This is a genomic window from Streptomyces sp. NPDC005494 (genome assembly GCF_042872025.1).
In the GTDB taxonomy this organism is placed as follows: domain Bacteria; phylum Actinomycetota; class Actinomycetes; order Streptomycetales; family Streptomycetaceae; genus Streptomyces.
This window is the reverse complement of sequence record NZ_JBIAJR010000008.1, coordinates 207,941-431,555: the sequence shown is the minus strand read 5'-3', so window position 1 is coordinate 431,555 and position 223,615 is coordinate 207,941. Positions and strand designations below refer to the sequence as shown.

The 223,615-nt window shown below is 71.7% G+C and carries 184 protein-coding genes, 1 tRNA gene and 4 pseudogenes (1 of these 189 only partly in view); 114 read left to right on the top strand and 75 right to left on the bottom strand.

The window, feature by feature from the left end; translation table 11 throughout:
• Together ACFYQ6_RS24400 and ACFYQ6_RS24395 are read right to left on the bottom strand one after the other, a co-directional pair.
• The coding region (locus ACFYQ6_RS24400; protein ID WP_388764880.1) for a phosphoadenosine phosphosulfate reductase family protein at nucleotides 1-377 on the bottom strand (377 nt) is incomplete at its 3' end.
• Nucleotides 359-1,045: a phosphoadenylyl-sulfate reductase gene (locus tag ACFYQ6_RS24395; protein WP_361577303.1), complete on the bottom strand. Its 687-nt coding sequence runs from the start codon at nucleotides 1,043-1,045 to the stop codon at nucleotides 359-361. The genes ACFYQ6_RS24400 and ACFYQ6_RS24395, both read right to left, overlap by 19 nt.
• Before the next feature lie 548 nt (nucleotides 1,046-1,593).
• Between ACFYQ6_RS24395 and ACFYQ6_RS24390 the strand changes: the two genes are divergently transcribed.
• From ACFYQ6_RS24390 to ACFYQ6_RS24380, 3 genes are read left to right on the top strand one after another with little or no spacing between them, the layout of a single operon-like run.
• A complete protein-coding gene (locus ACFYQ6_RS24390; protein WP_388764876.1) occupies nucleotides 1,594-3,306 on the top strand; it encodes a hypothetical protein in 1,713 nt (570 codons plus the stop codon).
• Nucleotides 3,303-4,544: a hypothetical protein gene (locus ACFYQ6_RS24385; RefSeq protein WP_388764874.1), complete on the top strand. Its 1,242-nt coding sequence runs from the start codon at nucleotides 3,303-3,305 to the stop codon at nucleotides 4,542-4,544. Before ACFYQ6_RS24390 ends, ACFYQ6_RS24385 begins: the two co-directional genes overlap by 4 nt.
• Nucleotides 4,545-4,589: 45 nt before the next feature.
• The gene (locus ACFYQ6_RS24380; protein WP_361577312.1) at nucleotides 4,590-6,272 is read left to right on the top strand and encodes a nitrite/sulfite reductase; all 1,683 of its coding nucleotides are present in this window, start codon (nucleotides 4,590-4,592) and stop codon (nucleotides 6,270-6,272) included.
• Nucleotides 6,273-6,399: 127 nt separating this feature from the next.
• Here ACFYQ6_RS24380 and ACFYQ6_RS24375 read toward each other — a convergent pair whose 3' ends face one another.
• Nucleotides 6,400-7,146 (bottom strand): hypothetical protein, encoded by a 747-nt coding sequence (locus ACFYQ6_RS24375; RefSeq protein WP_361577315.1) that lies wholly within the window; start codon nucleotides 7,144-7,146, stop codon nucleotides 6,400-6,402.
• A gap of 105 nt (nucleotides 7,147-7,251) precedes the next feature.
• Between ACFYQ6_RS24375 and ggt the strand changes: the two genes are divergently transcribed.
• Together ggt and ACFYQ6_RS24365 are read left to right on the top strand one after the other, a co-directional pair.
• Nucleotides 7,252-9,057 (top strand): gamma-glutamyltransferase, encoded by a 1,806-nt coding sequence (gene ggt, locus ACFYQ6_RS24370; RefSeq protein ID WP_361577318.1) that lies wholly within the window; start codon nucleotides 7,252-7,254, stop codon nucleotides 9,055-9,057.
• Between the two features lie 163 nt (nucleotides 9,058-9,220).
• Nucleotides 9,221-9,901: a glycoside hydrolase family 75 protein gene (locus ACFYQ6_RS24365; RefSeq protein WP_361577941.1), complete on the top strand. Its 681-nt coding sequence runs from the start codon at nucleotides 9,221-9,223 to the stop codon at nucleotides 9,899-9,901.
• A 35-nt stretch (nucleotides 9,902-9,936) separates the two neighbouring features.
• On the opposite strand, the gene map is transcribed toward ACFYQ6_RS24365, so the two are convergent.
• Nucleotides 9,937-10,704, bottom strand: coding sequence for a type I methionyl aminopeptidase (gene map, locus ACFYQ6_RS24360; RefSeq protein ID WP_361577321.1), 768 nt, complete (start codon nucleotides 10,702-10,704; stop codon nucleotides 9,937-9,939).
• Nucleotides 10,705-10,745: 41 nt separating this feature from the next.
• Between map and ACFYQ6_RS24355 the strand changes: the two genes are divergently transcribed.
• The 12 genes from ACFYQ6_RS24355 (at nucleotide 10,746) to ACFYQ6_RS24300 (ending at nucleotide 23,197) form a co-directional block, all read left to right on the top strand.
• Nucleotides 10,746-11,021, top strand: a complete 276-nt coding sequence (locus ACFYQ6_RS24355) for a helix-turn-helix domain-containing protein (RefSeq protein ID WP_388764871.1) — start codon at nucleotides 10,746-10,748, stop codon at nucleotides 11,019-11,021.
• Nucleotides 11,022-11,136: 115 nt separating this feature from the next.
• Nucleotides 11,137-11,517 carry a PPOX class F420-dependent oxidoreductase gene (locus tag ACFYQ6_RS24350; protein ID WP_361577326.1) on the top strand — a complete coding sequence of 127 codons (381 nt, stop codon included), beginning with the start codon at nucleotides 11,137-11,139 and terminating at the stop codon, nucleotides 11,515-11,517.
• A 135-nt stretch (nucleotides 11,518-11,652) separates the two neighbouring features.
• The gene (locus ACFYQ6_RS24345; protein WP_361577329.1) at nucleotides 11,653-13,008 is read left to right on the top strand and encodes a hypothetical protein; all 1,356 of its coding nucleotides are present in this window, start codon (nucleotides 11,653-11,655) and stop codon (nucleotides 13,006-13,008) included.
• 298 nt (nucleotides 13,009-13,306) lie between these two features.
• Nucleotides 13,307-13,489 carry a hypothetical protein gene (locus tag ACFYQ6_RS24340; RefSeq protein WP_361577332.1) on the top strand — a complete coding sequence of 61 codons (183 nt, stop codon included), beginning with the start codon at nucleotides 13,307-13,309 and terminating at the stop codon, nucleotides 13,487-13,489.
• The gene (locus ACFYQ6_RS24335) at nucleotides 13,486-14,217 is read left to right on the top strand and encodes a hypothetical protein (protein ID WP_388764868.1); all 732 of its coding nucleotides are present in this window, start codon (nucleotides 13,486-13,488) and stop codon (nucleotides 14,215-14,217) included. Before ACFYQ6_RS24340 ends, ACFYQ6_RS24335 begins: the two co-directional genes overlap by 4 nt.
• Entirely contained in the window at nucleotides 14,214-15,131 is a 918-nt protein-coding gene (locus ACFYQ6_RS24330; RefSeq protein WP_361577338.1) for a DUF6895 family protein, read from the top strand. Before ACFYQ6_RS24335 ends, ACFYQ6_RS24330 begins: the two co-directional genes overlap by 4 nt.
• A 4-nt stretch (nucleotides 15,132-15,135) precedes the next feature.
• Nucleotides 15,136-16,155 (top strand): serine hydrolase domain-containing protein, encoded by a 1,020-nt coding sequence (locus ACFYQ6_RS24325; RefSeq protein ID WP_361577341.1) that lies wholly within the window; start codon nucleotides 15,136-15,138, stop codon nucleotides 16,153-16,155.
• A 137-nt stretch (nucleotides 16,156-16,292) separates the two neighbouring features.
• Nucleotides 16,293-17,135, top strand: a complete 843-nt coding sequence (locus ACFYQ6_RS24320; protein WP_361577344.1) for a nitrilase-related carbon-nitrogen hydrolase — start codon at nucleotides 16,293-16,295, stop codon at nucleotides 17,133-17,135.
• On the top strand, nucleotides 17,132-18,415 hold the full coding sequence (locus ACFYQ6_RS24315) for an aspartate aminotransferase family protein (protein ID WP_388764865.1): 1,284 nt from the start codon (nucleotides 17,132-17,134) through the stop codon (nucleotides 18,413-18,415). Before ACFYQ6_RS24320 ends, ACFYQ6_RS24315 begins: the two co-directional genes overlap by 4 nt.
• Nucleotides 18,416-18,751: 336 nt before the next feature.
• A complete protein-coding gene (hydA, locus tag ACFYQ6_RS24310) occupies nucleotides 18,752-20,152 on the top strand; it encodes a dihydropyrimidinase (RefSeq protein ID WP_361577350.1) in 1,401 nt (466 codons plus the stop codon).
• A gap of 211 nt (nucleotides 20,153-20,363) precedes the next feature.
• Nucleotides 20,364-21,365, top strand: coding sequence for a TIGR03842 family LLM class F420-dependent oxidoreductase (locus ACFYQ6_RS24305; protein ID WP_361577353.1), 1,002 nt, complete (start codon nucleotides 20,364-20,366; stop codon nucleotides 21,363-21,365).
• Between the two features lie 278 nt (nucleotides 21,366-21,643).
• Nucleotides 21,644-23,197, top strand: a complete 1,554-nt coding sequence (locus ACFYQ6_RS24300; protein ID WP_361577356.1) for an NCS1 family nucleobase:cation symporter-1 — start codon at nucleotides 21,644-21,646, stop codon at nucleotides 23,195-23,197.
• On the opposite strand, the gene ACFYQ6_RS24295 is transcribed toward ACFYQ6_RS24300, so the two are convergent.
• Together ACFYQ6_RS24295 and ACFYQ6_RS24290 are read right to left on the bottom strand one after the other, a co-directional pair.
• Nucleotides 23,160-23,921, bottom strand: coding sequence for a hypothetical protein (locus tag ACFYQ6_RS24295; protein ID WP_361577359.1), 762 nt, complete (start codon nucleotides 23,919-23,921; stop codon nucleotides 23,160-23,162). The two genes, ACFYQ6_RS24300 and ACFYQ6_RS24295, sit on opposite strands and share 38 nt — an antisense overlap.
• Nucleotides 23,922-24,180: 259 nt before the next feature.
• The gene (locus ACFYQ6_RS24290; RefSeq protein ID WP_361577362.1) at nucleotides 24,181-25,197 is read right to left on the bottom strand and encodes a helix-turn-helix domain-containing protein; all 1,017 of its coding nucleotides are present in this window, start codon (nucleotides 25,195-25,197) and stop codon (nucleotides 24,181-24,183) included.
• 102 nt (nucleotides 25,198-25,299) lie between these two features.
• Here ACFYQ6_RS24290 and ACFYQ6_RS24285 point away from each other — a divergent pair, with 102 nt between their 5' ends.
• From ACFYQ6_RS24285 to ACFYQ6_RS24260, 6 genes are all read left to right on the top strand, one after another.
• Nucleotides 25,300-26,331: a saccharopine dehydrogenase family protein gene (locus tag ACFYQ6_RS24285; RefSeq protein ID WP_388764862.1), complete on the top strand. Its 1,032-nt coding sequence runs from the start codon at nucleotides 25,300-25,302 to the stop codon at nucleotides 26,329-26,331.
• Nucleotides 26,332-26,595: 264 nt separating this feature from the next.
• Nucleotides 26,596-26,952 carry a hypothetical protein gene (locus tag ACFYQ6_RS24280; RefSeq protein ID WP_361577368.1) on the top strand — a complete coding sequence of 119 codons (357 nt, stop codon included), beginning with the start codon at nucleotides 26,596-26,598 and terminating at the stop codon, nucleotides 26,950-26,952.
• A 171-nt stretch (nucleotides 26,953-27,123) separates the two neighbouring features.
• Entirely contained in the window at nucleotides 27,124-28,779 is a 1,656-nt protein-coding gene (locus ACFYQ6_RS24275; protein WP_361577371.1) for an amidase, read from the top strand.
• A 193-nt stretch (nucleotides 28,780-28,972) separates the two neighbouring features.
• The gene (locus tag ACFYQ6_RS24270; RefSeq protein ID WP_361577374.1) at nucleotides 28,973-31,192 is read left to right on the top strand and encodes an NADP-dependent isocitrate dehydrogenase; all 2,220 of its coding nucleotides are present in this window, start codon (nucleotides 28,973-28,975) and stop codon (nucleotides 31,190-31,192) included.
• A 434-nt stretch (nucleotides 31,193-31,626) separates the two neighbouring features.
• Nucleotides 31,627-32,919, top strand: a complete 1,293-nt coding sequence (locus tag ACFYQ6_RS24265; protein WP_388764858.1) for a YncE family protein — start codon at nucleotides 31,627-31,629, stop codon at nucleotides 32,917-32,919.
• Between the two features lie 165 nt (nucleotides 32,920-33,084).
• Entirely contained in the window at nucleotides 33,085-33,591 is a 507-nt protein-coding gene (locus tag ACFYQ6_RS24260) for a nucleoside deaminase (protein WP_361577380.1), read from the top strand.
• A 118-nt stretch (nucleotides 33,592-33,709) separates the two neighbouring features.
• Here the strand turns inward: ACFYQ6_RS24260 and ACFYQ6_RS24255 are convergent, their stop codons facing one another.
• Complete coding sequence (locus ACFYQ6_RS24255; RefSeq protein ID WP_388764856.1) at nucleotides 33,710-34,894, bottom strand: spore photoproduct lyase family protein; 1,185 nt, start codon at nucleotides 34,892-34,894, stop codon at nucleotides 33,710-33,712.
• Between the two features lie 298 nt (nucleotides 34,895-35,192).
• On the opposite strand from ACFYQ6_RS24255, the gene ACFYQ6_RS24250 reads away from it, so the two are divergent.
• Both ACFYQ6_RS24250 and ACFYQ6_RS24245 read left to right on the top strand, forming a co-directional pair.
• Nucleotides 35,193-36,833: a PucR family transcriptional regulator gene (locus tag ACFYQ6_RS24250; protein ID WP_388764854.1), complete on the top strand. Its 1,641-nt coding sequence runs from the start codon at nucleotides 35,193-35,195 to the stop codon at nucleotides 36,831-36,833.
• A 155-nt stretch (nucleotides 36,834-36,988) separates the two neighbouring features.
• A complete protein-coding gene (locus ACFYQ6_RS24245) occupies nucleotides 36,989-38,368 on the top strand; it encodes a diaminopimelate decarboxylase (protein WP_388764852.1) in 1,380 nt (459 codons plus the stop codon).
• Between the two features lie 175 nt (nucleotides 38,369-38,543).
• Here the strand turns inward: ACFYQ6_RS24245 and ACFYQ6_RS24240 are convergent, their stop codons facing one another.
• On the bottom strand, nucleotides 38,544-39,608 hold the full coding sequence (locus ACFYQ6_RS24240) for a biotin/lipoate A/B protein ligase family protein (protein WP_361577389.1): 1,065 nt from the start codon (nucleotides 39,606-39,608) through the stop codon (nucleotides 38,544-38,546).
• Between the two features lie 428 nt (nucleotides 39,609-40,036).
• Between ACFYQ6_RS24240 and ACFYQ6_RS24235 the strand changes: the two genes are divergently transcribed.
• From ACFYQ6_RS24235 to ACFYQ6_RS24205, 7 genes and pseudogenes are all read left to right on the top strand, one after another.
• On the top strand, nucleotides 40,037-41,620 hold the full coding sequence (locus ACFYQ6_RS24235) for an ABC transporter substrate-binding protein (protein ID WP_361577392.1): 1,584 nt from the start codon (nucleotides 40,037-40,039) through the stop codon (nucleotides 41,618-41,620).
• A complete protein-coding gene (locus ACFYQ6_RS24230; protein WP_361577395.1) occupies nucleotides 41,617-42,570 on the top strand; it encodes an ABC transporter permease in 954 nt (317 codons plus the stop codon). Before ACFYQ6_RS24235 ends, ACFYQ6_RS24230 begins: the two co-directional genes overlap by 4 nt.
• Nucleotides 42,567-43,457, top strand: a complete 891-nt coding sequence (locus ACFYQ6_RS24225) for an ABC transporter permease (RefSeq protein ID WP_388764849.1) — start codon at nucleotides 42,567-42,569, stop codon at nucleotides 43,455-43,457. The genes ACFYQ6_RS24230 and ACFYQ6_RS24225 overlap by 4 nt, the downstream gene beginning before the upstream one ends.
• Nucleotides 43,454-44,570 (top strand): annotated as a pseudogene (locus ACFYQ6_RS24220) (ABC transporter ATP-binding protein). Before ACFYQ6_RS24225 ends, ACFYQ6_RS24220 begins: the two are co-directional and overlap by 4 nt.
• Nucleotides 44,567-45,598: an ABC transporter ATP-binding protein gene (locus tag ACFYQ6_RS24215; protein ID WP_388764847.1), complete on the top strand. Its 1,032-nt coding sequence runs from the start codon at nucleotides 44,567-44,569 to the stop codon at nucleotides 45,596-45,598. The pseudogene ACFYQ6_RS24220 and the gene ACFYQ6_RS24215 overlap by 4 nt, the downstream one beginning before the upstream one ends.
• A gap of 77 nt (nucleotides 45,599-45,675) precedes the next feature.
• The gene (locus tag ACFYQ6_RS24210; RefSeq protein WP_388764845.1) at nucleotides 45,676-47,481 is read left to right on the top strand and encodes a gamma-glutamyltransferase family protein; all 1,806 of its coding nucleotides are present in this window, start codon (nucleotides 45,676-45,678) and stop codon (nucleotides 47,479-47,481) included.
• A 44-nt stretch (nucleotides 47,482-47,525) separates the two neighbouring features.
• Nucleotides 47,526-48,374, top strand: a complete 849-nt coding sequence (locus ACFYQ6_RS24205) for an inositol monophosphatase family protein (protein WP_361577404.1) — start codon at nucleotides 47,526-47,528, stop codon at nucleotides 48,372-48,374.
• A gap of 170 nt (nucleotides 48,375-48,544) precedes the next feature.
• Here ACFYQ6_RS24205 and ACFYQ6_RS24200 read toward each other — a convergent pair whose 3' ends face one another.
• Complete coding sequence (locus ACFYQ6_RS24200) at nucleotides 48,545-49,381, bottom strand: nucleotidyltransferase domain-containing protein (RefSeq protein WP_361577407.1); 837 nt, start codon at nucleotides 49,379-49,381, stop codon at nucleotides 48,545-48,547.
• 85 nt (nucleotides 49,382-49,466) lie between these two features.
• On the opposite strand from ACFYQ6_RS24200, the gene ACFYQ6_RS24195 reads away from it, so the two are divergent.
• On the top strand, nucleotides 49,467-50,882 hold the full coding sequence (locus ACFYQ6_RS24195) for a phytoene desaturase family protein (RefSeq protein WP_388764841.1): 1,416 nt from the start codon (nucleotides 49,467-49,469) through the stop codon (nucleotides 50,880-50,882).
• A 345-nt stretch (nucleotides 50,883-51,227) separates the two neighbouring features.
• Nucleotides 51,228-51,596 (top strand): nuclear transport factor 2 family protein, encoded by a 369-nt coding sequence (locus tag ACFYQ6_RS24190; protein ID WP_388764838.1) that lies wholly within the window; start codon nucleotides 51,228-51,230, stop codon nucleotides 51,594-51,596.
• Nucleotides 51,597-51,605: 9 nt separating this feature from the next.
• Here the strand turns inward: ACFYQ6_RS24190 and ACFYQ6_RS24185 are convergent, their stop codons facing one another.
• On the bottom strand, nucleotides 51,606-52,424 hold the full coding sequence (locus tag ACFYQ6_RS24185; RefSeq protein ID WP_361577953.1) for a helix-turn-helix transcriptional regulator: 819 nt from the start codon (nucleotides 52,422-52,424) through the stop codon (nucleotides 51,606-51,608).
• A gap of 1,173 nt (nucleotides 52,425-53,597) precedes the next feature.
• Between ACFYQ6_RS24185 and ACFYQ6_RS24180 the strand changes: the two genes are divergently transcribed.
• Together ACFYQ6_RS24180 and ACFYQ6_RS24175 are read left to right on the top strand one after the other, a co-directional pair.
• Nucleotides 53,598-55,157, top strand: a complete 1,560-nt coding sequence (locus ACFYQ6_RS24180) for an ISL3 family transposase (protein WP_388764837.1) — start codon at nucleotides 53,598-53,600, stop codon at nucleotides 55,155-55,157.
• A 123-nt stretch (nucleotides 55,158-55,280) separates the two neighbouring features.
• The gene (locus ACFYQ6_RS24175) at nucleotides 55,281-55,799 is read left to right on the top strand and encodes a hypothetical protein (protein WP_388764835.1); all 519 of its coding nucleotides are present in this window, start codon (nucleotides 55,281-55,283) and stop codon (nucleotides 55,797-55,799) included.
• Nucleotides 55,800-55,946: 147 nt separating this feature from the next.
• Here the strand turns inward: ACFYQ6_RS24175 and ACFYQ6_RS24170 are convergent, their stop codons facing one another.
• Nucleotides 55,947-56,378 (bottom strand): winged helix-turn-helix transcriptional regulator, encoded by a 432-nt coding sequence (locus ACFYQ6_RS24170; RefSeq protein WP_388764834.1) that lies wholly within the window; start codon nucleotides 56,376-56,378, stop codon nucleotides 55,947-55,949.
• Nucleotides 56,379-56,473: 95 nt separating this feature from the next.
• Between ACFYQ6_RS24170 and ACFYQ6_RS24165 the strand changes: the two genes are divergently transcribed.
• Together ACFYQ6_RS24165 and ACFYQ6_RS24160 are read left to right on the top strand one after the other, a co-directional pair.
• Complete coding sequence (locus ACFYQ6_RS24165) at nucleotides 56,474-56,824, top strand: DoxX family protein (protein WP_388764832.1); 351 nt, start codon at nucleotides 56,474-56,476, stop codon at nucleotides 56,822-56,824.
• 169 nt (nucleotides 56,825-56,993) lie between these two features.
• Nucleotides 56,994-57,845, top strand: a pseudogene (locus ACFYQ6_RS24160) (IS701 family transposase); the annotation flags it as partial.
• Nucleotides 57,846-57,998: 153 nt separating this feature from the next.
• Here the strand turns inward: ACFYQ6_RS24160 and ACFYQ6_RS24155 are convergent.
• From ACFYQ6_RS24155 to ACFYQ6_RS24145, 3 genes are all read right to left on the bottom strand, one after another.
• The gene (locus tag ACFYQ6_RS24155) at nucleotides 57,999-58,337 is read right to left on the bottom strand and encodes a P-II family nitrogen regulator (protein WP_361577416.1); all 339 of its coding nucleotides are present in this window, start codon (nucleotides 58,335-58,337) and stop codon (nucleotides 57,999-58,001) included.
• Nucleotides 58,334-59,656, bottom strand: a complete 1,323-nt coding sequence (locus tag ACFYQ6_RS24150) for an ammonium transporter (protein ID WP_361577419.1) — start codon at nucleotides 59,654-59,656, stop codon at nucleotides 58,334-58,336. Before ACFYQ6_RS24150 ends, ACFYQ6_RS24155 begins: the two co-directional genes overlap by 4 nt.
• A 198-nt stretch (nucleotides 59,657-59,854) precedes the next feature.
• Entirely contained in the window at nucleotides 59,855-61,081 is a 1,227-nt protein-coding gene (locus ACFYQ6_RS24145; protein WP_361577422.1) for a right-handed parallel beta-helix repeat-containing protein, read from the bottom strand.
• A gap of 434 nt (nucleotides 61,082-61,515) precedes the next feature.
• On the opposite strand from ACFYQ6_RS24145, the gene ACFYQ6_RS24140 reads away from it, so the two are divergent.
• Nucleotides 61,516-62,988 carry an AlkA N-terminal domain-containing protein gene (locus ACFYQ6_RS24140; RefSeq protein WP_361577425.1) on the top strand — a complete coding sequence of 491 codons (1,473 nt, stop codon included), beginning with the start codon at nucleotides 61,516-61,518 and terminating at the stop codon, nucleotides 62,986-62,988.
• An 18-nt stretch (nucleotides 62,989-63,006) separates the two neighbouring features.
• Nucleotides 63,007-63,525: a methylated-DNA--[protein]-cysteine S-methyltransferase gene (locus ACFYQ6_RS24135; RefSeq protein ID WP_361577428.1), complete on the top strand. Its 519-nt coding sequence runs from the start codon at nucleotides 63,007-63,009 to the stop codon at nucleotides 63,523-63,525.
• A 232-nt stretch (nucleotides 63,526-63,757) separates the two neighbouring features.
• Here ACFYQ6_RS24135 and ACFYQ6_RS24130 read toward each other — a convergent pair whose 3' ends face one another.
• Nucleotides 63,758-64,342 (bottom strand): TMEM165/GDT1 family protein, encoded by a 585-nt coding sequence (locus ACFYQ6_RS24130; protein WP_361577431.1) that lies wholly within the window; start codon nucleotides 64,340-64,342, stop codon nucleotides 63,758-63,760.
• A gap of 316 nt (nucleotides 64,343-64,658) precedes the next feature.
• On the opposite strand from ACFYQ6_RS24130, the gene ACFYQ6_RS24125 reads away from it, so the two are divergent.
• Both ACFYQ6_RS24125 and ACFYQ6_RS24120 read left to right on the top strand, forming a co-directional pair.
• Nucleotides 64,659-65,069, top strand: a complete 411-nt coding sequence (locus ACFYQ6_RS24125; RefSeq protein WP_388764827.1) for a (2Fe-2S) ferredoxin domain-containing protein — start codon at nucleotides 64,659-64,661, stop codon at nucleotides 65,067-65,069.
• Between the two features lie 8 nt (nucleotides 65,070-65,077).
• Nucleotides 65,078-65,956, top strand: a complete 879-nt coding sequence (locus ACFYQ6_RS24120) for a glycoside hydrolase family 16 protein (protein WP_361577437.1) — start codon at nucleotides 65,078-65,080, stop codon at nucleotides 65,954-65,956.
• Between the two features lie 179 nt (nucleotides 65,957-66,135).
• Here ACFYQ6_RS24120 and ACFYQ6_RS24115 read toward each other — a convergent pair whose 3' ends face one another.
• Nucleotides 66,136-66,864 (bottom strand): Sir2 family NAD-dependent protein deacetylase, encoded by a 729-nt coding sequence (locus ACFYQ6_RS24115; protein WP_361577440.1) that lies wholly within the window; start codon nucleotides 66,862-66,864, stop codon nucleotides 66,136-66,138.
• A 70-nt stretch (nucleotides 66,865-66,934) separates the two neighbouring features.
• Here ACFYQ6_RS24115 and ACFYQ6_RS24110 point away from each other — a divergent pair, with 70 nt between their 5' ends.
• Nucleotides 66,935-67,135 (top strand): DUF2191 domain-containing protein, encoded by a 201-nt coding sequence (locus ACFYQ6_RS24110; protein ID WP_356740992.1) that lies wholly within the window; start codon nucleotides 66,935-66,937, stop codon nucleotides 67,133-67,135.
• 4 nt (nucleotides 67,136-67,139) lie between these two features.
• Here the strand turns inward: ACFYQ6_RS24110 and ACFYQ6_RS24105 are convergent, their stop codons facing one another.
• Complete coding sequence (locus tag ACFYQ6_RS24105; protein ID WP_361577443.1) at nucleotides 67,140-67,634, bottom strand: NUDIX hydrolase; 495 nt, start codon at nucleotides 67,632-67,634, stop codon at nucleotides 67,140-67,142.
• Nucleotides 67,635-67,776: 142 nt separating this feature from the next.
• On the opposite strand from ACFYQ6_RS24105, the gene ACFYQ6_RS24100 reads away from it, so the two are divergent.
• Nucleotides 67,777-68,892 carry a glycerate kinase gene (locus tag ACFYQ6_RS24100; RefSeq protein ID WP_361577959.1) on the top strand — a complete coding sequence of 372 codons (1,116 nt, stop codon included), beginning with the start codon at nucleotides 67,777-67,779 and terminating at the stop codon, nucleotides 68,890-68,892.
• A gap of 39 nt (nucleotides 68,893-68,931) precedes the next feature.
• Here ACFYQ6_RS24100 and ACFYQ6_RS24095 read toward each other — a convergent pair whose 3' ends face one another.
• Entirely contained in the window at nucleotides 68,932-69,654 is a 723-nt protein-coding gene (locus ACFYQ6_RS24095) for a helix-turn-helix domain-containing protein (RefSeq protein ID WP_388764823.1), read from the bottom strand.
• 216 nt (nucleotides 69,655-69,870) lie between these two features.
• Here ACFYQ6_RS24095 and ACFYQ6_RS24090 point away from each other — a divergent pair, with 216 nt between their 5' ends.
• Genes ACFYQ6_RS24090 through ACFYQ6_RS24070 form a run of 5 tightly spaced genes read left to right on the top strand, consistent with a single transcriptional unit; the run spans nucleotide 69,871 to nucleotide 74,701 of the window.
• Nucleotides 69,871-70,668: an ABC transporter ATP-binding protein gene (locus tag ACFYQ6_RS24090; RefSeq protein WP_361577449.1), complete on the top strand. Its 798-nt coding sequence runs from the start codon at nucleotides 69,871-69,873 to the stop codon at nucleotides 70,666-70,668.
• A complete protein-coding gene (locus ACFYQ6_RS24085) occupies nucleotides 70,656-71,441 on the top strand; it encodes an ABC transporter ATP-binding protein (protein WP_361577452.1) in 786 nt (261 codons plus the stop codon). The genes ACFYQ6_RS24090 and ACFYQ6_RS24085 overlap by 13 nt, the downstream gene beginning before the upstream one ends.
• Nucleotides 71,438-72,328 (top strand): branched-chain amino acid ABC transporter permease, encoded by an 891-nt coding sequence (locus ACFYQ6_RS24080; RefSeq protein ID WP_103514469.1) that lies wholly within the window; start codon nucleotides 71,438-71,440, stop codon nucleotides 72,326-72,328. Before ACFYQ6_RS24085 ends, ACFYQ6_RS24080 begins: the two co-directional genes overlap by 4 nt.
• Entirely contained in the window at nucleotides 72,321-73,451 is a 1,131-nt protein-coding gene (locus tag ACFYQ6_RS24075; protein ID WP_361577456.1) for a branched-chain amino acid ABC transporter permease, read from the top strand. Before ACFYQ6_RS24080 ends, ACFYQ6_RS24075 begins: the two co-directional genes overlap by 8 nt.
• Nucleotides 73,448-74,701 carry an ABC transporter substrate-binding protein gene (locus ACFYQ6_RS24070; RefSeq protein ID WP_361577459.1) on the top strand — a complete coding sequence of 418 codons (1,254 nt, stop codon included), beginning with the start codon at nucleotides 73,448-73,450 and terminating at the stop codon, nucleotides 74,699-74,701. The genes ACFYQ6_RS24075 and ACFYQ6_RS24070 overlap by 4 nt, the downstream gene beginning before the upstream one ends.
• A gap of 57 nt (nucleotides 74,702-74,758) precedes the next feature.
• On the opposite strand, the gene ACFYQ6_RS24065 is transcribed toward ACFYQ6_RS24070, so the two are convergent.
• Nucleotides 74,759-77,116 carry a discoidin domain-containing protein gene (locus tag ACFYQ6_RS24065; RefSeq protein ID WP_361577462.1) on the bottom strand — a complete coding sequence of 786 codons (2,358 nt, stop codon included), beginning with the start codon at nucleotides 77,114-77,116 and terminating at the stop codon, nucleotides 74,759-74,761.
• Nucleotides 77,117-77,409: 293 nt separating this feature from the next.
• Here ACFYQ6_RS24065 and ACFYQ6_RS24060 point away from each other — a divergent pair, with 293 nt between their 5' ends.
• On the top strand, nucleotides 77,410-78,777 hold the full coding sequence (locus ACFYQ6_RS24060) for a glycoside hydrolase family 5 protein (protein ID WP_361577465.1): 1,368 nt from the start codon (nucleotides 77,410-77,412) through the stop codon (nucleotides 78,775-78,777).
• A gap of 118 nt (nucleotides 78,778-78,895) precedes the next feature.
• Here the strand turns inward: ACFYQ6_RS24060 and ACFYQ6_RS24055 are convergent, their stop codons facing one another.
• The 8 genes from ACFYQ6_RS24055 to ccrA all read right to left on the bottom strand — a co-directional run bounded on the left by ACFYQ6_RS24055 (nucleotide 78,896) and on the right by ccrA (nucleotide 89,241).
• A complete protein-coding gene (locus ACFYQ6_RS24055; protein WP_388764818.1) occupies nucleotides 78,896-81,031 on the bottom strand; it encodes a PP2C family protein-serine/threonine phosphatase in 2,136 nt (711 codons plus the stop codon).
• Nucleotides 81,032-81,444: 413 nt separating this feature from the next.
• Nucleotides 81,445-82,272, bottom strand: coding sequence for a CDP-diacylglycerol--serine O-phosphatidyltransferase (gene pssA, locus ACFYQ6_RS24050; RefSeq protein WP_356741093.1), 828 nt, complete (start codon nucleotides 82,270-82,272; stop codon nucleotides 81,445-81,447).
• Nucleotides 82,273-82,294: 22 nt separating this feature from the next.
• Entirely contained in the window at nucleotides 82,295-82,942 is a 648-nt protein-coding gene (locus ACFYQ6_RS24045) for a phosphatidylserine decarboxylase (RefSeq protein WP_361577471.1), read from the bottom strand.
• Between the two features lie 181 nt (nucleotides 82,943-83,123).
• Nucleotides 83,124-84,329, bottom strand: a complete 1,206-nt coding sequence (locus ACFYQ6_RS24040; RefSeq protein WP_388764815.1) for an acyl-CoA dehydrogenase family protein — start codon at nucleotides 84,327-84,329, stop codon at nucleotides 83,124-83,126.
• A gap of 2 nt (nucleotides 84,330-84,331) precedes the next feature.
• Nucleotides 84,332-84,859: a MaoC family dehydratase gene (locus tag ACFYQ6_RS24035; protein WP_267078201.1), complete on the bottom strand. Its 528-nt coding sequence runs from the start codon at nucleotides 84,857-84,859 to the stop codon at nucleotides 84,332-84,334.
• Between the two features lies 1 nt (nucleotide 84,860).
• Nucleotides 84,861-85,886, bottom strand: coding sequence for an HpcH/HpaI aldolase/citrate lyase family protein (locus ACFYQ6_RS24030; protein ID WP_388764813.1), 1,026 nt, complete (start codon nucleotides 85,884-85,886; stop codon nucleotides 84,861-84,863).
• Nucleotides 85,883-87,895: a protein meaA gene (locus ACFYQ6_RS24025; RefSeq protein ID WP_361577478.1), complete on the bottom strand. Its 2,013-nt coding sequence runs from the start codon at nucleotides 87,893-87,895 to the stop codon at nucleotides 85,883-85,885. The genes ACFYQ6_RS24030 and ACFYQ6_RS24025 overlap by 4 nt, the downstream gene beginning before the upstream one ends.
• A gap of 8 nt (nucleotides 87,896-87,903) precedes the next feature.
• A complete protein-coding gene (ccrA, locus tag ACFYQ6_RS24020) occupies nucleotides 87,904-89,241 on the bottom strand; it encodes a crotonyl-CoA carboxylase/reductase (RefSeq protein WP_388764810.1) in 1,338 nt (445 codons plus the stop codon).
• 534 nt (nucleotides 89,242-89,775) lie between these two features.
• On the opposite strand from ccrA, the gene ACFYQ6_RS24015 reads away from it, so the two are divergent.
• The gene (locus tag ACFYQ6_RS24015) at nucleotides 89,776-90,561 is read left to right on the top strand and encodes a restriction endonuclease (protein WP_361577481.1); all 786 of its coding nucleotides are present in this window, start codon (nucleotides 89,776-89,778) and stop codon (nucleotides 90,559-90,561) included.
• A gap of 63 nt (nucleotides 90,562-90,624) precedes the next feature.
• Here ACFYQ6_RS24015 and ACFYQ6_RS24010 read toward each other — a convergent pair whose 3' ends face one another.
• Both ACFYQ6_RS24010 and ACFYQ6_RS24005 read right to left on the bottom strand, forming a co-directional pair.
• Nucleotides 90,625-91,440: a TetR family transcriptional regulator gene (locus tag ACFYQ6_RS24010; protein WP_388764808.1), complete on the bottom strand. Its 816-nt coding sequence runs from the start codon at nucleotides 91,438-91,440 to the stop codon at nucleotides 90,625-90,627.
• 91 nt (nucleotides 91,441-91,531) lie between these two features.
• A complete protein-coding gene (locus ACFYQ6_RS24005; protein ID WP_361577487.1) occupies nucleotides 91,532-93,313 on the bottom strand; it encodes a 3-hydroxybutyryl-CoA dehydrogenase in 1,782 nt (593 codons plus the stop codon).
• Between the two features lie 343 nt (nucleotides 93,314-93,656).
• Here ACFYQ6_RS24005 and ACFYQ6_RS24000 point away from each other — a divergent pair, with 343 nt between their 5' ends.
• Nucleotides 93,657-94,229 carry an adenylosuccinate lyase gene (locus ACFYQ6_RS24000; protein WP_361577490.1) on the top strand — a complete coding sequence of 191 codons (573 nt, stop codon included), beginning with the start codon at nucleotides 93,657-93,659 and terminating at the stop codon, nucleotides 94,227-94,229.
• Here ACFYQ6_RS24000 and ACFYQ6_RS23995 read toward each other — a convergent pair.
• The 3 genes from ACFYQ6_RS23995 to ACFYQ6_RS23985 all read right to left on the bottom strand — a co-directional run bounded on the left by ACFYQ6_RS23995 (nucleotide 94,207) and on the right by ACFYQ6_RS23985 (nucleotide 97,571).
• Nucleotides 94,207-94,770 (bottom strand): GNAT family N-acetyltransferase, encoded by a 564-nt coding sequence (locus ACFYQ6_RS23995; RefSeq protein ID WP_361577493.1) that lies wholly within the window; start codon nucleotides 94,768-94,770, stop codon nucleotides 94,207-94,209. The genes ACFYQ6_RS24000 and ACFYQ6_RS23995 overlap by 23 nt on opposite strands.
• A 56-nt stretch (nucleotides 94,771-94,826) precedes the next feature.
• A complete protein-coding gene (locus ACFYQ6_RS23990; protein WP_388764804.1) occupies nucleotides 94,827-96,413 on the bottom strand; it encodes an alpha/beta hydrolase in 1,587 nt (528 codons plus the stop codon).
• A 126-nt stretch (nucleotides 96,414-96,539) separates the two neighbouring features.
• On the bottom strand, nucleotides 96,540-97,571 hold the full coding sequence (locus tag ACFYQ6_RS23985; RefSeq protein WP_388764802.1) for an Rv2578c family radical SAM protein: 1,032 nt from the start codon (nucleotides 97,569-97,571) through the stop codon (nucleotides 96,540-96,542).
• A gap of 148 nt (nucleotides 97,572-97,719) precedes the next feature.
• Between ACFYQ6_RS23985 and ACFYQ6_RS23980 the strand changes: the two genes are divergently transcribed.
• Nucleotides 97,720-98,163, top strand: coding sequence for an SRPBCC family protein (locus ACFYQ6_RS23980; protein ID WP_356740954.1), 444 nt, complete (start codon nucleotides 97,720-97,722; stop codon nucleotides 98,161-98,163).
• Nucleotides 98,164-98,363: 200 nt separating this feature from the next.
• A complete protein-coding gene (locus ACFYQ6_RS23975) occupies nucleotides 98,364-100,808 on the top strand; it encodes an MFS transporter (protein ID WP_388764800.1) in 2,445 nt (814 codons plus the stop codon).
• A 212-nt stretch (nucleotides 100,809-101,020) separates the two neighbouring features.
• On the opposite strand, the gene ACFYQ6_RS23970 is transcribed toward ACFYQ6_RS23975, so the two are convergent.
• Genes ACFYQ6_RS23970 through ACFYQ6_RS23960 form a run of 3 tightly spaced genes read right to left on the bottom strand, consistent with a single transcriptional unit; the run spans nucleotide 101,021 to nucleotide 104,768 of the window.
• Complete coding sequence (locus ACFYQ6_RS23970) at nucleotides 101,021-102,094, bottom strand: acyltransferase (RefSeq protein WP_388764798.1); 1,074 nt, start codon at nucleotides 102,092-102,094, stop codon at nucleotides 101,021-101,023.
• Nucleotides 102,094-104,346: a bifunctional polysaccharide deacetylase/glycosyltransferase family 2 protein gene (locus ACFYQ6_RS23965; protein WP_388764796.1), complete on the bottom strand. Its 2,253-nt coding sequence runs from the start codon at nucleotides 104,344-104,346 to the stop codon at nucleotides 102,094-102,096. The genes ACFYQ6_RS23970 and ACFYQ6_RS23965 overlap by 1 nt, the downstream gene beginning before the upstream one ends.
• Complete coding sequence (locus ACFYQ6_RS23960) at nucleotides 104,346-104,768, bottom strand: hypothetical protein (protein ID WP_361577513.1); 423 nt, start codon at nucleotides 104,766-104,768, stop codon at nucleotides 104,346-104,348. Before ACFYQ6_RS23960 ends, ACFYQ6_RS23965 begins: the two co-directional genes overlap by 1 nt.
• A gap of 295 nt (nucleotides 104,769-105,063) precedes the next feature.
• Between ACFYQ6_RS23960 and ACFYQ6_RS23955 the strand changes: the two genes are divergently transcribed.
• Nucleotides 105,064-106,074 carry a chitinase gene (locus ACFYQ6_RS23955; protein ID WP_388764793.1) on the top strand — a complete coding sequence of 337 codons (1,011 nt, stop codon included), beginning with the start codon at nucleotides 105,064-105,066 and terminating at the stop codon, nucleotides 106,072-106,074.
• Between the two features lie 43 nt (nucleotides 106,075-106,117).
• Here ACFYQ6_RS23955 and ACFYQ6_RS23950 read toward each other — a convergent pair whose 3' ends face one another.
• The gene (locus ACFYQ6_RS23950) at nucleotides 106,118-107,011 is read right to left on the bottom strand and encodes a LysR family transcriptional regulator (RefSeq protein WP_361577519.1); all 894 of its coding nucleotides are present in this window, start codon (nucleotides 107,009-107,011) and stop codon (nucleotides 106,118-106,120) included.
• Nucleotides 107,012-107,135: 124 nt separating this feature from the next.
• Between ACFYQ6_RS23950 and ACFYQ6_RS23945 the strand changes: the two genes are divergently transcribed.
• The 8 genes from ACFYQ6_RS23945 (at nucleotide 107,136) to ACFYQ6_RS23910 (ending at nucleotide 117,054) form a co-directional block, all read left to right on the top strand.
• A complete protein-coding gene (locus ACFYQ6_RS23945) occupies nucleotides 107,136-108,137 on the top strand; it encodes an aldo/keto reductase (RefSeq protein ID WP_388764791.1) in 1,002 nt (333 codons plus the stop codon).
• Between the two features lie 202 nt (nucleotides 108,138-108,339).
• Nucleotides 108,340-109,173, top strand: coding sequence for a M55 family metallopeptidase (locus tag ACFYQ6_RS23940; RefSeq protein WP_361577525.1), 834 nt, complete (start codon nucleotides 108,340-108,342; stop codon nucleotides 109,171-109,173).
• Entirely contained in the window at nucleotides 109,166-110,509 is a 1,344-nt protein-coding gene (locus ACFYQ6_RS23935; RefSeq protein WP_361577528.1) for a M20/M25/M40 family metallo-hydrolase, read from the top strand. Before ACFYQ6_RS23940 ends, ACFYQ6_RS23935 begins: the two co-directional genes overlap by 8 nt.
• A 61-nt stretch (nucleotides 110,510-110,570) precedes the next feature.
• Nucleotides 110,571-112,571 (top strand): prolyl oligopeptidase family serine peptidase, encoded by a 2,001-nt coding sequence (locus ACFYQ6_RS23930; protein ID WP_361577531.1) that lies wholly within the window; start codon nucleotides 110,571-110,573, stop codon nucleotides 112,569-112,571.
• Nucleotides 112,568-113,512 (top strand): LD-carboxypeptidase, encoded by a 945-nt coding sequence (locus ACFYQ6_RS23925; RefSeq protein WP_361577534.1) that lies wholly within the window; start codon nucleotides 112,568-112,570, stop codon nucleotides 113,510-113,512. The genes ACFYQ6_RS23930 and ACFYQ6_RS23925 overlap by 4 nt, the downstream gene beginning before the upstream one ends.
• A 128-nt stretch (nucleotides 113,513-113,640) precedes the next feature.
• Entirely contained in the window at nucleotides 113,641-115,428 is a 1,788-nt protein-coding gene (locus ACFYQ6_RS23920; RefSeq protein ID WP_361577537.1) for a CocE/NonD family hydrolase, read from the top strand.
• 115 nt (nucleotides 115,429-115,543) lie between these two features.
• Nucleotides 115,544-115,780 carry a LapA family protein gene (locus ACFYQ6_RS23915; RefSeq protein ID WP_361577540.1) on the top strand — a complete coding sequence of 79 codons (237 nt, stop codon included), beginning with the start codon at nucleotides 115,544-115,546 and terminating at the stop codon, nucleotides 115,778-115,780.
• A 185-nt stretch (nucleotides 115,781-115,965) separates the two neighbouring features.
• Complete coding sequence (locus tag ACFYQ6_RS23910; protein WP_388764788.1) at nucleotides 115,966-117,054, top strand: glutamate--cysteine ligase; 1,089 nt, start codon at nucleotides 115,966-115,968, stop codon at nucleotides 117,052-117,054.
• A gap of 32 nt (nucleotides 117,055-117,086) precedes the next feature.
• On the opposite strand, the gene ACFYQ6_RS23905 is transcribed toward ACFYQ6_RS23910, so the two are convergent.
• The gene (locus ACFYQ6_RS23905; protein WP_361577546.1) at nucleotides 117,087-117,545 is read right to left on the bottom strand and encodes an SRPBCC family protein; all 459 of its coding nucleotides are present in this window, start codon (nucleotides 117,543-117,545) and stop codon (nucleotides 117,087-117,089) included.
• Nucleotides 117,546-117,867: 322 nt separating this feature from the next.
• On the opposite strand from ACFYQ6_RS23905, the gene ACFYQ6_RS23900 reads away from it, so the two are divergent.
• From ACFYQ6_RS23900 to ACFYQ6_RS23890, 3 genes are all read left to right on the top strand, one after another.
• Nucleotides 117,868-119,052 (top strand): alcohol dehydrogenase catalytic domain-containing protein, encoded by a 1,185-nt coding sequence (locus ACFYQ6_RS23900; RefSeq protein ID WP_361577549.1) that lies wholly within the window; start codon nucleotides 117,868-117,870, stop codon nucleotides 119,050-119,052.
• A gap of 22 nt (nucleotides 119,053-119,074) precedes the next feature.
• Nucleotides 119,075-120,115: an NAD-dependent epimerase/dehydratase family protein gene (locus tag ACFYQ6_RS23895; protein ID WP_361577552.1), complete on the top strand. Its 1,041-nt coding sequence runs from the start codon at nucleotides 119,075-119,077 to the stop codon at nucleotides 120,113-120,115.
• Nucleotides 120,116-120,235: 120 nt separating this feature from the next.
• Entirely contained in the window at nucleotides 120,236-121,147 is a 912-nt protein-coding gene (locus ACFYQ6_RS23890) for an arginase family protein (RefSeq protein ID WP_361577555.1), read from the top strand.
• Nucleotides 121,148-121,153: 6 nt separating this feature from the next.
• Here the strand turns inward: ACFYQ6_RS23890 and ACFYQ6_RS23885 are convergent, their stop codons facing one another.
• From ACFYQ6_RS23885 to ACFYQ6_RS23875, 3 genes are all read right to left on the bottom strand, one after another.
• Nucleotides 121,154-121,507: a VOC family protein gene (locus tag ACFYQ6_RS23885; RefSeq protein ID WP_267078236.1), complete on the bottom strand. Its 354-nt coding sequence runs from the start codon at nucleotides 121,505-121,507 to the stop codon at nucleotides 121,154-121,156.
• 276 nt (nucleotides 121,508-121,783) lie between these two features.
• Complete coding sequence (locus ACFYQ6_RS23880; protein WP_361577561.1) at nucleotides 121,784-122,593, bottom strand: methyltransferase domain-containing protein; 810 nt, start codon at nucleotides 122,591-122,593, stop codon at nucleotides 121,784-121,786.
• Nucleotides 122,594-122,727: 134 nt separating this feature from the next.
• Complete coding sequence (locus tag ACFYQ6_RS23875) at nucleotides 122,728-124,224, bottom strand: phosphatase PAP2 family protein (RefSeq protein WP_361577564.1); 1,497 nt, start codon at nucleotides 124,222-124,224, stop codon at nucleotides 122,728-122,730.
• Between the two features lie 214 nt (nucleotides 124,225-124,438).
• Between ACFYQ6_RS23875 and ACFYQ6_RS23870 the strand changes: the two genes are divergently transcribed.
• The 4 genes from ACFYQ6_RS23870 to ACFYQ6_RS23855 all read left to right on the top strand — a co-directional run bounded on the left by ACFYQ6_RS23870 (nucleotide 124,439) and on the right by ACFYQ6_RS23855 (nucleotide 128,450).
• The gene (locus ACFYQ6_RS23870; protein WP_388764784.1) at nucleotides 124,439-125,212 is read left to right on the top strand and encodes an IclR family transcriptional regulator; all 774 of its coding nucleotides are present in this window, start codon (nucleotides 124,439-124,441) and stop codon (nucleotides 125,210-125,212) included.
• Nucleotides 125,209-126,057, top strand: a complete 849-nt coding sequence (locus tag ACFYQ6_RS23865) for an SMP-30/gluconolactonase/LRE family protein (protein WP_361577570.1) — start codon at nucleotides 125,209-125,211, stop codon at nucleotides 126,055-126,057. Before ACFYQ6_RS23870 ends, ACFYQ6_RS23865 begins: the two co-directional genes overlap by 4 nt.
• Nucleotides 126,058-126,172: 115 nt before the next feature.
• Nucleotides 126,173-127,411 (top strand): aminotransferase class I/II-fold pyridoxal phosphate-dependent enzyme, encoded by a 1,239-nt coding sequence (locus ACFYQ6_RS23860; RefSeq protein WP_361577573.1) that lies wholly within the window; start codon nucleotides 126,173-126,175, stop codon nucleotides 127,409-127,411.
• Between the two features lie 13 nt (nucleotides 127,412-127,424).
• A complete protein-coding gene (locus ACFYQ6_RS23855; protein ID WP_361577576.1) occupies nucleotides 127,425-128,450 on the top strand; it encodes an MBL fold metallo-hydrolase in 1,026 nt (341 codons plus the stop codon).
• Between the two features lie 147 nt (nucleotides 128,451-128,597).
• On the opposite strand, the gene ACFYQ6_RS23850 is transcribed toward ACFYQ6_RS23855, so the two are convergent.
• Nucleotides 128,598-129,215, bottom strand: a complete 618-nt coding sequence (locus ACFYQ6_RS23850) for a DedA family protein (RefSeq protein WP_388764903.1) — start codon at nucleotides 129,213-129,215, stop codon at nucleotides 128,598-128,600.
• Complete coding sequence (locus tag ACFYQ6_RS23845; protein ID WP_361577582.1) at nucleotides 129,215-129,991, bottom strand: MBL fold metallo-hydrolase; 777 nt, start codon at nucleotides 129,989-129,991, stop codon at nucleotides 129,215-129,217. Before ACFYQ6_RS23845 ends, ACFYQ6_RS23850 begins: the two co-directional genes overlap by 1 nt.
• Nucleotides 129,992-130,176: 185 nt before the next feature.
• Between ACFYQ6_RS23845 and ACFYQ6_RS23840 the strand changes: the two genes are divergently transcribed.
• Both ACFYQ6_RS23840 and ACFYQ6_RS23835 read left to right on the top strand, forming a co-directional pair.
• On the top strand, nucleotides 130,177-130,581 hold the full coding sequence (locus tag ACFYQ6_RS23840) for a hypothetical protein (protein WP_361577585.1): 405 nt from the start codon (nucleotides 130,177-130,179) through the stop codon (nucleotides 130,579-130,581).
• Between the two features lie 102 nt (nucleotides 130,582-130,683).
• On the top strand, nucleotides 130,684-132,942 hold the full coding sequence (locus ACFYQ6_RS23835; RefSeq protein ID WP_388764778.1) for an alkaline phosphatase family protein: 2,259 nt from the start codon (nucleotides 130,684-130,686) through the stop codon (nucleotides 132,940-132,942).
• Nucleotides 132,943-132,946: 4 nt separating this feature from the next.
• Here ACFYQ6_RS23835 and ACFYQ6_RS23830 read toward each other — a convergent pair whose 3' ends face one another.
• The 3 genes from ACFYQ6_RS23830 to ACFYQ6_RS23820 form a co-directional block, all read right to left on the bottom strand.
• Nucleotides 132,947-133,999, bottom strand: coding sequence for a LacI family DNA-binding transcriptional regulator (locus ACFYQ6_RS23830; RefSeq protein ID WP_361577591.1), 1,053 nt, complete (start codon nucleotides 133,997-133,999; stop codon nucleotides 132,947-132,949).
• Between the two features lie 70 nt (nucleotides 134,000-134,069).
• A complete protein-coding gene (locus ACFYQ6_RS23825; RefSeq protein ID WP_361577594.1) occupies nucleotides 134,070-134,690 on the bottom strand; it encodes a DUF305 domain-containing protein in 621 nt (206 codons plus the stop codon).
• Between the two features lie 84 nt (nucleotides 134,691-134,774).
• Nucleotides 134,775-135,707, bottom strand: a complete 933-nt coding sequence (locus ACFYQ6_RS23820) for a DUF1996 domain-containing protein (protein WP_361577597.1) — start codon at nucleotides 135,705-135,707, stop codon at nucleotides 134,775-134,777.
• Nucleotides 135,708-135,945: 238 nt separating this feature from the next.
• Here ACFYQ6_RS23820 and ligA point away from each other — a divergent pair, with 238 nt between their 5' ends.
• The 4 genes from ligA (at nucleotide 135,946) to ACFYQ6_RS23800 (ending at nucleotide 142,668) form a co-directional block, all read left to right on the top strand.
• Nucleotides 135,946-138,036, top strand: coding sequence for an NAD-dependent DNA ligase LigA (ligA, locus tag ACFYQ6_RS23815; RefSeq protein WP_361577600.1), 2,091 nt, complete (start codon nucleotides 135,946-135,948; stop codon nucleotides 138,034-138,036).
• 1,001 nt (nucleotides 138,037-139,037) lie between these two features.
• Nucleotides 139,038-141,335 (top strand): protein translocase subunit SecD, encoded by a 2,298-nt coding sequence (gene secD / locus ACFYQ6_RS23810; protein ID WP_388764774.1) that lies wholly within the window; start codon nucleotides 139,038-139,040, stop codon nucleotides 141,333-141,335.
• Between the two features lie 114 nt (nucleotides 141,336-141,449).
• Nucleotides 141,450-142,190 carry a YoaK family protein gene (locus ACFYQ6_RS23805; RefSeq protein WP_388764772.1) on the top strand — a complete coding sequence of 247 codons (741 nt, stop codon included), beginning with the start codon at nucleotides 141,450-141,452 and terminating at the stop codon, nucleotides 142,188-142,190.
• Nucleotides 142,191-142,362: 172 nt separating this feature from the next.
• Nucleotides 142,363-142,668, top strand: a complete 306-nt coding sequence (locus ACFYQ6_RS23800) for a 4a-hydroxytetrahydrobiopterin dehydratase (protein ID WP_388764770.1) — start codon at nucleotides 142,363-142,365, stop codon at nucleotides 142,666-142,668.
• A gap of 264 nt (nucleotides 142,669-142,932) precedes the next feature.
• Here ACFYQ6_RS23800 and ACFYQ6_RS23795 read toward each other — a convergent pair whose 3' ends face one another.
• The gene (locus ACFYQ6_RS23795; RefSeq protein WP_388764768.1) at nucleotides 142,933-143,874 is read right to left on the bottom strand and encodes an NmrA family transcriptional regulator; all 942 of its coding nucleotides are present in this window, start codon (nucleotides 143,872-143,874) and stop codon (nucleotides 142,933-142,935) included.
• Nucleotides 143,875-144,003: 129 nt separating this feature from the next.
• Between ACFYQ6_RS23795 and ACFYQ6_RS23790 the strand changes: the two are divergent.
• Nucleotides 144,004-144,225 (top strand): annotated as a pseudogene (locus ACFYQ6_RS23790) (short chain dehydrogenase); the annotation flags it as partial.
• A gap of 19 nt (nucleotides 144,226-144,244) precedes the next feature.
• Nucleotides 144,245-145,207 (top strand): AraC family transcriptional regulator, encoded by a 963-nt coding sequence (locus ACFYQ6_RS23785; RefSeq protein WP_361577618.1) that lies wholly within the window; start codon nucleotides 144,245-144,247, stop codon nucleotides 145,205-145,207.
• Between the two features lie 71 nt (nucleotides 145,208-145,278).
• Here the strand turns inward: ACFYQ6_RS23785 and ACFYQ6_RS23780 are convergent, their stop codons facing one another.
• From ACFYQ6_RS23780 to ACFYQ6_RS23770, 3 genes are all read right to left on the bottom strand, one after another.
• On the bottom strand, nucleotides 145,279-146,115 hold the full coding sequence (locus tag ACFYQ6_RS23780; protein WP_388764765.1) for an aldo/keto reductase: 837 nt from the start codon (nucleotides 146,113-146,115) through the stop codon (nucleotides 145,279-145,281).
• Nucleotides 146,116-146,278: 163 nt separating this feature from the next.
• Nucleotides 146,279-148,078: a long-chain fatty acid--CoA ligase gene (locus ACFYQ6_RS23775; protein ID WP_361577624.1), complete on the bottom strand. Its 1,800-nt coding sequence runs from the start codon at nucleotides 148,076-148,078 to the stop codon at nucleotides 146,279-146,281.
• 350 nt (nucleotides 148,079-148,428) lie between these two features.
• Entirely contained in the window at nucleotides 148,429-149,322 is an 894-nt protein-coding gene (locus ACFYQ6_RS23770) for a LysR substrate-binding domain-containing protein (protein ID WP_361577627.1), read from the bottom strand.
• Nucleotides 149,323-149,437: 115 nt separating this feature from the next.
• On the opposite strand from ACFYQ6_RS23770, the gene ACFYQ6_RS23765 reads away from it, so the two are divergent.
• On the top strand, nucleotides 149,438-150,469 hold the full coding sequence (locus ACFYQ6_RS23765) for a bile acid:sodium symporter family protein (protein ID WP_361577631.1): 1,032 nt from the start codon (nucleotides 149,438-149,440) through the stop codon (nucleotides 150,467-150,469).
• Nucleotides 150,470-151,151: 682 nt separating this feature from the next.
• Here ACFYQ6_RS23765 and ACFYQ6_RS23760 read toward each other — a convergent pair.
• Both ACFYQ6_RS23760 and ACFYQ6_RS23755 read right to left on the bottom strand, forming a co-directional pair.
• A complete protein-coding gene (locus tag ACFYQ6_RS23760; RefSeq protein WP_361577964.1) occupies nucleotides 151,152-151,355 on the bottom strand; it encodes a hypothetical protein in 204 nt (67 codons plus the stop codon).
• 68 nt (nucleotides 151,356-151,423) lie between these two features.
• On the bottom strand, nucleotides 151,424-151,723 hold the full coding sequence (locus ACFYQ6_RS23755; RefSeq protein ID WP_388764763.1) for a hypothetical protein: 300 nt from the start codon (nucleotides 151,721-151,723) through the stop codon (nucleotides 151,424-151,426).
• 163 nt (nucleotides 151,724-151,886) lie between these two features.
• On the opposite strand from ACFYQ6_RS23755, the gene ACFYQ6_RS23750 reads away from it, so the two are divergent.
• Together ACFYQ6_RS23750 and ACFYQ6_RS23745 are read left to right on the top strand one after the other, a co-directional pair.
• Nucleotides 151,887-152,729, top strand: a complete 843-nt coding sequence (locus ACFYQ6_RS23750) for a helix-turn-helix transcriptional regulator (RefSeq protein WP_361577634.1) — start codon at nucleotides 151,887-151,889, stop codon at nucleotides 152,727-152,729.
• On the top strand, nucleotides 152,711-152,920 hold the full coding sequence (locus tag ACFYQ6_RS23745; RefSeq protein WP_361577637.1) for a DUF397 domain-containing protein: 210 nt from the start codon (nucleotides 152,711-152,713) through the stop codon (nucleotides 152,918-152,920). The genes ACFYQ6_RS23750 and ACFYQ6_RS23745 overlap by 19 nt, the downstream gene beginning before the upstream one ends.
• 87 nt (nucleotides 152,921-153,007) lie before the next feature.
• On the opposite strand, the gene fdhD is transcribed toward ACFYQ6_RS23745, so the two are convergent.
• The 5 genes from fdhD to ACFYQ6_RS23720 are packed head-to-tail and all read right to left on the bottom strand — an operon-like array spanning nucleotide 153,008 to nucleotide 159,522.
• Complete coding sequence (gene fdhD / locus ACFYQ6_RS23740; RefSeq protein WP_361577640.1) at nucleotides 153,008-153,856, bottom strand: formate dehydrogenase accessory sulfurtransferase FdhD; 849 nt, start codon at nucleotides 153,854-153,856, stop codon at nucleotides 153,008-153,010.
• A gap of 5 nt (nucleotides 153,857-153,861) precedes the next feature.
• Entirely contained in the window at nucleotides 153,862-154,722 is an 861-nt protein-coding gene (locus ACFYQ6_RS23735; RefSeq protein ID WP_361577643.1) for a 2Fe-2S iron-sulfur cluster-binding protein, read from the bottom strand.
• Nucleotides 154,719-156,587 (bottom strand): NAD(P)H-dependent oxidoreductase subunit E, encoded by a 1,869-nt coding sequence (locus ACFYQ6_RS23730; protein WP_361577646.1) that lies wholly within the window; start codon nucleotides 156,585-156,587, stop codon nucleotides 154,719-154,721. The genes ACFYQ6_RS23735 and ACFYQ6_RS23730 overlap by 4 nt, the downstream gene beginning before the upstream one ends.
• Nucleotides 156,578-158,536, bottom strand: coding sequence for a molybdopterin-dependent oxidoreductase (locus ACFYQ6_RS23725; RefSeq protein WP_361577649.1), 1,959 nt, complete (start codon nucleotides 158,534-158,536; stop codon nucleotides 156,578-156,580). The genes ACFYQ6_RS23730 and ACFYQ6_RS23725 overlap by 10 nt, the downstream gene beginning before the upstream one ends.
• Entirely contained in the window at nucleotides 158,533-159,522 is a 990-nt protein-coding gene (locus tag ACFYQ6_RS23720; RefSeq protein WP_388764760.1) for a 2-dehydropantoate 2-reductase, read from the bottom strand. The genes ACFYQ6_RS23725 and ACFYQ6_RS23720 overlap by 4 nt, the downstream gene beginning before the upstream one ends.
• 279 nt (nucleotides 159,523-159,801) lie before the next feature.
• Between ACFYQ6_RS23720 and ACFYQ6_RS23715 the strand changes: the two genes are divergently transcribed.
• The 17 genes from ACFYQ6_RS23715 (at nucleotide 159,802) to ACFYQ6_RS23635 (ending at nucleotide 182,122) form a co-directional block, all read left to right on the top strand.
• Nucleotides 159,802-160,752 carry a beta-ketoacyl-ACP synthase III gene (locus ACFYQ6_RS23715; protein WP_361577652.1) on the top strand — a complete coding sequence of 317 codons (951 nt, stop codon included), beginning with the start codon at nucleotides 159,802-159,804 and terminating at the stop codon, nucleotides 160,750-160,752.
• Nucleotides 160,753-160,922: 170 nt separating this feature from the next.
• The gene (locus ACFYQ6_RS23710) at nucleotides 160,923-161,600 is read left to right on the top strand and encodes a GntR family transcriptional regulator (RefSeq protein ID WP_361577655.1); all 678 of its coding nucleotides are present in this window, start codon (nucleotides 160,923-160,925) and stop codon (nucleotides 161,598-161,600) included.
• A 266-nt stretch (nucleotides 161,601-161,866) separates the two neighbouring features.
• Entirely contained in the window at nucleotides 161,867-163,048 is a 1,182-nt protein-coding gene (locus ACFYQ6_RS23705; protein WP_356740859.1) for an ROK family transcriptional regulator, read from the top strand.
• A gap of 333 nt (nucleotides 163,049-163,381) precedes the next feature.
• Nucleotides 163,382-164,905: a sugar ABC transporter ATP-binding protein gene (locus tag ACFYQ6_RS23700; protein WP_388764758.1), complete on the top strand. Its 1,524-nt coding sequence runs from the start codon at nucleotides 163,382-163,384 to the stop codon at nucleotides 164,903-164,905.
• On the top strand, nucleotides 164,902-165,954 hold the full coding sequence (locus ACFYQ6_RS23695) for an ABC transporter permease (RefSeq protein WP_356740857.1): 1,053 nt from the start codon (nucleotides 164,902-164,904) through the stop codon (nucleotides 165,952-165,954). The genes ACFYQ6_RS23700 and ACFYQ6_RS23695 overlap by 4 nt, the downstream gene beginning before the upstream one ends.
• A 78-nt stretch (nucleotides 165,955-166,032) precedes the next feature.
• A complete protein-coding gene (locus ACFYQ6_RS23690; RefSeq protein ID WP_361577663.1) occupies nucleotides 166,033-167,070 on the top strand; it encodes a substrate-binding domain-containing protein in 1,038 nt (345 codons plus the stop codon).
• A gap of 47 nt (nucleotides 167,071-167,117) precedes the next feature.
• The gene (locus tag ACFYQ6_RS23685) at nucleotides 167,118-168,332 is read left to right on the top strand and encodes a Gfo/Idh/MocA family oxidoreductase (protein WP_361577665.1); all 1,215 of its coding nucleotides are present in this window, start codon (nucleotides 167,118-167,120) and stop codon (nucleotides 168,330-168,332) included.
• Nucleotides 168,333-168,344: 12 nt separating this feature from the next.
• The gene (locus ACFYQ6_RS23680; RefSeq protein ID WP_356740852.1) at nucleotides 168,345-169,349 is read left to right on the top strand and encodes a sugar phosphate isomerase/epimerase family protein; all 1,005 of its coding nucleotides are present in this window, start codon (nucleotides 168,345-168,347) and stop codon (nucleotides 169,347-169,349) included.
• Nucleotides 169,350-169,847: 498 nt separating this feature from the next.
• Nucleotides 169,848-173,555, top strand: a complete 3,708-nt coding sequence (locus tag ACFYQ6_RS23675; RefSeq protein WP_361577669.1) for a ThuA domain-containing protein — start codon at nucleotides 169,848-169,850, stop codon at nucleotides 173,553-173,555.
• Nucleotides 173,556-173,651: 96 nt separating this feature from the next.
• On the top strand, nucleotides 173,652-174,770 hold the full coding sequence (locus ACFYQ6_RS23670; RefSeq protein WP_361577672.1) for an inositol-3-phosphate synthase: 1,119 nt from the start codon (nucleotides 173,652-173,654) through the stop codon (nucleotides 174,768-174,770).
• On the top strand, nucleotides 174,767-176,122 hold the full coding sequence (locus tag ACFYQ6_RS23665; RefSeq protein WP_388764755.1) for a UbiA family prenyltransferase: 1,356 nt from the start codon (nucleotides 174,767-174,769) through the stop codon (nucleotides 176,120-176,122). Before ACFYQ6_RS23670 ends, ACFYQ6_RS23665 begins: the two co-directional genes overlap by 4 nt.
• Complete coding sequence (locus ACFYQ6_RS23660; protein WP_361577675.1) at nucleotides 176,119-176,982, top strand: sugar phosphate isomerase/epimerase family protein; 864 nt, start codon at nucleotides 176,119-176,121, stop codon at nucleotides 176,980-176,982. Before ACFYQ6_RS23665 ends, ACFYQ6_RS23660 begins: the two co-directional genes overlap by 4 nt.
• Nucleotides 176,976-177,605, top strand: a complete 630-nt coding sequence (locus ACFYQ6_RS23655; protein WP_388764753.1) for an EboA domain-containing protein — start codon at nucleotides 176,976-176,978, stop codon at nucleotides 177,603-177,605. Before ACFYQ6_RS23660 ends, ACFYQ6_RS23655 begins: the two co-directional genes overlap by 7 nt.
• Nucleotides 177,605-178,453, top strand: a complete 849-nt coding sequence (locus tag ACFYQ6_RS23650; RefSeq protein ID WP_361577681.1) for a TatD family hydrolase — start codon at nucleotides 177,605-177,607, stop codon at nucleotides 178,451-178,453. The genes ACFYQ6_RS23655 and ACFYQ6_RS23650 overlap by 1 nt, the downstream gene beginning before the upstream one ends.
• A gap of 3 nt (nucleotides 178,454-178,456) precedes the next feature.
• Entirely contained in the window at nucleotides 178,457-179,632 is a 1,176-nt protein-coding gene (gene eboE, locus ACFYQ6_RS23645) for a metabolite traffic protein EboE (RefSeq protein ID WP_388764750.1), read from the top strand.
• Complete coding sequence (locus tag ACFYQ6_RS23640) at nucleotides 179,629-181,020, top strand: nucleotide pyrophosphatase/phosphodiesterase family protein (RefSeq protein WP_361577687.1); 1,392 nt, start codon at nucleotides 179,629-179,631, stop codon at nucleotides 181,018-181,020. The genes eboE and ACFYQ6_RS23640 overlap by 4 nt, the downstream gene beginning before the upstream one ends.
• 40 nt (nucleotides 181,021-181,060) lie before the next feature.
• Nucleotides 181,061-182,122, top strand: a complete 1,062-nt coding sequence (locus ACFYQ6_RS23635; protein ID WP_361577690.1) for a sugar phosphate isomerase/epimerase — start codon at nucleotides 181,061-181,063, stop codon at nucleotides 182,120-182,122.
• 74 nt (nucleotides 182,123-182,196) lie between these two features.
• Here ACFYQ6_RS23635 and ACFYQ6_RS23630 read toward each other — a convergent pair whose 3' ends face one another.
• The 4 genes from ACFYQ6_RS23630 to ACFYQ6_RS23615 all read right to left on the bottom strand — a co-directional run bounded on the left by ACFYQ6_RS23630 (nucleotide 182,197) and on the right by ACFYQ6_RS23615 (nucleotide 188,814).
• The gene (locus tag ACFYQ6_RS23630) at nucleotides 182,197-183,585 is read right to left on the bottom strand and encodes an OFA family MFS transporter (protein WP_361577693.1); all 1,389 of its coding nucleotides are present in this window, start codon (nucleotides 183,583-183,585) and stop codon (nucleotides 182,197-182,199) included.
• Nucleotides 183,586-183,711: 126 nt separating this feature from the next.
• Nucleotides 183,712-185,868 carry an acetate--CoA ligase family protein gene (locus ACFYQ6_RS23625; RefSeq protein ID WP_388764748.1) on the bottom strand — a complete coding sequence of 719 codons (2,157 nt, stop codon included), beginning with the start codon at nucleotides 185,866-185,868 and terminating at the stop codon, nucleotides 183,712-183,714.
• Nucleotides 185,869-185,870: 2 nt separating this feature from the next.
• Nucleotides 185,871-187,109, bottom strand: a complete 1,239-nt coding sequence (frc, locus tag ACFYQ6_RS23620) for a formyl-CoA transferase (RefSeq protein ID WP_361577698.1) — start codon at nucleotides 187,107-187,109, stop codon at nucleotides 185,871-185,873.
• 13 nt (nucleotides 187,110-187,122) lie between these two features.
• Nucleotides 187,123-188,814, bottom strand: coding sequence for a thiamine pyrophosphate-binding protein (locus ACFYQ6_RS23615; protein WP_361577701.1), 1,692 nt, complete (start codon nucleotides 188,812-188,814; stop codon nucleotides 187,123-187,125).
• A gap of 166 nt (nucleotides 188,815-188,980) precedes the next feature.
• Between ACFYQ6_RS23615 and sucC the strand changes: the two genes are divergently transcribed.
• The 3 genes from sucC (at nucleotide 188,981) to ACFYQ6_RS23600 (ending at nucleotide 192,914) form a co-directional block, all read left to right on the top strand.
• Nucleotides 188,981-190,117 (top strand): ADP-forming succinate--CoA ligase subunit beta, encoded by a 1,137-nt coding sequence (sucC, locus tag ACFYQ6_RS23610; RefSeq protein WP_361577704.1) that lies wholly within the window; start codon nucleotides 188,981-188,983, stop codon nucleotides 190,115-190,117.
• A 2-nt stretch (nucleotides 190,118-190,119) separates the two neighbouring features.
• On the top strand, nucleotides 190,120-191,001 hold the full coding sequence (gene sucD, locus ACFYQ6_RS23605; protein WP_388764746.1) for a succinate--CoA ligase subunit alpha: 882 nt from the start codon (nucleotides 190,120-190,122) through the stop codon (nucleotides 190,999-191,001).
• Nucleotides 191,002-191,324: 323 nt separating this feature from the next.
• Nucleotides 191,325-192,914 (top strand): aldehyde dehydrogenase family protein, encoded by a 1,590-nt coding sequence (locus tag ACFYQ6_RS23600; RefSeq protein WP_388764744.1) that lies wholly within the window; start codon nucleotides 191,325-191,327, stop codon nucleotides 192,912-192,914.
• A gap of 9 nt (nucleotides 192,915-192,923) precedes the next feature.
• Here the strand turns inward: ACFYQ6_RS23600 and ACFYQ6_RS23595 are convergent, their stop codons facing one another.
• Nucleotides 192,924-194,288 (bottom strand): DUF2254 domain-containing protein, encoded by a 1,365-nt coding sequence (locus ACFYQ6_RS23595; RefSeq protein WP_361577712.1) that lies wholly within the window; start codon nucleotides 194,286-194,288, stop codon nucleotides 192,924-192,926.
• 189 nt (nucleotides 194,289-194,477) lie between these two features.
• On the opposite strand from ACFYQ6_RS23595, the gene ACFYQ6_RS23590 reads away from it, so the two are divergent.
• The 6 genes from ACFYQ6_RS23590 (at nucleotide 194,478) to rbsD (ending at nucleotide 200,630) form a co-directional block, all read left to right on the top strand.
• Nucleotides 194,478-194,565, top strand: a tRNA-Leu gene (locus ACFYQ6_RS23590).
• A gap of 215 nt (nucleotides 194,566-194,780) precedes the next feature.
• Nucleotides 194,781-195,800, top strand: coding sequence for a LacI family DNA-binding transcriptional regulator (locus tag ACFYQ6_RS23585; RefSeq protein ID WP_361577715.1), 1,020 nt, complete (start codon nucleotides 194,781-194,783; stop codon nucleotides 195,798-195,800).
• Nucleotides 195,793-197,331, top strand: coding sequence for a sugar ABC transporter ATP-binding protein (locus ACFYQ6_RS23580; protein WP_361577718.1), 1,539 nt, complete (start codon nucleotides 195,793-195,795; stop codon nucleotides 197,329-197,331). Before ACFYQ6_RS23585 ends, ACFYQ6_RS23580 begins: the two co-directional genes overlap by 8 nt.
• Complete coding sequence (locus ACFYQ6_RS23575) at nucleotides 197,321-199,285, top strand: substrate-binding domain-containing protein (protein WP_361577721.1); 1,965 nt, start codon at nucleotides 197,321-197,323, stop codon at nucleotides 199,283-199,285. The genes ACFYQ6_RS23580 and ACFYQ6_RS23575 overlap by 11 nt, the downstream gene beginning before the upstream one ends.
• 20 nt (nucleotides 199,286-199,305) lie before the next feature.
• A complete protein-coding gene (locus ACFYQ6_RS23570; RefSeq protein ID WP_361577724.1) occupies nucleotides 199,306-200,244 on the top strand; it encodes a ribokinase in 939 nt (312 codons plus the stop codon).
• Nucleotides 200,241-200,630 (top strand): D-ribose pyranase, encoded by a 390-nt coding sequence (gene rbsD / locus ACFYQ6_RS23565; RefSeq protein WP_361577727.1) that lies wholly within the window; start codon nucleotides 200,241-200,243, stop codon nucleotides 200,628-200,630. Before ACFYQ6_RS23570 ends, rbsD begins: the two co-directional genes overlap by 4 nt.
• A gap of 16 nt (nucleotides 200,631-200,646) precedes the next feature.
• Here rbsD and ACFYQ6_RS23560 read toward each other — a convergent pair.
• Nucleotides 200,647-200,871, bottom strand: a pseudogene (locus ACFYQ6_RS23560) (winged helix-turn-helix transcriptional regulator); the annotation flags it as partial.
• Here ACFYQ6_RS23560 and ACFYQ6_RS23555 point away from each other — a divergent pair.
• Nucleotides 200,812-200,964: a hypothetical protein gene (locus ACFYQ6_RS23555; RefSeq protein WP_388764740.1), complete on the top strand. Its 153-nt coding sequence runs from the start codon at nucleotides 200,812-200,814 to the stop codon at nucleotides 200,962-200,964. The pseudogene ACFYQ6_RS23560 and the gene ACFYQ6_RS23555 overlap by 60 nt on opposite strands.
• A gap of 19 nt (nucleotides 200,965-200,983) precedes the next feature.
• Here ACFYQ6_RS23555 and ACFYQ6_RS23550 read toward each other — a convergent pair whose 3' ends face one another.
• Both ACFYQ6_RS23550 and ACFYQ6_RS23545 read right to left on the bottom strand, forming a co-directional pair.
• On the bottom strand, nucleotides 200,984-202,528 hold the full coding sequence (locus tag ACFYQ6_RS23550) for an ABC transporter substrate-binding protein (RefSeq protein WP_361577733.1): 1,545 nt from the start codon (nucleotides 202,526-202,528) through the stop codon (nucleotides 200,984-200,986).
• Nucleotides 202,519-204,543, bottom strand: coding sequence for an ATP-binding protein (locus ACFYQ6_RS23545; RefSeq protein ID WP_388764738.1), 2,025 nt, complete (start codon nucleotides 204,541-204,543; stop codon nucleotides 202,519-202,521). Before ACFYQ6_RS23545 ends, ACFYQ6_RS23550 begins: the two co-directional genes overlap by 10 nt.
• A 341-nt stretch (nucleotides 204,544-204,884) precedes the next feature.
• On the opposite strand from ACFYQ6_RS23545, the gene ACFYQ6_RS23540 reads away from it, so the two are divergent.
• The gene (locus tag ACFYQ6_RS23540) at nucleotides 204,885-205,319 is read left to right on the top strand and encodes a VOC family protein (RefSeq protein WP_361577739.1); all 435 of its coding nucleotides are present in this window, start codon (nucleotides 204,885-204,887) and stop codon (nucleotides 205,317-205,319) included.
• A gap of 10 nt (nucleotides 205,320-205,329) precedes the next feature.
• Here ACFYQ6_RS23540 and ACFYQ6_RS23535 read toward each other — a convergent pair whose 3' ends face one another.
• The 4 genes from ACFYQ6_RS23535 to ACFYQ6_RS23520 form a co-directional block, all read right to left on the bottom strand.
• Entirely contained in the window at nucleotides 205,330-206,172 is an 843-nt protein-coding gene (locus ACFYQ6_RS23535) for an N-formylglutamate amidohydrolase (protein ID WP_388764735.1), read from the bottom strand.
• A 58-nt stretch (nucleotides 206,173-206,230) separates the two neighbouring features.
• Nucleotides 206,231-208,231 (bottom strand): N-6 DNA methylase, encoded by a 2,001-nt coding sequence (locus tag ACFYQ6_RS23530; protein WP_388764901.1) that lies wholly within the window; start codon nucleotides 208,229-208,231, stop codon nucleotides 206,231-206,233.
• A gap of 188 nt (nucleotides 208,232-208,419) precedes the next feature.
• Nucleotides 208,420-208,626 carry a DUF397 domain-containing protein gene (locus tag ACFYQ6_RS23525; protein ID WP_388764734.1) on the bottom strand — a complete coding sequence of 69 codons (207 nt, stop codon included), beginning with the start codon at nucleotides 208,624-208,626 and terminating at the stop codon, nucleotides 208,420-208,422.
• Nucleotides 208,623-209,474, bottom strand: coding sequence for a helix-turn-helix domain-containing protein (locus ACFYQ6_RS23520; RefSeq protein ID WP_388764898.1), 852 nt, complete (start codon nucleotides 209,472-209,474; stop codon nucleotides 208,623-208,625). Before ACFYQ6_RS23520 ends, ACFYQ6_RS23525 begins: the two co-directional genes overlap by 4 nt.
• Nucleotides 209,475-209,707: 233 nt before the next feature.
• On the opposite strand from ACFYQ6_RS23520, the gene ACFYQ6_RS23515 reads away from it, so the two are divergent.
• The gene (locus ACFYQ6_RS23515) at nucleotides 209,708-210,163 is read left to right on the top strand and encodes an ATP-binding protein (protein ID WP_388764732.1); all 456 of its coding nucleotides are present in this window, start codon (nucleotides 209,708-209,710) and stop codon (nucleotides 210,161-210,163) included.
• A 114-nt stretch (nucleotides 210,164-210,277) separates the two neighbouring features.
• On the opposite strand, the gene ACFYQ6_RS23510 is transcribed toward ACFYQ6_RS23515, so the two are convergent.
• Nucleotides 210,278-211,156 carry a septum formation family protein gene (locus ACFYQ6_RS23510; protein WP_388764730.1) on the bottom strand — a complete coding sequence of 293 codons (879 nt, stop codon included), beginning with the start codon at nucleotides 211,154-211,156 and terminating at the stop codon, nucleotides 210,278-210,280.
• A gap of 435 nt (nucleotides 211,157-211,591) precedes the next feature.
• Between ACFYQ6_RS23510 and ACFYQ6_RS23505 the strand changes: the two genes are divergently transcribed.
• Together ACFYQ6_RS23505 and ACFYQ6_RS23500 are read left to right on the top strand one after the other, a co-directional pair.
• On the top strand, nucleotides 211,592-215,140 hold the full coding sequence (locus ACFYQ6_RS23505) for an AAA family ATPase (protein ID WP_361577757.1): 3,549 nt from the start codon (nucleotides 211,592-211,594) through the stop codon (nucleotides 215,138-215,140).
• A gap of 10 nt (nucleotides 215,141-215,150) precedes the next feature.
• The gene (locus ACFYQ6_RS23500; protein WP_361577760.1) at nucleotides 215,151-215,645 is read left to right on the top strand and encodes a DUF1772 domain-containing protein; all 495 of its coding nucleotides are present in this window, start codon (nucleotides 215,151-215,153) and stop codon (nucleotides 215,643-215,645) included.
• 40 nt (nucleotides 215,646-215,685) lie between these two features.
• Here ACFYQ6_RS23500 and ACFYQ6_RS23495 read toward each other — a convergent pair whose 3' ends face one another.
• Nucleotides 215,686-216,165, bottom strand: a complete 480-nt coding sequence (locus ACFYQ6_RS23495; protein WP_388764728.1) for a hypothetical protein — start codon at nucleotides 216,163-216,165, stop codon at nucleotides 215,686-215,688.
• Between the two features lie 242 nt (nucleotides 216,166-216,407).
• On the opposite strand from ACFYQ6_RS23495, the gene ACFYQ6_RS23490 reads away from it, so the two are divergent.
• Nucleotides 216,408-217,991, top strand: a complete 1,584-nt coding sequence (locus ACFYQ6_RS23490; protein ID WP_388764727.1) for a hypothetical protein — start codon at nucleotides 216,408-216,410, stop codon at nucleotides 217,989-217,991.
• Between the two features lie 148 nt (nucleotides 217,992-218,139).
• On the opposite strand, the gene ACFYQ6_RS23485 is transcribed toward ACFYQ6_RS23490, so the two are convergent.
• The 3 genes from ACFYQ6_RS23485 to ACFYQ6_RS23475 all read right to left on the bottom strand — a co-directional run bounded on the left by ACFYQ6_RS23485 (nucleotide 218,140) and on the right by ACFYQ6_RS23475 (nucleotide 219,815).
• Nucleotides 218,140-218,616, bottom strand: a complete 477-nt coding sequence (locus tag ACFYQ6_RS23485) for a hemerythrin domain-containing protein (RefSeq protein WP_388764726.1) — start codon at nucleotides 218,614-218,616, stop codon at nucleotides 218,140-218,142.
• Between the two features lie 76 nt (nucleotides 218,617-218,692).
• Nucleotides 218,693-219,199, bottom strand: coding sequence for a hypothetical protein (locus tag ACFYQ6_RS23480; protein ID WP_388764724.1), 507 nt, complete (start codon nucleotides 219,197-219,199; stop codon nucleotides 218,693-218,695).
• A gap of 40 nt (nucleotides 219,200-219,239) precedes the next feature.
• Nucleotides 219,240-219,815 (bottom strand): YbaK/EbsC family protein, encoded by a 576-nt coding sequence (locus ACFYQ6_RS23475; protein WP_388764722.1) that lies wholly within the window; start codon nucleotides 219,813-219,815, stop codon nucleotides 219,240-219,242.
• Nucleotides 219,816-220,255: 440 nt separating this feature from the next.
• Here ACFYQ6_RS23475 and ACFYQ6_RS23470 point away from each other — a divergent pair, with 440 nt between their 5' ends.
• Nucleotides 220,256-221,275, top strand: coding sequence for an alpha/beta hydrolase (locus ACFYQ6_RS23470; RefSeq protein ID WP_361577777.1), 1,020 nt, complete (start codon nucleotides 220,256-220,258; stop codon nucleotides 221,273-221,275).
• Between the two features lie 32 nt (nucleotides 221,276-221,307).
• Here the strand turns inward: ACFYQ6_RS23470 and ACFYQ6_RS23465 are convergent, their stop codons facing one another.
• Nucleotides 221,308-222,108 carry an SAM-dependent methyltransferase gene (locus ACFYQ6_RS23465; RefSeq protein WP_388764720.1) on the bottom strand — a complete coding sequence of 267 codons (801 nt, stop codon included), beginning with the start codon at nucleotides 222,106-222,108 and terminating at the stop codon, nucleotides 221,308-221,310.
• Nucleotides 222,109-222,348: 240 nt separating this feature from the next.
• Nucleotides 222,349-223,615 carry the 3' portion of an MFS transporter gene (locus ACFYQ6_RS23460; protein ID WP_388764719.1) on the bottom strand. It continues 74 nt past the right edge of the window, so 1,267 of the gene's 1,341 nt are visible here — the last part of the coding sequence; its start codon lies beyond the right edge, outside the window; it ends in the stop codon at nucleotides 222,349-222,351.

The window sequence follows — 223,615 nt, the reverse complement described above, 5'->3', positions numbered from 1 at the left end:
TCGGTGAGCGGGACGGTCTGGAGGGGGTTGCGGGTGCCGTCGGGGCGTTCGCGGAGTTTGCCGGCGTCGATGTAGTCCTGGACGGAGGCGACGTGGAGGCGCAGGCCGTGCTTGTCGACGGTGCGGTCGCGGTAGTCGAGGACCTCGGGGAAGTTGTGGCCGGTGTCGACGTGCAGGAGCGTGAAGGGTATGGGTGCGGGAGCGAAGGCCTTCAGCGCGAGGTGCAGCATCAGGATCGAGTCCTTGCCGCCGGAGAACAGGATCACCGGCCGCTCGAACTCACCCGCGACCTCACGGAAGATGTGCACCGCCTCCGACTCCAACGAGTCCAGATGGCTCCGTACCAGGGCTGTCGGCGTCATCCGTGTAACCCGCATTCGGTCTTGCCGCGTCCGGCCCAGCGGCCGGCCCTGGCGTCCTCGCCCTCCTGCACCCGCCGGGTGCAGGGGGCACAGCCGACGGAGGCGTAACCGTCCGCCAGCAGCGGGTTGGTGAGGACGCCGTGCTCGGCGACGTACGCGTCCACGTCGGCCCGCGTCCACCGCGCGACGGGCGAGATCTTCACCTTCTTGCGGCCCCGGTCCCAGCCCACGACCGGCGTCGCCGCCCGGCCCGGGGAGTCCTCACGGCGCAGCCCCGTCACCCACGCGTCGTACGGAGCCAGCGCCTCCTGGAGCGGCTCGACCTTGCGCATCGCGCAGCACAGGTCGGGGTCACGGTCGTGCAGCTTCGGGCCGAACTCGGCGTCCTGTTCGGCCACCGTCCGGCGCGGGGTCAGCGTGACGACGTTGACGTCCATCACCGCCTCCACCGCGTCCCGCGTGCCGATGGTCTCCTCGAAGTGATAGCCGGTGTCCAGGAACACCACGTCCACCCCGGGCATGACCCGGGAGGCCAGATGCGCGACCACCGCGTCCTCCATCGAGGAGGTCACGCAGAAGCGCTTCCCGAAAGTGCCGGCGGCCCACCGCAGCACCTCGATCGCCGAGGAGTTCTCCAGTCTGCGGCCCGCTTCGACGGCCCACTGCTCAGATATGCGCATCATTGGCTTCCTTGGTGAATCCCCGGGTGAGGAGTCCGAGGAAAGAGAGCTTGAATGCGCGTATGCACGCCATGCATTCCCAAGCTCCGCGGCCGGTATCCGAAGGCCTCAGATCCTCGTCTCCGCAATATGGGCAGTGGAACGGTGCTACGCGCTCACTCACGGACCCTCCAAGTGGCTGCCGACCGCAGGGCCCGCCAGGCGATCCGGAAAAGTCCAGCGGCTGGTGCCGGAGTCTCGTCCCCGTCCCACCCTGTGCAGCGCCAGCAGATTAACGAGGCCGGTATACGCGGCGCTGACCTCGGGCTGATCGGGTGCCGGAGGCGCCGTTCCCGTGCCGCCACTCCGGTCCGGCGCTGCGTCAGTGCGCAGCAAGCCGCACATCAGACGTCGGTCAGCGGGCCCTGCGACAGTTCACAGGAAACATTTCGCAAAAGTTTTGACGGCGAATTCGGCGCCTGTTCCGGGACCGGGTCGCAGAAAAGGCGAAAGGGGTGCACGCAGAGATGCCGACGGGCAGACTCCGAAACAACACATTGGCACGGCGTACCGTGGTGGGACTCATGGCGCTGGGCATGGCCACCGGACTTCTGTCCGGCTCCGGACAGGCGGCGGACACCCCCGTCACCTCCACGTCCCGATTCGAGGCACGTGACGGCATCACCTACACCGCCACGAACCACCTGGTCCGCGCGGCGTCGGGCCCCGGCCGTGAATGGCTGCTCGCCTGGGCCGGCTCCGAGGACCCCGCGGCCCCCGACTTCCTCACCGTCATCGACGCGACCCCCGGATCCCGTTCGTACGGCAAGGTGGCCAACACGGTGACCACCGGACCGGGCACGGGCAACGAGCCGCACCACATGCAGTACGTCTGGCACAAGGGCGACCGGCTCTACGCCGGCGGCATCTACTCCGACACGACGTTCGTCTTCGACACCAAGGCTCTGCCGGAGCTGAAGCTGGTCGGGGTCAACACGCCGACGGACACTCCCTGCGGGACGCTGCCGGACGCCTACCAGGTACTGAAGGACGGCACCGCGTACGGCACCTACATGGGCGGCCCGAACGTCACCGGACCCTGTACCTACACCAACGGTGAGGTCAGGGAGGGCAACGGCGCCGGCGGATCGCCTGGCGAGATCGTGCACATAGGTGAGGACGGCCGCACGCTGGCCGAGATCCCCGCCGCCACCGAGGAGGGGGAGGACCCCAACCGGTGCGCCAACGTGCCCTCCCTGGAGAAGGCCACCTGCGCCAACCCGCACGGCATAGCCGTACGCGAGGACCTCGACCTCATGGTGGCGAGCGACTTCGCGGAGGCGAGGAGTGTCGCGGCCCCCGGTGCCACGGCCAAGTCGGCCACGGCGTCGGGCCCGACCGTGGCCCGGCAGACCGTGCGCGTCTTCGACATCAGCGACCGCTCCCGGCCGGAACTGCTCTCGGTCACCAAGGTGCCCGACGGCCCCCGCGCTCCGCTGGAGGCCTCGGCGACCTTCGCCGAGTCCCGTGTGGTCATGGAGACCGCACTGCCGAACAAGCCGGGTCACCGTGGGGCGTTCGTCTCCTCGATGGCCGGTGGCGCCGTCTTCTACACCCCGGACATCGCAGCCGCGAAGCCCGAGTGGAAGGAGGTGTTCGACGACACCACCGCCTACCGGTCCTTCCAGGAGGACGAGACGGTCACCGGCGGCGGCGACAACTCCAGCTGGCTCGCGGTGAGCCCGGACGACCGCTACCTCTTCCACACCGTGATGGGGCAGTCGACCCCGTACGGGAAGCCGCTCGACAAGACGACCGGCATGCTCTACGTCCTGGACATCCAGAAGCTGCTGCGGTCCGGCAACTCGGCCAGGTGCTCGGTGGACCAGCTCCACGAGGTCTCCCAGGGAGGCGACGAACGCGACTGCCCCGAGCTGGTCGACGTCATGCCGATCCGCGATGTCACCGACGGCGGTCCGCACTGGGGTGCCATGGACAACTTCGCCCGCGACGGGAAGGGGAAGTACCGCGAGACCGACCGGATCAGGCGGATCGCGACGTCCAACTACTTCATCGCCGGCACCTTCGGCGGCGGCGGTGACCACCGGGTCTGCCTGTTCGACCTGGACCGGAAGGGCAAGATCTCGCCCGACCGGTCGTTCCGCGACGAGGTGACCGGGAAGCCCTGTGTGAGCTTCGACAGGGAGTCGTGGCCGCACGGAGCCACCGGCAACAGCAGACCGCACGGGGTGCTGTTCGTGGTCAGCGATCGTGCCCTGCGGTGAGAGACACCTCCACCATGCCCGAGGTGACCGCGGCCGGAGCACCCCTCGGTCACCTCGGGCAGTCCCTCGTACCGGGCGGTGACCTGCTCCCCACCGCCCTCGTCCTGGCCCTCGGCCTCGGCGGCGGCCTGCTGATGATCCGCAGCGGGAGGATGCGGCGCCGCTCGGTCAGCGCCGGCTACTTCTGCCTGGTCCTCGCGGTGGCGGTGCTGGTGAGCCTCGCCCCCGCCCGGGGCCCGGAACCGGTGGCCGCACCCACCACGGGCACCCCGGTGCAGGCGGTCTTCCAGGCCGGCGGAGAGGCGGTGACGGTCACGGTCGTGCCGAATCGCCCCGGCACCAACCTGGTCTCCGTGGCGACGCCGAAGGCCTCCGCCGGGACCGATCGCGACCACCTCGTCGCCGGTGAGCGGCGGCCCGGAAGCACACGCACCTGGGTGACCGTGGAACTGGCCCCCGGCAGGAGCAGCCTCTGGGTCGAGGCCGGCGGAGTGGTGGGCGAGGTGAAACTGGACACCGGCCGGGGCGAGGCGGAGTCCCGCACCGGCCTGGCCGGGCCGGACGGCCCCGAGTGCGCCAGCGCCGTCGTGGGCGCCGCGGCGGCGTCGGCCGGGCAGCTTCCCGCCACCTGCCCGGCGGACCGCCTCTCCGGGCAGGACGCCTCGGCCCTCGGCTCCACGGTCCGCCATCTCAGGGAGCGCGGCGAGAAGACCCTGGCGCTCGCCGAGGACACCTCCCCGCGGGGCGCCCAGGCCGGCACGGTGGTGCGCTCCGAGGCCGCGAAGGCGGGTCTGCGGGTGGTCGGCCCCGAGGAGGGCCGGCACCCTCTGGTCATCGTCTCCGGCTGGTCCGGGGCGGACACGACGATCCGCCGGGTCACCGAAGGGACGATCGCGGCGCGCGGCACGTACCTGGCGCCCTGGCTGCTGACCGCCCCGGCCCTGAAACCGGCGGCCGGCCAGCTCATCGCCCTGCGGTACTCCCCGCGTGACCCGATGCCCATGAGGTACGTGACGGCGCTGGCCGGACGCTACCCCGGAGAGCAGCCCACCGCGGCCGGATACGAGGAGTGGCAGCGGGCGCTGGGCGGTGTCCGGCAGGCCCCCGCGCAGCTCTACGCGGCGGCCGTGGCCTATCTCCCGGGCTCGGGAGCCGGGGGGACGGGACACCACGGAGCCGCCGGGACGAACTGGCTGCCCGACGGGATGATCACACCGGTCACCGGCCCCCTGGCCTAGCAGTGACGGCAGCGCACCACCCGCACCCCTCAGGGAGGGAACCGCATGACGACGCCACCCGCAGGCCGGCCGCAGCAGGCCGGGGCGCGCCACCACGGGCAATGGGCCCTCGGACACCGGGATCCGCTCAACCCCAACGAGCAGTTCAAGCAGGCCGAGGACCCGTTGCTCGTCCGCCGGCGCGTGGAGGAGGTCTACGCCCGGCAGGGGTTCGCCTCGATACCGCCCGACGATCTCAGAGGACGGCTGCGGTGGTGGGGGCTCTACACCCAGCGACGGCAGGGGATCGACGGGGGGCGCACGGCGGTGCTGGCCCCCGAGGAGCTCGACGACGAGTTCTTCATGCTCCGCGTCCGGGTCGACGGGGGCAGGCTCGACCTCGCGCAGTTGCGTACGATCGCGGACCTCTCGACACGGTACGGCCGTGACACGGCCGACATCACCGACCGGCAGAACATCCAGCTGCACTGGGTGCGGATCGAGGACGTACCCGAGATCTGGCGCCGGCTGGAAGCGGTCGGGCTGTCCACCACCGAGGCCTGTGGGGACTGTCCGCGTGTGATCGTGGGCAGTCCCGTCGCGGGGGTGTCCCAGGACGAGATCGTGGACGCCACCCCCGCGGTCCGGGAGATCGTCGACCGCTTCGTGGGCGACCCCGAACTCTCCAACCTGCCGAGGAAGTTCAAGACGACCGTGGGCTGGCTGCCGGACGGGCCCTACGAGACCAACGACCTCGCCTTCCTCGGAGCCGTGCACCCCGTGCACGGCCCGGGTTTCGACGTCCGGGTCGGAGGCGGTCTGTCCACCGCGCCACGGCTGGCCGAGCGGCTGGGCGTCTGGGTGCCGCTGGAGGAGGTGCCGGAGGTCTGGCTCGCCGTCGTCCGGCTGTTCCGCGACCACGGGTACCGGCGGCTGCGGAACCGGGCCCGGCTGAAGTTCCTCGTGAGCGACTGGGGTGTGGAGCGGTTCCGGCGGGTCCTGGAGGAGGAGTTCCTGGGACGGCCCCTGCTCGACGGCCCGGCGCCCGTCCTGCCGCCCGGACCCATCGACCACATCGGTGTGCACCCGCAGAAGGACGGGCGCCACTACGTAGGAGTGGCTCCTCTGGCGGGCAGGGTGTCCGGCACCTGCCTGGCGGCACTGGCCGACATCGCGGAGCTGCACGGATCCGGCCGGATACGCCTCACGCCGTACCAGAAGCTCCTGGTGCTCGACGTGGCCGACCCGGAGCCGCTCGTGCGCGACCTGCGTGCCGTGGGCCTCGAGGCCGAGCCCTCGTCATGGCGCCGCTCGACCATGGCCTGTACGGGCATCGAGTACTGCAAGCTCGCCATCGTCGAGACGAAGGGCCGCGCCGCGCAGCTGGTGCGGGAGCTGGAGGAGCGCCTTCCCGAGACCAAGACGGAGATCAGCGTCAACCTGAACGGCTGCCCGAACGCCTGCGCCCGTACGCAGGTCGCGGACATCGGGCTCAAGGGGCAGCTGGTCGCGGGTCCCGACGGCCACCAGGTGGAGGGGTTCCAGGTGCACCTCGGCGGAGGGCTCGCACTCGCCGAGAACGGCAGCCCCGGCTTCGGGAGGAAACTGCGTGGGCTGAAGACGACGGCGGCCGAACTCCCCGTCTACGTCGAGACGTTGACCCGGCGCTACCTCGCGGGGCGTGCGGACGTCACCGAGACCTTCGCACAGTGGGCGGCCCGTGCCGACGAGGACGAGCTGAGGCCCTGAGCGCGTCCGGGGCAGGGGTGACCAGAGGCGCGGCGCCGGGGTGTACGGACCGGACCGGGGCGCCGCCCGGCCCCTGCACGCACGGCGCGGCCGGACCGGGGGTGCGCCCGGTCCGGCCGCGCACCGCTCAGCCGGCGGCCCGGTGCGAGGTCCGGGGCGCGGTGGGCAGCGGGGCCTGCGCCGCTCGCGTCACATCCCCGACCAGTTCCACCACGTCGGGGCCGTACGCCTGGGAGTTGACGACCTTCAGCAGCAGGACGAACGAACCACCCCGGTGCTTGCGCTGCAGCTTCTCGTGGTTGCGCACGAGGTAGCGCGAGGCCGCCTGATTGGTGATGGCCCGCTGCCCGCACAACAGGAAGACCGGACGCGCCTCCTGACTGCCCGTCAGGCGCGCCAGCAGTACGTACTCGCTGACGCCCGCCTCCAGCCGGTAGCGCTCCGAACCCACCTGGAACGCGGCGCGGTCGGGGCCGGGTTCCGGGGTGACGTTGATCTTCACGCCGGGCAGCAGGGACTGGAGGTGCGCGGCCATCCGCCGGTTGGAGCCGGGTCCTCCCACACAGAACTCCGTACGCTCCCCGAAGCCCTGCTGCGCGGTGTCGTGGGAGACGATCTGGGCGTGCGCCGAGCAGTCCTTGATGAGGGCCGAGAGTTCCAGCAGGGCGAAGACGTCGTGGCGGTGAACGGCGCCGTCGCCCCCCGCCTCGCGATTGACGACGAGCAGGCACTCGGAGTTCCCCGGCAGGCCGAAGAAGGCCTGCTTGCGCCGGAGTTTGCGCCGCCACAGATACGTGCGGGCGAGCCAGCCGAGGGCGGCGCTGATCCCGGCGGCTATGAGGCCGAGCACGATGTTGCGCACGTCGTCATTCATGAGCGGGCATATTAGCGGTCCGCCGGGACACACGGCCGAGGCGGTCCTGACGATCCGTGTGGTGCGGCGTTACCCTGCGCGGACGATCCTTGCTTGGAGGTACGGATGCGTCGTTCCGTAGGCCGGAATGTGTCGATCCTCAGCGTCGTCGCCGTCATCGGCTCGCTCGCCGCAGCAGCCCCCGCCTCACCGGCGCCACCCCCGAAGGTCCCCAAATCGCCCGTGGCGGTGGGTTATGGGGGAGCCGTGTCGAGTGTCGACGCCGACGCGTCGGCGGCCGGCATCGAGGTGCTCCGCCAGGGAGGCAACGCCGTCGACGCCGCCGTGGCGACCGCAGCGGCGCTGGGTGTCACCGAGCCCTACTCGGCGGGCATCGGCGGTGGCGGGTACTTCGTCCACTACGACGCCCGAACGCGGACCGTGCGCACCATCGACGGCCGTGAGACCGCCCCGCGCAGCGCCGACTCTTCACTCTTCCTGGAGAACGGGCAGCCCGTGCCCTTCAGCGACGCCATGACCAGCGGTCTCGGTGTCGGGACCCCCGGCACGCCCGCCACCTGGGAGAAGGCGCTCGACGCCTGGGGCAGCAAGCCCCTTCGCCGCCTGCTCGAACCCGCCGAGCGTCTGGCCCGCGACGGCTTCGTCGTGGACGACACCTTCCGCTCCCAGACCGCCTCCAACCAGGCGCGCTTCGCCGACTTCCCCGCGAGCGCGGAACTCTTCCTGCCGGGCGGGCAACTGCCGGTGACTGGCTCCGTCTTCAAGAACCCCGATCTCGCCCGTACGTACAGGACGCTGGGCCGTGAGGGCGTGGACGCGCTGTACCAGGGTGAACTGGCCAGGGACATCGTCTCCACGGTCCGCAATCCCCCCGTGGACCCGGCGGCCACCCGGGTGGTGCGCCCCGGTGATCTGACGGTCGCGGACCTGAAGGCGTACCGCGCGCTCGGCCAGGCGCCGACCAAGGTCTCCTACCGGGGCCTCGACGTGTACGGCATCGCGCCGTCCTCGTCCGGGGGCACGAGCGTGGGGGAAGCCCTCAACATCCTCGAATCCACGGACCTTTCGAAGGCGAGCGAGACGCGCTACCTGCACCGGCTGATCGAGGCGAGCCGGATCGCCTTCGCGGACCGCGGCCGCTGGGTGGGCGACCCGGCGTTCGAGGACGTGCCGACGCGGGAACTGCTCAGCCAGCGCTTCGCCGACTCGCGCGAGTGCCTCATCAAGGACGACGCCGTCCTCACGAGCCCGCTCGCTCCGGGGGACCCGCGTGATCCCGCGCGTTGCGCGTCCGGCGGCAAGGCCGCGCCGACGACGTACGAGGGCGAGAACACCACGCATCTGACGACCGCCGACAAGTGGGGCAACGTCGTCGCCTACACGCTGACGATCGAGTCGACCGGCGGCAGCGGCATCACCGTGCCGGGCCGTGGCTTCCTGCTCAACAACGAGCTGACCGACTTCTCCTTCGCGCCCGCCTCTCCGGCGGTCCACGACCCGAACCTGCCCGGGCCCGGCAAGCGCCCGCGCTCCTCCATCTCGCCGACCGTCGTGCTGGAGCACGGAAAGCCCGTGCTGGCCCTCGGCTCACCCGGCGGTGCCACGATCATCACCACCGTCCTGCAGTCCCTGACCGGACACCTGGACCGGGGACTGCCCCTCGTCGACGCGATCGCCGCGCCGCGGGCCAGCCAGCGCAACTCCGCCACGACCGAGATCGAGCCCGGGCTCTGGAACAGTCCGGTCCGCGCGGAGCTGGAGGCGCTCGGACACGTGTTCAAGGCGAACCCGGAGATCGGCGCGGCCACGGGCGTCCAGCGGCTGCCCGACGGGCGCTGGCTCGCCGCCGCCGAAAAGGTGCGGCGCGGCGGGGGCTCGGCGATGGTGGTCCGACCGAGCGGCCGTCCGTGACGGCTCGCCGCATGCCAGGGCCTCGGGGCCGGCAGGACGCGCTCGCGTCCCGCCGGCCCCGAGGCCGTGCGGCGGCCGGGGCCCCTGGCCCTGTCGGCAAGGGAGGGCCCGCCAGGGTCCTCCGCGTCCAGCGAAAGGGCATCCCCCCACGGTGCGTACGCGAATGCTCGCCCTCGCCACAGCCTCAGGAGCCGCAGTGCTCGCCGCCGCGGCCCTTCCCGCCACGGCGAACCCCTCGTCGGGCAGAGCCCCAGGGGAAGGCGCCGTGGGCGCCGCCGAACTGCTGGCGAAGGTGAGGACCTGCGACCGGATCTCCCACGGCCTGTACCGGACGGACCAGGGCCGGCCGGCGAAGATCCCGGTGTGCGGGACGAAGGAGGCCGTCTTCTGGGAGGCGGACATGGACATCGACTGCGACGGGAGGACCACCGCGGTCTGCAACACCAGGACGGACCCCTCCTTCCTGCCCGGCACGGCGTTCCTGACGTCGGCCGGCGAACCGCTGGACTCCGGCGCACTGCCGTACGTCGTGGTGCCGGGCCCAGGGCCGCTCTGGAAGTACGCCGAGTCCGGGATCAAGGGGGGAGGCGTCGCCGCCGTGGTCTACGACGGCAAGGTCCAGTACGCCGTGGTGGGGGACACCGGCCCCGCCGGGATCATCGGGGAGGCGTCGTACGCCACGGCCCGGGCGCTCGGGATCGATCCCGACCCCAGGAGCGGCGGCACGGCGTCCGGAGTCACGTACATCCTGTTCCGTGGATCAGAGGTCTCGCCCATCGAGGACCACCGGGTGGCCGTCGAGAAGGGTGAGGCCCTGGCCCGGAAGTTCGTCGCGGGGGAGTGACGGTCCACCCCGGGCGCGACCCGCGGGAGAGCCGCTCAGGGCGCGGTCAGGATCCGGGGCCCGGCGTCCGTGATGGCGACCGTGTGCTCCGCGTGGGCCGCGCGGCTGCCGTCACTCGCGCGCAGCGTCCAGCCGTCGGGGTCCGCGTGGAACTCGTCGGTGCCGCCCCCGATCAGCATCGGCTCGATGGCCAGCACCATCCCGTGCCGCAACGGCATGCCGCGGCCGGGGCGTCCCTCGTTCGGTACGGACGGGTCCTCGTGCATCTTCCTGCCGATGCCGTGCCCGCCGAACCCGTCCGGGATGCCGTAGCCGGCGCCCCGGCACACCGTGCCGATGGCGTGCGCGATGTCGCCGATGCGGTTGCCGACGACCGCGGCCGCGATGCCCGCCTCCAGTGCGGCGAACGCCGTGTCGACCAGCCGGACGTCCTCCGGCCGCGGCCGGCCGACCACGAAGCTGATGGCCGAGTCACCCGCCCAGCCGTTCAGGGTCGCTCCGGCGTCGACACTCACCAGGTCCCCGTCGCGGAGCCGGTAGCCGGTGGGGATGCCGTGCACGATGGCGTCGTTGACGGACGTGCAGATCACCGCCGGGAAGGGGGTGGGGGCGAAGTGCGGCCGGTAGTGGAGGAAGGGCGAGCCGGCGCCCGCCGCGCGCAGGACCTCGCGAGCGGCCTCGTCGAGTTCGTGCAGGGACGCGCCGACCACGGCGGCCTTCCGGGCGGCGGCGAGCACGTGTGCGACGACCCGGCCGGTCTCACGCATCGCCTCGATCGATGAATCTGTCTTGAGCTGAACCATGCCAATTACTATACCGGTCCGACCGGTATTAGAATGACGGCATGGTTCGAAACCCTTTGACTCCGGAAGAGCGCCGCCGCGGCGAGCGGCTCGGCGAACTGCTGCGTGAGGCGCGAGGCGGACGCAGCATGGTCTCGGTCGCCGCGAGCGCGGGGATCTCGGCAGAGACGCTCCGCAAGATCGAGACGGGGCGGGCACCCACCCCCGCGTTCTTCACGGTGGCGGCCCTCGCGGGAGCCCTCGGGATGTCGATGGACGAACTGCTCACCCGCTGCGTGGCGCTGCCGGCGCCGGACGAGCTGCCGCTCCTGGCGTAGCGGCAACGCGTCCGGGGCGGGACTGCCGTATCCGGGAGGCTGCCGTCTCGGAGAGGTCTGCCGCGCCTGGCGCCGGACTGTCGTTCCCGGAACCTGCCGGAGTAGGGTCGCGCCCGTGACCCTCCAGGACTTCGCCCGCAGTGAGTACGTCAGCCTGACCACGTACCGGAAGGACGGCACGCCCGTCGCCACGCCCGTCTGGGCCGCGGCCGACGGCGGCGTGCTGTACATCTGGACGCGGTCCGACTCCTGGAAGGTCAAGCGGCTGCGTAACGACAGCAGGGTCCGCGTGACCGTCTGCGACGTCCGCGGCCGGATCGCCGAGGGTGCGCCGAGCGCCGAGGGCACGGCCCGGCTGCTCGACGGCGCGGGGACCGCCGCGGTGCGCAAGGTGCTCGCCCGCAAGTACACGTGGAAGTTCTGGCTCGTGGACTGGCCCGCCACGGTCGCCCGCCTCGGCAAGCGCCCGCACACCGGCATCGCCGTCACCTTCTAGAGGGGGCGCGCCGCTCCCCTCGCGCGCTCCGGACACACCGCGCCGGAAAAGAGCGCGTAGCCCGTCCGTAACACGCCTGCGGTCGAATGCCTGCGGACCGGAAGGAGTCCGGTCGGGCGGCCGGTGAGGGCGACGGTGACAGTGCAGCAGCATGCGGTGGAAGTAAGGGCGTTCGCACAGTACCTACAAGACCTGGCCGCGCTGCTCGACCCCGGGCAGGGCTGGTACGGAGTCTTCCGCGCGCGCGACCCCGAGGGCATGCGCGCCTGCTTCGACGGCACCGAGGTCCCGCCCTGGGACGTGGTGGAGTCGCTGCTCCAGGACCTCGCCACGGTGCGCGGCGGAGCGTACGCCGCGAGGGAATCCGTGCGGGCCGCCGGGCTGTGCGCCGCGTCGGTCGCCGCGTACGACGGTCGTCCGGGCGGGCGGCAGGCGCTCGTCGACCGGCTCGGTGTGATGCTCCGGGAGCAGGCGTACGCCGCGCAGCGGGTGCGGGCCGCCGGCGGAGCGGAGGCGGCCGGACCGGGCGGCGAGACGGACGCCCTGGCATGGGCGCGGGACGACCACGCCCGTGCCACTGCTCGCTGCGCGGAGCTCCGCAACCGGCTGGCCGCGGTGGAGCGCTCCGCGTCGGCGGACCGGTCCCGGGCGGAACCTGCGGACGGCGCGAGCCGCCCGGCGGCGGGTGAGGGCCCCGCCCCCGTTCCCCGGGGCCCGGTGGAGGGCGAGGCGGTTCCCGTGCCCGCCGCTGCTCCCGCGCCCAGGCGCAGGAAGGCGCGCGGGGCCCGCTTCGCCGGCCTGGACATCGAGGAGGAGGCCGAGTCGGCCGCGCTGCCGTCGGCCGCGCCTGTCCTGCCGTACCCCGCGCTCTCGGCCTCCGCCCCGCGCGGGGCCCGCTTCGGTGGGGCACCGGCCGAGGAGGGCCCTGCGCGGGCGTCCCGGACCGCGGGACCCGATCCGGCCGCACGCCAGGCCGCCGACGGTGCCGTGCAACTGCTCCTGCGGTTGCGTGCGGAGGGCCGCACCGGCGAGGCGCACGTCGTCCTCTGCGAGGCGGCGGCCTGGCCGCCCGACCGCCTACCGGTACTCGCCGGAGCTCTGCACGCGGCGGGCCTGGACGCCGACTGGGCCACCCTGCTCTGGGAGGTGTCCTCGCTGCCGCCCGCCGAACTCGCCGCGGCGGCCGCCTCGCTGACCGCCGCCGGCCGCCCCGACGACTGCGGCCAACTGCTGCGCCAGGGCGTGGCCCGACCCGCCGGCGAGATCGCCGACGCCGTGGTCGCCCTAGACCGGGCGGGTCTGGAATCCGAGGCGCGGGCGCTGCTGGGCGCCTTCGTCCGCGTACGGACCCCGCAGGACGCGGCCCGCATCGCCGAGGGCGGGCCCCGCCACCTCGTGCCACGGCTGCTCGCCGCCGCACGCGAGGTGTCGGCGGCGCGGGAATGGGACCTGGTGCACGCGCTGCGGGCGGCGGGCGTCGCGGCACCTTAGACCGGCCTGCCCCCGCCCGGCGCGGTGGACCGACCTGGCGCGGTGGGCTGCCCGGCGGTGTGACCGACCTGGCGCGGTGGACCGACCCGCCGGTGCCGTGTACCGCCCGTCCGGCGTGCGCGGCCGAGGCCGAACGCGTCCGGAAGCCGGAGCGCGGTCTGCCGCCTTGCGCGGGTCGTGGAGGCTACGCGTCGCCCATGCGCACGGGGTTGGGGAGATAAATCACAACAAACCCCCTATCGTCGTTCGAGGCATACCACACAAGTGGTACATGTCCCCCCAGTGATGTGGAGGCACCATGCTTACCAAGGAGTTCGCACTCACCGCGACACCCGCACAGACCACCACGCTGAGCGCACTGATGGCGGAGCCCGAGGCGGCCGTCAGCGACGCCCCGCTCTACACCCCCGAGGCCGCGGGCTTCCTGCTCGCCCTCCTCCTCCTGTCTCCCAAGGAGCCGAAGGAGCCCCGGGGCAAGTGAGTTCCCACTCCGCATTCGCCGAGGCGGCCGACGCCCTGGCAATCGGTGTCCTCGGTGCCCTCAGCGGCACCGGGGGCGCCGTGCAGCTGGCGCGGTACGTCGACGACGCCCCCGACACCCTCGCGGCCCTGGCGGCCGTCCGGGTGCTCGGCGCCGACGTCTTCAGCCCTCATCTCCTCAAGGGCGACCCCCTCCAGGCGCAGGACGCGGCCGTCGTGGCCAAGGCGTTCGACGCGTTCCCCGCGTCCGACGCCCCCGAGGAGCCGGCGGTCGCCCACCGCGACCACGCCACCGCGGCCCTGCTCGCCCGGCTCACCGGGGACGACACCCTGCGGACGCTCGCGCCGGCACCGCCGGAGGATGCCGCCCTCGACCCCTCCAACGGCTGGAGCGGCTGGTGCGTCCGGATGGCTCAGCTCGCCCCGCTCGCGACACTCGGTCTCGACGGGCCGGTCCACGCGGCAGCCCGTGACGGGGTGCTGTCCCTGAGCCGCGGGGTCAGCCGCTCGATCCTGCGCCGTGACTTCCCCACCGCCCTGCGCCTCGTGCGGTGGCTCGCCTGGCTGCGGCACGAGGGCGCCGAACTGCCCCTGGACCCGGACGTCGCGGCCGAACACGCCTGGCTGGTGGGCGGGGCCGGCCCGCGTACCGCCCTGGACCTGGCGATCGCCCGGCACTTCCTCGAACAGCGGCCCGGCACGCCCCCCAAGGAGACGGCACGCCCATGACGACGATCCCCGAGCCGGTCACCCGGGCGGCCCGCAGCATGGCGGACCGTGCGCTGTCGTGGCTGCACGCCAACCGGAACCTCGGTGGCCTGCCACCGGGCACGACCGAGACCATGGCCGACCCCGACAGCGTCTACAAGCCCCTCGGGGAGACCACCCTCGCGGCCTCCCTGATCCTGCGCGACGGGGTCGCGGGCCCCGGCCGTCTGGCCGCCGCCCAGAGCCTGATGGATTTCACCTGGGAACAGTTCAGGCGCGGCGACATGATCTACGAACGCCAGCTCCGCCACACCCTGATGACGGATCCACTGGAGATGTACGCCCCCTTCGTCCGCTGCGGATACCGGCACGAAGGGCTCGACCACCTCCTCGCCCACCGTTCCCGGATGCGGTCGGCCGGCAGCGTGGAGGTCCTGCCCAACCGGCGCCTCGCCGTCGCCAACGCCGCCCGGATCGTGGGACTGCGGACCACGGACGACATGGGCGCACTCGCCGCGGCCACCTGGCTCGGCGCCCGTCCCGAGCCGTGGGCCATCAACTGGATCACGGCCTACGCGGTCACCCACACCGTCTTCCACCTCACCGACTGGGGCGGGAACCCGGGCGGGCTGCCGCCCGAACTCGCGGACTACGTACGTACCTGGCTCCCCGTATGGATCGACGTCTGGCGTGAGGTGGGCCAGTGGGACCTGGTCACGGAGCTGCTCGTCGTCGGGGCCTGCATCGAGGACCCGTACTTCCGGCCGGAGGACTGGGAGGCGGTCGCCGCGCTCCAGCACGAGGACGGGCTGGTGCCCCGCGACAGCGACCCCGTCGACGACGACCCGCAGCAGCGGTTCACCGACCACCAGCACACGGTCGTCGTCGCCGCCGTCGCCGGATCCGTCGCGCTCGCCAGGGCTGCGCAGCGGTGAAGCGGTGTCCCTGACCGCGGCCCTCCAGCCTCTGCTGGAGGCCGCCCGCGGCCCGGCCGCCGCGGTCGCGGCGGTGCGGGGCACCGAGCGCGCGGTGCTCTGCCGCGGGCCGGCCGGGGAGGGGGACCGGTTCGAGACGGGCTCGTTGACGAAGACCTTCACCGCCCTCCTGCTCGCGGAACTCGCCGCCCGGGGTGAGGTCCGCTACGGCGACCGGGCCGACCGCTACCTCCCGTTCCGGCTGCCAGGGCCGCCCCTCACCCTCCTTCACCTGGCCACCCACACCTCCGGCCTGCCCCGCCTGCCCCCGGGGCTCCTCGGCCGGGCGGTCCGCAGCGGATGGCTCACCAACCCCTACGCCGGTTTCTCCGAGGACGACCTGCTCGCCTCGCTGCGCCGCACCCCGCTGCGGCACAGACCGGGAAGCAGGGTGCACTACTCCAACTTCGGCGGAGGGCTCCTGGGCCATGTACTCGCCAGGGCGGCGGGCGGCACCGGCGGGGACTACGCGGCCCTGCTGGCCGAGCGCGTCACCGTGCCGCTCGGCCTGCACGACACGGACTGCGACCCCAACCGCCCCCAGCTGACCGGACATTGGCACGGCCGCTCCCGCCCCGCCCTGCTGATGCCCGGTCTGACCGCAGCGGGGGCGGTGCGGTCCAGCGCCCGGGACCTGCTGCGCGTCCTGACGTTGCTGCTGCACCCGGACACGGCTCCGGACCCCGTGCTGCGCACCGCGCTGACCGAGGTGCAGCGGCCACGGCTGAGCGTGCCGAGGACGGGTTCACGGCTGTGCCTCGTCTGGAACCTGCGTCCGCGTCCGGACGGCGCACTGCTCCACCACTCCGGCGGGACACGCGGCTTCACCGCCTTCGCGGGCTTCCTGCCCGCGTCGGGCACGGGGCTGGTGGCCCTCACGAACACGGCTCCCACGCCGCTCGCACCGTTCGTCCAGTCCGCTTACGGAGCTCTGTGCGGACTGGGTTCCACACCCTCCGGAAGGATGTGGACCGCTCGGGTATGAAACATGATCGACTCAGCCGGTTCACGGCGATGGTCTTGCCCCGTTGTGTGACGGGGCTTACGTTCTCCTCCTATGCACCGTGTCTACGGGCGTAGAGCACGCAGAGGCTCTCTGACGCCGCGTCGAAGGAGCAGCTCATGTCCCACGTCGTACGCGCCGCACTCGTCCAGGCGACCTGGACCGGCGACACCGAATCCATGATCGCGAAACACGAGGAACACGCTCGCGAGGCAGCCCGGCAGGGAGCCGCGATCATCGGCTTCCAGGAGGTGTTCAACGCCCCCTACTTCTGTCAGGTCCAGGAACCCGAGCACTACCGCTGGGCCGAACCCGTGCCGGACGGACCGACGGTCCGGCGCATGCAGGACCTGGCCCGGGAGACGGGCATGGTGATCGTCGTACCGGTCTTCGAGCTCGAACAGTCCGGTTTCTACTACAACACCGCGGCGGTGATCGACGCCGACGGCACGTACCTGGGAAAGTACCGCAAGCACCACATCCCGCAGGTCAAGGGCTTCTGGGAGAAGTACTACTTCAAGCCCGGCAACGTCGGATGGCCGGTCTTCGACACCGCGGTCGGCAAGGTCGGCGTCTACATCTGCTACGACCGGCACTTCCCGGAGGGCTGGCGGCAACTCGGGCTCAACGGAGCACAGTTGGTCTACAACCCCTCGGCCACCTCGCGAGGGCTCTCCGGCTATCTGTGGCAGCTCGAGCAACCCGCCTCCGCCGTCGCCAACGAGTACTTCATCGCCGCGATCAACCGGGTCGGCCAGGAGGAGTACGGCGACAACGACTTCTACGGCACGAGCTACTTCGTCGATCCGCGCGGCCAGTTCGTCGGTGAGGTGGCGAGTGACAAGGAGGAGGAACTCCTCGTACGGGACCTCGACTTCGGGCTGATCGAGCAGGTCCGCCAGCAGTGGGCCTTCTACCGGGACCGGCGTCCGGACGCGTACGACGGGCTGGTGGAGCCGTGACCGGACTGCACGAGCGGCACCTGGCCGTCAGCCCCGACTGGCTGGCCCTCTACTACCGGCAGCCCCTGGAGCTGACCCACGGCGAGGGCCGCCACGTCTGGGACGCGGACGGCAACCGCTACCTCGACTTCTTCGGCGGCATCCTCACCACGATGACCGCGCACGCCCTTCCCGAGGTGACCAAGGCCGTCGCCGAACAGGCCGGCCGCCTCATCCACTCCTCGACCCTCTACCTCAACCGGCCGATGGTCGAGCTCGCCGAGCGGATCGCCGCGCTCTCCGGGATCCCGGACGCCCGGGTCTTCTTCACCACCTCGGGCACGGAGGCCAACGACGCCGCCCTGCTCCTCGCCACCACCCACCGCCGCTCGAACCAGATCCTGGCGATGCGCAACAGCTACCACGGCAGGTCGTTCTCGGCGGTGTCCATCACGGGCAACAAGGCGTGGTCGACGACCAGTCTGTCGCCGCTGCAGACGCTGTACGTCCATGGCGGGGTCCGAAGCCGGGGGCCGTACGCGGAGCTCGACGACGCGCAGTTCGTGACGGCGTGCGTGGCCGACCTGGAGGACCTGCTGGGGCACACCAGGGGGGCCGCGGCGCTGATCGCCGAACCCGTACAGGGTGTCGGCGGGTTCACCGCACCGCCCGACGGGCTGTACGCGGCCTTCCGCGAGGTGCTGGACAGACACGGCATCCTGTGGATCTCGGACGAGGTGCAGACCGGCTGGGGGCGCACGGGCGACCACTTCTGGGGCTGGCAGGCACACGCTGCGAGCGGCCCGCCGGACATCCTCACCTTCGCCAAGGGGATCGGCAACGGCATGTCCATCGGCGGAGTCGTCGCCCGGGCCGACGTCATGAACTGCCTGGACGCCAACTCCATCTCGACGTTCGGCGGGTCCCCGGTCACCATGGCCGCCGGCCTCGCCAACCTCTCGTACCTGCTGGAGCACGACCTCCAGGGCAACGCCCGGCGGGTCGGCGGCCTGCTCATCGAGCGGCTCCGCGCCGTCGGCGCGGCGTCGGAGTCCGTGCGTGAGGTGCGCGGCCGAGGACTCATGATCGGTATCGAGCTGGTGCGGCCCGGCACCGACGAGGCCGATCCGGAGGCCGCGGCGGCCGTCCTGGAGGCCGCCCGCGCGGGCGGGCTGCTCATCGGCAAGGGAGGCGGCCACAACACCAGCGTCCTGAGGATCGCGCCGCCCCTCTCGCTGACCGTCGAGGAGGCCGAGGAAGGCGCCGCGATCCTGGGCGAGGCGCTGCGGGCGGCCGGATGACGGATCCGCGCCTCCTGTACAGCTTCGCCTCTCTCCCTCGGGAGGGGGAGCGCAATCCCTCGGCCGAGGGAGGACGGCGGGAGGTTCCGTGACGGACGCTGGGGCTCCAGGAAGGAAGGGGAAGCCCCGGTGGAGAGGAAGGCCCCGGCGCGGCGGCGTCGAGCGGTGCGCCCACGAACATCCGGCGCATCGGTGCCGCCCCGCGTGTACGAGCGCGGACCCCGACGGCCTCGCGCCGAAGGAGCCGGCCGGACGGACCGCGCGAGCGGGCCGCGGAGGAAGAGCAGCGTCTTCATCGGTGAGCAGCACCGGTATCGCCACAGCGAGGAGGGGTACATGAGCCGCACCGTCATCCACGGCGGCCTCGTCATCACCGCGTCGGACGAGATCCACGCCGACGTGCTCATCGAGGGCGGACGCGTCGCCGCCCTCGCCGCCCACGGCACCGACGCCGCCGCGGGGTGGACCGCCGAGCGGAGGATCGACGCCACCGGGAAGTACGTCATCCCGGGCGGTGTCGACGCCCACACCCACATGGAGATGCCGTTCGGCGGCACCCTCGCCTCGGACACCTTCGAGACGGGGAGCCGGGCCGCCGCCTGGGGCGGCACGACGACCTTCGTCGACTTCGCCATCCAGCCGAGGGGCGGCTCGCTCCGGGAGGGGCTCGACACCTGGCACGCGAAGGCGGACGGGCAGTGCGCCGTCGACTACGCCTTCCACATGATCATGTCGGACGTCAACGAGTCCTCGCTCAGGGAGATGGACAAGCTCGTCTCTCTCGGCATCAGCTCGTTCAAACTCTTCACCGCCTACCCAGGGGTCTTCCTCTCCGACGACGGCCAGATCCTCAGGGCCATGCAGCGCGCCGCATCGAACGGCGGGCTGGTCATGACCCACGCGGAGAACGGGCTCGCGATCGACGTCCTGGTGGAGCAGGCGCTCGCCCGGGGCGAGAGGGATCCGCGCTATCACGGCGAGGTGCGAAAGGCCCTCCTCGAGGCGGAGGCGACGCACCGTGTGATCCGGCTCAGCCAGGTGGCGGGAGCCCCCGTCTACGTGGTGCACGTCTCGGCGCGGGAAGCCGTCGCCGAGCTGGCGCGAGCCCGTGACGAGGGGCTGCCCGTCTTCGGTGAGACGTGCCCGCAGTATCTCTTCCTGTCCACGGACAATCTGGCGGAGCCGGATTTCGAAGGCGCGAAGTACGTGTGTTCCACACCTCTGCGCCCGAAGGACCATCAGGAAGCGCTCTGGCGAGGCCTGCGGACGAACGATCTGCAGGTGGTCTCGACCGATCACTGCCCGTTCTGTTTCAAGGGACAGAAGGAGCTGGGGCGCGACGACTTCTCCAAGATCCCCAACGGCATGCCGGGGGTCGAGAACCGCATGGACCTGCTCCACCAGGCGGTGGTCGACGGCCACATCAGCCGGCGCCGCTGGATCGAGATCGCCTGCGCGACACCGGCCAGGATGTTCGGGCTCTATCCGAAGAAGGGGACCATCACCCCCGGTGCTGACGCCGACATCGTGGTCTACGACCCGCACGCCGAGCAGGTCATCTCCGCCGAGACGCACCACATGAACGTCGACTACTCCGCGTACGAGGGAAAGCGTGTGACGGGCCGGGTGGAGACGGTGCTCTCGCGGGGCGTCCCGGTGATCGAGGAGCGCGCCTACGTGGGGCACGCCGGACACGGCGCCTACGTGCCGAGAGGGATCTGCCAGTACACGAACTGAGCTCGTGGCCACCGGCTCGGCGCGGTCGGCGGCCGTCCGCCCGGTGGCCGTAAGCCCGGCGGCCGTCCGCCCGGTGGCCGCCGGCCCGGCCCGGCCCGGCCGGGAGCGTCGCCCGCGACTCGTGCTTCCCGGCAGTCGCGGGCGAGCCGGCGGGCCGGGCGTCATCACTACGCGCGCGTCATGCGCAGTCATTCGAGTAGGAGCATCTGTCATGGATTTCGGACTCGTCCTCCAGACCGACCCGCCCGCCTCGGCCGTGGTGGGGCTCATGCGCCGGGCGGAACGCAACGGCTTCCGCTACGGCTGGACCTTCGACTCGGCCGTGCTGTGGCAGGAGCCCTTCGTCATCTACAGCCGGATCCTGGAGCACACGGACCGGCTCATCGTCGGCCCGATGGTCACCAACCCTGGCACCCGCACCTGGGAGGTCACCGCTTCCACCTTCGCCACGCTCAACGAGATGTACGGCAACCGCACCGTCTGCGGCATCGGACGCGGCGACTCGGCGATGCGGGTGGCCGGGCGCAGACCCAACACCCTGGCCAGACTCGGTGAGGCCATCGAGGTGATCCGCGACCTCGCCGAGGGTCGCGAAGCCACCGTGGACGGCCAGCCGGTCCAGATCCCCTGGGTCAAGAACGGCAGCCTGCCCGTCTGGATGGGAGCGTACGGCCCCAAGGCCCTGGCGCTGGCCGGGCAGAAGGCCGACGGTTTCATCCTCCAGCTGGCCGACCCCTACCTCACCGAGTGGATGGTCAAGGCGGTGCGTGACGCCGCAGCCGAGGCCGGCCGTGACCCGGACGCGGTCACCATCTGCGTGGCCGCGCCCGCGTACGTCGGCGACGACCTGGACCACGCACGCGAGCAGTGCCGCTGGTTCGGCGGCATGGTCGGTAACCACGTGGCCGACCTCGTCTCCCGGTACGGGGAGCACTCCGGCGTCGTACCCGACGCTCTCACCGAGTACATCGCGGGGCGCTCGGGTTACGACTACAGCCATCACGGCCGCGCCGGGAACCCGGACACGGCCTTCGTCCCCGACGAGATCGTCGACCGGTTCTGCCTGCTGGGTCCGCCAGAGGCCCATATCGAGAAGCTCCGGGTCCTGCGCGACCTGGGCGTCGACCAGTTCGCCGTCTACAACATGCACGACGCACGGGAGACGACCATCGACGCCTACGGTTCGACGATCATCCCCGCGCTCTCCGACTGACCGCCCTCAGACGCCGTCCGGCCGATCGTCCGGGAACGCCTGACGGCCCGCGCAGCCGCCGCACGCGCAGCACAGCCGCGTCCCGTACGCACGGCGCGTCCCGTACGCACGGCGCGTCCCGTACGTACAGCGCGTCCCGTACGCACAGTGCGTCCCGCGCGTCGCGGCACGTCTCGCCCCACGCCCCGCACGGCACCTCATGCGCAACCCGCACGCGGCGCTCGCCCCACGCCCCACGCCCCGCACGGCACATCCCCCGAGCGAAGGGTCAAGCCAGGATGACCGCAACAGTCCCGCCCGTTCCACCGTCCGTCCCCGGGGAGCCGATAGCCGACCCGGAGGGCCGCATCGAGCTCGCCCCGGGAACCGTTCCCGCAGACTCGCCCTTCGTCAACGACGACCTGCTGCCTGTTCCGCTGGAGCGGCGCCGATGGACGACGTACAACTTCGCGGCCCTGTGGATCGGGATGGCGCACAACATCCCGTCCTGGCTGCTGGCCTCCGGTCTCGTCGCACTCGGCATGGACTGGAAGCAGGCCGTCTTCACGATCGCGCTGGCCAACCTGATCGTGCTCGCCCCGATGCTGCTGACCGGGCACGCCGGCCCCAAGTACGGCATTCCGTTCCCCGTGCTCGCCCGGGCCTCCTTCGGGCTGCGGGGCGCCAACCTGCCGGCGCTGATCCGGGCCGCGGTCGCCTGTGCGTGGTTCGGGATCCAGACATGGATCGGCGGCGTCGGGATCTTCACGCTGCTGGGCAAGATCTTCGGCGGCTGGGCCCAGGCCGGTGAGATCGGCGGGCAGCCCTGGACCCTCTGGCTCTGCTTCGTCCTCTTCTGGGCACTGGAACTTGCCATCATCTACCGGGGCATGGACACCCTGCGCCGCTTCGAGAACTGGGCGGCACCCTTCGTCCTCGTCGGCGCGGTCGTCCTGCTGGTGTGGATCGCGGTCAAGGCGGGCGGCTTCGGCCCGCTCCTGGACCAGCCGTCCGCGCTCGGCTGGGGTGCCGACTTCTGGCCGGTCTTCTTCCCGTCACTGATGGGCATGATCGCCTTCTGGTCCACACTCTCCCTGAACATCCCCGACTTCACCCGCTTCGGCGCCGGTCAGCGCGCGCAGATCCGGGGCCAGTCGCTCGGCCTGCCGACGACGATGACCTTCTTCGCACTGCTCTCCGTCTTCGTCACCTCAGGCTCACAGGCCGTGTACGGGGAGGCGATCTGGGATCCGGTCCAGCTCGTCGCCAAGACGGACAACGTCTTCGGACTGCTCTTCGGTCTGATCACCGTGCTGATCGCGACCATCTCCGTGAACATCGCGGCGAACGTCGTGTCACCGGCGTACGACCTGGCCAACCTCGCGCCCCGGATCGTCAACTTCCGTACGGGCGCTCTGATCACCGGCGTGGTCGGTGTCCTGATCATGCCGTGGAAGCTGACCGAGACGCCCGAGCTGTACATCTTCACCTGGCTGGGGCTGGTCGGCGGCCTGCTCGGCACGGTCGCCGGCATCCTGATAGCCGACTACTGGATCATCCGCCGCACCGTGCTCCACCTGCCTGACCTCTATCTGGCAGGAGGCCGCTACTGGTACACCGGCGGATGGAACTGGCGCGCCGTCGTCGCCTTCGTGGTCGGGGGCGTCCTCGCGGTGGGCGGTTCCCACTCGGCCCCGGGCAAGGGCCCGTTTCCCGCCGACGGCCTGATACCGCTGCTCGAACCGCTCGCCGATTACGGCTGGGCGGTCGGGCTGGCCTCCTCGCTGGTGTTGTACGCACTGCTGAGCCGCGGAGTCAGGACTGCGACGGAGCCCGGCCGAGCAGGGCGCTGACGTCCACCGTCTCGTCGGCGGGCGGAGTGGCCGTGGGCACCGGCTTGTCGAAGCCGGAGAAGTCCACGGCCGCGTCCGCGCCGTCTCCCGTCACGGTGATCCGCACAGGGAGGTGCTTGCCGCCGGTGTCGACGTAAGCCGTCAGCCGGTGGTCGTGCACGGTCCGGGTGACCGGGATCGTGCGTACGCCGTCGACCGTGGTGACCTCGCCCTTGGTGAACGTACCCACGGCCGTGTCCGTGTTGTCCGAGACCAGTTCCCGGAAGGTGTCCAGGTCGCAGGCGTCCACCACCGGCCGCAGCCGGGAGTCCGAGGCGTCGCCCTTCATGTACCGGCCGTTGAGGACGGCGTCGAAGGCCGAGCCGCCGACAGGGACCTGGTTCTTCCAGAAGTCCGCGTCGGGCTTCAGCCAGACCGCGTCGCCCCGCTTGATGATCTCGACCTTGCCCTGGTCCTTGCCCAGGTCCACATCGCCCGCGCAGTTGCCGGCGCGGTCCAGTGTGAGGTCGGCCGTCATCGCCGACCGGTCCTTCCCGAGGTCGCCCTGGGCGTGCAGATGTACGGACCTCACGTCGAGCAACGCGTCGCGCGAGCGGTCGACGATCTGCTCTGCGGGCAGCGACTCGATGTCGTCGTCCGCCCGGGCCGCCGTGCCGCTGGTGACCGCGAGCACGACCACCGCGGCGCAAGCGGCTGCGCGGGCGGCGAAGCGCTGGGTTGCCACGGCGCCTCCCTCGGAGAACATCTCTGTCCTGGGCCTGCCCGCGTGACGTCGTCGAGCCGGTGGCCCTCCTGACGAGCCTACGCCCGCCGCCTGTCGCATGCGCGGTGCGCGGTGCGTACGCAGGGTGAAGTCCGGTGAGCCTTCGGCGGCGGGCGGCGGGCGGCGGGCGGCGGGCTGCGGGCGGCGGGCACGGTGACGAGCCTCTGCGCTGCGTTCCGCCACGAGGCGCGTCACCGGCCAGGCGGTGGAACGGGCGGAGTCACGGGCGGTGCCCCTGCCGCTCCGGCAGCTTCGGGCGCGGGGACGCGGGGCCCGAAGCGACCGGCGGCGCCTCGTCGGCCCGTGAGCGGAACGTCCGGCGATAGGCGTCCGGCGGCACCCCGAGGGCGCGGTTGAAGTGGCGGCGCAGCGTCGTCGCCGTCCCCATTCCCGTCGAGCGCGCGATCGTGTCGATGTCGTCGTCCGTCCTCTCCAGGAGTTCCTGCGCGTGGCGGATGCGCTGGGCCAGCAGCCACTGGAGCGGGGTGGTGCCGGTGGCCGCGCGGAAATGGCGGCCGAGGTGGCGGGAGCTCATGCGCGCCTGGCGGGCGAGGTCCTCCACCGACAGGGGCTGGTCGAGGCGCTCGATGATCCAGGGGAACAGGGCGGTGAGCGGATGATCGTTCTGGTCGGGGACAGGAGCGGTGACGAACTGGGCCTGGCCACCGGCCCGGTGCGGTGGGACGACCAGCCGACGGGCGACCGTGTTGGCGATCGCCGAGCCGTGGTCGAGACGGACGAGGTGGAGACACAGGTCGAGGGCGGCGGACTTGCCCGCGGAGGTGAACACGGTGCCGTGGCGCAGGTACAGGACGTCCGGGTCGACGTCGATCGCGGGATGGCGTGCGGCGAGGACGTCCGTGTGGGCCCAATGGGTGGTGGCGCGCCTGCCGTCCAGGAGACCGGCGGCGGCGAGGACGAAGGCGCCCGTACACAGGGAGACGATGCGGGCGCCCGCGTCATGAGCGGCCCGCAGTGCGGTGAGGAAACTCCGCGGCGGGGTTACGTCGACATCGGCCCAGCCCGGAACGATCACCGTGTCGGCATGCCGCAGGTGGTCCAGGCCGTGGTCCGGGGTGAGGCGGAAGTGACCCAGCCGGACGGAGTGCGGCGCACAGACCGCCAGTTCGTACCACGGGACGGTGACGGTGCCGGGGACGGATCCGAACACCTCGTAGGCAACGGAGAGTTCGTAGTGCAGCATCCCGTCCGTGACGGCCAGCGCGACAGAAGTCATGTCCGGAATTGTATGGGGCGTGTCGTTCCGGACACTCACGATCTGGTTATCGACACGGCAAGAATGGCTGCTGGTTGACCGGTTCGAGGGGCGGAGAGCGTGATGACTGCACGACAGATGGTCGCGGTGTACGGCGCGTACGGGCACACCGGGCGGTTCGTGGTGGCCCAGCTCGTGGCACGCGGCTTCGAGCCGGTGCTGGTGGGGCGCGACGCCCGCAAGCTGGCGGAACTGGCCCAGGATCACCCAGGTCTCGACACGAGACCGGCCGGGGTGGAGGACCCCGGCGCGCTCGACCGCGCGCTGACGGGGGTCGCGGCCGTCGTCAACTGTGCGGGGCCCTTCGCCCTCACCGCCGCCCCGGTGATCGAGGCCGCTCTGCGGGCAGGCGTCCCGTACCTCGACGTCGCCGCGGAGATCGAGGCCAACACCGACACGTTCGCGCACTTCGCGGAGCCCGCACGTGAGGCCGGTGCGGTGGTCGTGCCCGCGATGGCCTTCTACGGCGGGCTCGGCGACCTCCTGGTCACCGCCGCGATGGGCGACTGGACGGAGGCCGACGAGGTTCACATCGCCTACGGACTGAACAGCTGGCACCCCACGCCGGGTACGCGCCTCGCGGGCAAGGTGTCGGCCGAGCGGCGGGGTGGGCGCCGGGTGCGGTTCACCCGGGGCCGGCTGGAGTACCACGGCGACGACCTGCCCACCCTCGAGTGGCCGTTCCCCGAGCCGATGGGGCTGCGGTCCGTCGTCGGAGAGTTCACGATGGCCGACGTCGTCACCGTCCCCCGTCATCTGGCCGTCCCCGAGGTGCGCACCTACATGACGACGGAGGCGGCCGGCGGCGTGGGCTCCCCGGACACGCCCACGCCGACCGCCGTCGACGAGCACGGGCGGTCGGGACAGACGTTCGTCGTCGACGTCGTGGTGCGTCGCGGCGGAGTGGAGCGCGGCATGGTCGCCTCCGGACAGGACATCTACGCCGTGACGGCGCCCCTCGTCGTCGAGGCGGTGGTCCGCGTCCTCGACGGGCGCGTCCGGTGCGGGGGAGTCGCCTCGGCCGGCGAGATCTTCGACGCGCCCGGCTTCCTGAGGTCCCTGGCGCCGCACATCACCGTGGCGTCGCGCCGGTAGAGGTGCACCGCCACGAGCTGTTGCGCGGGGCCCCGCAGGTGCCCCGGCGCGCCGTCCCGTCACGGCGGCGCCGCGGGGAACCACCCTGGTCACGGCGTGGTGGGGAGGGATTCACCCCACCTGGCGAGCGCACGCCCGCGTACGCTTGCGGGCGCGGGCGGCCCGGTGTACGGAGGGTGAGGTTCGGTGCTGTTTTCGGCTACGGACCGTGGGGGAGAGCAGCCCTGAAGATCACCGGAACTCGACCGGAATCAAAGGGGAGACATGAAGCAGCTGTTCCAGGGGACCGCCGTCCGCTCACTGGCGCGTGGTGCCGCCGTCGCCGGTCTGGCCCTCGCACTCGGAGCCATGACCACCGGTGCCGTCGCCGCGGCTCCCACCGCCATCCCGCCGGGGCTGTCCTGCCACACCGGCAAGCACGCCATCGACGACTACACCGGCTACGCGCTCTGCAAGAACAACGGCTCGTCCACACAGACCTTCTGGGTCCACCTGGTCTGCGGCTGGTCGCCCGACGTCGACGGGGAGCACGTCACGCTCGCTCCGGGCCAGTCCGGGCAGTCGACCGCTCATTGCGCCGGTCTCGGTACGGGCATCGGCGAGATCCACGTACGCCCGTAGGGCTCGACGGTCGTGGACCCGTCTTCCGCGCCGCGGGGAGACGGGTCCCGTCCCGCGTGCGGCGTGCTTGAGTGGGCCCCCCGGTCTCGTTACTCTCCAGTAGACCCGCTCGGGCGACCCTGGGGCGGACCTGGGGGCAGCGCGCTCCGGCGGCGGCGAGAGGCGGTGGCGATGTCCTCAGCGGAGCACGCGGAGCGGACCGGGCCGGGCAGGCCCGAGGACCCGCGCGCACAGCCCGACCCGCGGGCCCCGGCCTACCGGGACGTACAGCTCGACGGGCACGACCGGTCCGGCCGGGACGTACAGCCTGACGGGCACGACCGGTCCGGCCGGGACGTGTGGCCGGGGCGGTCCGTGCAGCCCGCCGCGCCCGTCCCGCCCCTCGCTCCCGGACTCGCGGAGTGCGCGCAGGGACTGGCCGAGGGCGCAACGACGTCGTCGGCACTGGTCGCCGACGCGTTCGCACGCATCGAGGCGAGCCACGGCCCCCTCAACGCCTTCCGTCAACTGCGCGCGGAGGCCGCGCTCGCCGAGGCCGCCGACGCCGACCGGCGGCTCGCCGCAGGGGAGAGGCTGCCCCTGCTCGGCGTGCCGGTCGCCGTCAAGGACGACACGGACGTGGCCGGCATGCCCACCTACTTCGGCTGCGACGGAGCGCTGCCGCCCGCCGACGCCGACAGCGAGGCCGTGCGCAGGCTGCGCGCGGCCGGGGCCGTGATCGTCGGTAAGACCAACTCCTGCGAGCTGGGTCAGTGGGCCTTCACGGAAGGGCCCGCGTTCGGTGTCACCCGCAACCCGTGGAGCACCGCCCACACCCCCGGCGGTTCCTCGGGAGGTTCGGCGGCGGCGGTCGCCGCCGGGCTCGTCCCCGCCGCGCTGGGCTCGGACGGGGCCGGATCCATTCGTATCCCCGCAGCCTGGACCCACCTCGTCGGCATCAAACCGCAGCGCGGCCGGATCTCCGTGCACCCGCAGAGCGACGCCTTCCAGGGGCTCACCGTCAACGGCCCCCTCGCCCGTACCGTCGCCGACGCGGCTCTCCTCCTGGACGCCGCGGCGGGAGCGCACCCCGGGGACCCCCACCGGCCGCCCGCTCTCGACGCGTCCGCGGCGGCCCGACGCGAGCCCGGCAGGCTGCGCATCGCGCTCTGCCTGACGCCCCCGCTCACCCTCACCCGCAACGCGCCGCACCCCGAGGTCGTGCGTGCGGTGACCGCGCTCGCCGACGTACTCGCCCGGCTCGGCCACCACGTCGAGGAGGCCCGCCCCCGCTTCGGGCTCATCGGTCTCTCCTTCGTCCCCCGGGCCACGGCCGGCATCGCCGAACTTGCCGCGCGGCACCCCGACCCCGGGCTCCTGGACCCGCGCACCCGCAGCGCCCTGCGCACGGGGACGCGTCTCGGCGGCCGGATCGTACGGGCGGCACGTGCGCGGGAGGTGCGCCAGCACGCCAGGATCGGCGCCTTCTTCGACACCTCGCGCGGCGGACGGGTCAACGGGTACGACGTGCTGCTCACCCCGACCACGGCGGCCCCGCCGCCGCGCGTCGGGGCGTTCGACCACCTCAGCGCCTTTCGGACCGACCTCGCCATGACCTCGGCGTGCCCCTACGCCTGGCCCTGGAACGTCCTCGGATGGCCCGGGGTCAATGTCCCGGCGGGCTTCACGGACGACGGTCTGCCGCTCGGCGCCCAGCTGCTCGGCCCCTCCCGCAGCGAGGCCCGGCTCATCTCGCTCGCCGCTCAGCTGGAGGCCGACCGCCGATGGTACGAGCACCGGCCGCCGGCCCACGGGGTACCACAGGCCGGCCCGGCAGACGGGCGGTGACCACCCCAGCCCGCCCCCAGCGCATCCCGCCCCCGGGGAACAGGTGTCATGGGCCCCGCGGGACGGGAACCACGGGCCCGCCGGACAGGAGTGAGGCGTTCCGCCGGAATGGGCGCGGGCCACTGTGGAGAGGGGGCCGGTCACGAGATATCTTGATGTCAAGCAATGTTGCAGACGTGGAGCGGAGCACCCGGTGACTGACTCGACCATCATCTATACGCACACCGACGAGGCCCCTGCCCTGGCGACGTACTCGTTCCTGCCTGTCATCGAGGCGTACGCCTCGACCGCGGGTGTCACGGTGGAGCGCCGCGACATCTCCCTGGCGGGACGGATCATCGCCGGCTTCCCGGAGCGTCTCAAGGCCGACCAGCGTATCGATGACGCGCTCGCCGAGCTCGGTGAGCTGGCCAAGACTCCCGGCGCGAACATCATCAAGCTGCCCAACATCTCGGCCTCGATCCCGCAGCTGAAGGCCGCGATCGCAGAGCTGCAGGAGCAGGGCTACGCGCTTCCGGACTACCCGGACGACCCGCAGACCGACGAGGACAAGGACGTCCGCGCGCGGTACGACAAGGTCAAGGGCAGCGCGGTGAACCCCGTCCTGCGTGAGGGCAACTCCGACCGCCGCGCTCCCGCGTCGGTCAAGAACTACGCCAAGGCCCACCCGCACCGCATGGGCGCCTGGTCCGCCGACTCCAAGACGAACGTCGCCACGATGGGCGTCGACGACTTCCGCTCGACCGAGAAGTCCGTCGTCGTCTCCGAGGCCGGTTCGCTGCGCATCGAGCTCGCGGGCGACGACGGCACCACCACCGTGCTGCGCGAGTCCGTCCCGGTCCTCGCGGGCGAGGTCGTGGACGCGGCCGTCATGCGCGTCGCCGCGCTGCGTGAGTTCTTCACCGCCCAGGTCGCGCGCGCCAAGGCCGAGAACGTCCTGTTCTCCGTGCACCTGAAGGCCACGATGATGAAGGTCTCCGACCCGATCATCTTCGGCCACGTGGTCCGCGCCTTCTTCCCGAACACCTTCGCGAAGTACGGTGACGTGCTCGCCGCGGCCGGCCTGACCCCGAACGACGGTCTCGGCGGCATCCTCAAGGGGCTCGACTCCGTGGACGCCGGCGCCGAGATCAAGGCGTCCTTCGAGGCCGAGCTCGCCGAGGGCCCCGCCCTGGCCATGGTCGACTCCGACAAGGGCATCACCAACCTGCACGTGCCGAGCGATGTCATCGTCGACGCGTCCATGCCGGCCATGATCCGTACGTCCGGCCACATGTGGGGCCCGGACGGCAACGAGGCCGACACCATCGCCGTCCTCCCGGACAGCAGCTACGCCGGCGTCTACCAGGTCGTCATCGACGACTGCCGCGCCAACGGTGCCTTCGACCCGTCGACCATGGGTTCCGTACCCAACGTCGGTCTGATGGCGCAGAAGGCCGAGGAGTACGGCAGCCACGACAAGACCTTCGAGATCCCCACCACCGGCACGGTGCGGGTCGTCGACGGCAAGGGCGACGTCGTGCTGGAGCAGGCCGTCGGCGCGGGTGACATCTTCCGGATGTGCCAGACCAAGGACCTGCCGATCCAGGACTGGGTCAAGCTCGCCGTCACCCGTGCCCGCGCGACCGGCAACCCGGCCGTGTTCTGGCTCGACGAGGGCCGCGCGCACGACGCCAACCTCATCGCCAAGGTCAAGACCTACCTGGCCGACCACGACACCGAGGGCCTGGACATCTCCATCCGGACCCCGGAGGAGGCGACCGCGTTCTCCCTGGAGCGCATCCGCCGTGGTGAGGACACCATCTCGGTCACCGGCAACGTCCTGCGTGACTACCTCACCGACCTCTTCCCCATCCTCGAGCTGGGCACCAGCGCGAAGATGCTCTCCGTCGTCCCGCTCATGAACGGCGGCGGTCTGTTCGAGACGGGCGCCGGCGGCTCCGCGCCCAAGCACGTCCAGCAGCTGGTCAAGGAGGACTACCTCCGCTGGGACAGCCTCGGTGAGTTCCTGGCCCTCGCGGTCAGCTTCGAGCACCTGGCCACCACCACGGACAACCCGCGCGCCAAGGTGCTCGCCGACACCCTGGACAAGGCCACGGGCACGTTCCTCAACGAGGACAAGTCCCCGAGCCGCAAGCTCGGCGGCATCGACAACCGCGGCAGCCACTTCTACCTGGCGCTCTACTGGGCCCAGGAGCTGGCGAAGCAGACCGACGACGCCGCGCTCGCCGAGGCGTTCGGACCGCTCGCGAAGACGCTGTCCGAGCAGGAGCAGACCATCGTCGACGAGCTGATCGCCGTCCAGGGCAAGCCGGTCGACATCGGCGGTTACTACCAGCCCGACCCGGCGAAGGCGGAGGCCGTCATGCGTCCGTCGGCCACCTTCAACAAGGCCATCGCCACCCTCGGCTGATTCCGGCCGCGTCCACGGACACGGCACCACGCCTGACGGCCGTCCTGCCGGGCCATTGCGCCCGTCAGGACGGCCGTCCGCGTTCCCGGACCCCTGCCGGACGGAGGGCCGCTGTCCGCGTTCCCGTGCTGTCGACGGACGGCCGGGGCCGGGCCGGGGCGGGAGCCGGCGGGACGGCCGGGGCCGAACCGGGGCGGGAGCCGGGTGGGCCCGCGACGCACCGGTCGAGGCACCCGTCGATCAGCCGAACGGATGACCCCCGGGTCAGCCGTTGTGCACCCCGCGGGCCGACCGGACGGCCGACGACGGCGGCGCGGTGGGTGGCGGAGGCTGGGTGCACCGCGCGGGAACGCGCCCCGGCGCCGGTTCTCCGGCGGGGCGGGGCCAGTCCCGCCGAAGAACCGGAACCACGACGTGACACGGAGGTGCCCGCGATGACGCCCAGGGCCGAAGAGGCGTATCCCTCCGGCGGTGCCGCTGCTCCACGGCTCCCGTCCACCGGGCCTCGCCGGACCGGACGGTCCCGGCCCCGGGTGCGCGGACGCTCGGCGGTCCTGACGGCAGCCCTCCTCCTCGTCGTGACGCTCGCCGGGTGCGCGGCGGACGGCGAGGTCCGGGCAAGCCCTTCCGAGGTGTCCCCTCCGTCCGACGCACCGAGCGCCCCGTCCGACGCATCGAGCGCCGCGTCCGACGCATCGAGCGCCGCGTCCGACGCACCGAGCGCCCCGCCCGCGGGCCGAGGGCCCGCCGGTACGCTCGTGGTCGCCGATTTCGGCGCGGACACGGTGACGTTCCTCGACCCCTCCGAGCCGGACGGCGGGTCGGCCCTGGGATCGGTGGAGGTCGGCACAGCCCCCTACGGGATCGCGCTCGGCGACGACGGGACCGCGTGGGTGGCGACCGCCGAGGGCGTGGCCGTCGTGGACACCACCACCCGTGAGCGCACCGCGCTGATCCCGTACGAGACCGACACCGGCCCGGTGACGACCGGTGAATACCGGGGCGGCGGCATGGGCATCACGCTCTCGCCCGACGGCCGCCGCGCCTACGTCGGCGTGAACGTGCCGGGAGGCGACGGCGTTCTGGAGGTCGTCGACACCCGGCTCCGCGAGGTGATCGCCACCGTTCCCGTCGGACGCAGGCCTTTCGACGTCGACATTTCGCGCGACGGCCGGCACGTCTACGCGACCGGCCACGACTCCTTCGACGTCACGGTGGTCGACGCGAGCACCTGGAAGAGCCGTCGCATCGAGGTGGCGCCGTACGGTACGGAGGGCGGGCTCGGGTCCTGGCTCAAGCCGCACTACGCGGCCGTACGCCCCTCCGACGGCGCCCTTCTCCTCCCCTTCGAGGGAGAACGCCTCGCGGTGGTCGAACCGGACACCGGGCGGACCCGCATCGCGCGCATGACCGCCGACACGCACCAGCACGGAGTCGCCGTCACGGCGGACGGCACCCTCTACGTGGTCGGGACCGGCCCGATCGATCCGGCCGAGGACGAGGGTCCGTCCCTGACCGTCAGGGCACCCGGCGGTGACGAACGGGTGATCCCGCTCGACGGACCCCACGAGGACGTGGCCGTGTCGGCCGACGGCCGGACCGCGTACGTCTCGGGCGGCTTCACCCGGGACGGCTACTGGAACGGCCTCAGCGTCGTCGACGTGACGTCGGGAGAGGTGACCCGTCTGCTGGTCGGCGAGCGCCCGCTGGGCATCGCGGTGCTGTGAGCCGGCCGGCTTCGTCCGGCCCTCTGCGGACCAGGGGCCGGGCCGGGACCGGCCGGGGGAGTCCCATGGACAGAGCGACAGCCGGCTGACACGCTTTTCGACGTACGAGCACGCGAACCCAGGGCGACACCTGCCACGGACCTGGTGCGAGGAATGAGAACGCGCATGACGACCCTCCCCCTGACCGACGCCGAACTCCGGCATGTGGAGCGAGCCGTGGAACTCGCCGAAGAGGCACTCCGCGCCGGGGACGAGCCCTTCGGCTCGGTCCTGGTGGACGGCGAAGGACAGGTCGTACGGGAAGCACGCAACCTGGTCCGCACGGCCGGGGACCGCACCCAGCACCCCGAGTTCGAGCTCGCCCGCTGGGCCGCCGGCCGGCTGGAACCGGAGGAGAGGGCCCGCTGCGTGGTGTTCACGTCCGGCGAGCACTGCGCGATGTGTGCGGCGGCGCACGGCTGGGCGGGCCTCGGGAGGATCGTCTACGCCCATTCGTCCGCCGAGCTCACGCAATGGCTGGGCGAGCTCGGCGTCGCACCGTCACCGGTGCGCCCGCTGAGCATTCAGGAGGTCGTACCGGCCCTGGACGTCCAGGGGCCCGTACCGGCTTTCACCGACCGGTTGCGGACGATGCACCGGGACCTGCACACCCGGGACCGAAGCCGGCCCTGACAGGGCGGACCGAACGCGGCCCGTCCTGATACCTGGTACCGCAGCCGGCCCGACAGCCCGCTGGGGTCGAAGCCCTGTCGCCTGGCGCCGTCGGAGCGTGAGGCGACTGCCGCCGCCGTCAGAACGCGTAGCGGATCGGCAGCCACGGCGCGTGCGTGTGCACCAGACGGCGTACGGTCTCGACCGCCTCCGCCTTGACGGCGTTGCGGTAGCGCACGTTCAGGCTGCCGTTCTCCGAGCGCTTGGCCTGCTGGAGCTCGGGGCGCCAGATGGCGTCCTCGGCGCTCGGGTGCCAGGCCATGTTGACGTCGTGCAGGTCCCGGTTGTGCGTCAGCATGATCACTTCGGCGGCCGCCTGGTCCTTGACCGAGCGGGGCAGCACGTCGTCCATGGTGCGGAGCAGCTGGGCCCAGGCGTCCTCCCAGCCGGGCCTGATGACCACGGGGGAGAAGTTGAAGTGCACCTCGTAGCCGGCCTCGACGAAGTCCGCCGCCGCCTCGATGCGCTGCTGGACCGGGCTGGTGCGGATGTCCAGCAGGCGGGAGTCGTCCGCCGGCATGAGTGAGAACCGCACACGGGTACGGCCCCGGGGGTCGAGCCGCAGGAGGTCGGGGTTGACGAACTTGGTCGCGAACGACGCCTTGGCGGTCGGCCAACGGGTGAAGGCGCGCACCAGATCAGCGGTGTTCTCGCTGATCAGGGCATCGACCGCACAGTCGTTGTTCTCTCCGATGTCGTAGACCCAGGCGCTCGGATCGCACTGGTTCGGCTCCTTCTTCGGTCCCTGGGCGATCACATGACGCCGCACCTTGTGGATGAGGGCGTCGATGTTCGTGAAGACGGTGATCGGATTGGCGTAGCCCTTGCGCCGTGGCACGTAGCAGTACGCGCACGCCATGGCGCACCCGTTCGCGGCGCCGGGAGCGATCCAGTCCGCCGACCGGCCGTTGGGCCGTACGGTCAGGGTCTTCTTCTCCCCGAGCACCAGCACCGTGCTCTTGATCCGTACCCAGCGCTCGGCGTTTCCCTTGTTGCCGTGCAGCTCAGGGATGCGCCAGTGGGAGTCCGTGGGGACGACCTCGGCGTCCGGGTACTGCGCGAGGACCTGCCGGCCCCTCGGTGAGGCCGCCGCGGCGGGCTCGGCGTGGATCTCCCGCACGGCCAGCATCCTGCGGGCTTCCTCGGAGTCGCGGAAGAGCGGTCCCGCCGGACCGCCGGTGTCGGGTCCGCCGAGGACGTCATCGAGGCCGAACAGACCGTCCTGGGCTGGTTCCGGCTCGTCGGAGGAGCGGGGGACGTTCATGGGTGCTCCAGGATCTGTCACTCGGGGACCGGTGGCGGGCATGCTCCCCGGCTGCCGGGCCGGGCCCCGGGCGCCCACGACCGCACGGCTCGGCCCGGAGGCGAACCCGCGGGCAACGGGCCCTGTGGTCCAGGCTAATCGCTCCCCACGGCGCCCCGGGCGCACGATAACCCGGGCACGTCACGTCCCGTCCCCTCGCTCCCCACGGCGCCCGGCGCACGATGACCAGGGCACGTCACGTCCCGTCCCCTCGACGACGCACGGGGGAGGGCCCGCCACGGCTCGTATCCTCGGGCGCATGACGTCAGGCACCACCGGGCACGAACCGGACCACGTCACGCTCCGCCAGATCCTCGCCTACGACGAGGACGGCGTCCTGCGCCTCCTGCTCGCCCCCGCCGGGCAGGACGCGGCGGTCCTCGGCGTGATCATCGGCGACGAGGGGGCGACCAGGCCGCACGACGGACGGATCGTCCTGGCGGCGGGCCTCCCGCCCGGCCCGGAGGCCGCGCCCGCCACCGTGCGGGAAGCCGCCCGGCGGGGTGCCGCGGCGGTGGTGCTCCGGGAGTCCGAGGACGCGCCCGTACCGGAGGGCGCCCTCGCCGCGGCCGAGGAGTGCGGCATCGCGCTGCTCGCCCGGGCCGCATGGGCGGACTGGGGCGACACCATCGCGCTTCTGCGGTCCGCGACCGCCTTCGCCGAGGCCGGCCGCGGCGACCGCACAGCCGACGCCGCCGGGGGCGGCGGCCTCCCGGCCCTCGCCTCGGCCACCGCCCTGTCCTGCCGGGGTTCGATCACCGTCGAGGACACGCAGTTCCGGGTCCTGGCCCACTCCGCGACGGGCCCGGAGGCGGACGGGGTCCGCCGGTCCACGATTCTGGGCGGCCGGGTGCCGGACCGCCGCGTGGCCGAGCTGCGCCGCAGCGGACTGCTGCGCGCCCTCTGGACCTCCCAGGACGTCATCCACCGGGCCGCCGACGGCGACAGCCCCGAACGTCTCGTCGTCGCCGTCCGCAGCGGCGGCGAGATGCTGGGCTCGCTGTGGGCGGCGGCCGACGGACAGCGGCTCTCCCCCGACGCCGCCCAGGTGCTGCGCCGCGCCGCCACGCTCGCCGTTCCCCACCTGCTGCGGCACCGGCTGCGTGAGAGCGGCACCGTGCGGCGCGAGGCGTACGCCCTGCGCGGGCTGCTGCACGGAAACGGCGACAGGCGTGCGCACCTCTGGTCGCTCGGCCTGCCGCCCGAGGCCCCCTGCGCCGTCGTCGTCGCGGTCCGGGGCCACACCGAGGGCCCACGGGCCGACCGCACCCTGGAGGCGCTCGCGATCCAGGCCACCGCCTCCCGGTCCACGGGCCGTGTCCTGCGCGAGGAGGACCAGGTCGCCGTGCTGCTCCCCGTGGGAGACGACGACGGCGGACGGCGTGATGTGCTCGCCCTGGCCCGGGAACTCGACGCGCTGGCGGCCGGCATCCCGGACGCCGCGCCCGTGTGGATCGGGGTGGGAGAGACCGCGCGTTCGGGGCTGGAGGCGTCGCGGTCGTACGAGACGGCCCTGCTGGTCGTCCGCGCGCTGCGTGAGCGGGAGGCCCGGGGGCGCGACCCCCGTCCCGTACGGCGTGCCGGGCCCGGGGACGTGGGCCCGACGATCGACGCCCTGCACATGCTCGACGCGGTGCGCCCGGTCTGGGAGTCCGGCGACGGCCCCGTGCACGAACTGATTCGCGCGGACCTCGCCACCGGCGGTGACCTGGTGCGTTCCCTCGCGGCCTACCTGGAGACCGCCGGGGACATCCCGAAGGCGGCACGGCGTCTGGTCCTGCACCCGAACACCCTCCGGTACCGGCTGCGAAGGGTCCGTGAGCGGTTCGACATCGATCTCGACGACCCCGACACCCGGCTGGTCCTGGCCCTGGCCGTACGGCTGACCGGGGTGGTTTGAGCCGCTTTCGTGCGGTGTTCGTCCGCCCGGCCAAAATTGCGCCGTGCCTTTGTCCCGGGCGACGAAGACGGGCGAGGGGTGCGGGGAGCAGCCTTTTCCTCATCCCGCCACGCGCCGAGCGCACCCGTGGCACAGCCCCACCAGAAAGCCCCCTCGTGACATCTGCCAGCAACATCCCCCAGGAACCGGCCGCCCTCCCGGCGGCTGCCGCGGCGCGGCGGGTCTCCTCCGTCCTGCGCCGTGCCGTTGCCACCGGAATCGTCTCGGAGGACCGGCCGGTCGCCGGTTTCCTCGACACCGAAGGCATCCGGGCCTCGGTCGCGAGCCTCGACGCCGCCTTCGCCGAAGCACCCGACGTGCTCCACACCTTCGCCGTCAAGGCATGCTCCCTGGTTCCCGTGCTGCGGCTGCTCGCCGGGCTCGGCATGGGCTGCGAGGTGGCGAGCCCCGGAGAACTGCGCATCGCGCTCGACGCCGGCGTCGAGCCCGCGCGGATCGTGCTCGACTCGCCCGCCAAGACACGCCAGGAGATCAGCGAGGCCCTCGCGCTCGGTGTGGCCGTCAACGCCGACAACCTCGACGAACTGCTCCGCATCGACGAACTCCGTCCGGCGCACAGCACGTCGATCGTCGGACTACGCGTCAACCCGCAGGTCGGCGGAGGTTCCATCGGAGCGATGAGTACCGCGACCTCCACCTCGAAGTTCGGGGTGGCGCTGCGCGATCCGGGGGCGCGCGAGCGCGTCGTGCGCGCCTTCGCCGCACGCCCGTGGCTGACCCGGCTCCACGCCCACGTCGGCTCCCAGGGATGTCCGCTGGAACTCATCGCGGAGGGCGTCGCCGAGACGTACCGGCTGGCGGAGGAGATCAACCGGGCGCAGGGCACACGGCAGGTCACGAGCCTCGACATCGGCGGCGGACTGCCCGTCAACTTCGACGACGACGAGACCCGCCCGACCTTCGCCGCCTACACGCGGGCGCTGCGCGCGGCCGTCCCGGACCTCTTCGACGGCCGCTACGCGCTCGTCACCGAGTTCGGACGTTCGCTGCTCGCCAAGAACGGGTTCATCGGGGCCCGCGTGGAGTACACCAAGGAAGCGGGAGGCCGGCGCATCGCCGTCACCCACGCGGGAGCGCAGACCGCCACGCGCACCGTCCTGATGCCGGAGGCGTGGCCGCTGAGGGTCGGTGTCTTCGACGCCGAAGGCAACCCCCGGACCGGCGCGCCGCTGAGCCAGGACATCGTCGGACCGTGCTGCTTCGCCGGTGACGTCGTCGCCCACGCACAGGACCTGCCGGAGGTGACGGAGGGCGACCTGGTGGTCCTCCACGACACCGGCGCCTACTACTTCTCGACGCACTGGGCGTACAACAGCCTGCCCCGGCCCGCCGTCCACGGCTTCACGGTGGAGGGGAGCGGTCACGTGCGGCTGACCACCGTCCGGGCGCACCAGACCCTCGACGAGATCTCGGCGGAGAGCGGCCTCGCCCACGCCGACGCTCTGGTCGCCCCGGCCCCTTCCGCCGAGGCCTGAGAAACCCGCCCCACCGGCGTTCCCGCACGTGATCGGCGCCACCGGCGCGCACCCCACCGCCTCGGCGCCACCGGCGCGCACCCGGTTCGTATCCCGGAGGGGGCCCGCCACCGGCGCGCACCCGTTCGCATCCGGGACGACAACCGGGACGACGAGGGGAAGGGCCCGGGCGCCGCTACGGCACCCGTGCCGTCCACTCCGTGCTGCTGAACTTCGTGGCGGCCAGTTCCTCCGCGCGGGCCAGCTCCTCACCGGTGACGCCGCCGGCGGTGAGCCCGTAGCGGTCGCGGAACGAGTCGACCATGCGCTCGATCACCGTCTCCCGGGCCAGGCCGGTCTGACGGCGCAGCGGATCGACGCGCTTCTTGGCGGACTTCGTGCCCTTGTCCGACATCTTCTCCTTGCCGATGCGGAGCACCTCCAGCATCTTCCCGGCGTCGATGTCGTAGGACATGGTGACGTGATGGAGGATCGCCCCCGGCCCGCCCTCCGGGCCGACCATGCGCTTCTGCGCCGCTCCCGCGATCTTCCCGACATCCGTCGCGATGTCGTTCAGCGGCTGGTACCACGCCTTGATCCCCATGTCCCCGAGCGCGTCGAGAACCCATTCGTCGAGATAGGCGTAGGAGTCGGCGAAGGAGAGCCCTGAGACCAGCGAGGCGGGCACCGACAGGGAGTACGTGATCGTGTTCCCGCTCTCCACGAACATGGCTCCGCCGCCCGAGATGCGGCGTACGACGGTCACGCCGTGGCGTGCGGCGCCCTCCGCGTCGACCTCGTTGCGCAGGGACTGGAAGCTGCCGATGATGACGGCGGGCGCGCCCCACTCCCACACGCGCAGGGTCGGTGGCCTGCGCCCGGCGGCGACCTCCGCCGTGAGCACCTCGTCGAGGGCCATGTGCAGTGCGGGGGACTGGGGGCCCTCGTGGATGAACTGCCAGTCGTAGTCGGTCCAGTCGGTGGCCCGCGCGAGGGCGCGCCGGACCGCCACCGCGACGCCCTCGGCGGTGATCCCGTACATCACGGTGCCCTCGGGCAGCGCCGCCTCGATGCGGGAGGCGAGCCCGGCGGCGTCGGTGTCGGCGGGGGCACCTTCCAACGCCTGGTCGATCGCGGTGATCGCCTCGTCGGGCTCCAGGAAGAAGTCCCCGGCGACGCGCACCTCGCGCAGGACGCCGTCCTGGTTCTCCAGGTCCACCACTACGAGTTTGCCGCCGGGAACCTTGTATTCGCCGTGCATTGCCGGGCCTCCGATGAATGGGATCGCTCTGGTGACAGCGCCCGCGAAGCTCGTTGTCTTCCCGCTGGACGGCCGGGAGAAAGCGGGTCCGGACGACGTCCGCCACGCGTGGCCGCCATCCGGCCGGTCAGCTGCTCCAGCCCGGGGAGGAGCCGGAACGTCGAGTTCCGCTCATTGTGTACGACCGGGGGGCCGTGGAGGGCGCGGCGCGGCTGCCGCACTGCCGGGGGCGGGCCCTCGCAGGTGGGGGCAGGGCGGGGTGCGTGGCGCGCCCGTCCGCCCTCCGTTGTCCGATCGTCATGTAAAACCTGTCCGCTCTGTGAGCGGAGGTCTTGCCTTGTGGACTGTATGCGAAATACGGTCGGCGATATTCCTTGATCACCCTTGGCGGGAGGTAGGCCCTCGTGCGCCGTAAAACGGTTGCCCTGGTGGCGGTTGCGTTGGTGTCCTTCACCTCGGGCTGCACGTCGCTGCAGTCCTCGGCGACCGAGGTCGGAGGCGTACGCAAGACCGACGACCGGTCCGTACGCGACGGCGGGACACTCACCGTCGCTCTCAACTCCGACCCGGACAAACTCGATCCCACGCTCGCGCAGACCCTGGTGGGCCGCACGGTCTTCGCGGGCATGTGCGAGAAGCTCTACGACATCGACGAGGACGGCACCGTCGTGCCGCAGCTCGCCGCGTCGCTCCCGGCCGTCTCGGACGACGGCCGCACGGTCACCCTCACGGTGCGTCCCGGGCTGAAGTTCAGCGACGGGACCCCTCTGGACGCACAGGCGGTCGTCACCTCACTGCTGCGTCACCGGGACCTTCCCGGATCCGCACGCGGCACCGAACTGGCCCCGGTCCGCAAGGCCGAGGCCGTCGGCCCCCTCACGGTCCGTATGACCCTCGATCACGCCTACGTCCCGCTCACCGGCGTACTCGCCGACCGGGCGGGGATGGTGATGTCACCGGCGGCGCTCGAGAAGTACGGCAAGAACTTCACCAACCACCCCTCCTGCGTGGGGCCCTTCCGTTTCGTCGAACGCGTGGGCGGCGACCGGATCGTCCTCGAGAAGGACCCGAACTACTACGACGCCGACCGGGTCCACCTCGACGGTGTGGTCTACAAGCCCATACCCGACGGAAACGTCAGGCTCGCCAACCTGCGCTCCGGTGACCTCCAGGTCGGCGACCAGATGGGGCCCGTCGACGTACGGAGCGCCCTGACGGAACCGGAACTCCAGCTGTTCAACTCGCCCTCGCTCGGTTACCAGGGCATCGGTCTCAACGTCGGCAACGTCAAGGGCCTCGGACAGAAGCCGGGGAAGATCGACACCCCGATCGCCCGCGACGTCCGCGTCCGTGAGGCCTTCGAGCTCGCCATCGACCGCGATCTGATCAACGAGGTCGTCTTCCAGGGCATGTACGAGCCGGCCTGCGGGCCCATCTCCCCGCAGTCGGCCATCGCACCTGGTGTCGAGCCGGAGGACTGCCCCGGGCGTGATGTCGACCGGGCGAAGAAGCTGCTGAAGGAGGCCGGGGTGAAGACCCCGGTGAAGATCGAGCTGAAGACGTCCACGACCCCTGAGCAGGGACGGGTCGGCCAGGTGCTCCAGGCCATGGTCAAGGAGGCGGGCTTCGACCTGTCGTTGCGTCCCACCGAGTACGCCACGATGCTCGCGGAGACCGACGCCGGTGACTACGACGTCTTCACCAGCGGCTGGTCCGGCCGGCTCGACCCGGACGGCAACGTCTCGAACTTCCTCAAGACCGCCGGCGCCATGAACGCCTACGGTCTCGGCGATCCGGAGATCGACAAGCTGATCGCGGAGGGCCGCAGCGTCGCGGACCCCGCGCGGCGCACCGAGATCTACGACGCGCTCACCCGCCGCGTCCAGGCCGCCCACGCGCTGATCTACCTCTACCGGCAGAAGAACTACGTCGTCGCGAGCAAGGACGTCGCCGGCATCCAGGTCTACGGCGACGGACTGGTCCGGCTCAAGAATGCGGGGTACACCCGATGACGAAGTACCTGCTGACGCGCCTGCGTCAGTCCCTCATCACGCTCTTCCTCGTCAGCATCGTCGTCTTCGCAGGCATCCGGGCCCTGCCCGGAGACCCGGCGCTCGCGCTGGCCGGTGAGGAGCGCAGCCCGGAGGCCCTCGCTGCCATCCGCGCGAGTTACGGACTCGACGACAACGTCGTGGTGCAGTACGGGCGTTTCATCGGCCACGCCCTCACCGGCGACCTCGGGAACTCCTCCCGCACCGGCCTCCCCGTCGCCGACGCGATCGGGCAGGCGCTGCCCGTCACCCTCGAACTGGCGGCGCTCTCCCTGCTCCTGGCGATCGTGGTCGGCATCGGCGCCGGAGTGGTCGCCGCCGTACGGCGCGGAAAGCCCGAGGAGTGGCTGGCCAACGCCGTCGCACTCGTCGGCCTCTCCATCCCCACCTTCTGGCTCGGCATCGTGCTCGTACTCGGCTTCGCCATCGCGCTGCCGGTGTTCGCGGCCTCCGGCTACGTCCCCTTCGGCACGGACCCCGTCGACAACCTGCGCCGTATGGTGCTGCCCGCGATCGTGCTCGGCTCCGGCCTCGCCGCCGTCGTGATGCGCCAGACGCGGGCGGCGATGCTCGACTCGCTCTCCGCCGACTACGTGCGTACCGCGCGGGCCAAGGGGCTGTCCCAAGGCTCCGTCGTCGGAGGACACGCGCTGCGCAACTCGCTGGTCACCGTGGTCACCGTGCTCGGTCTCCAGCTCGGACACCTGATATCCGGAGCAGTCGTCACCGAGCAGATCTTCGTCCTGCCCGGCTTCGGCAAGCTCACCATCGACGCCGTCTTCACCCGCGACTACGCGACGCTCCAGGCCGTGGTGCTCTGCACCTCCGCCGCCTACATCCTCATCAACCTGCTGGTCGACGTGGTCTATTCGGTCATCGACCCGCGCATCCGGCTCGGAGGTGCCCGGTGACCACGGCGACCACAGCGATCCCCACCGCTCCCGAAACGAGCAGCCGCAAGGCCGGGGGCGGCAGACTCAGGGCCCTGCGCAGGAACAGGCTCGCTCTCACGGGCGCGATCATCGCCGCCGTCTTCCTCCTGGCCGCCCTGTTCGCCCCGCTCATCGCCCCGTACGACCCCGCGCAGCCGGACTTCCAGAACGTCCTCGCCGAGCCCGGTGCCGCGCACTGGCTGGGTACCGACGACCTGGGCCGCGACCAGCTCTCGCGTATCGTCCACGGCGCCCGCGCGTCCATGCAGGTCGGCCTCCTCGCCGTGGCACTGGCCTTCCTCGTCGGTGTGCCCCTGGGGCTGCTCGCCGGGTACTACGGACGGTTCGCGGACTCGGCCGTGTCCCGCCTCACCGACACCATGCTGGCCTTCCCCTTCCTGGTGCTGGCCGTCGGGCTCGCGGCGATCCTCGGCCCCTCGCTCACCAACGCGACCATCGCCATCGGGATCTCGCAGATCCCCGCCGTCATCCGGATCACCCGGGCGGAGACGCTGCGGCTCAAGCACGTCGACTACGTCGCCGCGGCCGTGGCCAACGGAGGCGGCGACGGCACCGTCCTCTTCCGGCACATCCTGCCCAACGCCACCTCCGCCCTGATCGTCCAGGCGACCGTGGGCATCCCCGCCGCGATCATCGGCGAGGCCCTGCTCAGCTTCCTCGGCCTCGGCGTCCAGCCGCCGGACCCCTCGCTCGGCGTGATGCTCTCGGGAGCCCAGTCCTTCCTGGCGCCCGCACCCTGGCTGGCCGTCTTCCCGGGCCTCGCGATCGTCGCGGCGACGCTGGCCTTCAATCTGCTCGGCGACGGGCTGCGTGACGTCCTGGACCCCCGAGGAGGGACCCGATGACCGAGACCGTTCTCGAACCCGCCCGGAAGGCGGCGGCCGAACCCGTGCTCAGCGTGCGGGACCTGTCGGTGTCCTTCCGCTCCGACACCCGCACCGTGCACGCCGTCGACGGCGTCTCCTACGACCTGGCGCCCGGTGAGGTCCTCGCCGTGGTCGGGGAGTCCGGCTGCGGGAAGTCCGTCACCTCGATGGCCGCCATGGGCCTTCTCCCGCCGACCGCCCGGATCGGCGGCTCGATCAGGCTCTCCGGGCGCGAGCTGGTGGGCGCGACGGAGAAGGAGCTCCGGCACGTCCGCGGCAAGGACATCGCGATGATCTTCCAGGAGCCGATGACCTCGCTGAACCCGGTCCTCACCATCGGCCGACAGATCGGCGAAGTGCTGCGCAGGCACCAGGGGCTGAGCCGGAAGGAGGCCAGGGCGCGCGCCGTCGAACTCCTCGAACTCGTGGGGATCCCCGCACCCGCCCGCCGCATCGACGAGTACCCGCACCAGCTCTCCGGCGGGATGCGGCAGCGCGTGATGATCGCCATCGCCGTCGCCTGCGACCCCGCCGTCCTCATCGCCGACGAACCGACGACCGCCCTGGACGTCACCGTGCAAGGCCGGCATCCTCGAAGTGCTCCAGTCCCTGCGTGAGCGCCTGGGCACCGCCATCGTCCTGGTCACCCACGACCTCGGGGTCGTCGCCGACGCGGCCGACCGGGTGCTCGTGATGTACGCCGGCCGTGCCGTCGAACAGGCCCCGGTGCACGAACTGTTCGCCTTCGGCCGCCACCCGTACACCCGTGGTCTGCTCGGTGCCGTGCTACGGCCCGGCGGCGAGGGGAAGCGGCGGCTGCCCGAGATCCCGGGACTTGTCCCCAGCCTGGACAGCCAACCCGACGCGTGCACCTTCGCGCCCCGCTGCTCGCGCGCGGACGACACCTGTACGACCAGCCGCCCCGGCTTCCGGGCCGCCGGCCCACGGGCCGGGGCCGACGCCCCGCACCGGACCGCCTGCTGGCACCCGTACGAGGAGACCGCCCCCGGGTCCGCCGGCGCACCCGCAGGCCCCGTCGGCACGCCCGCAGGAGATCTCGAAGCGCGACCCGACCAGGAGGCCGGAAAGTGACCACAGCACAGGCCGTTCCCGCCCCGCGTGACGCCGACGGCACGCACCCCCCGGTGCTGCGGATCAGCGCCCTGGAACGGCACTTCGGCGCGTCCGGTGGCGGCACCGTCCGGGCCGTCGACGGCGTCTCGATCACGATCGCACGCGGCGAGGTCGTCGGTCTCGTCGGTGAGTCCGGCAGCGGCAAGTCGACCGTCGGCCGCTGTGCCGTGCGCCTGGACGAGCCCACCGCCGGCACCGTCCACATCAACGGCACCGACGTCAGCCACCTCTCCCGGCGCGCGCTGCGCCCGCTGCGCAAGGACTTCCACCTGGTCTTCCAGGACCCCTCGTCCTCGCTCGACCCCCGGATGACCGTCGGCCAGATCATCGCCGAACCCATCCGGCTGCACCGCCACGCCCGCGGAGAAGCCGTACGGCACCGGGTCGAGCAGCTGCTCGGGCAGGTCGGGCTGCGTCCCGAGCACGCCGACCGGCACCCGCACGAGCTGTCCGGCGGGCAGCGCCAGCGCATCTCGATCGCCCGCGCCCTGTCCTGCGACCCCGACCTGGTCGTCGCCGACGAGCCGACGTCGGCGCTCGACGTCTCGGTCCAGGCCTCCGTCCTCAACCTCCTGGCCGACCTCCAGCGCGACCGCGGCTTCGGCTGCCTCTTCATCACCCACGACCTCGCCGCCGTCGAATTCCTCGCCGACCGGATCGCCGTGATGTATCTCGGCCAGATCGTCGAACAGGCCCCGACCGCCGACCTGTTCGCCGATCCCAAGCACCCCTACACCCAGGCGCTGCTCTCCGCCGCGCCGGTCCCCGACCCCGTCGTCCAGCGCTCCCGTGAGCGCATCGTGCTGCACGGCGAACTGCCCAGCCCTCTCGACCCCCCGTCCGGCTGCCGCTTCCACACCCGGTGTCCGCTCGCCGTCGAACGGTGCCGGACCGAGGTTCCCGCACTGCGCGACGTCCCCGGCGCACGCCAGGTCTCCTGCCATCTGGTGACCGACGACGGCACCGCCCCGGACGCCGCCGCCTGACCGCCCCGCCGGAGCCCCGCCTCCCGTACGTACGATCCGCAACAGAACCCAGCACGCCGCAGCAAGGAGCCGTTCCCGTGTTCACCACCCGCCCCACCCTCCAGGGCACCTTCGGCATGGTGTCCTCCACCCACTGGCTCGCCTCGCAGTCCGCGATGGCCGTCCTGGAGGACGGCGGCAACGCCTACGACGCGGCCGTCGCCGCCGGATTCGTCCTGCACGTCGTCGAGCCCCACCTCAACGGCCCGGCCGGCGAGGTCCCGATGATCCTCGCGCCCGCGGACGGCGAGGTGCGGGTCCTGTGCGGCCAGGGCCCCGCCCCCGCGGGTGCGTGCGCCGCGCACTACCGCTCGCTCGGCCTGGACCTGGTACCCGGCACGGGGCCGCTCGCCGCCGCGGTCCCGGGCGCCTTCGACGCCTGGATGCTGCTGCTGCGCGACCACGGGACGAAGACCCTCGCCCAGGTGCTCCGGTACGCGATCGGATACGCCGAGGACGGCCACGCCCCTGTCGAGCGCGTCGGTGAGACCGTCGAGACCGTCCGCGAACTCTTCGAGACCGAGTGGCCGACCTCCGCCGAGGTCTACCTCCCGGGCGGAAAGGCCCCCGAGCCCGGCACGCTGTTCCGCAACCCCGCCCTCGCCGCGACCTGGCGCCGCCTGACGGCCGAGGCCGAGGCCGCGGGCGGCGACGACCGCGTCGCGCAGATCGACGCGGCCCGCGCCGTCTGGCGCGGCGGTTTCATAGCCGAGGCGCTGGTCCGCCAGGCCGCCGTCCCCACCATGGACACCAGCGGAACCCGGCACACCGGTACCCTCACCGCCGCCGACCTCGCGGACTGGTCCGCGACGTACGAGGCACCCGCCACCTACGAGTGGAACGGCTGGACGCTCGCCAAGGCGGCCGGCTGGAGCCAGGGCCCCGCCTTCCTCCAGCAGCTCGCCCTGCTCCCCGCCGAGCTCCCCGCGTACGGCTCGGCCGACTACGTCCACCTGCTCATCGAGGGCTGCAAACTGGCGATGGCCGACCGTGAGGCCTGGTACGGCGACGCCCACGACGTCCCCCTGGACACGCTGCTCTCCGGGCCGTACAACGACGAGCGCCGCGCCCTGATCGAGGACACGGCCTCCCTGGAACTGCGCCCGGGCAGCCCCGACGGCCGGACTCCGCTCCTCAGCGCGCACGCCCACGCGGTCGCGGCCGGTGAGGCGGGCTTCGACGCCATGGGCATACCGGCGGCGGGAGCGGGCGAGCCGACCGTGGCCAAGGACGGCGCGACGCGAGGTGACACCTGCCACCTCGACATCGTCGACCGCTGGGGCAACATGGTCGCCGCCACGCCCAGCGGCGGCTGGCTCCAGTCCAACCCGGTCGTGCCCGAACTGGGCTTCCCGCTCGGCACCCGGCTGCAGATGGCCTGGCTCGACGAGGGCCTGCCGAACACGCTGACCCCGGGGCGCCGTCCGCGCACCACGCTCACCCCGTCGCTCGCCCTGCGTGACGGCGTTCCCGTCATGGCCTTCGGCACGCCGGGCGGAGACCAGCAGGACCAGTGGCAGCTGCACTTCTTCCTCGCCGTGGCGCTGCGTGGCCGGGTGCGTGGCGGCCTGGACCTCCAGGGCGCGATCGACGCCCCGAACTGGCACAACGACAGCTTTCCCGGCTCCTTCTTCCCGCGCGGGATGCGCCCCGGCAGCGTCACGGTGGAGGAACGCATGGACCCCGAGGTCGTCGGGGAACTGCGCCGCCGCGGCCACGACGTCACGGTCGGCGACCCGTGGTCCGAGGGCCGGATGTGCGCGGTCGCCAGGGACCCGGAGACCGGCCTGCTGTCCGCCGCCGCCAATCCGCGCGGCATGCAGGGATACGCGGTCGGCCGCTGACGCCTGCCCGCAGCGTCCCCGGCGGACCGTGCTTAGCTGGAGTCATGATCGATGACTTTCTGTACGGGACCGCCGGGGACACCGGGCCGGCCGAAGTGGAAGCGGCGGTCCGTGCGGCCGCCGCCGCCGAGATCCTGCCGCGCTACCGGCAGCTGGCCGCGCACGAGATCGTCGAGAAGAGCGGCCCGCACGACCTCGTGACCGCGGCCGACCGGCTTGCCGAGGAGCACCTCGCCGAGTCCCTGACACGGATCCTGCCCGGTTCCGTCGTCGTCGGCGAGGAGGCCGTCCACGCGGACCCCACGGTCCTCGACGCGCTCGGCGGCGACGCCCCCGTGTGGATCGTCGACCCGGTCGACGGCACCCGCCAGTTCGTCCACGGCGAACCCGGCTTCTGCACCCTGGTGGCTCTCGCGCTCCAGGGCGAGGTGTACGCGTCGTGGACGTACGCACCCGTGCTCGACGAACTGGCCGTCGCCGTCAAGGGCAGGGGGGCGACGCTCAACGGCACCCCCGTGCACAGCGGTTCGCCCGCCCCCGGCGCCGTGCTCAAGGTGGCCATGTCCCACCCCGACTACACGTCCGACGCCCAGAAGCGCGCTCTGCTCGGCCTGAACACCGAGGGCATCGACGCCCGCTCCTGCGGGTCGGCCGGGCTGGAGTACCTCGCCGTCGCGTGCGGTGCGCAGGACGCCGTCGCCTTCAACTGGGAGTTCGCCTGGGACCACGCGGCGGGGCTGCTCCTGGTCACCGAGGCCGGCGGCACCCAGTCGACGCTCTCCGGCGCCCCGTTCCGCATCACCGGCGGCAACGATCTGCCGTTCACCGCGGCCAGGGACGAGGCGACGGCGGCGCGCATCCTCTACGCGCTGCGGACCGGTCGGCAGGCCTAGGCGGTTGCGTCCGGGGCACCGGGCGGACCGGGCGAGCCCGCTTCCGGTGGCGCGGACCCGGCCCGGAGTCAGGGAATCCGCCCGGCGGACTCTCCGTGCGCCGCAGGGGGCGCGGGCCCGCATGCGCCGCGGGGCTTCGTAGGCCCCCTCCGCCGGGTGGCAGCCCTTCCTCAGCCGGCCTGGGCCCGGGGCCCCTCGTCCAGTACCTCCCGTACGTCGCGGACCAGACCGGCCGCCGTCTCCACCGCCGCCGCGTCCAGGCCGCGCAGCGCCTTCGACACCCGGTCCGCGAAGTCCGCCGGAGTGTCAGGCAGCGCCGCGGCGGCTGCGAGGGCGCCCTTCTCGTTGAGGCACCAGACACGGTGGTGGGCGTGCAGGGACTGGGCGAGCACGCCGAAGGCCTTCGACAGGCACAGCGCGACGTGGAGGGTGTCCCCGGCCGGGGCCGACTTCCGGGCGGCGGCCACGGAGAAGTCCGCCTCCCACGCCGCCTCTGTCAGCGCCCGGCGCAGCGGTTCGGGATAGACACGCGCGGCCTTCTGAAGGACCGTCAGCCTGCCGTCCGGGTCGGCGAGCACCTTGCCGAGGGCGACCTCGCCCACGTAACAGGGAGACCAGAAACCCAGCGGGTGTCCGGCCTGCGTCCCCACCTCGTAGCGGCCGTCCCGGCAGTCCGACCAGACGGACTCCACCCGGTCCAGATCGCGCAGGATCCAGTCGACGGCCACGCCGTCCACCGTCAGCCAGGCACCCCCGTTCACCCAGGGACCCCAGCCCCCGGGTGCCGCCACCTCCACCGGCGTGCCCTGGAACTCCGAGGCCAGAGAGGCCAGGGCGGCGGCATCGGGCGTGCCCCGGTAGTAGACGCCCAGATCCCAGTCGGAATCGGGTCTGTGGGTGCCACGGGCCCGGCTGCCGCCCAGGGCCACGGCCTCGATCCCCGGCACTCGTACGAGGCGGGCGGCCATGCCGGCGACAGAGGGGGAGGTTGCGCAGGTGTCGTCCATCGGACGGGACGCTACCCGAGGACCCGTTGTCGGTGCCCCGGAATATCCTGGAGCCCTGGCCGTCGGCTGACAAAGGAGTCCGCAGGTGCCATCGATGCTGGATGCCGTCGTCGTGGGGGCGGGCCCGAACGGGCTGACGGCCGCGGTCGAGCTGGCCCGTCGCGGCTTCGCCGTAGAGGTGTTCGAGGCGGCGGAGACCGTGGGCGGTGGCGCCCGTACGGAGGAGCTGACGCTGCCCGGGTTCCGCCACGACCCGTGCTCCGCCGTGCATCCCCTGGGCATAGGCTCGCCGGCCTTCAACGCGATGCCGCTGGCCCGGCACGGTCTCGAATGGCTCCAGGCGCCGCTCTCGCTCGCCCACCCCTTCCCCGACGGCTCGGCCGCGGTGCTCACCCGTTCCGTGGGGGAGAGCGCCATGTCGCTGGGCCCCGAGGACGCCGGCGCCTACCGCAGACTCGTCGCGCCCTACCTCGCTCACTGGGACACCCTCGCAGAGGACTTCCTGCGCACCCCGTGGGACGGCCTGCCCCGCGACCCGTACCGCTGGGCGCGCTTCGGGCTGGACGCGGTCCAGCCCGCAGCGCTGCTCTCCCGGCGATTCCGGGGGGAGAGGGCGCGCGGTCTGATCGCGGGCCTGGCCGGGCACGCCATCGCGCCCAGCGGCGGCCTCGCGACCGCCGGGATCGCCCTGCTCTTCGCCCTCGCGGCGCACGAGAACGGCTGGCCCGTCCCGCGCGGAGGATCGCAGGCGATCTCCGACGCGCTCGCGGCCTTCCTCCGTGAACAGGGCGGCATCGTCCGCACGGGCGTCGAGGTCAAGCGCCTGGACGAACTCCCGCCCGCCCGCGCCTATGTCTTCGACACCTCACCGACCGCGCTCGCCCGGATCGCCGGACTGGGCGGGGCCTACGACCACTACCGCTACGGCCCCTCCTGCTTCAAGATCGACTACGCCTTGTCGGGCCCCGTGCCCTGGACGGCCGAGGAGGCCCGGCGGGCCGGCACGGTCCATGTCGGCCCCACGGCCCGCGAGATCGACGCCGCCCTGCGTGCCGCGGTCGAGGGCCGCGACCCGGCTGTCCCCTTCCTGATCACCGCTCAGCCCAGCCTCGTCGACCCGACCCGCGCCCCGGAGGGGCGTCACGTCTTCTGGGTGTACGGGCACGTCCCGGCCGGCTGGAAGGGCGATGCCACCGACGTGATCGAGCGTCAACTGGAGCGGTTCGCACCAGGGTTCCGTGACCTGGTGCTGGCCCGCGCGGTAGCCGGGCCGCCCCGGCTCGCTGTGCGCAACGCCAACTACGTCGACGGCGACATCGCCACCGGGGCGTTCGCGGGCCTCCAGACGGTGATCCGGCCCAAGCTCGCGCGCGTTCCGTACGCCACCGCGCACCCCGCGGTCTTCCTCTGCTCGTCGGCCACCCCGCCCGGACCCGGCGTCCACGGCATGTCGGGGCACCACGCGGCGAAGGCGGTGTGGCGTCGGCTGAGGGCCGCGTGAGGAACGGGCACGGCCTGTCCCCCTCGGCAACCGGACATCGTCCCGCGACGGCCCGCACGCGTGGCGAGCGGCTCGGCCCGTTGCCGCCATACCGCCGTACGCCCGCCCAGGACCCGGGCGGCTGTACGCCCCGGAACCGGACGGCTGCGCCTGACAGGCGCATCGTCCCAGGGTGGCCCGCGCGGACGGTACGACAGCGGGGCCCCGGAGATTACCTCAGCGGTAATCGACCCCCGGCGGCGCCTGCGGCAGGCTGCGGTACGCAGGGCGGGGCGGGGCGGCACGCGGCCGATGGGCCGCCGCCCGGCCGCGCCACCAGCGCCGTACCGACGAGAGGACACCGCCGTGACCATCCACCAGGACGCCGTCGAGCGCTACTTCACCGCCTGGAACGCCGCCACCCCTGAGGACCTGGCCAAGGCTGTCGCCTCGGCGTTCACGGAGGACGGCACCTACACCGACCCGCTGGGTGAGGCGAAGGGCCACGACGGGATCGCGGCGGCCATCGCCGGCGCCCACCAGCAGTTCCCCGGGTTCGAGTTCCGGCTCACCGGTACTCCGGACGCGCACCACGACCTCGTCCGCTTCACCTGGGACCTGGTCTCCACCGCCGACGGGTCCGCTCCGGCCGCCGGTTTCGACGTGATCACGCTCGCCGACGACGGCCGCATCACCCGCGTCGCCGGCTTCCTGGACCGGTTCCCGGAGGCGTGACCGCTCCGCTCAGCCCGCGGTCCGCAGCACGGCGGCCGTCTCCGGGTCCGCCGGAAGGAACGTCTCGACCGCGAGCTCGGAGACGGTCACGTCCATCGGGGTGTTGAACGTGGTCGCGGTCGAGATGAACGACAGCACACACCCGCCCGCCTCGATGCGGAGCGGCAGCGCGTAAGGGGGAGGGGTCGGGCCGTGCCCGACCGCGCGCTCGTCCGGAGCGGCGTGCGTGGTGCCGGCCGGCGCCGGATAAGCGGCGACCTCCTCGTACAGGCCGCGCAGCGCGTCCGAGGAACGCAGCGCTGCCTGCCGCTCCATCCGCTCCAGCAGGTGCCCGCGCCACTCCGCGAGGTTCTGGATCCGAGGGGCCAGGCCCTGCGGATGCAGCGTCAGTCGCATGGCGTTCATCGGGGGTTCCAGCAGATGACCGGCGACCCCGTCGAGAAGCAGCCGCACGCCCTTGTTCGCGGTCACCACGTCGTACATGCCGTTCATCACCAGGGCCGGGAACGGTTCGTAGGCGGCCAGCAACTGCTCCAGGCCGGTCCGCAACGTGGTCATCGCCGGCGCGGTCAGCGAGGTCTCGGGATAGGAGGGAGCGTAACCCGCAGCCATGAGAAGCGAGTTGCGGTCCCTCACGGGGACGTCGAGGTGCTCGGCGAGATGCAGCACCATCGACCGGCTCGGGGTCGAACGGCCCGTTTCGATGAAGCTGATGTGGCGCGCGGAACTGTCGGCCTTCAGCGCCAGTTCGAGCTGGGTGACCCCGCGCAGCTTGCGCCAGCCGCGCAGCAGGCTCCCCACGTTCACGTCATCGACCGTCCTGGCCATGGCAGTCGTCATGGCCAGGACGGTATCCGATCCGGACGCGGCCGCCTCACGGAGGCCGGAGGGCGGTGGGCGTTCGCGCATGTCGACGGGCCTGCCCGCCCACACTCCTTTCCGCCGCCGGAATGGTGCGGCTGGTGCTGCTCCGCGCACGTTCCGGTGGGCTTGCGGAAGGCGAGTACGGAGGCGACGGGTCGGCCCGTCAGGTGAACGAGAAGCGCGCCGCGGCTTCGGCAGGCGTGGCTCCTTGCCGGCGCCCGGGGACGTCGTGAACGGCGTGTGCGCCCTCGGAGCGCAGTTGGCCGGCCCCAGCATGCCGGGCCATGTCCGCGGCGAAGGCGTGGAGGTCGGCGGTGGTGAGCGGAGGAAGCCGGGGGTCGGCGGCCACTCCGGCCGCGCGTCGAACAACATCACCACCGAGTCGCCGATTCGTACCTCCGCATGCTCGACGCTTCCATTCTCACCGGTGAGACGAGCGAGCTCCTCCGCGTCGAAGGCCCTCTTCATGTAGGCGATGAGCTGCGCCGTGTCGCGAGAGATGATCTACGGCGTCACGGTGGTGTAGCCCTGGGGAACCGGCTTGACGGACATCTGACTGCCTCCTGGAGCGCGAACCACAACGTGGTGAAGACGCTAAGTCCGATACAGGTCAGTTCCAGTCCTATGTGGGCGCGAATGGCATCGTGACCAAGGCGCGCTGAGGCGGAACCCTGCGAGACGGGTCAGTCAGACATAGGACGTGATCACTAGTACTCCGGCTGTAGTTCCTGATCACTGTTGCGGAGCGACCTGTCGTTGCCGCCGCCCGTCGTCGATCGTGGGTGGTCTCATCTGTGCCGCTGCGCCGGGCGGACTGGAAGGCTGAGCTCATGGCTTCGAGCATGGTCGTCCAGTACACCGAGTATCTGCGGACTGGTACGGGCGCCCCGACAGAGCGATCTCGATGTGGGTGCCGTCGCAGCTGCCGAAAAGCAAGTTCGGCTGCTGCGCCGTTCGAATCCTTGGGCGCGCGCTTGCCGCCTTCCGGAGTGGTGATCAAGTGCTGTCCATTCTCAGGTTCTGGCTCAGGTTGTGTGATCCGTTCACTGTGGGTGACCTCTGAACTCTCGGCTCTGCCAAGGGAAGTTGCCCAAAAACGATCACTGGCAAGAGTGACTGGGCCAACAGTTCGGGGCTGTGAACGAGATCTTGCTCCGGCTAGAGGAGCTGCTGTTCCCGTCGATCGCGGACATCGCGGTGCTGTCTGTAGACGTGAACATCGCGAAAGTGCGTGTCGATGTGCGGTGCACTGTCGCGGGCGCCTCGTGTCCGGAATGCGGAGCGTGGTCCGCTCAGGTTCACGGCTCCTACCTGCGGTTTCCCGCTGATGTTCCGAGTGCAGGACGAAGCGTCGTACTTCAGCTGCGGGTCCGCCGGTTCACCTGCCGGAACGCCGAGTGCAGACGCCGCACGTTCGTCGAGCAGATACCCGGCCTGACTCGAAGGTACAGCCAGCGGACCGAGCGCCTGCGCTCGACCCTGGCCGCGATCGGTCTGGCTCTCGCGGGCCGGGCCGGCGCCCGACTGGCCGACATCGTGGGTGCACCGGTCAGCCGCAGCACCGTTCTGCGGCTGGTCGACGCGCTTCCCGAGCCGGAGGTGCCCGTTCCGCGGGTGATTGGCGTCGACGAGTACGCCACCCGCAAGGGCCGCCACTACGGCACGGTCCTCGTCGACGTGGAAACCCGCCGACCGATCGACCTGCTGCCCGACCGGGAGTCGTCGAGCCTGGCTGCGTGGCTGGCTCAGCGGCCCGGAATCGAGGTCGTGTGCCGGGACCGTGCGCCGTTCTTCGCCGAGGGCGCCACCGCTGGGGCACCGCAAGCCGTGCAGGTAGCGGACCGGTGGCATCTCTGGCACAACCTCAGCGAGGCCGCCGAGCGGAGCATCGCCCAGCACCGTCAATGCCTGCAAGTCCTGGTCCCCGAGGCACCTGAAACGACCGAGACGGAGCCCGACCCGGCGGAGGAGTCGTCCGGCTCACCGTGGCCGACCGGCCACCGGTTCACCGATCGGACCCGGACCACGCACGCCACGATCCACGCCTTGGTCGAGGCAGGACACAGTCGGCGCGCGATCCAGCGGCAGCTCGGCATGACCAGCCGAACCGTCAAACGGTACGCGGACGCCGCCAAGCCGGAAGACCTCTTCGCCGGTCAGTGGCAGACCCGGACCTCGGTCCTCGACGAGTACAAGACCTACCTCGACGACCGCTGGAACGAAGGCTGCACCAACGCCTGGAAGCTATGGGAGGAGATCGTGCCGCTCGGCTACCAGGGCAGCTACCAGCGCGTTCGCGCCTACCTCCACCAGAAACGCACCTCCCCGCGGCCGGTGACAGCCCGCCCGCCCTCGCCCCGGGCAGTCGCCGGGTGGGTCCTGCGCCGTCCGGAAAACCTCTCCGAGACCGAAAACCTCCATCTGAAGAGCGTCCGGGCCAAATGCCCCGAAATTGACGCACTCACCAGGCACGTCCGGTCCTTCGCGACCATGCTCACCGAGCGCCAGGGCGAGCGCCTGCCGGACTGGCTCGCCGCAGTCAGGCAGGACGACCTCCCAAGCCTCCACACCCTTGCCGCGGGCATCGACCGCGACCGCGATGCCGTCATCGCCGGTCTCACCCTGCCATGGAGCTCAGGCGTCGTAGAAGGACACGTCAATCGGATCAAGATGCTCAAACGGCAGATGTTCGGCTGAGCCGGATTCCAGCTCCTCCGCAAACGCGTCCTCATGTCCTGATCGCCGGCCACCACCGCGCGAGCCGGGAACTCGATGGCGACGGCTCTGGTGGCTGTGGAAAGGTGCTCTCCACAGCTACCGATGAAGAAGACCGAGATGAACCACGACGACGCTCTCCACCAGATCAGCCACATAGCAGGTGAGAGGGCGTTCGGCCGACATGTTGGGTCCGACCGTCTCATCCAGGTTGGGTTGGACGCGCTGATGGCCGGGGTTGAGAGCCCTTCGCTCGCCATGCTGGCCGGCCTCTTGCGGAGCGAAGAACCGGAAGCCCCGGACCTCTTCAACCAGGTGCTAGAGGAACTCGGACTCCAACCGCCCGCCGACCCCCGGGCCGCGAAGTGGGCCACGGCCTACTGGATCGCCCGCCAGATCGTGAACGGATCGCTCGATCCCGCTGCCGGCTCTCATCTGATCTGGGTCGATGTCGCCTATGACCTCGGCTATCCCGACGACCTGCAGCCACTCGTCGCCTGCGCAAGCAATCTGGAGGACTGGGACGAGAGCTGGGGCATTTCCTTCGAGACGCTGAAGGAAGAAGCATTTGAGGCAGCTGAACAACTCCTGAGCAAGCAGGCGCCAGGAGAGCGCAAGGAGTGACTGCCGGGGTTAATTGGCCGTTGACTAACCCTTCTACTCGCCAGCAGTCGTCACACTCCGTGCGTGCTCCACAGAAGTTGAGCCAGAGCCCATTCTCATGAACAGAGCCAGACGGCAGGGTCTTACAGGTTCACCTTCTTCTATTGATCAGAAACGGCTCGGGTTCTCAGCAACAGCAGGGGCCCTCACCGGGGTCGCCTGATCCGCCTCGATGGTCCTGGCCGCCTCGGCTGCTTCCCGGAAGGTGACGACCGCCTCGCCGTTCTCCCGCGCCCATGCGGTGAGCATCCTGATGGGCTCCTCCAGGGTTCGCCCGAGATCGGTCAGGCTGTACTCCACGCGCGGCGGCGCCTCGGCGTACGGGTGCCGCTCGACGAGCCCGTTGGCTTGGAGCCGGCGCAACGTCTGGGTCAGTACCTTGCGCGAAATGCCACCGCTCAGCTCGACCAGCTCGCCGTGGCGCAACGGGCCGTCGGTCAGCGCGAAGAGCGTGACCATGGACCACTTGCTGGCGATGATCTCCATGGCCAGGAGAGCGGGACAGTCGGCGAGGAAGGCGATTCCGGGTCGCAGACTCATGCCCCGAAGGTTACCTGGAGGTACCTGGTGGCCGCCTATCGTCGTCGAGGTGCGCACGCCCCTTATTCGCATCTCGCATGATTGAGGTTTCAGCCATGTCCGTCTCTCTTGCCGTCGTCACCGTGTTCATGTCGGCGCTTCTCCTGGTATCGGCTGGGGCCAAGTCGTTGCGGACGCGGCACATCACCGAGCAGATGTCCACCCTCGGAGTGCCGCCGGGCATGATGGCTTTCCTGATCGGCGCTCAGATCGCGGGCGCGGCCGGTGCGATCGCCGGACTCTGGTGGGGACCCATCGGAATCGCCGCCGCGATCGGCCTGACGCTCTATTTCGCAGGGGCGGTCGCCTTTCACCTGCGCGTAGGCGACCGCAAGGGCGCGTCTCCGGCGGTGGTTCTCACCATGGCCTCCGTCGCCCTGATCGTGCTGCGTGCTGCCACCCTCTGACAGCGGACAGCCGGTCTGACGCCGGCCTTGATCGGGCACAGTGAGGTCGGTCTCCTCCGAGGGCAGCCACCGTTGATCATCGTGAGTTGTGTCGACCAACGAAGATCAGCTGGTGGCCATGGGCCACAGTCCAAGCCTTGCCCGGTGGCAATCCGTATTCGATGGCCTGATGGGCAAGGTGGCGGGCCGGTTCGCCCGGGTGGAACCGCGCCGCCGGGCGAGGGCGTTCGTGCTGGGGCTGCTCGCGGACCTGCCGAGGAAGAACTGCTGGACGATCGCCGAGCACGCCGGTGACGCCAGTCCGGGGCATGCGGCACTTTCTCAGCCGGGCCCGCCGGGATGCCGATGAAGTCCGCTACGACATACGGGACTTCGTAGTTGAGCACCTCGGTGACGAGGACGCCGTACTGGCTGTTGCCGAGGCCGGGGACCTGAAGAAGGGCACCGCGAGCGTCGGGGGCAGCGCCAGTACACCGGAACCGCGGGCCGGATCGAGAACTCCCAGGTCGCCGTATACCTCGTCCACGGCTCCCGCGCGGGCGTCTTCCGGGCCGGTCAACTCGCCTACGGCCTGCCCAAGAAGGCCTGGCAGCGGCTCTCGGCGGGCACCGGCGCCAAGGGTCACCGCTTCTATGACTGGGCCCAGGTCGACATGGCCGGCCCGCCGGTAGCCCCGGTCACCGCCGGCCGCTGGTGCGGCGCAATCGGCGCACCAGCGGTGCGGGGCAAAACCTGCGCAACGGTGAACTCGCGTTCTACCGCTGCCACTCGGCCCACCCGGTTCCACCGGGCGCCCTGGTCAAGGCGGCCGGACGCCGCTGGACGGTGGAGAGGACCGCCCGAGCCGCCGAGGGCCTGGCCGGACTGGACAAGCACCAGGTCCGCGGCTGGGTCTTCTGGCACCGCTGGACCACCCTGGCCATGCCCGCACGCCTTCCTCACCGTCACCGCCGCCATCGAACGGGCCACGACCCCCGCGAACCCCGATCTCGGCTCGCTGACCTGCAATGAGATCCGACGACTGGTCGCATCCCTGCTTGCGCCGGCCCGCGACCTTGCTCACCGCCTGCGCTGGTCTGCAGGGCGCCGCCTGCACCGGGCACGCTCGCGCACCAGCCCCTACCAGCGACAAGCCGCCCAACAGCCATGAAGATCACGATCTGCGGCCGGACTGCTAGAGCGCCTCCGGCCCCCGCTCGCCCGTGCGGACCCGCACGGCCGTCTCCACGGGGACCGCCCACACCTTGCCGTCGCCGATCTTGCCGGTCCGGGCCGCGCGGACCAGCGCGTCGAGCACCGGCTCCGCGTCGGCGTCCTCGACGAGGATCTCTATCCGGATCTTGGGCACCAGGTCCACCCGGTACTCGGCGCCCCGGTAGACCTCGGTGTGGCCGTGCTGGCGGCCGTACCCACTGGCCTCCGTGACCGTCATCCCGTTCACACCGAGCTCCCGCAGCGCGGTCTTCACCTCGTCCAGGCGGTGCGGCTTCACGACGGCGGTGACGAGCTTCATGGGGCGGTACTCCTGTCCTGGGAACGGGCTGTGACGTGGCCGGGGTTCTGCGCGGCGGCGTGACCCAGGCCGCCGTGATCGTAGGCGCTCTCCGCGTGCACCGTCTGGTCCAGTCCGGTGAGCTCCTCCTCCTCGGACGCCCGGACACCCATCAGCCGGTCGATCGCCTTGCCGATCCCGTAGGTCATCAGGAACGTGTACGCGGCCACGGCGAGCACGGCGACGGCCTGACGCAGCAACTGGCCCGTGCCACCCCCGTACAGGAGGCCCTCCGCGCCGCCGGTCATCGTGGCCGTCGCGAACAGCCCGATGAGCAGCGTGCCGACGACGCCGCCCACGAAGTGGACGCCGACCACGTCCAGCGAGTCGTCGTAGTCGAACCGGAACTTCCACGCGACGGCGTACGAGCAGACGACACCCGCCGCGAGTCCGACCACCGCGGCGCCCGTGACGTCGACCGTCCCGCAGGCCGGTGTGATCGCCACCAGGCCCGCGACCACGCCGGACGCCGCGCCGAAAGTGGTGGGATGGCCGTCGCGCCTCTGCTCGACGAAGAGCCAGCCCAGCAGGCCGGTGCATCCCGCGACGAGGGTGTTGAGGACGGAGGCGGCGGCCAGACCGTTGGCGCCGAGCGCGGAGCCGCCGTTGAACCCGAGCCATCCGAACCAGAGCAAGCCGGCGCCGAGCATCACCATCGGAAGGTTGTGCGGTCGCATCGCGTCCTTCTTGAACCCGATGCGCGGTCCGATCACCAGGGCGAGGGCCAGCCCCGACGCCCCGCAGGTGATCTCCACGACGAGGCCGCCGGCGAAGTCCAGGGCGCCGAGCGAGTCCACGATCCACCCGCCGGGTCCCCACACCCAGTGGGCCACGGGAACGTATACGAGCAGGGTCCACACCGGTACGAAGACCAGCCACGCCGCGAACTTCATGCGGTCCGCGACGGCTCCGCTGATCAGTGCCGCGGTGAGGATCGCGAAGGTGAGCTGGAACGTGGTGAACAGCAGGGTGGGCACGCTGCCGGTGAGGTGGTCGGGTCCGATGCCCACCAGGCCGACGTGGTCGAGGCCGCCGACGAGCCCGGCGAACGTGTCGTCGCCGAACGCCAGCGAATAGCCGGCGACCAGCCAGACGACCGTGACGAGCGCGATCGAGACGAAGCTCATCATCAGCATGTTGAGGACGCTCTTCGTGCGGACCATGCCGCCGTAGAACAGGGCCAGTCCCGGAGTCATGAGCAGGACGAGAGCGGTCGCGGCGAGCAGCCAGGCGGTGTCGCCTGTGTCTGGGCCTGCCGAGGCCAGGATCACGGGGGTCAAGAGGGGGTCCTCCTCGGGGCGGCGTGGGGTCCGGGCCCGAAGAGGGTGACCGGCCCTGGTTTCGTGGAGGACGCTGCCGCGTTTCCGGCATGTTTCATTGCGTGAAGGTGACCGAAACCTCACCGGGAACGGAGCAGCGGCCTCCGCCGCTCCGTCCGCGACAGGGGACGGAGCCGCGAAGGCCGCCGGGGCAGGTGGTTACGGGGTGACCTTGTTGCCGCCGAAGGTCACGACGAGGGACCCGTCGCCGGCGAAGGACCAGTCCATCGCGCCGGAGTACGCGGAGCAGGCCGGACCGTTCGAACCGGTCCAGAACTGGTTGGAGCCGTCGGCGTCGCCCACGGTCTTGTCGTTGGACCCGTCGTCACTGCGGCAGGAGACGTTGCCGCGGTACACCGAAGTCCCCTTGTCGAAGGAGAAGTTGCGCTCGGCGTTGTCGATGCTGACGTTGTCCGACACCGTCATGGAGCCGGGGTTGCTGTTGTAGGTGAAGCCGTGTTTGCCGTTGTCGTAGGCGATGTTGCGCCGCACGACGTGGTCGACCTCGATGCCGTCCCCGCCCAGCTTGTAGCCGTTGCGGTCGCCGTCGGAGTTCACGGTCCCGTCGGAGAGCGTGCCGTTGTCGTACGCGAGCGAGTCCTCGATGGTCACCGGGCCGATGGGGCCGGTCTCCGACTTGGTGTAGAGGTCCCAGCCGTCGTCGATGTTGTTGTGGGAGACGGTGTAGCGGAAGACGTTCCCGGGGCCCGAGGTGAGCTTCGACGCGAAGCCGTCGGCGTCCTCGCCGTCGGAGTCCGCGTTGTCGTGCGACTCCGAACTCAGGACGAGGTTGTGCGACGGCCATTCGTCATCGGGAGTGTCGGAGGCGATCCGGGAGATCTGCAGGCCCGAGTCGTGGTTGAAGCGCGTCACGACGTGTTCGATGACGTTGTTGCTGCCGCCGACGAAGATCCCGTTGTCACCGGCGTGTTCGACGACGATGCCGTCCACGTGCCAGTAGTCGGCGTTGAGAGCGAGGCCGCGGTTCGCCGGGTCCTCGCTCATGGCCGAGAAGTTCAGCACCGGGGTCTCGCCCGGGTAGGCGGCGAGCGTCGTGCGGGCACTCGCCGAGCCGTCGTGGCCCGGCGGGACGGTGACCGTCTCGGAGTGCGCGTACGACCCGCCGCGCAGGTAGATCGTCCCGCCGGAGGCGACGCGGCTGATCGCCGAGGCGAGTGTGGTCGGGGCCGACTCCGTGCCGGCCGCGTCCTCGGTGCCGTTCGGTGCGACGTACAGGGCGTCGGCGGCCACCGCGACCGGGGCGCCGAGGGCGCCGGCGCGGGCGGGGGTGCTGTCGGGGGTGGCCTGCGCCACGGTTCCGGACAGGGCGACCAGTGAGCCTGCCAGCAGGCTGACGCACGCGATGACGGGCTTCTTCTTCTGCATCGTTCGTCTCCAGGTTGGGGGTTCGTCCGACCGGCGGGGGGTGAACTCCGGCCCGTGGGGGGCCGGGCTCCGACCGGATGGGGGTCGAGCGGCGAATCCGGAAACTCCTCGGCGCGACAGCTCCGTGCCGGACGGAACCGCCGTGCGGGGTGGGGGCACGGGGTGGCACCTCCCGGTGTGGCCCGCGCGATGTGTTCGGGTGTCTGAACAGCTCGCGGGGCCGACACCGCACTCGCGGGGTAGCAAGCGCTTTCTGGGACCGTAGGCTTGTGTCGTGACCGCGTCAATACATGTGTACGTGATTCCTGTTCACTGACCTGAACGACTCGGGTCGTTTCCGCATCGATCGCGCGCGGGGCCGGTCGAAGGAGCGCGCGAGGCCCATGTCGGATTTCCGCCAGCCCCGCGGCCCCTCCGTGCCCGATGCTTGGACCATGCACACCGACACCGAGCGCTGCGTGAGAGCCGTACGGTCGAAGGACGCCCGCTTCGACGGCTGGTTCTTCACCGCGGTCCTGACCACCCGGATCTACTGCCGGCCGAGCTGCCCGGTCGTGCCGCCGAAGGCCCGGAACATGACCTTCTACCCCAGTGCCGCCGCCTGTCAGCAAGCCGGATTCAGGGCATGCAAGCGGTGCCGCCCCGACACCAGTCCCGGCTCCCCCGAGTGGAACGCCCGCGCCGACTCCGTCGCCCGCGCGATGCGTCTGATCCAGGACGGCGTCGTCGACCGGGAGGGCGTGCCGGGGCTCGCCGCCCGGCTCGGATACTCCGCCCGGCAGGTCGAGCGCCAGCTCCTCGCCGAACTCGGCGCCGGCCCGCTCGCGCTGGCCAGGTCCCAGCGGGCGCAGACCGCCCGCGTGCTCATCGAGACGACCGCGCTCCCGATGGCCGAGGTGGCGTTCGCGGCCGGGTTCTCGTCCGTCCGCACCTTCAACGACACCGTGCGCGAGGTGTTCGCCCTCGCCCCGAACGAACTCCGCAGCCGCGCGGCGCGGGGGAGTCTGGCTCCGGGCACCCCCGGTGTCATCGCCCTGCGGCTGCCCTACCGGGCGCCGCTCAATCCCGGCAACCTCTTCGGGCACCTCGCAGCCACCGCCGTCCCCGGTGTCGAGGAATGGCGTGACGGTGCCTACCGCCGCACGCTCACCCTCCCGCACGGGCACGGCATCGTGGCTCTCTCGCCCCGGCCCGGCCACATCGACTGCCGGCTCTCGCTCACCGACCCCCGCGACCTCACCCAGGCCATCAGCCGCTGCCGCAGGCTCCTGGACCTTGACGCCGACCCGGTCGCCGTGGACGGCCAACTGCGCTCCGACCCCCTGCTGGCCCCGCTGGTCGAGGCCGGCCCGGGGCGCCGGGTGCCGCGTACGGTCGACGCGGCGGAGTTCGCCGTACGCGCGGTGCTCGGCCAGCAGGTCTCCACGGCGGCGGCCCGGACCCACGCCGCCCGGCTGGTCCGTGCCCACGGAGTGCCGGTGGACGACCCCGACGGCGGGCTGACCCACCTCTTCCCTGACCCCGAGGCGCTGGCCGGACTCGACCCCGAGGCCCTCGCGCTGCCCCGCAGCCGCCGCACCACACTCACCACGCTGGTGACCGCCCTCGCGGACGGGTCCCTGCATCTGGGGGAGGGCACCGACTGGGACGAGGCCCGCGCCGAACTGGCGGCACTGCCCGGCTTCGGCCCCTGGACCGTCGAGGTGATCGCGATGCGGGCCCTCGGTGACCCGGACGCCTTCCTCCCGACCGACCTCGGGATCCGCAGGGCGGCCGAGCAACTCGGTCTCCCCGCGACCCCCGCGGCCCTCACCGCACGCGCGGCCCGGTGGCGCCCCTGGCGCGCGTACGCCGTGCAGTACCTGTGGACCGTCGACGACCACCCCATCAACCATCTCCCCGCCTGAACGCAAGAGGACGCGCCCATGACCACGACATCCACGACGAACAGACGGCACACGGTCGTCGACAGCCCGTACGGGGCGCTCACCCTGGTCGCCACCGACGGGCTCCTGTCCGGCCTGTACATGACCGGGCAGAGGCACCGGCCGGCCGAGGAGACCTTCGGCGCACCGGACGACCGGCCCTTCGACGAGGCCGTTCACCAGCTCGACGCCTATTTCGCCGGAGAGCTGACGGAGTTCGACCTGCCGATGAACCTGGCCGGTACTCCGTTCCAGCGCAGCGTCTGGGCCGAGCTCGTGCGGATTCCGTACGGCGAGACCCGCTCCTACGGCGAACTCGCCGAAAACCTCGGCAAGCCCGGCGCCTCACGGGCGGTGGGCCTCGCCAACGGAAAGAACCCGGTCGGGATCATCGTCCCCTGCCATCGCGTCATCGGAGCCTCGGGGGGCCTGACGGGATACGGCGGCGGCTTGGACCGCAAGCAACGGCTGCTCGCCTTCGAACGGGGCGCGGAGGCGGAGGTGCCGGTCCTGTTCTGAGCGGGGCGAGGGCGGACTGTCCCGTCCCGCACGGGGTGGTCTGTCCCGTCCCGCACGGGGTGGTCTGTCCCGTCCCGCACGGGGTGGTCTGTCCCGTCCCGCACGGGGTGGACTGCCCCGCCCCGCACGGGGTGGTCTGCCCTCCGCCCCCGCACGAGGAGGTCCGCCCTCGCTCCCGCACGAGGAGGTCTGCCCTCGCCCCGCACGGGGTTGCCGCCCTCGCCCCGCAGGCTCAGCCGGTGAAGATCTCGACCAGGGACCAGATCGCCAGGCCGAGCATGCAGAGGCCACCGATGCGCTGCACCGTCTTCAGCGGCACCCGCTTGGCGATGAACCGGCCCGCGAGCAACGCCAGCGCGGACACCGACATCAGGGCGACCGCCGAACCGATGGCCGTGGACCAGGCCCCGTTGCTCGCGGCGAGGTTCGCGGTGGTGATCTGGGTCAGGTCACCCCACTCGCTGATGAACACCGCCATGAAGGCCGTCGAGTAGACCGGCCAGAAGCCGGTGACCGTCTTGATCTCCTCGTCCTCGTCGTCCTCCCCGCCTCCGCTGCGCAGCAGCATGAACGCGCCGAAGGCGAAGAGGGCCGCCGACACCAGCTTGACGGTCCAGTCGGGCAGCAGGCCGATCAGACCACCCGCCCCGACGGCGATGGCGACGTGCACGACGAACGCGGAGGACGTGCCGAACCACACGTAGAGGGGGCGCATGCGCGTGCCCATGGCCAGCGAGGCGAACATCGTCTTGTCGGGGAGCTCCGCGAGGAAGATCAGCCCGAAAGCGGTGAGGATCGCCAGGGGGTCGAGATGCATTCCGGGTGGCTTTCTGTGTGAGCCGGGCCCCGGGCCTTCCGCGAAGTGCCACTCGGGCTTTTTCGGAGGACCACTCGGCCCGGCATGACCGCAGCGCCCGCGGGCGCGGGCGTGTCATACCTGACCGAAGGTCTCGCCCACCCGTAAGGATCTACGAGCCCGGCCACCGGGAACCCGGAGGCTCCAGTGTGTCGACGACCGGTTTGCGGGGCTACTCCCCTTCGCAGCCGTCAACGATACCCCATCGGACCTGCGGGGGAGCGGCTCGGTACAGTCCTCGGGTGATCATCCATGCCGTCCCCGGGAGTGCACCCGTATGAGCCGCCGCCCCCGCAAGACCGCCGGAACGGGGCCGTCCCTGCCCACGGTGAGCGTCTGCCGGGGCTGTTGCTGCGGCACCCCGAAGATCCCGGGCGTGGACCACGCCGGACAGCTCGCACAGCTGCGCCGGTCCCTCGACGGCGCCGCCACCGTGCGTGCGGTGGAATGTTTGGACGCCTGCGAGCACGGAAACGTCATCGTCGTACAGCCTTCGGCCGAGGGCCGCCGCGCCGGCGGCCGGCCCGTCTGGCTCGGGCTGGTCAACGACCCACAGGCCGTCGCCGACATCGCCACATGGGCGGGGGAGGGCGGGCCCGGCCTCGCGGACGCGCCGGAGATCCTCGACCTCTACACCTTCAGTCCTTCCCGCCGGATCCGGGCCGGACTGGACGGTGAAGGGGCTTGAAGGACCGGATGCGCGGCAGCAGGCGAGCGGCGGACCGGCGCACCCGCGTGGCGCTCGTACTGGCCCTCGGCGGACTGCTGAGCGGATGCGGGCCCGCCCCGGCGCCCCCGAGACCGCCATCGGCCGAGGAAGTGCCTTTCTGGCAGGCCGAGTTCGACGGAGTCGCGGCAACCCGTCCGTCGGAGGAGTCCTGGACCACCGAGACCGGCAACCGGGACGCCGAGGGGTGGGGCAACAACGAGCTGCAGTACTACACCGAGGATGCGGCCAACTCCGCGCTCGACGGCGCGGGGCACCTCGTGATCTCGGCCCGGCCGGCCCCCGACGGATCCGAACTTCCCTGCTGGACGCAGGAGTTCTGCAGCTGGACGTCGGCCCGTCTGACCACGGAGGGAAAGGTCGCGCTCACTCACGGACGTGTGGAGGTCCGCGCGAGAATCCCCACCGGCACCGGACTGCTGCCGGCGATCTGGATGCTGGGCGACAACGGAGTCGAGTGGCCCGGACAGGGGGAGATCGACATCTGCGAGGTGGTCGGCGGAGAACCGCGAACGGTCTACGGCACCGCGCACGGGCCGACCTACTTCAACGAGAAGGGGCTCGGCGGCTCCGCCACCCTCACGGCCGACGCCTCGCGGGGCTTCCACACCTACGCCGTCGACAAGCAACCGCGCCGCATCACCTGGTCCGTCGACGGAGAGCCGTACTTCACGCTGACTCCCTCGCAGCTGCCCGCGCCGGACGACTGGGTCTTCGAACAGGACATGCACCTGCTGCTCGACGTCGCCGTCGGGGGCGACTGGCCCGGCCCTCCCGACACCTCGACGCCCTCCCCGGCGACGATGACGGTCGACTACGTCCGCTTCTACGGCGAAGGCCACGCCTGAACGTCCGCGAAGTCCACGCCTGAACGTCCGCGAAGTCCACGCCTGAAGGTCCGCCGGAGGGCCCCTTCAGGCCCGACCGGGGCCGGACGCCCCAGCAGCGCGGGCAGCGCGCTTCCCGGTCGTCAGGCCCGGTCGGGGGCCGGACGACCCAGCAGCACGGGCAGCGCGCTTCCCCTGCGTCAGGCCCGATCAGGGGCCAGCCGCTCCAGCAGTGCGGGCAGCGCGGTCCCGATGGGCTCGCGGACGACCTCCTCGGCCAGTTCGTCGTACGGGGTCGGCTCGGCGTTCACCACGACGAGCCGGGCCCCGTGCTCCACGGCGATGCCCGCCAGCGAGGCGGCCGGCTGCACCTGGAGCGTGGTGCCCACCGCGATGAACACCTGGCTGGCCTTGGTGATCGCCATGGCCTCGGCGAGCACCTGCGGGTCCAGCCGCTCGCCGAACATCACCGTCGCCGACTTCAGGATCCCGCCGCACACCGTGCACGGCGGGTCCGTCTCGCCGGCCTCGACGCGGGCCAGTGCGTCCGCCATGGCCGACCGGGCGTGGCACCGGGTGCAGGTCACCTCACGGGCCGTGCCGTGGAGTTCGACGACCTTGCGGGCGGGCAGCCCGGCCAGCTGGTGCAGTCCGTCGACGTTCTGGGTGATCACGCGCACCGGGGTGCCGGACCGCTCCAGATCCGCCACCGCCCGATGGGCGGCATTCGGCTCGGCGGTCCAGGTGGCGCTGGTGCGGCGCATCTGCCAGGAGCGGCGGCGGATCTCCGGATCGGACATGTAGAAGTCGTAGGTGACGAGCTTCTCCGCCTCCGGGTCCTTCCGCCAGAGGCCCTGCGGCCCGCGGTAGTCGGGAATGCCGGAATCCGTGGAGATGCCGGCGCCGCTGAGGATCGCGACGAGAGTCATGATCCGAGCCTACGGAGGACCGGGTCCCGCTGCGAAGACATTTACGCCAGGCGCCCGTAGGGTGCCGCCCATGGCGAAAATCGAAGTCACCCTGGACGCTGAACTCGTCGTCGAGGTCATGGTGCTCGCGGGCGTCGGCAATCCGCAGGACGCCGTCGAACTGGTCGTACGCGACTACATCGCGCGCGGCCACCGCACCGAGGCCCGGGCCGCCGGGCAGGACGACGCGAGGCGGGAGGCCGACGCCAGGCCCCAGGACCCGCAGGGCTGATCCGTCACGCCGTGACCGGGGCGCCGTCCTCGAGCTCCGCCGCCCCCGCACCGGAGTCCAGGACCTCCAGCGCCGCGAGGATCCGTGTCGCGTGCCGGCCCCGCAGGTGGCTGGTGAGGTCGGCGCGGTCCACCAGCCGCCAGGACAGGAGCTCGGCCTCCTGGAGCCGGATCGCGTCCAAGCGCTCCTGCGGGAGCACACCGCCGTCGTAGACGTACGCGACGATCGGCGGACGCCCCTCGCCTCGCGTCCAGTCGACCGCGAGCATCCGGCCCGGTGCGACGTCGAGGCCGATCTCCTCCGCCGTCTCCCGGCGCGCGGCCTGCCGAGGGCTCTCGCCCTCGTCCGACTCGACCGTGCCGCCCGGGAGCGCCCAGCCCTCCCGGTAGTTCGGCTCGACGAGCAGGACCCGGCCCCGCTCGTCCCTGAAGAGCGTGGCGGCCCCGGCCAGTACCCGGGGAAGGCCTGCGATGTACGTGGCGTAGTCAGCGGTGGTCATGAGGGCAGCGTAAGGGCAGCTCACGGGCTGGCCACGTGGTTTCGGACAGCCATGGGCAGATCAGGGGTGGTGCGGATAGGGTCGGGTCGGCGCGACTGCCTGTTCGAAAGCAAAGGGATGCAAGGTGACGGACGGAGCAGCGATGAAGACCGCCCACGTGCTCGTGGCGGCGGACAAGTTCAAAGGATCGCTCACCGCGGTGCAGGTCGCGGAGCGCGTGACGGCCGGGCTGCGGCGCGTGGTCCCCGGGGTGCGGGTCGAGACCCTGCCCGTGGCGGACGGCGGCGACGGCACGGTCGCGGCGGCGGTGGCCGCCGGGTTCGAGCGCCGCGAGGCCCGGGTGACCGGCCCGCTGGGCACCCCGGTCACGGCGGCGTACGCGGTGCGTGACACCACCGCGGTGGTGGAGATGGCCGAGGCCTCGGGGCTCCAGCACCTGCCGGCCGGAGAGTTCGCCCCGCTCACGGCGACCACCTACGGCTCCGGCGAACTCCTGACCGCCGCGCTGGACGCGGGGGCCCGGACGATCGTGTTCGGAGTCGGCGGCAGCGCCACGACGGACGGCGGCGCCGGCATGCTCGCCGCCCTCGGCGCGCGCTTCGTGGACAGGGACGGCAAGCCCGTCGGACCCGGCGGCGGCGCGCTCGGGGACCTGGCCGACGCCGACCTCTCGGGGCTCGATCCCCGGATCGCGGACATCGATCTGATCCTCGCCAGCGACGTGGACAACCCCCTGACCGGCCCGAAGGGCGCCCCCGAGGTCTACGGGCGGCAGAAGGGCGCCACCGAGGACGACATCGCGGTCCTCGACGCGGCGCTCGCCCACTACGCGTCCGTCCTGGGGCCCGAGCACGCCGAGCTGCCGGGGGCCGGTGCCGCCGGAGGCATCGGCTACGGGGCACTGGTCGCCCTCGGGGCCCGCTTCCGGCCGGGCATCGAGGTCATGCTCGACGTCCTGGGCTTCGCTCCCGCGCTCGCCCGGGCCACTCTCGTCGTCACCGGTGAGGGCTCGCTCGACGAGCAGACCCTCCACGGCAAGGCCCCGGCGGGGGTCGCCGCGGCGGCCCGCGCGGCGGGCGTGGAGGCGGTCGCCGTCTGCGGACGGCTCGCCCTGCCGCCGGAGGCGCTGGGCAGGGCGGGCATCCGCCGGGCCTACGCCCTGACCGAGCTGGAACCCGACCCCGCCGTCTGCATGGCACAGGCAGGTCCGCTGCTGGAACGCGCGGCCGAGTCGATCGCCCGCGACTTCCTGTCCTGACGACTCGTCATGAGGGGGCTGTCCAAAGGGACTTCCCCCTCATGGCCGGGCCGTGGTCAGCCTGAAGGCGTCCAGTGCCAGCGTCATCTCGATCATCTCGCGCGGCCGTGACAGCGAGCGCGACGTCAGTCGCTCCAGCCGCCGCAGACGGTTGAGCACGGTGTTGCGGTGGCAGTACAGCCGCCCGGCCGCCCGCCCCGCCGACCCCCCGCACTCCAGCCAGGCGTCGAGCGTCCGCACCAGCAGCGCCCGGTCCGCCGCTTCCAGCGCCAGCAGCGGCCCCAGCACGTCCGCGACCAGCAGGGCCGACAGCTCCGGCTGACTCACCACCAGGGCCGCGGGCAGCCTCTCCTCCAGCCGTACGATCCCCGTCGTGCCCGGCGGGCACGTCAGCAGGGCCACCTCGGCCAGCCGGCGCGCCGTACCCAGACCGGCCAGACCGTCCGCCAGCGGACCGGTCCCGCCCGGCCCCGGACACCGCCGCGCCAGCAGCTCGATGAGCTCCGCCGGATCCCGGTCACCCAGGGCGACGACCACGATCTCGCGGTCCCCCCGTCTGCGGCGGACCGCCCGCAGGCCGTCCGCGTCCATCGCAGCGCCCGCCGGCCCGCCTCCGCCCTCCCGCAGCACCACCACCACGTAACGGCCCTGCTCGTCCAGGCCGAGACAGCTCGCCGCGCGTGCCGCGAGGCCCGGCTCGCACCGGCCCTCCAGCAGGGCGTCGAGCAGCACCCGGCCCCGCTCGTCACTGCGCCCCCGCATCTTTTCGCTCCGTCCCGCGGCCGAGCCGCTCCTGGCTGGTGAGGATGCCACCGGCCGCACCGGTGACGACGGCGCGTCGCCGGCCTCTGTGCGCGCGCACAACCGGGCCGTTCGAACACTGGTCACCCGCAGCGAGTGCGCCCCGGACCGTGGACGCGCGCCGCGCCCGCTGCTGGTCTGTGGCACCACAACGACCAGTCGGAAGGAGGAGGACGCATGGCAACGCTCGAGATCCGCGAACTGTCCGTGGGCTACGGCCCGGTACGGGCACTGCGCGACGTCTCCGTCGACGTGCCGGCCGGCGCGATCACCGCTGTACTCGGTGGCAACGGCGCCGGCAAGACCACGCTGCTGCGGGCCGTATCGCGGACCCTCGGCTTCCACCGCGGGACGGGTACGGGCACGATCAGCTTCGACGGCCGCCCCCTGGACGGGCTCCGCCCCGCTCAGGTGGTGGCGGCCGGAGTGATCCAGGTGCCCGAGGGCCGGCAGGTGTTCGCCCGGATGACGGTGGCCGACAACCTGCGGGCAGGCGCGCTCGGAGCACGCGGCGGACGCAGGGCGGCTGCCACGGCCCTCGACCGCGTACACGAGCTGTTCCCGGTGCTCGCCCAGCGAGCCCACCAGCGGGCCGGCCTGCTGTCCGGCGGTGAACAGCAGATGCTGGCGATGGGGCGGGCCCTCATGGCCGCGCCCCGGCTGCTGCTGCTCGACGAGCCCTCCCTCGGCCTCGCCCCGCTGATGGCGGCGAAGATCGCCGAGACGATCCAGGAGATCAACGCCGGCGGCACCTCCGTCATGCTCGTCGAGCAGAACGCGGCCATCGCGCTGCGGCTCGCCTCCACCGCGTACGTCCTGGACGTCGGCGAGGTCGCCCTCCACGGCCCGGCGGACGAGCTGGCAGCCTCGGACGAGGTCCGCCGGCGCTACCTCGGCGTCGTCGACGAGACGGCCGCCGAGGACGCGGCGCAGGCGGAAGGCCTCACCCGCGGGCTGAGCAGGTGGTCCGCGTGACGACCGCCCCCGCCGCGCTCACCGTGCGCGACGTGACCGTGCGCTTCGCCGGGCTCACCGCCCTCGACGCGGTCTCCTTCACCGTCGAACCGGGCAGCGTGCACGCCGTCATCGGACCCAACGGCGCCGGCAAGTCCACCACCTTCAACGTGCTCTCCGGCGTCTACCGCGCCACCTCGGGCAGCGTGCACCTCGGCTCCACCGAACTCACCGGCCTCGCACCGCACAGGATCGCCGACCTGGGCGTCGCCAGAACCTTCCAGAACCTCGCGCTGCCCCCGCACGCCACCGTCGCCGAGAGCCTGATGCTCGGCCGGCACCGGCTCACCCGCGCCGGTTTCCTCGCCTCCGGACTGAGGCTGCCCTCCGCGACCCGGGAGGCGCACCGGCATCTCGAACGGGTCCGCGAGATCGCCGCATTCATCGGCCTGGAGAAGGAACTCGACTTCCCCGCCGGGGCCCTGCCCTACGGGAAGCAGAAGCTCGTCGAACTCGGCCGCGCGCTGTGCATGGAGCCCGAGGTCCTGCTCCTGGACGAACCCATCGCGGGCATGACCGCCGACGAGCGCCGCCGGACCGCGGCCGTCGTCGCCGGTGTGCGCGACAGCCTCGGCATCTCGATCGTCATGGTCGAACACGACATGGGGGTGGTGATGCGGCTCGCGGACGCCGTGACCGTACTCGACTTCGGACGCAGGATCGCCGGCGGCACGCCCGCCGAGGTCCAGAACGACCCGGCCGTGGTCCAGGCCTACTTGGGGGCGCAGGAATGACCACCTTCATCGAACTCCTCCTCGGCGGCCTGTCCATCGGCTCGGTCTACGCGCTGATCGCGCTGGGCTTCGTCGTCATCTTCAAGGCGACCGAGGTCGTCAACTTCGCCCACGCCTCCCTGCTGCTGGCCGGCGGTTACGTCACCGCCGTGCTCCACGACGACATCGGTTTCTGGCCGGCGCTCGGCGTGGGGATCGCGGGCGCGGCGGTCGTCGGTTCGGCGGTCGAGTTCTTCGTGATGCGCCGCTACCGGGGAAGCGACCAGAGCGTCCTCGCCATCGTCACCATCGGCGTCGACATCCTCCTCACCACCGAACTCGTCCGGCGCATGGGAACCGACGTGATGTCGCTCGGCGACCCGTGGGGCGACGACGTCGTCACCATCGGGGGTGTCACCCTCGCCGAGACCCGCATCGCGGCGTTCCTCGTCGCGGGGCTGCTCATCACGGTGTTCCTGCTCGCGTTCCGCTTCACCTCGTGGGGCGTCTCCATGCGAGCCGCGGCCGAGAACCCGCAGACCGCCGCGCTGATGGGCATCCGCCTCGGCCGGGTCTCCCTGTCCGCCTGGGCGGTCGCCGGAGCGCTCGCCGCCGTCGCCGCACTCTTCCTGACGGTGTTCCCGACCCCCGGCCTCGAACGGGCCACCTCGCTCGCCGCGCTCAAGGCGTTCCCCGCCGCGATCCTCGGAGGCCTCGACTCGACGACCGGGGCCCTCGTCGGAGGGCTCCTCGTCGGAGTCACCGAGTCACTCGCCACCGGCTACCAGAGCGACCTCTCCTTCCTCGGACGCGGCATCGGTGACCTCGCTCCGTACCTGGTGATGGTGGTCGTCCTGCTGGTCCGGCCGGCGGGCCTCTTCGGTACGAAGGAGCTGTCCCGTGTCTGAAGCCACCAAGGACGCCGTCGCGCCCGCCCCCGCCGGGGCCACCACCACCCCCGCAGGGGAGTCCCTCACCGCCCGGCTGCGCCGCCCGGCTCCGTACCTCTGGCTCGCGGGGTCGGTCCTGCTCCTCCTTCTCCCGTTCTACCTCGACCGGTTCTGGCTCCAGGCAGGGCTGTTCGCGATGGCCGCCGCGATCGGGGCGATCGGGCTGAACCTGCTCACCGGCTCCACCGGCCAGCTCTCCATGGGGCATGCCTTCTTCCTCGCGGTGGGCGCGTACGGCTACTGCATCCTGGGCGGGGAGAGCAGCACGGAGAACGGGCACGCCGTCACCGGCCTGGGCCTGCCCACCTGGCTCGCCGCCGTCCTGGCCGTGCTCCTGGCAGGCGCCGTCGGCGGGCTCTTCAGCCCCATCGCGGGGCGGCTGAGCGGCGCCTACCTCGGAATCGCCACGCTGGCGCTGATTTTCATCGGCCAGCACGTCCTGTTCAACGCGGGCTCACTCACCGGCGGTTTCAACGGCCGCCCGGTGCCGCCCCTCTCACTGTTCGGGTTCACCTTCGACGACGCCGAGGTGGTCGTGGCCGCCGTGCCCTTCCAGTCGTCCGAGAAGCTCTGGTACCTGGCACTGGCAGCGCTCCTGGTCAGCGGGCTCTTCGCCCGCGGGGTGCTGCGCGGCAGGCCCGGCCGCGCGCTCAACGCCATCAGGGACCACCGGATCGCCGCCGGGGTGATGGGCGTGCCCGTCGCCCGGTACCGGGCCGGTGTCTTCGTCCTGTCCTCGATGTACGCGGGCCTCGCGGGCGTCCTGCTCGCGCTGGTCTTCCAGCGGACCGTGCCGGAGTACTTCGGCATGATCCTGTCCCTCGAATACCTCGCCATGATCGTCATCGGCGGGCTGGGCAGCGTGGCGGGAGCCGTCATCGGCGCCGCGTTCGTCTCCCTGCTCCCGCAGGTGCTCACCCACTACAGCGACTCCCTGCCCCTGGTGTCCGCCCCTGGTACGGGCGGCATCGCACCGGGCGAGGCGTCCCGCTATCTGTACGGCGCCGCGGTCGTCGCGGTCGTCCTGTTCCTGCCCGGCGGCATTGCGCGTCTGAAGACTCCAGGGGAGAAGAAGAAATGAAGCTACGTGTTGTCGGAGCCGTCGTGGCGGCTCTCACCCTCACCCTCGCGGGATGCAGCGAGAAGGCGAAGTCGTCGGACGACGGCGGCGCGGACAAGAACGGGGTGAAGGCCGGTGAGGGAGTCACCGACTCCAAGATCACCCTGGGTGCCCTCACCGACATGACCGGCGTGTACGCCTCGCTCGGCAAGAGCGTCACCCAGGCCCAGCAGCTCTGGGTCGAGGAGACGAACAAGGCCGGCGGCATCTGCGAGCGGCAGATCGAACTGACCGTCCGCGACCACGGGTACGACCCGCAGAAGGCGATCGGCGCCTACACGGAACTCGAACCGAAGGTACTGGGCTTCACGCAGTTCATCGGCTCGCCGTTCGTCTCCGCCGTGGAGTCCCGCATCGACGGCCAGGACAAGGGCATCGTCCTTCCCCAGGCATGGTCGGCGAACCTGGTCGGCTCCAAGTACGTGCGCGTCATCGGCGCCACGTACGACGTCGAGACGATCAATCTGATCGACTTCCTGCTGGCCGAGAAGCGCATCGCCAAGGGCGACAAGATCGGTCACGTCTACTTCGAGGGCGACTACGGCGAGAACGCCCTGGCCGGCTCGAAGCACGCGGCGGCGGAAGCGGGCCTCACCGTCGTCGAGCAGAAGATCAAGCCGACCGACAACGACATGACCGCCCAGGTCTCCGCGCTCAAGCAGGCGGGCGTGAAGGCGATCGTCATCAGCGCCGGACCGCGCCAGGCGGCCTCGCTGGTCGGCGTCGCGGCGGCGACCGGCTTCGACGTGCCGGTCGTCGGCAACAACTCGGCCTACGCCCCGCAGCTGCTGGCGACACAGGCGGGTGCCGCGCTGCAGAAGGACTACTACATCGGCGCCTCCACCCTGCCCATCGGTGACGCCGGCGCGGGCCCGGCCAAGTTGGCCAAGGCGTACACCGCCAAGTACCCGAAGGACGGCCTCGACAACGGCGTCATCGCCGGATACAACGCGGCATCCGTCTTCGGCGAGGCGCTGAAGAAGGCCTGCGACTCCAAGGACCTGACCCGTGAGGGAGTCGACAAGGCCCTGCTCACCATCAAGGACTTCGGCGGTGACTTCGGGATCTCGCACGACTTCACCGACCCGGCGGCGCCCTCCACCCGGCAGACCGTCGTCATGAAGCCCGACGCGAAGGCTCCGGGCGGCCTCAAGGTGGTCCGCCCGGCCGAAGTGGCCCCGGCCGCCGAGTCCTTCACCCTCAAGCCCTGACCTCTGCGCACGGCGACGGGCCCGGCCACCCAGGCCGGGCCCGTCCGTGTGCGGCCGTCAGTGGGTGTAGGCCTCCACCTCCGACACCTGGCCCGCGGGCCAGCCGGTGTTCGCGGTGAACGTCAGCCGCAGCCAGCGCACCGGAGTCCCGGTGAGCGTCACCGTCGCGGTGTTACCGCTCGACGGATCGAAGGTGTAACCCGTCGGCGCCTTCAGGGAGCCGTACGCGGAGTTGTCCGTACTGCCCGTCACACCGATCGTCTGCGTGCGCGTCGCCCACGCGGCGGCCGGCGGCAGCTTCAGCACCAGACGCCTGACGGACCTGGCGGCGCCGAGGTCCACGGTGACGGACTGCGGGAAGGCGTTGTTGCGGCTCTCCCAGTAGCTGTCCGCCTTGCCGTCGACCGCGTTGCCGGCGCCGTACACGTCGGCATGGCTCGTCTCGGTGACCGGGCGGCCCTGGGCGAGGTTGCCCGTCTCCTCGGGCGGGTCCGTGGGGTCCGTGGGATCGGTCGGATCCGTGGGTCCGCCGCCCCCGGGAACCCCGCCGTTGGTCCACACCGGGTCCGGCCAGACACCGGTGCAGGCGGGCGGGTTCGCGTACCAGCCGGAGTTGCCCGTGCCCTGGGTGATCTGGAAGCCGCTTCCCACGCAGTTGTGGATCGGGTTGGACTGCGCGATGTGCGTGGCGACGACCTTGCTGAACGAGGCGGTGCCCGGGGCCTGGATCTGGAGGGCGTACGTACCGGCGCCGTCGATCTTGATGTTGTCGAAGTGCAGCCCGTTGCTCGCACCCTCGATCAGGTGGATCGCCGCGTAGGAGCTGTCCAGGATCTCGCTGTCGGTGATGTTGACGGTCGCGTTGCTGATCGGTTCGTTGAGTCCGCTGAACCAGATCGCGCCGACGCCGAACCGCCAGTTGAAGTCGTTGTTGCCGGTACGGATCAGGGTGTTGCGGGCGGCGGTGTGCGTACCCGAAACGGCCGTACCCTGACCCGAGTTGACGCCCGGATACCGGTTGGCGATGTGGAGTCCGCCACCGTTGGTGACGGTGTCCGACATGACGTTGTCGGAGATGGTGATGTCCTTGCCGCCGTACGTGACGATGTTGTTGGCGAGGATCGGCAGGACCACGGTGTTGGACGTGAACGCGTTCTTCACGTTCGGGACGTTCTCCGCCCACATGGCCAGTCCGTCGTCGCCGGTGTTGCGGACGAAGGTGTTGGTCACGGTGGAGTTCGTGACGCCGTAGTGGAAGTTCACGCCGTCGGCGGTCTGGTCCAGGATGCGGCTGTTCTTGATGGTGAAGTCGTCCATCGGACCGTCCATCCAGGCACCGCACTTGGTGTGCTGCATCCAGACGTTGTCGACGACCGAGTGGGACATGGCCCCGCCGATGGCGTTTACCTGGTCGTTGTCCACCCGCTCACGGATGTCGCCGATGATGGCGAAGTCCTTGAGCGTGACGTTGCTGCTGCCGCCCTGCGCCGCGTACTTCCCGTAGACCCCGACCGCCTTGCCGCGGTCCGTGGGGTGACGCCCGGTCAGCACGCTGTACCAGGGGCCGGCGCCGCGCAGGGTGACCTTGTCGACGACGATGTGGTCCTGGACCTTGAAGGTGCCCTGCGGGATGTACACCTCCTTGCCCTGCGTGCGGCCCGCGTCGACCGCGGCCTGGATCTTCGCCGTGGAGTCGGCCGACCCCGTCGGGTCGGCGCCGAAGTCGCCCACCACGTCCAGGGCGCCCGGCGGCCTGCCGACCGGCGCGCCGACCTGCTCGAAGTCCGCCAGGTCGATGGTGAACGACGGTGAGGCCGCGGTGGAGGTGACCTGGAGCCGGACCTTCGTACCGGCGGCCAGGGTGGACCCGAACATGGTCCGGGTCTCGTCGTAGAAGTGGTGCGGGTCGGTGTCCCCCGGGTTGTTGTTGAAGGGGTAACCCCCGTAGAACCAGCCGTACTTCGAGGTCACCGGAACGCTCTTGAGCGAGCTGCCGCCGACCCGCAGGTCGAGTGAGGCGTCCCGGCCCGCCCCCGCCGCGTCGTCCGGCAGCGAGTAGCGGAACGTCATGGCGTTCGCGGGGGCGGTGAGCGTGAACTCGACGTACTCCCCGACGGAGTCCAGCGTGACGGCCTGCCGGCCGGAGGCCTCGGACGGCAGTGAGCCGTAGCGGCGGTCGGGTCCGATCAGGGAGCCGTTGGTGGCTGCGTACTCGGCCTCCTGCTCCTTGAACGGGACGGTGGCGCCCCGGCCGGATATTCCGACGGGGGAGGGTGCGGGGACCGCCGCCGCCTGTGCGGGGGGAGCGCCGGCCAGCACGACCGCGGCGGCGGTGCCCGCCGCGGCCAGGGCCAGTGCGAGGGAGGCGGAGAGAGACCTTCTGAGGAGACGTGGTCCAGGGAGGGGTGGGGTCACGTGGGTCGTCCTTGCGGCTCGACGGGCTCTGCGGACGCCCCACAGGCTAGGAGCTCCTACGTAAAGAAGTCCATCGTCCTGCGCAAAAGTTCGTTGTACTTACTCAAATTAATGACGTGATCGCGCGAATGCCGAGCGCACGACGGGGGCATGTGTTTTCGGGAAGTGAACGTTGTCATGCCCATTGACAGTCGATCCGCCGCCCTGGCTTCATGTGAACAACGGAATGGGAGCGCTCCCATCCCCGCTGCCCGCCTCACCGCCATGAAAGGCGACAACGGATGAAGCCACGGATGAGAAAACGGCTGGCCAGGGCGACGGCCGCCGCCGTCACCGCGACCGCCCTGCTGATGACACTGTCCGGTCCGGTCTCCGCGCAGGCCGCGAGCGGGACGCCTACTCCGTCGGCGGACGCCGCGCCGGCCGCGGTCACGGCCGGTTCCGGCACCGACTGGCTGCACACCGAGGGCAACCGGATCGTCGACGCACAGGGCAACCGGGTCTGGCTGACCGGTGCCAACTGGTTCGGCTTCAACGCCACGGAGCGCGTCTTCCACGGCCTGTGGTCCGCCAACCTGGACACCGTCACCCGGCAGATGGCGGAGCGGGGCATCAACATCATCCGTGTGCCGATCTCCACCCAGCTCCTGCTGGAGTGGAAGGAGGGCCGCGCGGCCGCCTCCAGCGCCGTCAACACGTGGGCCAACCCCGAACTCGCCGGCAAGACCACGCTGGGCGTCTTCGACGCGTTTCTCGGCGTGGCGGAGAAGTACGGCATCAAGGTGATGCTCGACGTCCACAGCGCGGAGGCGGACAACTCCGGGCACGTGTACCCCGTGTGGTGGAAGGGCGCGATCACCACCGAGCAGTTCTACTCGGCCTGGGAGTGGGTGACCGCCCGCTACAAGGCCAACGACACCCTGGTGGCGATGGACGTCAAGAACGAACCCCACGGCAAGCAGTCCGACAGCCCCCGTGCCAAGTGGGACGGCTCCACCGACCAGGACAACTTCAAGCACACCTGTGAGACCGCGGGCAAGCGCATCCTCGCGATCAACCCGCACGTCCTGGTCCTGTGCGAGGGCATCGAGATCTACCCCAAGGACGGGACGAACTGGTCCTCCACCTCGGCGGCCGACTACCACGGCATGTGGTGGGGCGGGAACCTGCGCGGGGCCAAGAAGCACCCGGTCGACCTCGGTGCGCAGCAGGACCAGCTGGTCTACTCCCCGCACGACTACGGACCGCTGGTGTACCAGCAGCCCTGGTTCCAGGGCACGTGGGACCGCACCACGCTGGAGCGCGACGTCTGGGACCCCAACTGGCTCTACCTGCACAAGGACGGCACAGCGCCGCTCTTCGTCGGGGAGTGGGGTGGTCACCTCGACAACGGACCGAACCAGAAGTGGATGACCGCCCTGCGCGATCTGATGGTGGAGAACGGCATCCACCACACCTTCTGGTGCCTCAACCCCAACTCCGGTGACACCGGCGGACTGCTCGGCTACGACTGGGCGACCTGGGACGAGGCCAAGTACGCCGTGCTCAAGCCCGCCCTGTGGCAGTCGGGAGGCAAGTTCGTCAGCCTCGACCACGAGGTCAGGCTGGGCGGCCCGGCCAGTACCACCGGCATCTCCCTGGGCGATCTCTACGGCGGCTGAGACCGGCCGCCCGCCCGCCGCACCATCCCGATGACCGCCCTGGGGTGTCGATGAAACCCCACCGCCTCGGCACCCCAGGGCTCTCCACCTCGCACGCCCGGCGCGCCGGGCGTGCGAGTCAGCCGTCCTGCCGCAGGGCGTTGATCAGCAGCAGAGCGATGTCGTCGTTCCCGGGCGTGTAGCGCCTTGCGTACCGCACGAGCGTGTCGGCGACGGAGTCCATGTCCTGGTCGAGGGCCAGGGCGAAGTGCTCGGCGAGGTCGGCCGTGGCGTCGTCGAAGTCCACGCCCGGCGCCTCGACCAGACCGTCGGTGTACATCGCGAGCGTCGCGCCGGGAGGCAACGGGACCTGCGCCGTCGGGTAGCGGGACGCGGGGTCGATCCCGAGCAGCAGACCGGGCGGCAGATCGAGCACCTCCGTCTGCCCGTCCGGCTGCCTCAGCAGCGGCCCCGGATGTCCCGCGGTGGCCAGGCAGGCGCTGTGTCCCGCGAGGTCGAGATGGACGTACAGACAGCTGGTGAACAGCCCCGGGTCCAGGTCGGTGAGCAGCCGGTTGGTGCGCGCGAGGACCTCGTCCGGTGGCGCGCCGGCGGAGGCGTGCACGGCGGTGCGGACCTGTCCCATGAGCGCGGCGGCGTTCTCGTTGTGGCCCTGTACGTCGCCGATGGTGGCGGCGGCGGTGGTGTCGTCGAGCCGGATCAGGTCGTAGAAGTCCCCGCCGACGCCCATGCCCCGGGTCGAGGGGAGGTAGCGGGCGGCGACGTCCAGACCGGTGATCGAGGGGAGGGTCTGCGGCAGGAGGTGGGCCTGCAGGCTGTGCGCGAGCCGGTTCTTCGTGTCGTACAGCCGCGCGCGGTCCAGCGCCTGCGCCAGCAGCCCCGCGATCGAGGTGAGGAGGGCGCGTTCCTCCGGGTCGAAGGGCTGAGGGCGGTCGTAGGCGAGGATCAGCGAGCCGACCGGGTGGCCGGAGACGATCAGCGGCAGGAAGGCGCAGGCGCCGACCACGTTGCGCAGTCCCGCGCGCGGATAGGCGCGCTCCAGATCGGCGAAGGTCGGGAAGAAGTCCGGAATGCCCGTCGTCAGCACATGCGCGGCCGGGGTGGCCGAGGACAGCGGGGCCCCGTCGAAACGGTCCATGAGTGTGGGCCGGCTGCCCCGGCGGCCCTCGACCCGCAGCCGCCCATCCGCCGAGGTCATCACGACGAGGGTCTGGACACGGAACGCGGGCATCAGCTGGTCCCCGGCCAGCTCGATGACGTCCTGCGTGCCGACGGCCTCGGTGAGCGTCGCCGCGAGATGCATCAGGTGGTAGAGGGCGGTCGCACGGCTGGGCACGGCCCCGGAAGGCGGCAGCGAGGGGGCGGGGGCGTCCACGGGACCGGGTTCGGAGGTGGGCATGATGCGCACGCTGATGCCGGTGGCGTTCGGGAACAGCTGGAACGACAGCCACTGGTCCGGTGGTCTCAGCACGGTGAACGAGGTCTTCTGGCGGCTGATGACGGCTGCCCGGTAGTGGTCCTCGACGGAGGGGTCGTGCAGCCACGGGAGTGACACCCAGGGCAAGGTGCCGTGCACCTCGTCCGCCGGGGCGCCCAGCAGCGCCGCGGCGGCGTCGTTCAGGTAGGTGACCGTCCCGTCCAGTGCCAGCGCGCAGCTTCCGCCGGGCAGCCGCTGGACGAATTCCATGACGGCGGCGGCTTCCACCGGATCGGGCTCGGGTGGCTCCGGCGGAGGCAGCACCCGGGGCTGGCTCCCCGCCACGATCGGGTAGCCGTTGCTCGCGGACTGCCGCAGGAGCGTCCCGATGCCGTTGCACCCCCGGAGCACGGCCGCGCGCTCGTCGGACCTCAGCTGCGGGGGGTGGGACCCCGGCCACATCAGCACCAGGCCGCCCTTCTGGGCGGTGCCGGTGTGCAGCGGCGCGGCGGCCAGGGCGAACTGGTAGGGCAGGACGAGCGCGGGGCGCGGATAGCGGCGCGCCAGCTCCTCCTGGCTGCCGAGCCAGATCAGACAGCCCAGGCGCACGGCGTCCGCCACCGGGATCGGAGCGGACAGCGGGACCCGGGTCCAGGGGAAGGCCAGGGGGGCGGGCACCCCCGCGAGCAGAGCCAGGCGCAGTGTCGTGTCGTTCTTCGGCAGGAGGTAGAGCATGACCACGGATGCGCCCGTCTCATGCATGAGGTGGGCCACGGCGCTGTCCAGCAGCTCCGTGCCCGAGCCCGACGCGGCGACAGAGGGGGCGAAGTCCTGCACGCCTTCCAGCGTCTCCCGTGAGGGACCACCGCGCACCCGCTGCGGGACACGGCCCCCAGGAAGTCCCGGCCGCGACATGAGGTGAACGAGCGCTCGCGCTCCGTGTCCGTCTCCGTCTCTGCGGCCCGAGCGGGGAGGGGGCTCGTGGCCAGGCCGGAGGGGTGCGACGGCCCTGACCTCGAACGCGCCGGGATCGCCCCGTACGCGCGACCGCCCCGCACGCGCGACCGCGTCGCACGCGTGCCGGGATCGCACCGCACCGGCACCGCACGCGCGACCGCACCGCACGCGCGCCGGGGCCGCACGCGCGACGCCACCGCACGCGCGACGCCACCGCACGCGCGACGCCACCGCACGCGCGAGGGCCCGGATGCTGGGGAGCATCCGGGCCCTCGTCGTCGCGTTCCGCGTGCTTACGGGAGCTGCGCCGCCCGTGCCTCGCGGCGGTTGTCACGGAAGGTGTTCACCCGCCGCGCCGTGGCGAAGAGCGGGATCACCGCACCCAGGACGACCTGCAGCGCACAACCGGTCTGGAGGAGCAGCTGACCGCCGGGCGCGTCGAACGCCCATGCGGCGAGGAGCCCCATGGCGGCCACGATCCAGCTGAGCATCGCCACCGCGAGGACACCCCGCGGCTTCGGGTACTCGACCCGGCTGACCATCAGCCACGCCACGCCGATGATGGCGAGCAGCGTCGGCACGAAGGGCAGCTCCAGCAGCACGATCGACACGACCGTGAGCGCTCCGAAGGGGCTCGGCATGCCCTGGAACATGCCGTCCTTCAAGGTCACGCAGGAGAACCGCGCAAGCCTGAGCACCACCGCCAGCAGCACCACGATCGCCGCCAGCGCGGAAACCCGCTGGTGGGCGTCGTCCGCGACCATCCCGTAGACCAGGACGAAGTACGCCGGGGCGAGCCCGAAACTGATGAGGTCGGAGAGGTTGTCCAGCTCCGCACCCATCGGCGAGGAGCGCAGCTTGCGTGCCACGAGGCCGTCGAAGAGGTCGAACACGGCGGCCATGAGCATGAGGATCACCGCGGTGGCGGCGGAGTGCCGGGCCATGCCCGACTCGTCGCTGCCCGTGAGATGCGGGATGAGGATCCCCGTGGTGGTGAAGTACACCGCCATGAAGCCGCACGTGGCGTTACCCAGGGTGAGGGTGTCCGCTATCGACAGCCTCATGGACAGAGGCATGTCCTCCGTGCCGTCGGCGTCGTCGTCATCGGCGGCCTCGGGCACCCAGCCCGCCTGGGTATCCGGATCAATCACGGTCAATTCGAGTCACCCCCGCGGTGGTGGCCTGGCCGACCTCGACCGCGACGTCGACACCTTCCGGAAGGTAGATGTCCACGCGCGAGCCGAAGCGGATCAGACCGATGCGTTCGCCCTGCTCCACCTTCGTGCCCTGCGGGATGTAGGGGACGATACGACGGGCGACCGCTCCCGCGATCTGCACCATCTCGATGTCGCCGAGCTCGGTGTCGAAGTGCCAGACAACGCGTTCGTTGTTCTCGCTCTCCTTGTTGAACGCCGGTACGAACCCGCCGGGGATGTGCTCGACCGAGGTCACGGTGCCCGCGAGCGGGGCCCGGTTGACGTGCACATTCAGCGGGCTCATGAAGATCGCGACGCGCGTGCGCCCGTCCTTCCACGGCATGATGCTCTGCACCACGCCGTCGGCCGGCGAGATGACGCGACCCTGGGTGATCTCGCGCTCGGGGTCGCGGAAGAACCACAGCATGCCCGCCGCGAGCGCGGTGGTGGGCACGGCCACGGCGGCCCAGCGTCCGGACTTGCGGGCCCGGGCGAGGCTGAGTGCCGCGGTGGCGACGGTCGGGAGGAGCCACGGCGATGCTCCGCGGGCGAGGCGGACCCCGCCGCGCGTTGCAGGGATTTGGCTGTCGGGCATGGATGACCTTCGTAGCGGATGATGCCGCGCTGGCAACGGGGGGACGGCGGCTTTCCGGCGATGCTATCGGGTGAGAGCGGCAACTGGGCAAGCCAGCAGCCGAGTCGGACAGCTGAAAGGCTCCGGACGGGGATGACTCGGTGTGATGTTCTTCGCCACCAAATCACCCCGAAAGGGACATTCAGCCCTGGAGCCGGTACTCCTCGAGCAGCCGGCGACCGATGATCATTTTCTGGATCTCGGCGGTACCTTCACCGATCAGCAGCATCGGGGCCTCACGGTAGAGGCGCTCGATCTCGTACTCCTTGGAGAAGCCGTAGCCGCCGTGGATACGGAAGGCGTCCTCGACGACTTCCTTGCAGTACTCGGAGGCGAGGTACTTCGCCATCCCTGCCTCCAGGTCGTTCCGCTCCCCGGAGTCCTTTTTGCGTGCTGCGTTCACCATCATCGCATGGGCGGCTTCGACCTTGGTGGCCATTTCAGCCAGTTTGAACTGGATCGCCTGGTGCTGGGCGATCGGCTTTCCGAAGGTCTGGCGCTGCTGGGCGTACGAAACGCCCAGTTCGAACGCACGCTGTGCGACGCCGCAGCCACGTGCGGCGACATTCACGCGTCCTACCTCGACACCGTCCATCATTTGGTAAAAACCACGGCCGGTCGTGCCGCCCAGTACACGATTGGCCGGAATGCGCAGTCCGTCCATGATGAGCTCGGTCGTGTCGACGCCCTTGTAGCCCATCTTGTCGATCTTCCCCGGGATCGTGAGACCGGGGCGGACCTCGCCGAAGCCCGCCTCCTTCTCCACGAGGAAGGTGGTCATCGACTTGTGGGGTGCCGTTCCCTCGGGGTGTCCTTCGTCACTCCGGCACAGCACGGCCACCAGGGTGGACGACCCGCCGTTCGTCAGCCACATCTTCTGGCCGTTCAGGACGTACTCGTCGCCGTCCTTCACGCCCTTGGAGCTGATCGCGGAGACGTCGGAGCCCAGGGCCGGCTCGGACATGGAGAAGGCGCCCCGGACCTCGCCCAGGGCCATCCTCGGCAGGAACGTGTCCTTCTGCTCCTGCGTGCCGTGCTGCTTGAGCATGTAGGCCACGATGAAGTGCGTGTTGATGATGCCGGACACGCTCATCCAGCCCCGGGCGATCTCCTCGACGCACAGCGCGTACGTCAGGAGCGACTCGCCCAGACCGCCGTACTCCTCGGGAATCATCAGCCCGAACAGGCCGAGTTCCTTGAGCCCTTCGACGATGTCCGTCGGGTATTCGTCGCGGTGCTCCAGCTGGGTCGCGACGGGAATGATCTCCTTGTCGACGAAATCCCGGACCGTCGAGAGGATTTCCCGCTGGATGTCGGTCAGGCCGGCGGTCTGCGCGAGTCGGCTCATGGCTACTTCTCCCCGTTCTTGCTCGACGGCTGGTTCAGCTCCGGGCGGCCGGGCTGCTCTCCGCCGCGCTCCTTGATGTACGTCTCGGTGGGGACCATCACCTTGCGGCGGAACACGCAGACCAGCGTGCCGTCCTGCTTGTAGCCCTTTGTCTCCACGTGAACGATGCCGCGGTCGTTCTTCGACCTCGACGGCGTCTTGTCGAGCACGGTCGTCTCGCCGTAGATCGTGTCGCCGTGGAAGGTCGGCGCCACGTGCTTCAGCGATTCCACCTCCAGATTGGCGATCGCCTTTCCGGAGACGTCCGGCACCGACATGCCGAGCAGCAGCGAATAGATGTAGTTGCCGACGACGACGTTCTTTCCGAAATCGGTCGTGCTCTCGGCGTAGTTGCTGTCCATGTGCAGCGGGTGATGATTCATGGTCAGCAGGCAGAAGAGGTGGTCGTCGTACTCCGTGACCGTCTTCCCGGGCCAGTGCTTGTAGACAGCACCGACCTCGAACTCCTCATAGGTGCGTCCGAACTGCATGTCAGGCCTCCGGGGCTTCGAACTTGGAGGTGCGCTGCATCCCGGCCGCGCGGCCCTTGCCCGCGATGACCAGGGCCATCTTGCGGCTCGCCTCGTCGATCATCTCGTCGCCGAGCATCGCCGAGCCCTTCTTGCCGCCCTCCTCCGAGGTGCACCAGTCGTAGGCGTCCAGGATGAGCTCGGCGTGGTCGTAGTCCTCCTGCGAGGGCGAGAACACCTCGTTCGCGGCGTCCACCTGACCGGGGTGCAGGACCCACTTGCCGTCGAAGCCGAGCGCCGCCGCGCGGCCGGCGACCTCGCGGTACGCGTCCACGTCGCGGATCTGGAGGAACGGGCCGTCGATCGCCTGGAGGTCGTGGGTACGGGCGGCCATCAGGATGCGCATGAGGATGTAGTGGTACGCGTCCGCCGGGTAGCCGGGCGGCTGCTGGCCGACGACCAGGGTCTTCATGTTGATCGAGGCCATGAAGTCGGCGGGGCCGAAGATCAGCGTCTCCAGCCGCGGCGAGGCGGCGGCGATGTCGTCGATGTTCACCAGGCCCTTGGCGTTCTCGATCTGCGCCTCGATGCCGATCCGGCCCACCTCGAAGCCCATCGTCTTCTCGATCTGGGTCAGCAGCAGGTCCAGCGCGACGACCTGCTGGGCGTCCTGGACCTTCGGCAGCATGATGCAGTCGAGGTTGGGGCCGGCGCCCTCGACGACCGTGATGACGTCGCGGTACGTCCAGTGCGTCGTCCAGTCGTTGACCCGCACGACCCGGGTCTTCCCCGTCCAGTCGCCGTTGTTGAGCGCGTCGACGATGTGGTGCCGGGCGCCCTCCTTGGCGAGCGGCGCGCAGGCGTCCTCCAGGTCCAGGAAGACCTGGTCGGCCGGGAGGCCCTGGGCCTTCTCCAGGAAGCGCGGGTTGGAGCCGGGGACCGCCAGGCACGAGCGGCGCGGACGGAGCCGGTTCACAGGGGCCGAGTGGGCCGCGGCGGAGCCGCCCGAAATCGGGGTGGAGGCGGGCGACGGGCTGGGCGTGGTCATGCGGGGACCTCCAGAGGGTCGAGCTTGTTCGCTTTCCGGATCTCGTCGACGATACGGCCGATGATTTCCGTGATGCCGAAGTCCTTCGGGGTGAAGACGGCGGCGACACCGGCGGTGATGAGGGCGTGCGCGTCGGCCGGCGGAATGATGCCTCCCGCGATGACGGGAATGTCCGGCGCACCGGCGTCACGCAGCCGGTTGAGCACGTCCGGCACCAGCTCGGCGTGCGAGCCGGACAGGATGGACAGGCCGACGCAGTGCACGTCCTCGGCCAGCGCGGCATCGGTGATCTGTTCGGGAGTCAGCCTGATCCCCTGGTAGACCACCTCGAAGCCGGCGTCACGCGCGCGTACGGCGATCTGCTCGGCACCGTTGGAGTGCCCGTCCAGGCCGGGCTTGCCGACCAGCAGACGCAGCCGTCCCACGCCCAGGTCCCCGGCGGTGCGGGCCACCTTCTCCCGTACCAGGGCGAGCGGGGTGCCGGGCTCGGCGGCGACCGCCACCGGCGCGGACGAGACGCCCGTCGGGGCCCGGAACTCGCCGAACACGTCGCGCAGGGCCCAGGCCCACTCGCCCGTGGTGACGCCCGCCCGGGCGCACTCGACGGTCGCCTCCATCATGTTCTCGGTCCCCGCGGCGGCCTTCTTCAGGGCCGCCAGCGCCTCGGAGGCGCGCGCCTCGTCGCGGTTGTCGCGCCACTCGTGCAGCGCGGCGACGACCCGGGCCTCGTTCTCCGGGTCCACCGTCATGATCGCGGCGTCGAGATCAGCGGTCAGCGGGTTCGGTTCGGTCGTCTCGTAGATGTTGACGCCGACGATCTTCTCGTCGCCGCCCTCGATCCTGGCCCGCCGGGCGGCGTGCGAGGAGACGAGTTCCGACTTGAGGTAGCCGGACTCGACGGCCGCCATCGCGCCGCCCATCTGCTGGATCCGGTCGATCTCGGCGAGCGAGTCGGTGACCAGCTCGTCGACCTTGGCCTCGATGACGTGGGAGCCGGCGAAGATGTCCTCGTACTCCAGCAGATCGCTCTCGTGCGCCAGTACCTGCTGTATGCGCAGCGACCACTGCTGGTCCCACGGGCGCGGCAGCCCGAGCGCCTCGTTCCAGGCGGGCAGCTGCACGGCGCGGGCGCGGGCGTCCTTGGAGAGGGTGACGGCCAGCATCTCCAGCACGATGCGCTGGACGTTGTTCTCCGGCTGCGCCTCGGTCAGCCCCAGGGAGTTGACCTGCACGCCGTAGCGGAAACGGCGCTGCTTGGGGTTCTCGATCCCGTACCGCTCACGTGTGACCTGGTCCCAGATGCGCCCGAAGGCGCGCATCTTGCACATCTCCTCGATGAAGCGGACACCCGCGTTCACGAAGAACGAGATGCGGGCGACGACATCCCCGAACCGCTCCTCGGGCACCTGCCCCGAGTCGCGTACGGCGTCGAGCACCGCCACGGCCGTCGACATGGCGTACGCGATCTCCTGGACCGGAGTCGCTCCCGCCTCCTGCAGGTGGTAGCTGCAGATGTTGATCGGGTTCCACTTCGGGATGCGGTTGACCGTGTACGTGATCATGTCGGTCGTCAGGCGCAGCGACGGGCCCGGCGGGAAGACGTGCGTACCCCGCGACAGGTACTCCTTCACGATGTCGTTCTGCGTCGTGCCCTGGAGCTTGCCGGGGTCGGCGCCCTGCTCCTCGGCGACCACCTGGTACAGCGCCAGAAGCCACATCGCGGTCGCGTTGATCGTCATCGACGTGTTCATCTGCTCCAGGGGGATGTCCTGGAACAGCCGCCGCATGTCACCGAGGTGCGAGACGGGCACGCCGACCCGGCCCACCTCGCCGCGGGCGAGGACGTGGTCCGGGTCGTAGCCCGTCTGCGTGGGCAGATCGAAGGCGACCGACAGACCCGTCTGGCCCTTGGCGAGGTTGCGCCGGTAGAGCTCGTTGGACGCCTCGGCCGTCGAGTGACCGGCGTACGTCCGCATGAGCCACGGACGGTCCTTCTGACGTTCGGTCATCGTGGACCTCAGACGTTGCGGAAGCGGTTGATGGCGTCGATGTGCTGCTCGCGGAGCTCCGTGTCGCGCACGCCCATGCCCTCACGGGGGGCGAGGGCGAGGACGCCGACCTTGCCCTGGTGGAGGTTGCGGTGGACGTCGTACGCGGCCTGGCCGGTGTCCTCGAGGGAGTAGACCTTGGAGAGCGTCGGGTGGATCTTGCCCTTGGCGATCAGGCGGTTGGCCTCCCACGCCTCGCGGTAGTTGGCGAAGTGCGAGCCGATGATCCGCTTGAGCGACATCCACAGGTAGCGGTTGTCGTACTCGTGCATGTAGCCCGAGGTCGAGGCGCAGGTGGTGATGGTGCCGCCCTTGCGGGTGACGTAGACCGAGGCGCCGAAGGTCTCGCGGCCCGGGTGCTCGAAGACGATGTCGATGTCCTCGCCGCCGGTGAACTCGCGGATGCGCTTGCCGAAGCGCTTCCACTCCTTCGGGTCCTGGGTGCGCTCGTCCTTCCAGAACTTGTAGCCGTCCGCGTTGCGGTCGATGACCGCCTCGGCGCCCATCGACCGGCAGATGTCGGCCTTCTCGGGGCTGGAGACGACACAGATCGGGTTGGCGCCGCCGGCCAGGGCGAACTGCGTGGCGTAGGAACCGAGCCCACCGCTCGCGCCCCAGATCAGGACGTTGTCGCCCTGCTTCATGCCCGCGCCGTTGCGTGAGACGAGCTGGCGGTAGGCGGTCGAGTTGACCAGGCCCGGAGCCGCGGCCTCCTCCCAGCTGAGGTGCTTCGGCTTCGGCATCAGCTGGTTGGACTTGACGAGTGCGATCTCCGCCAGGCCGCCGAAGTTCGTCTCGAAGCCCCAGATCCGCTGCTCGGGGTCGAGCATCGTGTCGTTGTGGCCGTCGGAGGACTCCAGCTCGACCGAGAGGCAGTGCGCGACGACCTCGTCGCCCGGGGCCCAGGCGTTGACGCCCGGGCCGGTGCGCAGGACGACGCCCGCGAGGTCGGACCCGATGGCGTGGTACGGCAGGTCGTGGCGCTTGGTGAGCTCGCTGAGCCTGCCGTAGCGCTCCAGCAAGCCGAAGGTCGAGACCGGCTCGAAGATCGAGGTCCAGACGGAGTTGTAGTTCACCGAGCTGGCCATCACGGCGACGAGCGCCTCGCCGGGGCCGAGCTCGGGAACGGGCACCTCGTCGAGGTGCAGCGACTTGCGGGGGTCCTTGTCGCGGCTGGCGAGGCCGGTGAACATCTCGGCCTCGTCCTTGTGCACGGTCACCGCGCGGTACGACTCGGGGATGGACAGGGCCGCGAAATCAGCGGCCGTGCTGTCCTGCGATTGGATCGCGTCCAGGATTTCCTTCACGGTGATGCCTCCGGCAGATCGGGTTTCCGGCGTCGAGGGAACGCTCGAAGTACCCCTGTGGGCAGGGGTGCGGTGCGGTGTGGAGGTGTGCCGTCGGTTCGGCGGGTGGTGCTGGGGCCTGCTCGGTGGAGCAGAAGGGTTTGCCTGTGACGCAGGCGCCCGGGCGCGCGGACACGTGGTTCGCGGGGACAGCCGGCGTACGAGAGATCTCTGCACGCCGGCCGCCCGGACACCTTCAACGTATGGCACTGCGTGACAGGTGGCAAGGCACCCAGTGCCAACAATTTCTCTCAGTTGTCATCTCGTAGGCACGCATGAGCAACATCATGGGTGGTATGCCGTGTTGATCCCACTTCCGCGCAGGCGATGGCGCGGTGCGATACACGTACGGCGTCGTCGTGCCCCGTGGGCGGTCATCGCCCGGCAGGCGCCCGCGCGGAGCTCACCGGTTCGTCCGGCGCGTCAACGGCCCGGCCCGGGGCACACGAAAGTGATCTTGAAGTAGCCGTTCGACGGAACAGGGGTGGGCGCGGGATGGGTACACGCATACGCAGAGGCGGGCGCAGGGTCCGTGGGCGCTCGTTCGACCTACGGCGTACGGCCGTGGGCTTCGTCTTCCTCGCCCTCCTGGTCTGCGGTGCCGGTCTGGCCGTCCGCGCCGCCCTGGCGACCGCCGAGCGGCATCCGGTGCTCGCCGGGCTCTCCCTCGCCGCGCTCGTGGCCGGAGTGGTCGCGCTCCTGCGTGTGCGGCGGGGGCGCAGGGCCGCGGCCGAGGCGGCGGCGGCAGCGGTAGCAGCGGCGTACGAGGTCGTGGACGCCGCCCTGGAGGAGCCCGCACTGGAGGAGCCTGCCGGTGCCGGCCGCATCGACACCGAGGGCACAGGCCCGGCGCCCGAGCCTGTCCGTCCGGTCGACTACGCGGCCATGGACCCGTACGACTTCGAGGAGGCCGTGGCCGCGCTCTGCCGCCGCGACGGCTGCCCGGACGCCGAGGTCGTCGGAGGCGCGGGCGACCTGGGCGCGGACGTGGTCGCCACCACCCCGGACGGACGCCGGCTGGTCGTGCAGTGCAAGAGGTACACGGACGGCAACAAGGTCGGATCGCAGGATCTCCAGCGGTTCGGCGGCACCTGCTACGCGGTCCACGGTGCCGAGGCCGCCGTCGTGGTGACCACGGGGGACTTCACCGAACCGGCGCTGGAGTACGCCGAGCAGTGCGGCATCATCTGTGTCGCTCTCGACGAGCTCACCGCGTGGAGCGAGGGGGCCGCGCCCCCGCCCTGGTACGCGGAAGCGACCGTACAGCCGGCCGAAGGCTGACCGGCGGGGGGTCCTGCTCGCCGCGCCCGGTGCTCCTTCAGGGCCCGCCGGGCCCGGTGCTCCTCAGTGCTCCTTCAGAGCCCGCTGGATCGTCCGCATGACTTCGTCCAGGGGCGCGTCCGTACGGGCCACCGCGACCAGGACCTCGCCCTCCGTGGACACCGACGCCGCGGGGGCCGCCGCGGGCTCGGAGCCCGCGGTCCGGCCGGCCCCGATCCCGGTGCCGAAGGTCTCCCGGACGATCGCGAAGGCGTGGTCGAGCTGGGCCTCCACGTCGCCGTGCCCGTCGGCCCGCAGCCAGCGCCGCAGCACGTGGTTGTGCGCGGTCACCACCGCGGAGGCGGCCACCTCGGCGAGAAGCGGGTCGTCGTTGCCCACATGGTGGTCGCGCTCGTCGAAATGGCCCAGCAGATAGCGCGTGAAGAGCCGTTCGTAGCGGGCCACCGAAGCGATCTCGGCCTCCCGGAGCGTGGGTACCTCGCGGGTCAGCTTGTACCGCGCCACGGACACCGCCGGCTTCGCCGCGTACATCTTCATGACTTCCTTGATGCCGCGGCACACGGTGTCGAGCGGGTGCTCGTGCGCCGGTGCGGCGTTGAGGACGGCCTCGGCCCTGACGAGGGTGTCGTCGTGGTCCGGGAAGATGGCCTCTTCCTTGGAGCGGAAGTGGCGGAAGAACGTGCGCCGGGCGACCCCCGCGGCACCGGCGATCTCGTCGACCGTCGTCGCCTCGTATCCCTTGGTGGCGAAGAGTTCCATCGCCGCCGCCGCCAGCTCGCGGCGCATCTTGAGCCGCTGGGCGGCGGCCCGGGTGCCTGCGGCACTCTCCGGGGCGTCCGTCGCGGCGGAGGAACGGGGGGACTTGGCGGCTTGGACCATGAGGTGAACGTAACCCATCGGTGCGGGGGAGTGCGCCTGTGGGGGCGGGTCGCCCGAGGGCCCCAGCAACCCGCCCCACCCGGCCCCCGGGTCAGCGGCGGGCATATTCGCGGAAGCCGCGCCCCGTCTTACGGCCGAGGCAGCCGGCGGCCACCAGGTGTTCGAGCAGCGGCGCCGGAGCCAGACCCGGGTCGCGGAACTCGCTGTGCAGAACCTTCTCGATGGCGAGCGAGACGTCCAGGCCGACCACGTCCAGGAGTTCGAACGGGCCCATGGGGTAGCCGCCCCCCAGCTTCATCGCCGCGTCGATGTCGTCGAGCGTTGCGTAGTGCTCCTCGACCATCTTGATCGCGTTGTTGAGGTAGGGGAACAGCAGCGCGTTCACGATGAACCCGGCCCGGTCGCCACAGTCCACCGGGTGCTTGCGCACCTTCACGCAGACCTCGCGGACAGTGGCGTGCACATCGTCGGCGGTCAGCACCGTGCGGACCACCTCGACCAGCTTCATCGCGGGCGCCGGGTTGAAGAAGTGCATCCCGATGACGTCCTGGGGGCGCGAGGTCACCCGGGCGACGGCCACGACCGGCAGCGACGAGGTGGTGGTGGCGAGCACCGCACCCGGCTTGCAGACCTTGTCCAGGGTGGCGAAGAGCTCCCGCTTGATCTCCAGGTCCTCGGCCACCGCCTCGACCGCGAGATCGACGTCCGCGAAGGAGTCCAGGGAGCCCGCCGCCGTGATCCGGGCGAGCGTCTCGTCCCGCGCCTCCTCCGTCAGCCGCCCCTTGGAGACCGAACGCCCCAGCGACTTGGCGATCCGCGCCTTGGCGGTGTCCGCCTTCTCCTGGCTGCGTGCGGCCAGCACCACCGCGTACCCGGCCTTCGCGAAGACCTCGGCGATTCCCGAGGCCATCGTCCCCGACCCGGCCACGCCGACCGAGGAGACCGCGCGCCCGGCGACCGTGCCCGCGCTGTCCACCGGCGTCAGCGCGTCCGGCACCGTGGCCGGGCTGCCGGGGGCGTCGTAGGTGTAGAAGCCACGGCCGGCCTTCCGGCCGGTCAGCCCGGCCTCGCTGAGCTGTCCCAGCACCGGGGCGGGGGCGTGCAGGCGGTCGTGGGACGCCGCGTACATGGCCTCCAGAACCGTCCGTGCCGTGTCGATGCCGATCAGGTCGAGCAGGGCCAGGGGACCCATCGGCAGCCCGCAGCCCAGCTTCATGGCGGCGTCGATGTCCTCGCGGGAGGCGTAGTTCGCCTCGTACATCGCGGCGGCCTGGTTGAGGTAGCCGAAGAGCAGTCCGTCGGCGACGAAACCGGGCCGGTCGCCCACCGCGACCGGCTCCTTGCCCAGCTCACGGGCGAGCCGGGTGACGCTCTCCACGGCGGGCGGGGCCGTCAGGACGGAGGAGACCACCTCGACCAGCTTCATCGCCGGTGCCGGATTGAAGAAGTGCAGGCCGAGGACCCGCTCCGGGTGCTGCGACTCGGCGGCCAGCCGGGTCACGGACAGGGCGTTGGTACCCGTCGCGAGGATCGCCGTGGGGGAGACCACCGCGTCGAGCTCCCGGAAGACCTGCTGCTTGATCTCGTAGTTCTCCGGCACCACCTCGATGACCAGCTCCGCGTCCGCGGCGGCCTGGAGATCGGAGAAGGTGCGGAACCGGGCGAGGATGTCGCGCCGCTCCTGCTCCGTGATCCGTTCACGGAGCACGGCACGGGCGGTGGAGGCCTCCAGGGAGGCGACGGCCTGGCGGGCCGCGGCTTCGCTGACGTCGATGCCGATGACCTCGCGGCCCGCACGGGTCAGGACCTCGGCGATGCCGGTTCCCATCGTGCCGAGGCCGACGACGGCAATGGTGCTGAGCGGGGTGTCCATCACGGGACTCCAGGGTGAGTGACGACTGTGAGGAGCACGGCGGCGCGCGAGTGGGAAACCAACGGGCGCTCGGTGTGCGGGAATTGCGTGTCGTGGTGCACGGTCCCGGGGCACTCGGCACACCGGGGGGAAGGTGACGGGCTCTGTCCCGAGCCACGTCTCACGAACTGCCGAACCGACAAGCACTCCGGGTGGCTGCGTCACCAGGCCACCGGAGCCGGCGGGTGTGTCTCCCGCTCACTTGAGATTAACCGGCGAGTAACGAGCGCGCCAGCCCTGGCCGTCTGTGCGCTGGCACACAGTTCCGCGAACACGGTGCGTTCGTCACCCTAAACTCAGCGTCATGGATGAGGAGTTCCGCTCGCTTACGGACAGGCTCGGCGCCGAGGCCGGTGAGCCGGAGGTCTTCCGGCGGCTGCTCGCCACCGAGGACGACGAGGAGCTGGCCGCCGTCCTCGTGGAGCGCGAACGCCCGCTCTGGGCCCGGGAGATAGCGGCCTTCCGGCTCGGCTGCGGAGGTGACCCACGGGCCTTCGAGGCGCTGGTCCTCCTGCTCAACCACCGTGATCCCGAACGCTGCGTGTCGGCCGCCCACGCCCTGCGGCTCCTCGGTGACCCCCGGACGCCCCGGGCGGCGGCGGCCCTGGCCACCAACGGCCTGCGTACGGCCTACGCCCTGCACCCCGTACGGCTGCTCACCGCCCTGCGCGCCCCCGAGTCGGTGCCCGCGCTGGTCAGCACCCTGCACCGGCTGCTCATCCCGGACGAGCCGCACTGGCGCGTCGCCCTGGCCTGTGTCGAGGGACTGGGCAGCCTGGGGGACCCCAGGGCCCGCCCGGTCCTGGAGGCGGCGCTGCCGCACCCCCGCCTCGGCGCGGCGGCGGCGGAGGCGCTCAGCCGGCTGCCGGAGGGGTGAGGCCGCGCACGTAGCGGACCTCCGGCACCAGGGCGCCACCGGCCTCGAACGCCTCCTCCGCGCCGTCCGGCAGGAAGCCCTCCCGTTCGTAGAAGCGTCGTGCCCCCGCGTTCTCCTTCAGCACCCAGAGCGCCAGCTCGCCGAATCCGTCCGCCGACGCGCGGGTGCTCGCCTCGGCCAGGAGCGCGCGGCCCGTGCCTCTGCCGGTCCGGGAGGGGTGCACGTAGATGGCGTACAGCTCGCCCCGCCCCGGCAGCCCCGGCTGGTCGCGACAGGGGCCGTGACACGCCCAGCCGGTCACCGTGGCGTCCGGCGCCTCGGCGACCAGGTGCACGGTCCGGCCTCCGGCCGTGAGCTGCGCCCGGCGCCGTTCCGCGTCCTGCGCCGCGTCCATCGCGTCCAGATACGCCTGCGGGATCACCCCGGCGTACGCCGTCTGCCAGCCGCGTACGCGAATCTCCGCCACGGCCGCGCAGTCGTCGAGGGCCATGGTGCGCACACGCACGCCGGGGGCGTACGCGGGAGTGGGCCGTGTGGTCATGCGGCCCATCCTGGCGTACGCCACCGGCGTGGGGCCCGGTATTTCTCAGCCGCTCGTCAGCCGCGGAAGCCCAGCAGCCCGTGCAGGGTGCTGCCCTTCGTGTTCGCGCCCGCCTTCGTGGCCGGTGTGGGCTTCGGCTCGGGGAGGGCCTCGCAGACCGCGTCCGCGCTGCCGCCGCTGCTGCCGCCCGGGAGGGTGCCGTCGGTGAGGTAGTCCACCAGGTACGCGTCCAGGCAGTCGTTGCCGCTCAGCGAGATGCCGTGGTTGCCGCCGCCCTGTTCGACGACCAGGGCCGAGCCCTTGAGGCGGCGGCTCATGGTGACACCGCCCTCGTACGGGGTGGCCGCGTCGTCGGTGGCCTGGAAGAGCAGCGCGGGCGGGATCGCGTCGTTGGTGACCCGCACGGGCTCCAGCGGCTCCACCGGCCAGGTCGCGCACGGGGCGTTGTACCAGGTGTTGTTCCAGGACATGAACGGCGCTTTGCGGTGTGCCTGCCAGGTGTCGTTGCGCCAGCTGCTCCAGGTCCGGGGCCAGGCGGCGTCGCGGCACTGCACCGCCGCGTAGACGGAGTACCCGTTGTCACCGCTCCTGTCGACGGCGCCGAAGTCCTCGTACGCGGTGGCGAGCGCCTCCTGGTCCCCCTCGTTCACGTACGCGGCGAACGTCTCGGCGAGGCGCGGCCAGTAGCCGTTGTAGTAGCCGCCCGGCATGAAGGTGTCCTCGAGCTCGCCCGGTCCGACCTTGCCGGCCGCGGGATGCTTCTTGACCGCGTCCCGCATCCGGTACCACGCCGCCTCGACCTCGGCGGGGTCGCCGCCGAGCCCGTAGGTCGCGTCGTTCCTGGCCACCCAGGCGGCGAAGGCCTTGTGGCGGGCGTCGAACGCGTGGTCCTGGCCGAGGTTGTCCTCGTACCAGACACCGTCCGGGTCGACGATCGAGTCCAGGACCAGGCGGCGGACGCGCTCGGGGAAGAGCTTGGCGTACACCGCGCCCAGGTAGGTGCCGTAGGAGTAGCCGAAGTAATTGATCCGGTCCGCGCCGAGGGCCCGGCGGACGACGTCGAGGTCCTTCGCGGCGCTGACGGTGTCCATGAAGGGCAGCAGGTCGCCGTGCTTCTCCCCGCACGCCGCGGCGAAGGAGGCGGCCCTGTTCCGTGCGGTCTTCTTGGCCTCGTAGGAGTCCGGCACGGTGTCGGGGCGTACGGGCGCGAAGTACTTCGGTACGCAGTCCAGAGCGGGCCTGCTCTTCCCGACCCCGCGCGGGTCGAACCCGATCACGTCGTACTGCGCTGCGACCTTCGCGGGCAGGGAGGCGGCGACGAAGCCCGCCATCGAGAGCCCGCTGCCCCCGGGGCCGCCGGGGTTGACCAGCAGCGGCCCCTGTGAGGTCTTCGCCGTGTGCGGGACACGGGAGAGGGCGAGGGTGATCTGTCTGCCCGACGGGTCGTCATGGTCGAGCGGGGCGCGCACCGTCGCGCACTGGAGGGCGGGATAGGACTTGGTGCCGCAGCCCTTCCACGTGAGCGGCGCGGCGGCCCCCGGGCCGGCCGTGACCGGTCCGGCGGACGCGGTGGACGGCGCGGCGGTCACCAGACCCGCGACCGTGGCGCCGACGGCGACCAGGATTCCTGCACGTTTCGTCATATGGCCTCCCGTGGTGGGGAACACGGCTGTGGATGGCACAGCCCCCGCGGCATGCTCCCCGGATCCGGGGGCGGGAGGACATGTTCTTCGGAGAGTTGACCCGTTTGATGAGCCCGGCCCGCGCGGTCAGAGCAGGCTCAGCTGGGTGGGCCCCCCGACGAGGGGCTCCGGAGTCTCCCGTGGAATGCGGCGGGCGCCGCCCCGGTCGGCGGGGCCGATCCCGTACTCGGCCGCCAGCTCGTGCACCCGGCGGGTGATGCCGCGCTGGTACCAGGTCGGCGCGTAGGCCCCGTCCGCGTACATCCGTTCGTACCGTGGCACCAGGTGCGGGTGGTGCCGGGTGAGCCACTGCATGAACCACTCGCGGGCGCCGGGCCGCAGATGGAGGACGAGGGGCGTCACCGAGGTCGCCCCGGCGGCGGCGACGGCGCGGACCGTGGCGCGCAGCTGGTCGGGGTGGTCGCCGAGGAAAGGGATGACCGGGGCCATCAGGACCCCGCAGCCGATCCCGTTGTCGGCCATGGCGCGTACGACGTCCAGGCGCCGCTGGGGGGAGGGGGTGCCCGGCTCGACCGTGCGCCACAGGTCCTGGTCCGTGAAGCCGACGGAGACGGACACGCCGACCTCGGTCACCTCGGCGGCCTGCCGCAGCAGTTCGAGGTCGCGCAGGATCAGCGTGCCCTTCGTGAGGATCGAGAAGGGGTTGGCGTGGTCGCGCAGCGCCCCGATGATGCCGGGCATCAGCCGGTAGCGGCCCTCGGCGCGCTGGTAGCAGTCGACGTTCGTGCCCATCGCGATGTGCTGGCCCTGCCACTGGCGGGAGGCCAGGTGCCTGCTCAGCAGTTCGGCGGCGTTGACCTTCACGACGATCTGGGAGTCGAAGCCGAGACCGGTGTCCAGGTCCAGATAGCTGTGGGTCTTGCGGGCGAAGCAGTAGACGCAGGCGTGGGAACAGCCCCGGTACGGGTTCACGGTCCATTCGAACGGCATGCGGGAGGCCCCGGGAACCCGGTTGACGATCGAGCGTGCCCGTATCTCGTGGAAGGTGATTCCCCGGAACTCAGGCGTGTCGAAGGTGCGCGTGGTGACCGCGTCCGCGGCGAAGAGCGCGCCGTTACCCGCCTTTGCGGTGTTCTCTGCCAGATTGTCCCAGCGCATGGACGCCTCCTTGGTAGCACTCCGCAGAGAATAGAACATGTGTTCCCTTGATCGTGCGCGGCGGCACGGGAGGCCCGATTTTGAGGGGCCGTACCCGAGGTGGTTGGCTCAGCAGCACCCCGAACAACCGAGTGCTGGAGGAACAGGCATGGCGCAGGTCGAGGCCACGACAGAGCGGATCATCGCGGCGGACGCAGAGACGGTGTTCGATGCGCTGGCCGACTACAAGGAGGTCCGGGGCAAGGTGCTGACCGGGCACTTCAGCGAGTACGAGGTGCGCGAGGGCGGCGACGGCGAAGGCACCCTCGTCCACTGGAAGCTCCAGGCCACCAGCAAGCGGGTCCGCGACTGCCTGCTCGAGGTCACCGAGCCGACCGACGGTCAGCTGATCGAGAAGGACCGCAACTCCTCGATGGTCACCACCTGGACCGTCACCCCGGCGGGCGAGGGGAAGTCGCGGGCCGTCGTCTCGACCGTGTGGAACGGCGCCGGTGGCATCGGCGGCTTCTTCGAGAAGACGTTCGCGCCCAAGGGGCTCGGCCGGATCTACGACGAGCTGCTGCAGAACCTCGCCGCCGAGGTCGAGAAGTAGGCCTGTTCCCCGCGCTGTTGGCGTCACGGCCGGCCTCACCGGAACGGGTGGTTTTCCGGGGTGGCCGGTTGTGCGCCGTAGCGCCTCCCACCGGCGCATAAGCCCTCCATGCGCGCCGTACGTGCGCCCGGTCGCGTTTGCCCCGCCTTGCCGCCTGATGCGAGAAATGGGCGGCGCAGCTGCGACGAGGGGAGCGTCACATGGGTGGGATCACTCTGGTGAAGGACGAGCCGGGAGGCACCGAGTACGGGCCGCCCGGACGAGCGGCCGGGCACGCGCCGCCTCCGCCCCCGGCCGCCGGGGCCACCACGACACCCGACGCGATCGGCCCGCGCCGGATCCGCCTGGTCTTCTTCGGGCTGATGCTCACCCTGCTGCTCGCGGCGCTCGACCAGATGATCGTCGCCACCGCCCTGCCGAAGATCGTCGGCGAGCTGCACGGCCTCGACAAGATGTCCTGGGCGGTCACCGCCTATCTGCTCGCCTCCACGATCGGCCTCCCGATCTACGGCAAGCTCGGCGACCTCTTCGGCCGCAAGGGCGTCTTCCAGTTCGCGATCGTCGTCTTCGTCATCGGGTCCGCCCTCGCCGGCTGGTCGCGCACGATGGACGAGCTCATCGCCTTCCGGGCCGTCCAGGGCATCGGCGGCGGCGGCCTCATGATCGGCGTCCAGGCGATCATCGCCGACATCGTCCCGCCCAGGGAGCGCGGACGCTACATGGGCCTCATCGGGGCGGTCTTCGGCCTCGCGTCCGTGGCCGGGCCGCTCCTCGGCGGCTTCTTCACCGACCACGCCTCCTGGCGCTGGTGCTTCTACATCAACGTGCCGTTCGGCATCGTCACCCTCGCCGTCATCGCGCTCGTACTGAAGCTGCCCAAGCCGGCCGTCCGTCCCCGCCTCGACGTGCTGGGGGCGCTGCTGCTCGCCGCCGCCTCGACGTGCCTGGTGCTGCTCACCAGCTGGGGCGGCACGGAGTACGCCTGGGGCTCGCGGACCATCCTGGGGCTCGCCGCCGGAGCCGCCGGAACGACGCTGCTGTTCATCGTCGTCGAGCACCGCGCGGCCGAACCCGTCATCCCGCTGCGGCTGTTCCGTGACTCGGTCTTCAACGTCACCTCACTCGTGGGCGCGGTCGTCGGGGTCGCACTCTTCGGGGCGGCCAGCTATCTGCCGACGTACCTCCAGATGGTCGAGGGGGTGTCCGCCACCGAGTCGGGGCTGCTGATGCTGCCCATGATGGGCGGCATCGTCATCGCCTCCGTGGTCTCCGGGCAGCTGGTGTCGCGCACCGGCCGCTACCGGGTCTATCCGCTGGCGGGCGGAGCCGTCTCGGTCGTGGGGATGTGGCTGCTCTCCCTCCTCGACACCGAGACCTCGGCGCTGGAGTACGGCATCTGGCAGGCGGTCCTGGGCGTCGGGATCGGTCTGGTGATGTCGATCCTGGTGCTGGCCGTGCAGAACTCCGTACGCCCTTCCGACCTCGGTACCGCCACCAGCGCCCACAACTACTTCCGGCAGATCGGCGGCAGTGTCGGTGCCGCGATCTTCGGGACCCTGTTCGCGGGCCGGCTCACCGACGCGCTCGGGGTGCGCCTCCCGTCCGGCGCCGACCTGCCCGACGCCGAGTCGATCACTCCCCAGCTGGTCCATACCATGGAGCCCGCGCTGCGGGACGCGTACATCCAGGCCTACGCCGACGCGATGCCCCGCATCTTCCTCTACCTCGTGCCGGTGCTCCTGCTCGGCCTGCTCCTCGCCTTCTTCCTCAAGGAGAAACCGCTGGTGTCCCACCACACCCCGCAGACGGCGGCCGATCCGGCCGTGACGCAGTCCACGATCCCCGTCGCCCGGACCGAGCCAAGTCCGCCCCGGCCGGGCGCACTCTCCGGGGTTCCGGTGCGCGGATGCGTCCAGCATCCCGACGGCACGACGGTGGCACGGGCCGCGCTCACCCTGATCGACGTCCAGGGACAGCAGGTCGGGCGGAGCGCCAGCGGCGACGACGGGCGGTACGCGCTGAGCGCGCCCGGGGCGGGGGCGTACGTGCTGATCGCCGCGGCCGGCGGCCACCAGCCGCAGGCCGTCAGTGTCACGGTGGGCGAACGGCCGGTGGAACTCGACGTGGTGCTCGGCGGGGCCGGCCGGCTCGCCGGCGCGGTCCTCACCCCGGACGGCGCCCCCGTCCGGGACGCCGCGGTCACCCTCACCGACGTACGGGGCGAAGTGGTCGCGAGCACCCGCACCGGGCGTGAGGGGGCCTATGTCATCAGCGAGCTCGTGGCCGGGGAGTACACCCTCGCGGCCAGCGCCCCCGCCTACCGGCCCGCCGCCCTCCCGGTCAGCGTGCAGGCCGCACGGGAGACCCGGCAGGACATCGAGCTGGCCGGCGGGGCCGTGCTGCGCGGGATCGTACGCGCCCCCGGCGGCCGGGCCGTGGAGGACGCCAGGGTCACCCTCCTGGACGCGGCGGGCAACGTGGTCGACACCCTGACCACCGGCCCCGACGGCGCCTTCCGGTTCGTGGACCTGTCGACCGGCGAGTACACCGTGATCGCCGCCGGCTATCCGCCGGTCGCCACCGTGCTCCAGCTCCCCGGCGGGGGGCGGACCGAGCGCGATCTCCAACTGGGCCACGAGGACTGAGCCTCACGGCGACGCGGCGGGCGTGCGGCACCCCGCACGCCCACCGCGGCGCCGTGAGGGCCGGGACGGGCTGGGCGGCCCATGCCGGGGACACTCGCCCGGGAACCGCCGCCGTCGACCGGCCGGGGGCACTCGCCCGGCGACGGGCCGGGAACCACCGACGGCGACCGGCCGGGGCACGCGCCCGCGACAGGCCGGCCCCCCGCCCGCGCTCAGGGCAGCAGGCGGGGTCCGCGTCTCGCCGCGACGTCCTCGACCCAGCCGAAGCACGCCACGGCCGCGGCGATCAGCACCCACGCGACGCCGAACTGCCACCACAGGCTGTCGAGCGGCAGATGGCGCTCCATCGCCGGCACCTCCCACATCAGGTCGATCAGCGGTACGGCGGCCATCAGCGCCACCTCGTGCCAGAGGTAGACCGTGACCGCCCGGGCGTTGAACACCGTGACGACCCGGTCCGCCACCCGATGGCGTGCGAGCCCGTCGAAGCGCGGCCGGAAGCGCAGCAGGAGCAGCACGAAGCCCGCCGACCACAGCGCCTGGGCGAGCGGGATGTCGTCCAGGTCGGCCTTGCCGTCCACCTGGTGGCCCACCGCCCACCAGGCGCCCACCGCCATCAGCGGCACCGCGGCGGCAAGGGTCCCCGCCCCGCGCAGCCGGTCGAGCACCCCGTCACGGTGCGCGAAACCCAGCAGCCAGCAGAACAGGAACACCGCCCCGTCGCTGAGCGCGCTCCCCAGCCGCCCGTCCGGCACGCCCGACACCGTCTCCAGGACCACGACGGGCACCAGCGACAGCGCGAGCACCGGGACAGGGGCGAGCCGGAACAGCCGCAGGAGCAGCGGCGAGAGCAGTACGAACCACAGGTACGCGCGCAGGTACCAGAGCACCGCCCAGGCCTGCTCGCCCCACTCGCCACCGGGCGGATCACCGATCGGCAGCACCCAGTACAGGACGTCCGGTCCCGGCACCCACCCGTGCAGCAGCATCGCCACGCCGAGCAGCAGACCGAAGAACCACACAGGGATCAGCAGCCTCCGCAGCCGGCTCCGCAGCACCCCGAAGGCGGGCCGCTCCAGGGAGCGGGCCATGAGCGAGCCGGCGAGGGCGAACATCACGCCCATGGACGGGAAGACGAAGCCCAGCCAGGGCCACTCGAAGGTGTGGTAGGTCACCACCCGTACGAGGGCGACGGCACGCAGCACGTCGAAGGACCGGTCACGGCCGGTGCCCGTGACGGCAGCGGGGGACGGCGCGAGCGCCGTCCTGCGGTGCGCGCCCCCCACTACGAGGCCCCCACGCCGGGCGTGCCCACTTCGCCGGTGCGCTTCAGCTTCTGCCAGCGCAGCCGGCCTCCGGTCGCGGCGGTGACGCAGGAGTGGATCAGCACGAGGTACATCAACTGCCGGTAGGCGAGCTGCTGGAGGGGCAGCATCAGCAGATATCTGTATTTCTCCCGGTCGAGCCGGAAGGCGTACGCCGCACAGAACAACTGCACGGCCAGGACCGCCAGCCACGCGAGCAGCGAGGCACGGAAGTCCACGAAGATCATCGCGTAGACCGTGAAGACGTCGATGAGCGGCGCGAAGACCGGTGTGACGATCTGGAAGAGGACGACCAGCGGCATCCCGACCCGGCCGAAGCGCCCGGAGGGCCCCCGGTCGGTGACGGACCGGCGGTGCTTCCACAGCGCCTGCATGGTGCCGTAGCTCCATCGGTAGCGCTGACGCCACAACTGCCCCAGGGACGCCGGTGCCTCGGTCCAGGCGCGGGCGTGCTCGGCGTACACGACCCGCCGGCCCGCGCGGTGCAGGGCGATGGTGATGTCGGTGTCCTCGGCCAGCGTGTCCTCGCTCATGCCGCCGACCTCCAGGACGGCATCCCGGCGGAACGCCCCGATGGCTCCGGGGATGGTGGGCATGCAGCCGAGCAGGTCGTACATCCTGCGGTCGAGGTTGAAGCCCATCACGTACTCGATGTGCTGCCAGGCGCCGATCATCGTGGACCGGTTGCCGACCTTCGCGTTGCCCGCGACGGCGCCGACCCTCGGATCGGCGAAGGGCTGCACGAGCCGCGCCACCGTCTCGGGTTCGAAGACGGTGTCCCCGTCCATCATCACGACGATGTCGTGACGCGCCTGGCGCACACCGTTGTTGAGGGCGGCCGACTTGCCCGCGTTCTCCTGCCGGATCACCCGGACATTGGGCAGCCCCAGCGCCTCGGCTATCTCCGCCGTGCCGTCGGTCGAGCCGTCGTCGACGACCACGATCTCGATCGGATGGGTGCTGGCGGCAAGGGAGTTGAGCGTACTGGCGATGCACTCCTTCTCGTTGTAGGCGGGCACGATCACGCTCACCGGTTCCGTCACCTCGGGGCCCCAGGTGAACCTGCGTCTGTTGCGCTGCCGGTAGTGGCGCCGGGCGAGCAGCAGCATCATGCCGAAGCGGCCGAGTACGGCCACGCCCACCACACCCAGCACCACGGCCAGTCCCGGCACGGTCCACTCCGCCACCGCGACCGCCGCCAGCAGGGCGCGGCCCTCCCACTCGGACGCCGTGTCCGCCTTCCGGTGGGCGGCCTGTTCCGCGTTGCCCTGCGCGGCGCCGGGCTGCCCGGGGCCGGCGGCCGGAGCCGTTGCGGCCTGCTCGGTCCCGTCCTCCGCGAGGGTCGCGGAGTCCTGCTGCTGAGCGCCGCTCACCGTGGTGAAGGTGTAGCCCTGCGCCTTCATCTTCTCGATGTACTTCGGCAGCGCGGTCAGCGTCTGGGAGCGGTCGCCGCCGGCGTCGTGGAAGAGCACCGACGCGCCCTTCCCGTCCTCCGGAGTCGCCCACTCGACGATCTTGTCGACACCGGGCTGCTGCCAGTCCTCGCTGTCGGTGTCGATGAACACGCTGGTGTAGCCCATAGCGCCGAGGCGCTCGTAGACGGGCCAGCTGTAGTCGTCGATCGCGTCGGTCTTCGAGGAGTAGGGGGCGCGGAACAGGGTCGTGGTGATGCCCGCGGCGCCCGCCAGGGCGAGCTGCGTCTGCGCGATCTCCCGCTTGACGCGGGCCTCGCTCTGGTAGGAGAGGTCGACGTGCGTGAAGGTGTGGACCCCCACCTCGTTGCCCTCGTCGACCATCCTGCGTACGACGTCCGGGTAGCGCGAGATCATCGAGCCCACGAGGAAGAACGTGCCCGGGACGTCGTTCTCCTCCAGGATGTCCATGACCTTGTCGCTCCACTCGGGATCGGGGCCGTCGTCGAAGGTCAGCACGATCGTCTTGTCGGGGACCGACTGCGTGTGTGCGGTGCCGCCGGGGAAGCTCAGCAGCGGTCCGCCCTCCAGGACCTCGCTGGGCACCGTGTCCGCGGACGCGCCGGTACGCACCCGCTGGTCGTCACCGACCTCGGCCCGCAGATACCCGTCCAGCAGCATCACGGAGACGAGTGCCAGCAACAGCAGCAGCGCCATGACCACACGGGGCTTGGGGACGGCCTGGCGTCCGACGCGGCCGATCACGCCCGGCGTGGCGTGCCGGCGGCGGCGAGCGGCCATCAGCCGGCCTCGCCGGACGTGGTGGCCCGGGCGGACGGAGTCGCCCCGCCGGAGGCGGGCGGCGCCGGTATGCCGCTCGGCGCGCCGCTCGGGGGCATGCCGTAGCCGGGCCGGGCCCCGCCACCGGGCCCGGCTTCGGCGGCCGGACCGCCGTCGAAGGGGAGCAGCTGGGAGGGGGTCAGGGAGATGCCGCCCATGAAGGCGAGCCCCAGGACGGCGGCGTAACCGACGCAGACGATGCCCAGCAGCATGCCCGCGCGGCGCAGCAGCTTGGCCCGGCGCCCGGAGCTGTCCACGAAGACGGGCCCTTCCTGGGGTCGTGCGGCGGCACGGCGCCGCTCCGCCGAGCGGGCCGGTCCGGCGTGTGCCCGGCGCCGGCCGCGCGGCGCCGGGTCTTTCTCGATGACGGGGTCGGATTGCATGTGCGCATGGTGGCCGACCTTGATGTGCGAAGTCTGGAGCTTTCCTGGCCGCGCGCTGTGAAACGGCCGCGAACCTGTAGGGCCGCTGAGAGTGCGCCGGGTGCTCCCCTCGCCCTCGACGCGCCTCGAACCCTTTCCAGCAGGGGAGTTGCCCCTGAGCGGCGGCGGCTCCACGGCCCTTTCCATGAGTTGGCTGTGTCTTCGCCCGAGCCTGCCGTGTGAGAGGTTCGTGGTGTCCCGGCAGCATCTCGGCTGCCGCTCCGGGCGCTTCCTCGAAAGCAGGTGCACACACGTCATGCAAAGGCGCACACGCGTTTCCTCGGCCGTTGCGGGGCTGATCGCACTCGGCCTCGCGTGCTCGGCCTGCGCGACGGGCGGCGTCGCCGACCAGGCGAACGGCTCCGCCCCGCCCCCGCCGACAGCGGCGTCGCGACAGACCGCCTACACCCCGTACGTGAGCGCCACCACCGCGTCCGGCACCGACGGCGCCGGGTCGCCCGACACGTACAACCTCGCCTTCGTCACCTCCGGCGCGTCGGGCTGCACCCCGCTCTGGGGCGGCACCACCGCGGCCGGCAGCGAGGCGGTCGCGGCCCGCGCGGAGGCGCTCACCGGCAGCGGGGCGGACATCCGGGTCTCCTTCGGAGGCGCTGCGGGCACCGAAGCCGCGCTCGCCTGCGACAGCGCGGAGGAACTGGCCGACGCCTACGCCGAGGTCCTCGACGCCGTCGGCGCCGGCAACGCCGACTTCGACATCGAGGGCGACGCGCTCACCGACGCCGCGTCCGTCACCCGCCGCAACGAAGCCCTCGCCCTGCTCCAGGAGGACCGCGACCTCGACGTCACCTACACGCTGCCCGTCATGCCCGACGGGCTGGAGGAGAGCGGGACCGCCGTCCTGGAGGACGCCGTGGACCAGGGCGTCGACCTCTCGGCGGTCAACATCATGGCGATGAACTACAGCACGTCCGACACCGGCGACATGGGCGACTACGCGGAGCAGGCCGCCCAGGCCGCCCACGACCAGCTCGTGGAGGTGCTGGGACTCTCGCGGGACGCGGCCTGGCAGGCGCTGCACATCACGGTGATGATCGGGGTCAACGATGTCGAGGGGGAGACCTTCACCCTCGACGATGCCGCCTCCCTGCGCACCTTCGCCACCCGGCAGGGGGTCGGCGCGCTCTCGCTGTGGGCTTCCTTCCGCGACCAGGAGTGCGACGCGGACGAGGACACCACGACGGCGTCGGACACCTGCAGCGGAGTCGACCAGGAAGCGGGGGCGTTCGCCGAGGCCCTCGGCGGCTGAGCGTCCGGGAGAGTCTGCCGCTCACGGCCCCGGCGACCCGGGTTCAGCGCAGGGGGTCCTCCCGGACCAGGGCCATCAGCGCCCTCGCCCCCGGGCTCATTGCCCCGGCCGGCGGCAGCACGACGACACTCTCGTACACCGCCGGCTCCGCGCCGTCGAGCTCCACCGCCACCAGCCCCCGCGCCTCCGGCTTGCGGGAGAAGTGGTGCGGCACCACCGCGATCCCGAGACCCTCGTGCACGAGCTCCAGCAGGCTGTGCACGTCGCTGACCTCCAGCGCGACCGTGCGGCGCGCCCCCGCCGCGGCGAACGCCTCGTCCACCGCCCGGCGAGGCCCCCAGTCCGGATGGAAGTCGATGAAGGACTCGCCCTGGAGCCCGCTCCACGCCACCGGAGCTCCCTTCGAGGCGAGCCGGTGGCCGGGCGCGCACAGCACCACCATCGGCTCCCTCGCCAGCGGCACGAGCCCGCCCCGCCACTCGGGCGGACTGACGGTGGCGGCGAACGCGAGGTCGAGTCGGCCGCCGGCCACCCCCTCCAGCAGGCTGGACGTGCCCTCCTGGCGGAGCCTGATCTCCATCTGCGGATGGTCCCGGTGGAAGGCCGCGAGCAGCCGCGCCGGGCTGACCCCGGCCACGCACTGCTCCACCCCCAGCGTCAGCGTCCCGCGCAGCAGTCCGCGTACGGCGTCCACGGCGTCCCGCGCGGCCCTGGCCCCCGCCAGCGTCCGCTCCGCCTCCACCAGCAGGGCCTGCCCGGCCTCGGTGAGCCGGACCGTGCGTGTCGTACGGCTGAACAGCGGCGTCCGCAGCTCGTGCTCCAGCGCCCGGACGGACGCGGACAGCCCGGACTGGGAGACGGCGAGACGCTCGGCCGCCCGGGTGAAGTGCTGCTCCTCGGCGACGGCGACGAAGTGCTCCAGCTGACGCAGTTCCATGATTGAGCAATCTAGGCGATGAATCCGAGCGGAATCTCCTGTTGGACCGCTGGATCCATCTCCGCCAGTCTGGAGCCTGCGCACCGGATCCGGCGCGCAGGACCGTGCCCCGTGGAGTGCCCGTATGTACCTTCCGTCCGCCGACCGCTACACCGCCATGCCCTACCGGCGCACCGGGCGCAGCGGTCTGCTGCTCCCCGCGCTCTCGCTCGGCCTCTGGCACAACTTCGGGGGCGACCGGACCTCCGAGAGCCAGGGCGCGATCCTGCGCCGGGCCTTCGACCTGGGCATCACGCACTTCGACCTGGCCAACAACTACGGCCCGCCCCCCGGGTCCGCCGAGATCGCCATGGGCCGGGCCCTCCGTACGGACTTCGCCGGACTCCGGGACGAGATCGTCATCTCCACCAAGGCCGGCTACCACATGTGGGAGGGCCCGTACGGGGAGTGGGGCTCGCGCAAGAGCCTGCGCTCCTCGCTCGACCAGAGCCTGACCCGGCTCGGCCTCGACTACGTCGACATCTTCTACTCGCACCGCTTCGACCCCGACACCCCGCTCGAGGAGACGATGGGCGCCCTCGACACGGCGGTGCGCCAGGGCAAGGCCCTCTACGCCGGTGTCTCCAACTACTCCGCCGAACAGACCCGCGAGGCCGCCCGCATCCTGAACGAGCTGGGCACCCCGCTCCTCATCCACCAGCCGCGCTACTCCATGCTGGACCGCTGGGTCGAGGACGGACTGCTCGACGCCCTGGACGAGCTCGGCACCGGCTCCATCGCGTACTCGCCGCTGGAGCAGGGCATCCTCTCCGACCGCTATCTGAACGGCGTCCCGGAGGGGTCGCGGGCGGCGGGGAGCAGCCCGTTCCTGTCTGCCGAGGCAGTCACCCCGGACCTCGTCAGCCGCTTGGCGGCACTGAACGAACTGGCGCGTGAACGCGGTCAGTCCCTCGCGCAGATGGCCCTCGCCTGGGTGCTGCGCGGCGGCCGGGTCACCTCCGCCGTCGTCGGCGCGAGCAGCGTCGCGCAGCTGGAGAACAGCGTCGCGGCGGCCGCGAACCTGGAGTTCGGCGAGGACGAGCTGGCCCGGATCGACGAGCTGGTCAAGGGCACCGCCCGCGCCTGACCCGGAGCGCCGCTCCCCGCACCGTCCGCCGCCCGGCCCCCCCCCGGGCGGCGGACAGCGGACGGCTTCACCGGACTGGACCAGTGACAGATCACGAAGGCTCTGGCCCCGTGCTGTCCCGGCGCGTACCGTGATGCGGCACGAAGATCCTCTTCCCGCGGTGCGGGCGGGGGAGCGAACCGACCAGGGACGGGACCGCGCCGTGAAGATCCTCGTCAGCGCCGACATGGAGGGCGCCACCGGAGTGACCTGGCCGGCCGATGTGCTGCCGGGGACCCCGCAGTGGGAGCGCTGCCGGGCCCTGTTCACGTCCGACGTGAACGCCGCCGCGCTCGGTTTCTACGACGGCGGCGCCGACGAGGTGCTCGTCAACGAGGCCCACTGGAGCATGCGGAACCTGCTCCTCGAACGGCTGGACGAACGCGTCCAGATGCTGACGGGCAGACACAAATCCCTCTCCATGGTCGAGGGCATCCAGCACGGCGACGTCGACGGGGTGGCGTTCGTCGGCTATCACACCGGTGCCGGCACCGAGGGCGTGCTCGCCCACACCTACCTCGCCAACTCCATCACCGGTGTCTGGCTCAACGGTGTCCGCGCGAGCGAGGGCCTGCTCAACGCCCATGTCGCGGCGGAGTACGGGGTCCCTGTCGTCCTCGTCACCGGCGACGACCTGACCTGCGAGGACGCCACCGGTTACGCCCCCCTGGCCCGCAAGGTCGCGGTGAAGGACCACGTCTCGCGTTACGCGGCCGTGTGCCGCACCCCCACCCGCACCGCCGCCGACATCCGGGCAGCGGCGGCTGAGGCGATCGCGCTGGCGGTCCGCCACACACCGGTGACGGGCGGCTCCTTCACGGTGGAGCTCGAGTTCGACGCCGAGCACCTGGCGGCGGCCGCGACCGTGGTGCCCGGCGTGGCGCCGAGCGGCGAACGGCGTGTCGCCTACACCAGCGGGACGATGTACGAAGGTATCCGCACGTTCAAGGCGGTGACGACGATCGTGTCGGCCGCCGTGGAGGAGCAGTATGGCTGAGGCGGGCAGGCCGACCGGACCGGTGGACGAGCGTGCGCTCGGGGAATCGGTGACGTTCACCTCCGAGCTGATCCGGATCGACACCACCAACCGGGGCGACGGCAGCTGCCGGGAACGCCCGGCCGCCGAGTACGTCGCCGAGCGCCTTGCCGAGGCCGGTCTGGAGCCCGCGCTCCTGGAGCGCACACCGGGACGTACGAACGTGGTCGCCCGGATCGGCGGCACCGATCCCTCGGCCGACGCCCTCCTCGTGCACGGGCACCTGGACGTGGTGCCCGCCGAGGCCGCCGACTGGACCGTGCACCCCTTCTCCGGAGAGGTGCGCGACGGGGTCGTGTGGGGCCGCGGAGCCATCGACATGAAGAACATGGACGCGATGGTGCTCGCGGTGGTCCGGGCCTGGGCGCGCGCCGGCGTCCGCCCGCGCCGCGACATCGTGATCGCCTACACGGCCGACGAGGAGGCGAGCGCGAGCGACGGCGCGGGGTTCCTCGCCGACCGCCACCCCGAGCTGTTCGAGGGCTGCACGGAGGGCATCAGCGAGTCCGGGGCCTTCACCTTCCACGCCGGACCAGGCATGCCGCTCTACCCCATCGCCGCGGGCGAGCGCGGAACGGGCTGGCTGAAGCTGACCGCCGAGGGCAAGGCCGGTCACGGCTCCAAGGTCAACAAGGCCAACGCGGTCAGCGCCCTGGCCGCCGCCGTAGCCAGGATCGGCGCGTACGAGTGGCCGGTGCGCCTGACCCCGACCGTGCGGGCGGCGATCGAGGAGATCGCCGCACTCCACCACATCCGTGTCGATGCCGGTGCCCCCGGGCTCGACGTGGACGAACTCCTCGGCAAGCTCGGCCCGGCCGCGGCGCTGATCGAGCCCACCATCCGCAACAGCACCAACCCGACGATGCTGGAGGCGGGTTACAAGGTCAACGTGATCCCGGGCCGTGCCACCGCCTTCGTCGACGGACGCATGGTGCCCGGTGGCGAGGAGGAGTTCCACGCGACGCTGGACCGGCTGACCGGCCCGGGGGTCGAGTGGGAGTTCCACCACCGGGAGGTCGCCCTCGAATCGCCGGTCGACTCGCCGACGTACGCGAAGATGCGGGCGGCCGTCGAACTGTTCGACCCGGATGCCCGCGTCGTCCCCTACTCCATGTCGGGCGGCACGGACGCCAAGCAGTTCTCCCGCCTCGGCATCACCGGCTACGGCTACTCCCCGCTGAAGCTGCCTGTCGGTTTCGACTACCAGGCGCTGTTCCACGGCGTCGACGAACGGGTCCCGGTCGAGGCACTGCACTTCGGCGTCCGGGTCCTGGACCACTTCCTGCGCGGCGCCTGACGCACCGCGCCGCCCGGCGCACCCGCACCGACCGACCGACCGAGAGCAGGGGGAACAGACCATGGTGTCATCAGCGGCGTACGGCACCTGGCCGTCACCGATCGACGCGGCGCTCGCCGCCTCGCACGACGGCCGGCCGGAATTCGTCGGTACCGTCGGCGACGAGGTGTGGTGGACGGAGCCGCGCCCCGCCGAGGGCGGCCGGCGCGCCCTCGTACGCCGGCTGCCCGACGGCACCACCCGGTCCGTGCTCCCCGAACCGTGGAACCCACGCAGCAGGGTCATCGAGTACGGCGGTGTGCCGTGGGCCGGCCAGGCCCGCGCGGAGGGCGGCCCCCTGGTCGTGTTCGTCCACTTCGCCGACCAGCGGCTGTACGCGTACGCGCCGGACGGGCCCGACGAGCCGTGGCCGCTCACCCCCGTGTCGGACGTCGGTGGCGGACTGCGGTGGGTGGAACCGCAGGTGCGGCTCGAACGCGGCGAGGTCTGGTGTGTGCTGGAGGAGTTCACCGGCGATTCCCCGACCGAGGTGCGGCGTGTGATCGCCTCCGTCCCGCTGGATGGCTCGGCCTCCGGCGACCGCGGGGCCGTACGCGAACTGAGCGACGACAGGCACCGGTTCGTGACCGGACCCAAGGTGTCGTACGACGGTTCCAGGGCTGCCTGGATCGCGTGGGACCACCCGGCCATGCCGTGGGACGGCACCGTCGTGATGATGGCCGACGTCACCGCGGAGGGCACCTTCACGGGGGTCCGGCCCCTCGTCGGCGACATCGACGAGTCGGTCGTCCAGGTGGAGTGGGACCGGGACGGCACCCTGCTCTTCGTGTCCGACGTCGGCGGCTGGTGGGAGCTCCAGCGGCTCAGGCCCGACGCGGCCGCCGGGGCGGTCGTGCCGAGCAGCCGCCTCTGCTCCGGGCGCGGTGAGGAGTTCGGAGGTCCGCTGTGGAAGATCGGCCTGCGCTGGTTCCAGCTCCTGGACAACGGGCTGATCGCCGTCATCCACGGCCGGGGCACCACCGCGCTCGGCGTGCTCGACCCGGAGACCGGTGAGCTCGTCGACGCCGTCGGTCCCTGGACCGCGTGGGCCGAGACGCTGGCCGTCCAGGACACCAGGATCATCGGCATCGCCGCGAGCCCCGGCTCCGCGGCCGAGGTGGTCGAGCTGGACACCGCCACGGGGCACACCCGGGTCATCGGCGTACCGCACCAGGACGCGGTCGATCCGGCCTACTACCCCGAGCCGCTCGTCCGCACCTTCGGCGGGCCCGGCGGGCGGGAGATCCACGCCCATGTGTACCCGCCGCGCCACCCCGACCACACCGGCCCCGAGGGCGAGGCGCCTCCGTACGTGATCTGGGCGCACGGCGGCCCCACCGGGCACTCCCCGCTCGTACTCGACCTGGAGGTCGCCTACTTCACCTCGCGGGGCATCGGCGTCGCCGAGGTCAACTACGGCGGGTCCACCGGCTACGGCCGCGCCTACCGTGAACGGCTGCGCGGCCAGTGGGGCGTCGTCGACGTCGAGGACTGCGCGGCCGTCGCCCTGGCGCTGGCCGACGAGGGTTCGGCGGACCGGGCCCGGCTGGCCGTCAGGGGCGGCAGCGCCGGGGGGTGGACCGCGGCGGCCTCCCTCACACACACGGACGTGTACGCCTGCGGAGCGATCAGCTACCCGATCCTCGATCTGGAGGGGTGGGCGACGGGCGAGACCCACGACTTCGAGTCGCGGTACCTGGAGTCGCTCGTGGGCCCGTACGCCGAGGTGCCCGAACGCTACCGGGAGCGCTCGCCCGTCCACCGCACCGACGGGCTCACCGCCCCGTTCGTGCTGCTGCAGGGGCTCGACGACCCGATCTGCCCGCCCGTCCAGTGCGAGCGCTTCCTCGCGGAGATCGAGGGAAAGGGAGTGCCGCACGCCTACCTCGCCTTCGAGGGGGAGGGCCACGGCTTCCGCCGCGCAGACACCGTCCGCAGAGCTCTGGAAGCCGAACTCTCCCTCTATGCGCAGACGTTCGGATTCGATCGTCCTGACATTCCCCGGCTGGAGCTGAAGCGGTGACCCTGGAACCTCTGGCCCGCGCTGCCCGGTTGCGGCCCGGATCCCGGGTCGCGGTCGTCGCCCCCAGCGGACCCGTGCCTCCCGAGCGGCTCGAACGCGGACTCGCCTTCCTGCGCGACTGGGACCTCGACCCTGTCGTGGCCCCCCATGTCCTGGACGGGCACCCCGAGCTGGACTACCTCGCCGCGACGGACGCCGACCGCGCCCGGGACCTCCAGGAAGCCTGGTGCGACCCGTCGGTGGAGGCGGTCCTGTGCGCCAGGGGAGGGTACGGCGCCCACCGCATGGCCGATCTCCTGGACTGGCCCGCGCTACGGGCCGCGGGTCCCAAGGCGTTCGTGGGATACAGCGACATCACCGTGCTGCACGAGGCCTTCGCCCTGCGGGCCGGCTTCGCCACCCTCCACGGACCGATGGTGGCCACCGAGGTCTTCCTCGAGGACGAGGCCACCCGCCAGGCCCTGCGTTCCACCCTGTTCGAGCCCGAGTCGGTGCAGCGACTCGGCCTGGAGGCGGCCACCGCGCTCGTCCCCGGCACCGCCCGGGGCGTCACCTACGGCGGCTGCGCGAGTCTGCTCGCCGCCGACGCGGGAACCCCCTGGGCGAGGACCTCCGCCGAGGGCGGCCTGCTGGTCGTCGAGGACACCGGCGAGGAACCGTACCGGCTCGACGGGACCCTGACACGGCTCAGGCGCATCGGAGCCCTGGACGGGATAGCCGGCGTGGTGTGCGGCTCCTGGGACGGCTGCGGGCCGTACGAACAGGTGCGGGCGGTGCTCGCGGACCGGCTCGGCGGACTCGGGGTCCCGGTCGTCGAGGAGCTGGGATTCGGGCACTGCCCCACGGCGCTGACCATCCCGCTCGGCGTCCCGGCGGTCCTCGACGCGCCGGCGGACGGCGGCCGGTGCACCCTCACCGCCCAAGTGCCCGCACTCCTCTGAACGGCCGGGCCCCGAGAGGGCCCGGCCGGCCCCTGCGGGAAACCGGCTCCCGTGCGTTGACACCGCTATGACGTGTGTCACACGATGGGCCTAGCCCGGTACTTACCGGTCGGTAATGTGTCCTCGGCGTGGAGGTCCATGTGTCGCGTGCTGTGCCCCGATTCCGTCGCCCCCTCACCCTGCTCGCGGGGGCGGCACTTCTCGCCCCGCTCACCCTGACCGGCGCGCCACCGGCATCGGCGGCGGACCGGTACACCGTCACCGCGCTGGAGTTCACCGTGCGGACGGGCGACCGGACCTGCACGGTCGACGCCGACCTCTACCGCCCTGCCGGTGTCGACGCGCAGAACCCCGCCCCGGCCGTCCTCGCCACCAACGGATTCGGCGGCAGCAAGTCCGACGGCTCCACCGACGCCATCGGCAAGGCCTTCGCCGAACGCGGTTACGTCGGGCTCGTCTACTCCGGGCTGGGCTTCGGCAGGTCGGGCTGCCTCATCACCCTCGACGACCCGGCCGTCGACGGGAAGGCGGCCTCCGGACTCGTCGACTTCCTCGGCGGCACCCGCGCAGCGGACGACGGCACCAAGGCGGACTTCGTCACCGCGGACGCCCCGGGCGACCCGGTGGTCGGCATGATCGGCGGCTCGTACGGCGGCGCCGTCCAGCTGGCGACCGCGTCCGCCGACCGCCGGGTCGACGCGCTCGTCCCGCTGATCACCTGGAACGACCTCGCCCACTCGCTCTCCCCGAACGCCACCGGAGCGCGGCAGGGCGTCTCCTCCAGCACCCCCGGCGTCTTCAAGTGGCAGTGGACCAACGGCTTCTACCTGATGGGGGAGGGGCAGCCGCTGCTCGTCCCGAGCCTGGACCCGTCCCGCTTCGGCAGCCTCACCTGCCTGCACTTCGCCGCGCGGGCCTGTGACACCGTCCGCCTTCTGAACTCCGGCCGCTACCCCGCCGCCGAGACCGAGCGGATGCTGGCGTACGCGCGGAGCGTCTCGCCGGTGTCCTACCTCTCCGGGGTCAGGGCGCCCACCCTGCTCGTCCAGGGCCAGGCGGACAGCCTGTTCAACCTCAACGAGGCCACCGCCACCTACCGGGCGCTGAAGGCGCAGGGCACCACGACGAAGATGATCTGGCAGTCCTGGGGCCACAGCGGCGGCCAGGTACCCGGCGAACTCGACCTCGGCAGCGGCAATCTGGAGACGAGCTACGTCGGGCGGCGGATCCTCGACTGGTTCGACCGCTACCTCCACCACGAGGAGGAAACCGCCACCGGCCCCGAGTTCGCGTACTACCGGGACTGGGCGAGCGGCTACGGCACGGCGGACGCGGTGCCCGCCCTCTCGCGCACGATGTACCTCTCGGGCGACGGCGCCCTGGTGGACAGCCGCTCCGAGGTCACCCCGGGCAGCCGCAGGTACACCAACTGGCTGCTGCCGAGCAGCCACTCGGAGAGCTCCCTCGCCGGGCTGATCGGACTGCCGGACCCGGCGCCGTACGACACCAAGGGCACGTACCTCGGCTGGACCAGCGCCCCGCTGAGCGCACCGGTCGATGTCGTCGGCGCGCCGAAGGCGACCCTGAAGGTGGTCTCGCCGAAGGCGGAGCGGGCCCAGAACAGCGCCGACGCCGCGGACAAGCTGGTGCTTTTCACGAAGGTGTACGACGTGGCGCCGGACGGGACCCAGAAGCTGGTCAACCGGCTGGTCGCACCGGTCCGCGTGCCCGACGTCACCCGCCCCTTCACCGTCGAGCTGCCGGGGATCGTGCACCGGTACGAGACGGGGCACCGGCTCCGGTTCGTGATCGCCGCGAGCGACAGCGCGTACTTCGGCAACCGCGGCATCAAGCCGGTCACCGTGGTCAGCGCACCGCGGGACACCGGAGTCCTGGAGCTCCCGGTGGTCGGCTGACGCTCACCCGTACAGCCCTGCTCCACAGCTCCCCGGACCCGGGACGGAGGCATCCTGGGGTCCGGGGACGGCTGTTCCCGGCCCCGGACACCAGGACCCGGCGAAAGGGCCGAGCATGACGCACAAGGACCGATCCGGCAGCAGCAGCGCGTTCACACCCGCCCGGATCGCCGTCACCGCCCTGGCAATCCTCACGATCGTCTTCATCTGCGTGAACACCCAGGACGTCACCATCCGCGTGATCATCCCCAAGGTCACGATGCCGCTCTGGGCGGCCCTGCTGGGAGTCTTCCTGGCGGGGGTGCTCTGCGGCGCCGGCTTCCTCCTGTTCCGCCGGCGAGCGGCCAGATAGCGGGAGCCTGACGCCGCCGGACGGGCCCGCGCCCCTCCCGGCCGGTGTTCTCCTCCGTCCCTCTCCGCACCCACCGGTACGCGACCGCGTGTGACGGTGGTCTGAAAGGCGCTTCCCCGGGTACGCGCCGGTCAGCACCTCCTACGGGTGCACCGAACGCCGGAAGCCGGCAGAGAGGACGCAGCGTGCGGACTGTTGGTGTCGAGGAAGAGCTCCTGCTGGTCGACGGGGAGAGCGGTGACCCCCAGGCCCTGTCGACGGCGGTACTCGCGCTGGCGGAGCGCCGGGCCGGCGGGGACTCGGTGTTCGAGTCGGAGCTCCATGATCATCAGTTGGAGTTCGCCACCGAGCCGCGTGCGTCGATGGGTGAACTCGCGGACGAGATCCTCCGGTGGCGGGCCGAGGCGGCGAACAGGGCGGCGGACGCCGGCGCGGCCGTGGCGGCCCTGGCGACCTCGCCGCTGCCGGTGAGCCCCTCCATCGGAGAGGGCGAGCGTTACCGCTGGCTGGCGGAGCGGTTCGGGCTGACGGCTCAGGAACAGCTGACCTGCGGCTGCCATGTGCACGTGTCGGTGGAATCGGACGAGGAGGGGGTCGCCGTCCTGGACCGGGTGCGCCCGTGGCTGCCGGTGCTGCTGGCGCTGAGCGCGAACTCCCCCTTCTGGCACGGCCGCGACAGCTCGTACGACAGCTACCGCAGCAGGGTCTGGGGCCGGTGGCCCTCGGCAGGGCCGACGGAGGTGTTCGGTTCCGCCGACGGCTACCACGCGCAGGTCCGGGCGCTGGTCGAGACGGGCGTGCTGCGGGACGAGGGAATGATCTACTTCGACGCACGGCTCTCGCACCGCTACCCCACGGTGGAGGTCCGGGTGGCGGACGTCTGCCTCGACGCCGCCGACACGGTGCTGCTGGCCACGCTCGTGCGCGGCCTGGTCGAGACGGCCGCGCGCGCCTGGCGTGCCGGTGAGCCGCCCCAGCCCGTCCCGGTTAGCCTGGTGCGCATGGCCGGCTGGCAGGCCGCCCGCTCGGGTGTGGAGGGGCGGCTGCTCCATCCGCTGACCATGCGCCCCGAGCCGACCGCCGACGTGCTGGCGGCCCTGCTCGCACACGTACGGGACGCCCTGGAGGACAGCGGTGACGCCGCTGCGGCGGAGAAGGCGCTGGGGGACGTGCTGAAGCGGGGCACGGGGGCGAGGGTCCAGCGCGCGCTGCTCACGGATTCGGGCAGCCTGCGGACCGTGGTGACCGAGTGCGCGGCCAGGACGCGGGGGTGACGCAATCCCCACGCGCCCGGCCACGACGCCCGTCACCCGGGGGCGGGACCCGCCTCGGCCGCGTGTGCGTCGACCACCGCGGCCAGCCGGGCCAGCATCGCGCGGTGCCGGATCTGGAGCAGCGCGTCGAGGGCCACGTTGTGGAGGGCGCCGCCGAGCCCCTGGAGGGGGTGCTCGTTGAGCAGGACCAGGGTCTCCTCACCCCAGGGCCGGATGTCGAACGCGATCCGGGCCGTCCCCAGAGCGCCGCTGTACGCCTCCAGTTCCAGCACCTGCGGGCGTTCCAGCCGGCGTACCGTCGTGCGGCCCCGGAACTCCTTCGGGCCGAGCCGCACCGTGTAGCCGATGGAGGACCCGACCTCGGGCCAGAGCCCCTCCAGCGGGCGCGAGTCGCTCGTGCCCACGACCCACTCCGCGTATTTCTGCGGCTGTTCCAGCACCGCCCACAGGGCGGAGGGAGGGTGATGGATCAGGTGATGGCGAATGGCCATGGACGCCTCCACGCGCGGATGCCGCGGTCGATGGGAACGAGGGGCGAGGTCACCGGCCATGCTACGCAGACCGTGCGGAGCCGACATGTCGGAGAGCCCTCGCACGCCGGGAGCGCGGGTCCGGGAGGTGGCTGCCGAACGAGAGGCCTCACCCGTTCGGGCTAATCGTCAGGCGGGGCGTCCGAACGGGTGGACCGCCCCGCGACCGCCCCACCCACGGCCGGTCCGTCCGGAGGCCTGTCAACGGCGGAAGCCGTTGCGCGGTAGAACGGATGAGGGAGAACGCCCGGCGAACCGACTCGGAAGAGCGAGGAGAGTACGCATGCGTGCACTGACCTGGCAAGGACGACGGGACGTCCGCGTGGAGACGGTTCCCGACCCGGTCATCCAGGATCCGACGGACATCATCGTGCGGGTCACCTCGACCGGCATCTGCGGATCGGACCTGCACCTGTACGAAGTGCTAGGCCCCTACCTCGACCCAGGTGACATCCTGGGGCACGAGGCGATGGGGGTCGTGGAGGAGACCGGCGCCGAGGTGACAGCCGTCAAGCGCGGGGACCGCGTGGTGATCCCGTTCAACGTCTCGTGCGGCAGCTGCTACATGTGCGACCGAGGGCTCCAGTCGCAGTGCGAGACCACCCAGGTCCGGGACTACGGCAGTGGCGCCGCGCTCTTCGGATACACCAAGCTCTACGGCCAGGTGCCGGGCGGACAGGCCGAGCTGCTGCGTGTCCCCTTCGGCAACACCCTGCCGGTGAAGGTCCCCGACGGTCCGCCCGACGACCGCTTCGTCTTCCTGTCGGACGTCCTGCCTACCGCGTGGCAGGCCGTGGAGTACGCGGACGTGCCGCCCGGCGGCAGCCTGACCGTGCTGGGGCTCGGGCCGATCGGCGACATGGCCGCCCGGATCGCCCTGCACCGCGGTGCGGGACAGGTCATCGGGGTGGACCTGGTCTCCGACCGCCTGCACCGAGCCGCCGCCCGCGGGGTGCACACCATGGACCTGCGGGAGTACGGGAAGCACCTGGGGGACTCCATCCGGGGGCTCACCGACGGCCGGGGCACCGACGCGGTCATCGACGCCGTCGGCATGGAGGCGCACGGCGCGCCCGTGGCCAAGGCGGGGCAGTGGGCGGTGGGCATGCTGCCCGACGCCGCGGCACGCGCGCTCATGGAGCGGGCGGGTATCGACCGCCTCAGCGCCTTGTTCACCGCGATCGACGCGGTGCGACGCGGCGGCACCGTTTCCGTCTCCGGGGTCTACGGCGGGGCGGCGGACCCGATGCCGCTCCTCACCATGTTCGACAAGCAGATGCAGCTGCGGATGGGCCAGGCCAACGTCTGGAACTGGGTGCCCAGCATCCTGCCGCTCCTGGTGGACGAGGATCCGCTCGGCGTCGACGACTTCGCCACGCACCACCTGTCGCTGGACGAGGGTCCCAAGGCGTACGAGACGTTCCAGAACAAGGCGGACGGCATGGTGAAGACCCTGCTCAGGCCGTGATCAACCAGGAGCAGGAGGAGCGATGACGAACGCACCCCAGGGTCTGCGGGTCGTGGTCACGGGCGCCACGGGCAACGTCGGTACCAGCGTCGTGCGGGCACTGGCCGGCGACCCTTCCGTGGCATCCGTCCTCGGTCTGGCCCGTCGGCTCCCGGGACACGGTGTCCCGGGAGTCGAGTGGGGCACGGTCGACCTGGAGCACAGTGACAGCCCCCGGAGACTGGCGGTGCACCTGTCCGGCGCAGACGCGGTCGTCCACCTCGCCTGGCGCTTCCAGCCCACGCACGACCCCGTCGTGACCTGGCGGAGCAACGTCGAGGGCTCGATGCGCGTCTTCGGCGCGGTACGCGACGCGGGCGTGCCGGTGCTGGTCCACGCCTCGTCGGTGGGGGCGTACTCCCCAGGGCCCAAACGCGAGCCGGGCGTCGACGAGCAGTGGCCCACCCACGGGTGGCCGGACGCCGCGTACTGCCGGGAGAAGGCCTACCTGGAGCGTGTCCTCGACACCTTCGAGCTCCGGCACCCGGAGATCCGGGTCGTGCGCATGCGCCCGGGGTTCCTCTTCAAGAGGACGTCGGCGAGCGAGCAGCGACGGATCTTCGCGGGCCGGTACCTGCCGGGCGGCCTGCTCAGGCCCGGTCTGCTGCCCTTCGTCCCCGACCTCGACGGGCTGCGTTTCCAGGTGCTGCACACCGACGACGCGGCCGAGGCCTACCGGCTCGCCGTCACCCGGGATGTCCGGGGCGCCTTCAATCTGGCCGCGGACACGGTGACGGACGCGCGGCAGCTCGCCGGACTCCTCGACGCGCGCGTCGTCCGCGCCCCGGTCCCCCTGGTCCGCGGCGCGCTGGCCGCGGCCTGGAGTGCCCGTGCCGTACCCGCGTCGCCTCATCTCTTCGACGCCGTGCTGCGCCTCCCGGTCATGAACAGCGCCCGGGCCCGCGAGGAACTGGGCTGGCAGCCCGTCCACTCGGCCTCCGACGCGCTGCGCGCCTTCCTGCAGGGTGTCTCCCACGGAGAAGGGGAGGACACGGCCCCGCTGGCCGGCAAGCGGTGGGGGTGAACCAGCCGTACGCGCCAACACCGCCTTCCCAGGCGGTGATTCCGGCCGGGCACAGCCGATCAACGCCGATCACCGCCGACCGCGAGACACCCGGCGCGGAAGGCGGCGACCATAGGCCGTATGCGTACACGTGTGGTTCTTGACGCCCCGTCGAATCTGGGGCTGCGGCCCCCCGCCCCCGGCACCGTGCCCGGTTGCTGCAAACTCGCGGGCGCGCTCCGTGAGCAGCGCATCGTGCAGCGGCTCAGGGCCCTGGAGGGCGGTGTCGTCGTCCCCCCGCGCTACGACCGAGGCGACTGGCAGGAGGGCGACGGCGTCTTCAACGCCTCCGCGATCGCCCGTTACACCCGTACGCTCGCCGACCGCATCGAGGGCCATGTCAGGGCGGGGGAGTTCCTGGTCGTCCTCGGTGGCGACTGCTCCATCCAGCTGGGCGCCGCCCTCGCTCTGCGCCGCACAGGGAGGTACGGGCTGGTCGCCATCGACGGATCGGCGGACTTCCGGCACCCGGGCAACAGTGACCGGATCGGCGCGGCGGGCGGCGAGGAGCTGGCCCTCTCCACCGGACGCGGGCAGGCCGACCTCACCGACATCGAAGGGCTCGGGCCCTATCTCAAGGACGAGGACATCCGGCTCTTCGGCATGCGCGACGGAGACGAGGACCGCGCCGAGCTGACCGCGCTGAAGATATCCCACGCGACCGTCGGCGAGATCCGGGAGTGGGGGCCCGCCGACATCGCCCGCGCCGTGGTGCAGACCCTGGAAGTGCCCGTGCTCGACGGCTTCTGGGTCCACCTCGACGCGGATGTCCTCGACCCGAGCGTGATGCCCGCCGTCGACAGCCCGGACGACGGCGGCCTGTTCCCCGACGAACTGGCCCCGCTGCTGAGGACGCTCGTCGGATCACCACGTTGCGTGGGACTCAACGTCACGATCTACGACCCCGATCTGGACCCCGACGCCTCGGCGGCGGCGCTGCTCACCGACCTGATCGTCGGCGCCTTCGCCGAGGCGGGACCGGACGGGGGCTGACCGCCGTCAGGCGGGCACGTTGCGGTCGACGTACTCGAAGACGGAGCCGTCCGGGTGCAGAGCGATCAGGTTGCGGCCCGCAGGGGTGGGCACCGGGCCCGCGATGACCCGGGCGCCCACCCTGGTCAGGGCCGCGTGTGCCTCCTCGACGTCCTTCACCGCGATCGTCGCCGAGACCTTGCGCAGCACCTCCAGTTCCGACTCGGGGCCGCTCATCAGCAGAAAGCAGCCGATCGCGGCCACCGAGACCCCGCCGCGCTCGAAGCGCAGTGCAGGAGTGCTGGTCAGGCCCTCGTAGAAGGCCACGGAGGCCTCCAGGTCGTCGACGCAGATACGCAGCGTGGTTCCCAGGATTTCCATGCCCACGAGGGTAGTTGCCGACCCGGCCGGATGTGATCCGTTCCCGGCCCGGCACCGGATCGGCCCTGACACCGGCTCACCTTCGGCACCGGCTCACGACTGACATCGGTTCACGTCCGGCACGTGATCGCGCCTGCACCGGGTTCACGTCCGGCATGTGATCACGCCTGACACCGGGTTCACGTGGGCACGTGATCACGCCTGACACCGGTTCATGTCCGGCACCGGCTCAAGCACGTCACCCCTCGTGCCTTCCACCTCGTGCCTTCCACCGGATCAGGCCCGGCAGAGCACCTCGCCGTGCGGCACCATGAACCAGCCGTCGGGCTCCTCGCCCCACGCGCGCCAGGCGTCCGCGATCGCCGTCAGCTGCTCGGCGCTCGCGTGTCCGCCCTCCACGGCCAGCCTCGCGTACACCGACGCGGTCGTGCGGTCCGCCCACAGCCCGCTCCACCAGGCGCGGTCCTCGGGGGTGGCGAAGCACCAGGCCGCCGCCGACGGGGTGATGTCGGTGAAGCCCGCCTCCCGGGCCCAGGAGAGCAGCCGGCGTCCCGCGTCCGGCTCGCCGCCGTTCCCGCGGGCCACCCGGCCGTACACGTCCTGCCACTCCGTCATCCCGGCCACCTCCGGATACCAGGTCATCGCCGCGTAGTCGCTGTCGCGGGCCGCCACGACGCCGCCGGGCCGGCAGACCCGCCGCATCTCGCGGAGCGCCTGCACCGGATCGCCCACGTGCTGGAGCACCTGATGGGCGTGGACCACGTCGAAGGAGTCGTCGGGAAAGTCCAGGGCGTGGACATCCGCCGTGGCGAACTCCACGTTGTCCAGGCCGCGTTCGGCGGCGACACGTGCCGCGTCCTCGAGGACCTCGCCGTTCGCGTCGACGGCCGTCACCCGGCCCGGCGCCACGAGCCCGGCGATGTCCGCGGTGATGGTGCCGGGCCCGCAGCCGACGTCCAGCACCGCCTGCCCCGGACGGAGTTCGGGGATCAGGTAGGCGGCTGAGTTGACGGCGGTCCGCCATCGGTGCGAGCGCAGCACCGACTCGTGATGACCGTGGGTGTAGACGGCGGATTCCTTCGGCATGGCCGTACGTCCTTTCTCGGACCTCAGTCGCAGGCGATGGGCCGACCGTACGCCTCCATGTCGCATCTTGAGATAGGCGTCTCACCATTCGAGCGAATGCGGAAGTGGGTGCGGCCTGTCGGGCCGCGCGGCGGTCACACGGGCATCGGGCAGTACACCGTGAGAGCCTCGGGCAGCTTGTCGATCACCAACTCGCTCCCTGAAGAGGCGACTTCACCGTCGTACGCATACGGTGTCCCCGGAGCGAGGCCGGACAGCCGTACCTTCCGGCGCCGTACCGCCGCGTGCACGGGCGAGCGGGTCAGTGGTCCGGCGATCGCCGCGGCCAGCAGGCGCAGCCCGGGCGTCCGGCCGCCGTGCACCACCCGTACGTCGAGCAGCCCGTCCGCCAGATTGTGGCGGCGGCCGGGCGCGGGGCCGACGCGCCGGAAGAGGCCGTTACCCACGAAGAGCAACCACAACGGCCGCTTCCTGCCCTGGAGTTCGGCGGTCAGCGGACGTGAGCCGCGCAGCGTCTCGAGGGCCGCCAGCACCCCCGCCGGCCAGCCGCCGATCCTGGGTGCCCAGTGCTCGCGGGTCCGCACGAGCTCCGGGTAGACGCCCAGGCTGAACGCGTTGAGGAAGTATCCGTCCGCCCCGTCCGGCCCCTGCGGGCCGGGGCGGAAGCGTCCCAGGTCGACCCGCACCGCGTCACCGGAGGTGAGCGCGGTCACGGTGTCGTGCACGGTCTCGATGCCGAGGTCGTACGCGAAGTGGTTCAGGGTCCCGCCGGGGAAGACGGCGAGCGGTACTCCGTGGGTCGCGGCGACGGCCGCGGCCATGTTGACCGTTCCGTCGCCTCCGCAGACACCCAGGGCCTTGCCCTGCCGCGCGGCCTCCTCCAGGCATCCCGGCAGGTCGGAAGGGGCGCACTCGACCGTCGACACGAGCGGCAGCGCGTCACGGATCACGCCCGCCGCCGCGGTCGCCGAACCGGACTCCCGGTTCACGACCACGACCAGATCCTGGCCGGCGGGCAGCGCCGGGGCCTCGGCCGGCGGCCTGCCCGGGGCGGGCAGCTGGCCGCGGGTCGGCACCACGCCGCGCAGGGCGAAGGCGGCCCCCACGCCGAGCGCGGCACCGGCCACCACATCGCTCGGGTAGTGGACGCCGGTGTAGACGCGGGACGCGGCGACGGCGGCGGCCACCGGGGCCACGACCGCCCCCCAGCCCTTCGACTCCAGCGCGACGCCCGTCGCGAAGGCCGCGGCCGAGGCCGCGTGACCCGACGGGAAGGAGGTGGTGCCGGGCTGCCGCTTCAGCTGCCGCATCACCGGAACGAGGTCCACTATCGGGCGCTCCCTGCGCACCGCGCCCTTGCCCACGGTGTTGATGGCGGCCGAGGCGACGGCCAGCGACGCGATCCCGCGCAGCGCTGCCCTGCGGGAGCGGGCGCTGCCGCCCAGGGCGGCCATGCCCACCGCGGCCCCGACCCACAGCACCCCGTGATTGGCGCTTCGGCTCAGCCGGGGCAGGACGTGCTCGGCCCCCGGCCAGTGTCTTTCGGCCACGCGCTGGAACGCGGCGAGATCGCGCCGATGAAAACCGGCCCGCCAGCGCCGGGGAAAGGGGAGACTGCTCGATGTCGACATGGGACAGCGAATACCCTGCGACCGGAGCGTGAACCAGGAGGCGCGCAGGGGCGCGCCGGGGGATCCGGCCGAATCGCGAAACATGTGGTGAATCGCCCGGGCTCCGCCCGCTCCGCGACGTCAAGGGCGTTGCCCGGACAAGTTCCCTGCCGTTAGCCTGCGTTCGTGATTCCGGTCGTTGGCCGGAGTGTCGAACAAGATAAGGCGGGCGATCATGGGGCGACTCGTCCCTGCGGTGACCAGGGCGCTGGATGTTCTCGAACTCTTCCTCCAGGGAGAAGGAACTCTTTCCGCCCCCGAGGTCACGCGAAAGCTCCAACTGCCGAGGACCACGGTCCACGAGCTGCTCACCACGCTCGCCGCGCGCTCCTACCTGGTCACGGCCCCTGAGCAGCCGGGACGCTACCGGCTGGGCGTGCGCACGTACCAGCTCGGGAGCCGGTACGCCGAGAAGCTCGATCTCGCGGCCGAGGGCCAGCAGGTGGCCCGGGAGGTGGCCGAGACCTGCGGTGAGACCGTCCACGTGGCGATCCTGGAGGACACCGAGGTCATCTACATCGCCAAGGTGGACTCCACGCACGCCGTCCGCATGGTCTCCGCCGCGGGCCGCAAGCTGCCCGCGCACTGCACCTCCGTCGGCAAACTGCTGCTCGCCGCGCTCCCGGAGGCCGAACTCGACGCCCGTCTCGACGGACGTGACCTCGTCGCCATGACCGACAACAGCCTCACCGATGCGGCCGAGCTGCGGGCGGCCCTCGCCGTCGTGCGCAAGCGGGGCATAGCGGTCGAGCACCGGGAATCCAATCCGGATGTGAGCTGCGTGGCCGCGCCCGTCCGCGACCGGTCCGGGCGGGTCGTCGCCGCGCTCTCCATCTCGGTACCGATGATCCGCTGGAGCGAGGAGCGCGAGGCGGAGCTCGCGCAGCTCGCCTCCGGGGGCGCCGACGCGCTGTCCGGCCGGCTCGGACACCACCGGGGGCAGATATGAGCACCGCCGTCGACGTGGCGGTGCGCGAACGGGCCGAACTGGGCGAAGGACCCACCTGGGACCCGGCGGGCGAGCGGCTGATCTGGGTCGACATACTCTCCGCCCGGGTCCACACCTACGCCCCCTCGACCGGGCGGCGTACGGTCATGGCCACGGGGCAGCACGTCGGCGCGGCGAAGCCGCGGGCGGGCGGCGGGCTCGTGACCGTCCTGCGGGACGGCGTGGGGCTCTACGACGCCGACGGCGCCTTCTCCTGGCTGGTGCACGACCCCGTCCCCGGGCGGCGGGGCAATGACGCGGCCGTGGCGCCGGACGGCGCTCTCTGGGCCGGAACCATGCGCTACGACGAGGCGGAGGGCGGTGGCACCCTCTCCCGGATCGCCCCGGACGGCACGGTGACGGGCGTCCTCGACGCGGTGACGGTCAGCAACGGCACGGGCTGGAGCCCGGACGGCGGGCTCATGTACTACACGGACACCCCGACCCGGCGCATCGACGTCTTCGACGTCGAGGGGGAGCGGGTGGTGAACCGGCGCCCCTTCGTCACCGTCCACGAGGACGCCGGGTGGCCCGACGGTCTGACCGTGGACGCGGACGGCTGCGTGTGGGCCGCCTTCTGGGACGGCGCGGCGGTCCGGCGCTACACCCCCGACGGACGGCTGGACCGGGTGGTGGAGCTGCCGGTACGGCGGCCCACCGCCTGCGCCTTCGGCGGTGAGGGCCTGCGCGATCTGTACATCTCCACCGCCCGTACGGGTCTGGAGGCGCCGCACCCGCTCTCGGGCTCGCTGCTCGTGCTCCCGGACGCGGGGCAGGGCATGCCGGGGACGCCTTTCGCCGGATGAGCCGGCGGACGCGGGGCGCGGGATTCCGTCGGCCCCGGGACCGGTGCGGGGGCGGACCCCGGGGAACCTCCGTATAAAGGGCCCTGAGGGCGACGCAGGCGGACGGAGGCCCGGGATGCACGGAGGCGAGCGAGAGCGGCCCCACCCCCTGAGGGAGGACCGGGGCCCGGTGCGGTACGGCCCCCCCGCCCCCGACCCGGGTCTTCCCGTGCTGCCCGAGCTCGCCGGTGTACTGGCCGCTTCGGCCGCGCGCACCCGTCCCGAGCCTCCCGGTGGCGGAACGATCCTGCGGGAGGCCGCCTGCGCGTACTGGGCGCGGCGGAGCCTGCACTGCGGCCCCGATGACGTCGCGGCGGCCCCCGGCGTCCAGCCCCTCGTCTTCGCGCTGATCGCCGCCTACGGCGGTGACGTCATCATGCCCAGGCCTTGCCCCGCCGGCTGGATGCCCCAGGCCCGGCTCCTGGGCCGCCCCGCCTACCACGTGCCCACACCCGCCGAGTGCGGCGGCATTCCCGACCCGTACGCCCTGCTGGAGACCGTGCGCAGGGTGCGCGCCGAGGGCGGAAGGCCCCGGCTGCTCCTGCTCTCGGTGGCGGACGACCCGACAGCCACCCTCGCACCGCCGGAACTGGTCAGGGAGGCCTGCGAGGCGGCCGTGACCGAAGGGCTGCACATCGTCAGTGACGAGACCTGGCGCGACACCCTGCACCGGCCCCACGACACCGTCGTGCTCAGCCCCGCCGAGATGTGCCCCGACGACGTCACCGTGGTCTCCGACCTGGCAGGGGCGCTCACCCCGTCCGCCTGGCCGGTGGCCGTCGCACGCTTCCCGGCCACCGCGCGCGACGCCGCCCGGCGGGCCCGCGTGCTCGACATCCTCACCGCGCTCGGCGCCCTCGTCGCGGAACCGGTCGCCCGCGCCGCCGCCCACGCGCTCCGCGAACCCGAGGCCGTGACGGCCAGGATCCGGCAGGCGGCGGGGCTCCAGGCCGACGTCGCCTCCGCCGCGCACCGTGCCGTGCTCACCGCCGGCGCACTGGCCAGGCCACCGCAGGTGGGCCGCCATCTCTACGCCGATCTCGGGCCCCTGCGCCCCCGGCTGGCGGCCCGGGGGGTCACCGACTCCCTCGAACTGGAGGAGTACCTCACTCGGAGCCTGGGCGCCCCGGCCCCCGGCGGGCACCGGTTCGGGGACGAACTGGGTGCGTTGCGGGTGCGGCTGAGCACCGGTCCGCTGCTCGGCTCAACCCCGGAGCAGCAGATGGAGTCCCTCACTGCGGTGGAGCCCCTGAAATTGCCCCATGTCGCCCGAGCACTGAGCATTTTCGCAGCAGCCCTCGATGAACTCCGATGACAGGAGCCTCTCGATGACGGAACAGACCGAGCGCCCCTACGCGGGCGCCGGCCATGCGCCCCCCGGCCGCCCCGCTGCCGCGCCGCGCCGCCTCGGCGAGCTCCGGACCTGGCCCCGCAGCTTCGCGGACCGGCTCTCCGCCCCGCTTCCGGGTGTCAGGGGCATGACCCGACTGGCCAGGGAGCGCTCCCTGCGGCCCAACGCCGAAGGCCTCCGCGGGATCCACCGGCTGCCCTACGCGCCCCAGCCGCTGCCGGAGGTGGGCACGGACACGACGGCCGTCACCTGGGCCGGACACGCGAGCTGGATCGTCCGCATCGGCGGCCTCACCGTCCTCACCGACCCGGTCTGGTCGCGGCGCATTCTCGGCACCCCCGCCAGGATCACCCCCGTCGGCGTCCGCTGGGAGGAGCTGCCGCGCGTCGACGCGGTCCTGATCAGCCACAACCACTACGACCACCTCGACGCGCCCACGCTCCGCCGGCTGCCCCGGGACACACCGCTCCTCGTCCCCGCCGGGCTCGGCCGCTGGTGCCGTCGCCGCCGGTTCACCTGTGTCACCGAGCTCGACTGGTGGGAATCGGTGGAACTGGGCGGCGTCCGGTTCGACTTCGTGCCCTCCCACCACTGGTCCAAGCGGACTCTGCTGGACACCTGCAGGTCACTGTGGGGCGGCTGGGTGCTCGGCGACGCGAGCGGCCGGCGGATCTACTTCGCGGGGGACACCGGCTACGGCCACTGGTTCAAGGAGATCGGCCGCCGGTATCCCGGTCTGGACCTGGCCATGCTGCCGATCGGGGCGTACGAACCGCGCTGGTGGCTCTCGGACGTGCACACCGATCCGGAAGAGGCCGTCCAGGCGTACGAGGACCTGGGCGCGCGTGTCATGGCTCCCATGCACTGGGCGACGTTCCTGCTCTCCGCCGAACCCGTGCTCGAACCGCTGACCCGGCTCCGTACCGCCTGGCAGCGGGCGGGACACCCCCGCGCCGACCTCTGGGACCTGCCGGTCGGCGGTTCACGGGTCCTGGAAGCCTGACCGGTGTCCGGCCGGTACCCCGCGCCCCCGGCCCGTCGCTCGCGCCCGGCCGCGCTCTCGGCCGGCCTGCCGCGCCCCGCCGCACCCCTGGCCGGCGTCCCGCGCCCGGCCATGCCCTCGCCCGGCCGGCCGCGCCCGCCCGCGCTCTCAGCCGGCCAGCCGTGCCCGCAGCCGCCGCCACAGCGCCGGCATCCCGCTGATCAGCAACGTCAGGGCTACCGCGGCGAGCACCCCCTGCCACGGCTGGGCGAAGAGCGAACCGCCCAGGATCCCGATCAGCTGATACGTCGCCGCCCAGGCCAGGCACGCGGGAACGTCGCCCCGGGCGAACTGCCGCAGCGGCATCCCACCGAGCAGGCAGGCCAGCATCACGGGTATCCGCCCGGCGGGCACCAGCCGGGACAGCACCAGCACCACCGTGCCGTGCTCGTCCAGCTTCTCCTGAGCCTGAGCCAGCCGCTCGGGCGCCGCCCGGCTGCTGATCGCCTCCAGCCAGCGCGAGCCGTTCTTCGACCGCACCCCGCGCTGCCCCAGCCAGTACAGGCACAGGTCCCCGAGGAAGGCCGCACCCGACGCCACGGCGAACACCACGAGCAGGGCGAACGGTGAGGTCTGGTGGAACGCCACCACGGCCGCCGAACTCACCAGCGCGCCCGTCGGCACCACGGGCACCAGGGACCCCAGCGCCACCAGCAAGAACAGCGACGGATAACCGGCCGCCTGCTGCGTCGACTCCGTCGGGAGCTGCCGCAGCACTTCCTCCATCACCTACGGGCCTCCGGCCTCACATGCTCTCCGTGCCCCAGCCGGTGCACCGACACCTCCGGTGCCAGCCGCGCCGCGTGCCGCACGAACTCGTCGCCCGGCGCGTGGAACTCGTGCGGCCGGATCCCGTCCATCCCGATCGGCCAGTACGTGCCGTAGTGCACCGGCACCGCCGACCGCGGCTTCAGCAGGGTCAGCACCGACGCGGCACGCGCCGCGTCCAGATGGTGGTCGCCCAGGTAGGGACCCCAGCCGCCGACCGGCAGCAGAGCCACGTCCACCGGCCCCACCGCGTCGGCCATGCCGTCGAACAGCCCCGTGTCCCCGGCGAAATAGGTCCGTGCCTCCCCCTCGACCACGTATCCCAGGGCCGGCGCCCGGTGCGGGCCGACCGGCAGCCGCCGCCCGTCGTGCGAGGCCGGGACCGCGCGCACCAGGAGCTCGCCGACCCGCACCACGTCACCCGGGCCGACCTCGGTGATCCGGAGCCCGCGCGCCCTGCGCAGCAGCCGGAGGCCCGGGACGGCCCTCAGCGCGCCCCGAGGGACGACCAGGAGGCTGCCGGGGGCGAGACGGGCCAGGGAGGGGAGGTGCAGGTGGTCGGAGTGCAGATGCGAGATCAGCACCGCGTCGGCGACGGCGGCCTCCGGCGGTGGCACCTCGCCCCGGCGGCGGCGCAGATGGGCGAAGCGGCGTACGAACAGCGGATCGGTCAGGACCCGGACCCCGGTGTCCTCGATCGTGCAGGTGGCATGACCCCACCAGGTGACCTCCACCGCCCCGCCTCCTCGTCCACAACCCTCGTACACGCACCCCCGTACGCGTACGAGGGTAGGCGGTCCGCGCCCCTGCCACGCCGGAGTGCTCCTTTCCGCCCTCCCCGCCGCGGTCACACACGGCTACGGAGAGCCACATCGGGGGTAGGGTCGTCGCCAGCATCCGAGTGCGGGGGGATCCGTTCATGGGGGACGTACGGGTGGCGGCCATCGCCAGTCTCACACCGCTGGAGGAGCTCGACGCCGATCCCTTCCTCGTCGACACCCGCGGCCAGCAGGCCATGTGCGCCCGCTGGGCCGCCGACCGGGGATACGTCGTCACCCGCCAGCTGCGCGTCTGCGGCCTGCGACCCGACCACCACGCCCTGTGGGCCGGCACCGAGGGAGGGCAGGTCGAGCTGTTCGTGGCGCCCAACGACCGGGTCCTCGCGCGGGCCCTCGTCTCCGTGCCGGACTTCGCCGCGGAGTGCGAGCGGCGCGGCGTACGGCTGGAGTACGCCGGCCTCGACGAGCCCGTCTACACCGCCCGCGCCAAGGCGAGTGTCCACCGGAGGCTCTCGATGCCGACCGCCGGCTACGACGGCTGCTGACGCCGGGCCGGCGGCCGGGGCCGCGAAAGTCGCCGAGAGGGCTGTGACAGGCTTGACGCGGGTCCACGGCGAACGACGGGCCCGGACGTGAGGTGGAACGGCGTGAATGACGGGCGATGGCGTACGGCGGGCGGAACGCTGGTACGCGTGGTCTCGGTGTGGGCCGTCTCCACGCTCACCATGCTGGCCCTCGCGGGCATCCTGCCCGACTTCCAGCTCCAGTCCGACGACGGCGACACCGTCACGAGGACCGCCTTCACCGCGGCCTGGGGCGCGGGCGCCTTCGGCCTCCTCTCCGCCCTGGTGTGGCCTGTGCTCGTCAGGGCCCTGCTCATCGTGCCCGCGCTGGTCCTGGGCGCACTGGTGTTCTTCCTCAACGGCTCCCTCCTGCTCATAGCCCTGCGGCTCATCCCCGACGGGCGCGGGGACGCCGACCCCGAGACCGCCGTGGTCGTGGCGGCCGTCATGTCGGCCGTGGCCTCCGCGGTCTCCACCGCCCTCGCGGTCCGCGACGACGACGCCTACCGGCGAAGACTCTCCCGCCTGGCCGACCGCCGCCGCAGACGCGGCGGCGCGCCCGGGGGCCCGGACGGCGGACGGGGCGGACCGCCCGGCATCGTGTTCGTCCAGCTCGACGGCGTGGGCCATGACGTACTCGCCGAGGCGGCGGCCGACGGGATCATGCCGACCGTGGCCGGGCTGCTCGCCGACGAGGCCGGGCACCGGCTCACCCCGTGGACGACCGACTGGTCCAGCCAGACGGGCGCCAGTCAGCTCGGCATCCTGCACGGCAGCAACTACGACGTGCCGGCCTTCCGCTGGTACGAGAAGGAGACCGGCACCGTCATGGTCTCCAGCAGGCCGGCGAGCGCCCTCGAACTGCAGCGCAGGGCCATCGCCCGCACCCACGACGGCGGACTGCTCACCGTCGACGGCGCGAGCCGGGGCAACCTCTTCAGCGGCGGCGCGGACCAGCTCGCCCTGGTCCTGTCGATGGCAGCCAGGCTCGGCAAGGGCCGCCGTTCGCGCGCCGGCTACTTCGCCTACTTCTCCGACCCGGCCAACGCCGTGCGTACCGCCCTCTCCTTCGTCGCGGAGGTGGTCCGGGAGATCGGCCAGTCCACCCGGGCCCGGCTGCGCAAGGAGTCCCCCCGGGTCAAGCGGGGCGGGCTGTACCCCTTCATCCGCGCGTTCGCGACCGTGGTGGAACGCGACGTCGTGGTGGCCGCCGTGATCGGCGACATGTTCGCGGGACGCACCGCGGTCTACGCCGACCTCGTCGCCTACGACGAGGTCGCCCACCACTCCGGGCCGCACAGCAGGGACGCGGAGAAGGTCCTCGCCCGCCTCGACCGTTCGCTGGGCCTCATCATGAAGATCGCGGAACACACCCCGCGTGACTACCGGGTCGTGCTGCTGTCCGACCACGGCCAGAGCCCGGGGGAGACCTTCGCGGGACGCTACGGCCTCACGCTCAAGGACCTCGTACGGGCCGGCTGCGGGCTGCCCGTACCCCGCAGGGCGCAGCGCACCCGCAGCGCGTCGGAGGCCCGCGACGCCGTGCGCATCGCGCTGCACAGGCCCGTCGACGGGGAACAGGAGGAACACCCGGTCAGGCCGTCCGACCCGGTCGTGCTGGCCTCGGGAAACCTCGGGCTGCTGTCCTTCCCCGACATCGACGGCCGGGCCTCGCGCGAGCAGCTCGACCGCCGCCACCCCGCTCTGCTCGGCACACTCGCCGCCCATCCCGGGATCGGCTTCCTGCTCGTGCGCAGCCAGAAGCACGGCTCCGTGGTGCTGGGACGCGACGGCGCGGAGGTCCCTGTCGCGGAGCTCAGGGACGGGGAGGGCCCGATCGCCGCGTTCGGCGCCGGCGCCGCGGAGGCGGTGCGGCGTACGGACACCTTCCCGCACGTGGCCGACGTCATGGTCAACTCCATGTACGACCCGGAATCCGGCCGCGTGCACGCCTTCGAGGAACAGATCGGCTCGCACGGAGGACTCGGCGGACAGCAGTCCCGGCCCTTCCTGCTCTGGCCGCGCACGCTCGCGGACCCGCTGGACGCCGTGGCCGCGGACACTCCCGGCGGGGAGGCGGTGGCGGGGCTGGTCGGAGCGGAGGACGTGCACCGGGTGCTGAAGCGCTGGCTCCGGGAACTCTCGGGGCCCCAGGTGCCGCTGCGGCAGGAGGGTTTCGCGGGGGCCGCGCGCGCGGACGAACCCTTCCCGGACGTGGTGGTCCCGGAGGGCGTGTCCGTGCGGGAAGGGTCTCCCGCGGTGGACGAGCCGGTCCTGGACCTGCCTGTCCCGGAGGAGCCTGTCCCGGACGCGGGCGACGCGGTCCCCGGCGCACGCGGCTGACGGATCAGGCGGACGCGCGCCGTACCAGCGTCGGATGGAAGACCACCGACGGCGAGGGCTCGCCCGGACGGCCGATCTGCTTCAGCAGGAGCCGGGCCATCTCGGCAGCCATCTCCTCCACCGGCTGGCGCACGGTCGTGAGGGGAGGATCGCAGGCCACAGCGGCGTTGCTGTCGTCGAAGCCCACCACCGCGACATCCCCGGGAACGTCCCTGCCCGCCCGCAGCAGCACCGGCAGTGCGCCCAGCGCCATCAGGTCGGAGGCGATGAACACCGCGTCCAGATCGGGCTGTTCGGTCAGCAGCCGACGCATCGCCGAGGCGCCACCGGCGTGGGTGAAGCCCCCCTCGGCGGTCACCACGTCCCCGATCCCGTGCTGCTCCAGCGCGTCCAGGAAGCCGGTCAGCCGCACCTGCCCCGCGGGCATGTCCTGGGGGCCCGCGATGGTCCCGACGCGCCGCCGGCCCAGGGCCGCCAGGTGGTCGGCGGCCATCTGCGCCCCGGCCCGCTGGTCGGCCTCGACGTAGGTCAGCGGTGTGGGGCGGCGCGGCCGTCCGGCCAGCACGGCCGGGAGCCGGGTGCCGTGCAGCAGCTCGGGCAGCGGATCGTCGGCGTGCGAGGAGATCAGCACCACTCCGTCCACGTGTCCCTGGCGCAGATACGACATCAGCTGGTTCCGCGAGGCCTCGTCGTCGGCCAGCATCAGCACCATCTGGATCCCGGCGGGGCGCAGCACCTCCATGAGCCCGGCGACCACGCGCCCGAAGTGCGGGTCGGAGAACATCCGGCCTATGAACGGCTCGGAGACGGGACGGCGTTCACGCTCGGACACCACCAGGGCGATCGAGTCGGTCCGGCGGGTCACCAGCGAACGTGCCGCACGGTTGGGAACGTAGCCCGTGGTGGCCACGGCCTCCTCGACGGTGCGCCGCAGCGCGGGGTCCACCGTGGTCGCACCGTTGATCACACGGGACACCGTGGCCCGTGAGACACCGGCCACCGCGGCCACGTCCTCCAGGGTGGTGGGGCGTGCGGGCGGCGAGACGTCGGCAGTCATGCAGTCTTTATACCGGGTGATCCGACGGGCGTGCCGAGGGTTCCGGCACGTCAGGGGCCCCGGCCGCTGCTCACACCTCGGTGGCCCCCGCCGGTCGCGGCACTCGGTGGTCCCGCCCGCGCAGGGCGGTCAGTTCGGCCAGCTGTTCCCCGCGCGCGGTCACGAGCGCCCGTGCCCGGTCCCTGGCCTCCGCGCTCCCGCCCGCCGAGCTCTCGGAGCGCGAGACCTGCTCCGACCTGCGCAGATGCTCGTGGAGCAACGTCACGAGCAGGCGGTCGAAGGCCGCTCCCTCCGCCACGCGGGCGTCCTCGAGATCCTCCGCCGTCACCATGCCGGGCATGTCGTGCCCCTCGTGCACATCGGTGCCGGGCAGGCCCATCCGGTCCCGGAGCCCGCGCAGCGCGGTCAGTTCGGCGACCTGGGAGGACCGCAGCCGGGCCGCCCAGGAACGCAGGCGGGGCCCGGAGGTCCTGCGAGCGGCGAGATCCAGCAGGAGCACGGCCTGGGCGTCCATGGGGATCATCAACTGGACCCAGGCGGCGTCGGTCGGGTCCGCGGCGGGGGAGCGGGGCGTCGTCGTACCGGCCTGTACGGATCCGGGCGGGGGTGTGGCTTCCCGCCCTCCTTCTCCGGCGCAACCGGTCAGCAGGGTGAGCAGGAGAAGCGTCGTGGTGAGTCGGCGAGGTGCCATCGGCGGCGGTTCCTTGCGCGGGGGCGTCCGTACGGGCCCGGTCGGGCCTGTACGGACGCCGGTGGGCGGAGATGTGACGTCAGGTCAGGGGGTGCCGTCGGCGCCGCACTTGATGATGGCGTTGATGCAGTCGCGGACCCGCTGGGCCATCTCCGCCTCGGGCCACACGTTGAAGAAGTCGCCGTGCATCGTGTAGCCGCGTCCCGAGGCGAGCCGGAAGCGGGCGGGGTCGCCGTTGACCGGATAGCGGAGGACCTGGCGCAGCTTGGGCACCGGGACCGGGTGCGTCGACGGGCAGGCGCCGCCCACCGGATAGGCCATGTGGCTCTTGTGGTCGGCCGAGTCCAGGTCCTTCCCGTTCCAGCACTGCGGGAAGTCCAGGTAGCTCTCCATCATCGAGCCCGCCGGGCAGTTGACGAAGTCGTGGGACGGATCGACCTCGCCGTGGTGGAGGCACGACCAGCGGGAGATGGTGTTGTCGCCGGGGCCGGTCGCCTTCGCGTTGCCCGCGACGATCCGCAGACCGCGGGGGAAGGGCTTGATCGTACGGATGATGTCGTCCCGCACGCCCTCGCCGAGGTAGTAGAACGTGGTGCCGGTCGGCTCCACCTCCTTGTCGCCGTCGTACAGGGTCGGCACCCAGTAGGCGGAGAGGTCGGTCCTGGGGGCGCAGCTGGTGCCGGCTCCTTCCAGGGACGCGAGATCCGAGTGCGCGTCGGTGGAGTCGTTCCCGAAGAAGCTGTGCATGTGCGAGGCGCCGGGCAGACCGGGCAGGACGATCGGATCGTCCGGTGCGCGGTGTGTGTAGGGGCATTCGGCGAGGAACTCGGCGACCCGGACCACGTCGGCGGACCCGGTGGAGCCCGTGGCGGCGCGGTCGCCCGCCGCGTTGCCCGCGGAGGCATGGACGAGGGACAGGGCGAGTGCGGCGGCGGCGAGCCCCGCGATGCGGTAGCGCCACGGCGGCAGGGATCCGCGCCTGCCGTGGCCGGACGTGCGTCGTCTGAGGAAGAGCACGGCACTCCTGTTCTGAGGAAGTGGGGTTCCTTCGGCCGGGTGCCCGGCCTGAGTGAGAGAGCGCTCTCTTCGGAAACGTAGAAGTGTGACGTAAGCATGTCAAGACTGTGCGCAGGGCTGTCAATTACCTGCTGGGTGAACAGAATTGTCGTGCGGTGAGGTCGGAGAGCGCTCTCTCGAAACGTCTCCGATCCGGGCTCAAAGGGCGTTGTCAGTGCTGGGCGGCAGGATGGTGGTCATGACGACGAACTCAGTGGGTCTGCTCGCCGACACCGCCGCCTACGCGGCTGCCGTGGAAGAGGCGAAGCGTGCCGCCGCCGCGTACTACACCGCGGGTGAGAGCACGCTCGACGACGATGCCTACGACCGCCTGGTGCGCGGTATCGCGGCCTACGAGGAGCAGCATCCGCAGGAGGTGCTCGACGCCTCACCGACCGGGAAGGTCGCAGGAGGGGCGGCGACGGGGGACGTGCCGCACACCGTCCCGATGCTCTCGCTGGACAACGTCTTCTCCGCCGAGCAGTTCGTCACCTGGACCGCCTCCGTGGAGCGCCGTATAGGCAGACCGGTCGCCGCCTGGAGTGTCGAGCCCAAGCTCGACGGCCTGGCCGTCGCGGCGCGCTACCGCCAGGGCCGGCTGGAGCAGTTGATCACCCGGGGCGACGGGACGGCCGGGGAGGACGTCTCGCACGCCATCGGCACGATCCTCGGCCTGCCGGACCGGCTCGGCGCGCCCGAGACCCTTGAGGTGCGCGGCGAGATCCTCATGACGGACGAGCAGTTCGAGCAGGCCAACACCGTGCGCACCGAGCATGGTGCCGCACCCTTCGCCAACCCCCGGAACGGCGCGGCGGGCACCTTGCGGGCCAAGGACCGTCCGTACCGCGTGGAGATGACCTTCTTCGCCTACGGCGCCCTCGCGCTGCCGGATTCCGGTGAGCTGACCGGGACGCTGGCCGGGCTCCCGCACAGCGAGGTCCTGGAACTCGTCGCGGGGCTCGGTGTGCACACCGCCGCGGACTCGGCGGTGGCCCCGCGCGTGGTGACCACCGCGGAGGAGGTGCAGGCCGGTGTGGAGGAGATCGCGGCCCGTCGTGCCTCACTGCCCTTCGGTATAGACGGCATCGTGATCAAGGCCGACCTGGCCGCCGACCAGCGCGACGCGGGCTCCGGGACGCGCGCGCCGCGCTGGGCCATCGCCTACAAGCTCCCGGCGGTGGAGAAGGTCACCCGGCTGCTGGGCGTCGAATGGAATGTCGGCAGGACCGGCATCATCGCGCCGCGCGCCGTCCTGGAGCCCGTCGAGATCGACGGATCCACGGTCAGCTACGCCACGCTCCACAACCCGGCCGACATCACCCGGCGTGACCTGCGCCTGGGAGACCACGTGATGGTCTACAAGGCGGGCGACATCATCCCCCGCATCGAGGCGCCGGTCGCACATCTGCGGACCGGCGAGGAGAAGCCGATCGAGTTTCCCGAGACCTGCCCCCGGTGCGGCTCGGAGATCGACACGAGCGAGCAGCGCTGGCGCTGCACGCAGGGCCGTGCCTGCCGGGTCGTCGCGTCCGTCTCGTACGCCGCCGGACGCGATCAGCTCGACATCGAGGGGCTCGGCGCGACCAGGGTCGTCCAGCTCGTCGACGCCGGCCTCGTCCAGGACTTCGCGGACCTCTTCACACTGGAGCGGGACCAGCTGCTCTCCCTGGAGCGGATGGGGGAGACGTCCACCGACAACCTGCTGGCGGCCATCGAGACGGCCAGGACGCGCCCGCTCTCCCGCGTCTTCTGCGCCCTCGGGGTGCGGGGCACGGGACGCTCGATGTCCCGGCGGATCGCCCGCTACTTCGCCTCGATGGACCGGATCGTCGCCGCCGACGCCGAGAGCCTCCAGCGGGTCGACGGTATCGGCACGGAGAAGGCCGCGGCGGTGGTCAAGGAGCTGGAGGAGCTGGCGCCCCTGATCGGCAAGCTCGTCGCCGCCGGCGTCAACATGACCGAGCCCGGCGCCACCCCGCCGCCGGAGCCGGGTTCCGAACCGGAGGCGCTCCCCGAGGGCGGGGAGGCGGCAGAGCTGCCTCTCGGCGGGATGACCGTCGTGGTCACCGGCGCCATGACCGGTGCGCTGGAGAAGCTCTCCCGGAACCAGATGAACGAGCTGATCGAGCGCGCCGGTGGCAAGTCCTCCTCCAGCGTCTCCAAGCGCACCACTCTGCTCGTCGCGGGGGAGAAGGCGGGTTCCAAACGCGCCAAGGCGGAGGAGCTGGAGATCAGGATCGCCGCGCCCGAGGAGTTCGCAGAGCTGGTGAAGGCCTATCTGGCTTCCTGAGGAGTGAAAGGCGCAGGAGGGGCCCGCCCTTGGGATCGTTGCGACAGTGGCGTTTCCAGGCCTCGTATTGCATAGTGAGGGTTCGGTCATGCCTCACTATCGGGGGCCGGCCTGTTGATACGTGATGAACGGCCGTAGCAGCGGGCCGGAGGGCGAGGAGCGATGCGTTCTCCGCGAGTCGGGCGGCGGCCGTCCCGCCCGGCCGTCCCGCCCGGGCGGTCGGCCATGCCTCACGACCCGCGCGGGCGGTCGGACAGGCTGCCGCCCATGTTCGCGGCGCTCCTGTTCGCCCTGCTCACCCTTTTCGGCGGCGCGGCTCCCGCAGTCGCGCTCCCCCCGGCCGTTCCGTCCGTCGGCACCCTCGGGGCCGACCGGACCGCACAGCTCGACGGGCCGCACGCCGCTGCCCGCCCCGAGCCCGGCCGGTGGGCGGAGGCCGCGCCTCTTCCGGGGCCGCGTGCGGGCGTCGACCGCCCGCACGCCCCGCACCATGTCCCACCGCCCGGCCATGGCGCCCTGCCTCCGCGCCCGCCGGGCCTCCCCGTACCCCGCGGCCTCGCACCGGGAGCGGCGGGAGCCGGCCCGTGCGTGTCCGGTCTGATCAAGGCGACTCTGCCCGGCGTGCGGGGCCCCCCTGGGGTGGCGGCAGGCCTGCCGGCCTGCCATCGGTCCTGTTCCACAGACCTGTCGTCCCCTTCCCCGGCCGCAACCTGCCCGGGCCGTTCTCGCTGAGCCCCAGGTGTCCGTGCTGAGCTCGGGCCGTCCTGGCTGAGCCCGTCCTGGGTGAGCCCTGGTCGTACCGGACGAGCTCGGGCCAGGCGCTCCGCGCCGGTCCCGCCTCCGTGAGCCGAGCCCCGCCTCCGTGGCGGGGCGCGTCCACGCGGTCGAGCCGTGCCACGACGCGCCAGGGCCCGCGTTCGCGGTCGAGGACTGCTTGCGCGGTCGAGGACTGTTTCCGCGGTCGAGGCCGGGGCGGACGACGCCCACTTCAAGGGGATCCCATGACTCGCGCCACCACGGTGCGAGCGGTTCTGGCTGCCGCCGTCCTGCTCGTCTCCGTGTTCATCACCCTGACCATGTCACCCAGACTCGGCCTCGACCTCCAGGGCGGCACCCGCATGGTGCTCCAGGCCAAGGACTCCGCCACCGCGAAGGCGGACCGGGAGAGCACCGACCGCACCATGGAGGTGCTGCGCCAGCGCATCGACTCGCTCGGGGTCGCCGAACCGGCCCTGACCCGCTCCGGCGAAGACCGGATCATCGTCGAACTGCCCGACGTCCAGGACCCGCGCCAGGCGGCCGAGGTCATCGGCAAGACCGCTCAGCTCGGTTTCCACGCGGTCCAGGAGCCCGGCAGCGGGACCAGCAGTGGCGACCGGACGCTCCCCGACGAACAGGGCACTCCTCTCGCCCTCGGCCCGGAGCGTCTCTCCGGCGCCGGCGTCAAGGACGCCTCCGCCCAGTTCGACGCCCAGCAGGGCGCGGGCTGGTCCGTCGCCCTCGACTTCCACGACGACGCGGGCAAGGAGTGGCAGCGTCTCACCGGAGACGCCGCGTGCAATCCCGCCGGGGACCAGAAGCGCCGCGTCGCGATCGTCCTCGACGGGAAGGTCATCTCCTCACCGCAGGTCGATCCCTCGGTCGGCTGCGAGGTCGGGCTGCCCTCCGGCTCCACCCAGATCAGCGGCTCCTTCAGCGCCGACGAGGCACGCGACCTCGCCCTGCTCATCAAGGGCGGCGCACTCCCCGTCCCCGTGGAGATCGTCGAACAGCGGACCGTCGGCCCGACTCTGGGCGCCGCGGCCATCGACGCGAGCGCCCGCGCCGCTCTCATCGGCGCGGCGGCGACCGCGCTCTTCATCACCTTCATGTACCGCCTCTTCGGCGCACTCGCCGCCCTCGCTCTGGCGGCGTACGGCGTGATCTCCTACGCCGCGCTGGTCGCCCTCGGCGTCACGCTGACCCTGCCGGGGCTCGCCGGGTTCGTCCTCGCGATCGGCATGGCGGTCGATGCCAACGTCCTGGTCTTCGAACGCGCCCGGGAGGAGTACGCGGACCGGCGGAGCCGCTCGCTGCGCTCCTCGCTCACCGCCGGATTCCGTAACGCGTGGAGTGCCGTCGCCGACTCCAACGTGACCACCCTCATCGCCGCGGCACTGCTCTTCCTCCTGGGCTCCGGCCCGGTCAAGGGCTTCGGCGTCACGCTCGCCATCGGCGTCCTGGCCTCCATGTTCTCGGCCCTCGTCATCGCCCGGGCGCTCACGGAGTTCGCGGCGGGCTCACGGTTCGTCAACGACTACCGCGGCGTCAACGGCATCGCACGGCCCGGCCGGGTCCGCACCTGGCTGAACGCGCGGGACCCCCAGCTGTTCCGGGCTCCGCGCCGCTGGCTCGGGGTGTCCGCCGCCTTCGTGCTCGTCGCCGTCACGGGCATCCTCGTACGCGGTGTGGACCTGGGCGTCGAGTTCACCGGCGGACGGCTCGTCGAGTACTCCACCAGCCGCCCCGTCGACGTCGAGACCGCCCGTGACACGATCGCCGCCGCCGGGTTCGACGGCGCCGAGGTCACCACGGCGGACGACCACGACCTCTCCGTACGCACCGGCAAGCTGGACAACGCGGGGGAGCACGCCCTGCGCACGGCCTTGGCGGAGGTGGGCGGCGAGACCACCAAGGTGCGTGACGAGCTGATCGGGCCCAGCCTCGGCGACGAGCTGCGGCGCAACGCGCTGATCGCGCTGGGCGTCGCCGTGTTCGTGCAGCTCGCCTATCTCGCGGCCCGTTTCCGGTGGACGTTCGCCGTCGCCTCCGTGGGGGCGCTGGTGCACGACGTCATCATCCTGGTCGGTGCCTTCGCCTGGCTCGGCCGGCCCGTCGACGGCATCTTCCTCGCCGCCCTGCTCACCGTGATCGGCTACTCCGTCAACGACTCGGTCGTGGTCTTCGACCGGGTGCGGGAGCTGTGGGCGAGGAACCGTCGCACACCGATCGCGGACGTGGCCAACCGTGCGGTTCTGCAGACCGTGCCACGCACCGTCAACACGGGGATGGGCGCCATGTTCATCCTGGTCGCCCTCGCGGTGCTGGGTGGCGACTCGCTCGCGGACTTCGCACTCGCCCTCCTCATCGGCATCTGCGTGGGGACGTACTCCTCGGTCATGACGGCCGTTCCGGGGGCGCTGCTCCTGGAGCGGAGCAGCAAGGCCCCGCCGCCGGCCAGGAAGCGCGCACCGAAGCGGGGGGCGGAGGCCGGCCGCGCACGTCGCCGGGACCCGTCCGACAACGGGGCCCGGGTGTAGAGCTCCCGTACGTGCCGGGCGGGACCACCAGGACCCGCCCGGCGCGTACCGGCGGTGCGAGCGCCGGGCTGCGGCACAATCCGGATCACGTCCAGTGATCGGAGTGTGCCGCTCATGCCCGTACTGCGTGACGCCTGGGCCACGCTCGTACCCGACATGAACGGAGCGGACGGGCCGTTGCCACCGCTCCTGCTGGCCCTGACCGTGCTCACCGGGCTGGTGGACGCCTTCAGCTATCTCCTCCTGGGGCACGTCTTCGTCGCCAACATGACCGGCAACGTCGTCTTCATGGGCTTCGCCCTGGCCGGTGCTCCCGGCTTCTCGGTCCTCGCCTCGGCGGTGGCCCTCGCGTCGTTCGTGGCCGGGGCGTGGTCCGGCGGTATCGCGGTGAGCCGGGCCGGCGCGGACCGGGGCCGCCGCCTGCGGCACGCGCTCCTCGTCGAGACCGCGTGCGTGGCCGCGGCACTGACCGTCTCGCTGGTAGCGGGTGGGCCGTACACCGGAGGCGTCCGCTTCACGCTCATCGCACTGCTAGGGCTCGGTCTCGGGGTGCAGAACGCGGCCGTCCGGGCGCTGGCGGTCCCCGACCTCACCACCACGGTGCTCACGCGCACCATCACCGGCACCGTCGCCGACAGCCGACTCGCCGGGGGGACCGGCAGCCGGGCCGGACGGCGGGGTCTCTCGGCCGCCGCGATGCTGGCCGGAGCGGTGGCCGGCGGGCTCGCCGTCCTCGGTGACGTGCACGAACTGCCTCTGCTGCTCGCCCTGATGATCCTGCTCGCTGCCGTCGCCGTCACGGTCCTGCTGGGCCGCGGGGACCCCCCGTGGACCAAGCCGCGCGTCACCACCTGAGTCCTGCGTACCCCGTCCGACGGCAGCCGTGTCGGGGGCGACAGCGACCGCACCCGGACCGTAACGTCGCGGAGACCGACCGCGCCCGGGACCGTGATGTCGCGGAGACTGACCGCGCCCGGGACCGTGATGTCGCGGGGACCGACCGCACCAAATTACGAGGAGCCGCCCCATGCCCGCCGAACCGCTGTCCGCGAACGCCATCGAGGAAGCGCTCCGCGAACTCCCCGGCTGGAGACTGGACGGGGACCGCATCACCCGTACCTACCGGCTGCCCTCCCACTTCGCCGCGACCGGGCTGACCGTCCACGTGGCCCGCATCCAGGACGAGCTGAACCACCACTCGGACCTGACACTGGGCTACAACACCGTGACACTCGCGGTGAACTCGCACGACACCGGAGGTGCCGTGACGCGGAAGGACCTCGAGCTGGCCGCACGCGTCGAGGCGGTCGCCGCAGGACACGGCGCGGAGTGACACCCGGCCCGGCGCGCACGGACGGGCGTCAGGACGCGGGACGGGACCGACGCGGACGGCGGAGCGGCCGGCCGCGGAGCTCGGGACGCTGCCCGGCCAGGACCGGCCACGCCCCGATCCGGCCTACCGGGTCATGGCCTTCCGGCTACGCGGCTGAACGGACCCCGTACGTTCGCTGCATGAGTGCCCCCTGTGCCCCGGCACGGGCCGCCCCGGTCTCGGGCGGGGCCCGCGGCCGGACCGCTCGTGCGGCCGGTCGACGGGTCAGCGGGACCAGGCACCGTCGCGTACGGCCCTCCTCGCGAAGGCGGTGAAGTCACGCGCGTCCCGCCCGAGGGCGCGCTTTACCCCGTCCGTCGTCATGGCGTTGTGCCCGTCCAGCAGCATGACGAACAGGTCCGCCAGGAAGTGGGCTTCGGCGGACGGCACGCCGTACGTCTCCAGCGCCGCCGCGTACCGGGGTCCGGTCACCGGTTCGTAGCGGATCTCCGTCCCCGTCGCACGGCCCAGCTCCGCGGCGACCTCGTCGAAGGTCAGCAGCCTGGGACCCGTCAGCTCGTGCACCGATCCCCCCGGGATCTCCCCGGTGAGCGCGGCCACGGCCACGTCGGCCAGGTCGTCCACGTCGACGAAGGGCTCGGCGGTGGAGCCCCCGGGGAAGACCAGCTCCCCGGCGAGCACCCCGTCGAGCAGCGCGCCCTCGCTGAAGTTCTGCGCGAAGAAGGCCGATCTGAGGACCGTGAGCTCGACCCCCGCCGCCGCGCCCCGCAGGGCCTCCTCCGCCACCACTGCCTGCGGTTCGCCGCGCCCGGAGAGGAGCACCAGGCCGCGTACTCCGCTGTCGGCCGCCATCCGTCCGAACGCTGCCATCGCCTCCGGCGCGCCCGGGGCGGCGAGATCCGGGTAGTACGCGACGTATGCGGCGTCGGCGCCCCGCAGGGCGTGTCCCCAGCCCGACTCGTCCCGCCAGTCGAAGGGGACGTCGCCGGTCCGCGAGCCCGAACGGACGTCCGCGCCCCGTGCGAGGAGCCGCTCCACCACGCGGCGGCCGGTCTTGCCCGTCCCGCTCGTCACCAGCACGGTGCGGTGCTCCGGCGGGTGCGTGCGCGTCCGTTCCGTCTCGGCCGGTTCTGTGTTCGCCGGCACGGAGTTCGCCTGTGCTGTCCTCGCCCGGTCCGTGTTCGGCTGTTCCGTGTTCGTCGTCATGCCTCAAGGCTCCCGTGGGCGCCGGGCCGGGAACATCCTCCACACGCTCAGCTCCATACGTCTGCGTCCAGGGGATCTCAGCGCAGTGCCCGCGCCCCGACGACGGACAGCAATCGCAACTTCTCGTGACTCCTCGTCGGCACGGTGCGCACCGCCCAACTCCCCGCCCTCCACGCCGCGACCTCCCCCGAGGCCGCACCCGGCGGCTTCTACGGGCCGCGCGGGTTCAGGCACATGGCCGGCCCTCCCGGACAGCAGGGGCTCTACTCGCGCCTTCGCGGCACGGAGGAGGCCCGGCGCGTCTGGCAGTTCTCCGAAGAGCTCACGAAGGTGTCCTTCCCCGGCGGCTGACGACCTTAGGCTGCTCGGCATGGACGCACTGGCCGGACTGCTGGACGGACCGCGGGCCAGGGGCGCCTTCCTGCTGCGGATGGTGATGGAACCGCCGTGGTCGGTCCGGATCGAGGACCGGGCCCCGCTGTGCCTGATGACCGTGCGGCACGGGGAGGCGTGGCTCCTGCCCGGTGAAGGGGCCGGGCCTCTCCGCCTGCGTACCGGAGACGTCGCCGTCGTCCGTGGTCCCGCCCCCTACACCGTCGCCGGCGACCCCCGCACGGCCCCGCACGCGCGCGTCGGGCCAGGAGGGGTCTGCACCACGCTGCGCGGTGCTCCCCTCGCCGACTCGATGCGGCTGGGCGTCCGGACCTGGGGCAACGCGGCCGACGGATCCACGGCCGTCCTGGTCGGGACCTATCTCCTCGACGGGGAGGTCAGCAGGCGCCTGCTGGACGCGCTGCCGCCCCAGCTCGTGCTTCCCTCGGACACGCGGACCGGGCCGCTGCTGGCGTTGCTCGACGCCGAGATCTCGCAGGACGAACCAGCCCAGGACGTCGTCCTCGACCGGCTGCTCGACCTGCTGCTCATCGCGGTGCTCCGCGCCTGGTTCGCCAGACCGGACGCCGAGGCTCCCGGGTGGTACCGGGCGATGGCGGACCCGGTCGTCGGGCGGGCGTTGCGCCTTCTGCAACAGGCCCCGGCCCGGCCCTGGACGGTCGCCTCGCTGGCCGCGGAGACCGGGGTCTCGCGGGCGGGGCTCGCCCGCCGGTTCACCGAGCTGGTGGGCGAACCACCCATGGCCCATCTGTCCGGCTGGCGCCTGGCGATGGCCGCCGACCTGCTCCGGGACACGGACGCCACCGTTGAGGCGGTCGCCCGCCAGGTCGGCTACGGAGGGACGTTCGCGTTCAGCGCGGCCTTCAAGCGCGTGCGCGGCGTCAGCCCGCAGGCGTACCGCAGGGGAAGGGCCGGCCCGGAGGGGACCCCCGCGTCCTGAGCCCGGGCCGACCGCGGCGGCGCCGCCCGCCGTGCGTACAGCGGGGGGCGGCGCCGCCTGACGGACCGGACTCAGGCGCCGAGGTTGAATTCGGCGGGGTCGGGGCCGAGGCGCTTGCCCTCGTCGAGCGCCGCGAAGGCGGCCAGGTCGTCGGCGTCCAGTTCGAAGCCGAAGACATCGATGTTCTCCGCGATCCGCGACGGTGTCACGCTCTTGGGGATCACCACGTTGCCCGTCTGGAGGTGCCAGCGCAGCACCGCCTGCGCCGGGGTGCGGCCGTGCTTGTGCGCGACGGCGACGACCGTCGGCACCTCCAGGAGGCCCTTGCCCGAGCCCAGCGGCGACCAGGCCTCGGTCGCGATGCCGTGCCGGGCGTGGAAGGCGCGGGACTCGGCCTGCTGGAGCTGGGGGTGCAGCTCGATCTGGTTGAGCGCGGGGACGACGGACGTCTCGCCCAGCAGGCGTTCCAGGTGCTCCGGGTGGAAGTTGGACACCCCGATGGCCTTCGCGCGGCCGTCGGCGAGGATCCGCTCGAAGGCCCTGTACGTGTCGACGTAGGCGTCCTTGGCCGGCACCGGCCAGTGGATCAGGTAGAGGTCGACGTACTCCAGCCCGAGCTTGTCCAGGGAGGTGTCGAACGCGCGCAGCGTCGAGTCGTATCCCTGCTCGGTGTTCCAGAGCTTGGTGGTGACGAACAGTTCCTCACGGGCCACACCGGAGGCCGCGAGGGCCTTCCCCGTGCCCGCCTCGTTCCCGTAGATGGCGGCGGTGTCGATGCTCCGGTACCCGGCCTCCAGGGCCGTGGTCACGGCCGCCGTGGCCTCGTCGTCCGGCACCTGCCAGACGCCGAAGCCGAGCTGCGGCATCTCGAGGCCGTTGTTGAGGGTGATGGTGGGGACCTGGCTCACGAGCAGTCGATCCTTACGTTGGTTGTCGGTCGGTACGTCCCCCTGAGAACGATCAGGGGAGCCCAGACATTCCCGGCCGCCCGGATCAGGCGTGGCGGAAGGCGAGTACCCCTGACGGCACGTCAGTCGAGGGGTGACGAGCCCGCCGGAGGAGCGGCCGGGCTCACCGGTAGAGGGCGTCGACCTCGGCCGCGTACGCCGTCTCGATGGCCTTGCGCTTCAGCTTCAGCGAGGGGGTCAGCAGGCCCTGCTCCTCGGTGAACTGGTGGGCCAGGATACGGAACGTACGGATCGACTCGGCCTGCGAGACTGCGGTGTTCGCGGCGACCACGGCGCGGCGCACCTCCATCTCCAGATCGGGATCGCGCACGAGATCCGCGGGGCGCATCGGCGTACGGCCCTGCATGGCGAGCCAGTGCTCCACCGACTCGTGGTCCACGGTGACCAGCGCCGCGATGTAGGGCCTGTCGTTCCCGACGACGATGCACTGAGCCACCAGAGGGTGCGCGCGCACCCGCTCCTCCAGGCCTGCGGGCGCCACGCTCTTGCCGCCGGAGGTCACCAGGATCTCCTTCTTGCGCCCGGTGATCGTCAGATAGCCGTCCTCGTCGAGCGCGCCCAGGTCGCCCGTGGCCAGCCACCCGTCGTGCAGCACGGCGTCGGTGGCCTTGGGGTCGCCCAGATATCCGGAGAACACGTTGGCCCCGTGCACCCACACCTCCCCGTCGCGCGCGATGTGCACGGAGGAGCCGGGGATCGGCTGGCCGACGGTGCCGTAGCGCGTGCGCTCGGGCGGGTTGGCCGTGGCCGCCGCCGTCGTCTCGGTCAGGCCGTAGCCCTCGTAGACGGTGACCCCCGCGCCCGCGAAGAACAGACCGAGCTGCCGGTCCATGCCGGAGCCGCCCGACATGGCGTGCCGCACCCGGCCGCCCATCGCCTCGCGGACCTTGCGGTAGACGACCTTGTCGAAGAACTGGTGCTGCATCCGCAGCCCGGCGGACGGCCCGGGGCCCGTACCGAAGGCCCGTTCCTCCATCGCCTCCGCGTACTTCACCGCGATCTCGACGGCCTTGTCGAACGCTCCGACGCGGCCCTCGGACTCCGCCTTGCGGCGCGCGCCGTTGAAGACCTTCTCGAAGATGTACGGCACCGCCAGGATGAAGGTGGGCCGGAAGGACACCAGGTCCGGCATCAGCGCCTTCGCGGACAGCTCCGGCTGGTGCCCGAGCTTCACCCGGCCGCGCAGGGCCGCTATCTCCACCATGCGGCCGAAGACGTGGGCGAGCGGGAGGAAGAGCAGCGTCGCCGCCTCCTCGCCGGGCTTGGAGAGGAACACGGGGTGCCACCGGCTCACCATCGTGTCGGCCTCGAACATGAAGTTCGCGTGGGTGATCACACAGCCCTTGGGGCGTCCGGTCGTGCCGGAGGTGTAGATCACGGTCGCCACCGAGTCGGGGGTCACGGCGCGTCTGTGCCGGTGGACCACCTCGTCGTCGACCTGCCTGCCCGCGGCCATGAGCTCGGACACCGCGTCGGCGTCCAGCTGCCACAGCCGGCGCAGGTTCGGCAGCCGGTCGATCACCGAGCCGATCGTCATGGCGTGGTCCTCGTGCTCGACCATGACGGCGGCGACCTCCGCGTCGTGGAGCATCCACAGGACCTGTTCGGCGGACGACGTCGGATAGATCGGCACGGACTGGGCGCCCACCGTCCAGAGGGCGAAGTCGAAGAGGGTCCATTCGTAGCGCGTACGGGACATCAGGGCGACGCGGTCGCCGAACCGGACGCCCTGCGCGATCAGCCCCTTGGCGAGGGCGAGCACCTCGTCGCGGAAGGCGGCCGCGGACACGTCGTGCCACTGCCCGTGCGGGTCCTTGCGGCCGAGGGCGGTCCGGTGGGGGTCTTCCTCCGCGAAGTCGAAGACGGTATCGGCAAGTCCGCCGACTTGAGGGGCAGCGGCCATGGCTGGGACAGTGAACTCGCGCAATGACTGCTCCTTGTGGCGCTCCGCACGGCGCCGCGACGCTACCTCACGGGGCGAGCCCGCGGGAGGCTTCGAGCACCCGGGAAAATGCTGCATCCGGCCAGGCCAACCGCAGAAATCGGGCCAGATGGGCAAGGCTCGGGCGCACTTCTGACTGAGGAGTAAGTAGCTCGGGAGGGAATCTCCACCGAATCTGTACGCGGCACTTACGCGGGTCGGTACGAGGAGCCCGCGCGCGTCGGTACGCGGGACTCACGCAGGCTGGCCGGTACGCGGGACTCCCGCAGGCTGGCCGGTACGCGGAACACGTGTACGTCGTCGGGCGCGACTCACGCAGGCCCAGGGTGCGAGGGCACTGCCGGGCCCCGGTGCAGCCGGTCGCCGCCCGCCAGGATCGCCGCGGCGAGGGCGTCCGCCGCCTCCTGGGCGGTGTCCCTCCGCCGCCCGTGCAGCAGCACGAAATCCACGTCCCCGAGCTCCGGCAGTCCCGCTCTCGACGGCACGGGGACGAGCCCTGGCGGGATGAGCCCGCGGGAATGTGCCATCACCCCCAGGCCCGCCCGTGCAGCCGCGACGAGCGCGCTGAGGCTCCCGCTCGTGCACGCGAACCGCCACGACCTGCCGTGCTCCTCCAGCACGTCCAGGGCGCGGGCGCGGGTGAGGCCGGGAGGTGGGTAGACGATCAGCGGCAGAGGGCGCTCGGGGTCGATCCGCAGCTGCGGGGCGCCGATCCAGACGAGGGTGTCCTGCCAGACCAGCTCGCCGTGCGTGTCCCCGCTCCGGCGCTTGGCCAGCACCAGATCGAGCCGGCCCGCGGCGAGCTGCTGGTGCAGCGCGCCTGACAGCTCCACCGACAGCTCCAGCTCGACCTCGGGATGCTCACGCCGGAACGACTCCAGGATCTCGGGCAGCCGCGTCAGGACGAAGTCCTCCGACGCCCCGAAGCGCAGCCGGCCGCGCAGCCTGGTGCCGGTGAAGAAGGCCGCCGCCCGCTCGTTGGCCTGCAGGATCGTCCGAGCGAAGCCCAGCATCGCCTCGCCGTCCTCGGTGAGGTCGACCCGGTGCGTGTCGCGGCTGAACAGCTGCCGGCCGGCCTCGGCCTCCAGGCGGCGTACGTGCTGGCTGACCGTGGACTGGCGCACACCGAGCCTGCGCGCCGCCTGGGTGAAGCTCAGGGTCTGCGCGACGGCGAGGAACGTGCGGAGCTGGACGGGGTCGTACACGGGCCGAGGCTATCGCGAATCGTGATGACAGTCAGTGCGGTGTACCGGATTCCCGATCGCGGCGATCAGGAGCAGGATGGGGAGGCCACGACCACACCCAGAGAGCACGGAGCACATGAGCCGCCGCACCAGCCGCCGTATCCCCACGCTGCCGTCCTGGCTGCCGGTCGACCCGTACATCCTGGCGCTGATCGGCACGGTGGTACTCGCGGCCCTGCTGCCCGTGTCCGGGACCGGCGCCGAGGTGGCCGGCGGCGCCTCGACCGGGGCGGTGGCCCTGCTCTTCTTCCTCTACGGGGCGCGGCTGTCGACGGCCGAGGCGCTCGACGGCCTGAAGCACTGGCGGCTCCACCTCACCGTCCTGGCCTGCACCTTCCTGGTATTCCCGCTGCTCGGGCTCGCCGGCCAGGGCCTGGTGCCCTACGTACTGGCCCCTCAGCTCCAGGACGGCTTCCTCTTCCTGTGCCTGGTGCCCTCGACGATCCAGTCCTCGATCGCCTTCACCTCGATGGCCCGCGGCAACGTACCCGCCGCCATCTGCGCCGGCTCCTTCTCCAGCATCGCCGGGATCCTGCTGACCCCGTTGCTGGCAGCCGTACTCCTCGGTGGGACGGGGGGAGGGTTCTCGGCGGACTCACTGCTGAAGATCGTCCTCCAGCTGCTGGTCCCCTTCCTCGCGGGGCAGCTGCTCCGGCGCTGGGTGGGAGGCTTCCTCGGGCGCCACCGCAAGGTGCTGGGGTACGTCGACCGGGGCTCGATCCTGCTCGTCGTCTACACGGCCTTCAGCGAGGGCATGGTGGCCGGGATCTGGCACCAGGTCACCCCGCTCCGGCTCGTGGGGCTGCTCGGCGCAGAGGCGGTGTTGCTCGCCCTGATGCTCACCCTCAGCTGGTACGGGGCCAAGCGGCTGGGCTTCGGCCGAGAGGACCGCATCGCCATCCAGTTCGCCGGCTCGAAGAAGAGCCTGGCGGCCGGCCTGCCGATGGCCAGCGTCCTGTTCGGGGCGCACGCCAGCCTCGCGGTGCTGCCGCTGATGCTGTTCCACCAGATGCAGCTGATGGTCTGCGCGGTGCTCGCCAAGCGCCGCTCGCGCGACCCGCTGCCGGACGGTGACACGGTCTCGCAGCAGGCCGTTCCGGTGGGCTGAGAGCGGAGGAGTGGTAAGGCGCCTGCCGTTCCGTCAACTTCCCGTTCGCGAATGACCCTCCGCAGCGGAGACGAAAAGCGGCTGTCTCCTCCCGCCCGCATTCCGTGCGCGAACTCGCGCCTGTGCTGCTGGACCTCCGCGACGACCGGAACCCTCACGTGGTTGAGGACAGCGCAACCGGTCCGCCCGCGCCTTCTCCTGGTTGCCGGGTCCGCTCGATTCGAGCAGAAGGTCGCCTACCTTGTGGATACCGGCAAGAGGTGAGGACGAGGTGGGGTCGTGAAGGAAGCGCGCTGCGAACGCTGTGATCTGGTCACCGGGCTGGGCTGTGCGTGTCCGGCCGACGGATCAGCCCCAACGGCAGCGCGGCCCGCAACGTCTCCCCGGCAGGAATGGCGGCTCTTCCCCGCGGACACGATTCTGATCTCGCCGACGCAGTACGCGCACGTTCCCGGAGCTTGCGCCCACCTCGTCGAAGAGCTGGTGACCGCCCCACGCTGGGGCTGGATCCCCGCCCCTCCGGCTGGACTCTGGGACCGGCTGAGCAGTAGTTGTCCGGCAGTCGCGACGGAAGGGAATACCGGCCGGCGGGCGGTGCGGCGTTGCGAAGAATGTCAGACAACGCTCACACGGTGACCCGTCGGAAGCAGTGACAGGACAGCGATTCGCGGTAGCCGTGCCGTCACCGTCCGAGGTCCTTCGGCGTGTGCGGGGAGCCCCGTATGCCGCCGAGTCCAAGGCCGGTACGGCTGCGGGCGTTGGCCTCGGCGACGCGGGCGCTCAACAACTCGGCGGGGCCGAGCGGCCGTACGCGGGCAGGGGCCGCGTCCCACTCTCGGCCACCGCCCAGCGGCCGGAGCTGGAGGTACGGGCCCTCGTGGCCCATGACCAGGCCCACCCGGCCGCTGTCGGCGTCGTGCACGGCTGTCCCGACGCGGAGGGCGCCGTCATCCGTCACCCGGCCACGCCCTTCCTGATCACTGCCGCGATGGCGTGCGCCACGGGGGCGGAGCAGACGCCGAGGTGCACGAGGGCGTAACGGGCCGGCCGTGCCGCGTCGGCGCCGTCCGTGTCCGGCCAGGGGGTGCGCACGTCCAGCACCGGCAGCTGGACACCGGCGGCCCTGAGCGCGGCGGCGAGGCCGTCGCGCGCGGCCATGGCCTCCTGGATCTTTGCCGATGCCGGGTGTTCTGCCCGGGGTGTGCGGCGGGGGAGGGGCGGCTTCTGCTGCGGCGGCGTCATGGCGTCTTCCATCGGTTGTTCTTTCGCGGATTCCTCTGCCTGGCCACGCCTCCGCGAACTACGTTGCGTGAGGGGCTCGTTACGAGAATGACCCGGTCAGGGCCGTGACACACCGAGGGCGGGGTGTGCCTCTCCGGCGGGTCCCGTACGTTCCACACGTTCCACGGAGGACAGGATGCCGACGAGGCGAGCGGTTACGGGCCGCAGCAGGGAACCACGTGCACGGTTCGCGGAGGAGCTCCGGAACCTGCGTACCGAGCGTGGCGACAGTCTTCGCCAGCTCGGCGAACGGCTGGGCTGGGACTGGTCGCTGTTCGGGAAGATGGAGAAGGGCGAGACGGTCGGCGGCCCGGAGGTGGTGCAGGCGCTGGACCAGTACTACGGCACACCTGGCCTGCTGCTGGCCATGTGGGAGCTGGCGATCAGCGACCAGTCACAGTTCAAGGAGCGGTACCAGCGGTACATGGCGCTGGAGGCGGAGGCGACGAGCCTGTGGCACTTCGCGGTGGGTGTCCTGCCAGGAGTGTTGCAGACGGAGGCTTACGCGCGGGAAGTCCTCGCAGCAGGGCGGCTCAACGGCGAAGAGATTGATGTGCAGGTGAAGGCCCGCCTGACTCGGCGCGATCTACTTGAGGGCCGCGGGGCGCCCCACTTCCGCTCGATCCTGTCGGAGACGGTGCTCTGCACGCCGCTTCGAGAGGCGAGTGCGTGGCGGGAGCAACTGGGGCATCTGCTGGAGGTGGCCGACAGGGCACAGGTGGTCGTGCAGGTGCTGCCGCACAGTGCGGGTGCGCACAGCTTGTCGAGTACCGATGTGATGTTCCTACGAGTGGCCCAGGGGCGTACCGTGGCGTACGTGGAAAGTGCCAGCCACGGCACCCTGCTGGAGGCATCTCGGCAAGTTGAAGAGCTTCAGCAAATGTACGATTCCGTGCGCGACTTGGCGCTGTCCCCGGGCGAGTCGCGTAAGCACATCTCGCGCTTGTTGGAGGAAATTCCGTGCGATCCATCGATCTGAGTGCGGTTGCTTGGCGCAAGAGCACCTACAGCAACTCTGATGGCGGCCAATGCGTAGAGGTCTCCGACGACTTCGCCGCCGTCATCCCCGTCCGTGACAGCAAGAACCCGCACGGCCCCGCGCTCACTTTCGCGGCCGACGGCTGGTCGTCGTTCGTGTCCGCCGTCAAGGACGGTGCCGTGGGCGCCTGACACGCGCCACGCCCGAGAGGGCCCGGCCGGCGCAGGGGGCGCTCCCCGCCGGTCGGGCCCCTGCCCCGTGCCGCGGGCGGGGCCGCCTCAGCCCTGGCCCACCGCCGCCTCCAGGGCGATGCGGTGGTCACCCGCGTACACGTTCATGGACTGTCCCCGCAGGAAGCCGACGAGGGTCAGTCCGCTCTCGGCCGCGAGGTCCACGGCCAGCGACGACGGCGCCGAGACCGCCGCCAGCATGGGGATCCCCGCCATCACCGCCTTCTGCGCCAATTCGAAGGAGGCGCGCCCCGACACCAGCAGGATCGACTGCGAGAGGGGGAGCCGGTCGTCCGTCAGGGCCCGCCCGACGAGCTTGTCGACCGCGTTGTGGCGGCCCACGTCCTCACGGATGTCGAGCAGCTCGCCCTCCGGAGAGAACAGCGCCGCCGCGTGCAGGCCCCCGGTCCGGTCGAACACCCGCTGCGCGTCGCGCAGCCGGTCGGGGAGGGCGGCGAGCAGCGCGGGTGTCACCCGTACCGGGGGAGTGTCGGTGATCGCGTGTCGCGTCGTGGTGCGGACGGCGTCGAGGCTCGCCTTGCCGCACAGTCCGCAGGACGACGTGGTGTAGACGTTGCGCTCCAGCGTGATGTCGGGGACGACGACGCCCGGTGCGAGCTTCACGTCCACCACGTTGTACGTGTTCACACCTTCGGCCGTCGCCCCGGCGCAGTAGACGATCGACTGCACGTCGGAGCCCTCACCGATCACGCCTTCGCTCACCAGGAAGCCCGCCGCCAGCGCGAAGTCGTCCCCCGGCGTGCGCATCGTGATGGCGAGCGGCTTGCCGTTCAGCCGGATCTCCAAGGGCTCCTCGGCGACGAGGGTGTCGGGGCGGGTCGTGACGGCCCCGTCCCGGATGCGGATGGTGCGGCGACGCTCGGTGACCCGTCCCATAGCCGTCAATCCCGATTCTGTACGTGTTGGAAGCCGAAACGGCCCTTGATACAGAGGTTGCCATGGGTCACCGGGTTGTCGTGCGGCGAGGTGACCTTGACGATCTCGTTGTCCTGGACATGAAGGGTCACGTTGCAGCCCACGCCGCAGTAGGCGCAGACGGTCGTGGTCCGGGTCTGCGCGGGCTCGTCCCACGTCCCGGCGGCCCGCATGCCGAACTCCGTGCTGAAGGAGAGAGCACCCGTGGGGCACACCTCGATGCAGTTCCCGCAGAAGACGCAGGCCGAGTCGGGGAGCGCGGCATCGTGCTCGGTGGAGATCCGGGCGTCGAAACCGCGTCCCGAGACGGCGATCGCGAAGGTGTTCTGCCACTGCTCGCCGCAGGCGTCCACGCACTTGTAGCAGAGGATGCACTTGTCGTAGTCGCGGACGTACAGCTCGTTGTCGATCTTCGGCTGTTCGTCGACCCGGGCGGCGTCCGCACCGAAGCGCTGCGGCTGGGCCTCGTACTCCTTGATCCACTCCTCGGCCCGGGGCGTCGTCGACAGGTCCGTGGACGAGGCCAGCAGCTCAAGCACCACCTTCCGGCTGTGCCGGGCCCGCTCGCTGTCCGTGACGACGGTCATGTCCGGCTCGGCGCGCCGGGAGCACGCAGGGGCCAGGGTGCGGGAGCCCTCGACCTCGACCACGCACACCCGGCAGGCGTTCTTCGGGGTGAGCGTGTCCCCCTGGCACAGGGTCGGGATGTCCTTGCCCGCGGACCGGCAGGCGTCCAGGATCGTCGAGCCCTCCGGCACCCGGGTCTCCTCGCCGTCCAGCGTGAACGAGACGAGCCGGCGCGGCGGCTGCAGCGGTACTGCGGTCACTTGTAGACCCCCAGACGGTCGATGGCGGACTCGACGGCGTTCCACGCGGTCTGGCCCAGACCGCAGATCGAGGCGTCCCGCATGGCCTGCCCGACCTCCCTCATGAGCGCGATGTCCTCCGCGGCCCCGGCGCCCGTGCGGTCGACGATGCGGTGCAGCGCCTCCTCCTGGCGGACCGTGCCCACCCTGCAGGGCACGCACTGGCCGCACGACTCGTCGCGGAAGAACTCCGCGATGCGCAGCAGCACGCGGGGGAGCTCCACGGAGTCGTCCAGGACGAGGACCACGCCGGAACCGAGCGTCGTCCCGGCGGCGCGGGTGCCCTCGAAGGTGAGCGGGACGTCCAGCTCGTCAGGGCGTACGAAGCCGCCTGCCGCGCCCCCCAGGAGCACGGCCCGCAGGCGCTCGGGCGGTCCCGCGAGGCCGAGCAGCTCCCGGAGACTCGCGCCGAAGGGCAGTTCGTAGATGCCGGGGCGGGTCACCTGGCCGGAGACGCAGAAGAGTTTGGTGCCGGTGGAGGTCCTGGTGCCCGTCGCGGCGTACGCGGCGGCGCCGTGCTCCAGGACCGGCAGCACGTTCACCAGCGTCTCGACGTTGTTGACGGCGGTCGGCTTGCCGAACAGGCCCTTCTCCACCGGGAAGGGCGGTTTGGAGCGGGGCTCGCCGCGCTGCCCCTCGATCGAGTTGAAGATCGCGGTCTCCTCGCCGCAGATGTAGGCACCCGCACCGCGCCGGATCTCGATGTCGAAGGCGTACCCCTGCCCCAGGACGTCGGGGCCGAGCAGCCCCCGTGTGCGGGCGCTCGCCAGTGCGTGGCCGAGCCGTTCGTGCGCCCGGGGGTATTCGCCCCGCAGGTAGATGTAGCCCTGGTGGGCGCCGATGGCGTACCCGGCGATCGTCATCGCCTCGACCAGGGCGTACGGGTCGCCCTCCATCAGCACCCGGTCCTTGAAGGTGCCGGGCTCGCTCTCGTCCGCGTTGCAGACCAGGTAGTGCGGACCGTCGGCCTGCTGGGCGGTGGCCTGCCACTTGCGCCCGGTGGGGAAGGCCGCGCCACCCCGGCCGACGAGCCCGGCGTCCAGCACCTCACGGATCACGCCGGCGGGACCGAGGGAGAAGGCACGGCGCAGCGCCGCGTAGCCACCGGTGGAGCGGTAGTCGTCCAGCGAGGCGGGATCCACGGTGCCGATGCGCCTGAGGAGTACGAGGCCGGGGTCCCCCGCCTGCGGGACGGCTGAGGCCGCCGGCGGCTCCGGAGGGCCGGCCTCGGGCGTCCGTACCGTGGCGAGGAGGTCCTCCGCGGCGGCGGGAGCGACGACCGCCGAGAGGCGCGGGGCGTCCTGGGAGGGGTGCGCGCCGTCCGGCCCCGCCCGGAGCAGGAGAGCCGCCGGGGCCCGTTCGCACAGGCCGAGGCAGGGGCTCTCCTGCCAGACCGCGCCCTCGGCCGGGGTGCCCGGTGGCCCCAGGCGCTCGGTGAGATCCGCGCACACGGACGCCGAGCCACGGGCGGCACAGGCCAGGTCCGTGCAGACGTGGAGCACCTTCGCGGGCCGGGGCCGCACCGAGAACATGGCGTAGAACGTCGCGACGCCGTATGCCTCCGCCGGGGCCACCGTGAGCCGTCGGCAGATGTAGTCCAGTGCCCCCTCGCTGATCCAGCCCACGCGGTCGTTCACCGCGTGCAGGGCGGGCAGCAGCTGGTCGCGGCGGTCCTTGGCGGCCGAGGCGCCGCCCTTCGCCCAGCGCAGGTCCTCGGCCGTACGCTCGCCGGCGCCCTCCCAGCCGGACGGGGGCGGGCCCAGCAGGGCGTCCACGGCGTCCCGTTCGGCGTCGGAGGGGGCGGCGCCCGTGTACTTCAGGTCCATGCGTGCACCAGCTTCTCTATCCGTACGGCGGAGGCCTTGAACTCGGCGGTGCCGGCGATCGGGCAGTTCGCCTCGATGGTCAGCTGGTTGGTGTCGACCTCGTCAGGGAAGTGCATCGTCATGAAGGCGAGGCCCGGCCGCAGCCCCGGATCGATCCAGACGGGAGCCGTGACACTGCCGCGCCGGGAGGAGACGCGCACCTCCTCGCCCACGGCGACGCCGTACGACTCCGCGTCCTCCGGGCAGAGTTCGATGTATTCGCCCCGGCGCAGAGGGGAGGCGTAACTCCCGCTCTGCACACCGGTGTTGTACGAGTCAAGCCGTCGCCCGGTCGTGAGGCGCAGGGGGTATGACTCGTCGGTGAGATCGACCGGCGGATCGTGCCGCACCAGGCCGAACGGAGCCGCCGGGCCGCGTCGCACGGGATCGGTCTCCCAGAGCCGGGCGTGCAGGAAGCTGGAGGGCAGCTTGTCCGTGTCGGGGCAGGGCCACTGGAGCCCCTGATGCTGCGCGAGGCGTTCGTACGTCATCCCGAAGTGGTCGGGGGACAGGGAGCGCAGCTCGTTCCAGACGGTCTCGGCGTCGTCGAACTTCCAGTCGTGGCCCAGCAGCCCGGCCATCGCGCAGATGATGTCGATGTCCTCGCGGGCCTCGCCCGGCGGAGTGAGGGCGGCACGGACCCGCTGCACCCGCCGCTCGCTGTTGGTCGTCGTGCCGTCGGTCTCGGCCCAGGCGGCCGTCGCGGGCAAAACGACATCGGCCAGTTCGGCGGTCCTCGTCAGGAAGATGTCCTGCACCACGAGGTGGTCGAGCGACTTCAGCCGGCGCACCGCCTGTTCGCTGTCGGCCTCCGACTGCGCCGGGTTCTCCCCGATGCAGTACACGGCGCGCAGCTCGCCGGTCTCCATCGCCTCGAACATCTGGGTGAGCGTCTTGCCGTGGCGCGGCTGGATGACGGTGTCCCAGGACCGCTCGAACTTCTGCCGGACGGGCGGATCGAGGATGTCCTGGAAGCCGGGCAGTTTGTTGGGGATGGCGCCCATGTCGCCGCCGCCCTGCACGTTGTTCTGCCCGCGCAGGGGCTGGACACCGGAGCCGTACCGTCCGACATGACCGGTGAGCAGGCAGAGGTTGATCAGCGCGCGCACGTTGTCGGTGCCGTTGTGGTGCTCGGTGATGCCCAGGGTCCAGCAGAGCTGGGCGCGTTCGGCCGTGGCGTAGGCGTGGGCGAGGTTCCGGATGGCCTCGGCGGGCACCCCGGTGACCTTCTCCGCGGCGGTCAGGGTCCAGGGTTCGACGAGCGCCGCGTACTCCTCGTATCCGCTGGTCGCCCGGTCCACGAAGGCCCGGTTGACCAGACCTGCGTGGATGATCTCCCGGCCGATGGCGTGGGCGAGCGGGATGTCGGTGCCGACGTCGAGGCCGAGCCAGCTCTCCGCCCATTCGGCGGTCGATGTGCGGCGCGGGTCGACGGCGTGCATCCGGGCCCCGTTGCGGATGCCCTTCAGCACGTGCTGGAAGAAGATGGGGTGCGCGTAACGGGCGTTGGAGCCCCACATCACGATCAGGTCGGTGTGCTCCACCTCCTCGTACGAGGAGGTGCCGCCGCCGGAGCCGAAGGCGGCCGAGAGCCCGGCGACGCTCGGCGCGTGGCAGGTGCGGTTGCACGAGTCGACGTTGTTGGTGCCCATCACCACGCGGGTGAACTTCTGCGCCACGTAGTTCATCTCGTTGGTGGCGCGGGCGCAGGACAGCATCGCGAAGGCGTCCGGGCCGTAGGCCTCCCGGGTCTGCCGGAATCCGGCAGCGGCCCGGGTCAGCGCCTCGTCCCAGCTCGCCCGGCGCAGCACGCCGTCCTGCGAGCGGACGAGCGGGTGGGTGAGGCGTTCGTACGTCTTGGGCTGCCGGCCCCTGCGGTTCCTGCCGCCGGTGCGGTCGCTGCTCTTCATGGTGCGCTCCCTGCTGGGGCCGAGGAGGTGGTGGCGAGGAGATCCGCGAGCGCGTGCACGGCGCGCAGCGTCGGTACGGGCGTTCCGGCCAGCTCGGCCAGCTCGACGACGGCCGCGAGCAGCACGTCGAGTTCGAGGGGTTTGCCCTTCTCCAGGTCCTGGAGGGTGGACGTCTTGTGGTCGCCGACGCGCTCCGCGCCCGCGATGCGCCGCTCCACGGAGATCTCGGGGCGGCAGCCCACGGCCGCCGCGACGTCGAGGGTCTCGCGCATCATCGACTCCACGAGTGCGCGGGTGTCCGGATGGCGGCAGATCTGACCCATGGTGGCGCGGGCCAGCGCGCTGATCGGGTTGAAGGAGATGTTGCCGAGCAGCTTGATCCAGATGTCCTTGCGCAGATCGGACTCCACGGGGCACTTGAGCCCGCCCGCGATCATGGCCTCGCTGAAGTCCAGGCAGCGCCGCGACACCGAGCTGTCCGGCTCGCCGATGGAGAAGCGGGTGCCTTCGAGGTGGCGGACGACACCGGGTGCCTCGATCTCGGTGGCCGCGTACACCACGCAGCCGATGGCGCGTTCGGGCGGCAGGGTGGCGCTCACCGAGCCCGCGGGGTCGACGCTGTCGAGGCGGCGGCCGGTGTACGGCCCTGCCAGGCCGTGGAAGTACCACCAGGGGATCCCGTTCTGTGCGGCGATCACGGCGGTGTCCTCGTGCATCAGCGGGTGGACCAGCGGTCCGGACAGTGCGTACGAGTTGGCCTTCAGACCGAGGAACACGTAGTCGACGGGCCCGACGTCCGACGGGTCGTCGGTGGCGGCGGGCCGGGCGGTGAAGTCACCGCGCGGGCTGAGCACGCGCACACCGTCGCGGCGCATGGCCGCCAGGTGCGGGCCCCGGGCGATGAGATGGACCTCGGCGCCCGCGCGGTGCAGCGCGGCCCCGACATAGGCGCCGATGGCTCCGGCGCCGACAACTGCGACTTTCACGGGGCTCTCCGTTCGGTGAGAGGACCGAGCGAGGGTGTCAAGTCGACAGAATATTGTCTACAGTATGCCTTCGGAGGGGGTCAATACTCGTGACGGTGGGTGCCTCGTCCCTCACGAAATCCTTCGGGAGACGCCGGAGTGTCCGTGTGAGTTCCCCGGGAGCTGTTCGAGACGCTCCAAGCTCGGGGCCTGATTCCTGTGGGGTTACGTGCCCTTGTACCGATCGGTAGCAACCAAGACTGGTGAGTTCCTGCCAAACGTAGCGAGGGGAACCCGTACATGACCGGCTCACGTGTCGTGGCGCTCGGCCACTATCAGCCTGCCAAGGTCCTCACCAACGACGACCTGGCGGCCATGGTCGACACCAGCGACGAGTGGATCACCAGTCGGGTCGGCATCAGGACCCGGCACGTGGGCGGCCCTGACGAACCCGTGGACGAGCTCGCCGCGCACGCCGCGGCCAAGGCGCTGGCGTCGGCGGGCCTCCAGCCCGCCGACATCGACCTGGTGCTCGTCGCGACCTCCACGGCGATCGACCGCTCGCCGAGCATGTCCGCCCGGGTCGCCGCCCGGCTGGGCATGGACTCGCCCGCGGTCATGGACATCAACGTGGTCTGCTCGGGCTTCACCCACGCACTGGCGACCGCCGACCACGCGATCAGGGCCGGGGCCGCCGCCCGTGCCCTCGTCATCGGGGCCGACAAGATGGGTGACATCGTCGACTGGACCGACCGCTCCACCTGCGTCCTCATGGGCGACGGGGCGGGTGCCGCCGTCGTCACCGCCGAACCGGACGGCGGTGGTGCCCCCGGGATCGGTCCCGTGCTGTGGGGATCGGTGCCCGGGATGGGCAACGCCGTGCGGATCGAGGGCACGCCCCCGCGCTTCGCGCAGGAAGGCCAGTCGGTCTACCGCTGGGCCACCACGCAGCTGCCGCCGATCGCCCGCAAGGTCTGTGAACGAGCCGGGGTCACCCCGGAGGATCTCGCGGCCGTGGTGCTGCACCAGGCCAACCTGCGGATCATCGAGCCCGTGGCCCGGAAGATCGGGGCGGTCAACGCGGTCATCGCCCGGGACGTCGTGGATTCCGGCAACACCTCCGCCGCGTCGATCCCGATGGCCCTGTCCAAGCTGGTGGAGCGGGGGGAGGTCGAGAGCGGAGCGCCGGCCCTGCTCTTCGGCTTCGGCGGAAATCTCTCGTACGCGGGCCAGGTGATCCGCTGCCCGTGAGGGGCGGGTGATGCGGAGCCGTGCTGCTCCCGAAGGGCCGGCGGCCGGCCGGTGGCCGTGCCGGACCGGGTGGGCAGGTGATCCGCTGTGCCCGAAGAGCCCCGTGGCGGCATTGTGCTCGGTAGACTGTAGACGATAAGCAATTGCCCGGCGCCCGGAGGGGGAACGCGATGTTGTCCGCAGGACTGCCGCAAGGAACGGTGCCGAAGCTGGAGCGGCCGGGACCGCTGCGCGAGCGTGTGTACGAGGCGTTGCTCGAGCTGATCACCACACGCGCCCTCAGCCCCGGCCAGCACCTCGTCGAAAGCGAACTCGCGGGTCACCTGGGGGTTTCGCGGCAGCCGGTCCGTGAGGCGCTCCAGCGGCTGAACACCGAGGGCTGGGTCGACCTGCGCCCCGCGCAGGGAGCGTTCGTCCACGAACCGACGGAGGAGGAGGCGGACCAGCTGCTCTCGGTCCGCACCCTTCTGGAGGCCGAGGCGGCCCGGCTCGCCGCAGCCCACTCCGGGCGGCCGGGCATCGAGGCGCTGGAGGAGCTCTGCTCCCAGGGGGAGCGGGCCGTCGCCGCCGACGACGTGGACCTCGCCGTCGCAACGAACGCCGCGTTCCACGCCAAGGTGATGGAACTGGCGGGCAACGTCGTCCTGTCCGAGCTCGCCGGGCAGGTGGACCGCAGGGTCCGCTGGTACTACACGCCGGTGGCACGCCGGCGCGGCACCCAGTCCTGGATCGAGCACCGCGCGCTGATCGCGGCCATCGCCGCCCGGGACGAGCAGCGGGCGACGGAGATCATGCGCGCGCACACCGAGCACACGCGCCAGACGTACCACCAGCGCGAAGAAGGCTGATCGCGTACAGGAAAGGCCGGGGCCGACCACCCCGGCCTTTTTCGTGCCCCGCCGGTAGCGGGCCGGCGAGGGGTGGCCCCGTGCCTGCGCTCGAGGGAGGAACGGCTGAGTCCGTGGGTGGCCCACGGGGCCATCTTTGTCCTGAGTGTGGAGAAAGTTGGACCGGATTCCTGCGCAACTTCTTCCCACTCCGGTAAACCGCTGCTACGTTCCCCTCCAAAGCCCGACGGACTGGCCGATGTGGCGGGGAGGGACGCGTGAGACGCATGACGGCACGACCCGCGAACACGCACCAGGCGCGACTGTTGCGGTTGCTGCGTGACGGCGGCCCCAACTCCCGTGCACAGCTGGGTGATCAGGTCGAGCTCTCGCGCTCCAAGCTCGCCGTCGAGGTGGACCGGCTCCTGGAGACCGGGCTCGTCGTGGCCGACGGGCTCGCCGCCTCGCGAGGCGGGCGTCGCTCGCACAACATCCGGCTCGCTCCCGAACTCCGGTTCCTGGGCGTGGACATCGGCGCCACCTCCATCGATGTCGCGGTCACCAACGCAGAGTTGGAGGTCCTCGGCCACCTCAATCACCCCATGGACGTACGGGAGGGTCCCGTCGCCGTCTTCGAGCAGGTGCTGGCGATGGCGGCCAAGCTGCGCGCCTCCGGGCTCGCCGAGGGCTTCGACGGCGCCGGCATCGGCGTACCGGGACCCGTCCGCTTCCCCGAAGGCGTGCCGGTCGCACCGCCGATCATGCCGGGCTGGGACGGCTTCCCCGTCCGCGAGGCACTCAGCCAGGAACTGGGCTGCCCCGTCATGGTGGACAACGACGTGAACCTGATGGCGCTGGGGGAGCAGCACGCGGGCGTCGCCCGTTCCGTGGGCGACTTCCTCTGCGTGAAGATCGGTACGGGTATCGGCTGCGGCATCGTCGTCGGCGGTGAGGTCTACCGCGGCACGACGGGCAGCGCCGGGGACATCGGCCACATCCAGGTGGAACCCGACGGCCGCGCCTGCGCCTGCGGCAACAAGGGCTGCCTGGAAGCACACTTCAGCGGGGCGGCCCTGGCCCGTGACGCCGAGGACGCGGCCCGCGCCGGCCGCTCGGCGGAGCTGGCGGCCCGGCTGGACACGACCGGGAAGCTCACCGCCGTCGATGTGGCCGCGGCGGCGGCGGCCGGTGACCCCACTGCGCTGGACCTGATCCGCGAAGGCGGAAACCGGGTCGGCCAGGTCATCGCCGGCCTGGTCAGTTTCTTCAACCCCGGACTCGTCGTGATCGGCGGCGGCGTGACCGGGCTCGGCCACAACCTGCTGGCCAGCGTCCGTACCCAGGTCTATCGGCAGTCCCTGCCGCTGGCCACGGGCAACCTCCCCATCGTCCTCGGTGAGCTGGGGCCCGTCGCCGGGGTGACCGGCGCGGCCAGGCTCATCAGCGACCACCTCTTCTCGCCGGCCTGATGTACGGGCCGGTGCGCCGTCCGGCGAGTGTTCCGCAGCCACCACCGTAGAAACACCTGTACCGAGCCCCGCCCCACAGGACCGCCCCGCGACAGCACAGCGCGACCGCACCGCGACCACGGCGCGGACCAGCAGTACGGCAGGACCGCCCGGCGATCACGGCGCGGACCCCCGCGGTACGGCAGGACCGCCCCGCGGGAGCACAGCAGTACCACCCAGCAGTTCCGTCAGCAGTACGGCACCGCCGGCACTGCCCCCTGCCCGCTCACCGGCTTTCCCACGCTCCCGGCACCGCCCGAGCAGGGGAGACCCCACTCGCCGAGGGGATTCGTCATGGCACCAGAACCGCCCCTGCTCACCATGTCCGGCATCACCAAGTCCTTCCCCGGAGTACGCGCCCTCGACGGCGTGGACCTGGAGGTGCAGGCCGGCGAGGTCCACTGCCTCCTCGGCCAGAACGGCGCCGGCAAGTCCACCCTGATCAAGGTGCTGGCCGGAGCGCACCAGCCCGACGGCGGGGCCATCACCTGGCAGGGCGAGCCCGTCCAGCTCTCCTCGCCGATCACCGCGATGCGACTGGGTATCGCCACCATCTACCAGGAACTCGACCTGGTGGAGGACCTGTCGGTCGCCGAGAACGTCTTCCTGGGCCACGAACCCACCAGTGCGGGCTTCGTCGTCCGGGCCCGCGAGGCGCGCGCCGGGGCCGCCGCGCTCCTGGAGCGCCTCGGGCACCCGGAGATAGACCCGGCCCGCGCGGTCGGCGACCTCTCCGCCGCCCATCAGCAGATCGTGTCCATGGCCCGCGCGCTCTCCCACGACGTACGGCTCATCGTGATGGACGAGCCGTCCGCGGCCCTGGACCCGGACGAGGTGGACAACCTCTTCCGCATCGTCGACGGGCTCACCGCCGACGGCGTGGCCGTCGTCTACATCTCGCACCGGCTGGAGGAGATCCGCCGCATCGGCGACCGGGTCACCGTCCTCAAGGACGGGCGTGCGGTCGCCGTCGGACTCCCCGCCAAGTCCACCCCCACCCGCGACGTCGTCGCCCTGATGACCGGACGCAACGTCGAGTACGTCTTCCCCGAGCGGCCCGCGCCCGGCGCCAGGGACGCGGCCGACCCCGTGCTCGTGGTGGAAGGGCTGTGCCGTGAGGGCGAGTTCGAGCCCGTGGACCTGGAGCTGCGGCCGGGCGAGATCGTCGGTCTGGCCGGACTCGTCGGCTCCGGGCGGTCCGAGATCCTGGAGACCGTCTTCGGTGCCCGCAAGGCGACCGCCGGCCGGGTCCTCGTCGCGGGCGCGCCGCTGCGCCCCGGCAGCGTCCGCGCCGCCGTGGCCGCCGGAATCGGCCTGGCACCCGAGGAGCGGAAGGCGCAGGCACTGCTGCTGACGGAATCCGTCACCCGTAACGTCTCGGTCTCCTCCCTGTCCCGCTTCGCCCGCGCGGGGTGGCTCGACCGGGGTGCCGAACGCAGGGCGGCCAGGGCGGCCACCCGCGAACTGTCCCTGCGCCCCGACAACCCGGACGCCGCCGTCCGCACCCTCTCGGGGGGCAACCAGCAGAAGGCGGTCCTGGCCCGCTGGCTGCTGCGCGGCTGCAAGGTGCTGCTGCTCGACGAACCCACCCGCGGCGTCGACGTCGGCGCACGCGCCGAGCTCTACGCCGTGATCCGCCGGCTGGCCGACGAAGGCCTCGCCGTCCTGCTCGTCTCCAGCGAAGTGCCCGAAGTGCTGGGCCTCGCCGACCGGGTGCTGGTGCTCCGGGAAGGCCGTGTCGTGCACACGGCCGATGCCCGGGAGCTCGACGAGCACCGTGTCCTCGACCTCGTCATGGAAGGGAGCCCGACGTCATGACACAGCCCGCGCCGTCGGCGCAGCACCACGGGCCGCAGAAGGGGACCGTGCCCGGCCCCGCCGCCGCGCCGCCCTCGAAGCAGGGCGGCGGCCTGCGCGCGCTCGGCCTGCGAGCCGACGTCCGCAACCTGTCCCTCCTCGGTGTCCTCGCCGTACTGGTGGCAGTCGGCGGCCTCACCGAACCCGACGCGTTCCTGGACACCGGGAACCTCCAGCTGATCCTGACGCAGTCCTCCGTCATCGGGGTCGTCACCGTCGGCATGACCCTGGTCATCATCGGAGGCGGCATCGACCTGTCGGTCGGCGCGATGGTCGCCCTCGCGTCGGTCTGGGCGACGACCCTCGCCACCCAGGACTTCGGCTTCGCGGGCATCCTCTTCACCGCCGTGATCGTCGGTCTGGGCGCCGGTCTCGTCAACGGGGTCCTCATCGCCTACGGGCGCATGGTCCCGTTCATCGCCACCCTGGCCATGCTCGCCTCGGCCCGTGGGCTCGCCCTGCAGATCACCGACGGCAAGACACAGATCGTGACCGTCCAGTCCGTCCTGGACCTCGGACTGCCCGACAGCTACGTGCTGGGCATCCCGCCGCTGGTCCTGGTCTTCGCCGCGGTCACCGTGGCGGGCTGGCTGATCCTGAACCGGACGACCTTCGGGCGCCGCACGGTCGCCATCGGCGGCAACGCGGAGGCGGCCAGGCTCGCCGGGATCGACGTCCGCCGCCAGCGGCTCTACCTCTACCTCCTGTCGGGCCTGTGCTGCGGCATCGCCGCCTTCATGCTCGTCATCCTGTCCGGATCGGGCCAGAACACCAACGGCAACCTGTACGAACTCGACGCCATCGCCGCGGCGATCATCGGCGGCACCCTCCTGAGCGGCGGCCGGGGAACGATCGTCGGTTCCGTGCTCGGCGTGCTCGTCTTCACGACGATCACCAACATCTTCGCTCTGAACAACCTGCAGAGCGACGTCCAGCAGATCGCCAAGGGCGCCATCATCGTGGCCGCCGTACTCGTCCAGCGCCGCACACTGCGCGGCGGCGAGACCTGAGCACCCCTTCCGTGACAGAGCACTGATCACCCACCCGCTGTTCCGTACGCACCGCACCGGATGAAGGGTTTGACAGCCATGCCAGAAACCAGCCGCAGAGGACTGCTCTTCGGCACCGCGGCCGTCTCCGCGGGAGCCTTCCTCACCGCCTGCACCAGCAACGAGCCCAAGGAAAAGGCGGTCGCCCAGAGCAACCAGCCCGCCGCCGACGACAAGCCGGGCACACCCGTCACCATCGGCTTCGCCGGCCCCCAGGCCGACCACGGATGGCTCAACGCCATCAACGTGCAGGCCAAGTCACGGGCCGAGAAGTACTCCGAGGTGACCCTGGAGATCACCGAGGGCTCCAACGACACGGCCGCTCAGATCGGCCAGGTCAAGACCCTGATCAACAAGAAGGTCGACGTCCTCGTCATCCTCCCCGCGGACGGCAAGGCGCTCACCCAGGTCGGCCTGGAAGCCATGAAGGCGGGCATCCCCGTCGTCAACCTGGACCGTGTCTTCGCCTCCCCGCAGGCCTACCGCTGCTGGGTCGGCGGGGACAACTACGGCATGGGCCTCAACGCCGGGCACTACATCGGCGAGCAGCTCAAGGACAAGGCGAGCGCGAAGGTCGTCGAGCTGGCAGGCATCGACAACCTGGAACTCACCAAGCAGCGCAGCCAGGGCTTCGCCGACGCGCTCAAGAACTACTCCAACATCAAGCTGGTCGCCCGTCAGGCCGCCGACTTCACCGTGGAGTCGGGCCAGGCCAAGATGGCGCAGCTCCTCCAGGCGCAGAAGCAGTTCGACGCGCTGTGGAACCACGACGACGACCAGGGTGTGGGCGCGCTCCGGGCCATCCAGCAGGCCGGCCGCGACGAGTTCATCATGGTCGGCGGCGCCGGTGCGAAGTCCGCCATGGACGCCATCAAGGCGGACAACAGCGTCCTGAAGGCCACCGTGCTCTACCCGCCCACGATGGCCGCGTCCGCCATCGACCTGGCGCGCGCGCTCGGCCAGAACAAGGGCGTCGCGGGCCTCTCCGAGATGGAGATCCCGACCTCGCTCACCCTGTACTCGGCCGTGGTCACCAAGGAGAACATCGACCAGTACCTGCCGACCGGCTTCAGCTGAGCCCGCACCGCCGCCGCCACCGAACCACCGACGAGGAGGAAGCCCGCATGGCCCGTAGGGAAGAGACGGCGCAGGAGACCGAAGCACCGCCACCGACGCTCGGCGTCGGCATGGTCGGATACGCCTTCATGGGCGCCGCCCACTCGCAGGGGTGGCGCACCGCGGGCCACGTGTTCGACCTGCCGGTGAGACCCGTTCTCGCCGCGATCTGCGGACGCGACCGTACGGCCGTCGAGTCCGCCGCGGCCCGGCACGGCTGGGCTGCGGCGGAGACGGACTGGCGCGCCCTGATCGCCCGCGACGACGTGCAGCTGGTCGACATCTGCACACCGGGCGACAGCCATGCGGAGATCGCCATCGCGGCACTGGAGGCGGGCAAGCACGTGCTGTGCGAGAAGCCGCTCGCCAACACGGTCGCCGAGGCCGAGGCCATGGCGGAGGCCGCGGAGCGGGCCGCGGCCCGGGGCCAGGTCGCGATCGTGGGATTCAACTACCGCAAGGTGCCCGCCCTCACCTATGCCCGCGCGCTGATCGAGGAGGGCCGGCTGGGCACCCTCCGGCACGTGCGGGCCACCTACCTCCAGGACTGGCTCGTCGACCCCGAATCGCCGCTGACCTGGCGACTCGAACGCGAACACGCCGGCTCCGGCGCGCTGGGAGACCTCGGGGCGCACATCGTGGACCTCGCCCAGTACCTGGCGGGGGAGCCGCTGGCCGGGGTCTCGGCGGTCAGCGAGACCTTCGTGCGGGAGCGGCCCGTGCTCGCCGGTCCGGCAGCCGGGCTCTCGGGCGCCCCGGACGGGACCGCACGGGGGGCGGTCACCGTCGACGACGCCGCGCTGTTCACCGGGCGGCTGGCATCCGGCGCCCTCGCCTCCTTCGAGGCGACCCGGATGGCGGCCGGCCGCAAGAACGCCCTGCGCCTGGAGATCAACGGCGAGCTGGGGTCGATCGCCTTCGACCTGGAACGGCTCAACGAACTCTCCTTCCACGACCACACCGAACCCGCCGTGTCCGCCGGCTTCCGCCGGATCCTGGTCACGGAACCCGAACACCCCTACCTGGAGGCGTGGTGGCCGCCGGGCCACGGACTGGGATACGAGCACACCTTCGTCCACCAGGCCCGTGACGTGGTGCGCACCATCACCGAAGGGCGCGCCGCCGTACCGTCGTTCGCCGACGGGCTCCAGGTCCAGCGGGTGCTCGCCGCCGTCGAGGAGAGCGCCGCCAAGAACTCCACGTACACCCCGGTCCCCTTCTAGGAGGTTGTGCACATGCCCCGTCCCTTCACCCTCTTCACCGGTCAGTGGGCCGACCTGCCCCTGGAGGAGGTCTGCCGGCTCGCCCGGGACTTCGGCTACGACGGACTCGAACTCGCCTGCTGGGGAGACCACTTCGAGGTCGACAAGGCATTGTCGGACCCCGGATACCTCGACGGGCGGCGGGAGCTGCTCGACAAGTACGGCCTCACCTGCTGGGCGATCTCCAACCATCTGGTGGGCCAGGCCGTCTGCGACAGCCCGATCGACGAGCGCCACCAGGGGATCCTGCCCGGCCGCATCTGGGGGGACGGGGACGCCGAGGGCGTACGCCGGCGGGCCGCCGAGGAGATCAAGAACACCGCGCGCGCGGCTGCCGCGTTCGGCGTCGAAACGGTGATCGGCTTCACCGGTTCCTCCATCTGGCACCTGGTCGCCATGTTCCCCCCGGTTCCACCGCACATGATCGAGCGCGGCTACGAGGACTTCGCGGAGCGGTGGAACCCGATCCTGGACGTCTTCGACGCCGAGGGAGTGCGCTTCGCCCACGAGGTGCACCCGAGCGAGATCGCGTACGACTACTGGACCACGCATCGTGCCCTGGAAGCGGTGGACCACCGGCCGGCCTTCGGGCTGAACTTCGACCCGAGCCACTTCGTGTGGCAGGACCTCGACCCGGTGGGCTTCCTGTACGACTTCCGCGACCGGATCTACCACGTGGACTGCAAGGAGGCCCGCAAACGCCTCGACGGCCGCAACGGCCGCCTCGGCTCCCACCTGCCGTGGGGCGACCCCCGGCGCGGATGGGACTTCGTCTCGGCCGGGCATGGTGACGTGCCCTGGGAGGACGTGTTCCGGATGCTGCGGTCCATCGGCTACCAGGGCCCGGTCTCCGTGGAGTGGGAGGACGCCGGCATGGACCGGCTGACGGGGGCGCCGGAGGCGCTGGCGTCGCTGAAGCGCTTCGACTTCGACCCGCCGAGCGCGTCGTTCGACGCGGCGTTCGGCGGCGGGGAGTAGAGGACCGGGGCCTCGGGCGCGCCGCGCCTGAATCCGGGGCCCCGCGCGGCCTCGAAGCCGCGGTCCTTCGGCCCGCGCCCGTCGCCCCGGCCCTTCTCCCGGGCCCCTGCCCTGCCCACGCCCCGAAACCCGCGCCGCCCCGAAGCCGCGTCCCGATCGCCGGCCTGCCGGGCCCGGTTCCGCCCGGCCCGGGACTGCCCAGGGCTCTGCCGGGAGGGGCCGGGCCGGTGGCCGGGGCAGCGGTGAACCCCGCCCGCCAGGGCCAGGGGTCGGTTCGGCCTGCCCCGAACCTCCTTTGTCCTCATGCGGGCAAAAGTTCAACTCAACTGCTGCGCAAGGGCTTTCCGGCAGGGACGAACACGGCTACCGTCCCCAACGTGTACACGACATGACTCGCGTCACCGGGGCCCCGACAGCCCCGGAGTCGAGCGCGGCAGTCCCCGCGCGGAACGGCATAACGCACCCGCCCGAACAACCGGCACACTCCGGAGGACGCACGTGCACAGAAGCAGCAGACGGCTCCGCGCCCGAAAATCACTCGCCCTCTTCACCGGCGGACTCCTCGCCGCCGCGACACTCACCCTGGGCTCCTCGCCCGCCGCCACCGCGGACGCCGCGCAGGCGACGGCCGCACAGGACGCGGCCGAGGACTTCCAGCAGGTCACGCTCGCCAAGGGCGCGGCCGAGACCGGTGAACCCATCTCGCTGGCGGTGCTCCCCGACCGCAGCGTGCTGCACACCTCCCGCAGCGGCGAGCTGCGCATCACGGACAGCGCGGGCAACACCCGGATCTCCGGCACCATCCCGGTCTACTCGCACGACGAGGAGGGGCTCCAGGGCATCGGCGTCGACCCCGACTTCGCCGAGAACCGCGCCATCTACCTCTACTACGCGCCGCCGCTGGACACCCCCGCCGGCGACGCCCCGGAGAACGGCACCGCGGCCGACTTCGCCAAGTTCGACGGGGTGAACCGGCTCTCGCGCTTCGTCCTCAACGAGGACGGCACGCTCGACAACGCCAGCGAGAAGAAGGTCCTCGACATCCCGGCCACCCGGGGCGTGTGCTGCCACGTCGGCGGTGACATCGACTTCGACGCGCAGGGCAACCTCTACCTCTCGACCGGCGACGACTCCAACCCCTTCTCCTCCGACGGCTTCTCACCGTTGGACGACCGCGAAGGCCGCAACCCCGCGTTCGACGCCCGCCGTACCTCGGGCAACACCAACGACCTCCGGGGCAAGATCCTCCGCATCAAGGTCGCCGACGACGGGTCGTACACCGTCCCCGAGGGCAACCTCTTCGCCGCGGGTACGGACAAGACGCGCCCCGAGATCTACGCCATGGGCTTCCGCAACCCCTTCCGCTTCAGCGTGGACAAGGCCACCGGCGTCCTGTACGTCGGTGACTACGGCCCCGACGCGGGAGCCGCCGACCCGAACCGCGGGCCGGCCGGGCAGGTCGAGTTCGCCCGGGTGACCGAGCCCGGCAACTTCGGCTGGCCGTTCTGCACCGGTGACAACGACCCCTTCAGGGACTACGACTTCGCGACGGGCACCTCCGGCCCCGCCTTCGACTGCGCCGCGCCGAAGAACGAGTCGCGGTACAACACCGGCCTGGTCGACCTTCCGCCGGCGCAGGCCGCCTGGATCCCGTACGACGGCGGATCCGTGCCCGAGTTCGGCACCGGTTCCGAGTCCCCGATGGGCGGGCCCGTGTACCGCTACGACGCGGACCTCGACTCGCCGGTGAAGTTCCCCGAGGAATACGACGGGGACTTCTTCGCCGGAGAGTTCGGACGGCAGTGGATCAAGCGCATCGAGCAGGACGCCGACGGCGGTGTCCAGTCCGTCAACGACATCCCGTGGACCGGGACGCAGGTGATGGACATGGCCTTCGGCCCCGACGGCGCGCTGTACGTCCTGGACTACGGCCTCTCCTGGTTCGGCGGCGACGAGCACTCCGCGCTGTACCGCATCGAGAACGCCACCGGCGGACGCTCACCCATCGCGGAGGCGTCCTCGAACAAGACCTCCGGCGTCGCACCGCTCAAGGTGAAGTTCTCCTCGGCCGGCACCACCGACGGTGACGGCGACGCACTGACGTACGCCTGGGACTTCGGCGACGGCGGCACGTCCACGGCGGCCGACCCGACCCACACCTACAAGAAGAACGGTACCTACACCGCCACGGTCACCGCCAAGGACCCCTCGGGGCGCACCGGTTCGGCGAGCGTGCACGTGACCGTCGGCAACACCGCTCCCACCGTCGTCCTGCAGACCCCGCTGGACGGTCAGCTGTTCGAGTTCGGCGACGAGGTGCCGTTCAAGGTGAGCGTGACCGACCCGGAGGACGGCACCATCGACTGCACCAAGGTCGAGGTCAAGTTCACCCTGGGCCACGACAGCCACGGCCACGACATCACCACGGAGCACGGCTGTGAAGGCACCATCAAGACGGCCATGGAAGGCGGCCACGACCCCAACGCCAACATCTACGGCGGCATCTCGGCCTCCTACACCGACGGCGGAGGCGGCGGCCAGGCCGCGCTGACCGGCCGTGACCAGGCGCAGCTCCAGCCGCGCCACCGGCAGGCCGAGCACTTCAGCGACTCCTCGGGCATCACCACGCCGAGCAAGACGAGCGCCCACGGCGGCAGGACCGTCGGGGACATCGACAACAACGACTGGATCTCCTTCGAGCCGTACATCCTCGACGGTGCCACCAAGCTCACCGCCCGTACGTCATCGGCGGGCGCGGGAGGCTTCCTGGAGGTGCGGGCCGGCTCACCGACCGGCAAGATCCTCGGTTCGGCACCGGTCCCGGTGACCGGCAGCTGGGACTCGTTCCAGGACATCGACGTGCCGCTGCGCGGCGCACCGAAGAAGGTCACGGAGCTCTTCCTGGTCTTCAAGGGCGGAGCGGGAGCGCTGTACGACGTGGACGACTTCGAGCTCTCCGACTCCCCGGTGGACAGGACCGCCAAGCGAGTCCTGGTCTTCTCCAAGACGGGCGGCTTCCGGCACGACTCGATCCCCGCGGGCATCGCCGCGCTCAAGGAACTGGGCAAGGACACCAACATCACCGTCGACTCCACGGAGGAGGCCGGCCAGTTCACGACCAGCAACCTGGCGCGCTACGACGCCGTCGTCTTCCTGTCGACGACCGGTGACATCCTGAACACCGACCAGAAGACGGCGTTCGAGAACTTCGTCTCCACCGGCGGCGGTTACATGGGCGTCCACGCCGCGGCCGACACGGAGTACGACTGGGAGTTCTACGGCGGACTCGTCGGGGCCTACTTCCACTCGCACCCGCAGATCCAGCCCGCGACCGTCCGTGTGGAGAACCACGACCACCCGGCGACCGCGCACCTGGACGAGGCCTGGGACCGTACCGACGAGTGGTACAACTACCGCACCAACCCCCGGGACAAGGCCCAGGTCCTCGCCACACTGGACGAGACCACCTACACCGGCGGCAACATGAAGGGCGACCACCCGATCTCCTGGTGCCAGGCGTACCAGGGCGGGCGCTCCTTCTACACCGGTCTCGGCCACACCAAGGAGTCCTACGCCGAGCCCGCCTTCCGTCAGCACCTGCTGGGCGGACTGCGCTACGCGGCCGGACAGGTGAAGGCCAACTGCAAGCCGGACACCGGCTACCGGTCGATCTTCAACGGCAAGACGCTCGAAGGCTGGAAGCAGGCGGGCCCGGGCACGTTCGAGGTCGTCGACGGTGAGCTGCGCTCCCAGGGCGGTATGGGGCTGCTGACCTACCAGGCCAAGGAGCTGAAGTCGTACTCGCTGAAGCTCGACTGGAAGATGGCGGGCGACGACAACTCCGGCGTCTTCGTGGGCTTCCCCGAGTCCGACGACCCGTGGTCCGCGGTGAACAACGGCTACGAGGTCCAGATCGACGCCACGGACGCCGCCGACCGCACGACCGGGGCCGTCTACACCTTCAAATCCGCCAACATCAAGGCCCGTGACCAGGTCCTCCGGCCGCCCGGCCAGTGGAACAGCTACGAGATCAAGGTCCAGGGCGAGCGGCTCCAGGTCTTCCTCAACGGAGTCAAGATCAACGACTTCACCAACACCGACCCGGCCAGAAGCCTGAAGAACGGCTACATCGGCCTCCAGAACCACGGAGCCGACGACCAGGTGTCCTTCCGGGACATCCAGCTGAAGGAGCTGCCCTCGACGTAGGGCGGTACCTCCTGCGCCGGCGCGGCGGGCGGGGAACGCACATGCCTTCCCCGCCCGCCGCCCACCACCCCTCTTCATCCCCCAGGGAGGCAGCCCGTGACCGCACACGCCGTTCGTACCGGAGTCTGGTTCATCGGAGCACGCGGCTCCGTCGCCACCACCGCCACCGCGGGGTGCGCGGCCATCGCGGCAGGGCTCCATCCCCCGACCGGCATGGTCACCGAGACCCCACCCTTCACCGACAGCGCACTGCCACCACTGACGTCCCTCGTCTTCGGCGGACACGACACCCTGGACTGCCCACTGCCCAAGCGGGCCGAGGCCCTCGCGGCCGGGGGAGTGCTCCCGCACGGGCTGCCGTCGGCCGTCCGGGCGGAGCTCGGCGCCGCCGACGCGGAGATCCGGCCCGGCGGCCCGCTCCACGGCGACACCCGCACCGACGAGGAACTCATCACCGCCTTCGCCGCTGATCTCACCGACTTCGCCCGGCGCAACGAGCTCGCCCGCACCGTCGTCATCAACGTCGCCTCCACCGAGCCCGCCCCCGGCGAGGACGACCCGCGGCTGCCCGCCAGCTCGCTCTACGCGGCGGCAGCGCTCCGCGCCGGCTGCCCCTACGCCAACTTCACCCCGTCCACCGGGCTGCGCACCCCGCGCCTGCGGGACGCCGTCGACTCCTCGGGACTTCCCCACGCCGGACGCGACGGCAAGACGGGCCAGACGCTGCTGCGGTCCGTCCTCGCACCCATGTTCGTCCAGCGTGCGCTGCCGGTGCGGGCGTGGTCGGGCACGAACCTCCTGGGAGGCGGGGACGGAGCCGCGCTGGCCGACCCCGCTGCGGCAGCCGCCAAGAACGCGGGCAAGGAACGCGTACTCGCCGACACGCTCGGGGCCGCCCCGGAGGGCGAGGTCCACATCGACGACGTCCCGGCGATGGGCGACTGGAAGACGGCGTGGGACCACATCGCCTTCGACGGCTTCCTCGGTTCCCGGATGATCCTCCAGACGATCTGGCAGGGCTGCGACTCCGCCTTGGCCGCCCCCCTGGTCCTGGACCTGGCCCGGCTGCTGGCCCGCTCCCACGAGACGGGGCTCAGCGGTCCGAGGCCCGAACTGGGCTTCTACTTCAAGGACCCGGACGGCGGACCGTCCGCACTCTCCGACCAGTACGCGGCCCTGCTGGCCTTCGCCGGACGCCTGCGGGCCGCCCGGTGAGGCCGCTGCGGCTGCTCGCGGTGGTGAGCGGCTCCCCCCGGCTGCTCGCGGCGCGGCCCCAGGCCGCTGCCCCCTCGGTCGGCCTGTCCGGTGCTGGTGGGACTGCGCCCGCACCGGACAGGCCTCGCCCCCGCGCGCGACTGCGGGCCTGGGCGGAACTTCTCCGGGTGTCCGCGTTGTTCAGCGTGCCGGGCGACGCGCTCGCCGGTGCCGCCGCCGTGGGCCTGCGCCCCGGCCGGGGCACGGCCCTCGCGGTCGGCGCGTCCCTGTGCCTCTACGAAGCGGGCATGGCCCTCAACGACTGGGCCGACCGTGAGGAGGACGCCGTCGACCGGCCGCACCGGCCCATCCCTTCGGGCCGCATCGCACCGGGCGCGGCCCTGGCCGCGGCGGGCGCCCTGACGGCGGCGGGCCTGACCCTCGCGGCCCGGGCCGGCCGGCCCGCACTGGCTGTGGCGACCGGTCTCGGCGCCACGGTCTGGGCCTACGACCTGCACCTGAAACACACCCGGCTGGGACCGGCGGCGATGGGCACGGCCCGAGCCCTGGACCTGCTCCTGGGCGCGGTGGCCACGACCGCCCCCGCAGCCCCGGCCACCGCCACGGCTGCCGGGCGCGGGCGAGAGGCCCCCGCGGTCCAGACGCGCGGGGCCCGCACCGCCGGTACCGCGTTCGGTACGCGCGGTGCCCGCGCCGCCGGTACCGCGCGCGGGGCCCGCACCGCCGGTACCGCGTTCGGTACGCGCCGGGCCCGCACCGTCCGTCCCATGCTCGGGGCACGCGCCGCGCTCCCCGCCGCCCTCGCTCTCGGGGCCCACACCTACGCCGTCACCGCCGTGTCCCGGCACGAGGCGCAGGGCGGGTCCACGAAGGTGCCTCTGGCCGCCCTCGCGGGAACGGCCGCCCTGGGGGCCGCCGTTCTGCGCGGACGCCCGGTGACGGCCGCGGCGCCCCCGGCGGTCGCACCACCCACATCAGTCGCGGCGCCCCCGACTGCCACGTCGCCCACATCCGTCGCGGCGCCCGCGTCGGTCACATGGCCTGCGTCCGTCGGGGCGCTTGCATCCGTCGCGTGGCCCGCCCGGGCCACGTCGCCCGCACCCGCCGCCGAGCGGCTCCTGCTCACCGCGTTCACCGGTGCCTATCTCCGCACCTCCGCGGTCCCCCTGCTCCACGCCGCCCTCAATCCCTCCCCACCCCTCACCCAGCGCGCGGTCGGCGGAGGGATCCGGGCCATGATCCCGCTGCAGGCCGCCCTGGCCGCGCGGGCCGGGTCCCCACTCGGCGGCCTCGCCGTCATGGGGCTCGTCCCCCTGGCCCGCGCCCTCGCACGGAAGGTGAGCCCCACATGACCCTGCGGTTCGGCTACGGCACCAACGGCCTCACCGACCTCCGGCTGGACGACGCCCTCGGCCTCCTCGCCGACCTCGGCTACGACGGGGTCGGGCTCACCCTCGACCACATGCATCTCGACCCGCTCGCCCCGGACCTCACCGAGCGCACCCGACGGGTGGCACACCGGCTGAACGCGCTGGGCCTCGGCGTCACCGTCGAGACCGGGGCGCGTTACGTCCTCGACCCACGGCGCAAGCACGGTCCCTCGCTCCTCGATCCGGACCCCGAGGCACGCGCGGCCCGTACCGGGCTGCTCGTGCGCGCCGTCGAGGTGGCCGCCGGCCTCGGCGCCCACGCCGTGCACTGCTTCAGCGGCATCACCCCGCCGGACACCGGCACGGACACCGCGTGGCAGCGGCTGACGGGCGCACTCGCCCCGGTCCTGGACGCCGCCGCCCGGGAGGGCGTCCCCCTGGCCATCGAACCGGAACCCGGCCACCTCCTCGGCACACTCGCCGGCTTCCACCACCTGCGCACCCTCCTCGGCGACCCGGAACCACTCGGGCTCACCCTCGACATCGGCCACTGCCAGTGCCTGGAAGCCGCATCGCCCGCCGACTGCGTCAAGGAAGCCGCCCCCTGGCTGCGCCATGTGCAGATCGAGGACATGCGGCGAGGAGTACACGAACACCTGCCCTTCGGTGACGGCGAGATCGACTTCCCGCCGGTGCTCGAAGCCCTCGCCGCCACCGGTTACGCCGGCCTCACCGTCGTCGAACTGCCCCGGCACTCCCACGCGGGTCCCGAACTCGCACGCGGCTCGATCGACTTCCTGCGCCGGGCCGCCCGCACGACGGACGGAGCCGTACCGTGCTGATCAGCCGCAAGGAACTCGACGACCGTCTCGGAGGGGCCGAACGGGCCTGGCTCGACGAAGCCCTCGCCGAGGCCGCCCACGCCGCGGACCACCCTGGCCGGGACACCGGCAACCCTCCGTGGGAGCTGCGGTTCGCGTCGGCGGGACGGCACTGCGGCCTCGATAAAGCCGACTCCGTACGCGCCCTGCTGCTCGTCGAGGCACGCGCCGGTCTGCCCGCCGTCACCCGGCTCTACGAGCAGGGGACCGCAGCCGAACGCCGCGCCGTGCTCCTGACCCTGCACCTGCTGGACCTCGGTGCCACCGCGCTCCCTCTTGTCGAGGACGCCCTGCGCACCAACGACACGCGGCTGGTCGCCGCCGCCGTCGGACCGTACGGCGCCGCCCACCTCGACGCCCACGGCTGGCGGCACGCCGTCCTCAAGTGCCTCTTCACCGAGGTCCCCGTCGAGGCCCTCGACCGGCTCGGCGAGCGGGCCCGCGGCGACGCCGAACTCGCCCGCATGCTCGGTGACTTCGCCACCGAACGCACCGCGGCCGGACGCGCCGTCCCCGCCGGGCTGCGCACGGTCCTCGACCTCACCGCCCCGGCGTCCGCCCCCGCCCCCACGGAGGAGTCCTGATGCGCATCTTCGACCCCCACATCCACATGACCTCCCGCACCACGGACGACTACCGGGCGATGTACGACGCGGGGGTGCGCGCCGTCGTCGAACCCTCCTTCTGGCTCGGCCAGCCCCGCACCTCGCCCGCCAGCTTCTTCGACTACTTCGACGCCCTGCTCGGCTGGGAGCCCTTCCGCGCCTCCCAGTACGGCATCGCCCACCACTGCACACTCGCCCTCAACCCCAAGGAGGCGAACGATCCGCGCTGCACACCCGTCCTGGACGCCCTGCCCCGCTATCTCGTCAAGGACTCGGTCGTCGCCGTGGGCGAGATCGGTTACGACTCCATGACCCCCGCCGAGGACACGGCGCTCGCCACCCAGCTCCAGCTCGCGGCGGACCACGGCCTCCCCGCGCTCGTGCACACCCCGCACCGCGACAAGCTCGCCGGACTCCACCGCACCATCGACGTCGTCCGCGAATCGGAGCTGGCCCCGGAGCTCGTCCTGCTCGACCACCTCAACGAGACGACCGTGCGGGACGCCCTCGACAGCGGCTGCTGGGCCGGCTTCTCCATCTACCCGGACACCAAGATGGACGAGGACCGCATGGTCACGGTCCTGCGGACGTACGGCACCGACAGGATCCTCGTGAACTCGGCCGCCGACTGGGGCAAGAGCGACCCGCTGAAGACCCGCAAGGTCGCCGACTCCATGCTGAAGGCCGGATTCGACGAGGACGACGTCGACAAGGTTCTGTGGCGCAACCCCGTCGCCTTCTACGGACAGAGCGGAAGACTCCAGCTCGACACCGCTGCCCCCGGACCGCTCCACGAGGGCAACTCCATCCTCCGCGGCGGGGAGTGAGCCATGCGATTCCGCCACCCCGACGGCTCCACCGTCCACCTCGCCTACTGCACCAACGTGCACCCTGCCGAGAACCTCGACGGGGTCCGGGCCCAACTGCGTGACCACTGCGAGCCCGTCCGCAAGCGGCTCGGCAGGGACCGCATCGGCATCGGCCTCTGGCTCGCCAAGGACGCGGCCCGCGCCCTGATCAACGACCCTGCCGCGCTGCGCTCGCTGCGTGCCGAACTCGATCACCGCGGCCTCGAAGTCGTCACCCTCAACGGGTTCCCCTACGAGGGGTTCGGGGCGCAGGAGGTCAAATACCGGGTCTACACCCCGGACTGGACGGAACCCGAGCGGCTCGCCCACACCACCGACCTCGCCCGGCTCCTCGCCGCCTTGCTCCCGGACGACGTCGACGAGGGCACCATCTCCACGCTGCCCATCGCCTGGCGCACCCCGTTCGACGACGACCCGACGGCCGCCGGCACGGCGCGCAAGGCGCTCACCGTGCTCGCGCAGCGGCTCGACGCCCTCGCGGAGCTGACCGGAAAGTCCATCAGGATCGGGCTCGAACCCGAGCCGGGCTGCACCGTGGAGACCACCGCCGACGCCATCGGCCCCCTCACCGCGATCGGTCACGACCGCATCGGCATCTGTGTCGACACCTGCCACCTCGCCACCTCCTTCGAGGACCCGGACACCGCACTCGACGCCCTCGGTGCAGCGGGCGTACCCGTCGCCAAGGCCCAGCTCTCCGCGGCTCTGCACGCCGAACAGCCGCATCTGCCCGAGGTGCGCGCCGCCCTGGGGGCCTTCGCCGAACCCCGCTTCCTCCACCAGACACGCACGCTCACCGCGTCGGGCCTCCGCGGGACCGACGACCTCGACGAGGCTGTCACCGGTGGGGCGCTGCCCGACAGCACCCCGTGGCGTTCCCATTTCCACGTCCCCCTCCACGCTCCGCCCGCGCCGCCGCTCACCTCCACGCTCCCGGTCCTCCGGTCCGTACTGACACGGCTCGTGGGCGGACCGGAGCCCCTGACCCGGCACCTGGAGGTCGAGACGTACACCTGGCAGGCGCTCCCCTCCGAACTGCGGCCCCGCACCCGGACCCAGCTGGCCGACGGCATCGCCGCCGAACTCACCCTCGCCCGTGACCTCCTCGTCGACCTCGGACTGAAGGAGCTCCCGTGACGGCTCCCGTACCCGCCGCACACCCCACCCCGCTCCTCGTCCTCGACGTCGTCGGCCTCACCCCGCAACTGCTCCAGCACATGCCCAACCTCCGGGCCATGGCCGGATCCAAGGCACCGCTCTCCACCGTCCTGCCCGCCGTCACCTGCGCCGCCCAGTCCACCTTCCTCACCGGCACCACCCCCGCGGAGCACGGCATCGTCGCCAACGGCTGGTACTTCCGTGAACTCGGCGACGTCCTCCTGTGGCGCCAGCACAACGGGCTCGTCGAGGGCGACAAGCTCTGGGACGCCGCCCGGCGCGCCCACCCCGGCTACACCGTCGCCAACATCTGCTGGTGGTACGCGATGGGCGCCGACACCGACTGGACCGTCACCCCACGCCCCGTCTACTACGCCGACGGCCGCAAGGAACCCGACTGCTACACCCGGCCCCCCGCGCTCCACGACGAACTCACCGAGAAGCTCGGCACCTTCCCCCTCTTCCACTTCTGGGGCCCCGGCGCCGACCTCGTCTCCTCGCAGTGGATCATCGACGCCACCCGCCACATCCTCGCCACCCGCACCCCCGACCTGGCCCTCTGCTACCTCCCGCACCTCGACTACGACCTCCAGCGCTACGGCCCCGACGACCCCCGCGCCCACCAGGCCGCGGCCGACCTCGACCGGGCCGTGGCCCCCCTGCTCGACGACGCCCGTGCGGAGGGCCGCACCGTCGTCGCGCTCTCCGAGTACGGCATCACCCGGGTCGACAGGCCCGTCGACATCAACCGTGCCCTGCGCCGCGCCGGCCTGCTGGAGGTCCACACCCAGGACGGCATGGAGTACCTCGACCCCATGGCCTCCCGTGCCTTCGCCGTCGCCGACCACCAGCTCGCCCACGTCTACGTACGCCGTCCGGAGGACCTGGAAGCGACCAGGGAGGCACTCGCCGACCTCCCCGGTGTCGCGGAACTCCTCGACGACGAGGGCAAGAAGGCACACCACCTGGACCACCCCCGCTCCGGCGAGCTCGTCGCCGTCGCCGAGAAGGACGCCTGGTTCACGTACTACTACTGGCTCGACGACTCCCTCGCGCCCGACTTCGCGCAGCTCGTCGAGATCCACCGCAAACCGGGCTACGACCCGGTGGAGCTCTTCATGGACCCCCAGGACCCCTATGTCCGGGTCAGGGCCGCCTCGGCGGTCGCCCGGAAGAAGCTCGGCATGCGCTACCGCATGGCGGTCGTCCCCCTGGACCCCTCACCTATCCGTGGCAGCCACGGCCGCCTCCCCACGAGCGACGACGAAGGTCCGCTCATCCTCTGCTCCACCCCCCACGCGTTCACCGGCCGAGTCCAGGCCACCCAAGTGAAGTCCCTGCTCCTCCAGCTTGCCGGACTGCACTGACAATCCGCCCCGCCCGCACACGACAGGGAGATTCGTGAACATGAGCCGCACCCCGAAGGACCCCGAGCTCGCGCGCAGACTCAGCCGTCGCAACGTCCTGGGCGTCGCCGCCGGAGCCACGGCCGCCACGCTGCTGGGCGGGGCCACCGCGCAGGCGTCGAGCCCTCAGGGCGTCCAGGGACTCCAGGGCAAGGGCAAGGGCAAGGGACGCCCCGTCCTGCCCCCGGGCCGCCTCGGAATCCAGCTGTACAGCCTCCGCGACAAGGTCTCCACGCTCGGCTTCGCCCCCGTCTTCGCCGAACTGGAGAGGTACGGCTACGACGAGATCGAGTTCGCCGGGTACACCCAGGGCTCGGCGGGCGCCATCACCCTCGCCCAGCTCAAGAAGCTGGCCCGGGACCACGGGCTGAACCCCATCGGCAGCCACGTCGGCTACTACGACGACAACAACCCGGGCGCCTACACCTTCGCCCAGAACCTCACCAAGGTCCTGGACGAGGCGGAGGCACTCGGCCTGAAGCACATCGGCACCGCCTCCGGGCCCTTCCGCTACGGCTCCACGGTGGACGGCTGGAAGCGCGCCGCCGACGACTTCAACACCTACGGCGCGGCGGCCCGCAGGCGCGGCATGAAGTTCTACCAGCACAACCACGCGGAGGAGTTCAGCTTCGCCACCGACAAGCCGGATGTCCGCCTCTACGACGTCCTGCTCGCCGAGACGGACCCCGACCTGGTCTACCTGGAGATGGACATCTACTGGGCGTTCTGCGCCCAGTTCCGCTTCGGCAAGCGCGCCGACGGCACCCCGGCACCCTTCAACCCCATCGACTACGTACTGAAGCAGCCCGAGCGCTACCCCCTCTTCCACGTCAAGGACGGCACGCGCGACGACTCCGTACGCGACGGCTACAACATGACGGACGTCGGCGACGGGGACATCGACTACAAGAACTTCCTGAGCAGGGTCACCACCCGCACACGCCACGGCCGGACCTACCACCACTGGCAGACCGAGCACGACAACCCGGTCGAGTCCTTCGCCTTCGCCCGCAAGTCCAGCGAGCACCTGCACTCGCTGCGCACGGGCCGCTGCGGGGACTGACGCCTGACGGCACACACGCATGGGGCCCGGTTCCAGCAGGAACCGGGCCCCATGCGTGTGATGCGCAGGTGCGGTCAGTCGGTCTCCCGGATCAGGGCGGGAGAGGGCTTCACCAGCGGGTTGCCCTTCCGGTCCCGGCCGGGTGCCGCGAGGAACAGGGCGAGGAATCCCGCGAAGAACGAGATGCTGCCCGCAAGGATGAAGGCGCCGTAGAGCCCCCAGGCGTCCACGACCAGGAAGCCCATACCCGCGCCGAGCCCGGAGACGAGTTTGGAGCTGTAGACCATGCCGTAGTTGGTGGCGTTGTTGTTCTCACCGAAGTAGTCCGCGGTCATCGCCGCGAACATCGGGAAGATGGCCCCGCCGCCGAAGCCCGAGATCGCGGAGAAGAGCAGGAAGAGCGGCAGGCTCTTCATCTCGGCCGACCAGATGATGCCGAACTGGGCCAGCCCCAGGATGACGCAGACGTAGAGCAGGCACTTCTTGCGGCCGTAGAGGTCGGAGAGCCAGCCGATGACGCCGCGCCCGGTGCCGTTGACGATCGCCTTCAGCGACATCGCCGTGGCGACGATGCCGGCGGCGAATCCGGCGTCCTGCCCGATGTCGACCTGGAAGGCGATACCGAAGATGTTCACACCGGAGGTACAGGCGAGACAGCACCACATCAGCGCCACCCGGCCGGTCCTCCATGCCTCGCCGGGGGAGTACTGCTTGACGGCCGGAGGGTTCTTCTCCAGCGCACGGCGGGCCCGGGGGTCCTCGGGCGGGTTGAGCGGGTCGATCTCGGCGGGCCACCAGTTCTTCGGCGGGTCCCGGAAGAAGAAGCCGGCACAGGCCACGAGCGCCGCGAGGAAGACACCCACCGAGACCAGGACCCACCGGAAGTTGGTGATGTCCATGAACCCGGTGAAGAGGAAGACGAACGGCACCGAACCGTAGGCGAACCCCCCGTTGACGAAGCCGGTCTTGCCGCCCCGGCGTTCCGGATACCACTTGCCGACCATGTTGACGCAGGTGGCGTACACCATCCCCGCGCCCATGCCCGAGAACACACTGAAGCCGATGTACGCGAAGATCACGTGCGGCGCGTACGCCAGCGACAGATAGCCGAGGAGAGTGCCCGTCGCGCCGAGCATCATCGCCCAGCGGGCCGGGAGCCGGCCGGTCTCCCGGAGCCTGCCGGCGGGCATCGCGACCGCGGCCTGGAAGAACACCCAGACGGTCATCATCCAGTAGATGTGACCGCTGTTCCAGTTGTGCGCGTGGTGCAGTGTGTCCTCCGCCGAAGCGAAGGCGTACTCGGCCGAGCTGATGCCCATCATGCCGACCCACGGCAGGATGACCATCCACTTGCGCTTGCGGCCCATGATGTCGATGTCGCTCTCGCCCAGCCGGTACGTGCGGCCGTTGGCGTCCGTCACCTCCCTGAAGGGGACGGATGTGGTGAGGTCTGCAGTCGTCATTGTCGATCGAACCCCTTGCGTGGAAGAAGTCTGGCCAGCGCCCCCTGCCCGTTCTCACTTCGCGCGGGGGTCCGCGGCCTCGCGCGGCATGCCGCAGACCCCGTGGTTCGAGCCGTCGTCATCAGGTCATCGGCCACCGCCCAACAGCCCGGCCGCCCTGGCCCAGCGGTACTTCGCGCCGAGCACGGCGACAGGCCGCTCCGTGGTGTACGGATAGGCGACGACGCCCCGCTCGAACAGGTACGCGCACGCCTCCTCCACCTCGGTGTCCCCGGCGAGCGACGCCACCACCGGCTTCTCGATCCCGCGTGCCCGGAACTCCTCCACCACCCGGGCCGTGAGTTCGGCGAAGACCATCGGAGGGGTGACGATCGTGTGCCAGTAACCCAGGACCAGGGCGTGGATCCGCGAATCCTCCATCCCGAGCCGGATCGTCGCCTCGTAGGTCGACGGCGGTTCCCCGCCCGTGATGTCGATCGGGTTTCCGGCCGCGCCGAACGGCGGGATGAACGCCTTGAACGCCGTGTCCAGATCGGGCGGGATCTCCATCAGCGAGAGCCCGTTGTCCACGATCGCGTCCGAGAGGAGCACCCCCGAGCCGCCGGCCCCCGTGATGATCACGACGTTGTCGCCCCGGGGCGCCGGCAGGACGGGCAGCGCCCGCGCGTACTCCAGCATGTCGTTCAGTCCCGGCGCGCGGATGACCCCCGCCTGACGCAGGATGTCGTCGTACACCGCGTCGTCCCCGGCCAGCGCGCCCGTGTGGGAACCCGCCGCCCTGGCACCCGCGCTCGTACGCCCCGCCTTGAGTACCACGACCGGCTTCCTCGGCACGGTCGCCCGCGCCGCCTCCACGAAGGCCCGCCCGTCCTTGAGGTCCTCCAGGTGCATCGCGATGCACTCGGTGTTCGGGTCCTCCCCGAACCAGGTCAGCAGGTCGTCCTCGTCGATGTCGGACTTGTTGCCGAGCCCGACGATCGCCGAGACCCCCGTCCTCGTCGACCGCGCGAAGCCCAGGATCGCCATCCCGATGCCGCCCGACTGCGAGGTCAGCGCCACCGGGCCCTTGACGTCGTACGGGGTGCAGAACGTGGCGCAGAGGTCCTGCCACGTCGAGTAGTAGCCGTAGATGTTGGGTCCCAGCAGCCGCACGCCGTACTGCTCGCCGACCGCCACGATCTCGTCCTGGAGGGCCTGTTCACCCGTCTCGGCGAAGCCGGACGGAATGAGCACGGCGTTCGGGATCCCCTTGCGGCCCACCTCCTGGAGCGCCGAAGCGACGAATTTGGCGGGGATCGCGAAGACCGCCACATCCACCTCACCGGGAACGTCGGTGACACTCTTGTACGCCTTGCGGCCGAGAATGTCATCGGCCTTGGGGTTCACCGGATGGATCTCGCCCGCGAAACCTCCGTCGATGAGGTTGCGCATCACCGAGTTGCCGATCTTCCCCTGCTCGTTGGAGGCACCGATGACCGCGATCGAACGCGGCTCCATCAGCCGGCGCATCGATACGAGGATCTCCTCCCGGCTGTAGCGGCGCCGCGCCTTGACCTCCCCGGTCGCCAGCAGGATCCGGATGTCCGCGGCCACGGCGCCGTCCGGCGACGCGATGACGGGGTTGAGGTCCACCTCCGCGATCTCCGGGAAATCCGTGACCAGTTGAGAGACCCGCCGGATCTGCTCGGCGAGCGCCCATCGGTCCACGGCCGGTGCCCCCCGTACCCCCTTCAGGATCTCCGCGGCGCCGATCGAGTCGAGCATCGACCGCGCCTCGTCCGCGGTCACCGGCGCCAGCCGGAAGGTGATGTCCTTCAGCACCTCGACCAGGACACCGCCGAGACCGAACGCCACCACCTTCCCGAACGTCGGGTCGGTGACCGCCCCGACGATGACCTCCTGGCCCGGCGGTACGAGCTGCTGGACCTGGACTCCCTCGATCCGTGCGTCCGGCGCGTAGGCCTTCGCGTTCTTCACGATGCCGCAGAAGGCCGCGCGCACCTCCTTCGCGCCCGACACGCCGACCACGACGCCGCCCGCGTCCGTCTTGTGCAGGATGTCGGGGGAGACGATCTTGAGGACGACGGACCCGCCGAGCCGGTCGGCCAGCGCCACCGCCTCGTCGACGTCACGGGCCAGGCCCTCGCCGGGCACCGTGATCCCGTAAGCGTCGGCGACGATCTTCCCCTCCGGCGCGGTGAGCGCGCCGCGCCCCTCGCTCCGGACGCGGTCGAGCAGCGCCCTGACGCGTTCCCGTTCCTGTGTCTCGACTGTTGTGGTCATGCTCAGATGACTCCGTTCGTCTTCAGCAGCCGCAGTTCCTCGTCGCCCAGGCCCAGTTCGCCGACGTACACCTCCGCGTTGTGCTCACCGAGCAGCGGTGAGGTGACGATCTCGACGGGGGAGTCGGACAGCTTCAGCGGGCTGCCGACCGTGGTGAAGGCGCCACGCTCGGGATGCTCGACGCGGACCACCATCTCGTTGGCGACGAGTGACTCGTCCTCGACGATCTCCCGGGTGGAGAGGATCGGGCCGCACGGGATGTTGTGCGCGTTGAGCTGCTCCAGGACCTCCCACTTGGGGAGCGTCGCCGACCACTCCTCGATCAGCTGGAACATCTTGTCGAGCTTCGGAAGCCGGGCCTCCGGAGTCGCCCACTCGGGGTCGTCCGCGAGCTCGGGCCGGCCGATCAGCGCCGACAGGGGCTGCCAGCCGACCGGCTGCACGATGACGTACACGTAGTCGTTGGGACCGCCCGGCGCGCACTTCACCGCCCACCCCGGCTGGCCGCCGCCGCTGGCGTTGCCGCTGCGCGGCACCTCGTCGGCGTCCGCGGTGTCCCGCGCGTTCGGGTACTCGGCGAGCGGCCCGTGCTCCAGCCGCTGCTGGTCGCGCAGCTTCACCCGGCAGAGGTTGAGCACGGCGTGCTGCATCGCCACGTTGACCCGCTGCCCGCGCCCGGTGTTCTCGCGCTGGAACAGGGCGGCGAGGATGCCGGCCACCGCGTGGATGCCGGTGCCCGAGTCGCCGATCTGGGCACCGGTCGCGAGCGGCGGGCCGTCCGCGAAGCCCGTGGTGGCCATCGAGCCGCCCATGGCCTGCGCGACGACCTCGTAGGCCTTGAAGTTGGTGTACGGGCCCTCGCCGAAACCCTTGATGGAGGCGTAGACGATCCGCGGGTTGATCTCCCGGATCCGCTCCCAGGTGAACCCCATGCGGTCCACGGCGCCCGGGCCGAAGTTCTCCACCATGACGTCGCTGCGGCGGATGAGCTCGGTGAGGATCTCCTTGCCGCGCTCGCTCTTGGTGTTGAGTGTGATGCTCCGCTTGTTGCAGTTCAGCATCGTGAAGTAGAGGGAGTCGACGTCGGGCAGATCGCGCAACTGCTTGCGGGTGATGTCCCCGCCCGGCGCCTCCAGCTTGACCACGTCCGCCCCGAGCCAGCCGAGCAGCTGGGTGGCGGAGGGACCGGACTGTACGTGCGTCATGTCGAGGACGCGCACGCCCTCAAGAGCTTTGGTCATGCCAACCGCTCCTCTACTTGTACATGGTCTGGTTCATCGTTCCGGGGGCGTACGCGTCGGGGTCGACCCAGACGTTGATCAGCGAGGGCAGCCCGGACTCCCGGGCCCTGCGCAGCGCGGGTGCGATGTCGGCGGGGTCGCGCACCTCTTCGCCATAACCGCCCAGCATCTGGGCGAACTTGTCGTAGTGGACATCACCGAGGGTGTTGCCGATCCGTTCGCGCTCGTCGCCGTACTTGGCCTTCTGGCCGTAACGGATCTGGTTCATCGAGGAGTTGTTGCCGACGATGCCCACGAAGGGCAGGTTGTAGCGGACCAGCGTCTCGAAGTCCCACCCGGTCAGTGAGAACGCTCCGTCGCCGAACAGCGCCACGACCTCCTTGTCCGGCCGGGCCTGCTTCGCCGCCAGCACGAAGGGCACCCCGACGCCGAGCGTGCCGAGCGGGCCCGGGTCCATCCAGTGGCCGGGGGTGCGGGGCTGGACGACCTGGCCGGAGAAGGTGACGATGTCGCCGCCGTCGCCTATGTAGACGGAGTCCTCCGTCAGGAAGTCGTTGATCTCGCTCACCAGCCGGTACGGATGGATGGGCGAGGCGTCCGACCTCAGCTGCGGCAGCCGCTTCTCGATCGCGGTCTGCTCGGCGGCGCGCAACTCGTCCAGCCAGGCCTTGCGCAGGGCCGAGCCGCCGTTGAGGCGCCCGCTCGCGGCCTCCGTCACCGACTTCAGCACGACGGACGCGTCCCCGACGATCCCGAGGTCGATGTCGCGGTTCTTGCCCACCGTGCGGTAGTCGAGGTCGACCTGGACCACGGTCGCGTCCGGCGACAGCCGCTTGCCGTAGCCCATGCGGAAGTCGAAGGGCGTTCCCACGATCACGATGAGGTCGGCGTTGGAGAACGCGTAGCGCCGGGAGAGCTGGAAGTGGTGCGGATCGCCCGGCGGGAGGGTGCCCCGGCCCGCGCCGTTCATGTAGGCGGGGATGTTGAGGGTGCGTACGAGCTCGGTGGCGGCGTCGGTGGCCCGGGTCGTCCAGACCTGGCTGCCCAGCAGGATCGCGGGCTTCTCGGCGTGGACCAGGAGATCGGCGAGCTTCTCGATGTCGGCCGGGTCGCCGGCCGACCGGGTGGAGGCGCGGTACAGGCCGGCCTCGGGGACCCGTGCCCTGGCCGCCGGGACCTTCGCGTCGAGCACATCGCGCGGGATCTCCAGGAACGAGGGCCCCGGCGCCCCGTGGTAGCACTCCCTGAACGCCATCGACACCATGTCCGCCGCCCGCGCGGTGTCCGGCACGGTGGCCGCGAACTTGGTGATGGGCGTCATCATGTCGACGTGCGGCAGGTCCTGGAGCGATCCCATCTTGTGCTGCGTGTGCGCTCCCTGACCTCCGATCAGGAGCATCGGTGACTCGGCGCGGAAGGCGTTGGCGACACCGGTGACCGCGTCGGTGGTTCCCGGCCCGGCGGTGACGACGGCGCACCCCGGCTTACCGGTGATCCGGGCGTAGCCGTCGGCGGCGTGTGCGGCGACCTGCTCGTGGCGTACGTCGACGACTTCGATGCCCTCGTCGACGCAGCCGTCGTAGATGTCGATGATGTGGCCGCCGCAGAGGGTGTAGATGCGTTCGACCCCCTCCGCCTTGAGTGCCTTGGCGACCAAGTGCCCACCGGAGATGAGGTTCTGGCTGTCCTGGCTGTCCTCGGGCATGGCGATGTCCTGTCCCTTCGTAGGGGAGTGCGGGAGCCGTTCCGCCGCTCTCGCGGTACATTGCATACAGTCGACGAATACTGTATGAAGCTTGTTATCCCGCATCCGGTGGGTGGTGTCCAGGGGGCGTGCGGCACTTTCACAATCGGCACGATCGGGAGTGGCTATGGATCTGTACGAGCACCAGGCAAGGCAACTCTTCGCGGATCACGGCATCGCCGTGCCGGAAGCCGAGGTCGTGGACCATCCGTCCGCCGTCCACGCAGCGGCCGAGCGGCTCGGCGGCCGCGTCGTGGTCAAGGCGCAGGTCAAGGTCGGTGGCCGGGGCAAAGCGGGCGGGGTGAAAATGGCGGCCGACCCGGCCGCCGCCGTGGTCGTCGCACGCGGGATCCTCGGCGCGGACATCAAGGGCCACACGGTCCGCTCCGTGATGCTCGCCCAACCCGTCGACATCCAGGACGAGTTCTACGTCAGCTACGTCCTGGACCGGGCCGCCGGCACCTTCCTCGCCATCGCCTCCGCCGAGGGCGGCATGGACATCGAGGAGGTGGCGGCCACCCGCCCCGAGGCGGTGGCACGCATCCCCGTCGACCCGGCCGAGGGGGTCACCGCCGCCACGGCGGCCCGGATCGCCGAGGCGGCCTCACTCCCCGCCGAGACCGCTCCCGTGCTCCAGGCGCTGTGGCGGGTCCTCACCCAGGAGGACGCCCTGCTGGTCGAGGTCAACCCGCTGGTGCGTACGGCGGACGGCCGGATACTCGCGCTCGACGGCAAGGTCACCCTTGACGACAACGCGGCCTTCAGGCAGCCCCGTCGGGGCTCCGACTCCGCGGACCCGCACGGTGACCCACTGGAGGCGGCGGCTGCCGCCAAGGGGCTGAACTACGTCAGGCTCGACGGTGAGGTCGGCATCATCGGCAACGGCGCGGGGCTCGTCATGTCGACCCTCGACGTGGTCGCCGGCTGCGGAGCCCGCCCCGCCAACTTCCTCGACATCGGGGGCGGAGCGTCCGCACGCGTCATGGCCGACGGTCTCACCGTCATCCTCTCGGACCCCTCGGTGAAGTCCGTCTTCGTCAACGTCTTCGGCGGGATCACGGCGTGCGACGCGGTCGCCGACGGGATCGTGCAGGCGCTGGACTCCGTCCACCTCACCAGACCCCTGGTGGTCCGGCTCGACGGCAACAGCGCGGCGCGGGGCCGCGCGATCCTCGACGAACGTGCGCACCCGATGGTCCAGCAGGTCACGACGATGGACGGCGCAGCCGGCCGGGCAGCCCAACTGGCCCTGGGAGGGCACTGATCATGGCGATCTTCCTCAGCAAGGAGAGCAAGGTACTCGTCCAGGGCATGACCGGCGCCGAGGGCATGAAGCACACCCGGCGCATGCTCGCCGCGGGCACCCAGATCGTCGGCGGTGTCAACCCGCGCAAGGCGGGGCACACCGTGGACCTGGACGACCGCACCGTCCCCGTCTTCGGCTCCGTACAGGACGGCATGGACGCCACCGGCGCCGACGTCACCGTCGTCTTCGTCCCGCCGCCGTTCGCCAGGGCGGCCGTCGTCGAGGCGGCGGACGCGGGCATCGGCCTGGCCGTGGTCATCACGGAGGGCATCCCCGTCCACGACGCGGTGGCCTTCCACGCCCACGCCCGGGCGCGCGGCACCCGCATCCTCGGGCCCAACTGCCCCGGGGTGATCAGCCCCGGGCAGTCCAACGCGGGCATCATCCCGGCCGACATCGCGACGAAGCCCGGCCGCATCGGCCTGGTGTCCAAGTCGGGCACCCTGACCTACCAGCTCATGCACGAACTGCGCGAGACGGGCTTCTCGACGGCCGTGGGCATCGGCGGGGACCCGGTGATCGGCACGACGCACATCGACTGCCTGACGGCCTTCGAGAACGACCCCGACACCGAACTCATCGTCCTGATCGGCGAGATCGGCGGGGACGCGGAGGAACGCGCGGCCGCCCACATAGCCCAGCACATCACGAAACCCGTGGTCGGCTACATCGCGGGATTCACCGCGCCCGAGGGCAAGACCATGGGCCACGCGGGGGCGATCGTCTCGGGTTCGTCGGGCACGGCCGAGGCGAAGAAGAAGGCGTTGGAGGCGGCGGGCGTCGCCGTGGGCGCCACCCCGACGGAGACGGCACGCCTGGCGGAGAACAGGCTGCGCGGCTGAACGCAGCCGCTTCAAGAAGGCCGTCGCCAGACCGCGCGGCATCAGCCGGTCCGGCGAGGTGGTCCCGGCGTGGGAGCGGAGCCGCAGGCGCCGCACCCCGGTGCCCCCTGCCCCGCGCCACCGCCGACCGGTTCCTCCCCGCGACCCCAGCGCCCCGCCTCCCCGAACCACAGTAACCCGCACTCCAGAGCGGGGACCCAGTCATCCCGCACCTCCAGAGCGGGGACCCCAGTCCTCCCGCACCTCCAGAGCGGAGACGCCAGTCACCCCCGCACTCCAGAGCGGGGACCCCAGTCATCCCGCACCTCCAGAGCGGAGACCCCATGACCACGGCACCCACACCGACGTCCACGACCCCGCCCCGCACCCCCGGCCCCGTCCCCCTCGTCCTCAAGCCGGGAACCGCCTGGCAGGACGCCTGGCGCCGCTGTCTCGCCACCGCGCCCGAGGCCTTCCAGGACGACCGCGTACGCAACCTCTGGGCCGCCGCCTGGCACTCCGACGGCCGTAGCCTCCCCGCGACCAGCCCTGTCGACGGCACCCCCGTCAGCGGGCCGCCCCGACTCGACGCCGCCGCCGCCCGGCAGGCGGTGCGTGCCTCCCTCGACGCCCACCGGGCCTGGCGGCACGTCCCGCTGCCCGAGCGCCGCGCCCGGGTGTCGGCGACGCTCGACGCCCTCGCCGAGCACCGCGAGCTCCTCGCCCTGCTCCTGGTCTGGGAGATCGGCAAGCCCTGGCATCTCGCCCAGGCCGATGTGGACCGGGCGATCGACGGCGCCCGCTGGTACGTCGACCACAGCGACCGCCTGCTGGCCGGCCGCACACCGCTCGCCGGTCCCGTCTCCAACATCGCCAGCTGGAACTACCCCATGTCCGTACTGGTCCACGCGATGCTCGTACAGGCCCTCGCCGGCAACGCCGTGATCGCCAAGACGCCCACCGACGGCGGGGTCGCCTGCCTCACCCTGGCCTGCGCGCTCGCCGCCCGCGAGGGCCTGCCGCTCACCCTCCTCAGCGGCAGCGGGAGCGAACTGTCCGAGCCGCTGGTCCGGTCGGCCGAGATCGGCTGTGTCTCGTTCGTCGGCGGGAGGGACACCGGCGCGCGCATCGCGACCGCCGTCGCCGACCTCGGCAAGCGCCACATCCTGGAACAGGAGGGACTCAACACCTGGGGCTTCTGGAACCACACGGACTGGCAGTCCTTCTCCCACGTGGTCCCCAAGCTCTTCGACTACGGCAAGCAACGCTGCACCGCCTACCCCCGCTTCGTCGTCCAGCGCACCCTCTTCGCGGACTTCCTCGCGGCGTACCTGCCCGCCGTGCGCTCCCTGCGCATCGGTCACCCCCTCGCCGTGGAGCACCCCTCCGACCCGCTCCCCGTACTGGACTTCGGCCCGCTGATCAACGCCACCAAGGCCAAGGAACTGCACGACCAGGTCACCGAGGCGATCGACCGCGGGGCCGTGCCCCTCCATCAGGGATCCGCGGCGGACGCCCGCTTCCTCCCCGGTCAGGACACCAGCGCCTATCTCCACCCGGTCACGCTCCTGAACCCACCGCCCTCCTCGCCGCTCCACCACGCGGAACCCTTCGGCCCGGTCGACACGATCGTGCTGGTCGACACCGAGGCCGAACTCCTCGCCGCCATGAACGCGTCCAACGGAGCCCTCGTCGCCACCCTGTCCACCGACGACCCCGCGACCTACGAGCGGCTCGCCCCACAGATCCGCGCCTTCAAGACCGGTCACGGCAAGCCCCGTTCGCGGGGCGACCGCGAAGAGCTCTTCGGAGGCTTCGGAGGGTCCTGGCGCGGCGCGTTCGTCGGCGGCGAACTGCTCGTACGGGCCGTGACCGACGGCCCCGGGGAGGAGAGGCTGCCGGGCAACTTCCCGGACCACCACCTCATGCCGTAGCCGCGGCCGTCAGGCGATTCCCTGCCGGTCCGGGCGCAGTGCGAACGCCCGCCCGGCCGCCTCGGGAACCGTGCGCTCCACCGCCTCGACCAGGAGCGCACGGTGCCTGAGCAGCGGCTTGCCGCGCTCCTCGGAGGCCAGCAGCAAGAGGTCGTCCAGCCCCGCCAGGAACCGTCGCGTCACCTGAGGGCTGGACGCCGCGCACCCCCGGATCTCCTCGAACGCGAGATCGACGAGCTCCGTCCACCCCGGCACCTCCTGGACGAGCCGCACCGCACCCCGCCGGTCCCGGTGGTGCAAGGGGCCGAGCGGAAGATGCACCGCGACGGAGAGGAACTGCACGATGCGGTCCAGGCACTGCACCGCCGTGGTCGGGTCGTTCACGGAGGACGAGAGGGCGCGCAGCGCGATGTCCGACAACTGCCGCAGCCCGAACGCCGGATCCTGGTACAGGCTGCGCTCGACCCCGACCAGCACCGTACGCCGCAGGGTGCCCGGCGGCGGGAGGGGGCCGCCGTGCGCGGTCAGCACCGGGGTACCGGGCACCAGGAAGTCCCCGGCACGAGGCACCAGCCGCAGCACCACCCCGTGCCGTCGCGCGGCTCGCACCAGCCGTGACACCCGCACACTCCGCAGCACCCCGGCCCGCCCCCGGTGCGCCGCCCGCGCCGTCTCCGGGCCGGGCTCCGGCGCCGGGTCCGGCGCCTGGGGCTGACGCTTCAGGGCGTCGAGCGATTCGCGGGTGATGTGGTCGAGGACGGGACCGACCTGCATCAGCCGCAGCGTGGACGAGACGTAGGCGACGAACAGCAGCAGACTCAGGCCCACCAGTCCCAGCGTGAGCAGGCTCTGCAGCAGCGGCACCGATGTCACCCGCCGGGGGTCCGGATCGGTTCCGCCCTCGTACGAGGTCAGCACGAGCAGGGAGAAGGCGAAGGTCGCCAGGAACACCGTCAGGGTGAGCTTGCTGATCCTGCTCCGCACGAAGATGCGGACCACGCGCGGGGTGAGCTGCCCGCTCGCCATCTGCACGGCCACCAGCGAGATGCTGAACACGACGCCGATGAAGGTCATCATCGCCGCGCTCACCGTGGTGACGATCGTCCGCGCGTCCCCGGCGAAGGCCAGCAGGTCCTCGAGCTCCTGGTACGCCCCCTCCTCCCGCAGGAGCGTGACGATCCTGGTGTCCAGCTCGGAGAGTCCCCACCAGATGACGAAGGCGGCCAGCAGTCCCGACACCGGCGTGAACCAGAAGGTGTCCCGCAGCCGCTCCCGGAGCAAGGACAGCGAGGACGCCGATGACGGCGAGGTCGGTGCGGGGGGCCGCCGGCGGGCGTACTCACTCCCGCCGCTCGGGACACTCTTGCCACTCATGCCCGCGAAGGTAGCCCGGCGCGACTGTGCGTACACGGCACGCCACGATATGTGCGCATGTCGGCGTCAGGGGTGTCCGGAAGTGCCCGCACCGCACTGACCACGGGAAACGCAGGTGAGAGGCACCCCGAACCCCTGGTATTGTTTTCTTTGTCGCCACGGGGAACACCCCGGGACGACAGACACCTTGTCCGGGTGGCGGAATGGCAGACGCGCTAGCTTGAGGTGCTAGTGCCCTTTATCGGGCGTGGGGGTTCAAGTCCCCCCTCGGACACCAGCGAAGACCCCAGTTCATCTGGGGTCTTCTTGCGTTCCCGGGGGTGCGGTCGCCGGCGCCGACCGCCTCACCCTCCCGCATCACGATCCGGTCTCGTCCCACCGTCGGGTACTTGTTTTCCTTCGTGTAATCGATTCCAATCTCCCGTGTAATCGATTCCACGCGCTTCCAGCTGGTTTCGAGGCTACGGAAACCACAAGGAGGTGGTCCCGGAAATGGCGAGCATCAAGGATGTCGCGGCCCAGGCAGGAGTCTCTGTCGCCACGGTCTCCCGCGTACTCAACAGCCATCCCTCCGTCAGCCCGGACGCACGCGCCCGCGTCCTCGCCGCAGTCGAAGCCCTCGGCTACCGGCCCAACGCCGTGGCCCGCTCGCTGCGTACCGACCAGACCCGCACGCTCGGCCTCGTCATCAGCGATGTGCTCAACCCCTACTTCACCGCGCTGGCCCGCTCCGTGGAGGAGGAGGCCCGTGCGCTCGGCTACAGCGTGATCATCGGCAACGCCGACGAGAAGCCCGACCAGCAGGACCATCACGTCCGCACGCTCCTGGACCGCAGGATCGACGGGCTCCTGGTCTCGCCGGCCGACGGCGGGTCCCCGCTGCTGCTGGACGTGGCCCGCACCGGCACCCCGATGGTCTTCGTGGACCGCTGGATCCCCGGACTGGACGTCCCCGTCGTACGCGCGGACGGTCACCGGGCCATCCAGGAGCTGGTGGCCCACCTGTACGCCCTCGGCCACCGCAGGCTCGCGATCATCGCCGGTCCCGCCGCCACGACCACGGGCAACGAGCGCGTCGAGGCCTTCCGTGAGGCGATGCGCGCCCACGGCCTCGCGCTCCCCGCCGCCTACATCGGGCAGGGCGACTTCCAGGCCGACAGCGGGCGCCGCGCCACCGAGCACTTCCTGTCGCTCCCCGAACCGCCCGAGATCGTGTTCGCCGCCGACAACCTCATGGCGCTCGGCGCCCTGGACGCCATCCGCGCACGCGGCCTGCGCGTCCCCGAGGACATCGGGATCGCGGCCTTCGACGACATCCCGTGGTTCGTGCACACCGGCCCGCCGATCACCGCGATCGCCCAGCCCACGGGCGACCTCGGCCGTGCAGCCGTGCGCGCCCTGGTCGACATCGTCGAGGGCCGCCCCCCGCAGTCCGTCACCCTGCCCGCCGCCCTCGTCGTACGCAGCTCCTGCGGCGAGCGCACCTCCACCCCGGGAGCAACGAGTGAGTGAATCGGTCGAGTTGCTGCGCATCGAAGGCGTACGCAAGACCTTCCCCGGTGTCGTCGCCCTGGACAGCGTGGACTTCGATCTGCGCAGCGGCGAAGTGCACGTCCTGCTCGGTGAGAACGGTGCAGGCAAGAGCACCCTCATCAAGATGCTCTCCGGCGCCTACCGGCCGGACGCCGGCCGGATCTTCGCCGGCGGCCAGGAGGTGCGCATCCACGGCGCGCAGGACGCCGAGAAGCTCGGGATCGCCACGATCTACCAGGAGTTCAACCTGGTGCCCGATCTGACGGTCGCGGAGAACATCTTCCTCGGCCGCCAGCCCCGCCGCTTCGGCATGATCGACCGGCGGACCATGGAAGCCGACGCCGAGGTGCTCCTGCGCCGCGTGGGCCTGCACGTCTCGCCCCGGGCCAGGGTCCGCGAACTGGGCATCGCCCGGCTTCAGATGGTCGAGATCGCGAAGGCGCTCAGCCTCGACGCACGCGTCCTGATCATGGACGAACCGACCGCCGTCCTCACCTCCGAGGAGGTCGACAAGCTCTTCGGGATCGTGCGCCAACTCCGCGCGGACGGCGTCGGGATCGTCTTCATCACGCACCACCTCGACGAGATCGCCGCCCTCGGCGACCGTGTCACCGTCCTGCGCGACGGCCGGAGCATCGACCAGGTGCCCGCCTCGACCCCCGAGGCGGAACTCGTCCAGCTCATGGTGGGGCGCAGCATCGAGCAGCAGTACCCGCGCGAACGTCCGGAGACCGGCGCCCCGCTGCTCTCCGTCCGTGGACTCACCCGCGACGGGATCTTCCACGACATCAGCTTCGACGTGAAGGCCGGTGAGGTCGTCGGCCTCGCCGGACTCGTCGGAGCGGGGCGCACCGAGGTCGCCCGCGCCGTCTTCGGAGCCGACCCCTACGACACCGGCACCGTCGACGTGAACGGCGAGCGGCTGGGCAAACACGACGTGACCGCCGCCATGGGCGCCGGAATCGGGCTCGTCCCCGAGGACCGCAAGGGGCAGGGCCTCGTGCTCGACGCCTCCGTGCAGGAGAATCTCGGCCTCGTCACCCTCCGCTCGGCGACCCGCAGCGGAATCGTCGACGTCAAGGGGCAGCGCACCGCCGCCGCGCGCATCGCCGAACAGCTCGGCGTACGGATGGCCGGGCTCGGCCAGCACGTCCGCACGCTGTCCGGCGGGAACCAGCAGAAGGTCGTCATCGGCAAGTGGCTCCTGGCCGACACCAGGGTGCTGATCCTCGACGAGCCGACGCGCGGCATCGACGTCGGTGCCAAGGTCGAGATCTACCAGCTCATCAACGAGCTCACGGCCTCCGGGCACGCCGTCCTGATGATCTCCAGCGACCTGCCCGAGGTCCTCGGCATGAGCGACCGGGTCCTGGTCATGGCCCAGGGCCGCATCGCCGGGGAACTCCCCGCACACGAAGCTACCCAGGACGCGGTGATGGCACTCGCCGTCAGCTCCGCTCCTGTCGTCACACCCACCGAGAAGGCAGAGGAGGGCCCCCGTGGCCACTGACACGCATCCGAGCAAGGCGGGCGCGGGCGGCGCCGGACACACCCTTCGCCGCCTCCTGCTCGACAACGGCGCACTCAGCGCCCTGGTCGTCCTCCTGGTGGCGATGTCGCTGCTGTCCGGCGACTTCCTCACCACCCAGAACCTCCTGAACGTCGGCGTCCAGGCGGCGGTCACCGCGATCCTCGCGTTCGGTGTCACCTTCGTCATCGTCTCGGCGGGCATCGACCTGTCGGTCGGCTCGGTCGCCGCGCTCTCCGCCACCGTGCTCGCCTGGTCGGCGACGTCCGCCGGCGTTCCCGTCTGGCTGGCGGTCATCCTGGCCGTCGTCACCGGCATCGCCTGTGGATTCGTCAGCGGCGCCCTCGTCGCCTACGGCAAACTGCCCTCGTTCATCGCGACCCTGGCCATGCTCTCGGTGGCCCGTGGGCTGTCACTCGTCATCTCCCAGGGCCGGCCGATCCCCTTCCCCGACTCCGTCTCCGTGCTCGGCGACACCCTCGGCGGCTGGCTGCCCGTCCCGGTCCTCGTGATGATCGCGATGGGCCTGATAGCGGCCCTCATCCTGGCCCGTACCTACATCGGCCGCTCCATGTACGCGATCGGCGGCAACGAGGAGGCGGCCCGTCTCTCCGGGCTGCGGGTCAAGAAGCAGAAGCTGGCCATCTACGCGCTGTCCGGTCTCTTCGCCGCCGTCGCGGGTATCGTCCTCGCCTCCCGTCTGGTCTCCGCGCAGCCGCAGGCCGCGCAGGGATACGAGCTCGACGCGATCGCCGCGGTCGTCATCGGCGGCGCCAGCCTCGCCGGCGGCGTCGGCAAGGCATCGGGCACCCTGATCGGCGCGCTCATCCTCGCGGTGCTGCGCAACGGCCTCAACCTTCTCTCCGTTTCCGCCTTCTGGCAGCAGGTCGTCATCGGTGTCGTGATCGCCCTCGCCGTGCTGCTCGACACCCTGCGCCGCAAGGCCGGATCGGGCGCCGCGTCGGCGGGCGGCTCGTCCGCGGCCCCCGGTGCACCCGGCAAGGGCCGAAAGGGAGCGATGCAGATCGGCATCGCGGTGGTCTGCCTGGCCGCCGTCATCGCCGCCGTGACCTTCTTCAAGTCCGGTTCCTCCGGTACCACCACCAAGGTGGGCATGTCGCTCTCCACCCTGAACAACCCCTTCTTCGTCCAGATGAAGGAGGGCGCGCAGGAGGAGGCCGAGAAGGCGGGGATCGACCTCACCGTCACCGACGCCCAGAACGACGCCTCGCAGCAGGCCAACCAGCTGGAGAACTTCACCAGTTCCGGGGTGGACTCCGTCATCGTCAACCCGGTGGACTCCGACGCGGTCGGCCCCGGGGTCAGGGGCGCCAACAAGGCGGGCATCCCGGTCGTCGCCGCCGACCGCGGTGTCAACAAGGCCGAGACCGCGACGCTCGTGGCCTCCGACAACGTGGCGGGCGGCAAGCTCGCAGCGAAGACACTCGCCGACCGGCTCGGCGGCAAGGGCAGCATCGTCGTCCTCCAGGGAACCGCGGGTACCTCCGCCAGCCGGGAGCGCGGCGCGGGCTTCGCCGCAGGCATCAAGGCCTACCCGGGCATCAAGGTCGTCGCCACCCAGCCGGCCGACTTCGACCGCACCAAAGGCCTGGACGTCATGACGAACGTCCTCCAGTCCCACCCGGGTATCACCGGTGTCTTCGCCGAGAACGACGAGATGGCGCTCGGCGCCGTGAAGGCACTCGGCAGCAGGGCCGGGAAGTCCGTCGCGGTCGTCGGCTTCGACGGGACCCCGGACGGGCTGACGGCCGTCGAGGCGGGCACGCTGTACGCCTCCGTGGCCCAGCAGCCCGGCGAACTGGGCAGGATCGCCGTGCAGAACGCGGTCCGCGCCGCGGAGGGCAAGAAGATCGGCAGCATGGTGAAGGTGCCGGTCAAGGTCGTCACCCGGCAGAACGTCGCCGACTTCTCCTGATCACGGAAGGCACCCCCACCATGTACGCACACGAGGACTCCGCGCCCCCCGTGTCTCCCCGCCACGACCTCCTGGTCGTCGGCTCGGCCAACGCCGACCTGGTCATCGGCGTCGACCGCCGCCCCGGGCCGGGGGAGACGGTGCTCGGCTCCGACCTCGTCGTCCACCCCGGCGGCAAGGGCGCCAACCAGGCGGTCGCCGCCGCCCGCCTCGGCGCCCGAACGGCGCTGCTGGCCCGGGTCGGCGACGACGCCCACGGGCGGCTGCTGCGCGACTCGCAGCGGGAGGCGGGCGTCGACACCGGCGGAGTCCTCGTGGGCGGGGCGCCCACCGGCGTCGCGCTCATCACCGTCGACCCCTCGGGGGACAACAGCATCGTCGTCTCGCCCGGCGCCAACGCCCGGCTGACCCCCGAGGACATCGAGGCGGCGGGGGCACTCCTCGCGGCGGCACGCGTCGTCTCCGTACAGCTGGAGATCCCGCTGGACACCGTCGCCGCGACGGCCCGTGCCCTGCGCCCGGGCGCCCGGCTGGTCCTCAACCCCTCACCGCCCGCACCGCTCCCCGACGAGGTACTGGCCGCCTGCGATCCGCTGGTCGTCAACGAGCACGAGGCTCGCTACATCCTCGGGGAGAGCGCGGGCAGCACCCCGGAGGCCTGGGCCCGAGGGCTCACCGCCCTCGGGCCCCGTTCGGTCGTGATCACGCTGGGCGCCGAAGGGGCCCTGGTCTCCGACACCCGGGGCGCCGCCGCCGTACACGTGCCGAGCCCACGGGTCGACGCCGTGGACACGACGGGCGCGGGCGACGCGTTCACCGCGGCGCTCGCCTGGCGGCTCGGCCTCGGTGAGGACCTCGCCGAGGCGGCGGCCTTCGCCGTGCGCGTCGGCGCGGCAGCCGTCACCAAGGAGGGTGCGCAGGCGTCCTTCCCGACCGCGGAAGAGGTCGCGGCGCTGTGAAGAAGGCAGGCATCCTCAACCGTCATCTCGCCGGAGCGATGGCCGAACTGGGCCACGGCGACGGCGTCCTGGTCTGCGACGCCGGCATGCCGATCCCCCCGGGGCCCCGCGTCGTCGACCTGGCGTTCCGCGCGGGCGTCCCGTCGTTCGCCGAGGTCCTGGACGGACTGCTGGCCGAACTGGTCGTGGAAGGGGCCACCGCGGCCGAAGAGACACGGCGGACCAACCCGGAAGCCGCCCGCCTCCTGGCCTCCCGCTTCCCGGACCTCACGCTCGTGCCCCATGAGCGGCTGAAGGAACTCACCTCGTCCGCCCGGCTGGTGGTGCGGACGGGAGAGGCGCGCCCCCACGCGAACGTGCTGCTCAGGTGCGGCGTGTTCTTCTGACCGCGCCCGGCCGCCGTCACCCGCGGCGGCCGGGACCCGGCTCCCTGGCGTCGTAGTCCGTCCTGGCCCGGTCGACCTCGGGCAGCCGGTCGGCGGCCCACTCGGCGAGCGTCGCGAACAACGGTGCCAGGCTGCCGCCCAGTTCGGTGATCTCGTACTCCACCCGAGGCGGGACCTCGGCGTGGTACGTGCGCAGGACGAGCCCGTCGCGCTCCTCCTGGGCACTCCGTTGCCCGAGGAGCAGCTTCCGGCCCCTGACGTCGAAAAGCTCCTCGGCCGCCCGGCCCGTACGTTCGCGACGTGGGCGCGGCGCAACGCCGCCGCTTTCGCGTGAGCCGGGAGACGGTCCTGCCCTACGGCTTCAGCACCTCCCGGAAGGTGTACACGCCCGACGGCTCCATCCGGACCAGCGCCATCGGCTTCCCGTCCGGATTGCCGTCGGACGCGAAGGAGATGGGGCCGCTCAGGCCCGACACGGCCTCCCGCCCGCTGAGCTGGAGCAGCATCTGGAGCGTGGCGCCCGTGTTGACCTGCCCCTTGCCGTCCGGGCCCGCCGCGTTGCGTACGGCCACCCCGAGGGTCCAGAGCGCGTCGTGGCCCAGGATGATCTGGCCGTCCTGGAGTACCTGCATCGTGGTGTCGGAGGCTCCGCCGAACTCCGTCCTGTACAGGGAGAGGAAGTCCGGCAGCGGGTTGTTCGGCGCGGCGTAGACCTTGCCCGCGAGGGCGGGGTGCCCGAGCGAGGTGTAGAGGACGGTCACCCTGCTGTCCGTCCACTCCGTACGGAACTTCTCGCGCCTGGCCTCGCTCTCCAGCGAACCGTAGTACGTGCCGACCGCGTCGTCCCCGGTGACCAGAGTGACCGGGCACCGGCGGTCGGGTGCGGACATGGAGTAGATGAAGTTGCGGACGTTCACGCCGCGCCCGGCGAAGAACACCGCGTCCGGCCTCAGGTCACACACCTTGTCGGCGACGGACGAGAAGGCGTTGGACACGCCATCCACCCCGGAGAGGAACTCCAGCGGAGTGCCCTCGGTCCTCAGCCCCCGCTCGGCCGCCGCCGAGGCGAAGGCCGTCGACATCGAGGTGTTGTAGATGTCGTCCTCGTTGCGGTCGCGGATGACCGCGACCTTGAAGCCGGGATCCGCCTCCTGCCGCTTCCTGAGGTAGTTGACGGCGGCCCTGGCCTGGTCGCGGTTGGGTGCCGAGGTGCGGAAGAAGCCGGGACGGGCCGCGTCGGAGAGGCCGTCGGCGGTCACCGTCGCCCCCATCATGGGGATGCCCGCGTCACGCAGGGCGTCCACCGCGTTCCTCGTGCCGCCCCGGCTCTGGCCGAAGCCGGCGACGGCGACCAGGCGGTTGTCGTCCTTCGACAGGGCGACGAGGTCGTCGGTGAGGGTGCGCCACTGCTCGGAGCGCAGCCCGAGATTGCCGACGAGCAGACGGATCTGCGGAAGGTCGCCACGGCCGGCCCCCAGGTCGGGGTCGTTGAGCTCCCGCTGCGCGAGATAGGCGCCGATCAGCTCTCCGCGCAGCCCGTACTTGGCCTCCTCCTCGCCCTTGACCGTGGTCAGCGGCTCGACGTACGCGATCGAGACGTACTCGCTGCCGGACTTCTCGACCCGTTCGTTCTCCGCCTCGATCTTGTCCATGACCTCGGTCAGGGACGGGTCGAAGGCGAACGAGCCGTCACTGACGCCGATGCACTCCTCGCGGACGCCCTTCTTGAGGATGCCCGGAGCACACTCCACCTTGTTGTGCTGCCAGGCCTGATACGCCTCCACGCCGCCCCACACCGCGGCGGCCAGCACGACCACGCCGGCGACGACCCACGGCGCCTTCGGCCGGGGCGGACGCGGAGGGACGAACGTCTCGTCGTCGTCGAGGGCTACCACCACGGCTTCCTCTCGTAGCGCTGGGCCATACGCAGCAGCACATGGCGGTCGTGTTCGTCACCGATGGGCCTGCGGAGCGTCAGGAACTCCTCGACGATGTCGGGATACAGCTCCGCGTACGGGTCACCCAGCGGGTCTCCGTAGGGCTGCGCGGCCCCGTCGGGCCGGGGGTGCGGGGTGATCCACCCGGCCGCCAGCAGCCGGGTGATGGCCCGACGGGTGGCGTCGCCCCCGGCGACCCCGACCAGGCGTTCGTACCGGTCACGGGCCGCTTCCGGCAGCGCCCCGTCCCAGCGGCACGGCGCCCGCTGGAGCCAGGCCAGGTCCGCGCACCACTCGTCCGCGCCCGCCTCGTCGAAGCGGTCCCGCAGATAGTCGACGGCGGAACCCAGGTCGTCCAGGGCCAGATCGTGGTACGCCACCGCCCGCAGGTCGCCCCGGCCGACGGCTGCCGTCCGCAGCGCCCGGTGCGCCCCGTCCCAGGAGCCGGGGCCGCCGTCGTCCGGGGCTCCGTCGAGGCGCCGCAGCAGCAGGAAGCGCGTGAGCCGGTGCAGGGCGGGGAGCCCGCCGTCCGGCTCCGGCACGGTGCGCAGGTCGTCCGCGCAGTAGCCGACGAACTCGCGGAGCACCGGCTCCTGCCCCTCCCAGAGCGACTCGCACGTCTCCGCCCGGCCCAGGGTGACGCCGGCGGCGGCCCTGGGCATCAGCCGGGCCAGCTGCGAGGAGCAGTCCTTCAGCAGCAGGTCCAGCAGTTCCGGTGCCGCGGACAGGGAGGGCACGGGCAGGACGCTGCCGTCGGCCGGAGCGAGGCACCGGCGCACGCGGTCGTCCCAGGGCAGGCCTGCGGGCATGCGCCGGAGATTGTCGAGTACGGCTGCCGTGCCCGCGGGATGGCCCCGGGTGATCTCGTACACGATCCAGCCGAGCCACTGCACCGCGTTGTCCGTACGCGGCAGCACGGAGCCGGCCGGGAGCGTGTCCAGCACGGCCGCGGCGTGCGCCTCGACCTCACGGCGGCTGAGATCGCGCAACTGCCCCGCGGAGACCAGCGGTCCGGCGGACAGCGGCCGGAAGTGGGCCGGCTGCGGCCAGCTCTCCCGGTAGTCGGGGCGGCGCCCGCTGCCGGTCTCCGCGCGGACGAGCGTCTCGGGGCGCCTGCGGGCCGTCGTCACGACGAGGAGCGGATCCGGGCGCCCCGAACGCTCCCGTGACTCCAGCAGCAGCGTCAGGAAGGCCTCGCCGACCGCCGAGTCGACGTTGTCCAGCAGGGCGAGGCAGTGCGTGGTCCGCAGCCGGTCGGCGCGGCCCGAGGCGTACGCGCCGCGCAGGTCGGCCAGGAAGGAGTCGAGCAGCACCCGTTCGGCCTCGGCCCGCTGGGCAGGGTAGCCGTGGTACAGCCGGTTCACGCCGACGAGGAAGTCCGCCGTCGCCCCGCGCCCCGGCCCCGAAGCGGACGTGTCGGCCAGACGCCGGCGCAGCCGCACCCCCAGGCGCATGCGTATCCCGCCCTGGACGAGCGGCATCACGACCGAACTCCAGCCGGGCAGTCCGATTCCGGCAAGCTGGGCGACCCCGTCCACAATGCCTTGCAGTTCCTCGTACGAATGCTCCCGCGCACGCCCCGCCCGCAGCGCTTCCGCCATCTCGCGGACCGCCTGCTCCCGGCTGCGCGCGTCCACGGCCGTGCCGACGGCGGCGATCAGCGAGCCCAGGGCGGGAAAGCCCAGTTGGGGAATGCCGTCGTGCCGCGCGCCGAGCTGGAAGGCCAGCTCGATCAGCACGTCGATGGGCGTCCCGCCCCGCTCGCCGACGGATTCCAGGTCGACGCTCGCCAGCGGCACCCGCTGGGCCCACTGGCGCAGATGCCCGGTGAGCGCGGTCTTGCCGCTGCCCCGAGGGCCCAGCAGCATCAGCGTGGGCAGCGGGCGCAACGGCCCCTGCTGTCTGCTGAGGATCTCGGCCACGCGCCGGCGCACGGCGATGTCCCGTTCCGATCTTCCGGCTCTGTCGTCGGCCATCCAGCTCCCCCCGCCGACTGAACGATTCCCCGTTCCGAAACTCTCGAACTCACGTGTCACAGAACGTTATTCGCTCCGGCGTGCCGACGTGGTCCCTGTCGTTGGAGGCGCCCCCTGTGCGCCCCACGTGCGCCCCGAACGCGCCCCTTCGGCCGGTGTGCACTGCTACGCTCCGACGGTGACTGCCGGGTCGGCCATGGGCCACGTACGAGTGAGGCGCCCGGCTGACGCATGAGTGCGTGGCGGGCCAGAGCCCCGCCCGCCCTGTCGTGCACCTCCCGCAGGCGCCCCCGTAGGGCGCCCCGTCCCAGCGGAACCCACGACACGGAGATACGTCAGTCATGCCGCACACACAGCACCCGGACGTGCAGGAGACCCCGCAAGGGGTCGAGGCCGTCCAACTGGACCACCACGCCGTCTACGCCGGCGACCGCAGCCTGTCCGCGGAGTTCATCGCCACCGTCCTGGGCCTGGAGGTGGGCCCGCCGTTCGGGCCGTTCCTGCCGGTCGACCTCGGGAACGGCGTGACCCTGGACTACTACGAGCTGCGGGACGAGCCCGTGCAGCCGCAGCACTACGCCTTCCTCGTCCCCGACGCGCAGTTCGACACCATGATCGCCAGGCTTGTCGCTCTGGGGGTCACCTACTACGCGGATCCCCGGCACGGCGAACCGGGGCGGATCAACCGGCTCTTCGGGGGCCGGGGGGCCTACTTCAAGGACCCCGACGGCCACAACATGGAGATCATGACGCGGCCGTACGCCCGGCCTCGCTGAGCGCCTCGCCTCAGCCCCGAGAGGGCGAATCCTCGGCGAGGCCGTCCGTCAAGCCGTCCACCAGTGCGGCCAGCGCCGAGGCGAGCGCGTCGAGCCCCGGCCCCGCGGGGCCGCCGGGCTCGGTCATGTAGAGGTCGCGCCGGATCTCGATCATCAGCGCGCTGACCCGCCTGTCCTTGCCGTAGTGCTTCAACGGCACGTACGTACCGGGGAACGGGCTGTTCAGCCCCGTGCCACCGAATCCGGCGAACGCCGCCTCCGCCCGGGCCACGAGCCCGGGCGGGGTGTGGAAGCCGTCGGTGCCGAGGCAGACCGGCGGACGAGGCCCGGTGCCGTGCAGTTCGTACGGGAGCGCTGCGGCCGGGTACGAGTGGACGTCGATGACGACCGCCCGCCCGGTGGCGGCCAGCCGTTCGTCGACCGCCGTGGTCATCGCCCGGGCGTACGGGTGGAAGTAGCGGTCGAGCAGCGGCCCGGGGTCCTCCCCGGGTGCGCGGAGCGGCTCGCGGTGGGTGGTGCGGGTGTACACCGCGCCCATACCCACCGCCAGCATCTCCTCCCGGTCGTCGGGAAACCGTTCGGGATCGACGACCAGCCGCGACAGTCCGTTGACGAACCGCCATGGAGTCACCGTCGCCGCCTCACAGGCCCTCGCGGCCAGTTCGGCGGTGTGGGCGTCGGTGATGTGGTCGAGCTCGATCGCGAGCGCGGCGTCGTCGAGCACGAGGGTGTCGCGCACCTGTTCCGGGACGACCCGGGAGGAGTGGGGAACATGCAGCAGCACCGGCGACTCGGCTGCGCCGGGCACCAGCTGGAACGGGCGGGGCCGGGAAAGAAGGGGGTCGGGGCTCATGCGGCAGTCCTCGTACGTGCGCCGGGGCGGAAGGGGATCTGGTGTTCGCCGGCCACGCTCAGCCGACCGCGCCCAGGCCGCCCGAGGCGAGCCGGTCGTTGAGGTCATGGGCCAGGGAGGAGCCGAGAGACCGGGCCCTGGACAGATGACGCTCGAACGAAGTGATCCGGCGGAACGTTTCGCTGTACGGCACCTGGTCCTCCAGCGGGAGCTGGAGGACGGAAAGACGCCGCACGTCCACACGGGCGGAACTCGACGCGTGGGTCCCGGCATGGCGGCCGTTCGCCGGGGCCCGGAGGCAGCCGGCAAGAAAGTGGGCGTCCAGCTTTCCGGGCTCCACGCGCAGGGCGAAGAGCTGGGCCCCCAGGGCGACCGGCGGCCCCTGATGCACCCAGGCGTCGAACGCCCTGACCACACCCGCCACGATCACGTCGCCCTCCTCGGCGACCGCCGGATGGGCGTCGCGGGACAGCCAGGCGCTGGGCGAACCGTCCAGCAGGAGGTCGGGCACGGTGAGGAGCGGAACCGACTCCTCCCGGGGGTCCCGGAAGACTTCCTCCGACTCCGTGGGATGCGCACCCGGTCGCAAGCTGACGGCACCCGCCCTGACCAGCTCGCCGACCGTCACCGTGGAGTGGCGGCGTCCCTGGGCGGGACTCGCGGCGTCCAGCGGGGCGAGAGCCGCGCCCAGTTCACGCAGTGACGAGAAGACGCCGTCCAGTTCGTTCCAGCGCGCGGCCGACTCCCTCCCGAGGACCTCGGGACTCGCGGCCACGTACCGGCCGGGCGTCACATCGACGTCGTCGTCCAGCAGGTCCAGCAGCGGAACACGGACCGCTCCGTGCGGGAGAGCGGCTTCCGGCCGGTCCAGGCCCTCCAGCGCGGACAGCGTCAGGTCCTCGGTCGCCTTCCAGTCCGGCCCCCGGCCGCCGGGCCGCGCGTGCCGCGAACCGTCGACCAGCAGGACGTCGGCGGCGCCACGGCCCTTGCCGGCCTCCGGCGCACGCAGAACCCAGAGCTGCAGCGACACGCTGTGGGGCTGCGCACAGCCCTGCGGCAGAGCCACCACGGCGCGCAGAAGGCCGTTACGGAGCAGGGAACCGCGGATGCGCCGGCCCGCACGCCGCGAGGCCACGGCGGGCGGAAGGACCACGACGGCGGCGCCGCCCGGCCGCAGCCGGGCCAGCAGGTGCTGCACCCACGCGAGTTCGGGTTCCGTCCGGGGCGGGAGCCCGTGCACCCACCGGGGGTCGGTCGCCAGCTCCTCGTAACCCCAGTCGCGCTCGTTGAACGGGGGGTTGCACAGAGCGATGTCGGCTCTCAGGTCCGCATACGGGTCGGCGCGCAGCGAGTCGCCGGTCGCGATGTCCGCCCGTACGTCCCGGTCGTCCCCGGTGAACGCCAGGCGCGCACCGCCCAGCGCCGCCAGTGTCGCGTCGGCCTCGCAGCCCAGAAACTCGTACCGTCCGCCGCCCCCCGCCGACGCGGCTGCCGAGAGGAGACGCGCCGAGCCGCACGCGGGGTCGAAGACCGTCAGGGCGTCGTCCTGTCCCGTCGCCGCGCGGGCTCGCAACGCGATACGCGCCATCAGCGAGGCGAGCCGGGGCGGAGTCGCACTGATCTGGCGCACATGGGCGTCGAGCCAGCGCTGCAGCAGGAAGTCGAAGGTCTCGAAGGCACCTTCACGTCTGCCGATCTCCGCCGTCTCGGCCACCAGGGCACGGGCCTGCGCGGAGAGGAGCGGAGCGCCGGGCCGCTGAGCCGCACCGCGCATACGGTGCCCCGCCTCGGCGATGGCCAGGCCCGACTCGTCCCGGCCGGCCAGCGTCTCGAACCGTGGCCACAGCAGCTCGCGCCCCCCGGCCTCCTTCAGCTTGCCGTTCTCCCTGAGCCACTGCTCCACCTCGGCCAGGGCGAACTGCGGTTTGACGTCGCTGCCGCCTACCCGGGCGGGGAAGGAGTCGTGACGCCGCCGCCAGTTGCTCACCGCCGCCCGGCCGACTCCGGCGATCCGTGCGATCTCGGCCAGACTGACCGGCACGGGGTCGGGGGGCGTCATCGGAATCTCCACGGTGCTGGAAGGCATGACAAGGAAAGCCACTCTGGGTGGCACGCTACTACGCCGTTGACTTGGTTCACAGTGCGATGTGGGCGTGCGCGGCAGATCGAGGGGTGCCCGGAGGGGCTCCGGGCGCCCTCCGGCTCTTCCCCGGGCGGCAGTTCCGTCGTGCTGTCGAGGCCCCGTACCTAGCGGACGGCCGACGTCACGAACGCCTCCCACCCACCGTGCCCGACCCGCAGCACCGGACCGTCGCCGCCGGCCTTCGAGTCCCGCACGAACACGGCGCCGGGGCCGGCCGCGACCTCCACGCAGTCGCCGCCGTCCGATCCGCTGTAGCTGCTCTTGCACCAGTGCAACGTGTCCTGGTCCAGGCTTGTCTGCTCCACGCTCATGTCTCTCCCACCAGCCGTTCGATGAGCCGCGCAGACTCCTCGACGTTCAGGGCCTGCGATCGCAGCTTGCCATATCGCAGTCCGAAGGAGCTGACGTCGCCAGGATCGTGGACGACGCACCCGACGCCCTGTGACTCGAAGTATCCGAGCTGCCTGAGATCTTTCGATTCAGCGACGACGAACGGCCCGTTCTTGCCCGGGTGAAACCCGCGACCGGCCGGCATGATCTGAACTGCCACGTTCCGCATGGCACTCGCTTCGAGGAGTCGCAGCCACTGCGCCCGCATCACGTCCGGCCCGCCCACGGGGTCACGCAACGCCTCTTCGCTCACGATGAACGACAGCTCCGCCAACGGCACCCGCGTCAGCAGCTTCTGCCTGCTCAGCCGTGCCTCCGTGTGCTGGTCGACGGTCTCCTCGCTCAGCGGTGGGCAGTGGCCCGCGAACACCGCCCGCGCGTACGCCTCCGTCTGCAACAGGCCCGGCACCAGCAGAGGATCGTACGAGAAGCGGCTCACCACCTCGGCCTCGATGAGCGCGAAGTTGCGGAAGAACTGTGGCAGCTTCGCCCGGTCCACGTCGTCCTGGAGCACAGCCAGGACCCCTGCCGCGTCCAGCACCCGGTCGGCCGCCTCGGTGAAAGCCTCCTTCGCTGGGCGTCGGCCCTGCTCGACGGAGGCGACCTGTTCCAGCGAGTAGCCGATGGCCTCCCCGAGACTCTGCTGGTTCAACCCGGCCCGCCGGCGCAGGTGCTGGAGGAGTTTGCCGTACGCCACCCACACGCCGGGCAGATCACCGTCCTCCTTGGCCCTCGCCTTGGTCGCGCGCCCGTTCCCGGGGTCCCGCATAGCCGCCACGCCCCTCTCCGCCACCGCTCCTCCTCCACACGCCCCGCACCGATTCCCGATTCGCCGCTTCGGGGTGAGGTTCAACGGGAGGGTCGTTTCCCGGGACACGGCTGCCACTCGTACAGCCCCCGTACAAGGCCCGTACAAAGCGGTCGGAGTGTGGAGGGCATCAGCCGTACCGCGCCTCGTCGTACGGGCACCGTGCCTGGTGGGGGCGGTGCGCGCCTCCCACGATGGCACCCGTGAAGCAACAGCGAGACAGACGCGAGAGCTCATTGCCCGACGCCTGGTTCAGCCTCCGGCTCAGCAGCACACCACGAGGTGCGCGGCTCGCGCGGACGCTGGCCGTGCAGCAGCTGGCCGAATGGTGCGGCGTCGCCTACGACACGGACGCGGTACGGGCGGTCGCCCTCGTCACGGCGGAGCTCGCGTCCAACGCGATCACGCACGGCCGCCTGCCGGGGCGCGACTTCCGCATGACGCTGCGGCTCCTCGAGCGAAGCGTCCGCATCGAGGTCACGGACACGCGTCCAGAACGCCTGCCACCCACTGCACCTGCCGCACCACGGTGTACGGAGGCCGATGCGGGACGAGGGCTGCTGCTCGTCGAGGCGTATGCGGACCGCTGGGGCTGCTCCGCTCCCGACGCCTGGACGAAGACCGTCTGGGCGGAGGTGCTGCTGAGCTGAGATCCACCACTCGTGCGCGGCGGGCGACAGCGGGGTGGCGCGAGGGAGGGGCATGCACGGCCGCGCGGGCCGACGGGTCGTCTCCGACCGGCCGGCCCGCGCGTACAGGGTGAATCAGCCGGCCCAGACCTCGGCGTCGTCGGCCGGAACGGTGGTGGCGAGCTTGAGCTCCTTGCGCGCACCGACCGTCTTGTTCGGGTCGATGCCGGTGAAGGCCACGTCGTACGCGATGTAGAAGGCGTCCGTGTCAGCGGCCGATGCGGCGTCCTTCCACGAACCGGCGGTCTTCTCCAGCTGCTCGGTGAGCTTGACGGTCTCCGGCTGGACGATGCCCTTCAGGTTCGCGAGGTGGGCGTCGAGCGCCGTGGAGACGGCCTTGGCCTGCTTCTTGTACCCGTCCAGGTCGTCCTCGATCTGCTCCGCCTCCGGCTGGTTCGCCCACAGCGCTTCGTAGACGGCGTTCGCGCCCTTCAGGTACGCGAGCTGGTCCGCGTTCAGGGACTCGTTCTTCAGGGAGTCGGTGAACGTGCCGGTCTCCTTCGCGTACGTGCAGCTCACGGACCGGTCGCCGGTCGCCCAGCTCTCGGCCGTCGGGTAGTAGTAGAAGAGCTCGACACCCTCCGGAACCGCCCAGGTGTCGGAGATGAACTTCAGCGACTCGGCCGGGCACCGCTCGTCGGCGATCTTCGACGCGCCCTCGTCGCCCGGGTACTTCGACTCGCCCTCGATCGAGAACTCGCCGACGACCTGGCCCTCGTGGGCTTCCTTGCAGGGAACGATCTCGACGCTGAACTCCTCGCTCTCGGTCGCCCCGCTGTTCGGGTTGTAGCAGTCGCCGGGCGTGAGCGAGAAGACCGAGCGCTGACGGACGACCTTCTTGGCGCCGGCAGTGGCGCTGTCGATGGCGTCGGAGCAGCCCACCGCACCGATGGCGAGAAGGGCTACGGCGGCGGATATGCCGCGTGCGGAGCGAGACGTGACACCGAGAAACATGGCTGGGGCATCCTCAAACAACGGAAGATCTGTGAACAGGTGTGCGCATCGTATGGCATGGATGCGACGTTGCTGTGTTCAGGTCATGTCCGGAGGTCAGTGCGGGGATGTGCGCCAGTTCCTCGGCACCGGCGCTGACCAGCCAGAAGGTGGATGAGGTCTGGCGTGAAAAATTCTTGTGAACTCAGTCAATGACTGACATCCTTGGGTGAGTGACGGCGTCGGGGGGCGCGTAGTTCGTGACGGCCTCCCTGGGGGGAGGGTGTTCCGCATGGTTGCTTCGCGTCGCTGTTCGGCGCAGGCGGAGTCGAGAGGGCTCGGCCACCACCCTCCAACTCGGCGCGTACGCCATTCTTCTGACAGGCCTTCGACGAGCTGGGCGCGTACGCCCGCTGCGGCGTCGGGCCGGACCACGCCACCGGGGAGGGACAGCCGATGAGGACTGCCGCACGCAACCGGATCATCGCCGACGAGCAGAGGGCCGTCGACCGGGCCTACGACTGCTACACCGCACGCCTCGCCGAGATGACCGGTGCGGCGGCAGCCGGTGCGTCGGCCAGCGGCAAGGACGGCATCGCCAACAAGCTCGACACGGAGAAGAAGGCCGAGGCCTACGGCGGACTCGGCGACGAAGCCCTCGTCTTCGCCCGTGTCGACGCCCCGGAGGACCCGGGCGGAGCGCCCCGGCCCTGGTACGTGGGGCGGCGCCCCGTCTCCGACGTCGAGACCCGCGACACCGTGGTCGTGGTGTGGACCAGCCCGCTGGCCACGAAGTGGTTCGAGGCGCAGCCGCACACACCGGGCGACATCGTGCTGCGCAGACAACTGCGGTGTGTCCGGCAGATCGTCGACGACTACTTCGACGAGATCGCGCCGCCGGTGGCCGCAACCGCCGACGGCCCGGCGCTCGAAGCCGTCCCCGTACCCAGGCCGGCGGGAGACGACGCGATCACCTCGCATCCCGCTCCGGCCGGGGCGGACACGGTCGCGGCTCCCACCGCCCCCGGGGCGGACACGGACGCGGATCCCGCCGCCCCGGGGGCGGTCCGGCCCGAGCCCTCCGAGACCGGGGAGACCTCCCGGCCCTACACACCGGCCGATCTCGCCCGGCGCCGGCGCCGCAAGCCCTTCCAGCCGGACGACTTCCTGCTGAGGGAACTCCAGCGCTCCCGCGGCGGACGCATGCGCGACATCGTGGAGACGATCCGCCGTGACCAGATGGACCTGGTCACGGGTTCCCCCTCCGACATCCTCGTCGTGCAGGGCGGCCCGGGCACGGGCAAGTCGGCCGTCGGTCTGCACCGCGTGACCTGGCTCGTCAACAACGAGCACTTCAAGGCGCAGGACATCCTCGTCATCGGCCCGCACCAGCGGTTCCTCGACTACGTCGGGCAGGTGCTGCCCACCCTCGGAACCCGGGACGTCAACGCCGTACAACTGTCGCGCCTCTGGGACGGGGACGTCCTCGGCACCGACACACCCCAGGCCCGGCTCGCGAAGTCCGACGAGCGCATGGCCGCCGTGCTGCGCAACCGCGTGGAGCACGAATGCCGTCCCGAAGCCCTCGACAACCTGCTCACCGCACCCTCCTTCGCGGGCGACGAACCGGCCTTCACCGTCACCGCGGGCAGCACGACCCTGCGCGTGCCCCGCTCGGAGATCCACACCCTCCTCGACGAGGTGCGCGGAGGCGAAGGGGCCTACCGCGAGCGCCGTGACCGCTTCCGCGCCCTTCTCGTCGACCGTCTCCTGCGGGAACTCGCGGCTCTGGCCCCGCGGCGCGGGGCGGACGGCACGATCCGCCGCAGCCTGGAGCGCAACCGCCAGGTGGAGCGCCTCCTCGACCGCACCTGGCCCTCGCCGGGCGCGCGCGAAAGCCTGCGCAGCCTCTACGACTCGGCCGAGCTCCTGCGCGCCTGCGCCGACGGTGTGCTCGACGAGGAGGAGCAGTCCGCGCTGCTGCGCACGCGGTCCGACAAGGCCGAGGACGAGCCCTGGACCCTGGACGACCGGGTCTGCCTGGAGGAGCTCCGCCACCTCATCGCCGGGGAGACACCCAGGCGGTACGGCCACATCGTCGCCGACGAGGCGCAGGACCTCACCCCCATGCAGGCCCGCGCCCTGCGCCGACGCGTCGCGCGGGGCGGCTCCATGACGGTCCTCGGCGACCTCGCCCAGGCCACCGGCCCGTATCCGTACGCGGCGTGGGACCGGCTGGGCGCCCTCCTCTCCGACCACGGGGACTGGCGCGTCGCGGAGCTGACCACGAGCTACCGGGTGCCCGCCGAGATCATGGAGTTCGTCGCTCCGCTGGCCCGCGCGGTGGCCCCCTCGCTGCCCTATCCGCAGGCCGTGCGCGAGGCAGGGCCCGGTGCCGTGCGGACCGTGGAGACCGAGCCGTGGAAGCTGCTCGGGGAAACCGCGGCCCGTGCCGTGCGGCTCGTCGGCACCGACGACGGCCGCACCCTGCGGTCCGTCGCCGTCATCGTTCCGGACGACTCCGGCTGGCTCGACGAGATCAGCCGCCGGCTCGACGAGGCCGACGGCATCACACCGCAGGAGCGAGAAGCCGTGTCCGTGCTGGCAGCAGGGCAGGCCAAGGGCATGGAGTACGACCACGTCCTCGTCGTGGAGCCCGCCACCATCGCCGACCGGGGCCCCTCCGGCCTGCGCCAGCTCTACATCGCGCTGACCCGCAGCACCCAGAGCCTGACCGTCCTGCACACCGCGCCCCTCCCGGAGGCCCTGACGCACACCACCACCGACGCCCCTCTGCCGCCGGCGCAGGCGGCCGGGCACGCGGCAGCACCGCTCGTGGAGGAGGACGTGCCGGAGATCGGTACGGACATCAGGATCCGGGTGATCGGCCACACCACAGGGGGCAACTACCGTGTCGAAGCCGTCGAACCCGCCACGACCCGCCCGCTGCTCATGGCCGTACGCCACGGCTCCACGCCCCCGGCTGCCGGGACCGAGCTGAACGCCTGGGTCCTGCGCCACGCCTCCAGCGTCAGCTTCGTCACGGTCGACGAACGCGGGCGCCGCCCCATCTCACCCGCGATGGCCAGGCGTTACGCGGACGCGCTCGGCGTCGTCGGGGAACTGGCCGCCGGACGCGCCCCGGACGACGCCCGGGCCCGGCTGTCCGAGCTCAAGGGCATGGCCAACCGCTGCCTGCGCCTCGACCAGCAGGACTGGCTGGACGTCTGGCGAGTCCTCGGGTCACCCGACCGGGCCCGGCTGACCGCCCTGCGGGACCTGGCGACCGACACCAACCGGTCCGCGGCCTCCGGCGCCGTGGACCCGGCCCGCTTCAAGGCCGCGCTGGAGCGCAGCGGCTGGGAGGCGGATCTGGCCGAGGCCCTGCGCACGATCGAGCGGCGCATCGCCGCAGCACCGGAGGACGAGCGGGACCGTGCCGCTCCTGAGCCCCCGCCCGCCCCTGCCCCCCTGCCGGCCGCACGGCCCGCGGAACACGCGGCGCCCGCGCCGCACGAGCCGAAGGAAGCCGAACCCGTGACCACCACCGCTGTCCCCGACGCACCGGAAGCGACGGACGCGAGCACGCACCTCCTGCGCCTCCTGCGGGAGTCGGCCGCTTCGGACCGCACGTGCAAGACGCACGAGGCCGTGCGCTTCGAGCTGATGGCCGCGCTCCTGCGCGCGGACCGGCAGCCCTCGCCGGAATCCCCGGTCGTCGACGTCGCGTGCGTCACGGAGCAGGGGCACCTCCTGTACGAGGTGCTCGGAGCCGGACTCTCGGCGTATGCCGACCTCCGCTCGGGCGCGGCCCGCCTCCACGAGATCAACCACACCCTGCCCAAACCCGCCGACCGGCTCTGTCTCGTCCTCGCCGGCCCGCCGGCCGACGACTGGGCGGCCGACACCGTGCACGACGTCTTCGGCGTCCATGTGCTGTGGCGCACCCCGACCGGCTGGGCCGGGCGGGGAGCCGAAGCCGCCCTGGGCGCGGGACACGTGTGAGGAGGTGGACATGAGAACCCTTCAGACCGTGGCGCTCCTCGCGTCGGCCCTGGGAGCCGCCCTGATGGCCGGGCTGTTCTGCGCGTTCGCCTACGCCGTCATGCCGGGCCTTTCCCGCACCGACGACCACGCCTTCGTACGGAGCATGCAGCACATCAACCGGGCCATCCTCAACGGCTGGTTCCTGGTGCCCTTCCTGCTGCCCCTGCCGCTGCTCGTCCTGGCGACGGTCCTGGCGGCGACGGGGCACAGTCCTGGCGCCCTGCCGTGGATCGTCGCGGCCCTGGCCGCGTACGCGGCGGCGTTCCTGGTCACCGGCACACGGAACGTCCCGCTCAACGAGGCGCTCGACAAGGTCCCGCCGGACGCCGCCCCTGACCGGCTCAGGGAGGCGCGCGCGGCGTTCGAGGACCGGTGGGCCGGATGGAACACCGTGCGGGCCGTCCTCCACACCGCGTCCCTCGGTGCCCTGCTCTGGGCGCTTCATCTGCACGGCTCGGCGTAGAGGCGCCGGTCGCGGGTCCGGTGGGGCCCCAGGAGGTCCGTCAGGCAGCCACGGCGAGAGCCGGCTTGACGAGGGCGGGGGCGCTCACCGGAATCGCGGCCGGGGCGAAGACCACGATGCGCAGCAACGCGAAACGCCCCACCCCGGCCACAGCGGAGGCGGACAGGTACACGGTCTGCTCGACCAGCGCCGAGGGGGAGGACTGCACGGCGTGCAGCACGAGCAGGGCCGCCGTGGTGAACACGTAGCTGACGGCCACCGTGAGCCCCGACTGCAGGTGGACCCGCCACCCCCTGCGCTCGCTCCTGAAGGAGACGCGGCCGTGCAGTTCCGTGGCGATCACCGTGGAGACGACGGTGATCACCGCGTTGGCGACGACCAGCGGCAGATGACCGGCGAGCAGCACCAGAGCAGCACTGGAGGCCAGGCCCACGCCGCCTCCGCAGACGACGAAGCGTACGAAGGCCGCGACGAGCGGGTGGGCGGTGCGCGGCACGGGGCGGTGCGCTGGGGCGGTCACGGGAAGAGCCTCCGGTCGGAGTGCGGAACGGTGTTCTGATTCCACCTCACAGTCTGGGTCCTTCGCGTCCGCCGAACGATCCATCCAGACCCCCTACTTATGTGGGGGTAGCCCCCCGGTACGCCCTGGGGGACAGCCCTGCCTCACGGTCAGGGAGAAGGCCGGGCCGCGTGACCCCGCGCCCTCTTTCTCGTTGACCAAGGCCGCCACCGTCCGTCGTTCGGCCCAGGTGAGGAGCGGTCATGCACGTGCCCCAGCCGGTGCGCCCGGCACCCTCCGGCCCGGGACCCGCCGCCCCGGTTCCCGCCCGCCCGCGCCCCGCCCCGCCGACCGACTCTCTCCGTCCGGCGGCACCGGGCAAGGGCTCGCTGCTGTGGCTGACGGCGGTCGCCATGGCCTTCGCCGCCGTACAACTCGGCTTCGTCGTACCAGGATCAGGGCTGTCGTGGGACGAGACGGTCTATGTCAGCCAGGTCGGAGGCAACGCCCCGCCCGCCTTCTTCAGCGCACCGCGCGCCCGCGGCATCACGTATATGGTGGCTCCCGCGGCCGCGCTCACCGCCTCGACCACGATGCTGCGGATCTGCCTGGCCCTCCTGTCGGCCGCCGGGCTGCTCGTCGCTCTCGGGATCTGGCGCAAGGTCCTGCCCGTACCCGTAGTGGCGGTTGCCGGGGTCCTGTTCGCGGGTCTGTGGCCCACGCTGTTCTACGGCCCGGCGGCGATGCCCAACCTGTGGTGCGCGCTGGGGTCCCTGGCCGCGACCGGCTGGGTCGTCAGGGCTCTGCGCGGCGGCGCCGGCAGAGCGGAGGTGATCGGGGCCGGAGCGGCGGTGGCACTGGTCGCGCTGATGCGCCCCGCCGACGGATTCTGGCTCGCGCTGCCGACGGCCGTCCTGGTCGTCCTGCTGCCAGGACGGCGACTGCCGGGCATGTGCGCCGCGCTTCTCGCCGGACTGGCGGCGGGCTGCGCCCCCTGGGCCGCGGAGGCGTACGCCCACTACGGGGGTGTCGCCGCGCGGCTGCACCGGGCCGGTGAGATCCAGGGCGGGCTGGGCTGGAACATCGCCGTCGACGACCATCTGCGCGCCCTCGCCGGCCGTACCCTGTGCCGCCCCTGCGACATCGGCTGGGAGAGCCCGGCCACCGCGGTCTGGTGGGTGGTGCTGCCGCTGCTCACCCTCGGCGGGGTCCTCGCGGCCCGCAGGGCGGGCCGGGGTGGCGCCGCACTGGTGGCGGCGGTCACCGGGGCCTCGCTGGCGCTGCCGTACCTCTTCCTGGTCGGATACGCCGCGCCCCGCTTCCTGCTCCCCGCCTACGCGCTGCTGTCCGTCCCGGCAGCCGAATGCGTCGCGCACCTCTTCACCCGGACGCGCCGCGCCCGCAGGCCCACCGGTGCCGCCCTGCTCGCCCTTGCCCTGGCCGCGCATCTCACCGTGCAGTTCCTCGTCCTGAGCCACGTGGTCCGCGTCAGCCACGCCACCACCTCGGACTTCGCCTCGGTGGCCCGTGCGCTGAACCGTGCGGGGCTGCGCCCTCCGTGCGTGGTCAGCGGAGACCAGGCCGTCCCGGTCGCGTACTACGCGGGCTGCGCCTCGCGCCAGACCACCGGCCACGACAGGAGCGTCACCCCGCAAGCGCTGCGGGCCACCGCGCGTCACGTACCGACAGCCGTCCTGGTCCAGGAAGGGAACGATCCGCCCGCCCTCGCCGACGGTACGCGTACCGTGCCTCTGCCTTCCGGCAGTGGCGCCAGGGCTCTCCGGGGATATCTGCTGCCGACGTCCGCCGCGCACCTCGCCGGGACGACGTTCGGACGGCTCCGCTGACCGGACGGTCCCGCTGACCGGACGGTCCCGTCGGCCGGACGGTCCTGCTGACCGGACTCCTGCCGGCCGGACGCTCCGACCGACCTGAACGGGTTCTCCCGCCACGCCGAGCGGTCGGGGAGCGGCCGGGGAGCGGACGGGGGCGCGGTCAAGGCCGTCCGAGGCTTCCGGGAGCGCCGGGGTGCGCCGTCCGCCACGCTGCCATCGAAAGGTCCCACTCGTCCCCTGACAGCGCGGTGAGTGAGGCCGGGAAGAGGCCGTCCTCCTCCTTGGCGATGTGGTGGTGCAGCTCGTCCACGGCCGCACGCAGTTGTGCGACGTCGTCGGCGCGTGCCAGATCGACACGGCCGAGGAACACGGCGAGTTCGCGGTGTTCCCGTACGAGAGCGTCGATGTAACCGGAGTACTCCGGATCGCCGCTCATCACCGAGAAGAGCCCCTGTTCCTCACCCTGCCAGTGGGCACGCAACTCCCGCTCCATGCGGGCGACCAGTTCCCCGGCCAGTGCGCTGTCGCCCTGGTCCAGGGCGCGCAGGGCGTCGCCCGCCGTGTCGGTGACGGACTCGTGCTCGGCGATGAACTCCTTGATCAGAGGGATCTCGCGGCAGCCGCAGTAGTGGCACATCCGCCCACCGTAGTCCGGAAGATGGCTTACGGGACGGTTTGTGGATTCTGCCGATCGCCACCGCGCCGGGAGCGGGTCAGAGCCTGGTCAGTACGCCCCGCCACGTCCATCCCGCGCCGAGCACCGCCTCACGCAGAGGGTCCTTCATCTCGGCCGGGTCGAAGCGGAACACCTCGGTCGTCCGCAGACGGCCGTCGTTACCCCGTCCGAGGGTCCACTGCCGGGAGACCGTGGTCACCTGTCCCCGCGCGTACTCACCCGACATCCTGAGCCGAGGGGTGTCGCCGGCCCAGGTAACCTCCCACTGCTCGTCGAAGGTGCGGACCTCGTGCTTCTCCGGGACCAGACGCATCCGGGTCTTCAACGTACGGTCCAGCCGCGTCCGCACGAAGAAGGGCCGCATCGCGGGCTCCGTGATCCGCCACTCCGCGACCAGGCCGGCACCCTCCTCGGGCGTGGCACCGCGCACGCGGTACGGCACCTCCGGCCCGTTGACCGCGAGCAGCGCGGCCCGGACCTCCTGTTCGGAACGCGGAGTGATGCCCCTCTCCGGATGCCTGGTACCGGTCAGTCTGTCGAACATGCCCACCGGAATCGTCCTGTCCACTCGGGTGCGGAGGGCCTCACGCCTCCGCGTCGACCGCCGGCTCCGGGCGAGAGGGCTGGGCTGCGACCGGGTGGATGCGCGCGCCCACGCGCAGCAGGTGGTCCCGGTAGTCCCGCGTGTCCAGAGCCAGCGAGCGGTCCAGCCGTGCGGCGTTGAAGAAGATCTCCTCGTGCTCCAGCACCCCCGGATCCACGACGAGTTCGAGATCAGGGTGGAAGCTGAAGGGGAGGATGGTGCCGCTCACGCTTCCCGAGAGCTCCTCCGCCCGGTCCGCCGAGGCGAACGAGACGTAGCTCCCCTCGGCCAGCGCCTTCAAGCCGGGCAGGTCGACCCGGGCGTCCCCGGGGACCACGGCGAGGAAGTACCGCTTGGTGCGCTTGCCGGTCTTGACCATGACGACCAGGCACTTCGCGCCTTGTGACACCGGGTGCCCCCGGAGTGCGCTGACCTCCTCGGTGCGCCCCTCGGGGGCGTGGTCGACGACGCGGTACCGGGCGCCGTGCTCGTCGAGCAGCGACACGAGCCGCAGATAGGCGTCGCCGCCGGTGACGTCCGCGGACTCCTGCGGGGCGGACGCAAACTGCTGGGGCACGTTGACCATCCTTCGTCGAACAACCGCTGGGCCTGGGTGAGGTGTTGCCGTCACGACGATAGAGGGTGCGCACGCGGTGTCCCGCACCACCCGAAGTGGGTGCGCCTGATCGTGTGTCCGCCGACACGACCTCGTGAGCCGCACTCCTGGCCCCCCGCATCGCCGCCGCCCCCCGCATCGTCCCCGTCGACCACGGCCTGCCCCGGGAACGGCGCGGGACAGCGACGGCCCCGGAGAGGAAGGTGCACGGGGGGCGTGGACCGGTCGTAGGGCGCGTCGGCAGGCCCGGTCACTGCCCGCGTGTTACGAATGCCGGGCCGACGGACGACCGCCTCCGCGCCCCACCCGGGCGCCGCCTGAAACGCGCCGGTAATCCGCTCGGCGCGGGGATTCCCTACCCTCGCTCGGAAATCGTCGGAGCAGCAGACGGAGGCGGTGCCGTGGCCGGCGCACCAGCACGCGGACGAAAGGCCGAACGGGGCACAGGGCTGTCCCACCGCACCATCCACGGCTACCGCCGTGCGTACCGGATGGCGGGGGAGGGGCCCGCCATCCTCCTGATCCACGGCATCGGCGACTCCTCCGCCACCTGGGCGGAGCTGATCCCCGAGCTGGCACGCCACCACACCGTGATCGCCCCCGACCTCCTCGGGCACGGCTCCTCGGACAAACCCAGGGCCGACTACTCGGTGGCCGCCTACGCGAACGGCATCCGGGACCTGCTGGGCGTCCTGGGCATCGAGCGCGCCACCCTGGTCGGGCACTCGCTCGGCGGTGGCGTGGCCATGCAGTTCGCCTACCAGTTCCCGGAACGGACCGACCGGCTGATCCTGGTGAGCGCGGGCGGCGTCGGGCGGGAGGTCAACCCCGTGCTCCGGGCGGTGTCCCTCCCGGGCGCCGACCTGATGCTGTCCATGCTGCGCCTGCCGGGCATGCGCCAGCAGGTCGGCATCTTCACCCGGCTGATCAAGCTGCTCGACACCGACCTCGGCCAGGACGCGGACGAACTGCTCGACCTAGTGGACGCCCTGCCCGACTCCACCTCCCGCAGTGCCTTCATCAGCACCCTGCGCGCGGTCGTCGACTGGCGCGGCCAGGTCGTCACGATGCTGGACCGCTGCTATCTGGCCCAGGGGATGCCCACACTCCTGCTGTGGGGTTCACGGGACAGCGTCGTCCCCGTCCACCACGCCTACGGCGCCCACGCCGCCATGCCCAACAGCCGCCTGGAGATCTTCGACGGCGCGGGGCACTTCCCCTTCCACACCGATCCCACACGCTTCCGGGACCTGGTCGAGGACTTCATGAGCACCACGGCGCCCGCCGACTGGAGTCAGGAACGCTGGCGCGAACTCCTCCGCGCCGGCCGCCCGGGCAGCACACAGGGAGCACCCGACCCCGCTTTCGACCGGGCGGTGGAGCGAGGCCTGCGGGAGGCGAGCGAGCGCAGCGCCACCTGAGGGTGCGTACGGCCGCGGGCCTTCCGCTCCCGCTACGCCTTCCGGGCCACGGCGCACCACATGGGCAGGGTGTCGTCCGGCGTGTCCGCCGGGGCCGGCCGCCAGCGGGTGAGGGTGACCACGCCCGGCTCCAGGATCTCCAGACCGTCCAGGAAGCGTTCCACCTCCTTCTGCGTGCGCGGGGTCGCCGAAGCGTGGCTGGCAGCGCGCTCGTTGTAGATCCGCATGGACTCGGCCACCTCGGGGGCGGTGACGTCGGCGGCCGGATGCGACAGGACGAGGAAGCTCCCGGGCGCGAGGCGGCCCAGCAGACGGCGGGTGACGTCCCACGGGTCCTCGGCGTCCTTGATGTACTGCAGGATCGCCACCAGCATGAGGCCGACCGGGCGGCTCAGGTCCAGGGTGCGGGACGCCGCGTCGAGGATCGTGTCCACGTCCCGTGCGTCCGCCTGCACGTAGTCGGTCTGGCCTTCGGGCCCGCTGACCAGGAGGGCGCGGGCGTGCGTGAGCACGATCGGGTCGTTGTCGACATACACGACACGCGATTGCGGTGCGGCCTGCTGGGCCACCTCGTGGGTGTTCTCGGCGGCGGGGATTCCCGTACCGATGTCGAGGAACTGACGGATGCCCTCCGAGGCGAGATGACGCACCGCCCGGCCGAGGAAGGCCCGGTTGGCCCGGACCGACGGCACGATGGCCGGGTTCGCCCGGGCGGCGAGCTCGGCCGCCTCCTGGTCCACCGGGTAGTGGTCCTTGCCGCCCAGCCAGACGTTGTAGACGCGGGCGGGGTGGGCGTCGGTGGGGTGGGGGGTGGGCAGCGCGTAATCGTTCATCGTTCGTCACCTCGTGCGGCCAAGACGGCCAGATCGGCCTTGTGTTCGGCCACGGTACCCCGGTGATCCACATCGGATCGCCGACCAGGGCGAACGTACGAGGTACGCGGGGTTACGCGGCGAACTCCCCAGCCGCGCCCGCCCGATGCGCTCCGCGGCCGCCGGGGAGCCCGGTGGTCCGCAGAACCGCACGCGCACGCTCCGTCCCGCACGCGCACCCTCCGTCCCGGCGCCCCCGCCTCACGTCCCGGGCGCATGGGGAAGCGGCGGTGCGGCGGCTCGGTGATCCGGCTGCGGGGCGGGCCCGGTGTCCGGCACGTCGTGGTCCGGGCCCGGTGGGGCCGGTGCGGCCGTCGGCCTGACGATGCGGTGCTGGGCCAGGCAGACGGCCACCAGTGTGGCGCCCAGCACCGGCCAGGCCACCGCCCCGAGGGTCACGGCGGCTCCGACGACGACGGGGCCCAGGCTTCGCTGTGCCGACTGGGCCAGGCCGTGCACACCGAGGTAGGCGCCCTGCGCCTCACCGGGGGCGAGCGCGACCGAGAGTTCCCAGGAGGAGAGGGCGTGCAGGATCTCGGCGACGCTGAACGCGACGGCCGCGAGGAGGACCGCGCCGGTGGCGAACCAGGGTCCGCCGTTCGCCGAGGCCGCGAGCGCCACCCCGCCCGTCAGGAAAGCGGCGCCGATCGGCAGGAGCAGCCGGCGCGCGCCCGCTCGGGTCTCCCCGAAGCGGGAGAGAGGCACCTGGAGCGCGATCACCAGCACGCTGTTGAGGACGAGGACCAGGGGCGCCAGGCCGGCCGGGGCGGTGGTGGCGTGGACGATCCACAAGGGGAAGCCCACCTGGAGCAGGCTGTCGTCCAGGAACAGCCAGATCTCCGTACCGGTGAAGGCGAGATAGCGACGGTCGCGCCATGGGGTCACCGCACCCGCGGCGGCGACGGGCCGCCCCGCCGAGGCGACGACGCGGCTGGGGGCGGGCGGTTCGGCGCAGCGGAGGGTCAGCAGCGCGATGACGACGTACGAGGCGACGTTGGCCACCAGGAGCGCCTGGTAGGACGCGGTGGTGCCCACGGTGAGCGCGGCGGCGGCTCCCGCCGCGCCGACCGCCCATCCGACGTTCACCGCTGTGCGCTGGATGGCCTGGTAGCGGACGCGGTGCGGACCCGCGATCCGGGCGGCGAAGAGTTTGCTCAGCACGCTCGACGCACGGTCGGGCAGCGCTCCCAGCGCCGAGAAGAGCGTCAGCAGCACCGGGTCGTGCGTGGTCAGGAGGGCCAACAGGGCCGCACCCCGTGCCAGTTGGGCGACGACCAGCACGCGCGTCACGGGGAAGCGGTCGGCCAGCCGCCCGGCGAGCGGTGGGCCGGCGATCCCGAGGATCCCGGACACCCCCATGAGGACGCCGATCTGGGCCACCGACAGATGCGCGACGTAGATGAAGTAGAGCGTCGAGGCTCCGCTCCACAGACCGGTGCCCACCTTGTCGATGACGGCGACCACCAGC

Excerpts from the sequence above, each read along its gene's own strand:
- ACFYQ6_RS23865 (WP_361577570.1), top strand. The coding sequence starts at position 125,209 with ATGAGCACCGCCGTCGACGTGGCGGTGCGCGAACGGGCCGAACTGGGC.
- ACFYQ6_RS23630 (WP_361577693.1), bottom strand. The coding sequence starts at position 183,585 with ATGACGACTGCAGACCTCACCACATCCGTCCCCTTCAGGGAGGTGACG.
- ligA (WP_361577600.1), top strand. The coding sequence starts at position 135,946 with ATGACGACGAACTCAGTGGGTCTGCTCGCCGACACCGCCGCCTACGCG.
- ACFYQ6_RS23750 (WP_361577634.1), top strand. The coding sequence starts at position 151,887 with ATGCCGACGAGGCGAGCGGTTACGGGCCGCAGCAGGGAACCACGTGCA.
- ACFYQ6_RS24140 (WP_361577425.1), top strand. The coding sequence starts at position 61,516 with ATGCACACCGACACCGAGCGCTGCGTGAGAGCCGTACGGTCGAAGGAC.
- ACFYQ6_RS24025 (WP_361577478.1), bottom strand. The coding sequence starts at position 87,895 with ATGACCGAACGTCAGAAGGACCGTCCGTGGCTCATGCGGACGTACGCC.
- ggt (WP_361577318.1), top strand. The coding sequence starts at position 7,252 with ATGCGTCGTTCCGTAGGCCGGAATGTGTCGATCCTCAGCGTCGTCGCC.
- ACFYQ6_RS23570 (WP_361577724.1), top strand. The coding sequence starts at position 199,306 with ATGTACGCACACGAGGACTCCGCGCCCCCCGTGTCTCCCCGCCACGAC.
- ACFYQ6_RS24175 (WP_388764835.1), top strand. The coding sequence starts at position 55,281 with ATGAAGAAGACCGAGATGAACCACGACGACGCTCTCCACCAGATCAGC.
- ACFYQ6_RS23800 (WP_388764770.1), top strand. The coding sequence starts at position 142,363 with ATGCCCGCCGAACCGCTGTCCGCGAACGCCATCGAGGAAGCGCTCCGC.
- ACFYQ6_RS23905 (WP_361577546.1), bottom strand. The coding sequence starts at position 117,545 with ATGGCCATTCGCCATCACCTGATCCATCACCCTCCCTCCGCCCTGTGG.
- ACFYQ6_RS23685 (WP_361577665.1), top strand. The coding sequence starts at position 167,118 with ATGGCCCGTAGGGAAGAGACGGCGCAGGAGACCGAAGCACCGCCACCG.
- ACFYQ6_RS24080 (WP_103514469.1), top strand. The coding sequence starts at position 71,438 with ATGACCACCTTCATCGAACTCCTCCTCGGCGGCCTGTCCATCGGCTCG.
- ACFYQ6_RS23585 (WP_361577715.1), top strand. The coding sequence starts at position 194,781 with ATGGCGAGCATCAAGGATGTCGCGGCCCAGGCAGGAGTCTCTGTCGCC.
- ACFYQ6_RS23530 (WP_388764901.1), bottom strand. The coding sequence starts at position 208,231 with ATGACGCCCCCCGACCCCGTGCCGGTCAGTCTGGCCGAGATCGCACGG.
- ACFYQ6_RS23695 (WP_356740857.1), top strand. The coding sequence starts at position 164,902 with ATGACACAGCCCGCGCCGTCGGCGCAGCACCACGGGCCGCAGAAGGGG.
- ACFYQ6_RS23765 (WP_361577631.1), top strand. The coding sequence starts at position 149,438 with ATGAGCCGCCGCACCAGCCGCCGTATCCCCACGCTGCCGTCCTGGCTG.
- ACFYQ6_RS24300 (WP_361577356.1), top strand. The coding sequence starts at position 21,644 with ATGACCGCAACAGTCCCGCCCGTTCCACCGTCCGTCCCCGGGGAGCCG.
- ACFYQ6_RS23505 (WP_361577757.1), top strand. The coding sequence starts at position 211,592 with ATGAGGACTGCCGCACGCAACCGGATCATCGCCGACGAGCAGAGGGCC.
- ACFYQ6_RS24240 (WP_361577389.1), bottom strand. The coding sequence starts at position 39,608 with ATGCACGGCGAATACAAGGTTCCCGGCGGCAAACTCGTAGTGGTGGAC.
- ACFYQ6_RS24000 (WP_361577490.1), top strand. The coding sequence starts at position 93,657 with ATGGATGAGGAGTTCCGCTCGCTTACGGACAGGCTCGGCGCCGAGGCC.
- ACFYQ6_RS23690 (WP_361577663.1), top strand. The coding sequence starts at position 166,033 with ATGCCAGAAACCAGCCGCAGAGGACTGCTCTTCGGCACCGCGGCCGTC.
- ACFYQ6_RS23635 (WP_361577690.1), top strand. The coding sequence starts at position 181,061 with ATGAGCCGCACCCCGAAGGACCCCGAGCTCGCGCGCAGACTCAGCCGT.
- ACFYQ6_RS23490 (WP_388764727.1), top strand. The coding sequence starts at position 216,408 with ATGCACGTGCCCCAGCCGGTGCGCCCGGCACCCTCCGGCCCGGGACCC.
- ACFYQ6_RS24135 (WP_361577428.1), top strand. The coding sequence starts at position 63,007 with ATGACCACGACATCCACGACGAACAGACGGCACACGGTCGTCGACAGC.
- ACFYQ6_RS24165 (WP_388764832.1), top strand. The coding sequence starts at position 56,474 with ATGTCCGTCTCTCTTGCCGTCGTCACCGTGTTCATGTCGGCGCTTCTC.
- ACFYQ6_RS24095 (WP_388764823.1), bottom strand. The coding sequence starts at position 69,654 with ATGCGGGGGCGCAGTGACGAGCGGGGCCGGGTGCTGCTCGACGCCCTG.
- ACFYQ6_RS24205 (WP_361577404.1), top strand. The coding sequence starts at position 47,526 with ATGATCGATGACTTTCTGTACGGGACCGCCGGGGACACCGGGCCGGCC.
- ACFYQ6_RS24030 (WP_388764813.1), bottom strand. The coding sequence starts at position 85,886 with ATGACCACGCCCAGCCCGTCGCCCGCCTCCACCCCGATTTCGGGCGGC.
- ACFYQ6_RS24380 (WP_361577312.1), top strand. The coding sequence starts at position 4,590 with ATGACGACGCCACCCGCAGGCCGGCCGCAGCAGGCCGGGGCGCGCCAC.
- ACFYQ6_RS23885 (WP_267078236.1), bottom strand. The coding sequence starts at position 121,507 with ATGGAAATCCTGGGAACCACGCTGCGTATCTGCGTCGACGACCTGGAG.
- ACFYQ6_RS23715 (WP_361577652.1), top strand. The coding sequence starts at position 159,802 with ATGACCGGCTCACGTGTCGTGGCGCTCGGCCACTATCAGCCTGCCAAG.
- ACFYQ6_RS24005 (WP_361577487.1), bottom strand. The coding sequence starts at position 93,313 with ATGGACACCCCGCTCAGCACCATTGCCGTCGTCGGCCTCGGCACGATG.
- ACFYQ6_RS24285 (WP_388764862.1), top strand. The coding sequence starts at position 25,300 with ATGACTGCACGACAGATGGTCGCGGTGTACGGCGCGTACGGGCACACC.
- ACFYQ6_RS23950 (WP_361577519.1), bottom strand. The coding sequence starts at position 107,011 with ATGGAACTGCGTCAGCTGGAGCACTTCGTCGCCGTCGCCGAGGAGCAG.
- ACFYQ6_RS24090 (WP_361577449.1), top strand. The coding sequence starts at position 69,871 with ATGGCAACGCTCGAGATCCGCGAACTGTCCGTGGGCTACGGCCCGGTA.
- ACFYQ6_RS23955 (WP_388764793.1), top strand. The coding sequence starts at position 105,064 with ATGCAAAGGCGCACACGCGTTTCCTCGGCCGTTGCGGGGCTGATCGCA.
- ACFYQ6_RS23795 (WP_388764768.1), bottom strand. The coding sequence starts at position 143,874 with ATGACGACGAACACGGAACAGCCGAACACGGACCGGGCGAGGACAGCA.
- ACFYQ6_RS23860 (WP_361577573.1), top strand. The coding sequence starts at position 126,173 with ATGCACGGAGGCGAGCGAGAGCGGCCCCACCCCCTGAGGGAGGACCGG.
- ACFYQ6_RS24375 (WP_361577315.1), bottom strand. The coding sequence starts at position 7,146 with ATGAATGACGACGTGCGCAACATCGTGCTCGGCCTCATAGCCGCCGGG.
- frc (WP_361577698.1), bottom strand. The coding sequence starts at position 187,109 with ATGACCAAAGCTCTTGAGGGCGTGCGCGTCCTCGACATGACGCACGTA.
- ACFYQ6_RS23705 (WP_356740859.1), top strand. The coding sequence starts at position 161,867 with ATGACGGCACGACCCGCGAACACGCACCAGGCGCGACTGTTGCGGTTG.
- ACFYQ6_RS24260 (WP_361577380.1), top strand. The coding sequence starts at position 33,085 with ATGACGACCCTCCCCCTGACCGACGCCGAACTCCGGCATGTGGAGCGA.
- ACFYQ6_RS23875 (WP_361577564.1), bottom strand. The coding sequence starts at position 124,224 with ATGTCGACATCGAGCAGTCTCCCCTTTCCCCGGCGCTGGCGGGCCGGT.
- ACFYQ6_RS23615 (WP_361577701.1), bottom strand. The coding sequence starts at position 188,814 with ATGCCCGAGGACAGCCAGGACAGCCAGAACCTCATCTCCGGTGGGCAC.
- ACFYQ6_RS24340 (WP_361577332.1), top strand. The coding sequence starts at position 13,307 with ATGCTTACCAAGGAGTTCGCACTCACCGCGACACCCGCACAGACCACC.
- ACFYQ6_RS23650 (WP_361577681.1), top strand. The coding sequence starts at position 177,605 with ATGCGCATCTTCGACCCCCACATCCACATGACCTCCCGCACCACGGAC.
- ACFYQ6_RS24010 (WP_388764808.1), bottom strand. The coding sequence starts at position 91,440 with ATGGTCCAAGCCGCCAAGTCCCCCCGTTCCTCCGCCGCGACGGACGCC.
- map (WP_361577321.1), bottom strand. The coding sequence starts at position 10,704 with ATGGTTCAGCTCAAGACAGATTCATCGATCGAGGCGATGCGTGAGACC.
- ACFYQ6_RS23480 (WP_388764724.1), bottom strand. The coding sequence starts at position 219,199 with ATGTTCGACAGACTGACCGGTACCAGGCATCCGGAGAGGGGCATCACT.
- ACFYQ6_RS23510 (WP_388764730.1), bottom strand. The coding sequence starts at position 211,156 with ATGTTTCTCGGTGTCACGTCTCGCTCCGCACGCGGCATATCCGCCGCC.
- ACFYQ6_RS24170 (WP_388764834.1), bottom strand. The coding sequence starts at position 56,378 with ATGAGTCTGCGACCCGGAATCGCCTTCCTCGCCGACTGTCCCGCTCTC.
- ACFYQ6_RS23995 (WP_361577493.1), bottom strand. The coding sequence starts at position 94,770 with ATGACCACACGGCCCACTCCCGCGTACGCCCCCGGCGTGCGTGTGCGC.
- ACFYQ6_RS24120 (WP_361577437.1), top strand. The coding sequence starts at position 65,078 with ATGCGCGGCAGCAGGCGAGCGGCGGACCGGCGCACCCGCGTGGCGCTC.
- ACFYQ6_RS23515 (WP_388764732.1), top strand. The coding sequence starts at position 209,708 with ATGGCACCCGTGAAGCAACAGCGAGACAGACGCGAGAGCTCATTGCCC.
- ACFYQ6_RS23945 (WP_388764791.1), top strand. The coding sequence starts at position 107,136 with ATGTACCTTCCGTCCGCCGACCGCTACACCGCCATGCCCTACCGGCGC.
- ACFYQ6_RS23825 (WP_361577594.1), bottom strand. The coding sequence starts at position 134,690 with ATGGCACCTCGCCGACTCACCACGACGCTTCTCCTGCTCACCCTGCTG.
- ACFYQ6_RS23965 (WP_388764796.1), bottom strand. The coding sequence starts at position 104,346 with ATGGCCGCTCGCCGCCGCCGGCACGCCACGCCGGGCGTGATCGGCCGC.
- ACFYQ6_RS23895 (WP_361577552.1), top strand. The coding sequence starts at position 119,075 with ATGACGAACGCACCCCAGGGTCTGCGGGTCGTGGTCACGGGCGCCACG.
- ACFYQ6_RS24275 (WP_361577371.1), top strand. The coding sequence starts at position 27,124 with ATGTCCTCAGCGGAGCACGCGGAGCGGACCGGGCCGGGCAGGCCCGAG.
- ACFYQ6_RS24265 (WP_388764858.1), top strand. The coding sequence starts at position 31,627 with ATGACGCCCAGGGCCGAAGAGGCGTATCCCTCCGGCGGTGCCGCTGCT.
- ACFYQ6_RS24155 (WP_361577416.1), bottom strand. The coding sequence starts at position 58,337 with ATGAAGCTCGTCACCGCCGTCGTGAAGCCGCACCGCCTGGACGAGGTG.
- ACFYQ6_RS23760 (WP_361577964.1), bottom strand. The coding sequence starts at position 151,355 with ATGGGCCACGAGGGCCCGTACCTCCAGCTCCGGCCGCTGGGCGGTGGC.
- ACFYQ6_RS24305 (WP_361577353.1), top strand. The coding sequence starts at position 20,364 with ATGGATTTCGGACTCGTCCTCCAGACCGACCCGCCCGCCTCGGCCGTG.
- ACFYQ6_RS23600 (WP_388764744.1), top strand. The coding sequence starts at position 191,325 with ATGACCACGGCACCCACACCGACGTCCACGACCCCGCCCCGCACCCCC.
- ACFYQ6_RS24070 (WP_361577459.1), top strand. The coding sequence starts at position 73,448 with ATGAAGCTACGTGTTGTCGGAGCCGTCGTGGCGGCTCTCACCCTCACC.
- eboE (WP_388764750.1), top strand. The coding sequence starts at position 178,457 with ATGCGATTCCGCCACCCCGACGGCTCCACCGTCCACCTCGCCTACTGC.
- ACFYQ6_RS23980 (WP_356740954.1), top strand. The coding sequence starts at position 97,720 with ATGGCGCAGGTCGAGGCCACGACAGAGCGGATCATCGCGGCGGACGCA.
- ACFYQ6_RS23880 (WP_361577561.1), bottom strand. The coding sequence starts at position 122,593 with ATGCCGAAGGAATCCGCCGTCTACACCCACGGTCATCACGAGTCGGTG.
- ACFYQ6_RS23725 (WP_361577649.1), bottom strand. The coding sequence starts at position 158,536 with ATGAAGAGCAGCGACCGCACCGGCGGCAGGAACCGCAGGGGCCGGCAG.
- ACFYQ6_RS24250 (WP_388764854.1), top strand. The coding sequence starts at position 35,193 with ATGACGTCAGGCACCACCGGGCACGAACCGGACCACGTCACGCTCCGC.
- sucD (WP_388764746.1), top strand. The coding sequence starts at position 190,120 with ATGGCGATCTTCCTCAGCAAGGAGAGCAAGGTACTCGTCCAGGGCATG.
- ACFYQ6_RS23985 (WP_388764802.1), bottom strand. The coding sequence starts at position 97,571 with ATGCGCTGGGACAATCTGGCAGAGAACACCGCAAAGGCGGGTAACGGC.
- ACFYQ6_RS23990 (WP_388764804.1), bottom strand. The coding sequence starts at position 96,413 with ATGACGAAACGTGCAGGAATCCTGGTCGCCGTCGGCGCCACGGTCGCG.
- ACFYQ6_RS23520 (WP_388764898.1), bottom strand. The coding sequence starts at position 209,474 with ATGCGGGACCCCGGGAACGGGCGCGCGACCAAGGCGAGGGCCAAGGAG.
- ACFYQ6_RS24130 (WP_361577431.1), bottom strand. The coding sequence starts at position 64,342 with ATGCATCTCGACCCCCTGGCGATCCTCACCGCTTTCGGGCTGATCTTC.
- fdhD (WP_361577640.1), bottom strand. The coding sequence starts at position 153,856 with ATGGGACGGGTCACCGAGCGTCGCCGCACCATCCGCATCCGGGACGGG.
- ACFYQ6_RS23485 (WP_388764726.1), bottom strand. The coding sequence starts at position 218,616 with ATGTGCCACTACTGCGGCTGCCGCGAGATCCCTCTGATCAAGGAGTTC.
- ACFYQ6_RS24355 (WP_388764871.1), top strand. The coding sequence starts at position 10,746 with ATGGTTCGAAACCCTTTGACTCCGGAAGAGCGCCGCCGCGGCGAGCGG.
- ACFYQ6_RS23500 (WP_361577760.1), top strand. The coding sequence starts at position 215,151 with ATGAGAACCCTTCAGACCGTGGCGCTCCTCGCGTCGGCCCTGGGAGCC.
- ACFYQ6_RS24255 (WP_388764856.1), bottom strand. The coding sequence starts at position 34,894 with ATGAACGTCCCCCGCTCCTCCGACGAGCCGGAACCAGCCCAGGACGGT.
- ACFYQ6_RS23755 (WP_388764763.1), bottom strand. The coding sequence starts at position 151,723 with ATGGAAGACGCCATGACGCCGCCGCAGCAGAAGCCGCCCCTCCCCCGC.
- ACFYQ6_RS23625 (WP_388764748.1), bottom strand. The coding sequence starts at position 185,868 with ATGACCACAACAGTCGAGACACAGGAACGGGAACGCGTCAGGGCGCTG.
- secD (WP_388764774.1), top strand. The coding sequence starts at position 139,038 with ATGACTCGCGCCACCACGGTGCGAGCGGTTCTGGCTGCCGCCGTCCTG.
- ACFYQ6_RS23935 (WP_361577528.1), top strand. The coding sequence starts at position 109,166 with ATGGCTGAGGCGGGCAGGCCGACCGGACCGGTGGACGAGCGTGCGCTC.
- ACFYQ6_RS24330 (WP_361577338.1), top strand. The coding sequence starts at position 14,214 with ATGACGACGATCCCCGAGCCGGTCACCCGGGCGGCCCGCAGCATGGCG.
- ACFYQ6_RS24040 (WP_388764815.1), bottom strand. The coding sequence starts at position 84,329 with ATGAGCCGACTCGCGCAGACCGCCGGCCTGACCGACATCCAGCGGGAA.
- ACFYQ6_RS23710 (WP_361577655.1), top strand. The coding sequence starts at position 160,923 with ATGTTGTCCGCAGGACTGCCGCAAGGAACGGTGCCGAAGCTGGAGCGG.
- ACFYQ6_RS23830 (WP_361577591.1), bottom strand. The coding sequence starts at position 133,999 with ATGACTGCCGACGTCTCGCCGCCCGCACGCCCCACCACCCTGGAGGAC.
- ACFYQ6_RS23540 (WP_361577739.1), top strand. The coding sequence starts at position 204,885 with ATGCCGCACACACAGCACCCGGACGTGCAGGAGACCCCGCAAGGGGTC.
- ACFYQ6_RS24185 (WP_361577953.1), bottom strand. The coding sequence starts at position 52,424 with ATGGCCAGGACGGTCGATGACGTGAACGTGGGGAGCCTGCTGCGCGGC.
- ACFYQ6_RS23975 (WP_388764800.1), top strand. The coding sequence starts at position 98,364 with ATGGGTGGGATCACTCTGGTGAAGGACGAGCCGGGAGGCACCGAGTAC.
- ACFYQ6_RS23870 (WP_388764784.1), top strand. The coding sequence starts at position 124,439 with ATGGGGCGACTCGTCCCTGCGGTGACCAGGGCGCTGGATGTTCTCGAA.
- ACFYQ6_RS23775 (WP_361577624.1), bottom strand. The coding sequence starts at position 148,078 with ATGGCCGCTGCCCCTCAAGTCGGCGGACTTGCCGATACCGTCTTCGAC.
- ACFYQ6_RS24290 (WP_361577362.1), bottom strand. The coding sequence starts at position 25,197 with ATGACTTCTGTCGCGCTGGCCGTCACGGACGGGATGCTGCACTACGAA.
- ACFYQ6_RS24125 (WP_388764827.1), top strand. The coding sequence starts at position 64,659 with ATGAGCCGCCGCCCCCGCAAGACCGCCGGAACGGGGCCGTCCCTGCCC.
- hydA (WP_361577350.1), top strand. The coding sequence starts at position 18,752 with ATGAGCCGCACCGTCATCCACGGCGGCCTCGTCATCACCGCGTCGGAC.
- ACFYQ6_RS23900 (WP_361577549.1), top strand. The coding sequence starts at position 117,868 with ATGCGTGCACTGACCTGGCAAGGACGACGGGACGTCCGCGTGGAGACG.
- ACFYQ6_RS23915 (WP_361577540.1), top strand. The coding sequence starts at position 115,544 with ATGACGCACAAGGACCGATCCGGCAGCAGCAGCGCGTTCACACCCGCC.
- ACFYQ6_RS24110 (WP_356740992.1), top strand. The coding sequence starts at position 66,935 with ATGGCGAAAATCGAAGTCACCCTGGACGCTGAACTCGTCGTCGAGGTC.
- ACFYQ6_RS23680 (WP_356740852.1), top strand. The coding sequence starts at position 168,345 with ATGCCCCGTCCCTTCACCCTCTTCACCGGTCAGTGGGCCGACCTGCCC.
- sucC (WP_361577704.1), top strand. The coding sequence starts at position 188,981 with ATGGATCTGTACGAGCACCAGGCAAGGCAACTCTTCGCGGATCACGGC.
- ACFYQ6_RS24060 (WP_361577465.1), top strand. The coding sequence starts at position 77,410 with ATGAGAAAACGGCTGGCCAGGGCGACGGCCGCCGCCGTCACCGCGACC.
- ACFYQ6_RS23785 (WP_361577618.1), top strand. The coding sequence starts at position 144,245 with ATGGACGCACTGGCCGGACTGCTGGACGGACCGCGGGCCAGGGGCGCC.
- ACFYQ6_RS23855 (WP_361577576.1), top strand. The coding sequence starts at position 127,425 with ATGACGGAACAGACCGAGCGCCCCTACGCGGGCGCCGGCCATGCGCCC.
- ACFYQ6_RS23930 (WP_361577531.1), top strand. The coding sequence starts at position 110,571 with ATGGTGTCATCAGCGGCGTACGGCACCTGGCCGTCACCGATCGACGCG.
- ACFYQ6_RS23525 (WP_388764734.1), bottom strand. The coding sequence starts at position 208,626 with ATGAGCGTGGAGCAGACAAGCCTGGACCAGGACACGTTGCACTGGTGC.
- ACFYQ6_RS23960 (WP_361577513.1), bottom strand. The coding sequence starts at position 104,768 with ATGCAATCCGACCCCGTCATCGAGAAAGACCCGGCGCCGCGCGGCCGG.
- ACFYQ6_RS23595 (WP_361577712.1), bottom strand. The coding sequence starts at position 194,288 with ATGAGTGGCAAGAGTGTCCCGAGCGGCGGGAGTGAGTACGCCCGCCGG.
- ACFYQ6_RS23805 (WP_388764772.1), top strand. The coding sequence starts at position 141,450 with ATGCCCGTACTGCGTGACGCCTGGGCCACGCTCGTACCCGACATGAAC.
- ACFYQ6_RS24105 (WP_361577443.1), bottom strand. The coding sequence starts at position 67,634 with ATGACCACCGCTGACTACGCCACGTACATCGCAGGCCTTCCCCGGGTA.
- ACFYQ6_RS24230 (WP_361577395.1), top strand. The coding sequence starts at position 41,617 with ATGACGAAGTACCTGCTGACGCGCCTGCGTCAGTCCCTCATCACGCTC.
- ACFYQ6_RS24200 (WP_361577407.1), bottom strand. The coding sequence starts at position 49,381 with ATGGACGACACCTGCGCAACCTCCCCCTCTGTCGCCGGCATGGCCGCC.
- ACFYQ6_RS23730 (WP_361577646.1), bottom strand. The coding sequence starts at position 156,587 with ATGGACCTGAAGTACACGGGCGCCGCCCCCTCCGACGCCGAACGGGAC.
- ACFYQ6_RS24045 (WP_361577471.1), bottom strand. The coding sequence starts at position 82,942 with ATGCCCGACAGCCAAATCCCTGCAACGCGCGGCGGGGTCCGCCTCGCC.
- ACFYQ6_RS24280 (WP_361577368.1), top strand. The coding sequence starts at position 26,596 with ATGAAGCAGCTGTTCCAGGGGACCGCCGTCCGCTCACTGGCGCGTGGT.
- ACFYQ6_RS23535 (WP_388764735.1), bottom strand. The coding sequence starts at position 206,172 with ATGAGCCCCGACCCCCTTCTTTCCCGGCCCCGCCCGTTCCAGCTGGTG.
- ACFYQ6_RS24320 (WP_361577344.1), top strand. The coding sequence starts at position 16,293 with ATGTCCCACGTCGTACGCGCCGCACTCGTCCAGGCGACCTGGACCGGC.
- ACFYQ6_RS23890 (WP_361577555.1), top strand. The coding sequence starts at position 120,236 with ATGCGTACACGTGTGGTTCTTGACGCCCCGTCGAATCTGGGGCTGCGG.
- ACFYQ6_RS24100 (WP_361577959.1), top strand. The coding sequence starts at position 67,777 with ATGAAGACCGCCCACGTGCTCGTGGCGGCGGACAAGTTCAAAGGATCG.
- ACFYQ6_RS23850 (WP_388764903.1), bottom strand. The coding sequence starts at position 129,215 with ATGGAGGAAGTGCTGCGGCAGCTCCCGACGGAGTCGACGCAGCAGGCG.
- ACFYQ6_RS23465 (WP_388764720.1), bottom strand. The coding sequence starts at position 222,108 with ATGAACGATTACGCGCTGCCCACCCCCCACCCCACCGACGCCCACCCC.
- ACFYQ6_RS23840 (WP_361577585.1), top strand. The coding sequence starts at position 130,177 with ATGGGGGACGTACGGGTGGCGGCCATCGCCAGTCTCACACCGCTGGAG.
- ACFYQ6_RS24015 (WP_361577481.1), top strand. The coding sequence starts at position 89,776 with ATGGGTACACGCATACGCAGAGGCGGGCGCAGGGTCCGTGGGCGCTCG.
- ACFYQ6_RS24145 (WP_361577422.1), bottom strand. The coding sequence starts at position 61,081 with ATGCAGAAGAAGAAGCCCGTCATCGCGTGCGTCAGCCTGCTGGCAGGC.
- ACFYQ6_RS24365 (WP_361577941.1), top strand. The coding sequence starts at position 9,221 with ATGCTCGCCCTCGCCACAGCCTCAGGAGCCGCAGTGCTCGCCGCCGCG.
- ACFYQ6_RS24115 (WP_361577440.1), bottom strand. The coding sequence starts at position 66,864 with ATGACTCTCGTCGCGATCCTCAGCGGCGCCGGCATCTCCACGGATTCC.
- ACFYQ6_RS23660 (WP_361577675.1), top strand. The coding sequence starts at position 176,119 with ATGACCCTGCGGTTCGGCTACGGCACCAACGGCCTCACCGACCTCCGG.
- ACFYQ6_RS24395 (WP_361577303.1), bottom strand. The coding sequence starts at position 1,045 with ATGATGCGCATATCTGAGCAGTGGGCCGTCGAAGCGGGCCGCAGACTG.
- ACFYQ6_RS23545 (WP_388764738.1), bottom strand. The coding sequence starts at position 204,543 with ATGGCCGACGACAGAGCCGGAAGATCGGAACGGGACATCGCCGTGCGC.
- ACFYQ6_RS23700 (WP_388764758.1), top strand. The coding sequence starts at position 163,382 with ATGGCACCAGAACCGCCCCTGCTCACCATGTCCGGCATCACCAAGTCC.
- ACFYQ6_RS24035 (WP_267078201.1), bottom strand. The coding sequence starts at position 84,859 with ATGCAGTTCGGACGCACCTATGAGGAGTTCGAGGTCGGTGCTGTCTAC.